The organism is Pseudomonas sp. 2FG, from assembly GCF_005502935.1.
Classification (GTDB): domain Bacteria; phylum Pseudomonadota; class Gammaproteobacteria; order Pseudomonadales; family Pseudomonadaceae; genus Aquipseudomonas.
The window spans coordinates 1-223,822 of sequence record NZ_SCMP01000003.1 but is presented as its reverse complement, the minus strand read 5'-3'; the positions used below and the strand labels follow the sequence as shown (position 1 = coordinate 223,822).

Sequence of the window (223,822 nt, the reverse complement as noted above, 5' to 3'; positions counted from 1 at the left end):
CCGCGGTCGACGTAGTAGAAGGTCTTGCTGTAGGGCACCAGCACCCTGATCAGGCGGCGTTTGCGCATGCCGTCGAAGTCGCCGATCCAGGCATCCGGCACCGGTAGCACCATGGCGTCGACTTCGGCTTCCTCGGCGGCGCTCAGCTCGGGGCTGGGTAGTTCGTCGGCGGCCCAACCGCTCAGGGCCAAGCAGCTGATGGCGAGGATCATGAACAGGCGCATCGCATCGCGGCACCAGGCGGGGCATCCACGCATGACGTTGCTCCAGAACTCGTGAGAACGGGCCGACTGCCAACCCCCAGTCGCGCAGACCGGTCACATCAGCTTAGTCCGGCCCTGGTGAGGATGCTGATTGGGTCGACCGCATCGATTGGCTCCGCCTTGCGCCAACGCTTGCCAGTAACTGATTCCGGCATCGCGTTTGAGGCCCTCGAAGCGCATGCGTATTGCGTGGATGCGGCCATAGAGGGTTTAGGGCGCGTCTGGCGCTGGCGCGGGGTGTTTGCTCAGACACTGCCGCAGGCCGTACATCAACAGGGCCACCGACAAGGCTATCGCGGCACCTATTAGCGAGTTAAACAGCCGCAGCTGCGCCAGTTGCCAATCCTGCGACAAGCTTTCGGCCAGGAGTACGAAGCACAGCGTGCTCTGCAGTACGAACAGGCCGTAGTGCTGGGCTTGGAAGGCGCGGCTCAGGGCAATCAGCGGCACTAGGGTGGCCACCATCAGCGGCGGGCTTTGCAGGCTATGGCCGAAGTAAATCAGCAGGGCTGCCGCGCACAGGCTGGCGAGGCTGGACTGCAGGGCGCGCACCAGGCTGCCCTGGAATTCCAGCTGCAGGGTGGTGATCACCGTCAGGGTCAACCAATAGCCGCGTGACAGCTCGGCCAGCTCGACCGTCAGGCCGGCCAGAGCGAAGGCCAGGGTGCAGCCCAGTGCGTGCAAGCGCCACTGTTGTTGCGGTAAGCGTCGGGCATGCCGGCGCAGCACTTTCAACAGACCTAACAGCCGTGGCATGCGTGGCCACATGCGTAAGCCGTGCAGACCGCGCAGGCCAAAGGCGAGCAGAGCGACCCAGAGCCCGCCGAGGATGAACAGCATGCCCACCGCATAAGGATTATTCAGGTTGCCAATACCCTGTTGACCTTGTCCCAGGCAGAGGCACAGCGCGAGGCCGATGCCGAACTTGCCGGCTTCCGCACCGAAACGTTGCAGCCAGGCCAGCAGGAAGCCGAAGCAGGCGAACAGCGCCAAGCTGATCAAGGGATGAGCCGCCCCCCAGAAGCCCAGGCCGGCACTCCAGGCGCCGAGCCCGGTCAGCAGCAACATGCGCAACATGCCGAAGCGGTGCAGCGGATTAGCCTGAGCCGCTAGAAAGGCCCCCACCGAGGCCCAGAGAAAACCTGGGTGGGCGCTGAGCAGGCCCAGCAACAAGGGCAGGGCGCAACCGAAACCGGCGACTATGGCCGGGCCCCAGGCTGGCGGCCCGGAGTGCCAGTTCAAGGCTTGCGGCAAGACCTTACGCATCATCAGCAGTCTCTATAAAGTTGCCAAAAGCCACTCGGGTGATTCCCCCGTCGACTTGGCCCAATACCCAGCATAGGTGTTGCTCGGCGCTGTCACCCTCCAGTACCACGCCACATCACACCGGGCTGGAGCGCCCAGTCATCTCCCGCGCCATCTCGGTGGCGTAGCTGTCAGTCATCCCGGCGATAAAGTCGATCATGCGCAGGAAGGACTTGTGCAGTGGCCAGGCTGGGTCCGGCGCGTTATTGCCGAGCAGATCGAGAATACGCCGATGCTTGAACGACGGCGTACGCCCGCCATGTTGCTCCAGCGCCGCGCCGCAGAAGGCATTCAGCAGAATCTCCAGGGTGGTGTAGGCGCCGATCTCATGCAGGGTCTTGCGCTTGTCCTGGAAGATTTTCTCCCGCGCCATATTTTTCGCACCCAGTACGCAGCGCTTGGCCGGGCCGTGCATGTGCTCGACCAGATCGCCCGGCAAGGTGCCGGCGAGCAGCGCATCCTGCTGCTCGACAAAGGCCCGGGCGGCTGCGTTGGTCAGGTGTTCGATGGCCTTGCCGCGCAGGATCGCCAGCTTGCGTCGGCGCGAGTCCTGCGGGCCCAGTTGGCGGTAGGTTTCCGGCAGGTCGTCACCGACCAGGCCGAGCAATACGGACTCCACCTCGGCGTAGTCGAGCAACTCCATCTCGAGGCCGTCTTCCAGGTCGATCAGGCCGTAGCAAATGTCATCCGCCGCTTCCATCAGGTACACCAGCGGGTGGCGAGCCCAGCGCTCGTCCTCGAGTTGCGGCAAGCCGAGCTTGTGGGCGATCTGTTCGAGCAGCGGCAGTTCGCTCTGGTAACAGCCGAACTTGTGCTTCTTATAGCCGAGGGCCTCGGCGTGACGAGCGGTCCAGGGGTATTTCAGATAAGTGCCGAGGGTCGCGTAGGTCAGCCGCGTGCCGCCATCGAACTGGTGGTACTCCAGTTGGGTGAGGACGCGAAAACCTTGGGCATTACCCTCGAAATTGAGGAAGTCGCGCCGCTCGGCCTCGCTCATCGCCTCCAGCCAGCCGCGCCCGGCGGCCTGTTGGAACCAGTGGCGGATGGCGTCTTCGCCGGAGTGGCCAAAGGGCGGATTGCCGATGTCGTGAGCCAGGCAGGCAGACTGCACGACCATGCCCAGATCACTCGGCTCGCACCAATCGGGTAGGGCATCGCGGATCATCTCGCCGACCCGCATCCCCAGCGAGCGGCCGACGCAACTGACCTCCAGCGAGTGGGTCAGGCGGGTGTGGATATGGTCGTTGCTGGAGACCGGATGCACCTGGGTCTTACGGCCCAGGCGGCGAAACGCACCGGAGAAAATGATCCGGTCGTGATCTTTGTGAAAAGGGCTGCGGCCCAGTTCATTAGCGCTATGCGCCGGTTTGCCGAGACGTTCACGGTTAAGCAGTGTTTGCCAGTCCAAGGCCTGTCCTCGCCGTTCAGTGGCTGATGGCCCTAGCTTCGGGGTTCCGGTGCTTGGCTGCAAGCCTTGAGGTTTCGCCGCGTTATTGGGCCTGGTTCTCAGACGCTGTCTTGTTGACGCTCAATCTGGCCGCGGGTGGCGAGCGGCGTGTAGCGTTGCTAAGGTCAAATTAAGGTGCGAATGGAGGCATCCCGCCAGTACTGGGGTTTGTTTCGCTAGCTTGTGTTTCTCCCCATCTGCACCCCCTACATGGGCGGAGCCACTAAAGCAGCTCGGTGAGCTCGATGTTAGGTGCTGGATAAAGCGGTTTTCTCTCAACAGGAGGCTGTATGAATAATGCAATCGTCTTGGTCGCGCGGCTGTTCCTCGCCCATATTTTCCTGCTCGCTGGCTTGGGCAAGCTCGGTGCCGGTTACGCAGGCACGCAGGGCTATATGGAGAGCATGGGCGTGCCCGGTGCGCTGCTGCCGTTGGTGATAGCGCTGGAAATCGGCGGCGGCCTGGCGGTGATCGTCGGCTTTCTGACCCGTTGGGCCGCTCTGGCGCTGGCTGGATTCTGTCTGGCGGCGGCGCTGATCTTTCATCGCAACTGGAGCGATGAAATGCAGATGATCATGTTTATGAAGAACTTCGCCATAGCTGGCGGTTTTCTTCTGCTCTACGTCCAGGGTGCCGGTGCCTTCAGTATCGATGCTTGGCGCAGCAAGTAAGAGTGTCCAGCCGGCGCTGAGCGCCTGTGGCGTTTGGTGTCGCTTGGACTTGGGAGTTAACAAAACGCGCTATCCGTAGGCTGGGTTTCGCCGAAAGCGGCTCTACCCAGCCTGCGCTCGAGTTTTGCGCTATCGCTACAACCCCGCCGCATCGATATCCAGCAGCAACAACCGTCACCCATTGTCGATAAATTGCCCGGCCGTCAGGCAGTACGGGTTGCTGGTTGCTGGTTGCTGGTCGCGTCGCGGTAGGCGGTGGAGAGGGGCAGTCGGCGTTCATCCCCGCCTCCGGCGAGTAGTTGATAGAAGTCGAGGCGCGAGGAGCAGTTGTGGCCGAGTTCGGTGATTTTGAACACTACCCGTTCGGGCGGCACGCCTTACTGCTTAAGTTGTTTGAGGTTGGGCCGGGGCTGGTCGGGGGCGTAGGCGGCCGATCCGGCGCGGGGAGAATTCAGGCCGATGGCTCCGTTGCTGGCTTCCTCAGGGCTCGAGCCTCTGCGAGCTGTGCTGGTGCTGCTGGTACAGCGATTGCATCGCACTGGTGCATAACGGAAGCAAGGTGCCCTTTGTTCGGGCATTTCGGTTGATTGGATAAGCCCGGAAACCTTACTTCAACTAGATGAAAAATAAAGAAAAAGACTAAAAGCTCGAGTTTCCTGCCAATACCGCTTGTACCAAAACGGTTCGCTCTGTTGGGCGGCTTTGGTGCAGGCAAGCATCAGGATGGTGCGTGATTGGTTGGGCTGAGCTGCTTTGGTGCTTTTTCCCTTACCGCCGGAGTCATCTTCGCCGATGGAAAACCTCAATAGTGCCGTGGAAACCCTGGTTCACGGTTCCAATACTCTGTTCATCTTGCTCGGCGCCGTGATGGTATTGGCCATGCACGCCGGCTTCGCCTTTCTTGAGGTCGGTACGGTACGCCAGAAGAACCAAGTCAACGCGCTGTCGAAGATCATCTCCGACTTTGCCGTGTCGACCGTGGCCTACTTCTTTATAGGCTATTGGGTGGCTTACGGGGTGACCTTTCTGGTGCCGGCGACGGCGCTGACTGCCGACCACGGCTATGCGTTGGTGAAGTTCTTCTTCCTGCTGACCTTTGCCGCGGCGATTCCGGCGATCATCTCCGGGGGCATTGCCGAGCGCGCCAAGTTCGGCCCGCAATTGTGCGCGACGCTGCTGATCGTGGCCTTCATCTACCCCTTCTTCGAGGGCCTGGTGTGGAACGGTAATTTTGGCCTGCAAGCCTGGCTGGCCGCGCGCTTTGGCGCGAGCTTCCATGACTTCGCAGGTTCCGTGGTGGTACATGCGATGGGCGGTTGGCTGGCCTTCGGCGCGGTGACGCTGCTCGGCCGCCGCGATGGTCGTTACCGTGATGGCCGCCTGGTGGCGTTCGCGCCGTCGAGCATTCCATTCCTGGCGCTGGGTTCGTGGATTCTGATTGTCGGCTGGTTCGGCTTCAACGTGATGAGTGCGCAAACCCTGACGGGAGTCAGTGGTCTGGTGGCGGTCAACTCGCTGATGGCGATGGTCGGTGGCACCGTGGCGGCGCTGTTTGTGGGGCGCAATGACCCGGGCTTTCTGCATAACGGCCCTTTGGCTGGCCTGGTGGCGATCTGTGCCGGTTCCGATCTTATGCACCCGGTTGGTGCGCTGATGACCGGGTTGATCGCCGGCGCCTTGTTCGTCTGGGCGTTTACGGCGACTCAGGTGAAGTGGCGAATCGACGATGTGCTCGGGGTCTGGCCGTTGCATGGTCTGTGCGGCGTCTGGGGCGGCATTGCCTGCGGTGTGTTTGGCCAGGAAGTACTGGGCGGTCTGGGTGGCGTTAGTTTGCTCAGCCAACTGATCGGTACCGGGCTCGGGGTCTTGGTGGCACTAGCCGGCGGTTTTCTGGTGTACGGCGTGCTCAAGGCGCTGACCGGCATCCGTTTGAGCCAGGAGGAGGAGTACTACGGCGCCGACTTGTCGATCCACAAGATCGGTGCGGTCAGCCAGGACTGATTGAGTCGTGCAAGAAAAAGCCCGCTCAACAGAGCGGGCTTTTTTACGTTCGTAGGCTGGGTAGAGTGCAGCGGAACCCAGCATTTTCCTCGCGCTGGGTTTCGGTGCCTGGCGCCTCTACCCAGCCTACATTCAGGTGTTTACCAGAGCGGCAGGCTGTAGCTGACGATCAGGCGGTTTTCGTCCAGGTCGTTGCCGAAGTTGGCGCGGGTAGTCGCGTTACGCCATTTCACCCCGAGGTTCTTCAGCGGGCCATCCTGGAAGACGTAAGCGATGTCCATGTTGCGTTCCCACTCCTTGCCGTCGGAGAGGGCGGCGCCGCGGTCGACGTCGTCGCCGGACAGATAGCGGGTCATAAAGGTCAGGCCTGGAATACCGATGGCGGCGAAGTTGTAGTCGTAGCGAAGCTGCCAGGACTTCTCGTCCTTGTTGGCGAAGTCGCCGATCTGCACATAGTTGACAAGGAAGGGATCGGTCGCGTTGACATAGGCGTAGCCGGTGTCGCCGCTCATCGACTGATAGCCCAAGCCGAAGGCATGGCCACCGAGGCCATAGGTGAACATGGCGCCGAAGGCCTTGTTGTCGACGTTGCTGCTGCCGTCATCGGTGGAGCGGGCGTAACGCAGGTCGCTCTTCAGCGATTGCTTGTCGGCAATCGGCAGCACATGCACCAGGTTGACGATGTGCTGTTTGTAGAACTGATCCAGGTTGCCATAGCTGTAAGCGCTGGCCAGCTTGTCAGTCCACTTGTAGCTGGCGCTGGCGAAGTTGAACTCGTCGCTGGTCAGGCCTTTTTGGAAGACGATGTTGCGGCGGCCACCACCGTTGATGGTCATGCCCTCGTAGTCCGAAGAGTCACGATAGTTGACCTGTTGCAGCTGGCCGGCATCGAGGGTCAGGCCGTCGATTTCCATCGAGTTCAGCTGGCCGCCCTGGAAGGTTTGCGGCAGCAGGCGTGAGTCGTTGGCTTGCAGTACCGGCAACTTGGGCATCAAGGTGCCGACTTTCAGGGTGCTTTTCGAGGCGCGCAGTTTGGCGGTCAGGCCAAGTTCTGAATAGTTGTCTTGCGAGCCGCCGGAACGGTCGGGTTCCAGCAGGCCAGTACCGGCGGTGCCGCCCCCCGAGTCGAGTTTAAAACCGGCCAGCCCTTGGGCATCGACACCCACGCCGACGGTGCCTTCGGTGTAGCCGGACTCCATGCGCAGCAGGAAGCCCTGGGCCCATTCTTCTGCTTTGGCTTGGCCCTTGTTGCCGCCTTCCTGGCGGAAATCGCGGTTCATGTAGAAATTGCGCAGCTCCAGGCTGGCTTTGCTGTCTTGGATAAATTCAGCCTGTGCCAGGTTCGGCAGGGTGAGGCTAACGCCCAGGGTGGCAAGAGCCACGGCATGGGCGAGGGGGTGCTCATTATTGAGGGGGCTCATTGTTGTTGTCTTCTCGTGGGTGCGGACAGAGGGGTTGTGACCGAACTGTTACGGCGGGTGGAATAAACCACGAGAGAGACGCTGGGAGCCTTTAGACCTTAGTCGGCAGGCCCCGGATTCAGGACGTTAGCGCGATTAATCATTCGACCCAGTGCGGATAAAAGCCCAGGTTTTGCTGCACCTTGGCGTCATGGGCCGGCACTACCGTCAGGTTTGGCTCCTTGGCCATTAGCTGATGCACCTGCTCCAACACCTTGCGCGTGGCATCACGGTCGTTGTCGACCATATTGCGGCTGATCCAGAATTTTTCGCGGGGGCCGGTAAAGCCCTCCAGGCGCCAACTGGCGTCGCCGGTAAAGAAGAAACGGCGGCCGTCTTCCAGGGTCAGAAACAGCCCCACCGATCCCGGCGTATGGCCGCTTAGCGGTACCATCACCACGCGGCCATCACCGAACATATCCAGGCTGGCCGGGAAGCCCATGAAAGCAGGCGACTGGAAGGTGAAGGGCAGCCATTTCACCGGGTGCTTGAACTGGCTGGGGAGGACCGCCGGCGGCGTCGAGATCTGGCTGAACTCGATTTCCTCGTAGGGCGCCCACACCGGCACTTCCGGGAAGTCGGCGAGGCCCGAGGCGTGGTCCCAGTGGGCGTGGGACAGCAGGATGCGGTCGATCCGAATGCCGTCCTGGTCCAACTGATCGCGTGCTGGCACGACGGGACCGTACTGCAGCAGCGGCTTGTCCCACATCGGCATCTCGGTGAACTGGCTGTCGATCTGGCGCCCCAGGCCGGTGTCGAACAGCAGGGTGGCGGCGTGATGCTCGATCAGCACCGCGACATGGTTGAGGGTGACTTTCTCGGTCCATTGACCACCTTCAACCGTGAAGGCGTCTAGGGTTTCGGCTTCGGCGGTTTTCACCAGGCTGAACCGCAGGCCCGCAGCGCTGCCTGGCAGGCTGGTCAGGCTCAGTAAGGTGGCTAGTGCAAGGCTTAACAGACGCATAGTTCAGACTCCTTGAACGGGAAGAAAAGGCGAGGCGCTGGGGGCGCCGAAGGCCAGCGGCAAGCGCGCTCGGCGCAGGCGCCAACGGCCGGGGGTACCCGCTCGGCGCGTTGGCCGATCAGACTGAGAAAGAGGCGCACTTTGTAGCAGTTAGCGGACAGGTCAAAGTCGTGAAGCTGCATCGCAATTCTCCGTGACTGAGCGGTGAGCTGGATATTAGATAGACAGGTCTGTATATTTCAAGGGGCAATTTTGCTCAACTGCACCACTTGCGCATAATGGCCGTCCTAGGAGGTCTTGCATGGCATCAAGTAAACGTGATCAGTTGGTCAGTACCGCGCTAGAGCTGTTCTATCGCGAGGGTTATCACGCCACGGGCATCGACCGCATCCTGGCCGAGTCCGGGGTGGCGAAAATGACCCTGTACAAGCACTTCAAGTCGAAGGATGAACTGATCCTCGCGGCGCTGGACTCCCAGCATCAGCAGATCCGCCAGCGCATGCAGCTCGCGCTGGAGAGCCTGCCGCCACGCGAGGCGATCCTGCGTACCTATGACGGGTTGCACCTGTGGTTGAGCGAGAAGGGCTTTTGCGGTTGCCTGTTCATCCATGCCGCCGCCGAGTTCTCCAACCGTGAGCACCCGATTCACCAGCAGGCGGCGCTGCACAAGCGCTTCGTCTGCGACTACTTCCTCGCGGCGCTGCAAGGTCTGGGGGCGACTGAGCCTGCGCGCTTGGCGCGGCAGCTGCAGTTTCTCTTCGAGGGCGCCATGAGCATGGCCCATCTGCATGGCCCGGCCGAACAGGCGTTGGAAGCCAAGGCGGCGGCGGAGCAACTGCTCGAGGCCGCGGGCGTTTAACTGTTCAGCTGTTTGACTGGCTAGCTCAGGCCGCCGAGCAGGCGCGCCTCACAGCTTTCCAGCGCATCCAATGGGCCGGACAGCACCACCGCATCGCCTTCGTGCAGGCGGGTGCTGGCGGTCAGCGCCAACTCCTCGCCATTGCGGCGCACCGCCTGCACCTCGACACCTAACTGCTCGAGGGCCAGCTCACTGAGCGGGCGGCCGCAGGCATAGGCGCTTTCACTCAGGTTCACCGCGTGCATCAGCAGGCGCTGCTGCCCCTGTTTATCCAGCAGGTTGGCTTGGGCGCCGTGGTAATAGCCATGCAGCAGGCGGTAGCGGCCACGGCGGACGACGTCGATATGTTCCTGCACCTGCTGCTCCGGCAGGCCGAGCAGAGTCAGTGCGTGGGCAGCCAGCATCAGGCTGGATTCCAATACCTCCGGCACCACCTCCGTGGCGCCGGCTTCCTGCAGCGCGAGCAGATGGCTGTCATCGCGCGTGCGCACCAGAATCGCCAGTTGCGGATTCAACTGGTGGGCCAGTTTGACAATGCTCAGCGTGGCTTCGGCATTGTCCACCGCCACCACCAGCAGCCGTGCCCGGCTCAGGCCGACGGCTTGCAGCAGCTCGGGCCGCCGTGAGTCGCCATAGTGCACATTGGCCTCACCGGCGGTGGCTTCCTGTACCCGAATCGGATCATCGTCGAGGGCAATGAAGTCGATCTGCTCACGGCGTAGGAAGCGCGCAATCGATTGACCGACCCGGCCATAACCGCAAATCAGTACATGCCCTTGCAGCTCCAGGCCGGCTGCGGGGATGTCTGCCAGCGGGCTTTCTTGCGGCGTGCGCTGGTTAAGGCGCACGGCCATTTTCGGGGCCGCCCGCAGCAGCATGGGCGTCAGCGCCATCGAGCAAAAGGTCGCCGCCAGCAACAGGCCACCGGCGCCTTCTGGCAGCAGCTCGGCTTGTTGTGCCTGCGCGACCAAGGCGAAGCAGAACTCGCCGCCTTGGGCCAAGGCCAGGCCGGTGCGCCAGGCGCTGCTGTTATCGCCGCCACGCAGTTTCACCAAGAGGGCGACCACTGTGCCCTTGACCAGCATTAACAGCAGCGTCAGTCCGGCGATCAGCACGCCGTGGCTGGCGAACAGCTGGATATCGATCAACATGCCAACGCTGACGAAAAACAGGCCGAGCAGAATGTCGCGGAAAGGGCGGATATCTGCCTCGATCTGATGGCGATAATGGCTCTCGCCCAGCAACATGCCGGCGAGGAATGCGCCGAGCGCCATGGACAGGCCGAGCAGATGAGTCAGCCAGGCGGTCAGCAGCACCAGCACCAGCGCCAATAAAACGAACAGTTCGGAGGAGCGGGCCTGGGCCACTTCATGGAACAGGCGCGGCAACAGCCAGCGGCTGGCGAGGAACAGGCCGGCGAACAGCAGCACGGCTTTGCCCAGGGTCAAGCCCAGCAGCGGATACCAGGCAGTGTCACTGTCGCTGGTCAGGGCGGGTACCAGCGTCAGCAGCAGCACGGCCACCAGATCCTGCAGCAGCAGGACGCCAATCGCGTTCTGCCCATGGCTGCTGAACACCTCGCCCAGACTAGAGAGCTCCTTGGTGACGATCGCCGTGGACGACAACGCCAAGCCGGCACCGAGCAGCAAGGCCGCCACCAGCGGCAGGTCAAACCCATAGAGCAGCGCGGCCAGTGGAGCGCCACAGGCCAGCACCTGCAAACTGCCCAGCCCAAAGACCACGCTGCGCAGAGCCAGCATGCGCGGCAGGGAGAACTCCAGGCCCAAGGTGAACAGCAGGAAGACCACCCCCAGCTCGGCCAGATGCGGTAGATCCTCGTTGTCGCCAACCCAGTTCAGCGCCGCGGGGCCGATCAGCAAACCCACGCACAGATAGCCGAGTACGGGCGGCAGGCTGAGGCGGCGAAACAGCGCGATCACCAGCAGGGATGAGGCGAGGATGATCAGCAAATTGGCGAACACAAGGATTCTCCGGTAACTGCCCGCGAGCATGCCCAAGCCGTAGGGTGGCGTCCAGGCTCGAGCACGCCGTTTAGCTTGATGCCGATCAATACCAGGGCGGGTCTAGTGTTGGCCGTTGCCCTCAATTTTCTGTGCGGGCGACCCTCTAGGCCTGCAACCGGGGGCGCCGATCCGGCCAAGCTGCAAAACCTGCTCATGCCCAGTGCTGAGGCGCCTGCTTCAGCCGCCTGAGGCAAATGCTAGACTGCGCGTCTAACTCCTCTGCGAGATGCGCTCATGCTTCCCGAATGCCAATTGTTCGGCACCCTTGGCTGTCATCTGTGTGAAGTCGCTGAAACCTTGCTGATGCCCTTTGTCGAGCACGGTCTGCTGGTCGAGTTGGTTGATATCGCCGAGCACGAAGACTGGGTCGAACTCTATGCCTTGCGCATCCCCGTATTGCGCCGTTGCGATACCGGGGCCGAGCTCAACTGGCCGTTTGAGGCGGAGCAGGTGGTGGCGTTTTTACGCTGAAAGAACCTGTGCTGAACAGCACCCGCCCCGCTGGCAGACGGGGCGGACTGCGCGGTAAGCCAGTTACGCTCGGGGGTCCGAGCGGCGACGTGGCGGTGGCGGCTGATCCTGAAGAACCTCGGCGACTTCTGCGGCCTGCTTCTCGGTGGTGAAGGGGCCGGCTATCTGTTCTGCATTGGCTGTGCATACCCACCAGTTGCCGTCACTGGCTTGGCTGATGAGATAGCCGTTTACGGTTTTTCCTGCTGTCATCGGTGTGTCCCGCGCATTGATTCAAAAGGTGTGTAAAAGGTTGCAGAGTAGCGACAGCGTTGTCGCGGATGCTGTCATTGCGCTGTACCGGTCGGCGGCTTTCTTGCTTGGAAAGTGTGGCAGGCCACTGCTGTCAGTAAAGGCGAATCGCAGCCAATAAAAAACCCGCCGTGAAGGCGGGTTTTTTGGGGATTTGGTCGGAGAGACAGGATTCGAACCTGCGACCTTCTCGTCCCGAACGAGACGCGCTACCGAGCTGCGCTACACTCCGAATTGGCAATAATTCTACCGAAAAAGTTTTGTTGCACAAGGGGTTAGCTAGAATTTTTTATCGCAGCAGGCGTTTGCGCTGCTGCGCTGGGGGAGAACGCCAGTATTCATGCGGGATGCGTCGCTCGCCATGAGTCACTCGATGCACGATCGGGTGACGCATGGCGAACGGGTCTTGCTTAGAGTTCTTCGACGGTACGGACTTGGTCTTTGTTGACCTTGACGCGCTTACCATCCAGTTGTTCGAACTCGTAGAAGCCATCGTCCTCGTCGAACTCAGGTTGATCCACGGATTGAATCTCGCGGCCATCATTCAGGGTGATCACCGAGGGTGAAGAGCAGCCGGCTAGAGTGACCAGCCCCAGGGCTAGCAGGGCTGCGGGAATGATCCGTTGAGCCATTGTTTGTCTCCTTGGTTTGCAGGATAGGTATGGAGTGTCTGAGGGGGAGTGTGCGGCCAAGTTCAGTGCTCGTGATTTACCCGCGGTAGCTTGCCGCCTGCGCCAGCAGTTCCGGAGTGTTCAGGTTGGCCAGCCGTGGGTCCTGCGCCGGGCAATCCAGGGCCACTGCGCCGAGCGCCAGCAAGACATGGCGAGGGCCGCGATCACCGGCTTGCCAGGCGTTTTCCACGGCTGGCGCCAAGGTTCTCGGCAGTAGGCAGAACAGCGGCTCCCATTGGCCACCCTGACGTAGCATCAGCGGCTTTTCCGGTTGGGCGGCGGCGGTTTCGCGCATGGCCTGGAGCAGGGCGAGATCCAGCAGGGGTGCATCGCAGGGCAGCACCAACAGGAAGGGCTGGCGCGCGACCGCCAGGCCTGCGCGAATGCCGGCCAGCGGGCCGGGAAAGTCCAGGCTGTCGTCCTGCACCAGGCGGTCGGCATAGGCTGCGTAGCGCTCGCCGTTGCGGTTGCAGGAGATGATCAAATCATCCGTCAGCGGGCGGGTCAGCGCATGCAGGTGGGCGATCAGCGGCTTGCCGCGCCAGTCCAGCAGGCCTTTGTCGCGTCCCCCCATGCGTTGCCCGCGCCCGCCGGCAAGCAGCAGTATGGAACAGGCGGGCAGGGCGAGAGAGTCGGTCATAACGGCGCTCCTGGCGCGGTAATAGCGAGGCCTGTGATATAACACCGGCCTGCCCCCCTCACAACCGGATTGAGCCTATGAACCACAAGGCTGAAGCACCCTTTGTGCCGCTGAACATCGCTGTTTTGACCGTCAGTGACACCCGCTCCCTGGAAACCGATACCTCTGGCCAACTCTTCGTCGATCGCCTCACGGCTGCCGGCCATAACCTCGCCGCGCGGGTCTTGCTCAAGGACGATCTGTACAAGATTCGTGCGCAAGTCGCGACCTGGATCGCCGAAGACACAGTGCAGGTGGTGTTGATTACCGGCGGCACCGGCTTTACCGGCCGCGATAGCACCCCGGAAGCCGTGGCCTGCCTGCTGGACAAGCAGGTCGAGGGTTTTGGCGAACTGTTCCGGCAGATCTCGATCGCCGATATCGGCACCTCGACCGTTCAATCGCGGGCCCTGGCCGGCTTGGCCAATGGCACGCTGGTCTGCTGCCTGCCGGGCTCGACCAATGCCTGCCGCACGGGTTGGGATGGCATCCTGGCCGAGCAGTTGGACGCCCGCCATCGCCCGTGCAATTTCGTCGCCCATCTCAAGCAAGCCGCCGCCTGCGAGTCGCGTGGATGAGTGCCTGCGACCACCCCGGCCTGCTGCCGGTCGAGGCGGCGCTGGAGCGTTTGCTGGCGCTGGCCGAGGCAACCCCGATCACCCAGCGTGAATCTGTAGCGCTGGCCGCCGCCCATGGCCGGGTGTTGGCCGAGCCATTGGTCGCCAGCCTCGATCTGCCGCCGTGGCCGAACAGCGCCATGGACGGCTATGCCCTGCGTCAGGCCGACTGGCACGGCGAGCCGCTGCTGGTCAGCCAGCGCATCTTCGCCGGCCAGGCGCCTGCGCCGCTGGAACCCGGCAGCTGTGCGCGGATCTTCACCGGCGCGCCGCTGCCAGAGGGGGCGGACAGCGTGGAGATGCAGGAAAACGCCGAGATCCTGGCCGATGGCCGAGTGCGGTTTAGCGAGCCGATCAAGCCCGGCCAGCATGTGCGTCCGCAAGGGCAGGAAACCCGTAAGGGCGAGACGGTGCTGGTGGCGGGTACGCGTTTGGGGGCGATAGAGCTGGGCTTGGCCGCCGCGCTGGGGGCCGCCGAATTGACGGTGGTGCGCCGGCCGCGGGTGGCGGTGCTGTCGACCGGCGATGAGCTGATCGAACCGGGCCTGCCGCTCGGTCCCGGGCAGATCTACAACAGCAATCGCATGCTGCTGTGCAGCTGGTTGCAGCAACTGGGCTGCGCGGTGCTGGATGCCGGTATTTTGCCCGACGATCTGCCCAAGACCCGCGCCAAACTGGGCGAGTTGGCAGATGTCGACCTGATTCTGTCGACCGGTGGCGTGTCGGTCGGCGAGGCGGATTTCCTCGGCCATGCGCTGCGCGAAGACGGCGAACTGGCGCTGTGGAAGCTGGCGATCAAGCCGGGCAAGCCGCTGACCTTTGGTCACTTCCGGGGTGTGCCGGTGCTTGGTCTGCCGGGTAATCCGGCCTCGACCTTGGTGACCTTCGCCTTGCTGGCGCGGCCTTATCTGTTGCGCCGCCTGGGGGTTGCCGAGGTAACGCCGCTGCGTTTCCCGGTGCCGGCAGGTTTCGCCTGGCGCAAGCCTGGCAACCGTCGTGAATACCTGCGGGCGCGCTTCGAGCAGGGCCGTGCGGTGTTGTATCCGAACCAGAGTTCCGGGGTGCTGCGCAGCGCCGCCTGGGCCGAGGGCTTGGTGGAAGTACGTGAGGGCACGACGCTGGCGGAGGGCGATAGGGTTAACTTCATCCCGCTGAGCGAGTTGCTGAACTAGCGCGCCAGGTCGGACGGCGTCTTGGATCGAGGCGGTCTAACGTAGGGTGCGCTGCGCGCACCACAAGCCGCTGGCGCACCGGCACAGCCTACGGTTAGCGAAGCTCAGGGAGTCTCTGGCAGCCCGGCTGATTTGCGCTTGGCCTCGCGGTACTCGCCCGGGGTCACGCCGGTCCAGCTCTTGAAGCTGCGGTGGAACGAGCGCGCCTCGGTAAAGCCCAAGTAATGGGCGATGTCCTGCACCGGCAGAGCGCTACGGGTCAGGTAGTGTTCGGCCAGTTCCTGGCGCAACTGGTCGAGGATCTCCTGATAGCTGGTGCCGGCCTGCTGCAAGTGGCGCTGCAGGGTGCGCACGGTCATCGCGAACTTGTCCGCCACCCGTTCCTTGCGCGGCAGACCATCCTTGAGCAGCAGTCGCAGGGCGTTCTTCACCCGCAGCGGCAGCGGTTCGCCTTCATCCAGCCCGGCCATCAGCGCCAGGGCGTGTTCTTCCAAGGTGCGCAGCAGGTTGGCATCGGCCTGGCGCAACGGCAGGTTGAGGTATTCCAGCGGCACCAGCAGGGCATTCACGCTCTGTTCGAAGCGCACCGGGCAGCCGAACACCGCTTCGTATTCGCCGAGCGTGGTGCCCGCCGGTTGCGCGTGCTCGAACCAGACCTCGCGCGGCGAGTGGTGCATGTCGGCGATCCAGCGCGCATAGAGCAGCCAGGAGGTCAGCACGTTCTCGACCATGTGCCGCCGGATCTCCGCCGGCTGGTGGCGGCAGGTCCAGATCAGCCGCAGATGATCGGCGGCCGGTTCCAGGCGGCTGACCCCCATGTCTCCAACCAGTTTCTCGTAGGGCACGATGCGACTCATGGCCTCGCCGAGGGTGGCGCAGTTCATGGTGATGTAGCCGAGCACGCTCCACGAACCCGGCTGCACGAAGTGCCCGGAATGCAGGCCGAACAGCGGATCGCCCGAGGCTTGCAGCAGATGGGTGAGGAGTTTCTCGTGGGTTTCGCTGGGCAGGCGCCGGCCGTTGTCATCCAGATCCGCCAGGCTCAGGCCGGCTGCCGCGAGCGCGGCCGTCTGATCGAGGCCAAGCCGTTCGGCATGGCGCAGGTATTTGAGCAGTGCGGGAACGGAGGTGTAGCCCAGAGCGTGCATGGCGTCGTTCTTATTTTGAGAATCTTGATTAATGGCTGTCTTGATTGACGGCTGTCTTGATTGGCAACTGGGGCTGTCTTGATCCGACAGTGACGGCGGACAGCGGCCGGCTAGTATAGGCAACCAAGAACAGTGTTCGAAACTGGCTATCGACAGCCTGAATATATAACGAGGAGAAGTGCATGCGGCGCTGGAACGGTTGGGGTGATGAGGCGACGGTAGTCGAGCTGCCGGCCCAGGGTGGGGCCTTCCTCGCCGCGCGTATCGGTGCTGGCCAGGTGTTGGCGGATGCCAGTTTGCCCAGCGTGATCGCCCAGGTGCCGGCCTCGCGGCTGGCTGCCCATGCGCTGATAGTTACCGCCGCCGAAGACCGCGTGCGCCACGCCCGTGGCCAGAGCCTGGCGGATTGGCTGGCGATGCGTGAAGGCAATTTCGAAGTGTTCCCGGATGGCGTGGCCTACCCGGAAACCGCCACGCAGATTCGTCAGTTGCTGGCCTGGGCGGTTGAGCAGGATGTGCTGGTCATCCCTTATGGCGGTGGCACTTCGGTGGCCGGGCATATCAACCCGCAGCTCGGCAGCAGGCCGGTGTTGACGCTGTCACTGGAACGCATGAGCCGGCTGTTGGAGCTGGATGAGCAAAGCCTGATCGCCACCTTCGGTCCCGGTGCGAACGGCCCGCAGGTGGAAAGCCAGTTGCGCGCCCGGGGTTACACCCTCGGGCATTTTCCGCAGTCCTGGGAACTCTCTACCTTGGGTGGTTGGGTAGCCAGTCGTTCCAGTGGCCAGCAGTCGCTGCGTTATGGGCGGATCGAGCAGCTGTTCGCCGGTGGCACCCTGGAAACCTTCGCCGGCCCGCTGCAGATCCCGACCTTTCCGGCCTCGGCCGCCGGCCCCGATCTGCGCGAAGTGGTGCTGGGTTCGGAAGGGCGCTTCGGGATCATTTCCGAAGTGAAGGTGCGGGTGAGCAAGCTGGCCGAGCAGGAAAAATTCTATGCGGTGTTTTTGCCCTCCTGGCAGCAGGCGCTGCAAGCGATCCGCACCCTGGGCCAGGCGCGGGTGCCGCTGTCGATGCTGCGCCTGTCGAATGCCCTCGAAACCGAAACCCAGCTGGCGCTGGCCGGCCACCCCGAGCAGATCGCCCTGCTGGAGAAATACCTGGCCTTGCGTGGCGCACGCTCCGGCAAGTGCATGCTGACCTTCGGGGTCACCGGTAACCGTGGGCAGAATGCGCTGTCGCTGAAGCAGGCGAAGAAACTGCTGAAAGGCTTTGGCGGCGTGTTTACCGGCACCTTGTTGGGGAAGAAGTGGGCCGAGGGCCGGTTCCGCTTTCCGTATCTGCGCGAGGGCCTGTGGCAGGCCGGTTATGCAGTCGATACCCTGGAAACCGCCACCGACTGGTCGAACGTCGACAGCCTGCTGAACAAGATCGAGGCCAGCCTGCGCGAGGGCCTGGCGGCCGAGGGCGAGCAGGTGCATGTGTTCACCCATCTTTCGCATGTTTACGGCGAGGGTTCGAGCCTCTATACCACCTATGTGTTCCGCCCGGCAGACAGCTACGCCGGGACCCTGGAGCGCTGGAAAAAGCTCAAGCACCAGGCCAGCGAAACCATAGTCCATAACCGCGGCACCATCAGCCATCAGCACGGCGTCGGGCGCGATCATGCGCCGTATCTGCCGGTCGAGAAGGGCGAGTTGGGGATGGCGGCGCTGCGGGCGTTGGCCAGGCATTTCGACCCCGAGGTGCGCCTCAATCCCGGCGTGCTGATCCACGAATGAGCACCTGGAACGCCGCCTGGCGTGAGCAGGCGTTACCCGAGCTGGCCGCCCGCGAGTGGGATCTGCTCGTGGTCGGTGGCGGCATCAGTGGCGCCGGGATTCTGCGCGAAGCCGCCCGGCGCGGTTGGACATGCCTGCTGATCGAGCAGCGCGACTTTGCCTGGGGCACCTCCAGCCGCTCGTCGAAGATGGTTCATGGCGGGCTGCGTTATATCGCCAAGGGGCAGCTCAAGCTGACCCGTGATTCGGTGCACGAGCGCCAGCGTCTGCTGAGCGAGGCGCCGGGCCTGGTCGACCCGCTGAGCTTCGTGATGCCGCACTACCAGGGGCAGTTTCCAGGGCCGAAAGTGTTTGGCGGCCTGCTGTCTCTGTATGACGCACTGGCGGGTAAGCGCAACCATCGCTATTACCCGCTGCCACAGTTGCGCTACCTGGCGCCCGGTCTGAAAGAGGACAAATTGCTCGGCGGCACGCGCTTCTTCGATGCGGTGACCGACGATGCGCGCTTGGTCATGCGCGTGCTCGGCGAGGCGCGGGCCGAAGGTGGCGAGGCGCTGAATGGCCTGAAAGTGCTCGAATTGTGCCGGGCCGATGGCCGCGTGACCGGGCTTGTGGCCGAAGATGTGGAAACTGGCCAGCGCCTCAGCTTCAAGGCGCGAGTGGTGGCTCAGGCTACTGGTGCCTGGGCCGATCAATTGCGCCTGAAAACCGGTAACGAGCAGATCCGCCCGCTGCGTGGCAGCCATCTGTTGCTGCCCGCCTGGCGTCTGCCGCTGGCCCATGCGTTCAGCTTTATGCACGCCGAAGATGGTCGGCCGGTGTTCGTCTTCCCCTGGGAGGGCGCAACCGTGATCGGCACCACCGATCTCGATCATGGCGACGACCTCAACCTCGAGGCGCGCATCAGTGCTGTCGAAGTCGACTACCTGCTGGCGGCCTGTGCCCAGCAGTTCCCTGCGGCGCAGATCGGCCGCGGCGATGTGCTCTCGACCTGGGCCGGCGTGCGTCCGGTGATCGGCAGCGGGGTGCCGGGCAAGAACCCTTCGGATGAAAAACGCGAGCATGCGCTGTGGCTCGAACCCGGTTGCGTAACCCTGGCCGGCGGCAAGCTGACCACCTTTCGCCTGTTGGCCTTGGAGGTGTTGCAGGCCTGCGCGCCGATGCTCGGGAAAACCCTGGAAGATCAGGGCAGCGAGGTGTTCCGCCAGAGGGTGCCCGTGCCGCTGCCGCAGCTCTCACCCGGACAGCAACGACGCTTGGCCGGACGTTATGGCCGCGAGTTGCCGAAGCTGGCGGGTTTGCTCGAAGAGCTGGGCAGCGACCAGGTCGGCGCCACCGATACGCTCTGGGCCGAGCTGGCCTTTGCCGCGGAACACGAGTTGGTGCTGCACCTGGATGACCTGCTGCTGCGCCGTACCCGTCTAGGCCTGTTGCTGGCTGCCGGTGGCGCAAGCGAACTGCCGCGTGTGCGTCAGCTGTGCCAGGCGCGCCTGGGCTGGGATGACGCGCGCTGGGCCGAGGAAGAACTGAAGTATCTACAGCTGTGGCAGCGTTGCTACAGCCTGCCGGCACAAGAATAAGAAGGCTGTCTACGTGAGCGAACAAAGCTACCTGCTGGCCATCGACAACGGCACCCAGAGCGTCCGCGCTCTGCTGTTCGACCTGCAGGGCAACCTGCTCGGCAAGGGCAAAGTCGAGCTGGAGGCCTATTACTCCACGCAACCCGGCTGGGCCGAGCAGGACCCGGAGTATTACTGGCAGAGCCTCGGCGAAGCCTGCAGGCAGTTGTGGGAGCAGGTGCCGATCGACAAGAGCCTGATCAAGGGCGTGGCGCTGACCACCCAGCGCGGCACGCTGATCAATGTCGATGAGCGGGGGCAGCCGCTGCGTCCGGCGATCCTCTGGCTGGATCAGCGCCGGGCCGAGGTCGAAGGCAAGATCAAGGGCCCCTGGGGCTGGCTGTTCAAACTGATCGGCATCGATGCGACTGTGGATTACTTCCGCGCCCAGGCCGAGGTCAACTGGGTCGCCCAGCAACAGCCGGAAATCTGGGCGCAGACCCATAAGTTGCTGCTGCTCTCGGGGTTTCTCACCCATAGGTTGACCGGCCGCTTCGTCGACTCGGTGGCCTGCTGCGTGGCTTACCTGCCGTTTGATTACAAACGCCTGAAGTGGGCCGCGCCGAGTGACTGGAAGTGGCAAGCCATGCCGGTGCGCCGCGAGCAGTTGCCGGAACTGGTCAAGCCCGGTGAGCAGTTGGGCCTGATCAGTGCCCAAGCCAGCCTACACACCGGAATTCCCGAGGGCTTGCCGCTAATTGCCGCGGGGGCGGACAAAGCCTGTGAAGTATTGGGCGCCGGCGGGGTGGAGCCGAGCACGGCCTGCCTGTCCTACGGCACCACGGCGACGATCAACACCACGCGCAGCCAGTACCTGGAAACCATCCCGCTGATTCCGCCCTATCCGGCGGCGATTCCCGATCACTACAACACCGAAGTGATGATCTATCGCGGCTTCTGGATGGTCAGCTGGTTCAAGAAAGAGTTCGGTCTGCGCGAGATGCAGCGCGCGCAAAAGCTGGGCGTCGAGCCGGAGGCGTTGTTCGACGAATTGGTCAACAGCGTGCCGGCCGGCTCCATGGGGCTGCTGTTGCAGCCGTATTGGTCGCCGGGCATCCGTGAGCCGGGGCTGGAGGCCAAGGGTTCGATCATTGGCTTCGGCGATGTGCATACCCGCGCGCACCTCTATCGAGCGATTCTCGAAGGTCTGGCTTACGCCCTGCGCCAGGGCAAGGAGCAGATCGAAAAGCGCTCGGGCAGCAAGATCACGCGGCTGCGGGTTTCCGGCGGCGGTTCGCAGAGCGATGCGGCGATGCAGCTGACGGCGGATATCTTCGGCCTGCCCGCCGAGCGGCCGCATATCTACGAGACTTCCGGCCTGGGCGCGGCGATCGACTGTGCGGTGGGGCTCGGCCTGCATCCTGATTTCCCCACGGCGATTGCGGCTATGACCCGCGTCGGTCAGGTGTTCCAACCCAATCCCCAGGCACAACAGATCTATGAGCGCCTCTATACCGAGGTCTATCAGCGCATGTACAAGCAGCTCAAGCCGCTGTACCAGAGCATTCGCGAGATCACCGGTTATCCGGCGTGATGCTGCCTCTTGCCCGGCGGGAGAGGGGTTGGGGGAGGCAGCGGCTTAGGCCTTGACCGCGGTTTACCCCAGCGGATCAGCGGGGTGATCGGATTCGCCAGCGCCTGCTGCTCGACAACTGAGCCGGCTGGATGACAGGGCGGGCTTGAGTGCCTACCGGGCAATTCCGTATAAGGGGGACTCGTTGATCTGCTGAACAGGACGCCGGCCCATGCTGCGACTCTCCACGCTCTACCGTTTCCCCCTCAAATCGGCCATTGGCGAAAACCTGCCGCAGGCGCAGTTGGATGCCCTGGGGATGCAGGGCGACCGCCGTTGGATGCTGGTGGATGCGGCGAACGGCCGTTTCCTCACTCAGCGTGCGCTGCCGCACATGACTCAGCTGTCGGCGCGTTGGAATGCAGCCGGTGGCCTGACGCTGAGCGCGGCGGGCTTCCCCTCCCTGGAGGTGCCCTTGCCGGGTGCGGATGCCCCGTTGCGCGGTGCGTTTATCTGGAGTGACAGCCTGCAGGTCCCGGATGCCGGCGATGAGGCGGCCGACTGGCTGAGCCGCTTTATCGGCAAACCCTGTCGCCTGGTGCAGGTCCCCGCCGAGCGTGGGCGTTGGGTCGAGGGCAGTCAGAATGTGAATGAGAAGGTGGGGTTTGCCGACGGTTTTCCGCTGCTGCTGATTGGCCAGGCCTCGCTGGATGACCTCTGCGCGCGGGTTGGGCGGCCGTTGGAGATGCTGCGCTTCCGGCCGAATCTGGTGGTCGAAGGGAGCGAGCCCTACGCCGAGGACAGCTGGAAGCGCATCCGCATTGGCAGCGTGGAGTTTCGCGTGGCCAAGGGCTGCTCCCGTTGCATCATGCCGACCCTGGACCCGCTGACAGGCGAGCGTAGCGCCGACCGCGAGCCGCTGACCACCCTCAAGACCTACCGCGAGCGTGAGGGTGAGGTGTATTTCGGCCAGAACCTGATCAACCAAGGCCCGGGTGAGCTGAGGGTCGGGATGGCAGTCGAAGTGCTGGAATAACGCCCCGGCAGGGTCTGCTCCTTTAGCCCACCAGTGAGCCAGAATGTGGGCTGAAGCCCACCCTACTGATCGTCGAAAAAGCGTTCGTGCCAGTCCACCAGCGGCTGCGGGGCGTTGAGCTTCTGCCCGTAGATCACCGAATAGGACAGCACGTTCTGCACATATTGGCGGGTTTCGTCGAACGGGATGGTCTCCACCCAAACGTCATAGGCCAGGTGATTGGAGCCCTTGAGCCATTGCCGTACGCGACTCGGGCCGGCGTTATAGGCCGCGGAGGCGAGCACCCGGTTGCCGTTGAACTGGCCATGCACCTGACTCAGGTAGGCGGCGCCGAGCTGGATGTTCTTGTCCGGGTTGAGCACCTGCTGCGGCGAGGCGAGGGGGATACCGAATTTACGTGCGGTTTCCTTGGCGGTTGCCGGCATCAGCTGCATCAGCCCGCTGGCCCCGACGCCGGAGCGGGCGTCGGTCATAAAGGCGCTTTCCTGGCGGGTAATGGCGAATACCCAGCTGGAATGCAGGCCGCGCACCTTGGCTTCGCGCACCAGGGTGGCGCGGTGGGCCATCGGGAAACGTACATCCAGGTCATCCCAGTACTGCGCCAGGCTGATGGTGCGGATGGCCGGGAAGTACCATTCCATGTCGTAAGCCAGGCGTGCCTGCGCGACCAGTTCATCGCGGCTGAACAGGCGGCTGACGTGGTACCACTCACGCCGGCCGTCGACGATTTGCCCGCGCGCGTGGAACTCCAGGGCACGGCGAATACCGGCGGTGTTGCGGACTTTCTGGATGACTCTCGGGTCCAGCAGCAGCGGCTTGTTATTCAGCTGGTAGGGCGCCTTGATCTGGTCGGCGGCCATGAAACCGTAAAAGTCGCGCTCGCGGGAAACCGGTTGGTAGAGACCGATCGGCTCCTGGCTGTTGGGCTGGGCCAGTTGCAGGCTGCGCGCCTGCCAATAGCGCCAACGGTTGCTGTTGGCCAGTTCCGGCGGTAGGCGGCGGGTCAACTGGTAGGCTTCATCCCAACGGCCGAGGCGCAGCAGCAGGCGCATCCGCCATTCGGACACCGTGTTGTCGCGCAACTCCGGGTCGTACTGGGTCATGATCGGCAAGGCGCGATTATCGAAGCGTTTGGCCAGGGTCAGGCCGATCTCGCGGGCGATGGCGACTTTTTCTTCGACCGAGAAGGGCAGGCGCTTGGCGTAGACATCCAGCAGCTCGATGGCCTTCTCCGGGTCTTGCCGGGCCAGGCGCCGCAGGCCCAGGCCGACCACGTCGGCCATGCTTTGACTGGCGGGGACGAAGCGTGCGGTCTGCTTCAGCAGCAGGGGCTTCTGCGCCACGTCAATCAGCAGCTGGCCTTGGCTGGCGAGGGTCGGCAGGGTCTTCACCAGATGACTGGCCAAGCCATAGTTACGGGCCTCGGCGGCCAGCTTCGCGCGTTTCCAGCGCTTGTTCTCGGTCAACTGGCCGGCTGCGGCCCAGCGCTCGAACAGCGGCTCGCAGGCCTGCGGTTGTGATTTGCCTACCAGCCAGAGTTTTTCCGCGCTGGCATAGCCTTCGGCAGTCATGCCATGGCCCAGTTGGTACTGGCCATAGAGGCAGTCCAGCTCGGTGAAGTTCAGCTTCGGGTCATAGTGATTGATAAAGGGTTGCCAGTCGCCGCGCTCGGCCAGCCAGCGCAGCCAACGCAGCTTCATCCAACTGGCTTGCGGCAAGTCGCCATGCTCGGCGAGGAATTTCTCGATTTCCGCGTTGCTGGCGGTTTTCAGCCGAGCGGTCAGTTCGTCATAGGCCAAATAGGGTTCTAGCGGGTAATCGCTGAGGGCTTTGGCATACATCCGGTAGGGGTCAGCATCACCCTTGGCCAGGGCGCGCTTAGCCTCATCATAATATTGACGCTGCTGGGCGAGGCTGGCCGCAGCGGCTGCATTGAGGGTGGCAGCCGAGAGAACTAGGCAGGAAAACAGGCTAAGCAGACGACCGCGCATGACACTTCCGAACAGAGAATTCTAAAAAGGCGAGGGTTAGAGCGACGCCAAAGGCGCCTAGCTTAGCCTTTTGCCCGGTGTTGGCGGAAGCGCCGCGCCATTCGGCTGGCCTGATTAAAAAAGGCCAGCAGGGCCCTGGTCCAAGTCGGTAGAATGCGCGCCCAGTTTTGCAGATGCCTGTGGGCGTCTCTAAACATGTTTCGAGCGACGCTCAGGCACGGTGTCACAGCGCAGTTTACTCAGGCTAAACAAGCAGTTTGAGTCCGATAATCACACCGTCCGATCCCGCGCAGTAATTCTTAGAGGCGCCCATGACCCTGCTCAAGTTCACCGATGTTTCCCTGGCCTACGGCGCCATGCCGCTATTGGACAAGGTGTCCTGGCAAATTGCCCGTGGCGAGCGGGTCTGCATCATTGGCCGCAACGGCACGGGCAAATCCAGCCTGCTGCGCCTGGTCAAGGGCGATCAAATGCCTGACGACGGCGCGGTCTGGCGCGCGCCGGGATTGAAAATCGGCGAATTGCCGCAGGAACTGCCGCTCGCCGATGAACGCACGGTATTCGACGTGGTGGCCGAAGGCCTGGACGGTGTCGGCGCCTTGCTTGCGCAATACCATCACCTCAGCCAGAACATCCATACCGATGCCGATCTCGAAAAGCTCATGCATGTGCAGCATGACCTGGAATCGCGTGATGGCTGGCGCTTGCAGCAACTGGTCGACAGCACCCTGAGTCGCCTGCAACTGCCGGCGGACAAAACCCTGGCCGAGCTCTCCGGTGGCTGGCGTCGCCGGGTCTTGCTGGCTCAGGCACTGGTTTCCGAACCGGATCTGCTGCTGCTCGACGAACCGACCAACCACCTGGATATCGGCGCGATCGCCTGGCTGGAAGAGGCTCTGCTGGGCTTCCAGGGCGCGGTTCTGTTCATTACCCACGACCGTTCCTTCCTGCAGAACCTGGCCACGCGCATCCTCGAACTGGATCGCGGCGGCTTGATCGACTGGAACGGCGATTACGCCAGCTTCCTGGTGCACAAGGAACAACAGCTGGCCGCCGAAGAGACCGCCAATGCGCTGTTCGACAAGCGTCTGGCGCAGGAGGAGGTGTGGATTCGCCAAGGCATCAAGGCGCGCCGCACGCGTAACGAAGGCCGTGTGCGGGCGCTCAAGGAGCTGCGCGTCGAGCGTAGCCAGCGTCGCGAGCGCACCGGTAAGGCCAACATTCAGTTGGACACCGCCGAAAAGTCCGGCAAGCAAGTGATGGTGCTCGAGAACGTCAGCTTCGCCCACCCGGGCGGTCCGATGCTGATCAAGGATTTCTCGATGGTCTTGCAGCGCCAGGATCGCATCGGCCTGCTCGGCGCCAACGGTACCGGCAAAACCACCTTGCTCAAATTGATGCTCGAGAACTTGCAGCCGACCAGCGGCAGCATCGAGGTGGGCACCCGCCTGGATGTCGCCTATTTCGATCAGTTGCGCCATCAGCTGGATCTGGAAAAAACCGTGATCGACAACGTTGCCGAAGGCCGCGATTTCATCGATATCGACGGCCAGAGCCGGCATGTCCTGAGCTATCTCGGCGACTTTCTGTTCAGCCCGCAGCGCGCGCGCACCCCAGTCAAGGCCTTGTCTGGCGGTGAGCGGGCGCGGCTGCTGCTGGCCAAGTTGTTCAGCAAGCCGGCCAACCTGCTGGTGCTGGATGAGCCGACCAACGACCTCGACGTGGAAACCCTCGAGTTGCTTGAGGAAGTGCTGTTGACCTTCCAGGGCACCGTGCTGATGGTCAGTCACGACCGGGCTTTCCTCGACAACGTCGTCACCAGCACCCTGGTCTTCGAGGGCGAAGGGCGCGTGCGCGAATACGTCGGTGGCTACCAGGACTGGCTGCGTCAGGGCGGCTCGCCGCGTCTGCTTGGCGTCGGCGAGAATAAGGCCGGCAAAGCCGAAGCGGTGGCTGCGGCGGTGGTCGCCGAAGTGCCGCTGGAGGCTGCGCCGGCCGCGAAGAAGAAGCTCAGCTACAAACTGCAGCGCGAGCTGGAAGCTCTGCCGGCGCTGATCGATGCCCAGGAGGTGAAGATCGCCGCCCTGAATGCCGAGATCGCCGCTCCAACCTTCTATCAGCGCCCGCAGGACGAGGCGAATGCCGCCCTGGCGCGCCTGGAAAGCTTGCAGCAGGAGTTGGATAAGTTGCTGGAGCGCTGGGCCGAGCTGGAAGCCTAATTAGCCTGTCGGAGACATAAATGGCCATCGAGTACCGCATCACCCTCGACGATAGTCACGAGTTCAGCTATCGGATCGAGTTGGATCGTGATTATGACTCTGAGCGGGCGCCCGCGGCGCCGAGTTGGACGCGTCTGGAGCATCAGCAGTGCAGCAACTGCCCGCTCAAGCGCAAGGATTTCAGTCATTGCCCGGCGGCGGTGGATCTGCATCGGGTGATCGAAGATTTCCGTGGTCTGCCAGCCTTCAAAAAGGCGCAGTTCTGGGTGCGTACTCCCGAGCGCGAATACACCAAGCAGGCCGGGCTGGAAGAAGGGCTGCGCGCGCTGCTCGGGGTGATCATGGCCACCAGCGCCTGCCCGGTGTTGGGCCGGCTCAAGCCGATGGCGCAGAACCATCTGCCATTCGCCAATAACCAGGAATTTATCCTGCGGGCCGTGTCGTTGTACCTGGCCCAGCAGTACTTCAACTTCCGCGAGGGGCGGCAGGCGGACTGGGATTTGAAGGGTTTGGTGCGCGTGTTCCAGCAGTTGCAGCTGGTCAATCAGGCTTTTTGGCAGCGCATTCACGACACCTGTGAGGGCGACTCGAACCTCAAGGCGTTCCTCTCCTTCTTCTCCATGTCCTCGAGCATGACCTATTCGTTGGAGACGCAACTGCAGAAAATCCGCCCGTTGGTGATGAGCGCCGGGGAAACGCTGGAGTAGGCCCACCGCGAGTGGGCCTACTCTCGATTCTGCTTATTCCGGTTTTTTCAGGCGCACCGCCAGGACGTCGCAGGGCGCGCCGTGCAGTACATCATTGGCGGTGGAGCCGAGCAGCAGCGCCAGGCCGTGGCGGCCGTGACTGCCGACCACGATCAGGTCGCACTCCTGCTCCGCGGCGAGGCGGTGAATCTCCTGGCGTGGTTGGCCGTAGACCAGATGGCGGCGGTCGGTACCCAGCTTCGAGTATTTCCTGGCAAAACCATCCAGGCGTTCACGGGCCTGCTCGAATTGCTGCTGCTGGAGCGTCGACAGGTCCATCGGCACATCGCCGCCAAAGGCCATGGCCATGGGCTCGACGATATGCACCAGGGACAGCTTGGCTTGGCTGCTGGTGGCCAGCGCGTAGGCGCGCTGCATCACCGGGTCGCATTCTTCGGACAGATCAAGGGCGACCAGAATGTGCTGGTAGGACATGGTGACTCCTCCTGAGATTGGCGTATGAACATAAGTATGGCTGCCATTAGCCGCTGACGGCGGACTTTTGCCTAGGGGATAGAACCTATGACCTTGTGGATCGTGGTAGCGCTCATTGCGGTAGTGCTCAGCCCGCTGGCCTGGTTGCGGCCTTCGCGGCGTCAGCAAGGGCAGATGGCCATGCGCATGGCTGCCCGTCGTATGGGCTTGGCGATGCAGTTGTCGCGCCAGGAGTGGCCGCATTGGTTGCCGCAGGAGCCGCCCAGCCCCTGTCCGCAGTACCACCGCGCGCGGCGTGCCGGGCATACGGACAGTTGGTGCTATTGGCAGATGGCGCCTGGGCAATGGGTCAATCAGTGGCGCGAGCCCTGTGCCGATGCGGCGTTGGCTGAACACTTGGCGAGCCTGCCGGCGGATGTGTTCAAGGTCGAGGCGGGTAAGCAGATGATCGCCCTGTGCTGGGGGGAGCGCGGAGAGCCGGAGACCTTGCAGCGGATTGCCGCGTTGCTGACGGCGCTGGCCTGAGGGGCAAAGAAAAGCCCGGTAGTCACACCGGGCTAGGTATATGGCCAGGCAGGCCGGAAAAGAGCAGTTCAGGCGGGCAGCGAGCGTTTTAGAGTTTGGCTGCCGCGTACTGTGCGGAAACCCCTTCCAGGCCGTCGATGATGCTGTCTGAGTACTTGCTGACCACGAAGGGTACTGAGTTCTCGTTGTAATTCTTCAGCGATTTTTCGATATAGCGCCACTTGGTGTTGATCCCGCCCAACGACTGGCGGATCTGCGGAGTGTTCTGCGCTGCGCTCTCCATGCTGGTCAGTTTGCCGGCGAACTCGTCGACCAGCTGGTCGATGGATTGGCTTTCGCCGCCACCGCCGAAGAAGGTTCCGCCGACTGAGGCGCTACGTGAAGCGTAGTCCACCGCAATGGTTTGCATCAGCAGGCTCTGCTCGCGACTTTGTTGGGTCAGCGGCGGGACATTGAGGCCGCTTTCCTGCTGAATCTTGCTGTACAACTCGCTACTCAAGGCGATCAGTTGTTGGTTGCGCGTGGCCAGGTCGGCGATCGGCTGCAGGTCGGTGAATCCCTGGTCTTTCAAGGCACTGGTGAGGTTTTTGAGCTCGCCGGCATAATCGCTCCATTGCTGGCCGAGCTGGGCGCGCAGGGCTTTGGAGGCCTCGCCCGGCATCTCTGTGATCTCATTGAGGCGGCTGCTGGCGTCTTGCAGCGACTCTTCAATCATTCGCGCATAGCGCTGATCACCCTCCATGCCGTTGTACATATAAAAGTCGCCCAGGCTTTTTTGTGCAGCCAGGCGCAATTGATGCAGCTTCAGCAGGTTGTCGGTCGGGGCGGCGGCATTGGCAGTGAAGGTGGGAAGGGCGGCAGCGAGCAAGGCGCTAAGCGAAATGGCAAGCAAACGGCTCGACATGGGTTACTCCGTGGTGCCCGTTGAGGGCTTTCATTTGTTGTTGTTTTGTCACGGCCGGTCTAATTGGCCATATTGAAACGACTGTACCCGGAGCTTGCCGATTTGGCTAGGTGTGCGCTGGATCACCCCTGTTCGCTGCTGAATAAGGCGTTATTGGCGCTGTTTATGACGCCTGCAGCGGCGCTTTTGAGTCTAGAGATCAGAGCCAGATCAGGGGGCGGCAGAGCGCAGCGCCACAATTGACAAGCGAGCGCTTTTCCTCGATGGTGTGCGCACCCGAATCAAACGGGCGTATGAATCGAGTGTTTGTCTTGTGCAGCGCGGTTCATAAGAGCCCGAATATCGCGTCGGCGGGTGTGTCAGGCTGCTTGAGGCTATCCTCGACAGTTCTGCTGCGGGTGAGCCCGCTGCTTGGCGTCCGACGTGTACTGTTCAGCTTCCATACCGTGGAGATCAGTTGATGATTTACGAAGGTAAAGCCATCACGGTTAAGGCTCTTGAGAGCGGCATCGTCGAATTGAATTTCGACCTCAAGGGTGAGTCCGTCAACAAATTCAACCGTCTCACACTGGCCGATCTGCGCCAGGCGGTGGACGCCATCAAGGCAGATGGTTCGATCAAGGGCGTGATCGTCACCAGCGGCAAAGACGTGTTTATCGTCGGCGCCGATATCACCGAGTTCGTCGACAGCTTCAAGTTGTCCGATGAAGAGTTGGTGGCCGGTAACCTCGAAGCCAACAAGATCTTCAGTGATTTTGAAGACCTCGGCGTGCCAACCGTTGTAGCGATCAATGGCATCGCTCTGGGCGGTGGTTTTGAAATGTGCCTGGCTGCGGATTATCGCGTCATCGCTGGCAGCGCCAAAGTTGGCCTGCCAGAAGTCAAACTGGGTATTTACCCGGGCTTTGGCGGCACCGTGCGTCTGCCGCGGGTTATCGGTACCGATAACGCCATCGAGTGGATCGCTTCCGGCAAGGAAAACAACGCGGTCGACGCCCTGAAAGTAGGTGCTGTCGATGCCGTGGTTGCGGCCGACAAGCTGCAAGCCGCGGCTCTGGACTTGGTCAAGCGCGCCATCTCCGGCGAGCTGGATTTCAAAGCCAAGCGTCAGCCGAAGCTGGAAAAAATCAAGCTCAACGCCATCGAGCAGATGATGGCCTTCGAAACCGCGAAAGGTTTCGTCGCAGGCCAGGCCGGCCCGAACTACCCGGCTCCGGTCGAAGCGATCAAGACCATCCAGAAAGCCGCCAACTTTGGCCGCGACAAAGCCCTGGAAGCCGAAGCCGCCGGTTTCGTCAAGCTGGCGAAAACGTCTGCTTCGCAGAGCCTGGTCGGTCTGTTCCTGAACGATCAGGAGCTGAAGAAGAAGGCCAAGGGTTACGACGAAGTCGCCAAAGACGTGAAGCTGGCGGCCGTACTCGGCGCTGGCATCATGGGCGGCGGTATTGCCTACCAGTCCGCAGTCAAGGGCACGCCGATCCTGATGAAGGATATTCGCGAAGACGGCATCCAGATGGGGCTTAACGAGGCCTCCAAGCTGCTGGGTAACCGCGTCGCCAAAGGCCGCCTGACCGCTGCGAAGATGGCTGAAGCCCTCACCGCTATCCGTCCGACCATGTCCTACGGTGATTTTGGCAACGTCGACATCGTCGTCGAAGCCGTGGTCGAGAACCCGAAGGTCAAGCAAGCGGTATTGGCCGAAGTGGAAGACAAGGTTAAAGAGGACACCATTCTGGCCTCCAACACCTCGACTATTTCCATCAGCCTGCTGGCCAAGGCGCTCAAGCGTCCGGAAAACTTCGTCGGCATGCACTTCTTCAACCCGGTGCACATGATGCCGCTGGTGGAAGTGATCCGTGGTGAGAAGTCCAGCGAAGTGGCGGTTGCCACCACCGTTGCCTACGCCAAGAAAATGGGCAAGAGCCCGATCGTGGTCAACGATTGCCCAGGCTTCCTGGTCAACCGTGTGCTGTTCCCGTACTTCGGTGGCTTCTCCAAGCTGATCAGCGCCGGCGTCGACTTCGTGCGTATCGACAAAGTCATGGAGAAGTTCGGCTGGCCCATGGGCCCGGCTTACCTCTCAGACGTGGTCGGCATCGACACTGGCCACCACGGTCGTGATGTGATGGCTGAAGGCTTCCCGGATCGTATGGCCGTCGAAGGTCGTACTGCCGTTGATGTGATGTACGAAGCCAACCGCCTGGGCCAGAAGAATGGCAAAGGCTTCTATGCCTACGAGATGGACAAGCGCGGTAAGCCGAAGAAAGTGGCTGACCCGGTTGCCTACGAAGTGCTCAAGCCAGTGATCAGCGAACAGCGTGAAGTGACCGATGAAGACATCATCAACTTCATGATGATCCCGCTGTGCCTGGAAACCGTACGTTGCCTGGAAGACGGCATAGTCGAAACCGCAGCTGAAGCCGATATGGGCTTGATCTACGGCATCGGCTTCCCACCCTTCCGTGGTGGTGCACTGCGCTACATCGACTCCGTCGGTGTAGCCGAGTTCGTCGCCCTGGCCGACAAGTACGCCGACCTGGGCGCGCTGTACCACCCCACCGCGAAGCTGCGTGAGATGGCCGCTAAAGGCCAGAGCTTCTTCGGTTAAGCGCGGAACGATAGAGCGAGAGTGAATTTATGAGCCTGAATCCAAGAGACGTGGTGATTGTCGACTTCGGTCGCACCCCGATGGGTCGTTCCAAGGGTGGTATGCACCGCAACACCCGCGCCGACAGCATGTCCGCGCAACTGATCACTGGCGTGCTGGCACGCAACCCCAAGGTCGATCCGGCCGAAGTGGAAGATGTGATCTGGGGCTGCGTTAACCAGACCCTGGAACAAGGTTGGAACATCGCGCGCATGGCGTCGCTGATGACCCCGATCCCGCACACCAGCGCCGGCCAAACCGTCAGCCGCCTGTGTGGTTCCTCCATGAGCGCCCTGCACACTGCTGCGCAGGCCATCATGACCGGCAACGGTGACGTGTTTGTCATCGGCGGCGTGGAACACATGGGCCACGTCGGCATGATGCACGGTGTCGATCCGAACCCGCACCTGTCCCTGTACGCCGCCAAGGCGTCGGGCATGATGGGCCTGACCGCTGAAATGCTTGGCAAGATGCATGGCATCAGCCGTGAGCAGCAGGATGCGTTCGGTGAGCGTTCGCACCGCCTGGCGCACAAGGCCACCGTCGAAGGCAAGTTCAAGGATGAAATCATCCCGATGCAAGGCTTTGATGAGAACGGTTTCCTGAAAGTGTTTGACTACGACGAGACCATTCGTCCGGAAACTACCCTGGAAAGCCTGGCTGCACTGAAGCCTGCGTTCAACCCCAAAGGCGGCACCGTGACTGCAGGTACGTCCTCGCAGATCACTGACGGTGCTTCCTGCATGATCGTCATGTCGGCCCAGCGCGCTCAGGACCTCGGCATCCAGCCGATGGCCGTGATCCGTGCCATGGCGGTAGCGGGCGTTGACCCGGCAATCATGGGTTACGGCCCGGTGCCGGCCACGCAGAAAGCGCTGAAGCGTGCGGGTCTGAGCATGGCTGACATCGACTTCATCGAGCTTAACGAAGCCTTCGCCGCACAGGCCCTGCCAGTGCTGAAGGATTTGAAAGTGCTCGACAAGATGAACGAGAAGGTTAACCTGCACGGCGGCGCGATCGCCCTGGGTCACCCGTTCGGCTGCTCCGGCGCGCGTATCTCCGGGACCTTGCTGAATGTGATGAAGCAGAACGGCGGTACTTTCGGCGTGTCCACTATGTGTATCGGACTCGGCCAAGGTATCTCCACTATCTTCGAACGCATCTAAGCGTTTGACGATACGTAACCGGGGCCCAGTGCCCCGGTTTTTGTTTTGGGTTCGGTATTTTTTATTTTGCAGCAGCAAGGAGCCGCATGATGCAGCTACAACCTGGTCTCTATCGTCACTACAAAGGCCCTGAGTACCGCGTATTTGGGGTGGCTCGGCATTCCGAGACAGAAGAGCAGGTCGTGGTTTATCAGGCCCTTTACGGTGATTACGGTCTGTGGGTACGTCCGCTGAGCATGTTCCGTGAGACCGTCGAGGTGGACGGGCAGGTCGTGCCGCGCTTTGCTTTGATTCAGGCTGAAGCGGACCTCTTCGTGCAGCCCTGAGCCGACATCGAACTTGACGCACGCTTGACCTCACCTTGGTCACCACTATATATAGCGGTGCCGCGACAGGCGCCTCCCGCCTTTCACTTCTCGAATTCAGGAAATTTCCGATCCATGGGCAAATCGCTGGTCATCGTGGAATCCCCGGCCAAGGCCAAGACCATCAACAAGTACTTGGGCAACGAGTACGTGGTGAAGTCGAGCATCGGCCATATCCGTGACCTGCCTACCAGCGGTTCGGCCAGTGCCAGCAAAGAGCCGGCCAAGCGCGGCAAGGCCGCTGCGGCCGAAGCGCCGGTGCTGACAGCCAAGGAAAAAGCCAAGCGTCAGCTGGTCGCGCGCATGGGGGTCGATCCCGAGCATGGCTGGAAGGCCAAGTACGAGATCCTTCCAGGCAAGGAAAAGGTCGTCGAAGAGTTGCGCCGGCTCGCCAAGGATGCCGATACCATCTATCTCGCAACCGACTTGGACCGCGAGGGAGAGGCGATTGCCTGGCACTTGCGCGAAGCCATCGGTGGCGATGACAGCCGCTACAAGCGCGTGGTGTTCAACGAGATCACCAAGAAGGCGATTCAGGAAGCCTTCTCCAAGCCGGGCGAACTGGACATCAACCGGGTCAACGCGCAACAGGCGCGCCGTTTCCTCGACCGGGTGGTCGGCTACATGGTCTCGCCGCTGCTGTGGGCGAAGATCGCCCGCGGGCTGTCCGCCGGCCGTGTGCAGTCGGTAGCGGTGAAACTGGTGGTCGAGCGTGAACGGGAAATTCGTGCCTTCAACCCGGAAGAGTACTGGGAGATCCACGCCAACCTGGGCACCGCCAAAGGCGCCAATGTCCGCTTTGAAGTCGCGCGTGAGAATGGCGAGGCGTTCAAGCCGCTGAATGAACAGCAGGCCATGGCTGCGCTGGAGAAGCTCAAGGCTTCCAGCTACAGCATCGTCAAGCGTGAAGACAAACCGACCAGTAGCAAGCCGTCGGCACCTTTCATCACTTCCACCTTGCAGCAGGCGGGGAGCAATCGCCTCGGCTTTGGCGTGAAGAAGACCATGATGATGGCCCAGCGTCTGTATGAGGCTGGCTACATCACCTATATGCGTACCGATTCGACCAATCTCTCGGCCGATGCCGTGAGCATGGTTCGTGACTTTATCGAAGGCGAGTTTGGCAAGAAATACCTGCCCGCCAAGCCGAATGTCTACAGCAGCAAGGAAGGCGCGCAGGAAGCGCACGAGGCGATTCGCCCGTCCGACGTCAACCTCAAACCGACCCAGTTGTCCGGCATGGAGCGTGATGCCGAGCGTCTGTATGAGCTGATCTGGCGTCAGTTCGTCGCCTGCCAGATGCCGCCGGCGGAATACCTGTCGACCACCGTCAGCGTGGCGGCCAGCAAGTTCGAACTGCGCGCCAAGGGCCGCATTCTCAAGTTCGATGGCTATACCCGCGCGCTGCCGCAGTTGAGCAAGCCCGGTGATGACGATGTGCTGCCGGACATGAGCGAAGGCGAAGTGCTGAAGTTGCTCAAGCTCGATCCGAGCCAGCACTTCACCAAGCCGCCGGCGCGTTACTCGGAAGCCAGCCTGGTCAAGGAGATGGAGAAGCGTGGTATTGGCCGCCCATCCACTTACGCCGCAATCATCTCGACGATTCAGGAGCGCGGTTACGTAGCGCTGCACAACCGTCGTTTCTACTCGGAAAAAATGGGCGACATCGTCACCGAGCGTCTCTCCGAGAGTTTCTCCAACCTGATGGACTACGGCTTCACTGCCGGCATGGAGGAGCACCTGGACGATGTGGCCCAGGGCGAGCGCGAGTGGAAGCACGTGCTGGATGAGTTCTACGGCGACTTCAAGAAAAAGCTCGAAGTGGCTGCCGAAACCGACAGCGGCATGCGTGCCAATCAGCCGACGCCGACCGATATCGCCTGCCGCGAATGCGCTCGGCCGATGATGATTCGTACCGCCTCGACCGGCGTATTCCTCGGCTGCTCGGGCTACAGCCTGCCGCCGAAAGAGCGCTGCAAGTCTACCCTCAACCTGATTCCCGGCGATGAGATCGCAGCCGATGATGAAGGCGAATCCGAATCCCGGGTGCTGCTGGGCAAGCATCGCTGCCAGAGGTGCGGCACTGCGATGGATGCCTATCTGCTGGATGAGACGCGTAAGCTGCATATCTGCGGTAACAACCCGGATTGCACGGGCTATGAGATCGAGCAGGGTCAGTACCGCATCAAGGGCTATGAAGGGCCAAGTCTCGAGTGCGATAAGTGCGGCAGCCAGATGCAGTTGAAGACCGGTCGATTTGGTAAATTCTTCGGTTGCACCAATGCTGAGTGCAAGAACACCCGCAAGCTGCTGAAAAGTGGCGAGCCGGCGCCGCCGAAGATGGATGCGGTGAAGATGCCGGAGCTGAAGTGCGAGAAGGTTAACGACACCTACGTACTGCGCGATGGCGCTTCCGGTCTGTTTCTCGCTGCCAGCCAGTTTCCGAAGAACCGTGAAACCCGCGCGCCTCTGGTGCTGGAGCTGATTCCGCACAAGGACGAAATCGATCCGAAGTATCACTTCCTGATCGAGGCGCCGAAGAAGGACCCGGATGGGCGTCCTGCGGTGATTCGCTACAGCCGCAAGACTCGCGAACAGTATGTACAGAGCGAGGTGGACGGTAAGCCCACCGGCTGGCGGGCGTTCTACGGCGGCGGGGCCTGGAAGGTCGAAGACAAACGCTAAGCGGGATCAGATAGAACGCGCGCCGGCCTTTGCTAGCGCGCGTATATTGACCGTATCTGCTGTGGAGGGCGCCGTAATGGCCCATGAACTGTATACCCGCACCAACCAAAAACTCTATTTTGCTGGCTTGGCCCTGGATGCCTGGCGCCAAGCAGAAGAGGGGCGCGCGATGAACGCCCAGGCGCTGATTCAGGCCGAGCGCGAGGCGGCGTTATTTCACCTGTACGGTGGGCTGCTAGGCCTTTGCCATGAAATCGCCGGCTATTACCGGCTGGCGGAGACCAATGTTCCGCGCGTGGAGCTAGTGCTGACGAAAGCCGTATTGGATACCGCGCCGAGCCCAGAGTTGGCTGAGCTGGTAGAACTGGCGCAGCAGTCGGAGACCTGGCTTGCCCAGTTGGTGGCAGCCTATGCGGCACTCTTTCAGCCGCCACAAGCGCCGAAAAAGGCGAAAATTGATCCGACGCTGCCCTTGATCGAGTCGCTCAGCCTGGATGAGGACGAGCCGCCACTGGCGCGTCTACTGCTGGAAGACTGGCGTCAGCAGCTCAAAGTGTTGGCCTTGCGTTTTCGTGAGTCGCTCAGCGAGTGCTGAGTTGGGTGGATAGGTGGGCTAGGGGAGAGGCCAAGCTGGCTGGTACACTAACGGCCTTTCGTGGAGATTAGATTTTATGCCTACATCCTTTCTTGAAATCGTCGAGTTGCCCGACGGGCGCATTGCCTTGCGTCGTGCAGAGGATGAAGAGGCGTTGGTAGTTCTAGATTTTTCTGCCGATGCCAAGGCCTTTCTGCAGGGTCACCATATTGAAGTCGCTAAGGCCATGTTGAATGTCGGCGTGCAAATGGCGGGTCGATTGGCTGAGGGTGATTTTGAGCGAGAAGATGGGCCGCGCGTACTTCACTGATCGGCGCGCGTCACTTTCCAGTAGTTGATCGAGCGGTTCTTCCTGAAGCGCTCTTCTAGCGCGGCAAGCCCTTCTGCCTCGGCATTTCTCTAGGCAAAGTAAATGTCTTTGTGTTGCGAGTGGCACATCCATGTGCCGATCAGCGGCTGAAATCGATCAGTGATCTTTAGCCCAGGCTGATATTCAGACTTTGTGCTTTGCCCAGGCGAGCGGCATCGGCAAGTTGCTGGCGCGCCGGACGCTGCAGCGGGTGCAGCCAGCTTACGACTGTATGGCTGCGGCCCAGGCGCAGAGCTTCGCAAGCAAGGTCGAGGGCGCTCTGTTCGCCACGTGGTTGGAGCAGGAGGATGCGTTCGCGGTTCAGTCCTGCATCGCGTAGCCAGGCTTGGGTCAGGCTTGCTGGTGGGGCGATCAGCGTTAGCCAGCGGGCATCTTTTTCCTGACTCAGTTCGCGCAGTATGGGTGCGAGCAGGTGTAGGCAGTTCCCGGCAGCGCCGCGCAGCGACAGCTCGCTAAAGGTTTCCGGGTCATCAAACCAAGCTGATTCCACAGCTTCGGTTAACAGCGGTGTCACCGGTTGAGCCAGAAAGGCCTCGAACAGTGGAAGCTGTGTACGGTTCAGCGACTGCGGGAACTGCATAAAGTCTCCTTTAGCGGCGAATAACGCCGACACTCAAACCTTCGATCACCAGATCCTGTGCTTCCAGGTCCACTTCGATGGGCGCGAACTCAGGGTTCTCGGCAATCAGCCAGACCTTGTCGCCTTCGCGTTTAAAGCGTTTTACTGTCACTTCGTCACCGAGGCGCGCCACAACAATTTGGCCGTTGCGTGCTTCTTGGGTGGTGTGCACGGCGAGCAGGTCGCCATCGAAGATGCCGACGTCTTTCATGCTCATGCCGCGGACACGCAACAAGTAGTCGGCTCGTGGGTGGAAGAAAGCCGGGTTGATCCGGCAGGATTCTTCGATATGTTGTTGTGCCAGAATCGGTGCGCCAGCAGCGACGCGACCAATGATGGGCAGGCCGTCTTCCTCATTGCTCGGCTCAAAACCGGGAATGCGGATGCCGCGTGAAGCACCTGGGGTCATTTCAATCGCGCCTTTGCGGGCGAGCGCCTTGAGGTGTTCCTCGGCTGCGTTGGGTGACTTGAAGCCGAGTTCCTGGGCAATCTCTGCGCGGGTCGGCGGGTAGCCGTGGTCTTCAAGGCAGCGCTTGATAAAGGCGAGAATCTCAGCTTGGCGGGGCGTCAGTTTTAGCATTATTGAGCTCTGTCTTTTTATACAGTGACTGTGATTATATACAGTGATCGAGGCTTGGCAATCCTCCTTTTTGCAGCTTTGAAGCTTTTCTACTGGCAGCGGACGAGCAAGGACTGTTACTTCAGGCGCTTGGCGGACGTCTTGCAGTAAGCCTCTCTGTTATAAAAGTCAGTCTGTTATAAAAGTCCGTGACTGGCCGGCCGAAAGGCGGCTCATGCGACTTGACAAGGTTGCGGCTTGAAACGTATGTTTCAAACAAGTGTTTGTTAGGTGATATTCAATGGCCCAGTCAGAAACCGTCGAACGCATCCTCGATGCTGCCGAACAGCTGTTCGCGGAGAAAGGTTTCGCTGAGACGTCGTTACGCTTGATCACCAGCAAGGCCGGGGTCAACCTGGCGGCGGTGAACTATCACTTCGGGTCGAAGAAAGCGCTGATCCAGGCGGTGTTCTCGCGCTTCCTCGGGCCTTTCTGTGCCAGTCTCGAGCGGGAACTGGATCGTCGTCAGGCTAAAGCCGATCACAAGGCCAGCCTGGAAGATCTGCTGGAGATCCTGGTCGAGCAAGCCTTGGCGGTGAAACCACGCAGTGGCAATGATCTGTCGATTTTCATGCGCCTGTTAGGGTTGGCGTTCAGTCAGAGTCAGGGTCACCTGCGGCGTTACCTGGAAGACATGTACGGCAAGGTGTTTCGCCGCTATATGCAGCTGGTGCATGAGGCGGCGCCGCGAATTCCCCCCATCGAGCTGTTCTGGCGGGTGCACTTCATGCTCGGTGCGGCCGCTTTCAGCATGTCTGGGATCAAGGCGTTGCGCGCTATTGCCGAGACCGACTTCGGGGTGAATACCTCGATTGAGCAGGTCATGCGCCTGATGGTGCCATTCCTCGCTGCGGGCATGCGTTCTGAAACCGGGGTGACCGATGAAGCCCTGGCCAGCGCGCAGCTTCGTCCGCGCAGCAAAACCGCAGTCGCCACCGCCAAGGTTTGACGTCGAGCGGTGGGCGCCGCCGATGTGATCGGCTAAGCTAGCCGCCATGCGTGCCCTCGATCTTCTCCATATCTCTCTCGCCGACCAATGCCTGTACGGCTTTGCCAATGGGCAGTTGGTGCTGCGCCTGGCGGTTTCCACTGCACTGAATGGACCGGGTGAGCAAAACGGCTCCGGCTGTACGCCGCGCGGCCTGCATCAGGTGCGCGCGAAGATTGGCGAAGGGCTACCCGTGGGTGCGGTGCTGCGTGGGCGGCGTTGGACGGGCGAGGTCTGGTCGGAGGCGCTGAGCGAGCAGTTTCCCGATCGCGATTGGATCCTCACCCGCATTCTCTGGCTAAGCGGCTGCGAGTTGGGGCGCAATCGTCTCGGTGTTGTGGATACCTTCCGCCGTTATGTCTATCTGCATGGCACCCCGGACACCGAGCCGCTGGGGATAGCTGGCTCCCACGGCTGCATTCGCCTGCGCAATCGCGATGTGCTGGAACTCTTTCCCCGTGTGCCCGTCCACTGCGCTGTACAGATAGATGAAGCGCCGTGCCCGGCATGGGCGGCGGCCGAACTCAGCTAAGGATTTTGTTATGACTTCTGGCCTGCAAGGCTCATTGATGCTGGATATCGGCGGCACTTGGCTGACCGCCGAAGACCGCCAACTACTGCGCCAGCCGCAAGTGGGCGGTCTGATCTTGTTCGCGCGCAATATCGAGCATCCGCGACAGGTGCGGGAGCTGTCTGCGGCGATTCGTGCCGTGCGTCCGGATTTGTTGTTGGCGGTGGATCAAGAGGGGGGGCGAGTACAGCGCCTGCGCCAAGGTTTCGTGCGGTTGCCGGCGATGCGGGCGATTGCCGATAACGCTAATGCCGAGTGGCTGGCCGAGCAGTGCGGTTGGCTGATGGCTACCGAAGTGCTGGCGGTGGGGCTGGATCTGAGCTTTGCGCCGGTGCTCGATCTGGATTATCAGCGCAGTGCGGTGGTCGGTAGCCGTGCTTTCGAGGGCGACCCACAGCGGGCCACGCTGCTGGCCGGTGCCTTCATTCGCGGCATGAACGCGGCCGGTATGGCGGCGACCGGCAAGCATTTTCCCGGCCATGGCTGGGCGGAGGCGGACTCTCATGTGGCGATTCCCGTTGACGAGCGCAGCCTGGAGCAGATCCGCGCTAGTGATCTGCGGCCTTTCGCGGCATTAAGTCAGCAGTTGGCCGCGGTGATGCCGGCCCATGTCATCTACCCGCAGGTGGACGGCCAGCCGGCCGGTTTCTCCCGTCGTTGGCTGCAGGACATCCTGCGCGGTGAGTTGCGGTTCGATGGGGTGATCTTCAGCGATGACCTGTCCATGGCTGGCGCCCATGTGGTGGGCGATGCGGCGAACCGGATCGAGGCTGCCCTGACTGCGGGCTGCGACATGGGGCTGGTGTGCAATGAGCGCGGCGCTGCAGAACTGGCCTTGAGCGCTTTGCAGCGTCTGAAAGTGCAGCCACCAGCGCGTCTGGCGCGGATGCGCGGCCAGGCCTTCCCGACCACCGAATATCGCCAGAGCCCGCGTTGGCTCCAGGCCGTGGGCGCCTTGCAGGCCGCCCAGTTGATTGACTGAGGATAACGAACATGACTGTCTACGCCATTATTGGTGGTACCGGCCTTACCGAGTTGGAGGGCCTGACCATCAGCGCGGTGCTGAATCTGGATACCCCCTATGGCGCTCCTTCTGCGCCCGTGCTGCGCGGTAACTACGCGGGGCGCGAAGTACTGTTCCTGGCTCGCCATGGCCATCCGCACCGCATTCCGCCGCATCAGGTCAATTACCGGGCCAATTTGTGGGCGCTCAAACAGGCAGGGGCGCAGGCGATTCTGGCGGTGAATGCCGTCGGCGGTATTCACCCGGCCATGGGCACTGGGCATTTCTGCGTGCCACACCAGATCATCGATTACACCTCCGGGCGTGAGCACAGCTTCTTCGCGGGTGAGCTGGAGCATGTGACCCACGTGGATTTCAGCTACCCCTACGATGCTGCGCTGCGCGAGCAGTTGACGGCAGCGCTGGCGGCGGGAGGCTGCGCGTTCAGCGGGCATGGCGTGTATGCCTGCACCCAGGGCCCGCGTCTGGAGACGGTGGCCGAGATCGCCCGGTTGGAGCGCGACGGTTGCGACATCGTCGGCATGACCGGCATGCCGGAGGCCGCTTTGGCCCGTGAGCTTGAGCTGCCTTACGCCTGCCTGGCGCTGGTGGTCAACCCGGCGGCCGGCAAGTCGACTGGGATCATCACCATGGCCGAGATCGAACAGGCACTGGCCGACGGCATCGACAAGGTCAAGGCGGTATTGGCCAGGGTGTTGGCGGGATAAGAAGCTTCTCGGGCCGGATGCTGGGTTACGCCTGCGGCTAACCCACCCTACAGTCCTGATCCGGCTAGCTCGCAGCTATCCCATCGGCAGTGGCGCGAAGAGTGCGTCGATGTCGCTTGGCTGCAGTTGCCAGTCACCTTTGCCGCCGTTTTCCAGTACGCCGGCGGCGAGGGCGGCTTTTTTCTGCTGCAGTTGCTGGATTTTCTCCTCGACGGTGCCACGGGCGATCAGCTTGTAGACGAACACCGGCTTGTCCTGGCCGATACGGTAGGCGCGGTCGGTGGCCTGGTTTTCCGCGGCCGGGTTCCACCAGGGGTCGTAGTGGATCACGGTGTCGGCGGCGGTCAGGTTGAGGCCGGTGCCGCCGGCTTTCAGGCTGATCAGGAACAGCGGTACCGCGCCGCTCTGGAACTGCTGTACCGGGGTGCGGCGGTCCGTGGTTTCGCCGGTGATCTGCACATAGGCGATGTCGCGGCGCTGCAGTTCTTCTTCGATCAGCGCCAGCATCGAGGTGAACTGCGAGAACAGCAGCACGCGGCGGCCTTCGGCGAGCAGCTCCTCGAGCATCTCCAGCAGGCTGTCGAGCTTGCCCGAATGGTCACCGTGGGGCTTTTGCGGGGTGCCGGCGCTTTTCACCAGGCGCAGGTCGCAGCAGACCTGGCGCAGTTTCAGCAGGGCTTCGAGAATGACGATCTGGCTGCGCGCCAGGCCCTTACGGTCGATTTCCTCGCGGACCTTCTTGTCCATCGCCAGGCGCACGGTTTCGTAGAGGTCGCGTTGCGCTTCGCTGAGTTCGACCCAGTGCACGATCTCGCTCTTGGCCGGCAGTTCCTTGGCCACCTGATCCTTCTTGCGCCGCAGCAGGAAGGGTTTGATCCGCGCATTGAGGTGGGCCAGGCGGGCGCTGTCGCCGTGCTTCTCGATAGGCGTGCGGTAGTCGCGGGTGAAGCGCTTGCTGTCGCCGAGCCAGCCGGGCATCAGGAAGTGGTACAGCGACCAGAGTTCGCCCAGGTGGTTTTCCAAGGGCGTGCCGGACAGGCACAGGCGCTGCTGGGCGTCGAGCTGGCACGCAGCCTGGGCGGCCTTGCTGGCGGGGTTCTTGATGTATTGCGCCTCGTCGAGGATCAGTACATGCAGGGGCTGCGCTTTCAGCCGTTCGAGGTCGCGGGGCAGCAGCGCATAGGTGGTCAGCAGCAGGTCGTATTCGCCGAGGCGGTCAAAATCCTTGTGCCGCTGCGGGCCGTGCAGGGCGAGCACCCGCAGTTGCGGAGCGAAGCGCGCAGCTTCGTCCTGCCAGTTGGGGATCAGGCTGGTGGGCATGACCGCCAGGGCCGGGCGGTCGAGGCGCCCGGCGTGTTTTTCCGTGAGCAGGTGAGCCAGGGTCTGCAGGGTCTTGCCCAGGCCCATGTCGTCACCGAGGATGCCGCCGGCTTCCAGCTCGCGCAGGGTCTGCATCCAGCCGAGGCCTTCGAGCTGGTAGGGCCGCAGTTCGGCCCGCAGGCCGGGCGGGGCGAGCGCCGGGCTGCTCTGGCAGTCGCGCAGGCGGCGGGCGAATTCACGCAGGCGTTCGCCGCCTTGCCATTCCAGATCCAGGGCGTCCAGCGCGCTCAGGCGGGCGGCGTCGGCCCGGCCCAGGCGCAATGCTGTGCTCGGCTCCTGGTCGCGCAGGTACAGCTCGCCGAGGGTGGCGAGGATCGGCTTGAGGCGGCCAAAGGGCAGCACCACCTGCAGTGCGCGGCCGTCTTCCTGGCGTACGCTGTCGAGCTTCAGGCGCAGCAACTCGTCGTCGGCCCGCAGTGCCAGGTTGGTCGCGCTGAGCAGTTGCGGATTTTGCCGAATCAGTTTCAGCAATACCGGTAGCAGGCTGATGCGCTGGCCATCGACCACTATGCCCAGGGCCAGGTCGAACCATTCGCGTTCGGGGGCTTCGTCCAGCTCGGCATACCAGGCGTCCACCGGCGTCAGGTCGAAGAGGAAGCCGGGCTTGATCTCGATCTGCCAACCCTGCTTGCGCAGTTGCGGCAGCCCCTGTTGAACGAAGTCGAGCCAGTCTGCTTCGCTGGCCAGGTCGAACATTTCCGCCGAGTCTTTGGGCAGGGCCTGGCTTTGCCGCAGGGCAGGGCACAAGCCGAGCCGTTCCAGCTGCTGGCGTAGCGCGCGTTCGGCCTCGGGCTGGCGGGCGATGTTGAGGATTTCCGCACTGTCGACGCTGCGAATCCGCTCGCCAGCGGCCACCTTCTTGCCGTGAATGCGGGCGCTCGCGTAGAGAAAGCTCAGGCCGGCACGGTGCTGGTGTTCGCTGCCCATGCGTCCGGTGCTCGGCTGGTAGCCGCTGAACAGGTGGCTGCCGAGGCTCAGGTGCGGCGTTGGCTGCAGATCATCGATCCGCCGCTCCACCGGCGCGCAGGGGAGCGGCACCTGGGGGGCCAGTTCGCGCAGCGACAGGCTGAACAGTTCGGCCTCGGCGACGCTGACGCTCGGTGCCTGGCTCAGGTGGCTGGCCAGACGGGCGGGCAGGTCATGCTGCAGCGGGCCGATCTGGCCGGTTTCGATATCCAGGTAGTGCAGCGGCTCGACCGCCGTGAGCACCTCCAGGGCAGGCGCTGCGTCGATTTTCCAGGTCGGGCAATAATCGCCGTTCCTCATGCTTTGCCAGGTGAAGTGTGCCTGGCGCGGTTCGCCGCCGCGCAGGGGCCGGTCGTCTTCGAGGTCGAGGAACAGCCGGCCAGTTTCCAGCAGCAGGGCGAGGATTTCACCGCCACTGGCGCCATTCAGGTCGAGTCGGTTGTCATAACGGTAGCTGTTGTCCTTGCTGCTGTAAGCCAGGCGGGCGATACGCAGATCCAGCGGCAGTAGAAAGCGTGGCTCGCGTTGGATCGCTTCGCGCAACGAGGAGTACGGCTTGACCTCCGCCAGGCTGCCGTCCTTGCGCAGGCGCACCTTGTACAGCTCGATCAGCAGGTCGGGAACCAGCTGGTAATACAGGCGTGACAGTTCGCCCGGCGGGTAAGCGTTGGCGTCGGGGCGGTCGGCCTTGGGCAGCTGTTGCAGCCAAGTCTGCAGTGGGCCAGACAGCTTGGGTGTGGCGGGCGTAGTCGCCGTCTGACTGGGCGACTGCTGTAGCAGATGCAGCAACACCGCGACGCAGTGCTTGCAGTTATAGCCGACTGGGCAGCTGCAGCGGCCAATCAACGGTGTGCCTGGAGTGCCGAGGAGTATCTGCTGCTCGTAGCGCTGCGTACCCGAGCCGCGGCAGTTGGCCCTGATCAGGTTGTCCGCGCAGGAGTGAATGCTCACGCGGTTCTGCCGGGCATACTCCTGGCCACGGGTCAGCGCGCCGCGGTCGAACTCGTCGGTCCAGGCGTGTTGCCTCAGCTGTTCGAGGGTAGAGCGCATCGGCCAAACCTTACAGGGGGGATACCTTGATCAGCAGGCCGAGGCTGCCGTGGTCGAGGAAGGTCAGTTCGCCGTTCTTCAGGCGGGTGCCTTGCTTGAGGCGTTCGCTGCCGGTGAGCAGGCCGTCGGCGTCGAACTGATTGATCCAGAAATCGCTTTCCAGGTCGACAAAGCGCAGCTGCTGCAGGCTTAGCGTGCCTTCCACCGGGAAGTGGCCGAACTGCTGCTCGCCGCTCGACAGGGCGATTTTCGTCGGGGCTTCGCCGACGTTCTGCTGCCAGGCCTGATGCAGCAATACCTGATAGCCATTGGCGGCGGTGAGCTTGGCCGCCTCGGCGTTCAGGGCCGTGCCGCGCTCACTGCCCGCGGCTAGTGCTTGGGCGTCGGCGGCCCAGTCATCCGGAGCGGTCTGGCTGGCCGGAATCGGTTCGCCAGCCTGGCGGAAAAGGATCAGCTCGACCTGATACAGGCCGTCGGCGAAGGCAGTCGGGGCGATGAGGGTCAGCAACAAGGCGAGGCAACGGAGGGCACGCATGAATCAGTCCTTTTTAGGTAGGGCAATTCGCCTAGAGGCGTCGTGAGCGAGCGCAACAGCCTCTAGGTGGATTGTGGGGTCAGACGCTCGAAAAGCGCCTCGAGTGTATTGAAGCGCTCTTCCGGGCGCTCCATCGGCACCTGGAATTTAAACTGCGTGGCGCCTTCGAACCTGTAACGCTTCGGTTGGCCTTGGATCAATTTGATCAGTACCAAGGGATCGACCTGGGTGTCGGCGGCAAATTCTATCCGTCCACCCTGGGGGCCGGCATCGAGCTTCTTGATCCCGAGCTGCTCGGCCTGCAGTTTCAGCAGGGTCAGGCGCACCAGGTTCTTGGTCGGCTCCGGCAGCAGGCCGAAGCGGTCGATCATCTCGACTTGCAGCTCCTTCAGGCTGTCCTCATCGGCAGCCGAGGCGATGCGTTTGTAGAGGATCAGGCGGCTATGCACATCGGGCAGATAGGCGTCGGGAATCAGTGCCGGTACGCGCAGGTTGATTTCCGGCCCGCCGCCGAGCGGTTGCTCCAGATTGGGTTGCTCGCCTTTGCGAATGGCTTTCACCGCGCGTTCGAGCATCTCCATATAGAGAGTGAAGCCGACCGCTTGAATCTGTCCGCTCTGGCCGTCACCGAGCAGTTCGCCGGCGCCGCGGATTTCCAGGTCGTTGGTCGCCAGCAGAAAACCGGCGCCGAGATCCTGGGTGTTGGCGATGGCTTCCAGGCGTTTTTCCGCGTCCGGGGTCATCTGTTTGCGTGGTGGCGTCAGCAGGTAGGCATAGGCCTGGTGGTGGCTACGGCCAACCCGGCCGCGTAGCTGGTGCAGCTGCGCCAGGCCGAACTTGTCGGCGCGCTCGATGATGATGGTGTTGGCGCTTGGCACGTCGATGCCGGTCTCGATGATGGTCGAGGCGATCAGCACGTTGAAGCGCTTGTGGTAGAAGTCGCTCATCACCCGTTCCAGATCGCGTTCGTGCATCTGCCCGTGGCCGATGCCGATGCGCGCCTCGGGCACCAGTTCGGCGAGGTCGGCGGCGCATTTCTCGATGGTTTTTACATCGTTGTGCAGGTAGTAGACCTGGCCGCCGCGCAGCAACTCACGCAGCAGGGCTTCTTTGATGATCGGCTTCTGCTGTTCCATGACGAAGGTGCGCACCGACAACCGCCGCGCGGGCGGGGTGGCGATGATCGACAGGTCGCGCATGCCCGATACCGCCATATTCAGCGTTCTCGGGATGGGGGTCGCGGTGAGGGTGAGGATGTCGACTTCGCTGCGCAGGGCCTTGAGCTGTTCCTTTTGGCGTACACCGAACCGGTGTTCTTCGTCGATGATGACCAGGCCGAGGTTTTTGATCTTCACATCGTCCTGCAGCAGCTTGTGGGTGCCGATGACGATGTCGATCTTGCCTTCGGCCAATTGCTGTACGGCTGCATCGACCTCCTTGTTCGACTTGAAGCGGCTCATCACTTCGACCGTTACCGGCCAGTCGGCGAAGCGGTCGCAGAAGCTGTTGTAGTGCTGCTGGGCGAGCAATGTGGTCGGCACCAGAATCGCCACCTGCTTGCCGCTGTGCACGGCAATAAAGGCGGCGCGCATGGCCACTTCGGTCTTGCCGAAGCCGACATCGCCGCAGACCAGGCGATCCATGGGTTTCGCCGCCAGCATGTCGGCCATCACCGCGTCGATGGTGGTCTGCTGGTCCGGGGTTTCCTCGAAGGGGAAGCCGGCGCTGAAGGTGGCGTAGTCGGCCAGCGGGTCTTTAAAGGCGTAGCCTTCGCGGGCCGCGCGGCGGGCGTAGATATCCAGCAGCTCGGCGGCCACATCGCGAACTTGTTCGGCGGCCTTGCGCTTGGCCTTCTGCCAGGTTTCCGAACCGAGGCGGTGCAAGGGCGCCAGGGCGTCATCGCTGCCGGTGTAGCGGGCGATCAGGTGCAGGCTGGCGACCGGCACATACAGCTTGGCTTCCTCGGCGTACATCAGGGCGAGGAATTCGGCGGCCTGGCCGTCGATTTCCAGGGTGATCAGGCCGAGGTAGCGGCCGACGCCATGGTCGATATGCACCACCGGCGCGCCTTCGCGCAGCTCGGTGAGGTTCTTGATCACCGCATCGCCGTTGTCGCTGCGTTTTTCCCGGCGTCGGCGTTGCATCACGCGCTGGCCGAACAGCGGACTTTCGGCGATCAGCGCGACGGCGGGTTGCTCGAGCAGCAGGCCGTCATCCAGCGGGGCTATGCAGATTGCCAGGCGCTCGGCGCTGCCGATGAAGTCCAGCCAGCCGTCGACCGCCTGAGGGCGCAGGTGCAGGCGCGCCAGCAGCTCCAGCAAGACTTCGCGGCGCCCGGCGGACTCGGCGGTGAACAGCACGCGGCCGGGGAACTCGTCGAGGAAGCGCTCCAGCGCCGCCAAGGGTTGGTTGGCCTTGGCCTGGATCGCCAGCTCCGGCAAGTCGCGCGCGGGGAAACGCTCGCGGCCGACGCCGGCGTCCACATCCTGTTGGCTGACGACCACGCGTGGCCAGTTCTTCAGGCGGGCGAAGCAGTCTTCGACCGGTAGAAACAATTCGGTAGGCGGTAGCAGTGGGCGCTCGGGGTCGACGCGGCGCTCTTCGTAGCGATTACGCACGTCGTTCCAGAAATGCTCGCTGGCTTGCTCGATACCCGGCAGGGAAAACACCTGGGTGTCCGTCGGCAAGTAGTCGAAGAGGGTAGCGCTTTCCTCGAAGAACAGCGGCAGGTAGTACTCGATGCCCGCCGGGGTGATGCCGCTGTTGAGATCCTGATAGATGGGGCAGCGGCGGAAATCGACGTCGAAGCGCTCGCGAAAACGGGCGCGAAAGCCGGTTACGGCTTCTTTATTCAGCGGGAATTCGCGGGCCGGCAGCAGGCGGATGGACTCGACCTTGTCGATCGAGCGTTGGGTTTCCGGGTCGAAAGTCCGCAGGGTTTCGATTTCGTCATCGAACAGGTCGATGCGATAGGGCAGCGGATTGCCCATCGGGAACAGGTCGATCAGCGCGCCGCGCACGGCAAACTCGCCGTGTTCATAGACGGTGTCCACGCAGCGGTAGCCGGTGGCCTCCAGGCGGGTGCGCATCTGTTCGACATCGAGTTTCTGGCCGACATCCAGCACCAGACTGCTGCCGAGCAGAAAACGCGTCGGCGCCAGGCGGTGCAGGGCGGTGGTGATCGGCACTACCAATATGCCGTGGGTCAGCTCCGGCAGGCGGTACAGGCTGGCGATGCGCTGCGAAATGATGTCCTGATGCGGCGAGAACAAGTCATAGGGCAAGGTTTCCCAGTCCGGGAAGTGCAGTACCGGCAACTCGGGCGCGAAGAAGCGCAGTTCCTGCTCCAGGCGTTCGGCGCTCTGGCTGTCGGCGGTCAGCAGCAGGGTGAAGCGCTTGGCCGCGCTGGCGGCCTCGGCAATAGCCAAGCTGAGCGCGGCGCCGGGCAAGTTGCCCCAGTGTTGTTTGCCCGAAGCGGCAGGCAGAGTGGGTAGACGCAATACGGACACGAGTGGTCGTGGCTCCGGTCGAGGATTGACCGGGCGGATTGTAACTAGCGGAACGATCTGCTGTCAGTGTTTCGTCCGCTGCAGATTGCCCCCGGTTGCGCGGGCCGTCATAATGTAGCCCCTTTTTTCAGCCCCTACATATGTCGAAGGTACTGCCCGTGACTCAGAAGCCTGACCAGTGTCTTGGTGAATGGATTGATCGTGAAGCGCTCGCCGAGGCGATGATTCCGCTGATCGGTCAGCTCTACCGCAATAACAATGTGGTGAGTTCGATCTATGGCCGCAGCCTGATCAACCGTTCGGTGATTGCGATCCTCAAAGCGCACCGTTTTGCCCGGCACCGCCAGGCTGACGAAAGCGAACTGTCGGTGCATGAGACCTTCGCCATTCTCAAAGAGATGAGCGCGCTCAAGCTGGGCGCCGCTTCCGTCGACCTGGGCAAGATGGTCGTCAAGTACAAGGCCGAGGCCAATGGCCGCAGCATCGAGCAGTTCGTCCGTGACGAGTTGGCCGAGGTGGTTGGCAAGCAAAATGGCGCCCCGCGCAAGGGCACCGATGTGGTGCTCTACGGTTTCGGTCGGATCGGCCGCCTGCTGGCGCGGATCCTGATCGAGAAAACCGGTGGTGGCGACGGCCTGCGCCTGCGCGCGATCGTTGTCCGTAAAGGCGCGACCAATGACCTGGTCAAGCGCGCCAGCCTGCTACGGCGTGACTCGGTGCATGGTCCGTTCGATGGCACCATCACCGTCGATGAAGCCAACAACACCCTGACGGCCAACGGCAACCTGATTCAGGTGATCTACGCCAAAGAGCCGAAAGAGGTGGACTACACCCAGTACGGCATCGAGAACGCACTGCTGGTCGACAACACCGGCGTCTGGCGCGATGCCGAGGGTCTGGGTCAGCACCTGGCCTGCCCGGGTATTGGCCGCGTGGTGCTGACTGCGCCAGGCAAAGGCAAGCTGAAGAACATCGTGCACGGCATCAACCATGCCGAGATCAGCCCTGACGACAAGATCATTTCCGCGGCTTCCTGCACCACCAACGCCATAGTGCCGGTGCTGAAAGCGGTGAATGACAAGTTCGGCATCATCAATGGCCACGTGGAAACCGTTCACTCCTACACCAACGACCAGAACCTGATCGACAACTTCCACAAGGGCGATCGTCGCGGCCGTAGTGCTCCGCTGAACATGGTGATCACCGAGACCGGAGCCGCCACCGCGGCGGCCAAGGCGCTGCCGGAACTGGCGGGCAAGCTGACCGGCAACGCGATTCGCGTACCGACGCCGAACGTGTCGATGGCCATCCTCAACCTGAACTTGGAGAAGGCCACCACCCGTGAAGAGATGAACGAGTACCTGCGCTACATGGCGCTGCACTCGGACCTGCACAAGCAGATCGACTTCGTTAATTCCCAGGAAGTGGTTTCCACCGACTTCGTCGGCTCGCGTCACGCCGGTGTGGTCGATGCCGAGGCGACTATCTGCAATGACAACCGCGTGGTGCTGTACGTCTGGTACGACAACGAGTTCGGTTACAGCTGCCAGGTCGTGCGGGTGATGGAAGACATGGCCGGGGTCAACCCGCCAGCCTTCCCGCACTAAGCGCTGAAGTCAGGCAAACAACAAAACGGGAGCTTCGGCTCCCGTTTTGTTGTTTGGCGGTCGACAATTTTCACCTCGCCCGGCTGCGCCTTCTGCGCTCCCTCTATCCACGGGCGAGCGCCTGCGTTTCAACTGCCCGGCGCCGTTCTAACGGCGAACATGCCCTGCTTTTGTAGGAGCGGATTTATCCGCGATGCGATCCGCCGCCGAGCATCGCGGATAAATCCGCTTACAGGTTCGTGCAGCCGAGACCCTCGCGGCGTAATCGGCTTCGAGCGAAAGACGCCCGGCGTGCCGAGCGCCTGTCTTGGAGTGACAGTGACCAAGTAGAATCGTATTATCCGCGGCCACTGCGACGAGCCAAGCCGACAGCTCGGCCAGAGCATTACCAATCGCTGATTTCAAAGGGAATTGAAGATGAGCAAGACTTTGCACCTCCTGAGTTTGTTTGCGCTCAATAGATTGTCCGAAGCGCAACAGATCGCTAATCGTGGTCTGTCCCTTATTGCTCCTCGACCTGAATGGACTTGTCCCCTTTATTCTTTCCTGGCTTTCTCCGGCGGCCAAGCCGGCCTCAATCTGGTAACGTTGGCCCTGAGTCGGCTGCCGGTAAGGCGTGGTCATCTGCGTTTGAATCCTTTGGTGTAAGAGCATGGATTTTACCGGTGGCTGGCTCCCTGTCTCGTGTTTCAAGCGTTGCACTTATTCTATGAATTCAGGCAGGAAGGATAAGTTCTTGCAACAGTTGGAGAGAGGATTGGAATACCGGTGCTATCCAATTTCAATTAGCTTGATATGCCCATACTCATATTTCACATGGAGTCCGTATGAGAGATTTTAAAAACCTTGTTTTAACTGCAGCGATTAGTGCTGTTGCCGTGGGTCTGACAGGTTGTTCTGGGGAGCCATCGGGGGCTGAGATTGAGGCGTTATTGCGCGCCAGCCTAGCGGGAACCACTAAGCAAATGGAGGGGGTTGTTGGTGCGCAAGCCGCAAAGAATATGAGTGGTGAGATTTACTCTGTTGAGAGCTTGGGCTGCGTTGACAGAGAGCCAGCTGGGTACATCTGTGATGTCGAGGTGGACATGAAAGCGCCGTTTTCCGGTCGCAACAAATCAGTAGCCAAAGTGGCTCTAGTTGAAGGCGATGATGGCTGGAAACTTGTTCAATAGTTAGCGTGGTTTTGTGTGTTTGGCAGCTGCTTTCTCGCGCCCGTGCGTGTGTTCCTCGCAGAGCTAAAGGTGGTTGAGGACTTGGTTTTTCGTGAGCATGGAGCTTTAAATGATCAGAGTTTGCATCTTTGCTGTAATCGCTGTCGCTCTGAGCGGGTGTTCGAATCTTTCTGGTTTGCAAGAGGGATACAACGAATGGAGCACCAGCCGTACCGTTGGCCACTGGAAGGGCACTCAGCGTTGTATTGAAGAGAGCTACGGTGCCATTCAAAGCGTCGAGATGAAATTGGTTAAGGGCGACATGCCTTTAACCTCTTATGGAATGGTCTTGATTGAGCGCCGCCTCGATCAGAACACTCTCGCTCGCGCCTGGGTTCAGGTTCGCGCTGAGTCTGCAGTAGGTGGCAAGGCCATCATGACTGGCACTCAAGTGCTCAAGACTCAAGGCCCTCTTCGTTGGGTGACTACCACTTGGCCAGGCGCATTCCTCGACGACAACACCATGGAGCTGACCGCTTGCGGTGCTCCGTTGGTTCTCAAGAGGCAGGCTGAGGGCACGCCTTCCTCCATCTGATTTTCATACCCTTGGGGTGCTTGCGCCCCATTTTGTTTTCACATCCCGATGCCGGCCGCATGAGTGGAACACTACATCCACCCTCTCCCCCGCATCGGTCTGATTAGATCGTTGAATAAGGATGCGTCCGTGCATTCCTATTTAGGATCGCCACGTAAGGCGTCTTCACAAAAGGACAAAGAACGGAATGAAGCAACATTTACTCGTAGCAGCCCTCGCTACCACTCTTGTTGGCTGCGGTTCTGACTACACGACCGACGAAGTCAAAACGAAAGACGACATGACTTTCAAGCCAACCTCTACGTACGTCGAAAAAGATAGCGGCGACTTGGTATCAGGCCGCATCATTAAAGAAGAAAACGGCGTTGTCGTGCTTGAATTTGAAATCGCTGATGGCAAGGTCAACGGGGCGTGGATCGAACGTAACGAAAAAGGTCAGGTTGTCGAAGTACATGAAATGGATCACGGCAAATACACCGGTGATTCGAAAAATTATTGCAGCGGCAATCCTGAGCAACTCATCTCGCATGTCAATTACGACAACCCGTTGATGACTGTGAAGGGCTACGACTGCGACACGGGCCTTCAGACCATTGAGCGAGTCCAGCGTTATACGCTGGGAGAAAAAGGCAACGGCATGGAGGTTGGTGAGCAGAAGCGCTGGGACATCAAAGACGGTAAGCAGATTCTGCGTATCGTCGAACGCCACAATACGGAAGGTATGCTTGACGGGGTCACTGAGGTCTACTGGGGTAACGGCGCTATCCAGGAAAGAAGCAACTACAAAAACGGCAAGCAAAACGGCACGAAGGAGTTCTATGCCCAACAGGAAGATGGCGCCTCCAAGTTGCAGACTGTTGAAAAATATGTTGACGGCAAGCTCGAAGGCGAAAAGGTTGAGTACATACTCTCTGACAAATGGCCTGCTGAAACCGTAGGTGGCAAGTGGCTTTATAAAGACGGAAAAAGAACGAGCTCCCTTGAAATTACCAGCACTTCCAAGATGATCTCGTTTAATACCGCCTTCAAAAAAGACAACGCAGCCTATCGTCAGCGCCTGCAAGGCGAATTCAACTGGGCCACTGGCTATAACATCACTGACCTCGAAGCCTTGAGTTACCTCATCGACAACTCTGGCTCTGCCATCAATGACCCGCTTGAAGGTGACGGTCGAACTGCCATCCACTACGTACCGGTAAATGGCTTTGACATGCTCCGTAATAAGGGCGCTGACGTTAATCTCCAAGATGGCGCCGGTAAAAGTCGACTCATGCATTGTTTTGAATCAAACAGTCTGCGCTGTTCGCCTGAGCACATGCTCAGACTCATCACTGAGTTCCCATCCAAGGTAACTGACTTGTATGGGAACAGTGCTCTGCATTACTTCTGCATGGCCTCAAGCGCCGAATCGTATCGTGGCAAAAATGACAGCGCGATCATGGATGCACTGATTAAAACTCAGGACGTTAATGCCAAGAACAATGAAGGTAAAATGGCATTGCACTACTGCATGTCTTTGAATCGCGACCTAGCCGTTCAACTGGTTGATGCAGGCGCTGATCTGAACGCAAAAGACGCTGCACAGATTGCTCCTTTGCAGTATGTGTTCATTACGAATCCGCACACACACTCTTTGGCGCGCGGCATCCAAATTCAGTGGGATGCAGAGCGGATTGAGCTTGTGAGCAAGTATGTTAGAAAAGGCAATGTCGATCTTCAGAATGAGAAATTTCCAGGTTTCGAAAAGAGCCTGAAACAACTGATGATTGATAACGGTGATCCGCAAAGTGCCATGGCGATGGATCGTCTATCCGCACCAGCCAAGAGCTGATCTGCGCCTGAAACGAAAAGATCCGCCTCGCAGGCTGTGTGAAAACTCCAGCTCTGAATTAAAGGGGTCGTAGTGATTTTTAGGCATAAATCACTACGACCCCTTTAACGACCCCTTTAACCGGAAAGTTCTACGACCCCTTTAACCTTCGACCCCTTTAACCCCTTATTCTCCTTTTACGTCCTCTGGTCGTTTCAGTTTAGGGCGTTGGTTATACCAGGGGCGTTGCATGCGCAGCACCAGGCGATCGATCTGTGGCACCAACAGGTTGGCGGCTAGCACGGCGAAGCAGAGACCGTCGGCGTAAAGCCCGAATTCGCGAATCAATTCGGTCAGCGAGCCAATGATAACGCCGAACAGGACGCGGCCGGCACGCGTATCGGGACTGGTGACCGGATCGGTGGCGATGAAAAAGGCGGTGAACAGATAGCCGCCGAGGCTGAGACTGTAGAGGCTTTCCTGTGGGGTATGACCGGCTGCCAGGCACAGCACTAAAGTGCTGACGAGCATCGCCAGAGGAATCTCGATGCGGATCACCCTCAATAAAGCCAGGAGTAAGCCGCCGGCTGCATAGCCGAGCCCCGACAGGTTGAGTGTGACCGGTGTGAACTGCCCCAGGGCCAGCTGTGTTGCGCCAGCAAACGCATCAATTGTGAGGCGGGGCGCCAGTTGCAACTGCTGCAGAAGAACCTGTTCTGCGCTCAGGGTGAGAGTCCAGGGGGCCTGGCTCGTTGGAGCAGGATACAACAGTTGGTAGAAACAGATGGCGATGATGGCCAGGCCAACCATGGCGGGGTTGAGACGGTTGCGGCCGAGGCCTCCACTGCCGTGTTTACACAGTACGAAGGCGGCAAAGCTGGCCAGTGCCATCATCCACAGCGGAACCAGCAGCGGCAGTGCCCGAGCCAGAATCAGGCCTAACACCAGCCAGCTCAGGTCGCCCAGCCCCTCACGCACCTTGCAGCCGCGCAGACGCAGCAGACCGGCTTCGAACGCCAAGGCCAGCAGCAGGCACCAGAAGGTCTGCAGCCAGACCACGATGCCGAATTGCCAGGCGTACAGTGCGGTGCCCGGCAGCATGCACAGGCTGACCAGCAGCATCAGTGTTCTGAGCCGGTGCGGGGTAGGACGGCGCACCAGACTCATCGGCGCAGCTCCGCCTTGCTCTGGCGAAAGCGCTCGCGCAGCGGCAGATGGCTGGGACAGGTACTGCTGCAGCTGCCGCACTCGATACAGGCATCCAGCCGCAGTGTCTGCAATGTAGCGTGGTCATTGCGCTCAGCCGCGGCGTAGAGGTCCAGCGGTCTTAGCTCCATCGGGCAGACATCTATACAGCGTGTGCAGCGGATGCAGCTGCCCTCAGGCTCGGTTGCCGGCAGGTAGCGCTCGGCGCCAAAAATCAGGCAACTACTGGTCTTGCTGATGACGGCGGTGGGGGCCGGTAGCGAGTGTCCCATCATCGGGCCACCGACCTGGGTCAGTTGGCCTTCGGGATCGGCACCGGCAAGCGCGCGCAGTGCGCTGACCGGATAGCCAATTGGGACCTCGACATTACCGGGGCGTTCACAGGCTCCGGTCAGCGTCAGCACCCGTGATATCAGCGGTTCGGCGTGGAAGATAGCGCGTCCCAGTGCGTAAAGTGTCGCGACATTGAGCGCCAGCACGCCGATCTCGGCGGGCAGGGAGCCCGGCGCTAGGTTACGGCCGCTCAGGCCCTTGATCAGCAGCGGTTGGCCCCCTGCCGGGTAGCGCGCCGGTAGCGGACAGATCTCGACCTGAGTGCGCGCTTGGCGGGAGGCGTCCCGCATCGCCGCTATCGCCTCCGGTTTGTTGGTTTCGATACCGAAGCGGGTCTGCGTTATACCCAGCAGGGTGGCGAGATAGTCGGCGGTTTCGATCAGCGCCTCGGCGCGTTCGCGCATGAGACGATCATCGCAGGTCAGGAAGGGCTCACATTCGGCACCGTTGATCAGCAGCAGGTCGGGCTGCTGGGCACCGGCCAGCTTGAGGCCCGTTGGGAAGCCCGCTCCACCGAGTCCAACTATGCCCATCTGCAGAGCCCGTTCGACCAGCGCCTCGGGTGTTTTGGGTGGCGCCAGAACGGGACGCGCGCCCCACTCATCCAGACCGTCTGCGTGCAGAATAACGGCCATAACCGGCTCAGGTGAGTCGGCCGCGAAGGCGAGGCCGATCTGTTCCACGATGCCGGAGGTGCTGGCATGCACCCACGGGGTGTTGCCATCGCCAATGCCGATCACCTCGCCCTTGCGCACATACTGCCCCGGTTGCACGCAGGGCTGAGCGCATCTGCGCCCCCGCTCGAGCGGGATCGCCATCTGTATTTGCCCGATTGCGACCGGGGCAATCGGCTTGGAGTTTGATAACTGCTTGTAGCCTCTGAGCTTGAGTCCTCCGTGCCAGCTGTGCTGTGCAGGCGTGGCGATGGCGAGCAGGCGGCGCCAGAAGGATTTCGATTGCGACTGGCGCTTGGCTCGGAGGGGGAGCTGCATGCGCTCGACACTCTGCAACGAATGGCTAGACATTTTCAGTCCTCCAATTTTTGGATATAAAAAACCCTGTGCGGCAATGCACATAAGAGAATTTTGCTGCCGGGTTTTTTGAGGGAATAGCGAGGCAGGACACTTGATCACTCACGGGGTTTCAGAGCGCCAAATGGATGAATTGTTCATTTATTGATCAGCTCTACCGACAAACGGTAGGCCAAGCGCCGGCCAGTGTGGCGATCAGCAGGAGCACTTCGATGCGCCGCGCTGGCCGGCTACCTGCTCTGCTTGCTGGGCTTGAAGGCGCGCCGCGCCGGACAGGAGCGACGTTTTCAAAGCAACAGCCTCAGGAGCAAGCCGGTGCTGTCGCAGTGGCGGCTGGGCTTGGAGTACAGGCGAACTGGCGGACAGGACATGCCGCGAGACACCTCGGCGGATGACGCGCTCTGGGCGCGGCCCGGCGGGCATTACTCGGAGCCAGGTAGGGCGGGTGAAACCCACGCGGTAAAAACGTTAATCCGCTGCCGCTTGGTTGAGCCCGTAGCTCAAACCATCACGTGAAAACATAAAGCAGGGGCGGCAGCTAAGGTAGGCTTTAACCATCCATGTTTCGGCAACTGAGAAAAAGGGAATCTTCTCTCAGGGTGGTGGGTTACGCCGCTGCGCGGCTAACCCACCCTACGCGCTCTGGCGTGGGAACGATCAAGGACCAATATCGTAGCCATAGACATGCAATGAGGTGAGCCCTATGTTCCAAACAATCAGCCCTTTAACTCGACCCCTTTAACGTGCTGGACGATTTCGGTGGTTAGAGTACGAATCCTGCTGCTGTTGCTGGCCGCTCTGCTAGTGGCCGGCTGCGGCGACCAGGTCGAGCAATTCGGCGGCCCAACCATGGGCAGCAGCTATTCGATCAAGTATGTGCGCAGTGCCCAGGCGCCGGCGGTCGAGCAGGTGCAGCCGGCGGTCGAGGCGATCCTCGCCGAGGTGGACCGGCAGATGTCTACCTACCGCGGCGATTCCGCCGTGTCGCGTTTCAATGATTTGCCGGCCAATAGCTGCCAGGCCATGCCTGGGCCGGTGCTGGAACTGGTGCGGGTCGGCGAAGGCCTGGCGCAGGCAAGCGCTGGGGCCTTCGATTTGACGGTAGAGCCCTTGCTCGACCTGTGGGGCTTTGGCCCGCAGTCGCGCGGCGAGCGGGTGCCGAGCGCCGAGCAAGTGGCGCAGGTGCGCAAGTTGGTTGGGCATCAGCATCTGCGGATTGACGGCCAGCAGCTGTGTAAGGACGTGGCCGTCCAGCTGGATCTCAATAGCCTTGCCGCCGGTTACACAGTGGATCGGATTGCGCGCCGGCTGGACGAGCTGGGCATCGGCAGTTATTTGCTTGAGGTCACTGGCGAGCTGAAGGCGCGGGGCAGGAAGGCCGATGGTTCGCCCTGGCGCGTGGCGATCGAAGTGCCGCGCGATGATCAGCAGCTTGCGCAAAGGGTGCTGCAGCTGGATGGTTATGGCATTTCCACCTCGGGCGACTATCGCAACTATTTCGAAGCGAACGGCAAACGCTATTCCCACACCCTCGACCCGCACACCGGCGCGCCGGTCACGCATAGTCTGGCGGCGGTCACCGTGGCCGATCCGTCGGCCCTGCAGGCTGATGGGCTGTCGACTCTGCTGATGGTGCTGGGCCCGGAGCGTGGTATGGCGTTCGCCGAGCAGGCCGGTATTGCCGCCTTTTTCGTGACCCGCGAAGGCGAGGGTTTCGTCACACAGAGCACGACAGCCTTCGAGCGGTTATTTTCGGCGGATGAGTAAGGCGCTACGTGCCGGCCCTTTGCTGAAATTGTCAGCCTGGTGCGAGAGCCAGTGTTCGATCTGCGCGGATGACCCAAATAAGTCTGAAAAACTGCGTTGCGAGCGCGATGTAGTGGCGGCAAAGCTCGCCTACCGCGCGACCAAGCGCTAATGTGCAGCGCCAAGCGGCGCGGTTAAGCTGCATCAGAGATTCGATCTGCCGTGGCACACGCTGCCGCGGCCTTGCCAGGGGCGCAAGCGAGCGTCCTGGTCTGTTCCAGAGGAGTAAACATGGCGGTCTACAACTACGACGTAGTGGTGCTGGGTTCGGGGCCGGCGGGCGAGGGGGCGGCGATGAACGCCGCCAAAGCCGGGAAAAAAGTGGCAGTGGTGGACAGTCGTCGCGAAGTCGGCGGCAACTGTACGCACCTCGGCACCATCCCGTCCAAGGCGCTGCGTCACTCGGTGCGGCAGATCATGCAGTACAACACCAATCCGCTGTTCCGGCAGATCGGTGAGCCGCGTTGGTTCTCCTTCCCCGACGTGCTGAAAAGTGCCGAGCGGGTGATCGCCAAGCAGGTCACCTCACGCACCGGTTTCTATGCGCGCAATCGCATCGACGTGTTCTTCGGCACCGGCAGTTTTGCCGACGAGCAGACCGTTGAGGTGGTGTGCCCGAACGGTGTGGTGGAAAAACTGGTCGCCACGCAAGTCGTGGTGGCTACCGGCTCGCGCCCGTATCGCCCGGCCGACGTCGATTTTGGCCATCCGCGGGTCTACGACAGCGACACCATTCTGAACCTCAGCCACACGCCTCGCCGCCTGATCATCTACGGCGCCGGGGTGATAGGTTGTGAGTACGCCTCGATCTTCAGCGGTCTGGGAGTCTTGGTCGACCTGATCGACAACCGTGAGCAACTGCTGAGCTTCCTCGATGACGAAATCTCCGATGCGCTCAGTTACCACCTGCGCAACAACAATGTGCTGATCCGCCACAACGAGGATTACGAGCGTATCGAAGGCGTGGATAACGGCGTGGTGCTGCACCTGAAATCGGGCAAGAAGATCAAGGCCGACGCCCTGCTCTGGTGTAACGGGCGTACCGGCAACACCGACAAGCTGGGCCTGGAAAACATTGGCATCAAGGTCAACAGCCGGGGCCAGATCGAGGTCGATGGGCACTATCGCACCAGCGTCTCGAATATCTATGCGGCGGGTGACGTGATCGGCTGGCCGAGCTTGGCCAGTGCGGCTTTCGACCAGGGCCGTTCGGCCGCCGGGAGCATCATCGAGGACGGTAGCTGGCGTTTTGTCGACGACGTGCCGACGGGTATCTACACGATTCCGGAGATCAGCTCGATCGGCAAGACCGAGCATGAGTTGACTCAGGCGAAAATTCCTTACGAGGTCGGCAAGGCGTTCTTCAAGGGTATGGCGCGCGCGCAGATTGCCGGCGAGCCGGTGGGCATGCTGAAGCTGCTGTTTCACCGCGAAACCCTGGAAGTGCTCGGTGTGCACTGCTTCGGTTACCAGGCTTCGGAGATCGTCCATATCGGCCAGGCGATCATGAACCAGAAGGGTGAGGCGAACAGCATCAAGTACTTCGTCAACACCACCTTCAACTACCCGACCATGGCCGAGGCCTATCGGGTGGCGGCGTTCGACGGTCTCAACCGGCTTTTTTGAGCGGCTCCGACCGGTGGCCTGAGCCGGTCGGGGGGGATGACTTCTTCTTAGGAGTCAGCAGCGATTCCCGAGGGTGGCGCTGGCCAAACCGGGAAAGTCTGTAATCAGGCTGTCCACGCCGAAGTCGGCGAGCCGGCGCATCAGCGCCGGTTCGTTGACCGTCCACACCGACACATGCAGCCCCTGCTTCTGGGCTCTCAGCAGGCGTTCCGGGGTGCAGAGCGTCCAGTTCAGCGCCAGTATCTCGCAGCCATAATGCTTGGCGACCTTCAGTGGGTCGAGCCAGGCGTATTCCGCGACCAGGCCGCGAGATAGCTGCGGGGTCAGGCGTGTCAGTGCGCGCAACACTTCCCGCGAGCTGGAGGTGACGGTGACCTTGTCGACCAGGCCAAAACGCTGCGCCAACTCCTGAATCGCCAGCACGGTGCGCGCCGCGCGAACCCGCGAGGCGCTTTTCACCTCCAGCTGCCAGTGCTCGAAGTCGCACTTCTCGAACAGTTCGGCCAGCCGTGGGATCGGGCAGGGGTGCACCCAGCCTGGGCCGCCTTTGCGCGCGTCGTAGGTCACCAGTTCGGCGGCCTCGTGCTCCACCACCTTGCCGCGGTGGCCGGTAGTGCGCTTCAGGGTCGGGTCGTGAATCACCATCAGCTCGCGGTCGCGCGACAGATGCAGATCCAGCTCGCAGCGGCGGACGCCGTGCTCCAGGCAGCGCTGGAAACTGCTCAGGGTGTTTTCCGGTGCTTCGCCCTTGGCGCCGCGGTGGCCGTAGATCTGGGTCACGGTTGCTCCTTAACTGGCTGTTGCTGCACGTTGGGCTCGTTCGGATGGCGTGGCTGGTGGTGGCGCACGCTATCGATCACCCGGGCACTTTCAAAGTAGACGCTGAACTCGCGGTAGTCCCAGCGGCTGATGGGTGGCTTGCCGACGGCAGGGTGTTCCTCATCGGGCAGACCGAAACGTTCGAGCACCGCGTGCTGCGCTTGGCCGCGAGCGGGCAGGGCGATAGTCGTCGGCCCTTGCTGGCCAAGGGGGATCTCAAGGGTGTCAGCGAAGCCGGGGAGCGGCAGCAGGACCAATAGCAGAAGAAGGCGCGACATTGTCATCTCTTTGGCGGGTGGCTAGGTGTTGCGATTCGAAGTCGCTGAGGTGCGGATCGCCGAGCGGATTGCACAGTGGCGAGGCGTCATTCAGCGCCTCACTGGCGAGCGCATTGGCGCCGGACAGTTGGCTGAATTCCAGTGCGATCGGGTCGTCGATACGATAGTATTCGCGGCGATCATCTGTATCTTGTGACGTCACGGCGAACCCATGGCAGCAGTGGTGGTCTGAGTGTAAGGCCGCTCGCCAAGCCTCGCCACAGGGACGTCTCTTCCTTTCGCCAGCGAATCAACTCCTTCTATGTTCAGACCGCTGTCCGTATTTATCGGCGCTCGTTATACGCGCGCAAAACGCCGCAACCATTTCGTTTCGTTCATCTCCCTCACTTCGATGATCGGGCTCGCCCTGGGCGTGCTGGTGATGATCGTGGTGTTGTCGGTGATGAATGGCTTCGATTACGAGATGCGCACGCGCGTGCTCGGTATGGTCCCGCACGCGACCGTCGAGTCGGCCGAGCCGATCGGCGACTGGCGCAGCATGGCCGCCAAGGTGCTCAAACATTCGCAGGTGCTGGCGGTTGCGCCGTTCACCCAGATGCAGGGCCTGCTGACCCACGATGGCAAGGTGCAGAAGGTGTTGATCAATGCGGTGGATCCGCTGGAAGAGCGCAAGGTGTCGATCATCGACAAGTTCTTCCTGCAGGGCAGCCTCGATGATCTCAAGCCAGGCGCATTCGGCATCGTCATCGGCGATAAGGCCGCGGCCAAGCTGGGTGTGGTGATTGGCGACAAACTTACCTTCGTCGCCCCAGAGGTCACGGTAACGCCGGCCGGTATGTTTCCGCGGCTCAAGCGCTTCACGGTGGTCGGTATTTTCCACGTGGGTGCCGGTGAGATCGATGGTTACCTGGCGCTGACCAATTTGCATGACATTGCCCGGCTGCATCGCTGGAAGGCCGATCAGGTGCAGGGGCTGCGGCTGAAGTTCGCCGATCTGTTCCAGGCGCCGCGTACGGCCTGGGAGATTGCCGGGCAACTGGGTGACAAGGATTACTACGCGCGGGATTGGACTCGCACCCATGGCAACCTGTATCAGGCGATCCGCATGGAGAAGGCCATGATCGGTTTGCTGCTGCTGCTGATCGTGGCGGTGGCGGCGTTCAACATCATCTCCACGCTGGTCATGGTGGTCACCGACAAGAAGGCTGACATCGCCATTCTGCGCACCCTGGGCTCCACCCCGCGGCAGATCATGCTGATTTTCATGGTGCAAGGCACGGTAATCGGCGTGGTCGGCACCTTGATCGGCGCAGTGCTCGGCATTCTCTCGGCGCTTAACGTGAGCGGCTGGATAGCTGCGCTGGAGCGCCTGCTGGGCCTCAAGTTCCTCAATGCCGATGTGTACTTCATCGACTATCTACCCTCGAAGCTGATGAGCGAAGACGTGTTGCTGGTCTGTGCCGCCGCGTTGCTGCTGAGCTTCCTTGCCACTCTTTATCCGGCCTGGCGTGCGGCGCGCACTCAGCCCGCGGAGGCGCTACGTTATGAGTAACTTGGCTATGCACGATCGGGCCGTTCTGAGTTGCCGCAACCTGGGCAAGAACTACGAGGAGGGCCCGCAGTCGGTGGTGGTGCTCTCCGGTCTCGAGCTGGAGCTGCATCCGGGCGAGCGGGTGGCGATTGTCGGCAGCTCGGGCTCGGGTAAGAGCACGCTGCTGAACATGCTCGGGGGGCTGGACACGCCCAGCAGCGGCAGCGTCTGGTTGGCCGGCGAAGAGCTCTCGGCCTTGAATGAGAAGGCCCGCGGGCTGCTGCGTAATCGCGCGCTTGGCTTCGTCTATCAGTTTCACCACTTGCTACCGGAATTCACCGCGCTGGAAAACGTCTGCATGCCGTTGTTGATCGGTCGTGCCGCGATTGCCGAGGCGCGGCAGCGGGCGACGGCATTGCTTGAGCGGGTTGGCTTGGGCCATCGTCTGGCGCACAAACCCGCAGAGTTGTCCGGCGGTGAACGCCAGCGGGTGGCCATCGCTCGTGCCCTGGTCAACCGGCCTGGCCTGGTGTTGCTCGATGAGCCGACCGGTAACCTCGATCACCATACGGCGCAAGGTATTCAGGATTTGATGCGCGAGCTGAGCACTGCATCGAAAACGGCATTCTTGGTCGTGACTCACGATCTGGATCTCGCGCGGCAGATGGATCGCGTGCTGCGTCTGGAAGACGGCAAGCTGGTGTCTGCCTGATGTTTCGCCCGCTGAGTGTCTTCATCGGCATGCGCTATACCCGCGCCAAGCGCCGTAATCATTTCATCTCCTTTATCTCGTTGACCTCGATGATCGGTCTCGCCTTGGGCGTGCTGGCGATGATAGTGGTGCTGTCGGTGATGAATGGCTTTCAGAAGGAAATGAGCTCGCGGATTCTCGGCATGGTGCCGCACGCGACCATCGCCGGCGTGCAGCCGCTGGAGGATTGGCACTCGGTCGCCGCCGCGGCGCTGAAGAATCCGCAGGTGATCGCGGCGGTGCCGTTTAGCGAGTTGGAGGGCATGCTCTCGTACAAGGGCGCCATGCAGCCGATCCAGATCAATGGCGTCGATCCGCAGGAAGAGACCAAGGTTTCGATTATCGGCCAGCACATAGTGCAAGGTCGTCTGGATGATCTGCGGCCGGGCGAGTTTGGCATCGTCATCGGCGAAATCACGGCCCGGCGTTTTCGCCTGAATGTCGGCGATAAGTTGACCCTGATCATCCCGGAAGTCAGCTCGGCACCCGGCGGAATTACCCCGCGGATGCAGCGCCTCAACGTGGTCGGGGTGTTCAAGGTTGGCGCTGAACTGGATAGCTCGCTGGCGCTGATCCATGTGGCCGATGCCGCGCAGATGCAGCGTATGCAGCCGCAGCAGGTGCAGAGTGTGCGGCTGGCGCTGAAGGATCTGTACCAGGCGCCGCAGGTCTCCGCGGCGATAGCCAATGAGCTGGGCGCGGACTACCGCGCCAGCGACTGGACGCGCACCCAGGGCAGTCTGTTCAGTGCGATGAAGATGGAAAAAACCATGATCGGTTTGCTGCTGCTGCTGATTGTGGCGGTAGCGGCGTTCAACATCATCGCCACGCTGATCATGGTGGTGGCCGATAAAGGCGGGGACATCGCGATCCTGCGCACCCTGGGCGCCACACCCGGGCAGATCATGGCGGTATTCATGGTTCAGGGCACGGTGATCGGGGTGATTGGCACCCTGATTGGCGGTGTCTTGGGGGTGATCGCCGCCTTGAATGTCAGTGGCCTGGTCGGCTGGCTGGAGAAAGTCAGTGGCCAGCAGATTTTCAGTTCGGACGTCTACTTCGTCAGCAATCTGCCTTCCGACCTGCAGAGCTTCGATGTTCTGCTGATTGGTGCTGCGGCCTTTATCCTGAGCTTCCTGGCGACGCTCTATCCGTCCTGGCGTGCCGCGCAGATTCAGCCGGCGGAAGCCTTGCGCTACGAGTGACCGGTACGCAAAGCAAAAACGCCGCTCGATAGCGGCGTTTTTGCTTTCTAGTCGGCGGAATTTCACGCACTGGGCTGGCGCCGAGCGGCCTGGCGTTTTTGCCAGTTGTGCCGCACCCACCAGCGCCAATACAGCATGGTCAGCATATAGCCACAGAGCCCCGCGAGTACGCCGCACACCATCGAGCCGAGCAGGAAAGGTTGCAGAATGGGTTTCCACAGCAGTTGGATCAGCGCCCAGGACGGTTCGTCGAAAAAGTGGCTGATCCGCGGCCAGAGCTGCCCGCTTATCTCATCCGCCGGAACCTGTAAGATCCAGGCGCCCATCTTGTAGGTGCAGTAAAAAACCGGCGGCATGGTGATGGGGTTGGTCAACCACACCAGCCCGACCGAGATGGGCAGATTGCCTCGCGCCATCACCGCGAGCCCTGCCGCAAGCAGCATTTGCAGGGGCAGGGGGATAAACGCGGCGAAGAGGCCCATGGCCATGGCGCGGGCCACGGAATGACGGTTGAGGTGCCAGAGATTGGGGTCGTGCAGCAAGCTGCCCAGAAAGCGCAGAGACTTATGCTCCCTGATGCTTTGCGGGTTGGGCATGTAGCGCTTGAACAGGCGGCGCGGCATAAGAACTCTCAAGCAAGGCGTAAAACGTCGATTATGCCTAGATTGTAGGGGTTCTACTTTCTCACTTTGTGACAACAAATAAGCCGAGCCGGGTCGGCGCCGGCTGATTCAGGGATGAATATTCAGGAGTTAGATCCTATGCGCACAGGGATGTTGGCGCTTGCCGCTGGGCTTTTGCTCCTGCGGTTTCTTCCCGCATTGCCGCCCGCCTGGGTGCTCTGGGTGTTGCCTGTAGTGGGGCTGATGCTGCTGCCCTTTCGCAGTTACCCCGTGGCGCTCTTCCTGTTCGGTTTTACCTGGGCCTGCACTTCGGCGCACTGGGCGCTGGAGGATCGTCTGGCCGCCAGGCTGGATGGCCAGACGCTGTGGCTGGAAGGGCAGGTGGTGGGTTTACCGGAAATCCGTGACGGCGTGGTGCGCTTTCAGTTGCAAGGTGCCGCGTCGCGCCGCGCGCGGCTGCCGAATCTGCTGCGCCTGGCCTGGTACGACGGCCCCGAGCTGCATGCCGGCGAGCATTGGCGCCTGGCGGTAAAGCTGAAACAGCCACATGGACTGGTCAACCCGCAAACCTTCGATTACGAGGCCTGGCTGCTGGCGCAGCGGCTCGGTGCCGGCGGTACGGTCAAGCGCGGCGAACTGCTGAGTCCCGCCCAAGGGCCGTCGGCTTGGCGGGATGCTTTGCGTAGGCGGTTGCTCAGTGTCGATGCTCACGGGCGGCAGGGCGCCCTGGCCGCCTTGGTACTGGGCGATGACTCCGGCTTGTCCATGGCCGATTGGCGTCTGCTGCAGGACACCGGCACGGTGCATCTGCTGGTGATCTCGGGCCAGCATATCGCGCTGCTGGCGGCGTTGATTTATGGCTTGATCGCCGGTTTGGCGCGCTTGGGCTGGTGGCCACGCATTTTACCCTGGTTGCCCTGGGCCTGTGGCCTGGCTTTTGCGGGGGCGCTCGGTTATGGCCTGCTGGCCGGCTTCGATGTGCCAGTCCGGCGCGCCTGTGTGATGGTGGCCGTGGTGTTGCTGTGGCGCCTGCGGTTTCGCCATTTGGGGGTGTGGATGCCCTTGTTGCTGGCGCTGAATGCGGTGCTGCTGGCTGAGCCGCTGGCCAGCTTGCAGGCAGGCTTTTGGCTGTCCTTCGGGGCGGTGGCGATTCTCGCCTGGGTCTTTAGCGGGCGGCTGGGTGCCTGGCCCTGGTGGCGCACCTGGGGACGCGCGCAATGGACCATGGCCATTGGCCTGTTGCCGCTGTTGCTGGCGCTGGGCTTGCCGATCAGCGCCAGTGGCCCGCTGGCGAATTTGCTGGCCGTGCCTTGGGTCAGCTTGGCGGTGGTGCCCTTGGCGTTGTTGGGCACCTTGTTATTGCCGGTTCCTTGGCTGGGCGAGATGCTGCTCTGGCTTGCCGGTGGTCTGCTGGAGTGGTTATTCCTCGTGCTGGCGCAGATCGCCACCTGGCTGCCGGCCTGGCTCGCGCCGGCAGTGCCGCTGTGGGCCTGGCTGCTTGGCAGCCTGGGTGCCTTGCTGTTGCTGCTGCCGAGTGGCGTACCGTTGCGCGGTTTGGGGCTGGCGTTGTTGTTGCCGCTGTTCTTCCCGCCGTTGCATAAGCCGCCGCCAGGGCGGGTCGAGGTCTGGCAGTTGGATGTCGGCCAGGGCCTCGCCTTTCTCCTGCGTACCCATGGGCATGCGCTGTTGTATGACGCCGGCCCGCGTTATGGCGATTTCGATTTGGGCGAGCGCGTAGTGCTGCCGTCCATGCGCAAGCTGGGTGTTCGTCAGCTGGATCTGTTGCTGCTGAGCCACGCCGATAGCGATCATGCCGGTGGGGCGCTGGCAGTGCAGCGTGGCATGCCGGTCGCGCAGGTATGGAGTGGTGAGGCGGCGGCTTTGCCGGCGGAGTTGCGGGCGCAGCCCTGTAGCGCTGGTGCCAGCTGGGAGTGGGACTCCGTACGCTTCTCGACCTGGCGTTGGCTGCACGCCGAGGAGGGCAACCAGTCCTCCTGCGTACTGATGGTCGAAGCCAATGGCGAGCGCCTGCTGCTAACCGGTGATATCGACAGTCGTGCGGAGCGGGCCCTGATCGACAGTGGCCGTGACCTGCGCGCCGACTGGCTGCAGGCGCCACACCATGGCAGCCGTAGTTCATCGTCGCTGGCCTTCTTGCAGGCGGTGGCGCCGCGCGCGGTGCTGATCTCCCGTGGTCGGAACAACGCCTTCGGTCATCCTCATCCGCAGGTAATGGCGCGCTACCGGGCTATGTCGCTGGAAGTGTTCGACAGCGTCAACAGCGGCGCTCTGCGTTTTGAATTAGGGGCTCATGGGCCGGCGCAAGGCTTGCGCGAACAGGCGAGATTCTGGCGGGAAAAATGAGAACCGCGGCGGTCGGCGACATTGCGACCCTATGCTAGAGTGGCGCCACTTTTTCGAGGAGAGCCAACACCGTGTGGGAGCTAGTCAAAGCAGGCGGCTGGATGATGCTGCCGATCATTCTATGTTCCATCGCAGCCATGGCCATCACTGCCGAGCGCCTGTGGACTCTGCGAGTCAGCCGGGTTGCTCCGCCGCATCTGCTCGGGCAAGTCTGGCGCTGGATCAAGGACAAGCAGCTGAGCAAGGAGAAGCTCAAAGAGTTGCGCGTCCACTCGCCGCTGGGCCAGATCCTGGCCGCCGGTCTGGCCAACTCCAAGCATGGTCGCGAGATCATGAAAGAGTGCATCGAGGAGTCGGCCGGCCGGGTTATCCATGAGCTGGAGCGCTACCTGAATGCCCTCGGCACCATTGCCGCCATGGCGCCGTTGCTGGGTCTGCTGGGCACGGTGTTCGGCATGATCGAGATTTTCGGCGGCTTTATGGATAACGGCATGGCCAATGCCCCGGTACTCGCTGGCGGTATCGCCAAGGCGCTGGTCACTACTGCTGCGGGCCTGATCGTGGCGATTCCGGCGGTGTTCTTTCATCGTTATTTGCTGCGCCGGATCGACGAGATAGTGGTCGCAATGGAGCAGGAAGCGATCAAGCTGGTGGAAGTGGTGCAGGGCGATCGGGAAGTCGATTTCGTCGAGGACGCTAAACCGTGAAATTCCGCCGGAGAGCGGGCGGTGCGGCCCGCGATGAGGTCTTTCTCAATCTGACCTCGTTGATCGACGTGATCTTCGTGTTGCTGCTGTTCTTTGTGGTGACCACCAGTTTCAGCCGACCCACCCAGCTGAAAATCGAGCTGCCCGAAGCCGTCAGCGGTACAGCGCCGCAACCGAGTGAGCTGAAGCAGTTGGAGGTGGCCATCGGTGTCGACGGCAGCTATACGCTGAATGGCCAGGCGCTGTTGAAGAGCGATCTGAACACCCTGATGTCGGCTTTGCAGAAGGAGTCGGAGGGTGACAACAGCTTGCCGCTGACCATCAGCGCCGACGGCAAAAGCACCCATCAGGCCGTGATCACGGCGATGGATGCGGCCGGCAAGCTCGGCTTCAGCCATTTGCGCATCACCACCGTCGAGGCGCAGGCGGCGCCCTGATGGCGGCTCTTTAATGGTCGGTCTTCGATGAGCCGGTTCTAATGGCAATCTCCGAGCGCCTGCTTGACGCCTGGTATCGCGGCCATCCGGCGCTGAGCCTGCTACGGCCGCTGGAATGGCTCTACCGCGCGGTGGTGCGGCGCAAACGCAGCCAGTTCCTAGCCGGCGAGGGTGAGATTTACCAAGCGCCGGTGCCGGTCGTGGTGGTGGGTAATATCACCGTTGGCGGTACCGGCAAAACCCCGCTGATTCTCTGCTTGATCGAGCACTGCCGCGCCCGTGGCCTCAAGGTCGGCGTGGTCAGTCGCGGCTACGGCGCGAAGCCTGCGCAGTTGCCCTGGCGAGTCCGTGCCGAGCAAAATGCCAGCGAGGCGGGCGATGAACCTTTGCTGATCGTCCAGCGCAGCGGTGTGCCCTTGATGATCGATCCGGATCGTTCGCGGGCGGTGCGCGCCCTGCTCGAAGCCGAGTCGCTGGACCTGATCCTCTGTGACGATGGACTCCAGCATTACCGGCTGGCGCGTGATCTTGAGTTGGTGCTGATCGATGCCGCGCGCGGCCTCGGCAATCGTCGCTGCTTGCCGGCCGGGCCCTTGCGCGAGCCGATCGAGCGTCTGCAGAGCGTGGACGCGCTGCTGTATAACGGCGCGCCGGCGGATGTTCACGGCGGCTACGCCTTTCAACTGCAACCGACGGCACTGGTTAATCTAGTCAGCGGTGAGCGCTACCCACTCACGCATTTCCCGGCCGGGCAGGCACTGCACGCGGTCGCCGGCATCGGCAACCCGCAGCGTTTCTTCAATACGCTCGAGGCGTTACACTGGCGGCCGATTGCGCATGCCTTTGCCGATCATGCGCAGTTTGGCGTCGAACAGCTGAATTTCAGTCCGCCGCAACCTGTCGTGATGACCGAGAAGGACGCGGTGAAATGCCGCGCCTTCGCCGCCGCCGATTGGTGGTATCTGGCCGTGGATGCCGTGCCTTCGCCAGCGTTCTTGGCCTGGTTCGATGCGCAACTGGCTCGCTTGCTACCTGGTCATTGATAAGGCTGTTGAATGCGCCGCGAGCGCAGGATTACCAGGCGCCGTCCGTCTCTGTGCAACAGCTAAGCAGTTAAACCGCTTTCAAGGATTCCCCCATGGACCCGAAACTACTCGATATCCTCGCCTGCCCACTGTGCAAGGGCCCGCTCAAGCTTGCCGACGATAAATCCGAGCTGATCTGCAAGGCCGATGCGCTGGCCTTTCCCGTGCGCGATGGGATTCCGGTGATGCTGGAAAACGAAGCGCGCAGCCTCAATGTCGACGAGCGTCTGGACAAGTAAATGAGCAGCGCTTTTACCGTTGTTATTCCCGCACGCTTCGCTTCCAGCCGCCTGCCTGGCAAACCGCTGCAGGAGATTGCCGGCAAGCCCATGGTTCAGCACGTTTGGGAGCAGGCTCGGAAAAGCAGCGCCCAGCGTGTGCTGATCGCCACTGACGATGCGCGCATCGTCGAGGTCTGTCGCGGCTTTGGCGCCGAGGTGTTGCTGACTCGTGAGGATCACAACTCGGGCACCGATCGTTTAGCCGAGGTGGCGAGCCAGCTCGGGTTGGCCGGCGATGCGATCGTGGTCAATGTGCAAGGTGACGAGCCGCTGATTCCGCCTGCGATTATCGATCAGGTCGCGGCCAATCTGGCGGCCCATCCCGAGGCGGCGATCGCCACTCTGGCAGAGCCGATCGAGGACGTTGCCGCGCTGTTTAATCCGAATGTGGTGAAGGTGGCGACTGACCTGAAGGGTCTGGCGTTGACCTTTAGTCGTGCGCCGTTGCCGTGGGCGCGTGATGCCTTTGCCGTCAGCCGCGAGCAGTTGCCGGCGAATGTGCCGTACCGTCGGCATATCGGCATCTACGCCTACCGTGCGCAATTTCTCCATGACTTCGTGGCCTGGGGCCCGTGCTGGCTGGAAGATACCGAGTGCCTGGAGCAGCTGCGGGCGCTCTGGCATGGCGTGCGTATCCATGTCGCGGATGCCTTGGAGGCGCCGCCGACGGGGGTCGATACGCCGCAAGATCTTGAGCGCGTACGGCGCCTGTTGGGGGCTTGATGCGCGTTCTGTTTGTCTGCCTGGGCAATATCTGTCGCTCGCCGACCGCCGAAGGGGTGTTCCGCCACAAGCTGCGGGAGGCGGGGCTGGAAGCTCGGGTTGAAGTGGATTCGGCGGGTACCGGCGACTGGCACGTTGGTAAGGCGGCGGATACACGTACCCGCCGCGCCGCCCAGTTGCGTGGCTATGACCTTGCGCAATTGCGTGGGCGGCAAGTCAGCACGACGGACTTCCAGGCTTTCGATCTGATCCTGGCCATGGATCAAAGCAACCTGCAGCACCTCAAAGCCATGCGGCCGGCTAGTGCCAAGGCCGAGCTGGATCTGTTCCTGCGTCGTTACCAGTTGGCTTTGGATGAAGTGCCGGACCCCTATTACGGTGGCGAAGATGGCTTCGAGCAGGTGCTGGATTTGATTGAGCAGGCTAGCGATGCGCTGCTCGATGAAGTGAAGGGGCGCCTATGAGTCTGCAATTGCAGGAGTGGGTGTCTCTCAGGGCCTTCAATACCTTCGGTGTCGATGTGCGCGCTCAGCTGTTTGCCGATGCGCATGACGAGCAGGGCGTGCGCGCGGCGTTGCTCGCGGCTGCCCAGCGTGAATTGCCGCTGTTGGTGATCGGTGGTGGCAGTAATCTGCTGCTGACTCGCGATGTCGAGGCTTTGGTGTTGCGCATGGCCAGTCGCGGCATCCGCATCCTCGGCGAGGACAGACAGCGGGTAATAGTCGAGGCCGAGGCGGGTGAGCCCTGGCATCCTTTCGTGCTGTGGAGCCTGCAGCAGGGGCTGGTTGGGCTGGAGAACCTCAGCCTGATCCCGGGCACCGTCGGTGCCGCGCCGATGCAGAATATCGGTGCCTATGGCGTCGAGCTGAAAGATGTCTTTGCTGGCCTGACTGCACTGGATCGCCAGACGGGAGAGCTGCGAGAGTTCTCGCTGCTGGAGTGTGCCTTCGCCTATCGCGACAGCCTGTTCAAGCGTGAAGCCGGGCGCTGGCTGATCCTGCGGGTGCGTTTTGCCCTGAGTCGCGCGAGCGAACTGCATCTGGACTATGGCCCGGTGCGTCAGCGCCTGGCGGAGCAGGGCATTAGCGCGCCGACCGCGACGGATGTCAGCCAGGCTATCTGCGCCATACGCAGTGAAAAACTGCCGGATCCGGCCGAGCTGGGGAATGCCGGCAGTTTCTTCAAGAACCCCCTGGTTGCTCCTGAGTTGGCCGAGCGTTTGCGTGCTGAGCAGGCGGGCTTGGTGGCCTTTCCGCAGGCCGATGGCCAGGTAAAACTGGCGGCTGGCTGGTTGATCGAGCGTGCTGGCTGGAAGGGTTTTCGTGAGGGCGATGCTGGTGTGCATCGCTTGCAGGCCTTGGTGCTGGTCAACTATGGCGGGGCCACAGGTCAGCAGTTGCTTGGACTGGCGCAGCGCATTCAGGCGGATGTGTTGGCTCGCTATGGCGTCAGCCTGGAAATCGAACCTAACGTGCTTTGATCGCGAGTCGATCAATTCGTCCTGGGTTGATCGCTGAGTGGGCTTTGTACTGCTGCTAATCTCTTTGGCTTATCCCATTGCTCGTGTTTCAGCTTGCGTACGGCTTATTCGCGGGCGCGGTTAGCGCTTGCCGCGTGGGCTGCGTGGCGATTCAGTAAGGCGCAGACAATAAAAAGGGGATGCCTAGGCATCCCCTTTTTAGTGCTGATCGAAACGTTACACGAGTGGTTTGGACTCGTCTTCTGTTTCTTTCGGCGCTTCTACGTGTGGCTCTGTTTCGCTGCTCGCTTCGGCGTTCTGCTCGGCAGCGACTTCAGCTGGCTGCTGAGGAGCGCTTTCGGCTACTTCTTCGGCGGGCTGAGCAGATTCGGCTTGATGCTCGACCTCAGCAGCTGCTTGGGCGACATCCGCGGCGGGTTCGGCAGTAACCACTGCTTGCGCTGCGGCTGCTTGCTCGGCTTCGGCTTCCTTGGCCAGGCGTTCAGCTTCGCGCTGGCGACGACGCACTTCGCGTGGGTCGTTCGGTGCGCGGCCGCTGGTGCTGACTGGTGCGGCTGGAGCCTCAACAGTCACTTCAACGACTTCCGCTACTTCAGTCACTGGAGCCACGGTCGGCTCAGGCGCAGCTTCTTCGGCTACAGCGGGTGCAGTTTCGACCGCGGTCGGTGCGGCAACCTCAACAGCCGACTCCGCAGGGCTATCCGCGACAGCGGCAGCTTCTACGGGTTTGGCTTCGGCGACCGCTGCCTCGAAGGTTTCAGCAGGTACGGCGGCTTCGACTTCAACAGTAGGTTCAGTCGTGGCAACAACGGGCTCGCTAACGGCTTCACTGGCTGCGCTGGCTTCAACAGCCTCGCTGACCAGGCTGCTGGCGACCGCAGTGGTGGCCGCTACGGCAGCGTTGCCTTCTTCGGCATTCTCTTCGCTACCTTCGATGAGGTTGCCGTTGGCATCACGTTGACGCTCACGACGGTTGCTGCGACGACGCTGGCCACGCGAACGGCGACGTGGACGATCGCCTTCGGCGCCGTCTTGATCTTCGTCCTGCAGCTGCTCTTCGTTCGGCAGCAGTTCTTCTTCGCTCACGGCTTGCTCGGCAGCTACGCGTGGTTGACGCTCTTCACGCGGTGCACGGGGCTGACGCTCTTCACGCGGCTTACGCTCGGCAGGCTCCTCGCTTGGGCTTTCCTGGCCTTGGGCGTCTAGCGGCTCACGCAGTTCGCGCGGTTGGCGCTCTTCACGGGGCTTGCGCTCTTCACGCGGCTCGCGGGGTTTGCGCTCTTCGCGGGGGGCGCGAGGCTGACGCTCTTCACGGGGCTGTTGGCTGTCTTCGCGCGGCTCACGAGGTTCACGAACTTCACGTGGTTGACGTTCTTCACGCGGTTCGCGAGTGGCACGCTCTTCACGTGGCGCGCGTTCTTCGCGCGGTTTGCGTTCTTCGTCGCGACGACCACCACGGTTGCGGGTCTGTTGGCGACCGCTACGGCGCTCGTCGCTACGCTGCTGGCGTTCGGCGGCGGGCTTCTTCTCGATAACGACCGGCTTTTCTTCTTTCTTGCCAGCGAACAAGCTGACCAGCGACTTCACCAGGCCCTTGAACAGGCTCGGCTCGGCTACTGGCTGCGGCTCGGCTGCTGGGGCGGCCGGGGTCGGAGCAGGGCGCTGTGGGGCAGTCTTGAGCGCGGCTTCCTGACGGACCAGGGTGCGGGTGGCGCTAACCGGCTGAGCTTCTTCGACTTCGGCAGCCGCCATCTCGTAGCTGGACTGCGAGGTCTGGGCTTCCGGGCTGTCGTCACGGATGCGCTGCACTTCGAAGTGCGGCGTTTCCAGGTGATCGTTCGGCAGGATGACGATACGGGCACGGGTGCGCAGTTCGATCTTGGTGATCGAGTTGCGTTTCTCGTTGAGCAGGAAAGCTGCGACCGGGATCGGCACCTGGGCGCGCACTTCGGCAGTGCGATCCTTCAGGGCTTCTTCTTCGATCAGGCGCAGGATCGCCAGCGACAGCGACTCGACGTCGCGGATGATGCCCTGGCCGTTGCAACGCGGGCAGACGATGCCGCTGCCTTCGGCCAGCGATGGGCGCAGGCGTTGGCGGGACATTTCCAGCAGGCCGAAGCGCGAGATGCGCCCGACCTGGACGCGGGCACGGTCGGCTTCCAGGCTTTCGCGGACTTTCTCTTCCACGGCGCGCTGGTTCTTGGCCGGTGTCATGTCGATGAAGTCGATCACGATCAGGCCGCCGATATCACGCAGACGCAGCTGGCGGGCGATTTCTTCAGCCGCTTCCAGGTTGGTCTGCAGTGCGGTTTCTTCGATGTCGCTGCCTTTGGTCGCACGCGCCGAGTTGATGTCGATGGACACCAGGGCCTCGGTTGGGTCGATCACGATGGAGCCGCCGGACGGCAGTTTCACTTCGCGCTGGAAGGCGGTTTCGATCTGGCTTTCGATCTGGAAGCGGTTGAACAGCGGCACGCTGTCTTCATACAGCTTGATCTTGCTGGCGTACTGCGGCATCACCTGACGGATGAAGCTCAGGGCTTCTTCCTGGGCTTCGACGCTGTCGACCAATACTTCGCCGATGTCCTGGCGCAGGTAGTCGCGGATGGCACGGATGATGACGTTGCTTTCCTGGTAGATCAGGAACGGCGCGGAACGGTCGAGGGACGCTTCCTTGATGGCGGTCCAGAGTTGCAGCAGGTAATCGAGGTCCCACTGCATTTCTTCGCTGCTGCGGCCAAGGCCGGCCGTGCGCACGATCAGGCCCATGTCGCTGGGGGCGACCAGGCCGTTCAAGGCTTCGCGCAGTTCGTTGCGCTCTTCGCCTTCGATACGGCGGGAGATGCCGCCGGCGCGCGGGTTGTTCGGCATCAGCACCAGGTAACGACCGGCCAGGCTGATGAAGGTGGTCAGGGCTGCGCCCTTATTGCCACGTTCTTCTTTTTCGACCTGAACGATAACTTCCTGACCTTCGCTCAACACATCTTTGATGTTGACGCGGCCTTCAGGGGCTTTCTTGAAATATTCGCGGGAGATTTCTTTGAGGGGCAGGAAGCCGTGGCGCTCGGAGCCGAAATCAACGAAGGCGGCTTCGAGGCTGGGTTCGATGCGAGTGATGCGGCCTTTATAGATGTTGGCCTTTTTCTGCTCGCGTGCACCCGATTCGATGTCCAGATCGTAGAGTTTTTGGCCATCTACCAGGGCGACACGCAACTCTTCGGGTTGAGTTGCGTTAATCAGCATTCTTTTCATGTAGTACCGTCGGTTTCCGGGCTGCCGGAAACGGCGTTCGGCACACACGACTCTCAGGGTCGGTGTCAGGTGCGCGTCAGAAACGGTTGTAAGTCGTTCCCATGTCTAGCGACGTCGGCCAATAGGGCCGGGGTCGCGACGGACGTCTCCTGCTTGCTGTGGTGACAGAAGCACTCAGTCAGGAGGAGGAATCAACCATCGGTAGCGGACGAGATAAAGCGTCTTCAATAAAGCTACGCAGTCCGACGGTTGTGCATCTCCACCCTACACGTATCGCTGAAAATCGGGTGCCGCTCGCAGAATCTGCAGCGGGTTGGCATTTACCGTCATCGCCCCAGTGGCAGATGACGCGTCATGGCTCAAGGCTTTATTTCCGAGTTATTCGCGGCCTTTTGCGGCGAAAGTCCCGTCGGACGGCCTTACGTCCTGAATGTAGTTGCAATCGGTTGGGGATGGCAGTTTTAGCGATCATCCGCAAACCGGGCCGCTTTTGGCGGCGCTCGGGACTATAGCAGCAATGATTAAGTGCTTCAATTCAATAAAAAATTGTTATGATTGACAGATGACAGAATCTGCCTCTCCGACCTCCGGCGTCCAGCTGCTCGAGGTTGAACCGGAACTTGCCGGCCAACGAATCGATAACTTCCTCCGCACCCGTCTCAAGGGTGTGCCCAAGACTTTGATTTACCGGATTTTGCGTAAAGGCGAAGTTCGCGTGAATAAAGGACGGATCAAGCCTGAGTACAAGCTCCAGGCGGGGGATATCGTGCGTGTTCCGCCTTTGCGCCTTGCTGAGCGCGATGAGCCTGTGCCTTTGGCGCAAGGGCTGCTTGAGCGTCTTGAGGCGGCGATTGTCTATGAAGATAAGGCGCTGATCGTCCTTAATAAGCCGGCCGGGATTGCCGTGCATGGTGGTAGTGGCCTGAATTACGGGGTGATCGAGGCCTTTCGTCAGTTGCGTCCGGATGCCAAGGATCTGGAGTTGGTGCATCGCCTGGATCGCGATACCTCGGGCCTGCTGATGATCGCCAAGAAGCGCAGCATGCTGCGCCATCTGCACGAAGCCTTGCGCAAGGATGGTGTGGACAAGCGTTACATGGCCTTGGTGCGTGGCCATTGGGCGACCGCCAAGAAGCAAGTGCGGGCGCCGTTGCAGAAGAGCAATCTGCGCTCCGGCGAGCGCATGGTTGAGGTTAGCGAAGAGGGCAAGGAGGCCATGACGCTGTTTCGCGTGCTGCGCCGCTTTGGCGAGTTCGCTACCTTGGTCGAGGCCAAGCCGGTTACCGGGCGCACCCACCAGATTCGTGTACATGCCAAGCATGCCGGCCATTGCATCGCCGGTGACTCCAAGTATGGTGACGATGAGTTCTCCCGCGAGATTCGCGAGCTGGGCGGCAAGCGCCTGTTTCTGCATGCCTATGAGTTGACCGTGCCCTTGCCTGAGGGTGGGGTGTTGAAGCTGGAGGCTCCGGTCGATGAGATGTGGCTCAAGACGTTGGAGCGGCTGAGTGCCTGATTATCAGCTGCTGATCTTCGATTGGGATGGCACGCTGGTCGATTCCATTGGGCGTATTGTCGCGGCCATGCGTTCGGCGGCGGCGGAATGCGAGCTGCCGGCGCTGGATGATGAGCCGATTAAAGGCATTATCGGTCTCGGCCTGCCCGAGGCTGTGGGTTCGCTCTATCCAGAGCTCGTTGAGCCTGTGCATGTCGAACGCTTCTGTCGGCTCTACAGTGAGCATTACCTGGCGCTGGAAACTGAACCGTCGGCACTGTTTGCGGGTGTGGCTGAATCGCTTGCGCAGTTCCGGGCTGCGGGCTATCGCTTGGCTGTGGCGACCGGCAAGGGGCGGCACGGCTTGCAGCGGGTGCTGGCGGGGCAGGGTTGGTTGGATTATTTCGATGTCACCCGCTGTGCCGACGAAACAGCGAGCAAGCCCGATCCGCTGATGCTGCAGGAGATTCTTGCGCATTGTCAGGTTGCGCCAGAGCGGGCGCTGATGGTCGGTGATTCGTCATTCGATCTGGAGATGGCGCGCCGGGCTGGCATCGACTCGGTTGCGGTCGGCTATGGTGCGCAGCCACTGGATATGCTGCGCGCCTACGGGCCGCGCTTGGCGATTGAACAGTTTACCGAGTTGCGCGCCTGGCTTGAATTGCGCGCGAGTGAGCCATTACCTGGGGTGAGTGAATATGTCGGATGAATGGAATGCGTCGGCTGCCAGTAATGGTGACGACAAGAGTTGGCAGCTGTTGGAGAAGACCCTGCTCGCCGGTGTGCAAGAGCAGCGCCGTGCGCGGCGCTGGGGGATTTTCTTCAAGGCGCTGACCTTTATCTATCTGTTTGGCGCGATCGCGTTGTTTTCTCCGGCGCTGAACCTGTCCAAGAGTGCCGCGCGCAGTGCCAACCATACGGCGCTGATCGAAGTACGCGGGATGATTGCGGATCGGGAGTCTGCCAGTGCCGACAATGTCGTCGGTAGCCTGCGTGCGGCCTTCGATGATTCGAAGACCAAGGGTGTGATTCTGCGAATCAACAGCCCCGGCGGCAGCCCTGTCCAGTCGGGTTATATCTACGATGAAATTCGTCGGCTGCGTGCAGAGCATCCGGATATCAAGCTGTATGCGGTGATCACCGATCTTGGTGCGTCTGGTGCTTATTATATTGCCAGTGCGGCAGATGCGATCTATGCGGATAAGGCCAGTTTGGTGGGGTCTATCGGTGTGACGGCGGCCAGCTTTGGCTTTGTCGGTGTGATGGAGAAGTTGGGCGTGGACCGTCGGGTCTACACCTCGGGCGAGCACAAGGCTTTTCTGGATCCGTTCCAGCCGCAAAAGGATGAGGAAACGCGTTTCTGGCAGGGCGTGCTGGACACCACCCATCGTCAGTTCATCGCCAGCGTCAAGCAGGGTCGCGGTGAGCGCTTGAAGGATGCCGATCATCCTGAGCTGTTCTCGGGCTTGATTTGGTCGGGTGAGCAGGCGCTAAAACTGGGCCTGATCGATGCGCTGGGCAATACCAGTTCGGTGGCGCGGGATGTGATTGGCGAGAAGGAGTTGGTCGATTACACCGTGCAGGAAACGCCGTTCGATCGCTTTGCGAAGAAGTTTGGCGCTAGCGTTGCCGAGCAATTGGCAATGTGGGCGGGGTTTCAGGGGCCGGCCTTGCGCTAGATCCGCTTCGGCTCAAATAGAAGCCCGGCAATTGCCGGGCTTTTATTTGTCGGTGCTCTTTCATTTATATAGGTGTCAGGGGATATCGACGCCCTCGAGCAGCAGCATGTCTACCAGGCGGATCAGGGGGAGGCCGACCAGGCTGGTGGCGTCCGTGCCTTCGGTGGCACGAAACAAGCTGACGCCTAGGCCCTCGGCCTTGAAGCTGCCGGCACAGTCGAAGGGCTGCTCGGCCTCCAGGTAGCGCTTGATGCGTGCTTTATCCAGTGTGCGGAAATGCACGGTGAAAGGGATGCAGTCGACCTGGCAGGTGCCGGTGGCGGTGTTTAGCAGTGCCAGACCGGTCAGGAAAGTTACGCTGTTGCCGCTGGCGGTCTGGAGTTGAGCTTGGGCGCGGGCCAGGTCGTGGGGTTTGCCGAGAATCCGCCCGTTGAGTACGGCGACCTGGTCGGAGCCGATGATTAGATGTTGTCGGTGGCTCTCGGCAAGGGCTCGGGCTTTCTCCTCGGCCAGGCGGCGCACCAAGTTTGGCGCATCCTCATGGGAGTGGCGGCTTTCGTCTATGGTGGGCGCGCTCCAGGCAAAGGGTATCCGTAGGCGGGCGAGGAGTTCGCGGCGATAAGGGGAGCTGGATGCGAGCACCAGAGGCAGCATGATGATTTCCTTGGGTATGTTCGGGGATTCTAACCAGCGAGCCAGTTGGCGCACAGGCCGAATTTCCTTTGACAGCCGTGGGGTGCATCCCTAAAATGCTGCGCCTATGTTGAATGGCCCGATTCCTCCTCACGTTGATCCGCGCAAACTGGCTGATCGTGGCGCCACCCTTGAGGGTGAGCTGCCGCTGGCTGAATTGCAGCGACTCTGCGATCCGCTTGCCGATAATGTCGGTGTCGTCCGTGCGAAGTTTTTTTTCGAGCGCGACGAGCGTAAAGCTGTGGTAATCCACAGTTCGATCGACGTTGAGGTCAAGATGGTTTGCCAGCGTTGTCTGGAACTGGTCGCTCTGCCGATCCACAGCGAATGCAGTTACGCCGTGGTGAAAGAAGGTGCGAATACCCAGTCTGTGCCGCAAGGCTATGACGTGCTGGAATTGGGTGAGGATCCATTGGATCTGCTGGCGTTGGTCGAGGAGGAGCTGTTGCTCGCCTTGCCCATTGTTCCGGCTCATGATCCTGAAGATTGCCAGCAGCCGGCGGGCCTTGAAGAGCCCGAGCCGAGCGAGGACGAGGTATCGCGGTCCAACCCGTTCAGTGTATTGGCACAGTTAAAGCGTGACCCAAACGTTTAGGAGTTATTAATTATGGCTGTTCAGCAGAACAAAAAATCCCGCTCCGCCCGCGACATGCGCCGTTCGCACGACGCTCTCGAGGCTAGCACTCTGTCCGTTGAGAAGAGCACCGGTGAAGTTCACCTGCGTCACCACGTGTCTCCGGAAGGCGTATACCGTGGTCGCAAAGTGATCGACAAGGGCGCTGACGAGTAATCCTTGTCCGCTCCGATCATCGCGATTGACGCAATGGGTGGGGACTTCGGTCCCCACAGCATTGTTCCGGCCTGCATCGCCTGCTTGGCCGAATTCCCTTCGTTGCACCTGGTCCTCGTCGGCCAAGCCTCCCTACTGAATGAATTGATTGCACGCCACTCGGGTGTCGATCGCGCTCGTCTGCAGGTTGAACAGGCCAGCGAGGTTGTCGGTATGGACGATCGTCCTGCCCAGGCCTTGCGTGGCAAGCCTGACTCTTCCATGCGCGTGGCCCTGGAGCTGCTGCGTGATGGTCGCGCCCAAGCCTGTGTCAGCGCCGGTAATACCGGTGCGCTGATGGCGCTTTCGCGCTACGTGCTGAAAACCCTGCCCGGCATTGACCGGCCGGCGATGGTCACGGCCATTCCGACTGAGCGCGGGCACTGCCATCTGCTTGATCTGGGCGCCAATGTCGATTGCAGTGCCGAGCATCTCTATCAGTTCGCGGTAATGGGGGCGGTAGCGGCCGAGGCACTAGGAGTCGCTCGTCCGCGCATTGCGCTGTTGAATGTCGGCACCGAAGACATCAAGGGCAATCAGCAGGTCAAGTTGGCGGCCAGTTTGCTGCAACAGGTCGAAGAGCTGAATTACATCGGTTACATCGAGGGTGACGGTCTCTACCGCGGCGAAGCCGATGTAGTGGTGTGCGACGGGTTTGTCGGCAACATCCTGTTGAAATCCAGCGAAGGCCTGGCGGCCATGATTTCTGCGCGGATGGAGGCTTTGTTCAAGCAAGGCTTGGGTTCGCGACTGGTGGGCTCTCTTGCCTTGCCGCTGTTGCGTCGTTTGCAGGCTGATCTGGCGCCGGCGCGGCATAACGGTGCGAGCTTTCTTGGTTTGCAGGGCATTGTGGTGAAAAGTCATGGTGCTGCTGGTCCTGAGGGGTTCCAGAGCGCCATTCGCCGTGCCTTGATTGAAATTCGCGAAGACCTGCCGCAGCGTCTGCATGGTCGTCTCGAGCATCTGTTGTTGTAGGATGTGACCGCACTTGCCAGCCTGTCATCCAACTCTCAGTTTGTTGCGCTTGGCTAGGCTAGGCGTAATCCTCCCGACGCTAAGACCATTAGGGACCGTTTAAATGTCTGCATCCCTCGCATTCGTCTTCCCAGGCCAAGGCTCGCAATCCTTGGGCATGCTTGCTGAGCACGGCGCGCAGCAGAAGCTGGTGCTGGACACCTTTGTCGAAGCTTCCGAAGCGCTCGGTTACGACCTTTGGGCCTTGACTCAGCAAGGCCCGGAAGAGCATCTCAATCAGACTGACAAAACCCAGCCGGCTATCCTGGCTGCGTCCATCGCGTTGTGGCGTCTGTGGTTGGCCGAGGCTGGTGTGCGCCCGGCATTTGTTGCCGGTCATAGCCTCGGCGAGTATTCGGCGCTGGTGGCTGCAGGCAGCCTGGGCTTCGCCGATGCGGTGAAGCTGGTGGAGCGTCGTGGCCAGTTGATGCAGCAAGCTGTGCCGGCCGGACAGGGCGGTATGGCCGCGATTCTTGGTCTGGAAGATGCGGATGTACTGGCCGCCTGCGCCGAAGCCGCGCAGGGTGAGGTGGTCAGTGCGGTGAATTTCAATGCCCCCGGCCAGGTAGTGATTGCCGGGGCGGCGGCGGCGGTCGAGCGCGCTATCGAGGCGTGTAAGGTGCGTGGCGCCAAGCGTGCGATGGCGCTGCCGGTCAGCGTACCGTCGCATTGCGACTTGATGCGCCCGGCGGCTGAGCGGTTCGCTGAGGCGGTCTCGGCGATCGCCTGGCAGGCCCCGCAGATTCCGCTGGTGCAGAACGTCAGTGCGGCTGTCGTGGCTGATCTCGATGCCCTCAAGCGTGATCTGCTGGCGCAGCTCTATAACCCGGTGCGTTGGGTTGAGTCGATGGTTCGCCTTTCGGGGCTTGGCGTGACCGGCCTGGTCGAGTGTGGCCCAGGTAAAGTGCTCTCGGGCTTGAACAAGCGTTGTGTTAAAGGCGTCAATACCTACAACCTCGATACCCCGGATGCCTTCGCCGCCACGCGTGCGGCGCTGGTCTGAATTAGGAGAAATATTCATGAGCCTGCAAGGTAAAATTGCATTGGTCACCGGCGCTAGCCGCGGTATTGGCCAGGCTATCGCTCTGGAGTTGGGGCGCCAAGGCGCCGTAGTGATCGGCACGGCTACCTCGGCTGCCGGTGCTGAGCGTATTGCGGAAACCCTGAAAGAACATGGCATCGAAGGTGCCGGTTTGGTGCTCGACGTCAGCAATGATGAGTCGGTAGCCAGTACTCTCGAGCATATCCAGCAGCATCTTGGTCAGCCCTTGATCCTGGTCAACAATGCGGGCATCACCCGTGACAATCTGATGTTGCGGATGAAAGACGACGAATGGCATGACGTGATCAACACCAACCTCAACAGCCTGTACCGCGTGTCCAAAGGGGTGCTGCGTGGCATGACCAAGGCGCGCTGGGGGCGGATTATCAATATCGGTTCAGTAGTTGGCGCCATGGGCAATGCTGGGCAGGTAAACTACGCTGCGGCCAAAGCGGGTCTTGAGGGCTTTAGTCGTGCCCTGGCTCGTGAAGTCGGTTCGCGAGCGATTACCGTGAACGCGGTGGCGCCGGGCTTTATCGATACGGATATGACTCGTGAGCTGCCGGAAGCGCAGCGCGAAGCGCTGCAGGCGCAGATTCCGCTGGGTCGCTTGGGTCAGGCAGAAGAGATCGCTAAAGTGGTGTCTTTCCTGGCTTCCGATGGCGCAGCCTATGTCACCGGGGCTACTATTCCCGTGAATGGCGGAATGTATATGAGCTGAATGTGACGGGAGCCTTCAGAAAACTGTCATACGAACTGTCTAAAATCCGTTATAAAGCTGCAACTGGTTTATAGACAGATCGTTGGGTGATCGAGAAGGTCCTCGGCATTCAGCTTGAAATGCGGAAAACCCTTTCTATACACTTACCCACAGACCAGCTGCCTGGATTTGTTCATTAGGAGTGAAAACAAGGTATGAGCACCATCGAAGAACGCGTCAAGAAAATCGTTGCTGAGCAACTTGGCGTCAAAGAAGAGGAAGTAACCAACAGCGCTTCCTTCGTCGAAGACCTGGGTGCCGACTCTCTTGACACCGTTGAACTGGTGATGGCTCTGGAAGAGGAATTCGAGACCGAAATCCCGGACGAGCAAGCCGAAAAAATCACCACCGTTCAGGAAGCTATCGATTACGTTACTGCGCACGCGTAATAACCTGTAATCGTCGATTCCCGACTTGGAAAAGCCGCACTGCCCAAAAGGCGTGCGGTTTTTCTTTAAGCGCATGCAACGCGCTGCGAAACCGAATAAGAGGAGATTGCTGTGTCGCGTAGACGCGTCGTGGTCACCGGTATGGGCATGTTGTCGCCCCTGGGTACCGATGTTCCGAGCAGCTGGCAGGGTATTCTGGCCGGTCGTAGTGGTATCGGCCTGATCGAGCATATGGATCTTTCCGCTTACACCACTCGCTTTGGTGGCTCGGTAAAGAACTTCAATGTCGAGGAATACTTGTCGGCCAAAGAGGCACGCAAGATTGACCTGTTTATTCAATATGGCTTGGCTGCCTGCTTCCAGGCGGTGCGTGATTCTGGCTTGGAGGTCACTGACGCCAACCGTGAACGTATTGGCGTGGCCATGGGGTCGGGTATCGGCGGGCTGACCAATATCGAGAACAACTGCAAGTCTTTGCACGAGCAAGGGCCGCGGCGAATTTCGCCGTTCTTTGTTCCGGGCTCGATCATCAACATGATTTCCGGTTTCTTGTCGATCCATCTGGGTCTACAGGGGCCGAACTATGCGATTGCCACCGCCTGTACCACGGGTACGCATTGCATTGGCATGGCGGCACGCAACATCGCCTTTGGCGAAGCGGATGTGATGGTGGCCGGCGGTGCCGAGATGGCTGCCTGTGGCCTGGGTATCGGCGGCTTTGCGGCTGCCCGTGCGCTGTCCACCCGCAATGACGATCCGAGCCGTGCTAGCCGTCCGTGGGACAAGGGCCGAGACGGTTTCGTATTGTCCGACGGCGCTGGTGCCTTGGTGCTGGAAGAGTTGGAGCATGCCAAGGCGCGTGGCGCGACCATCTATGCCGAGCTGATCGGTTTCGGCATGAGCGGTGATGCTTACCACATGACTTCGCCGCCGGAGGATGGTGCCGGTGCTGCGCGCTGCATGCGCAACGCTCTGCGCGATGCCAGCCTGAATCCTGAGCAGGTGCAGTACATCAATGCCCATGGCACTTCGACACCGGCTGGCGACAAGGCGGAGGTGGCAGCGGTCAAGTCGGTATTCGGCGAGCATGCTTATAACCTGGCTGTCAGCTCGACCAAATCGATGACCGGCCACTTGCTGGGTGCTGCCGGTGCGGTAGAGGCGATCTTCAGTGTGCTGGCGATTCGCGACCAGGTTGCGCCGCCGACCATCAACTTGGACGAGCCGGACGAGGGGTGTGACCTCGACTTCGTGCCACACCACGCCAGGAGCACGCCCATCGATGTGGTGTTGTCCAACTCCTTTGGGTTTGGCGGTACCAACGGCTCACTGGTGTTCCGCCGGTTTGTCGACTGATGTCGAGCTGGATTGATGGTCGCCCAGCTGAGACCTTGCCCGTCAAGGACCGAGGCCTGGCCTACGGCGATGGGTTGTTCGAAACCATTGCCGTCAAACACGGGCGGCCACAGCTGCTTGAGCGGCATTTGGCGCGTCTGTCTGAAGGTTGTGCGCGTCTGGCCATACCCTGTGATGAGGGGCTGATCCGCACGGAGCTTTTGGCATTTTCTGCTGTGCTGGGTGAGGGTGTAGCCAAGCTGATCCTCACCCGTGGCGATGGTGTGCGTGGCTACGCGCCGCCGCAAGCGGCTCACTCTCGGCGCATTCTGCAAGGCAGTTCTGCTCCGGCTTATCCGACGGTCAATGCCGAGCAGGGCGTGCGTCTGTTCCCCTGTGCGACGCGTTTAGCCGAGCAGCCGCTGCTCGCCGGGCTCAAGCACCTCAATCGCTTGGAGCAGGTGTTGGCGCGGGCTGAGTGGCAGGATCTCGAGCATGCTGAAGGTTTGATGTTGGATGTCTCTGGGCGCGTGATTGAAGGCGTTTACAGCAACCTGTTCCTGGTTAAGGATGGCGTGTTGCTCACGCCTGACCTGTCCCGTTCGGGTGTCGCCGGGGTGATGCGGGCTGAGCTGTTGTCCCAAGCCGAGCGCCTGGCGCTTCCAGTGGCGGTGCGCGAGATCAGCACTGTCGAGTTGCTCGAGGCTGACGAAGTCTTCCTGTGCAACAGCCTCTATGGGGTTTGGCCGGTGCGTGCGCTGCAAGGTCACGACTGGCTGGTCGGCCCGCTCACCCGTAAACTGCAGACCATCGCCCGCGATCTACTGGACTGCTGATTCGTGATACGCAAATTATTGCTGCTACTGGAAGGCGGACTGCTGCTGGCCGGTCTGCTGCTGGCGCTCGCCGCCTGGCAGCAGCGCGATGCACTCGAGCAGCCACTGAATCTGCCTGAAGAATACGTGCTGGATGTCCCAGCCGGCGCGACCCCGGGCGGCGTGCTTAATCGCCTGCAAGGCGAGGGGGTGCTGCGCGATGCCTTCTGGTTGCGTTTGTATTGGCGTTTCAACTTGGCTGGACAGTCGCTGCACAGTGGCGAATATCGACTGACGCCGGGGTTGCGCGCGCGCGATCTGCTCGGTCTGTGGCAGCGCGCTGAGGTGGTGCAGTACAGCCTGACCCTGGTCGAGGGTTGGAGCTTCCGCCAAGTCCGTGCGGCACTGGCGCGCCAATCCAAGCTCGAGCAATCCCTGGCGGGGCTCAGCGATGCGGAGTTGATGGCGCGTCTCGGCCAGCCAGGTGTTTATCCCGAAGGGCGCTTTTTTCCGGATACCTATCGTTTTGTTCGTGGTATGAGCGATTTGGAGTTGCTCAAGCAGGCCTACGCCCGTCTGGATGAGGTGCTGGCCGAGGAGTGGCAAAAGCGTGCGGGAAATCTGCCGTACCGCGAGCCTTATCAAGCCTTGATCATGGCCTCGATGATCGAGAAGGAAACCGGTGTGCCGCAGGAGCGTGGGCAGATTGCCGGGGTATTCGTCCGTCGTCTGCAGGTCGGCATGCTGCTGCAGACCGACCCAACCGTGATCTACGGCCTGGGTGAGCGCTATACCGGCAAGCTGACACGCGACCATCTGCGCGAGCCGACGCCCTATAACACCTACGTGATTGCCGGTATGCCGCCGACGCCGATCGCCTTGGTCGGGCGTGAAGCGATCCGTGCGGCACTCCACCCGGCGGATGGCAAGAGCCTGTATTTTGTCGCCCGCGGCGATGGCAGCCATGTATTCTCCGACGACCTCGATGCGCACAATCGAGCGGTGCGTGAGTATCAACTCAAGCGCCGTGCCGATTACCGTTCCAGCCCGAGCCCGGACTCGGGCATGCCATGAATCATGAAGAAGGACAGCCTGTGACCGGCCTGTTTATTACCCTGGAAGGCCCGGAAGGCGCCGGTAAAAGCACTAACCGTGAATACCTGGCCGAGCGTCTGCGGGCGCGGGGTATTGATGTGGTGTTGAGTCGTGAGCCCGGTGGTACGCCGCTCGCCGAGCGGATTCGCGAACTCCTGCTGGCGCCCAGCGCTGAGCCAATGGCCGCGGATACCGAGTTGCTCTTGGTGTTCGCCGCCCGTGCTCAGCATCTGGCCGAGGTGATCCGTCCGGCGCTGGCGCGTGGGGCGGTGGTGTTGTGTGATCGGTTTACCGATGCGACCTACGCCTATCAGGGTGGTGGCCGTGGCTTGTCGGAGGCGCGCATCGCCGCTCTGGAAAACTTTGTCCAGGGCGAACTGCGCCCCGATTTGACGCTGATTTTCGATCTGCCGGTCGAGGTGGGCCTGGCCCGTGCCGTGGCCCGTGGGCGGCTGGATCGTTTCGAGCAGGAGGGTCGCGACTTCTTTGAGTCTGTCCGTCAGGCCTATCTGCGCCGCGCCACTGCCGAACCCGCGCGTTATCGGGTAGTGGATGCCGCGCAGTCGCTGGCCCAGGTGCAGCAGTCGCTGGATGCCTTGTTGCCAGAATTGCTGGAGTTGGCCCGTGGTTAGGGCGTGTCATCAGTTATTTCCCACGCCGCGACGGCGCCTGCTGTTGCGCAGGGAAAGGCGCGAGGAGTGTGGTTTGGTCGTTCCAAATCAACGACGAGTAACGCAGCCCTGCGCAACAGCAGGCCCGTCCCTTCGGGTTGTGCCTGAAAGCGTGCCATGCTGCGTTGCAGTCCTTGGCAAGGGAACAACTCTTTCCTGCGGACTGCGCCTTGCCTGGCGCGCTTTCAGGCGACAACGCGGAGCGGGAAATAATTGATGACACGCCCTGTGTATCCCTGGCAGGCGGCACTCTGGCAGACCTTGGCGGGGCGCACGCAGTATGCGCATGCCTATCTGCTGCATGGTCCGCTTGGTATTGGTAAGCGTGCCCTGGCTGAGCGGCTGATGGCGCGGCTGCTGTGCCGTAGCCCGGTCGGCCTGGATGCCTGTGGCCAGTGCAAGGCCTGCCTGCTGCTGGCGGCCGGCACTCACCCGGATAACTTCATCTTGGAGCCGGAAGAGGCTGACAAGGCGATCAAGGTTGACCAGGTGCGTGAGCTGGTGAGCTTCGTCGTGCAGACTGCACAACTCGGCGGGCGCAAGGTGGTGCTGGTCGAGCCGGCTGAGGCGATGAACCTGAATGCCGCCAACGCCCTGCTGAAAAGCCTGGAAGAGCCGTCTGGCGATACGGTTTTGTTGTTGGTCAGCCATCAGCCCAGCCGACTGTTACCCACAGTGAAAAGCCGCTGCGTGCAACAGGCCTGTCCGTTGCCCAGTGAGGCGGATAGCTTGGTCTGGTTGGCGCAGGCGCTACCCGAGAGCAGCGCCGAGGAGCGTCGCGAGCTGCTGAGCTTGGCCGCGGGTTCGCCACTCGCCGCAGTTAGCTTGCAGGGGCAGGGTGTGCGTGAACAGCGGGCGCAGGTGGTGGAGGGGGTGAAGAAACTCCTCAAGCAGCAACAAGCTCCGAGCCAGCTGGCGGAGGGCTGGAATAGCGTACCGCTGTTGCTGCTGTTCGATTGGTTTTGCGACTGGTCGCAGCTGATTTTGCGCTATCAGTTGACCAAGGATGAAGAAGGGCTGGGCCTCGGCGATATGCGTAAGGTCGTGCAATACCTTGCCGACAAGTCGGCGCAAGCCAAGGTCCTGGCTGTGCAGGATTGGTTGCTCGCGCAGCGGCAGAAAGTGCTCGGCAAGGCTAATCTGAACCGTGTCTTGCTTCTCGAAGCCCTGCTCGTGCAGTGGGCAAGCCTGCCCGGACAGGGCTAGAATCGGCCCTTTGATCAGTAAGCTAGGAATGCCGCATGAGCCTGCCACCGAATTTTGGCCCGCGTAATGGAATCTTGTCCCTGACGATCAAGGACAAGTCCGTGCTCTATGGCGCCTACATGCCCTTCATCAGAAACGGCGGTTTGTTCATTCCGACCAACAAAAGCTACAAGTTGGGCGACGAAGTCTTCATGTTGCTCAACTTGATGGACGAGCCGGAGAAGATTCCGGTCGCTGGGAAGGTGGTCTGGATTACCCCTAAAGGTGCCCAGGGCAACCGCGCCGCCGGTGTCGGCGTGCAGTTCAATGATGGCGACAACACGGCCCGCAACAAGATCGAAACCTACCTGGCCGGGGCGCTGACGTCCGACCGCCCAACTCACACGATGTAAGCGTTATTTTCCCATGCTTGTCGACTCCCACTGTCACCTCGATCGTCTCGACCTGGCTGCCCATGGCGGCTCTCTGGATGCCGCGCTGGATGCCGCGCGCGCGCATGGTGTAGGGCATTTCCTCTGTATAGGTGTGAGCGCGGATAACGCGGCAGCAGTCAAGGGGCTGGCCGAGCAATACGCCGATGTCGATTGCTCGGTGGGCGTGCATCCGCTCGATCTGCAGCCGGGTGTCGCGCCTGCGCTGGATTGGCTGCTGGCCGAGTTGAATCACCCACGGGTTGTGGCGATCGGTGAAACTGGGCTGGATTACCACTACGAGCCGGAAGCCGCCGAGTTGCAGCGGGAGGCGTTCCGACTGCACCTTGAGGCGGCAAGGCTCACCGGCAAGCCGGTTATCGTGCATACCCGCGAAGCGCGTGCCGACACCTTGGCCCTGCTGCGCGATGCCGCCTTGCCCCAGAGCGGGGTGTTGCACTGCTTTACCGAAGACTGGGAGATGGCCAAGGCCGCGCTGGATCTCGGTTTTTACATCTCGTTGTCCGGTATCGTCACCTTTCGCAATGCCGAGGCTTTGCGTGAAGTGGCCCGGCAAGTGCCGGTAGACCGTCTGCTGGTGGAAACCGACTCGCCTTACCTGGCGCCGATCCCCTATCGTGGCAGGCCTAATCTGCCGCAGTACGTGCGTGAGGTCGCGGAGTTTCTGGCGGCGTTGCGCGGGGTGAGTCTCGAGGCGTTTGCCGAGCAGACGACGACGAACTTTCAGCGCCTGTTCCCCCTTGCGCACTTAAAGCGCGGATAAAAAAAACCCGGACTCTGGGGGATGAATCCGGGTTAAGACCATTAGGAGTAAATCAAGGTACACAATCCACGGTACCCTGCCTGGCGGGGCACTTGGGGGAGATGCCGCACACCAGTATCTTTGAGTATCGGTGAAGATTGGCGATCGTCCAGGCCAACTCCGTTCATTTTTTAAACAGATTTGGAATACTGGCGCCGCTGTTGAGTCCTCACCTAGCTGCCAGCTGGCGTAGCAGTGCCAAAGTCTCCTCAATGACCCTCGGTTCGGTATAGAAATGGGGTGACAGGCGGATACCCGCACCGCGCTGCGCGCAAATTACCTGCTCGCGTTTAAGCTGCTCGAATAGCGCTTGTTTCTCCCAGCCTGCCAGGCTGAACGTCAGAATCCCTGCGCGTCGCGACGGATCGGCCGGGCTGTGCAGGCTGATGCCAGGTATGCTGGACAGGCCGTCCTGCAGCCACTGCATGCGTTCTTCCAGGGCCTTGCCGACCGCAATCATGCCGGCTTCCTCCAGCAGCGACAGGCTGGCTTCCAGCGCCATGGTGCCCAACATGTTCGGGCTGCCACACTCGAAACGCCGGGCAGTGCGCGCGGGCTGCCAGTCCGTACGGTTGTAATCGCCGGCGTGTTCGAGCATATGCCAGCCGTACTCGTGCAGTTTGAGCTGCTCGCGCAGATCGCTGCGGCAATAGAACACGCCCAACCCCTCTGGGCCGAGCAGCCATTTGTGCCCGTCGGCCATGGCGAAGGCACAGTCGCAGGCTTGGGCGTCGAAGGGCAGGGCGCCGAGCTGCTGGATGGCATCCACGCAGAACAACACGCCGCGCTGGCGGCAGCCATGGCCCAGGCGCTCAAGATCGAGGCGCAGGCCACTGGCGTATTGCACGGCGCTGATCGACATCAACCGCGTCCGCGGCCCGCAGGCGGCAAGCAGCGCTTGCTCGGGGTCGCTGCCAGTCAGGTTGACTTGAATCACCTCGACGCCCAGCGGTTTCAGCGCTTCCCAGACGATGCGATTGGAGGGAAACTCCTCATCGCTGATCACGATTTGCTCGCCCGCTTGCCAGTCGAGGCCGAACGCGACGAAGGACAAGGCTTCCGAGGTGTTCTTCACCAAGGCAATGTCGGCCGTGGATGGCGCATTGAGCAGCCGCATCAGGCGCTCGCGTAAGCGCTGCTCTACTATTAGCCAATCCGGGTAGTCGCGGGCGCCGAGCAGCACATTCTGTTCGGCGAAACGGCTGACAGCCAACGCCGCCCGGCGTGGCCAGGGTGCTACGGCTGCGTGGTTCAGATAGCGCAGCCCTGGGTCTTGGGTAAACTCGTCATGAAAGGCGTACATGGTCTGATGATCCGTGCAATTTGGCCCTAAATAGGCATAATACGCGCCTTCGATTTTTGACCCCGCAGTCTCTTTATGCAGAAAGAACCCCGTAAGATCCGTGAATTTCGCCGCCGCGAGCAGGAAATTCTCGATGTCGCGCTCAAACTCTTCCTCGATCAGGGGGAGGATAGCGTTACCGTCGAGATGATCGCTGACGCCGTAGGGATTGGCAAAGGCACCATCTACAAGCATTTCAAATCCAAGGCGGAGATCTACCTGCGCCTGATGCTCGACTACGAGCGTGATTTGAACGAGTTGCTGCACTCGGCCGACGTGGATCGAGACAAGGAAGCCTTGTCGCGCGCTTATTTCGAATTCCGCATGCGTGACCCGCAGCGCTACCGCTTGTTCGACCGCCTGGAAGAAAAAGTCGTCAAAGGCAACCAAGTGCCGGAGATGGTCGAGCAGTTGCACAAGATCCGCGCCTCCAATTTCGAGCGCCTGACGCTGCTGATCAAGGGCCGGATCGCCGAAGGCAAGCTGGAAGACGTGCCGCCATACTTCCACTACTGCGCTGCCTGGGCGTTGGTGCATGGCGCCGTGGCGCTGTACCACTCGCCGTTCTGGAGCAACGTGCTGGAAGATCAGGAAGGTTTCTTCCAGTTCCTCATGGATATCGGTGTGCGCATGGGCAACAAGCGCAAACGCGACGGCGAGACGCCTCCGGTTTGATGCCATTCAGCCGGTCTATATCGGCATGCCAGGCATGCGGGTGGATTGGCGGCGGGGATATACTGCGGCGTATCACCCGTCGGAGTTGCCCATGATCGTCGACCGCCAGGGCAGGCGTTTTCGCAATTTGCGGATCAGCCTGACCGCCGCCTGCAATTACGCCTGCACTTATTGCGTGCCCGACGGCAAACGTCTGGTCGCGGCGCAGGATGAGTTATCGGCCGAGGCCATGGTCCGTGGGGTGGCTTACCTGATTGAGGCGGCTGGGATCGAGAAGCTGCGCATCACCGGTGGCGAGCCACTGGTCAGCCCGAAGCTGGAGGTGCTGTTGCGCGGGGTCAGTCAACTGGGTTTGCACGACATCAGCTTGACCAGCAATGGCCAGCTGCTGGCGCGCAAACTGCCGCTGCTACTCGAAACGGGCATCCGCCGTTTAAACATTTCTCTCGATACCCTCGACCCGGAAGCCTTCCGGCGGATTGCCCGTGGCGGTGATCTGGCCACAGTGCTGAATGGTCTGGAACAGGCACGGGCGGCTGGGTTGAAGATCAAGCTGAACATGGTGCCGCTGCGCGGGCAGAACCTCGATCAGGTCTTGCCTTTGCTGGATTACTGCCTGGAGCGCGGCTTCGAACTGCGCTTTATCGAGCTGATGCGCATGGGCCACCTGGCACGCGATCCGAATAGCTTTTTGCAGCAGTTCGTCGGTATGCCCGAACTGTTGGCGCTGATCGCCGAGCGTTATGAATACCAGCAGGCCGATGCGCCGCTGGATGCCACGGCTTTGCGTTACCAGATCCCTGGGCAGGGCTTTTTCGGCGTGATCGCCAATGAAAGTGTGCCGTTCTGCCGCACCTGCTCGCGGCTGCGCTTGTCCTCTACGGGCTGGCTGCATGGCTGCCTGTCATCGAGCAATCGCCACTATGTCGGTGACTTGCTCGACAAACCACGCCATCAGGCCCTGCCAGCCTTGCAGCGGTTATTAGTCAAGGCGCTGGGCGACAAGCAGGAGATGGCGTTCTCCGGTGGCGTGACGGTGATGAAGATTATTGGCGGCTGATTCGTCGGCTTATTTCAATGTTCGAGCAAACCCCATGCCGCGGCCTGAAGTCAGGGCGAGGCCGTGGTTCGTGCGGCCGGTCATCCGGAAAGTACCCGGCAGCAGCGTTTAACCGTCGGCAGCAGCCCGATTATTTATAGGATCTAAGGAGCTGCTTGCAGCCATGAGCGTCGAACAATTCCCCGTCAGCTATATCGAACCGGTGTTCCGCCCGCCGAGTGAGGCGCATTCGCTGATTCTGCCGGTGACTAATGGTTGCTCCTGGAATCAGTGCAGTTTTTGCGATTAGTTCCCCCTTTTCATGAATACTATTTCGTTGGCTGTGTGGTGATGGGCATTCACCTGACAGTAGATCGCTGAGGGAGTGGTCATACGGCCCCGAGCCGGCTGATGTTGATCGAAACCAATACCCGCTACTTGGGGGATACCGCGCGCATTCGCAGGCGTGGCGGTTTTCTGACGTTCTATGAGGCCAAGCCGGATGCTCTGTTTGGCCCGCCCCTGCAGGATTACGCGCGCCGTTTGCTGGGACTGAGTGATTAATAAGAGGAAGAGGGCATGAGTGACCCAGGCAAGGCCGGTGATCTGCTAGCGCAGATTCCCAAGACCGAGAAACAGGGGCTGCCACCGGTACACCTGTGGAATCCGCCATTCTGCGGCGATATCGACATGCGGATTGCCCGCGATGGCACCTGGTTCTACCTGGGTACGCCCATCGGGCGTAAGCCGATGGTGCGGCTGTTTTCCACGATCATTCGCCGTGACGGCGATGCCTACTTCCTGATCACGCCGGTGGAGAAGGTCGGGATCAAGGTCGATGACGCACCGTTTGTCGCCATCAACCTGCAGGTCGAAGGCGAGGGCGAAGAGCAGGTGCTGCGCTTTGCCACCAATGTGGATGATGAAACTGTCGCCGGGGCCGAGCACCCGCTGCGGGTTGAGCTCGATCCGCTGACCCAGGAGCCGGCGCCCTATGTGCATGTGCGAGCCAATCTTGAGGCACTGATTCACCGCAACGTGTTCTATCAGTTGGTCGAGCTGGCCGTGCCGTGTGAGATCGATGGTCGGTGCTGGTTGGGGGTGTGGAGCGGCGGGCAGTTCTTTCCCATAGGTCCGCAACCGGAATAAATGACAGGCACAAAAAAGGGCTCCCGAAGGAGCCCTTTTTCATACCCGAGCGAATTACATATTCGGGTAGTTCGGACCACCGGCGCCTTCCGGTGTGACCCAGGTGATGTTTTGGGCCGGGTCCTTGATGTCGCAGGTCTTGCAGTGCACGCAGTTCTGCGCGTTGATCTGGAACTTCTTCTCGCCGTTTTCCTGCGTCACTACCTCATACACGCCGGCCGGGCAGTAGCGTTGTGCCGGCTCGTCATACAGCGGCAGGTTTTTTAGCAGCGGAATGCTCGGGTCGGTCAGCTTCAGGTGGCAGGGTTGTTCCTCTTCATGGTTGGTGTTGGAGAGGAATACCGAACTCAGTTTGTCGAAGCTGATCTTGCCGTCGGGTTTTGGGTAGTCGATCTTTTTCGACTCTGCGGCCGGCTTCAGGGTGGCGTAATCCGGTGTGGTGTCATGCAGGGTAACCGGGATTTTGCCGCCGAAGATGTTCTGGTCGATGTAGTTGAACGCCGCACCCGCCAGTACGCCGAACTTGTGCAGAGCAGCGCCGAAGTTGCGGCTGCGGAACAGCTCGTCATACAACCAACTGGCCTTGAAACCGTCGACGTAACTGGTCAGCTCGTCGCCGCCTTCACGACCGGCGAACAGCGCATCGGCGACCGCTTCGGCGGCCAGCATGCCGGACTTCATGGCGGTGTGGCTGCCCTTGATCTTGGCGAAGTTCAGGGTGCCGAGGTCGCAGCCGATCAGCGCGCCGCCGTTGAATACCATCTTCGGTAGCGAGTTCAGGCCGCCCTTGCTGATGGCGCGAGCGCCGTAGGCCACGCGTTTGCCGCCTTCCAGGTACTGCTTGATCACCGGGTGCTGCTTGTAGCGCTGGAACTCATCGAACGGCGAGAGGTGCGGGTTGCTGTAGGACAGGTCGACGATCAGGCCAACCACCACCTGGTTGTTCTCCAGGTGATAGAGGAACGAGCCGCCGGTATTCTGGTTGCCTACTACATCCAGCGGCCAGCCGGCGGTATGCAGCACCAGGCCCTGCTCGTGCTTGGCCGGGTCGACGTCCCAGATTTCCTTGATGCCGATGCCGTAGTGCTGGGCGTCGGCTTCGGAGTCGAGGTTGTACTTCTTGATCAGCTGTTTGCCGATATGGCCACGGCAGCCTTCGGCGAACAGGGTGTATTTGCCGCGCAGCTCCATGCCAGGGGTGTAGTAACCCTCTTTTGGATGGCCTTCACGGTCGACGCCGAGGTCGCCGGTGACGATGCCACGGACTACGCCGTTTTCATCGATCAGCGCTTCCTGAGCCGCAAAGCCTGGGTAGATCTCTACGCCAAGGTTTTCAGCCTGCTGGGCCAGCCAGCGGCAGAGGTTGCCCAGGGAGATGATGTAATTGCCCTCGTTGTGCATGGTTTTCGGCACAAAGAGATGGGGAACCTTGATCGCGCCTTCGGCGCTTTTGAACATGTAGATGTCATCGCGCTTGACGGGCGTGTTCAGCGGGGCGCCGAGCTCTTTCCAGTCAGGGAACAATTCATTCAGCGCGCGCGGCTCGAATACTGCACCGGAGAGGATGTGGGCGCCGACTTCGGAGCCTTTTTCGACCACGCAAACGCTGATTTCTTTGCCAGCTTCTGCGGCCTTCTGCTTCAGTCGGCAGGCGGCGGACAGGCCAGCTGGGCCGGCGCCGACGATGACGACGTCGAACTCCATAAATTCGCGTTCCACAGGCTATCTCCTACTCAGGCTCTTTATCGATGTTTTATAGTGGCGGACTAGGCTCGTTCCTTGAGCAGTGCGGGCGCATTATATCTACTGCCTTTGGCAGGTCCAATACAAACGTTTGTTTGAATTTCGTCAAGCCCTGTTAGAATCGGGTGTCCACGGCTTATATGTGGCCATTTTGCCGTATTGACCAGCATGGGCGATACGGTCAAGATACGGGCGGTTTTGCGCTGGCCATTCCATAGGCAGACCGTCGGTTCCGGCTGACGTGCATCACTGGCCAGGTTCGTCTTGGCGACATTCTTTATTCACCGGAGAGTAACGAGGAATCCATGAAGGTTCTTGTAGCTGTCAAACGAGTGGTTGACTACAACGTCAAGGTTCGCGTCAAAGCGGACAACTCCGGCGTTGATCTCGCCAACGTCAAAATGTCGATGAACCCCTTCTGCGAAATCGCCGTGGAAGAAGCTGTGCGCCTGAAAGAAAAAGGCGTGGCGAGCGAAATCGTCGTCGTCTCCATCGGCCCGAACGCCGCGCAAGAGCAGCTGCGTACGGCTCTGGCCCTGGGCGCCGATCGTGCCATCCTGGTCGACAGCAATGACGAGCTGAACTCGCTCGCCGTGGCCAAACTGCTGAAAGCCGTGGTCGACAAAGAGCAGCCGCAGCTGGTCATCCTTGGCAAACAGGCCATCGACAGCGACAACAACCAGACCGGCCAGATGCTCGGCGCCCTGACCGGCTTCGCCCAGGGCACCTTCGCCTCCAAGGTGGAAGTGACGGGCGACAAGGTCAATGTGACGCGCGAAATCGATGGCGGCCTGCAAACTGTGGCCCTGAGCCTGCCGGCTATCGTCACCACCGACCTGCGCCTGAATGAGCCGCGCTACGCGTCGTTGCCGAACATCATGAAAGCCAAGAAGAAGCCGCTGGAGGTGTTGACTCCGGATGCTCTGGGCGTCTCCACCGCCTCCACCGTCAAGACCCTGAAAGTCGAAGCGCCGGCTGCTCGCAGCGCCGGTATCATGGTCAAGTCGGTGGCTGAATTGGTCGAGAAACTGAAGAACGAGGCGAAGGTAATCTAAATGACTATCTTGGTTGTTGCTGAACACACTAACGCCGCTCTGGCCCCCGCCACTCTGAACACCGTTGCCGCCGCGAAAGCGATCGGTGGCGATATTCATGTGCTGGTTGCCGGCCAAGGCGTAGGTGCCGCGGCTGAAGCCGCCGCCAAAATCGCCGGCGTGTCCAAGGTTCTGGTCGCCGATAACGCCGCTTACGCGCATCAGCTGCCGGAAAATGTCGCGCCGCTGATTGCCGAGCTCGGCAAGGGCTACAGCCATGTCTTGGCTTGCGCGACTTCCAACGGCAAAAACATTCTGCCGCGCGTTGCCGCGCAGTTGGATGTCGATCAGATCTCCGAGATCATCGCGGTTGAAAGCGCCGACACCTTCAAGCGTCCGATCTATGCCGGTAACGCCATCGCTACCGTGCAGTCTTCGGCGGCCGTGAAAGTGATCACCGTGCGTTCCACCGGTTTCGACCCGGTGGCGGCTGAAGGCGGTTCTGCGGCCATCGAAGCTGTCGCAGCCGCTCACGATGCCGGCAAGTCGGCGTTCGTTGGTGAAGAGCTGGCCAAGTCCGATCGCCCGGAACTGACCGCGGCCAAGATCGTCATCTCTGGCGGTCGCGGCATGCAGAACGGCGATAACTTCAAGCACCTGTACGCGCTGGCCGACAAGCTCGGCGCCGCCGTCGGTGCTTCGCGTGCCGCCGTCGATGCGGGCTTCGTACCGAACGACATGCAGGTCGGTCAGACCGGTAAGATCGTCGCGCCGCAGCTGTACATCGCGGTCGGTATTTCCGGTGCGATCCAGCACTTGGCCGGGATGAAAGACTCCAAGGTCATAGTCGCGATCAACAAGGACGAAGAGGCACCGATCTTCCAGGTGGCGGATTACGGCCTGGTGGCTGACCTGTTCGAAGCCATACCGGAGTTCGAGAAGTTGGTTTAATCCAGCTTCCTCGCCCAATAAAAAACCCGCTCATCGAGCGGGTTTTTTATTGTCTGTCTGTAGGGGTTAGCTTTTCACCCTGTCGAGAAAGGCCTGGTAATGCTCGGCGGTCTCTTCCGGGTGCTCGATCATGGGGGCGTGCCCGGTGTTCTGCATGATGACTACACTCGGCTTCTTCAGCAGTGGCTGCATCACCTCGATGCTGGAAACATCGAGTACGCGATCCTTGTCGCCCCAGAGCAGCAGCGTGGGGGCCTGGATTTTCGGTAACTCCGGTTCCAGCGGAATGTAACGCTCCATCAACTGTTTGAAGATCTTGTCGTAGTGCGCGCTGTTGGCGATGGCCTGTTCGGCCAGATAGCGTTTGAGTGTGCCCGGTAGTGGTGGCGGTTCGACGAAGACAAAACTCAGCATACGGGAAAAGTCTTCCGGGCTCCTCACGACCAGTGGATTAGGCTCACCACGCTGCAGGATCTCGAACAGCTCGCTCTTCCTCGGTGCGGTGACCCCGGCGTTGTCCAGCAGGGCCACAGACAGCACCTGTTGCGGGTGGCGCGCGGCATACAGGGCGCTGATGTGCCCGCCCATGGAATTGCCGATCAAGTGCAGTTTCTCGATGCCCAGGGCCTTGGCAAAGGCCGCCAGGCGTTCCACCTGAGTGCCGACGTCATAACTGGCCTCCGGCTTGCTGCTCTCGCCAAAACCTGGCAAGTCGAGGGCAATCACGTGGTAGCGCTGAGTGAAGTGTTTAGCGAAGCGCAGCCAGTTATCCTTGTTGGCGCCAAAGCCGTGAACCATCAGGATGGTTTCGCCGTCCGCCGGGCCGCCCTCGTAGTAATGGATGCTAAGATCGCCCACCTCCAGGTGTTCGGCCGAGAGCCCCGCCAACTGACGCTCGACCAGTTGCGCACTGGTCATCAGGGTGGCAGGGGAGAAGTACAGCAGCCCAATAGCCGCAGCTAAAACCAGCGCTAAACCGAGAAACAGTTTTTTCATGGCATGTCCTTATCGCTAATAATTATTGTGGCTGGCGTTAAGCTAGCATGAAGATCAATCCCGGCGTTCGACTGTGGCCCTCATCCAATCGAACGTTTTGTCGAGAAGCACTCCATGCGTGAATATCCCTTCTTCAAACTGTTGCTGCTGCTCATGGGGTTGGCCCTGTTCCCGGGGTGGGCTTTAGCGCTCGGCAAATGCGAGCGGCTGGTGGCCACCGGTAATCCAGAGTACCCACCGTATCTCTGGCGCGATCCGCAGAACCCGCAGCGACTGATCGGCGCCAATGCCGATCTGCTGCAGCAAATCGCCACGGCCTTGGGGCTGAAGCTGGAAATTATCTACACCGGCCCGTGGTCGCAGGCCAAGGAAGAGGTACGCAGCGGACGTGTCGATCTGCTTGCGGGGGCCTCTCTGACTCTGTCGCGGTTGGAGAGTATGGATTACATCCATCCGGCTCTGTTCTCTACACCGAGTGTGGTGTGGGTACGCAAGGGGCATGGTTTTCCTTATAGCGGCTGGGAGGATCTGCGTGGGCATACAGGCGCGATCCTGGCGAATGATCGCTTCGGCCAGCCGTTCGATGCCTTTGCCAAGGCCAATTTGACCCTCGAACAGCTGCCCAGCCTGACCCAGGCGTTCCAGAAACTGTTGTTGGGGAGTCCCGAATATGTGTTGTACGAGCGTTACCCCGGGGCGGCGCTGGCAGACACGCTCGGTATGCAGAATGATCTGGAGACGCTTGAGCCGCCGATCTCCAGTGCAGGGTTGTTTCTGACCTTGTCGCACAACTCGGCCTGCAACGAACCCTGGCTGCGCGGACAACTGGCGAAAAAGATGACAGAATTGGCCGCCGCCGGTGTGCCGGAGACCTTGCTGCAGCGCAATCTAGAGCGTTGGAAAGAGCAGCAGTTGCAGCCGGCAACCGCCCCGAATCAGTAGGAAAATTTTCGTGATCCATAGACGCATACTGGCAACCAGCCTGGTCGTTATGGCCTTGGCCGGTTGTGCTAACGACCCTGCGCCGAACGAGCAGATGCGCCTGACTGAGCAGGCTGTAGTGCAGGCCAAGGCCGTCGGGGCGGATGAGCAGATTCCGGAAATGCTGCTGGCCGAGCAGAAGCTCGCGCTGGCGCAGAAGAACATGCTCGAAGAGGATTACAAGAGAGCGCGGATGCTCGCCGAACAGGCCGAGCTGGATGCTCGCTTGGCCGAGGCTCGCGTGCTGACGCTGAAAAGCCAGAAACAATTGGTGGAGTTGAGCGCCCGGATCAATCGTCTGCGCAAGCAGTTGGGGGATCTGCAGTGAGCTGCAAACTTTACCTGAATGGCAGCCTGTGGCTGGCCATCGCATTGCTGGCGGGTTGCGCCAGCCAACAAGACAGCGAGCACGCTCTGGAAACCGCGCGGGCGAGCTTCCAGCAGGTCAAAGAAGACTCGGATGTACTGCGCAGCGCGCCTAAGGATGTGATTCGTGCCGGTGAGTCGTTGGCGCGTGCCGATCGTCTCTCCAGTTACTGGGGCAGTGAAGCTGACGTCAGCCATTACGCCTACCTGAGCCAGCGTTACAGTGAGATCGCCACTGAGCACAGTGCGTTGAGCCTGAACCAGGAGCGCACGGCCAAGCTTGAGCTGGAGCGTGAGCGACTGCAACTCGCCCTGCGTGAAGCCAAACTGCTCAGCGTGCAACAGCAGGGCAAGTGGCTGGAGGAGCAGATCGTCAGCTTGGCCACTACCGAGACCGAGCGTGGTTTGGTGATGACCTTGGGCGATGTGCTGTTCGATGCCAACCGTGCCGAGTTGAAAGCCTCAGCCAATCGCACGGTGCTCAAACTGGTGCAGTTTCTCCAGCTCAACCCAAGGCGCGTGGTGCGTATTGAGGGCTACACCGATAGCCGTGGCAGCAAAGAGGAGAACCGCGAGCTGTCGCGTGCGCGCGCGCAAACCGTGGCCGATCTGTTGGTCGACTTGGGCATCGATGGCAAACGTATCCAGGTGAGTGGTTACGGGGCCGATTTCCCGGTGACGGAGAATGCTTCCGCCCGTGGGCGAGCACAAAATCGTCGGGTGGAGATCGTCTTCTCCGATGAGCAGGGCCATCTCGGCTCGGCCCGCTAAACCTCCAGGCGCTGGAGCCGAACCCCGGTGGCTGTAAAGCGCCGGGGTTTTTTCTTATGTGCATCAGCGCTGATTGCAATCCCGGCTTGCTGCTAATTGGATGGATACAGTCGCTAGCGAACTGGTACTGTATCGGCAACAATACTGGGAACTGTGCCGGTGCAGTTTCGATCTGCTCGGCTACTGTTTCGGTTCAGTGACCCGGGGAAGGCTGCTATGACCAATCTGTTGCTCTATCAACGCATCGCTCAGCAACTGGCCGAGGATATTCGCCGTGGCGTCTACCAGCCGGGTGAGCGGGTGCCGTCGGTGCGCAAGATGAGTTCGCAGCTGAATGTCAGCCATGCCACTGTGCTCCAGGCCTATGCCAATCTGGAGGATCAGGGGTTGATCCGTGCGCGGCCGCAGTCCGGCTTCTATGTCCACCAGACTCCGGCGCTGACCGCGCCAACCCCGGATATCGCTCGGGTCGAGCGGCCTGGCCTGGTCACCCGCAGCAGCATTATCAATCAGGTGCTCACCGAGTCGCGGCGCGAAGGGGTGTTTCCCCTAGGGGCCGCGGTGCCGCATGTGGATTACCTGCCCGTGCGGGCGCTGCATCAACAATTGGCCAAGGTCACCCGGTTTCAGAGCCCGCGCGCCTTCAGTTACATGTTCAGCCCAGGGTTTGAGCCGCTGCGCCGCCAAGTGGCGATCCGCATGCGCGACGCCGGGGTGGTGGTCGACCCGGCAGAGGTGGTGATCACCCATGGTTGCGTGGATGCCTTGCAGATGTCGCTACGGGTCCTGACTAAACCGGGAGATCTGATTGCGACCGAGTCGCCGACTTATTACGGTTTGCTGCAGTTGGCCGATCTGCTGGGCCTGAAAGTGATCGAGATCCCCAGCGATCCGGCCACCGGTATCAGCCTGGAAGCCTTGCAACTGGCGGCTAATCAATGGCCGATCAAAGCCATGGTGCTCACCGCGCGGCTGAGCAACCCACTCGGCGGCACCATTCCCGAGGAGCGGCAAAAGCAATTGCTGCGCCTGGCGAAAGATTTCGATATCCAGATCATCGAGGACGATATCTACGGCGAGTTGATGTTCGAGCAGGGGCCGACCAAGGCGCTCAAGTCCCATGACCGTGAGGGGCGGGTGCTGTATTGCTCGAGTTTCTCCAAGACTCTGTCGCCTGGTGTGCGGGTCGGCTGGATCATTGCCGGTAAGTACCAGGACGATATCCAGCGCCTACAAACCTTCAGCACCCATTCGGCCTGCAGTGTGACGCAGATGGGCGTCGCGGCTTACCTGGAGAACGGCGGCTACGACCGGCATCTGCGTTATATCCGCCAGGAGTACCGCAAGAACCTCAGCGCCTTCCAACTGGCAGTCCAGCAGTACTTCCCCGAAGGCACGCAAATCACCCGGCCGAAGGGCGGTTTCATCCTCTGGGTCAGTCTGCCGCGGCGGGTGAATACCAAGGATCTGCATGTGCGCGCCTTGCAGCAGGGCATCAGCATCGCGCCGGGGCTGATTTTCAGTAACACCGAGCAGTTCAATCACTGCGTGCGGTTGAACTGCGGCATTCCATGGAATCGCGAAGCCGAGCGCGCGCTGATGACGCTGGGGATGCTGGCCAGCCAGCTGTGCCATGAGGCGGCCAGCGCCTTCTGAAAAAATTCAGCACGCTTAACCCGGAGGCTGTGACCTCTGCGTCTACCAGGGCGAATGGATCTTTCGTCCCCAGGAGGCGCCCAACATGTCCCGTTACCGCGTTATTTCCCGCCAACCGCTGCTCTGTGGTTTCGCCAGCGGTTTGCTCCTGGCGCTAGCCGCTTGCAATGCCTCGCAATCCGAGCAACCGAACGCACCGGTGGCGCAGGAGAAGCTGGCCGCCGCCGTTACTGAAGATGCACGAAGCCAAGAGTCGCGCGCGCAGCCGTTGGCGCAGAAGGCCGAGTCGGCGAACTACGCCATCACGGGCATGGCCATGCCGAGCCAGGTTACCCCGGCACCGATGAGCGAGGCGCTACCGCCGGGCTACCGTGATGTGCCGCGTGAGCAGTATCAAAAGCTGGCGGATAACCCGATTCACGCGGTGGCCGAGACCCCCGTGTCGACCTTCGGCATCGACGTGGATACCGGCGGCTATGCCAATGTGCGGCGCTTTCTCAACGATGGCCGCCTGCCGCCCGAAGAGGCGGTGCGCCTGGAGGAACTGGTCAACTACTTCCCCTATGCCTATCCGCTGCCCAAGGGCGATACCCCCTTTGGCGTGAGCACCGAGCTGGCGACCTCGCCGTGGAATGCCAACAGTCGCCTGCTCAAGGTGGCGATCAAGGCGTCGGATCTGCGGGTCGAACAACTGCCCGCCGCCAATCTGGTGTTTTGGGTGGATGTCTCCGGCTCGATGGATCGGCGTGAAGGTCTGCCCATGGTGCAGAGCACCTTGAAGTTGTTGGTCGAGCAATTGCGCGCTCAGGACAAGGTCTCGCTGGTGGTCTACGCCGGTGAGTCGCGGGTGGTGCTGGAGCCGACTTCGGGGGTGCAGAAAGCCAAGATTCGTGCGGCCATCGAGCAGCTCAGAGCCGAAGGGTCCACGGCGGGCGAGTCGGGTATCCAGTTGGCCTATCGGCAGGCGCAACAGGGCTTCATCGACCAGGGCATCAACCGCATCCTGCTGGCCACCGATGGCGACTTCAACGTCGGTGTCAGCGACTTCGAGACGCTGAAGAAACTGGCGGCCGACAAACGTAAAAGCGGTATTTCGCTGACCACCCTCGGCTTTGGTACCGATAACTACAACGAACGATTGATGGAGCAACTGGCCGATGCCGGCGACGGTAACTATGCCTATATCGACAACCTGCGCGAGGCGCGCAAGGTGTTGGTCGAACAGCTGAGTTCGACCCTAGCGGTGGTGGCCAAGGACGTGAAAATCCAGGTCGAGTTCAACCCCGCGCACGTCAGTGAATACCGCCTGCTCGGTTACGAGAACCGTGCGCTCAAGCGTGAAGATTTCAGCAACGACAAGGTCGACGCCGGCGAGATTGGTGCCGGGCATAGCGTCACCGCCCTGTACGAGATAGTGCCGACGGGCAGTCAAGGCTGGCTGGAGCCGCTGCGCTATCAGCGCGCGGCGAAAACCGCGGCCAAGACGGGCGAGCTGGCGTTGCTGCGCATCCGCTACAAAGGGCCGCAGCAAAGCCAGAGCCGCTTGCTGGAAGTACCGATCAAGGCCGAGCAAAACCCTACTCCGATTGCCCAGGCCAGCGAGGATCTGCGCTTCGCCGCGGCCGTTGCCGGTTTTTCTCAACAGCTCAAGGGCGGGCAATACACCGGCACCTTCGATATGGCGGCCAGCGCCAAACTGGCCCGCAGCGCCAAGGGCGAAGATCGCTTTGGGCTGCGTGCCGAGTTCGTCCAGCTAGTCGAGCTGGCGCAGAGCCTGCAAACTGCCGGTTCAAGTTCCGTTCCCGAAATGGCCAAGGTCGACTGAGAGTGACATCCGCCCCTGTTGCGAGGTTCCTCGCCGATAGCGACGCCGATCTGCTGCGGCGTTATCGGCGCGGCGATGCTGAGGCGTTCGGCGTGCTCTATGCGCGCCATCGTCTTGGCCTGTTTCGTTTTCTCTGTGGCTTGTGCAGCGATACGGCGCTGGCCGAGGAGGTATTCCAGGAAACCTGGTTGAGCCTGATCCGCAGCGAGTCTTCGCTGCGCGAAGCGGTGCAGTTCAAGACCTGGCTGTACCAGATTGCGCGCAACCGCCTGATCGACCATTGGCGCAAGCACGGCAAGCGCCAGGCCTTGCAGGATGAGTTCGACGAGCAACTGCACGGTGAGGCCGCCAGCGAGCCGAATCCTGAACAGCAACTCAGCCTCGCGCGTGATCAACAGCGCTTACAGGCCGCGCTGGACGATCTGCCGGCCGAACAGCGCGAGGTGTTCCTGCTGCGCGCCCATGGCGATCTGGAGCTGAGCGAGATCGCCGAGCTGACCCATACCCCGGCGGAAACCGTGAAAAGCCGTCTGCGCTACGCGCTGCAAAAGTTACGTCGGTTGCTGGCCGACCCGGCCACTGCCGAAGAGGTATCTGTATGAGCCACGATCCGCATGATCCTGCTGGGCATAGCCCCGACTCGTCGCCGCTCGCTCCGCACGAGCAGGCGTTGCTGCAACACTACCGTGCGCATGACCCGCACGAGCCTTCGGCCGCCCTGGATGCGCGCATCTTGGCCGCCGCGACAGCGGCATTGCCAACCAGCAACGCTCAGCGGGCGCCACAGCCGGGCGTCATGGCGCGCCTGCATGGCTGGTTGTTTGGCGGCAGCCAACGGGCACGTTGGTCCGTGGCGTTCGCCAGCTTGGCGACTCTCGGCTTAGGTGTGGGGCTGACACTGCGCATGTTCGAGCGCAGCCCTGAGCGTTACGATATAGCGCCTGTGCCGATGCTGGCTCCGGCGCCTGCCATGGAGGCTGTTCAGTCAGACGCACCGCCGCTGTCGGCGGAGAAAAAGCGCAGCGTGCAGTTGCCTATGAGTGAGGCGCCTGCGCTGGTCGCGCCGATGACCGAGGCGCAAATGCCGATGGCTGAGGAGCGAGTGAACGCCAAGGCCGTAGCCAGCCCCAGTGGCCATCTGGCTGACAGCGCGGCCAAGGCCGAAGCGCCCATGGCTGCGGTCGCCCCCGTTCAAGCCGCGCAAGAACTGAGTGAAGAACTGCAGAGCGCTTTGCAGCAGATCATCCAGTTACGCGACAGCGGCAAGCAGAGGCTTGCCAGCGAGCAGTTCGCAGCGTTGCAGCGCCGCTATCCAGGGCTGGATCTGCAGGCTGAACTCGAACGTTTGCCGGCTACTGAGGCAGAAAGCTCCAGCGGTTCACGTTAGTCGGTCAGCATTGGCTGTGTGGTGTTTTGCCTTGCTTCGCAACCAGGCGATTTAATCACAGGACTTGCCAGTCAATCCACGCCGAGAGAGCATTAATGGATTCCGTTAGCTGCTTGTGCTGCCAATGATAACTACCCGCTACCTGGGGCTTACTGTGGCGCTGGTGCTGTTGAGCGCCTGTGACCCTGTCGAGCCGACACCGCCCAAGTCACCACCGACACCCTCCGCGCCGGTTGTCAGCGCGCCGGCTGCGGCTGCCAAAGTCGCCCCTGAACGGCCCCCTGTCGAAGTCGAAGAGCCCAGCAAACCGGAGGTCAAGGAGCAGGCGACGCCGGCTATCGCACCCAAGCCCAGTCCTGAGCCCAGCATCAGCAAGGCTGATAAAGAGCCACTACCTAAGGCCAGACTAGAGCTACCCAAGGCTGAAGCAGAGCTGCCCAAGGCCAAACTGGACCTGCGCTTGCCGTCGGATCTGGCGGGGCAACTGGAGCTGGGTGAATCCGTGGACGAGGCAACCAACAAGGCCTTGTTGCCGCCCTTGTTCGTTGAGAAGCCACCCGCCCAGAGCCCGTTTCAATTGAATGGCAAGCTGATCACCAATGATCGTGAAGAAGATTATTGGCAGTCGGTGGAAGGGGCTGAAGTGCAGTTCGAGTTCAAGCATTGAGCCTTGCAATAAAAAAAACGCCGACCTCACGGCCGGCGCTAAGGGGAAAATGGCGCTCTTCAGAAGCGGTAGTGACCCGACTGGATGGCTTGGTAAAGCCCTGCATCCAGGCACCGGAAATAGGCAGCGCCGGGTAGGCGAACGAACAGCGGGTCGTTGACGTCGTCTGGATTGTAGGCGGCTTTTTTCAAATCGGTTTTTTTGTACTTGAAGGTGCCGGTCGTTTCGACCTCTTTCAGCAAGCGCAAAAACAATGGAGCAGCGTAGGGCGGCAGCTCGCGATCAAGGTGCGCCGCCAAACTGGCCGTCTGTACTTCAGTCCCTTGCGCCAAGCGCAGGGCGGCCATCCCGCAGCGGCCATTGGTGCCGGGAATTTCCACCCCATAGACCACCGCATCCTCGATGCCGGGGAAGGCACCGAGGGCGTTTTCCACCTCGGTGGTGGAGACGTTCTCGCCTTTCCAGCGGAAGGTGTCGCCCAGGCGGTCGACGAACTGGGTGTGCTTGAAGCCGATGTCGCGCATCAGGTCGCCGCTGTTGAACCAGGCGTCGCCCTGCTTGAAGACGTTACGCAGGATCACCGCTGCGCTTTTCGCCGGGTCGGTGTAGCCGTCGAACGGCCATTTCGGGCTGATCTCGCTGATCAGCAAGCCGGGTTCGCCCTTCTTGGCCTTCTCCATGAAGTTCTTTGGGGTGCGCAGCGGCCGATCGTTTTCCAGGTCGTAGCGGACTATGGCGTAGGGCGCCGGGGAGTAGCCGACGGTATTGTCGAAGTTGAACAGGTTGGTGAAACCGATATTGCCTTCGCTGGAGGCATAGAACTCGGTGATCCGCTCGATCCCGAAGCGCTGCTTGAACTCGCTCCAGATCGAGGGGCGCAGACCGTTGCCGATCATGCAGGTCAGGCTGTTGTGTCGTTCTTCCGGGCAGGGCGGTTGGTTCAGCAGATAACGGCACAGCTCGCCGATGTAGCCGAAACAGGTGGCTTGGTAGTGTTTGACGTCTTTCCAGAAGGCGCTGGCGGAAAAGCGCCGGCGCAGGGCGATGGCCGCACCGCCGGCCAGCACCGCGCTCCAGCACACGGTGACGGCGTTGTTGTGGTAGCAGGGCAGCGTCAGGTAGAGCACGTCGGTGTTGTTCAGGCCGAGGCCGGAATGGCCGAAGCCGCCGTAGGCCTTGATCCATTTGCCGTGGCTCATGATCGAGGCTTTGGGCAGACCGGTGGTGCCGGAGGTATAGATCAGGAAGCAGGCGTCTTTCAGGCGCACCCGAGCGGTTTCCGGCAGGTTCTCACTCGCCAGGTGCTGCGCCAGGCCGAGCAGATTCTGCCAGCCTGCCGGCGCCAGGCCGGGCTCGCTGAAACTGTCGCCATCGGCGACCCAATAGCAGTGGCCGCTGCTATTGAGCAGCTCGCCACGGACGTCTTCGAAAGGCCCGCGTAGTTCTTCGCCGATCACGAAATGGCTGGGTTTGACCAGATTCAGGCTGTGGATCAGCACCTGGCCGCGCTGGGTGGTGTTGACCAGGGCGCCGACCGCCGAGCTTGGCCAGGGCGGCGAGCACCGCCAGCACCTCGATGCGGCTCTCCAGCATCACCGCCACGACACTGCCGTGGCCCACACCTTCTGCCTTGAATGCGCGGGCCAAGCGATTGGCCCAGGCGTTGAAGCTGGCATAGGAGAGCTGCCGTTGCTCGTCCAGCACTGCCGGCCGGTTCGGGTAAAGCTTGGCTGCGCGCTCCAAGGCCCAGGCCAGCGAGAGGGTTTTCTCGCGGTTGCGGATGCCGGCGTAATACAGGCCGCGCAACATGCGTGGCACACGACGGAGGGTGGCGGGTAGCTGGGCGATAAAGCGGGCAGGGGTAGTCAGGTCGGCGTGGGTCATGGCTCTGGCTTTTGTCGTTGTTGTGCGCAGGCGAAACGGCGTGACAAGCAATCTAGGGCGGGCACTGGTTTGCGGCTATGGCCCTCACGCGAATGAGCAAGGGCAGATCGGCAAATCGGTTTGCACCCCTCTCCCGACGGGAGAGGGGCTGGGGAGATGTGACGCCAATCAATCCACAAACAAATCCGCAATCAGCGAACCGCCGGCCGGATCGAATCGGTAGTGCTCGAACTCGCTCTGGCCCTGTTCGCGCAGGATTTCCTCGTCGATCAGCAGGCGGCCGCTGATGCTGCGAGCGCTGCTGGAAAGAATCGCGTAGGCCGCGTCGGCCATGATCGCCGGCAGGCGCGCGCGCTTGAAGGCCTCGCGGCTGCCCAGTTCGAACTCGATGGCGGCGGTGGCGATCATGGTCTTCGGCCACAGCGAGTTGACGCTGATGCCGTACTTCTTGAATTCCTCACTCATGCCCAGGGTCAGCATGCTCATGCCGTATTTGGTCACTGTGTAGGGGCCGTGCTGGGCGAACCATTTGCTGTCCATACTCAACGGCGGCGAGAGGTTGAGGATGTGGCCGCCGGCGCTGTTTTTCCCCCCAGCGGAGCTGTTCTTCAAATACGGCAGCGCCGCCTGGCTGCAGACCATCACCGCGCGGGTGTTGATCTGGAACATCAGGTCGAAGCGCTTGGGTTCCAGGTGCTCGACGCCGACCAGCTTGATCGCCCCGGCGTTGTTGACCAGCCCGTCGATCCCGCCGAAGTGCTCGGCGGCTTGGGCCATGGCGACTTTGACGGCGTGCTCGTCACGTACATCGAGCTGCAGGGCCAGGGCCTTGCCGCCTGCCGCTTGGACTTCAGCGGCAACGCTATGGATGGTGCCGGCGAGCTTCGGATGGGGCTCGGCGCTTTTGGCGGCGATGACGATATTGGCGCCGTCTTTGGCCGCCCGTAAGGCGATCTCGCGGCCGATACCGCGGCTGGCGCCGGTGATAAACAGAGTTTTGCCGGACAGTGACATGGGAATTCTCCTTGTTCTTGTCGGGTGCGCCGTGCGCACCATGGAATTTTCCGGTGCGCACGGCGCACCCTACGGGCTCAGGCTTCTTGCGCCTCTATCTCCACCAGCAGTTGGCGGTTCTTGACCTGATCACCCTGGCTCACCTGGACACGGCGGATAATCCCGTCGACCCCGGCCTTGAGCGGGTGCTCCATCTTCATCGCTTCCAGCACCACCAGCAGTTGGCCTTTGCTGACCTTGGCGCCTTCGGCCACCAGCACCTCGACAATCGCGCCATCCATCGGTGCTTTCACCGTGCCGGAGCTGGCGACGTTCTGCCCGCCGGCGGGTTCATGGGTGACATCGGTCAGTTCCAGATTGCCGTCGCGGCCATACAGCCAGAGGTTTTCGCCCGATTGATGATAGGCGATGCGCTGGCGCACGCCGTCCAGCTCTAGGGTGGCCCAGCGGCCGTCAGCCTTGAGCAGGCGCACATCGAGCTCGACTTCGCCGACCCGGGCATGCAGTCGTGGCTGAATGCCGGACTCGATCACCGCCAGTTCCACCGCCAGCTTGTGCTCGCCGTGCTTGAGCACGAAGCGCCAGGGCGCGTTGCCGGCGTTACGCCAGCCGGACAGGCCGGGCTGATGTGCGCGGGCTTGCGCCGAGGCTTGGTAGAGCAGGGTCGCGGCGCTCGCCAGTTCAGCCGCCGAGGGCGCTTGCGGGCTCAGGCTCGGGTCCGCTTGAAAGTGCTCGCCGATAAAGGCCGTGGTGGCGTGCCCGGCGGCGAACTCGGGGTGTTTGAGCAGGTTGGCGAGGAAGCGCTGGTTGGCGTTCACGCCCAATAGCACGCAGTCCTCGACTGCACGTACCAGCTTGCGTCGCGCCTCCTCACGGCTGGCGCCATAGGCGATGATTTTGGCCAGCATAGGGTCGTAGAACGGCGTCACGTGCTGGCCTTCGAGCAGACCATGATCGATGCGAATGCCATCCAGCAGCGCCGGCTCCCAGCGCAGCACTGCGCCGGTTTGCGGGAGGAAGCCGTTGGTTGAATCCTCGGCGTACAGGCGCACCTCCATGGCATGGCCGCTGAGGGTGATTTCGTCCTGTTTAAGCGGCAGCGGCTGACCCTCAGCTACGCGGATCTGCCAGGCCACCAAGTCTTGCCCGGTGATCAACTCCGTCACCGGGTGTTCGACCTGCAAGCGGGTATTCATTTCCAGGAAGAAGAACTCGCCGCTCTGGTCGAGCAGGAATTCCACCGTGCCGGCACCGACGTAATTGACTGAAGCCGCGGCCTTCACCGCTGCTTCGCCCATGGCTTGGCGCAGCTCGGCAGTCATGACCGGGCAGGGGGCTTCCTCGACGACTTTCTGATGGCGACGTTGCACCGAGCAATCGCGCTCGCCGAGGTAAACGATATTGCCGTGTAAATCGCCGAACACCTGAATCTCGACGTGGCGTGGCTGGATCACCGCGCGCTCCAGGATCAGCTCGCCGGAGCCGAACGCGTTTTGCGCCTCCGAGCGGGCGGTGCGCAGCTGTGCGAGCAACTCGCCGGCTGCATGTACCAGACGCATGCCACGCCCGCCGCCGCCAGCACTGGCCTTGATCATCAGCGGATAGCCGATGCGCTCGGCCTCAAAGGCCAAGACCGCCTCGTCCTGCGCCGCGCCTTCGTAGCCGGGGATGCAGGGTACCTGGGCTTCGAGCATGGCGATCTTCGACAGGCGCTTGCTGCCCATCAGATGGATGGCTTCGATGGTCGGGCCGATAAACACTATGCCGGCGGCCTCGCAGGCTTGGGCGAACTCGGCGTTTTCCGAGAGAAAGCCGTAGCCGGGGTGTATCGCATCGGCGCCGGTCTTTTGCGCGGCGGCGATGATGTTGTCGATCTTCAGGTAGGACTGATTGACCTGCGCCGGGCCGATGCACAGGGCTTCATCGGCCAGTTGTACATGGCGGGCATCGGCGTCCGCCTCGCTGTACACGGCAACGGTGCGATAGCCCAACTGGTGCGCCGTGGCGATTACCCGGCAGGCGATCTCACCGCGGTTGGCGATCAGGATCTTGTTGAAGGCTGGCATCTTGTTATCGGACTCCTGACTTGTCTCTACCCGTAGGAGCGAGCTTGCTCGCGAACGCTTCGCGAGCAAGCTCGCTCCTACGCCCACTTCGGTGCGCGTTTCTGAACGAAAGCCAGGGTGCCTTCGACCCCTTCGGCGCCGACTACCGCTGCGGCGAACAGCCCGGCGGCGCGATCGAGCAGCGGGCTGAGGGGCTCGCTTTCGGTCGCCAGCAGCAAGGCTTTGGTCACCGCGTTGGCGCCCGGCGCGCACTGGCGAACCTGTTCCAGCACCTCGCTCAAGCGCTCGGCCAGCGCCTGCGCATCGCTCTCGGCAAAATGCACCAGGCCCAGCCGTTCGGCTTCACGGCCGTCGAAGCGGGCGGCGGTCAAGGCCAGGCGGCGGGTCTGGGTCAGACCGATGCGCTTGACCACGAACGGTGCGATCTGCGCCGGGATAAGCCCCAGGCTGGTTTCCGGCAAGCCGAACTTGGCGTTGACCTGGGCGATGGCAACATCGGACACGCAGGCCAGGCCGAAGCCCCCCCCGAGCACCGCGCCTTCGAGTACGGCAATCACCACCTGCGGCGCGCCTTGCGCTTCCTCGAGCAGGGCGCCGAACGCGCGGTTCAGGTCGCGGTAAGCCTCGGCGCCTTCGGCTTGAGCGCGTGCGCGGGCGCCGGCCATATCCTTGATGTCGCCACCGGCACAGAAATGCCCGCCCGCACCACAGAGCACCAGCGCGCGCACGTCGCGGTCAGCGCGTACGGCTCTGAACACCGTACGGAGTTCTTCGACCATCCCGAGGCTCATGGCGTTGCGGCTCTCGGGGCGGTTGAGGGTGACGTGCAGCACGCCGCCCTGGCTTTCCAGCAGCAGGGTTTCGCAGCTTGGCAACGGGCTCATTTTCTCTTGCCGGGCAGAATGCCCATCAGCTTGCAGATGATGCCGAGCATGATCTCGTCGGCGCCGCCGCCGATGGAGACCAGGCGCACGTCGCGGTAGGCACGCGATACCGGGTTGTCCCACATGAAGCCCATGCCGCCCCAGTACTGCAGGCAGCTGTCGCTGACTTCACGGCCCAGACGGCCGGCCTTGAGCTTGGCCATCGAGGCCAGCTTGGTGACATCCTGGCCGCGCACGTACAGCTCGGTGGCCTGGTAGACGATGGCGCGCAGGCATTCGATTTCGGTCGAAAGCTCCGCCAGGCGGAAGTGAATCACCTGGTTGTCGAGCAACGCATTGCCGAAGGTTTTGCGCTCCCTGCAGTACTCGATGGTGCTGTCGACGCAGTACTCCAGGCCCTTGATCATGTTGGCCGCGCCGAACAGGCGTTCTTCCTGGAACTGCAGCATCTGCATCATAAAGCCGGCGCCCTCGTGACCGATGCGGTTGCGCTGCGGCACGCGAACGTTGTCGAAGAACACCTGGGCGGTCTCCGAACTGCGCATGCCCAGCTTGTCCAGGTGCGGGCTGAGGCTGATGCCCGGGCTGTTCATCGGCACCACGATCAGCGATTTGTTGACGTGGGGTTTGTCGTCCGAGGTATTGGCCAGCAGGCACATAAAGTCGGCTGATGGCGAGTTGGTGATCCACATCTTGCTGCCGTTGATGACATAGTCGTCGCCGTCTTTACGGGCGGTGGTCTTCAGCCCGGCCACATCCGAGCCGGCGCCGACTTCGGAGACGCCGATGCAGCCGACCCTCTCACCGCTGATCGCCGGACGGAGGAACTCTTCGCGCAGCTCATCCGAGCCGAAGCGGGCCAGGGCCGGGGTGCACATGTCGGTTTGCACGCCGATGGCCATCGGGATGCCGCCGCAATGGATGGTGCCGAACTCTTCCGCGGCGACTATCGAGTAGCTGTAGTCGAGCCCCATGCCGCCGAATTTTTCCGGCTTGGAGATGCCCAGCAGACCTAGGTCGCCGGCTTTCTTGAAGATCTCGTGGATGGGGAAGGTGCCGGCCTTTTCCCATTCGTCGACGTGCGGGTTGATTTCCCTGTCGACGAAATTACGGACCGTGCGGCGTAGTTCTTCGTGTTCCTGGGTAAAGATCATCTTCTTGTTCTCCTATGTACGGTTCTCCCTCTCCCGCTTGCGGGAGAGGGGATTAAAAGCGTGCGACCCCGAAGGTATTGGCCTTGAGCGGACGCACTTCGGCCTCCGCACAGATATCGAGCAGGTAGCCGAGCAATTTCCGCGTATCGCGCGGGTCGATCAGGCCGTCGTCCCACAGGCTGGCGGTGCCGTACAGTGCGGTGGACTGGCTGTCGAGTTTTTGCGCGGTGACGCTTTCCAACATGTCGAGCATCTTCGGGTCGGCGTCCTTGCCTTCCTTGCGGTGCTTGTCCTCGGTGACGATGCGCAGCACCTTGCCGGCCTGGGCGCCGCCCATCACCGCCGTGCGGCTGTTGGGCCAGGCGAAGATAAAGCGCGGATCGAGGCCGCGCCCGCACATGGCGTAGTTGCCGGCGCCGTAGGAGCCGCCGACGACAATGGTCAGCTTAGGTACGCGGGCGTTGGCCACCGCCTGGATCAGCTTGGAGCCGTGTTTGATCACGCCGTGCTGCTCGGACTCGGTACCGACCATGAAGCCGGTGGTGTTATGGAAGAACAGGATCGGCGTGTTGCTCTGGTCACAGAGCTGGATGAACTGCGCGGCTTTGACCGCACCCTTCGGCGTGATCGGCCCGTTGTTGCCGATAAAGCCGCAGGGCTGGCCTTCGATCTGCAAGTGGCCGCAGAGGGTCTGGTTGTCGAACTCCGGCTTGAAGTCGAGATACTCCGAGCCGTCGGCAATGCGCGCGATGATCTCGCGTACGTCGTAGGGCTTCTTCGGGTCGGCGGGGACTATGCCGAGCAGTTCCTCAGCCGGATAGAGCGGTTGCTTGAAGGCTTTTTGTGGGCGCTGTGGCAGTTGTGCGTTCCACGGCAGCATGCCGACGATTTCCCGGGCGATGCGCACGGCATCGGCGTCGTTCTCGGCCAGGTACTCGGCGGTGCCGGCGATCTGGGCATGCATCTCGGCGCCACCGAGTTCTTCATCGGTCGCCACTTCACCGGTGGCGGCTTTCAGCAGTGGCGGGCCGGCGAGGAACAGCTTGGCCTTGCCACGGACCACCACCACGTAATCCGACAGGCCCGGCTGGTAAGCCCCGCCGGCGGTGCTGGAGCCATGCACCACGGTGATCTGCGGCAGGCCCATGGCCGACATGCGGGCCTGGTTGGCGAAGCCGCGGGCACCCTCGACGAAGATCTCCGCCGCGTAATTGAGGTTGGCGCCGCCGCTTTCCGCCAGGGTCACCACCGGCAGTTTGTTCTCGAAGGCGATCTGTTGCAGGCGCAGGGTTTTCTTCAGGCCGCTGGGCGAGATGGTGCCGCCCTTGATCGCGCTGTTGCTGGCATTGATCAGGCAGCGCACGCCGGCGATATAACCGATGCCGGAGATGATCCCGCCGCCGGCCTGGGTGCCATCCTTGTCGTCATGCAATTTGTAGCCGGCCAGCGAGGCCAGTTCGAGGAATGGCGCGCCGGGGTCGAGCAGCAGGTTCAAGCGCTCGCGGGGCAGCAACTGGCCGCGTTTGTCGAACTTCGGCTTGGCCTCGGCAGCCTTGTCCAGCACCTTCTGTTCGAGCTCGCGAAAGCTGGCGATGGTCGCCAACATGGCCTCGCGGTTCTGCGCGAAGCCTTCGCTGTGGGTGTCTAGTTCAGACTGAATGACTGCCATCGCGTTACTCCTGGTCCTTCAACACATCCGGCAGAAAGGCCCGGTGGAAACCGTTGTAGGACTTGCTGTTCTGCGCCTTGTGCAGCGGCCAGGCGCGGCTGCCCTGGGTGGCGGCACCGTCGATGCGGATGCAGTTGCCGCTGATAAAAGCGGCCCCCGGCGACAACAGAAAGACGATGGCCGCCGAGACTTCCGACTCGGTGCCGATGCGCTTCAACGGCACGTGCTCACGGAGGGTGGGGATCACGGCCTTGAACGCGCCTTCGTAGGTGTCCATGCCGCTGGAGGCGATCCAGCCCGGCGCCACGGCATTCACCCGCACCCCGGCGTAACCCCACTCGAACGCCGCAGTCTTGGTGAAGTTCTCCATACCTGCCCTTGCTGCCCCTGAATGGCCCATGCCGGGCATGCCGCCCCACATGTCGGCGAGCATGTTGACGATGCTGCCGCCGTGCTTGCTCATGGACTGGTTGAACACTTCACGGGCGACCAGGAAGCCGCCGACCAGATTGGTGCGCACCACTGTCTCGAAGCCTTTCTGGTTGATCGAGGCGAGCGGGGCGGGGTACTGGCCGCCGGCATTATTGACCAGATGGTGGATCGGCCCGCGTTCGGCAATCACCGCGGCGACCATGGTCTTGACCGAGTCTTCCTCACGAATGTCGCAGACCTGCCAGCTGACGCTGCCACCGTCCTCGACGATTTCGCCGGCAGTCTTTTCCAGCTTGTCCAGCTTGCGCCCGACCAACACCACATGGGCGCCGAGGGCCGCCAGTTCATGGGCGGTGCAGCGGCCGATACCGCTACCGCCGCCGGTGACCAGGATGGTCTGGCCGCTGAACAGGCCGGATTTGAAGACTGAGTCGTATGCCATTGTCGTTGTCCTTTTTGTTCTTGTTGCAAGCCTTCGGTGCGCACAGCGCACCCTACGTGGCATCGGCAGCGGTTTTGTAGGGTGCGCCGTGCGCACCGGCCAGACGCTCGGCCAGGGCCTTGGGCACCGGCACCGGGAACTCCAGCAGTTGCTGGGCGAAGGCCTTGCCTTGCGGGTCGATCCGCAGGCTGGCGACACCGCCGCCGCCCAAGGCGTTCTCCAGCAGGAAGTTCAGGCCATGGCAACCCGGCAGGTACCAGCGGCTGATGCGCCCGGTCTGCGGATCGAGCACATGGTTCATCCAGTCGGCGAGCGCTTCGACGCTGAGTGCCTCGGCGATCCAGGGCAGGTATTCGGGTTTGCGCGCCATGACGCCGATATTGCTGTGGTTGCCCTTGTCGCCGGAGCGCGCCACCGCCAGTTTGATCAGCGGCACGCTGGCATTGGCAACTCCATCCGCCACTGGGTGCGGCTGCGCGGGTTCGCTGGCGTCAGGCAGGGCGGCGGGGTCGTAAGTGGCGAGTGGTGGCAGGGCTACCGCGCGGCGTTCGCCGTCAAGCTCGACCTCAAGTTGGCAGGCGCTCTTATCGACCAGGAAGGAGAACAGGCGGATCACCGGGTACACAGTCGGCCGGCCGCCGACTATGCCGGTCAGCCCGGGTGCCATGCCGGTGGCGGCCTGGGCGATCTCGCGGGAGAACAGCACCAGCGCTTCTTTCTTGCTGTGGCGTACGGCCAGCTTGATCACCACTTCGCGGCTGTCCTGGCGTCGGCCGTGGGGGCCGTAGGTTGCCTCGCTGCCGAGCAACTCGACGCTGACTTCCTGATAAGGCCCCCAGCCGCGTTCGGCGAAAATCTCCTCGGTCTTGGCGATGATCGCCCGGCTCACCCGTTCGGCTTTCTTCACCGCGTCGATGCCGGCGATCAGGCAACTGGCGGTGCAACGGAAACCATCCGGGTGGGTGGCGCTGACCTTATATTGCTGGGTGGGCGGCAGGCCGCGGGCACCCTTGAGTTCGACCCGGTTGTCGCCAACCTGGGCCAGTTCGACCTGGCTGAAATCGCAGACCACATCCGGCAGCAGATAGGCACGCGGGTCGCCAATCTCGTAGAGCATCTGTTCGCCAACGGAGAAAGGCGTGACCAAACCGCCGGAACCTTCCGGTTTAGTCACTACAAAGCGGCCATCGGCCTGCACCTCGATCACCGGGAAGCCGATATGTTCGTAGTCCGGCACCGACTCCCAGTCGGTGAAGTTGCCGCCGGTGCACTGCGCGCCGCATTCGATGATGTGCCCGGCCAGTGCGGCCTGGGCCAGCTTGTCGTAATCGCTCCAGCTCCAGCCGAACTCATGCACCAGCGCGGCGCTGACCACCGCGCTGTCGACCACGCGGCCCGTGATGACGATATCGGCGCCTTGCTCGAGGGCTTCGACTATGCCCGGGGCGCCGAGGTAGGCGTTGACCGATACGCACAGCGGCGGCAGCGCGGCGCCGGTGAACATCTCGCGGATGCCGGCTTGGCTCAGCTCGGCGAGCTTTGGCTGCAGGTTGTCGCCATACAGCACGGCGATCTTCAATTGCACGCCGGCTTTCTCACAGGCAGCGGCCAGTGCGCTGGCGCAGGCGTGCGGATTGACCCCGCCGGCGTTGCTGATCACCCGGATGTTCTTGGCGGCGATCTCTTGCAGCAGTGGCGCGAGCACCTCGATGAAGTCGCCGGCATAACCTTGCTCGGGGTTTTTCATCCGCGCGCCGGCCATCAGCGACATGGTGATCTCGGCCAGATAGTCGAACACCAAATAGTCGAGGTCGCTGCCACGGACCAATTGAGCGGCGGCGGTGGAGGTGTCGCCCCAGAAAGCAGAGGCGCAACCGATGCGTACGGTCTTGGTCATTGGAGTTATCCGCAACACCTGAAGGGGTGCGATAAACACTACCAAGCAAGCGCTTGGTTGAAAAGCCCTATGGGTGAGCTTTCTAATCTAAAGAATGGCCAAGCGCTTGCTTGGTCGGCCCTTCAAGCATAAATTTCACCAATTACGACAAGCACTTGCCTGCATCTCTTGAACCTCCGCACGCTTTGCTGAGGTTTACAGGTTGCGCAAGGGCTAAGACAGGCGGGAGAGAGACAAGCGTGGATGATCAACAAGCCCAGGCGGTGATGCGTGACTTGGTAGCCAGCGGCCAGCTCACAGATCCGGACAGCGCACGCGGCAAGCTGCTGCAGACCGCCGCACACCTGTTTCGCAGCAAGGGTTACGAACGCACTACAGTGCGCGATCTGGCCAGTGCGGTGGGCATCCAGTCCGGCAGCATCTTTCATCACTTCAAGAGCAAGGATGAAATCCTCCGTTCGGTGATGGAGGAGACCATCCGCTACAACACGGCCTTGATGAACGCGGCCCTGGCGCAAGCGGGTACTGTGCGTGAGCGGGTATTGGCGCTGATTCGTTGCGAGTTGCAATCGATCATGGGCGGCACGGGCGAAGCCATGGCGGTGCTGGTCTACGAGTGGCGTTCATTGTCCGACGAGGGCCGGGCCTATATCCTCGATCTGCGCGATACCTACGAGCAGCTCTGGCTCGAGGTGCTCGGCGAGGCCAAGAGCGCCGGGTACTTCAACGGCGATCCGTTCATTCAGCGGCGTTTTCTCACCGGGGCCCTGTCTTGGACCACCACCTGGTTCCGCCCGGAAGGGCCGATGACGCTGGATCAGTTGGCTGAAGAAGCCTTGTCCTTGGTCATCAAGTCATGAGCGCTCAGCGCGCTAAGAGTGCGTAATCGCATGCACTTGACCATCAGGCCGGTGCTCGCCCAGCGGCTGGGGGCTGGGTTATTGGAACAGGGCGTCGCTGGAGAAGCCATTCTTCTCCAGAATCGTGCGCAAGCGTTTGAGCGCCTGGGCCTGGATCTGCCGCACCCGCTCGCGAGTCAGGCCGATGCTCTGGCCCACTTCCTCCAGGGTGCAGCCCTCATCGCCGTGCAAGCCAAAACGACGCACCAGCACCTCGCACTGTCTATCGTTGAGTTCCAACAGCCACGCTCTGATGCTCAGCGCCAGCTCATTGTTCTGCAGCAACTCGCAGGGATCGCTTGGCTGGTCGGCGGTGAGGGTGTCCAGGAGGGTCTTGTCGGATTCCGGGCCTAGGGCGGTATCCACCGATGACACCTGTACATTCAAGTCCCGTATGTGCTCGACCGCGCTCACGGTTTTTTCCAGCAGTTTGGCGATCTCTTCGGCCGAGGGTTCATGATCGAGCTTGCGCGTCAGTTCGTGGGCGGCGCCCAGGTAAGCATTGAGCCTCTTGACCACATGGACCGGCAAGCGGATGGTCCGGGTCTGGCTCATGATGGCCTTCTCGATGTTTTCGCGAATCCACCAGGTGGCATAGGTTGTGAAGCGGTAGCCAAGTTCGGGGTCAAACTTATCCACCGCCCGGATCAGGCCGAGGTTGCCTTCTTCGATCAGGTCCAGCAGAGACAGGCCGCGGTTGACGTAGCCGCGGGCAATCTTCACCACCAGCCGCAGGTTGCTCTCGATCATGCGCTTGCGTCCCTGCGGATCGCCCTGCCGCGCCAGACGCGCGAAGCGCAGTTCTTCCTGCGGGGAGAGCAGGGGGGAAAAGCCGATTTCGTTCAGATACAGGTGAGTGGCATCGAGCGCCTGTGCGTAATCGATGGACTTGTGCTGTTTCGCGGGGCTGGGCTGCCTGTATTTGCTCTGCGCGGGTTCTGCTGCAGCGGCCAGGCTCAGCAGCATAAATACCGGGGCGGCATCCTTCGACAACCGCCGAATGGTGTAGTCGGTAGCGGCGCCAAACTGCTGGCGTTGATCTACATCAAGAGCATTTCTGACTATAAAGGCCATATTACTTATCCGCAGACTTCTTCTAGACCTGAAGCATGTAAGCGTTTACGGAGTAGCTAAAGATGCGGAAGTCGAGCCAAATTTGGCGACTTTGGTCAGGTGTAAGGATCGGACTTTGGTCTGATAAGACCTGGGGTGGGCAGGGAGCTGGTGGTCGTTCCTATTCCGCTCCGGGTACGACTGCGGGACTGAATGATCTGGCCGATAGCCTGAAGCGGTAAATCGTCGCCAGGCCAAGCCCTAGTTGCCCGCGAGGGGCGAGCGCCCGCTTCGAGCGATCTGCGCCGGTTTTACTACACTCAGAAGGATTTGAGTGGCTTGGCGCAGGCACTCACGCCGAGGATCGGAGCGTTGGAGGGACTATTAATGAGTTCCAAAATCAGGATTGGGATAGTCGATGATCACCCGCTCTTGCGGCAGGGGGTCGCCACGGCGCTCAAGAGAATAGCCGACTTCGAGGTGGTGGAGCAGGGCGGTTCCGCCGACGAGGCCAAGCTCATTGCCATGCAGTTCGAGCCCGATGTGCTGCTGATGGACGTGAATATGCCCGGCGACAGCTTTGCCGCGGTGCGGGCCATCAGCTCAGCCACACCCTCGGTCAAGGTACTGATGCTGACCGTGTCTGAATCCGAAGATGATGCCTATGCGGCTTTGGAGGCGGGTGCCCAAGGCTATGTGCTGAAAGGCGTGAGCGGGCCGGAACTGGTGCAGGCGATCAGGCATGTTGCGAAGGGTGAAACCTTCATCACGCCAGGCTTCGCGGGCAAGCTGATCAGCAATCTCAAGAAGCATAACGATGGTGAAAGGCACATCTCCGAACTCACGCACCGCGAGGAGCAGATTATCCGTGAGGTTGCCAATGGGCTGACCAACCGCGAGATTGCCCTCAAGCTCTCGCTGAGCGAGAAAACCGTCAAACATTACATGACCTGCGTCATGCAGAAGCTCCAGGTACGCAACCGGGTAGAGGCGGTCACAGCCGTCAGGCGGCACTGGAGGCGTGAGCAAGCGTCGAGCATCGAGCATCGCTTGGCCGGGCAGCAGCTGGCTTCCTGTAAGCCGGACAACGAGCCGGATTAGCCGCCGCGCCCCGTGTTGGCCAAGCTGCCGGGACGTGGCGCTGGTCACAGCTGGAGTTGCGCGATCACCTGGGTTCCGACGTTGGGCGTGGATTCGATGCGGAATACCCCCCCGAGCGACTCGACACGGTAGCGCATCCCGGCCAGGCCCAGGCGGGTCCGGCCTTGGTTCGCCGCAGCCAAGCACTCGGCCGTGATTCCCTGGCCGGCGTCGGTGATCTGCACCTCGAGCACGCCCCCGTCATAAGTGGCGTGGACGGCCTGGCCTATCCCGCCGGCATGGTGGTAGGCATTGTTCAGCGCCTCCTGGACAAAGCGATAGAGACAGATCTTATGCGGCAGTGGCAGGCTTTCTGGCAGTGATCCGCAGCTCAGGTTGACCTTGGTCTCGGTCCGCTGCTCATGCCGCAACACGACGAGTTCCAACTCCTGGCGCAAGGTCATGCCGTTGATTTCCGGAAGTGCCAGGCCGCGAGAAATGTCGCGAATCTCCCGTAGCGCGTCCTGGGCGGCATTTCTCAGCGTTTCGAGCGCATCCCCGTCCAGCTGGCCGCCATTCTGCCGGTAGCGGTCTTGCAAGATGTCGAGCTCATCGAGTCGGACGAGGATCAGGGTCAACAGCTGGGCGGGGCCATCGTGGAGATCCGCGCCGAGGCGGCGAAGGGTGAGTTCGTTGATTCGCGAGAACTCCTGGTTGGCGGTGGTGATTTTGCGTTGCAGGCTGAGGTTCTGCGAGAGGAGTTGAGCTTGTTCGCGCATCTGATTCTTGAGTGTCACCTGTTGCCGCTCAATGATCCGGTCGGCACGGCGTACGATGCAGAACAGCAGCGTCAGCATGGCCAAGGTGGCGGCGCCGACTATGGTCCAGACATCCCGACGGATGCGATCGATTTCGCGCTGCAGCACCCCCGCTGTTTCGTAGAACTCGCCGACAGCCACAATCCGGCCGGAGCCGAACTCCCGCAGTGGCGCATAAATCTCATACAGCGGAATACCCAGACTGCGCTCATAGGCATTCTCTTCATCGACCAATTCTCCCCATTCGGTGACGGTATTGCCCGCTAGCGCGTGGATGATTTCGTCGGATGCCGGGAACGTCTTGTTCACCACGGTTTTGTTCGTGCTGTAGATCACGGTGCCGTCGGGGTTCCAGATCTTCACGGACCTGATGTGCGTGTTTAGCGAGGGGCTCGACATCAGGTGGTCAATGGCCTGGGCGGTCTCGGCGGAAAGGCGCTGGGCCGTGGACAACTCCTGGACGTAGGGTTCCAGGAAGGTCGCCATGTACAGCGCGCCGGCCTCGGCTGCGGCCTGTACCGCGGATCGTTCGATGCTCTTGCTGACGAGATTGCCGACGAAGGCCATCGTCAGGCCCAGGATGATCGACGCGGCAATGGCGAACTGGGCCGAGCGGCTCAAGCGGCCCAGTGGCGCACACGCCCTTTGCCACCATGACAAGCGCCGATTCGACGTAGGCCCCGGGCTCGGCTCTGGCAAAACCGGGTCGGACTCTTGGGCCAAGGCCTCCGGGTGGGATGCGATCTTCGCTTCTGTAGACATCCGTGCTGCTCCTGGATGCTCTGGCTTGGACGAGACAAGGCAAAAGCGCGGGCCTGTCCGCGGCAGTCACCTCCGCCCTCCATAGGGAGCATCGGACAAGCCGCGGCGGCGCGCTGCAACGGCTGGGTCAGCACCGCCCCTGGCCTGGCCGCCTGCCGGGAGTTGGCATACCCGCTTAACGCTTAAGTCTAGTTCAGATGCGGGCTGTGGCCGGATGGCCGGCGTCGGCAGCGCCCGCTGTGCGTCGCTGGGCCGCATCCAACTGGCGGAAGAGGCGCTGTCGCCGGTGATCGAGGACGCCGGCGGCGGATTTTTACCCAGTGGGAAAGGCTATTTGCCATTACGCACTGCGCCGCCGCGCGGATCTTCGATTACACTCGCTTCGTTAAGGTCTTTGCGGGGTGTGTATGGTGCGCGTTGCTCACGGATTGCTGCTGTTAGCACTCAGTTTTTTTGCTGCGCAATCGCTGCTGGCCGCGCAAGTGGTCAAGGTCGGGGCCTACCATTTTCCGCCCTACGCGATTAAGCCCGAGAGTGCCCAGCCGCAAGGGCTGTTGCCGGATTTGCTCAAGGCGCTGAACCAGCAGCAGACGGAGTACCGCTTCGAACTGGTGATGACCTCGGTGACGCGCCGCTTCCGCGATTTCGAGAACGGGCGGTTCGACATCATCCTGTTTGAGTCGCCCAGTTGGGGCTGGCAGAACATCCCGCTGACGAGCGTCGACTTGCAGATAGAGGATGCCGAGCTGTATGTGGCAAGGGCCGAGTCCGAGGGTGGCCAGGACTATTTCAATCAGCTAAGTGGCAAACGCCTGGCACTGTATAGCGGCTATCACTACGGTTTTGCCAATTACAATGCCGACCCGGATTACCTGATCCGCCACTTCAACGCCGTGCTGACCTACTCGCATGACAGCAATCTGCTGATGGTGCTGCGTGGGCGCGCCGATGTGACGGTGGTTACCCGTTCTTACCTGCACCACTACCAGCAGCTTTATCCCGAGCGGCGTTCGCAGATGCTGGTCTCGACGCGGGTGGACCAGACTTACCATCACCAGGCCCTGCTGCGCCCACAGTCGGTTATCAGTGCCGCGACTTTCACGGCGTTGCTCCAGCAACTGCGCGCCCAGGGGCAGCTGGGCAAGTTGCTCGGTCATTACCAGTTGAACCCGTCAACCCAGCTGGCCGAGCCCTGAGGCCGGCTCAGCTCAGGCGCAGCGGGTAACTCAGCAACAACAGGTGCAGCAGATTGACCGCGGCATGCAGGGCCACCGCCACCAGCAAGCGACCGCTGTAGTGGAAGGCCAGCCCGTAACCGAGCCCAGCCACAGCGGCGACCAGGGCGAACAACGGGCTGAAGGGGATATGCACGGCGCCGAACAGGCTCGCCGTCAGCACTATCCCCGGCCAGGTGCCCAGGCGGGCTACCAACGCAGGTTGCAGCCACGCGCGAAACAGCAGCTCCTCCGCCAGTACCGCCCCCCCGAGATTCACCAGCAGCCAGAGCGTCAAGCCTGGTGGCCATTTCGGTTGCCAGCCGACCAGACCTAAAGCCAGGGCCAGCAACGGCACCGCCAGCAAGGTTGTCAGCACGACCCAGCCGGCCCGCTGCGGTTGCAGCGCGGATCGAGGTTTTTGCCCGAGCCACCAGGCGAGCAACGTCAGGCCGACCAGCAACTTGTCCCACGACAGGCGTAGGGCATAAGGCGCGGCATCGGCGCTGAGCCGGCGCGGCGGCCAGAGTTGCCAGGGGTGGAAACCGGGCAGCAGATGAGCGGCGAGGGCGATGCCGGCCAGAAAGCTCAGCGTCCACCAGAGCGCCTTGGGCAGGCGCCCCTGCGCGAACAACAGCAAGCCGACAAACAGGCTGCCGCCGGCCAAGCCCAGCGGTTGGATAAAACCGAGGGCGAAACCTAGTGCCAGCCCCAGGGCCGGCAGGAGTAAACGTAGATGCAGCGGCATGGCAGCTCCTTTTGCGCTGCCGGAGTCTACCGATGAGCGGGCGCTGAGCTCCATATAGACGCGCCATCCACAGGGCGTTCGCTCAGGGCGCGGAGAAATATCGGTCTAGAAGTGCTGGGTCATCGAACTGCGCGCGGCCGGAAAAGGCCGTGGCGTGTCGGCCCCATTGGCGCATGGCGCCAGGCGAAACGACCCCCGAAGGCCACAACAGCCAACGTTCCAGGCGCTCGCTGCCAGGTACCAGGCCATCGCTGGCATACAGGCTGCGCTGCCCTTGTGGGTGACGCAGTTGCCGCAGGCTGCTGAGTTCGCGCTGTTGATAGCCGATGGCGGGGTATTGCGGGCGGCGTCCGTCGACCCACAACACGCTGTGTTCACTGGCGCTCAGCCAGAGTGTCGGCGCCCGATCGCCAGTACTTTCGAGGCGCCGTGCCGTGCGAGCTTCCAGATCCGCCGGTTGGCGCCTGAATTCATAGAGAAACTTCAAGGGCGAATCTGCCGGCAGGAAGAAGTTTTGCCAGCAGCCGCACGGGTGGATGCTGTCGTACAGCAGCGCTCGCCCGTGCTCGTCCAGGGTGACGCGCCAGAGCAGCCCATCCAGCTCGCCGCCATAGATATCCAGCGCATGGGCTTTGGGCCTCTGGCTGAACCAGAACTGATAGATCAACTGCAGACGCCAGTGCCCGTTGAGCTTGCTCCAGCCAATGTGTTGAAACAGTTGCGGCGCCTGCTGATCGAAGCCGCGCTGGCCATCGTCCAGGAAAAATGGGCTGCCTAGGCGGTCGGCAGGGCTGCGTTGGGCGATCCGCAGCCAGGGCGCATGATGGGCGAACAGGGCGGCGCGCTGCTGCGGGTCAGGCTGCGGCAGGCCCAAGGCATCCTCCTGCAGCGCTGGGTTGAACGCCGCTGCGTCCGGCAGTGGCTGATAGGCCAGCCAATTTGCGTTATCCACCGGCTCTTGGGCCTTGGCCGCCTCGGCCTGCCACGCCGCGATGCTGCGTTGATAGATCGGCTTGAACAGCGGATAGAGGCCCAGCGTGCGGGCCCAGTCGCGGTAATCGTCGGGCACCTGCGCCGCGGCGACGGCGTTGCTGAAGTCATGCTGGTTGTGGAGCAAACGCTCTCGCTGCGCCGTGCGGCAGCTGTGCAGCTGGCTTTGGCGCGCGGGGCTGTTCCAGTCCTGCTGTGTCCGCGGCGGTAGATTGCCCAGCTCGATGGCGCTGGCCTCCGCATCGCGTTCGGCCAGGCGTTGCAGCCACAGGCGGCGCTGCTCGGGGCTCTGTGCGGTCGGGCCAAGGGCGGCCAGTACGCGGTCGCTGCGCAGCCCATAAAAACCGGCTAAGGGTCGATATTGGGCGTCGTGGGTGGCCGCGCTGACGTGATCGCGCGCAGCGAACAGGGCGACGCAGGCATCGCTTGGGGCAGGGGGCGCGTGGACGCAGCTGCTTAGCAGCAGGAGTAGGGCGAGGCTAGCGGTTGCGCGCGTCTTTGGCGTCCATCTCGGCGTTGCGTTCATGGATGCGTTTCAGTTGTTCGTCGGTCAGCGGTAACTTCTTTGCGGTGTCCCGCAACATTAGCAAGCCACCGACGATTGAGCCGAGGGCAAGAACCATAATCAGCCAAGCGTACCAAGGCATAGCGTTCTCCCTGATTTGTGGTTAACAACAGGTCGTGCTTAACAACAGAATGTTCACGTCACGGCACAGTTTCGATCACCCAGCGATTCGAGTGTTTCTGAAATCTTTGCATGTTTTCACCATACGCTTGGGCCCCGGCGCTGTCAGATAAAAGCCTCTTCCCGGCCCTCGGTCGCTGCGCCGCAGCAGCAAAAACGCTGGGCAGACGTGACAGCTGTCACATGCTGGCAACTTGGCACTGTTTGAATGGCCGACTCCTTACTCCGGGAAGTGTTCGCCAATGATCGCCGCCAGTGCTCCCAGTGCTCCAACTGCTCTAAGTCGCCTGCTCAAACCGGTCGCGCCACTCTTGCCCAGCATGAGCATCAGCGATGTGGCCGACCGTTTGCTGACGCCTGAACACAAGGCCTTTCTCTCCCTGCCGGTGGTCGACGCTGCCGAGCGCCCGGTGGGCCTGGTCAGCCGCTCCAAGCTGCAGGACATCTTCATGCAGCGCTTCGGTCGCGACTTGCGCGGCCGCCATCCGATCCATGAGGTGATGAACCCGGCGCCGCTGGTGGTCAGCCTGGACACCAGCCTGGACGACGCGGCCAAGCAGATCACCGGCCAGCTGCAATACCCGATCACCGAAGACTTCATCCTGGTCGATGCAGCGGGTCGCTACCGGGGGATCGGCACGGTGCTCGACCTGCTCAAGGCCATGGAAGCGCGCATCGCCCAGCGCAACACGGTGCTGCGCAAGGCCTTGGTCGATCTCAAGGAGTCGCAGACCCAACTGGTGCAATCGGAAAAAATGGCCTCCCTCGGGCAGATGGTCGCCGGCGTCGCCCACGAGTTGAACACCCCGCTGGGCTACGTGAAAAACAACGTCGAACTGCTGCGTGAGTTGAGTGCGCCGCTGTTTCTGTTGGCCGAGACCCAGGCCGCCCTGGCCGCTTGCCTGAACGACCCGGCCTGCACCGAGGCCCGCTTGGCGCAGGCGCTGGAACAGGCCGCCAGCGCTCGCGAGCAGGCCGCGCCGGAGTTGCTGGTGGAGGACTTGAGCCAGCTGTTCGGCGACACCCTGTATGGCCTGGGGCAGATTGCCGAATTGGTCGTCGGCCTCAAGGATTTCGCCCGCCTGGATCGCGCCATGAGCGAAGAAGTCGACCTCAACGACTGCATCCGCAGCGCGCTGGTGATCGCCCGCAACAGCATCAAGGACAAGGCCGAAGTGGTCTCGCAACTCGGCGAGCTACCGCGCATTGCCTGTGCGCCTTCGCAGATCAACCAGGTGTTGCTCAACCTGCTCACCAATGCCGCCCAGGCGATCGACGGTTTCGGCCAGATTCAGCTGAAAACCTGGGCCGACGAGGCGGCGGTGTTCGTCTCGGTACAGGACAATGGCCGCGGCATGCCGCCGGAGGTGCGGGCGCGGATCTTCGATCCGTTCTTCACCACCAAGCCGGTCGGGCAGGGCACCGGCTTGGGCTTGTCGATCAGCTTCAAGATCATCCAAGACCACGGCGGCCTGATCCGCGTCGCCTCTGAACCGGGGCGTGGTACGCGGTTCTTGCTGCGTCTGCCGCGCGCGCAAGCCGCCGAACTGAAATGGAGCGCCTGAGATGAGCCAGCCGATCCGCATCCTCTTTATCGACGACGAAGAGCGCATCCTGCGCAGCCTGGCCCTGCAGTTCCGGCGCCAATACGAGGTGTTGACCGAGAGCGATCCGCACCGCGCCCTGGAACGGCTGAAAAGCGAGCCGGTGCATATCATCGTCAGCGACCAGCGCATGCCGCAGATGAGTGGCGCGCAACTGCTGGCGCAGGCCCGAGAGATCGCGCCGGAAACCCTGCGGATTCTGCTCACCGGCTACTCGGATCTGGATGCGGCCGTCGAAGCGCTGAACAGCGGCGGGATTTTCCGTTACCTGACCAAACCCTGGGATCAGCAGGAAATGGCCTTCACCCTGCGCCAGGCCGCCGAAATTGCCGCGCGCCAGGCGCAAGCGCCGGTGACGGCCGCGACCAGCGAAGTGTCTGCGCCGCTGAATGTGCTGCTGTTGGATGAGGATGCCGACACGCTGGCCTGCGTCGACGACTTTTGCCGCGCTGGCGGCCACCGCCTGCTGCGCGCACGCAGCCTGGCCGAAGCCCTGGCGCTGCTGAACCTGGAGCCGGTACAGCTGTTGATCAGCGACCTTAAACTGGCCGGTGAAGACACCGCGCCCTTGCTGAAAAGCCTGGCCCAGGCCCATCCGCGTTTGCTCAGCCTGGTGGTCACGCCGTTCTGCGATACCCAGGCGCTGTTGAAGTTGATCAACGAGGCGCAGATCTTTCGTTACCTGCCCAAACCGATTCGCCGCGGCTTGTTCGAAAAGGGCCTGAAAGCGGCGGCGGAGCAGGCGTCGATCTGGCGGGCAGAGCCTGCGCGGGTGGTGGGTCGGGTGGCTGCAATACCCAAGGATGAGCGCGAGAGCGAGAAGGTGGGGAGTTTGCTCGGCATGTTGGGGCGCCTGCGCGAGCGGCTGACGGCGTAGGTCGCTGTTTGTTGGGTCCCCGCCTGCGCGGGGCCCCAGAGAAACTCGTTGCGATTTAGCTGCGGTAGTAGCGTTGCGGCACGAACGGCGTCTTCGCCACCTTCATCGGCACGCGCTTACCGCGCACAACCGCCCACACGGGGGTATCCAGCGCACTGTGGGCGCTGTGCAGATAACCCATGGCCAGCGGCGCGCCCAGGGTCGGGCCGAAGCCACCGCTGCACACCTGACCGATCAGCGTGCCGTCGGCATCGACGATTTCGCAGCCTTCACGCACCGGCGTGCGCTCCTGCGGCAGCAGACCGACCCGTTTGCTCCCAACGCCGTCTCGCTGTTGCGCGAGGATGCGCTCGGTGCCGGGGAAGCCGCCGGCCCGCGCGCCGCCGGCCCGACGAGCTTTCGAGATGACCCAGGCCAGGCCCGCCTCGATCGGCGTGGTGCTGCTGTTCATGTCATGGCCGTAGAGGCACAGGCCGGCTTCCAGGCGCAGCGAATCGCGCGCACCGAGGCCGATCGGCTGCACTTCCGGTTGCGCCAGCAGGCTGCGCGCCAGCGCTTCGGCGTGCACGGCCGGGACGGAGATCTCGAAGCCGTCTTCGCCGGTGTAGCCGGAGCGGCTGACGAAGCAGTCGATGCCGAGCAGCTTGACGTGGGCGAACTGCATAAAGGTTATCTGCGCGACTTGTGGCGCCAGGCGCGCCAGCACCTCGACCGCGGCCGGGCCCTGGAGGGCGAGCAGGGCGCGGTCGAAGTGTGGTTCGACTTCGCACTGGCCGGCCAGGTTGCGTTGCAGGTGGGCCAGGTCCTCATGTTTGCAGGCCGCGTTGACCACCAGGAACAGGTGGTCGCCGGCATTGGCCACCATCAAGTCGTCGAGGATGCCGCCGTTCTCGTCGGTGAACAGGGCATAGCGCTGCATGCCCACCGGCAGGTCGATGATATCCACCGGCACCAGGGCTTCCAGGGCTTTGGCGGCGCCTTCGCCCCGCAGGATGATCTGGCCCATGTGCGAGACATCGAACAGGCCGGCCTGGTCGCGGCAGTGCTGGTGCTCCTTGAGTACGCCGAGGGGGTACTGCACCGGCATGGAGTAACCGGCGAAGGGCACCATGCGTGCGCCGAGTTCCAGGTGCAGGGCGTCTAGCGGTGTTTTCGCGAGGGTTTCGGTGGACATGCAAATTTCTCCAGTAGGGTGCGCCGTGCGCACCGATGATGAGTGGTTGTGGTGCGCAGGGCGCACCCTACGGAATCAGCATTCGATGATGTTCACGGCCAGGCCGCCACGGGCGGTTTCCTTGTATTTGCTGCTCATGTCGGCGCCGGTCTGGCGCATGGTGCGGATCACCTTGTCGAGCGAGACGTAGTGTTGGCCATCGCCGCGCAGGGCCATGCGGGCGGCGTTGATGGCCTTCACCGAGCCCATGGCGTTGCGTTCGATACAGGGCACCTGCACCAGCCCGCCGATCGGGTCGCAGGTCAGCCCGAGGTTATGCTCCATGCCGATTTCCGCGGCGTTTTCCACCTGTTGCGGGGTGCCGCCGAGCACTTCGCAGAGTGCCCCGGCCGCCATCGAGCAGGCCACGCCGACTTCGCCCTGGCAGCCGACTTCGGCTCCGGAGATCGAGGCGTTTTCCTTGTAGAGAATGCCGATCGCCGCGGCAGTCAGGAGAAAACGCACCACGCCGTCGTCGTTCGCCCCGGGGATGAAGCGCGTGTAGTAGTGCAGAACCGCCGGGACTATGCCAGCGGCGCCATTGGTCGGCGCGGTGACCACCCGGCCGCCGCTGGCGTTTTCCTCGTTGACCGCGAGGGCGTAGAGGTTGACCCAGTCGAGCACACTCAAGGAGTCACGCAGGGCGGCTTCCGGGTGCTGGCAGAGTTGCCGGTGCAGGGCCGCGGCCCGGCGTTTGACCTTGAGCCCGCCGGGCATGATGCCCTCGTTGCGGCAGCCGGCCTCGACGCAGTCCTGCATCACCTGCCAGATCCGCAGCAGGCCGGCCCGGGTTTCCGCTTCCGGGCGCCAGGCGGCCTCGTTGGTGAGCATCAGCTGGCTGAAGGAGATGCCCTGTTCGACACAGTGGGCCAGCAGGTCCTGGCCGCTCTTGAACGGGTAGGTCAGGGGCGTGCGGTCTTCGACGATGCGGTCGGCGCCGGCGGCGGCCTCGTCGACCACGAAACCGCCACCGACCGAGTAGTACTCGCGACTGCGGATCTGCAGGCCGGCCGCATCGAAGGCGCGAAAGATCATGCCGTTGGGATGGAAGGCCAGCGGTTTGCGGATCATCGCCAGGTGTTCTTTCTCGACGAAGCGAATCGGCCGCTCGCCGAGCAGATTGAGCTGGCCGGCACTGCGAATAGCCTCCAGCCGCGCGCCGATGCTGGCGGTGTCCACCGTGTCCGGGTGCTCACCTTCCAGACCGAGCAGTACCGCCTTGTCACTGCCGTGGCCCTTGCCGGTGGCGCCGAGGGAGCCGTACAGCTCGACTTTTACCGTAGTCGTGGCGTTCAGCAGCTCGTCGCGGCGCAGGCCTTCGGCGAAACGCGCGGCGGCGCGCATGGGGCCGACGGTGTGGGAGCTGGACGGGCCGATACCGATCTTGAACAGGTCAAAAACGCTGAGTGACATGGTTATCTCCGATGCTTCGCCGAGCTTCCCCCCTGCGGCTTCTCTTCTGGAGGGAGAGGGGAATACGCGCACAGGCGGGAGCGCCGAGCAGAAGCTCTTAATCAGCATAGACCGGGAAATCGGCGCACAACGCGGCGGCCTGCCGGGCGACTTGTGCCTCGACATCGGCATCGCCGAGGTGATCGAGGATGTCGCAGATCCAGCCCGCCAGCTCGACGCTCTGGGCGACCTTGAAACCACGGCTGGTGATCGCCGGGGTGCCGATGCGCAGGCCCGAGGTGACGAACGGCGATTGCGGGTCGTTCGGCACGGCGTTCTTGTTCACGGTGATCCCGGCACGACCGAGGGCGGCGTCGGCGTCCTTGCCGGTCAGGCCCTGACGGATCAGGCTGACCAGGAACAGGTGATTGTCGGTACCGCCGGAGACCACGTCGTAGCCACGCTCGATAAAGACTTTAGCCATCGCCTGGGCGTTGTCGATCACCTGCTGCTGGTAGGCCTTGAAGCCTGGCTCCAGCGCTTCCTTGAAGCACACGGCCTTGGCCGCGATCACGTGCATCAGCGGGCCGCCCTGGGCGCCGGGGAAGACCGCGGCATTGAGCTTCTTCTCGATCTCCGGGTTCGCCTTGGCCAGGATCAGGCCGCCGCGCGGGCCGCGCAGGGTCTTGTGGGTAGTGGTGGTGACCACATCGGCGAAGGGCAGCGGGTTCGGGTACAGACCGGCAGCCACCAGCCCGGCGACATGGGCCATGTCGACGAACAGATAGGCGCCGACCTTGTCGGCGATGGCGCGAAAGCGCGGGAAATCCAGGGTCTTGGAGTAGGCGGAGAAGCCGGCGACGATCATCTTCGGCTGGTGCTCGACGGCCAGGCGCTCGACTTCGTCGTAGTCGATCAGCCCGGTGGTGGTGTCGATGCCGTACTGCACGGCGTGGTACAGCTTGCCGGAGGAGCTGACCTTGGCGCCGTGGGTGAGGTGGCCGCCGTGGGCCAGGCTCATGCCGAGGATGCAGTCGCCGGCCTGCAGCAGCGCCAGGTAGACCGCGCCGTTGGCTTGCGAGCCGGAGTGCGGCTGGACGTTGGCGTAGTCGGCGCCGAACAGCTGTTTGGCGCGATCGATGGCCAGCTGCTCGACCACATCGACGTGCTCGCAGCCGCCGTAGTAGCGTTTGCCCGGGTAGCCTTCGGCGTACTTGTTGGTCAGCCCGCTGCCCTGGGCTTCCATCACCCGCTGGCTGCAGTAGTTTTCCGAGGCGATCAGCTCGATGTGATGCTCCTGCCGCGCGTCCTCGGCATTCATCGCCGCCAGCAGTTCGTCGTCGTAGCCTTTGATCTGGTCGTGCTTGCTGAACATTGCGCAATCCTCTGTTGTTCTTGTCGGGCGCCCTTTGCCCTTCACGGGCGCGGGGCGCTGTGCGGGAGGTCAGGCCTCCTGGTAGGCCTCGATGGACGGGCAGGCGCAGACCAGGTTGCGGTCGCCGAAGACGTTGTCGACGCGACCGACCGGTGGCCAGTACTTGGCTTCCAGCAGGCTGGCGACCGGGTACACGGCCAGCTCGCGGCTGTACGGGTGGGTCCAGTCGCCCACCAGTTCGGCGGCGGTGTGCGGCGCGTTCTTCAGCGGGTTGTCCTCAGGGTCCAGCTCGCCAGTTTCAACCGCACGGATTTCCTCGCGGATGCGGATCATCGCGTCGCAGAAACGGTCCAGCTCTTCCTTGGCTTCGCTCTCGGTCGGCTCGATCATCAGCGTGCCGGCCACCGGGAAGGACATGGTCGGGGCGTGGAAGCCGAAGTCGATCAGGCGCTTGGCGACGTCGTCGACGCTGATGCCGCTGCTGTCCTTCAGCGGGCGCAAATCCAAGATGCATTCGTGGGCCACCAGGCCGTTGCTGCCGCTGTAGAGCACCGGGAAGTGCTCTTCGAGGCGGCGGGCGATGTAGTTGGCGTTGAGGATCGCCAGCTGCGAGGCACGGCGCAGGCCGGCGCCACCCATCATGCGGATGTACATCCAGGTGATCGGCAGGATGCTGGCACTGCCGAACGGCGCGGCGCTCACCGCGCCTTCCTTGCGCTGCATATGGCCGTGGCCGGGAAGGAAGGGCGCCAGGTGCGCCTTGACACCGATCGGGCCGACGCCCGGACCGCCGCCGCCGTGGGGGATGCAGAAGGTCTTGTGCAGGTTCAGGTGGGAGACGTCGCCGCCGAACTGGCCCGGCGCACAGAGGCCGACCATGGCGTTCATGTTGGCGCCGTCGATGTACACCTGGCCGCCGTTGTCGTGGATGATCGCGCAGATCTCGCGGATGCCTTCCTCGAACACGCCGTGGGTGGACGGGTAGGTGATCATCAGCGCGGCGAGGCGCTCCTGGTGCTCCTCGGCCTTGGCGCGCAGGTCGGCGATATCGACGTTGCCGCGGGCGTCGCAGGCGGTGACCACCACGCGCATGCCGGCCATGTTGGCGGTGGCCGGGTTGGTGCCGTGGGCGGAGGACGGGATCAGGCAGATGTCGCGCTGATCATCGCCGCGACTGTGGTGGTAGGCGCGAATCGCCAGCAGGCCGGCGTATTCGCCCTGGGAGCCGGCGTTGGGCTGCAGCGACACGGCGTCGTAGCCGGTGGCGGCGCAGAGCATGGCTTCCAGCTCGTCGGTGAGCTGCTGGTAGCCCTGGCTCTGCTCGGCCGGGGCGAAGGGGTGCAGGTTGCCGAACTCGGCCCAGGTCACCGGGATCATCTCGCTGGCGGCGTTCAGCTTCATGGTGCAGGAGCCCAGCGGAATCATGCTGCGGTCCAGCGCCAGGTCCTTGTCGGCCAGCTTGCGCAGGTAGCGCATCAGCTCGGTTTCCGAGTGGTAGCGGTTGAATACCGGGTGGCTGAGGATTGCCGATTCACGCAGCAGCGCGGTCGGCAGGCGGCTGGGGATGCTCGCGGCCAGCGCCTCGAAGTCCGGCAGTGCCTGGCCGTCGGCGAACAGCGCCCAGAGCTGCTCGATGTCGACCTGGCTGCTGGTTTCGTCCAGCGACAGGCCGAGGCGGCCAGCGTCCACTTCACGCAGGTTGATGCCCATGGCGCGGGCCTGCTGGTGCAGTTGCGCGGTGTGCGCGCCGGTGGCCAGGGTCAGGCTGTCGAAGAAGTGTTCCTGCTCCACGGCATGGCCGAGCTTGCTCAGGCCCTGGGCGAGGATCGCGGTCAGCTGGTGCACGCGCCGGGCTATGCGGGTCAGGCCCTGCGGGCCGTGGTAGACCGCGTACATGCTGGCGATATTGGCCAGCAGCACCTGCGCGGTGCAGATGTTGCTGGTGGCCTTCTCGCGGCGGATATGCTGCTCACGGGTCTGCATGGCCAGGCGCAGGGCCGGCTGGCCGTGGCGGTCGATGGAGACGCCGACCAGGCGGCCCGGCATGTCGCGCTTGAACGCGTCGCGGGTGGCGAAGTAGGCGGCGTGCGGGCCACCGAAACCGAGCGGCACGCCGAAGCGCTGGGCGCTGCCGATGGCCAGGTCGGCGCCGAATTCGCCGGGCGCAGTGAGCAGGCACAGGGCCAGCAGATCGGCAGCTACGGCGACCAGGGCGTTGGCGGCATGCAGGCGCGCGACCAGGTCGCGGTAGTCGAAGATATCGCCATTGCTCGCCGGGTATTGCAGCAGGGCGCCGAAGTAGGCGCTGGCGTCGGCGATTTCCCGTTCGTCGCCGACCACCACCTCGATCCCCAGCGGCTCGGCACGGGTGCGCAGCACGTCGAGGGTCTGCGGGTGGCAGTGCTTTGATGCGAAGAAGGCGTTGCTGGCCTTGTTCTTCGCCAGGCGCTTGCAGAAGGTCATGGCCTCGGCGGCGGCGGTGCCTTCGTCGAGCAGGGAGGCGTTGGCGATCGGCAGGCCGGTGAGGTCGCTGATCAGGGTCTGGAAGTTCAGCAGGGCCTCCAGGCGGCCCTGGGAAATCTCCGGCTGGTAGGGCGTGTAGGCGGTGTACCAGGCGGGGTTTTCCAGCAGGTTACGCAGGATCGGCGAGGGCGTGTGGGTGCCGTAGTAGCCCTGGCCGATGTAGGTCTTGCACAGCTGGTTCTTGCTGGCGATGGCCTTGATCGCGGCGAGGGCGTCGGCCTCGCTCTGGCCGGCGCCCATCTCGAGCACGCTGGTGCCCTTGATGCTGTCGGGGATGACGCTGGCGCTCAGGGCCTCGAGGTCGGCGTAGCCGAGCAGGTCGAGCATGGCCTGGACCTCGGCGTCACGCGGGCCGATATGGCGGGCGATGAATTCGTTGGCGGTGCCGAGGAAAGGGGGCTTGATGGGCATGGTCGGTCCTCAGCCGTTGGCTTTGATGAGTGCTTCATAGCCGGCCTGGTCGAGCAGCTCGGCCAGCTGGCCGGCGTCGGTCGGGCGCATGCGGAAGAACCAGCCGGAGCCGAGAGCGTCCTCGTTGACCAGCTCGGGGGCATCTTCCAGTGCCCGATTCACTTCGACCACTTCGCCGTCCAGCGGCATGGCGATGTTGCTGGCGGCTTTCACCGACTCCAGTACCGCGACTTCCGCGCCGGCGCTGTGAGCGCCGAGCTCCGGCAACTGCACGAAGACCACGTCGCCCAGGGCTTCCTGGGCGAAGGGGGTGATGCCGACTGTGACCAGACCATCATTCTCCAGACGCAGCCATTCGTGATCGACGGTAAAACGCAATTCGCTCATGTGAACTCCTCAACGGGTATGACTCGCCCGGTTCTTGTGCCAGACGATGATTCCGGTGCTCGTGCCAGGCAGCGAGCGGGACTGGGGAAGCCAAGAGCAAAGGCAATGCCACTTATATAAATTCTTGTAAAATCATATAGTTAATATTATCCGCGAGAATTTTTCGGAGAGCGGCTGTAGTGAAATCATTACAGCTATGGCGCAGATTGAACCGTGAGAGTCGTAAACATCAGGTGAGATGCGGGTCAGGGTACTTTGTATTGAAATCGCTACGATGTAGTGATTTCGCTACGGATGGGGCGGTGTGGGGGATTCTTCCCTAGGATGTGCTGCGCTTCCCGCATCCGGGGCGCAAGCTCAGCGCTGTGGGGGCTGCGCTGTTCGACGGGGTTTTCGGCAAGCGCCGGCGCGGACGGTGGCGATCGCTTCGCCTGCGACGCCGATCAGCTCTTGCCCGGAATGCCGTATTTGCGCAGCCGGTTGGCGATGGCGCTGTGGGAGGTCTGCAGGCGGGCGGCCAGTTGCCGGCTGGAGGGGTAACTGCGGTAGAGCTTGGCCAGCAGCTCCTTCTCGAAGCCTTCGACTGCCTCCTCCAGGCTGCCGACCTCGCCGTCTGCCTGGTGCGCTATGGCGGTGCCGGCGATGTCCAGGTCGCCGATTTCCACCAGGGGATTCTCGCAGATGGCGGCGGCGCGGAAGATCACGTTCTGCAGCTGGCGCACGTTGCCCGGCCAGCGGTTGCCGAGCAACGCCGGGTAGGTGCCCGGGGCTAGGCGGCAGGGCGGACGCTGGATCTGAGTACAGGCCTGCTGCATGAAGAAGCGCGCCAGCAGCAGGATGTCCTGGCCACGTTCGCGCAGCGGCGGGACTTCCAGGTTCAGCACATTCAGGCGGTAGAACAGGTCTTCGCGGAAGCTGCCTTCGCCGACCATCCTCTCCAGGTCGCGGTGGGTGGCGCTGAGGATGCGCACGTCGACCTTCATTTCGCGGTCGCCGCCGACCCGGCGGAAGCTGCCATCGCTGAGAAAGCGCAGCAGCTTGGCTTGCAGGTAGGGCGACATCTCGCCGATCTCGTCGAGGAACACAGTGCCCTGGTTGGCCAGCTCCAGCAGGCCGGGTTTGCCGCCGCGCTGGGCGCCGGTGAAGGCGCCGGGGGCGTAGCCGAACAGTTCGCTCTCGGCGAGGTTCTCAGGCAAGGCCGCGCAGTTCAGGGCCAGGAAGGGTGCATTGCGGCGTGGGCTGAGGGCGTGACAGGCGCGGGCCACCAGCTCCTTGCCGGTGCCGGTTTCACCCTGGATCAGCAGTGGCGCGTCGAGGGTGGCGATGCGTTGGGCGCGGGCTTTCAGGGTGCGCACCGGCGGTGAATCGCCGAGCAACGAATCGAAGCCTTCGGCGTGATCATGGTGCAGGGCCGCCAGGCGTTCGCCGATGCGGTTCGGTACATAGAGGGTCAGCAGGCCGCCGGCCAGTGGTTGGTTGCCCTCTCCAGCCTTTTCGCCCGTTTCGCTGATCGGCATGGCATCGAGCAACAGCGCTTGGCCTTTGAGCGAGACCTCGCGCATCGGCAGGCGAAAACCGTGCTCGATCAGCGTGCGTTGCAGGGTCGGATCGTCGAACAGCGCGGCCAGCGGCTCACCGGCCGGTTCGCGGCCACACAGGGCGATCAACGCCGGATTGGCCAGCAGCACGTGGCCGGAGCCGTCCACCGCCAGCACCGGGTCGGCCATGGCCGCCAGCAGCGCGTCGAGTTGCAGGCGCCGCCGTTGGCCGGGGAGGATGTCCACCACATGCACGTCCTGCACGCCCTGCAGACGCAATAAGGCGTCGCGCAGCTCTTCCAGCACGCCGGGGCTGAGCGTCGGCGCGTCGATATAGACGTTGGGCGGGATCATCTCCACCGCGTCCAGATTGAGGTTGCGCCCGCCGAGCAGGGCGAGCACTTCCTGGGTGATACCGACGCGGTCGATAAAGGTGACGTGAATGCGCATGCGGGGAAACTGAACACCGAGTGATAGGCGGAAATTTAGGCCAGTATGCCCGCTCCGACCCAGGCTTGGCCAAGCCGGCGTGCGCAGTCGAGCCGCTGGCCCGCCATTCCCGCCAGCCACGCCAGCCACGCCACCCAGGCGGAGGCGGGAGGCGGGCGCTTGCGCTACAATGCGCGCCGATTTCGACTTGCCTGAGAGCCCGACCATGCCCGCCTGCCAGACTCCTATCATCGTCGCCCTGGATTTCCCCACCCGCGAAGCCGCGTTGCAGCTGGCCGATCAGCTGGACCCACGGCTGTGCCGGGTCAAGGTCGGCAAGGAGCTGTTCACCAGTTGCGGCTCGGACATAGTCACGACCTTGCGCGACAAGGGTTTCGACGTATTCCTCGACCTGAAATTCCACGACATCCCGAATACCACGGCGATGGCGGTGAAGGCGGCGGCGGAGATGGGCGTGTGGATGGTCAACGTGCACTGCTCCGGTGGCTTGCGGATGATGGCCGCGTGCCGGGAAACCCTGGATAAGCTCACTGGGCCGAAGCCGCTGCTGATCGGCGTCACCGTGCTGACCAGCATGGAGCGCGAGGATCTGGCCGGCATCGGCCTGGATATCGAGCCGCAGGAGCAGGTGCTGCGTTTGGCCGGTCTGGCGGCCAAAGCCGGACTCGATGGCCTGGTGTGTTCGGCCCAGGAGGCGCAGGCGCTGAAAGCCGCGTACCCGGGGCTGCAACTGGTCACTCCGGGGATTCGGCCCGCCGGCAGTGCGCAAGACGACCAGCGCCGCATCCTCACGCCCCGTCAGGCGCTGGAGGCCGGCTCCGACTATCTGGTGATCGGCCGCCCCATCAGCCAAGCCGCCAACCCGGCACAGGCCTTGGCGACAGTGGTCGCGGAGCTGGCGTAAGCCTGGCGCTGGGCTCCCGCGTCGGCGGGAGCCACGCTGCAACAGCGCCTGTCATCAATCCTACATAAAGATTTAATTCCTCCGTCACGGAACTCAGGCAGTTTTGCAAGCCAGTGTTTTCTTGAGCAGGAGTTGCTATGTCTTTTATCAAACCGCGTTTCATCAAACCCGTATCCATCGCATTGCTCGCCGCCGCAATCGCCGCGTGCAGTACCAATACGCCCACCGCTGCGACTGCTAGCAAGCCAGCGAGTAGCAAAGCCGTGGACGTGGTGCAGAACAATACGGATTGGTACCAGGTTCGTACGGAAACTGAGTTGTACCTGTTCGATGATTACGCGGTGTTCAGCCAGTTCCTGCAAACCGGCAAAGCGCCCTACACCAAGGCGCTGGACAAGAAAGATAACTTCGACCGCAGCATTGTTTTGGCGTTGGCCGCCGAAGATCAAAGCAAAAGCCTGGATGCCGTTGCCGCCAGTCGCTTGTGGAATGTCAGTATGGCCCCGGCCTACCCCTTCTATGGCGAGATTCGCGAAGAACAGGTGATCTATGTGTTCAGCCGTTACGGTGACATGGTCGACATGGCCAAGATTGGCGAGCCCACCTTTAGCTATGTAGAAGTCGGCGGTGGGCCTAAAGGCGAACGTATCGTTTACGTCTTGGCCAAGGAAGAGAAGAAGCCCGAGGCGGCGATCAAGGCGTTTCACGCCAAATACAAGTAATCGGGCTGTAAGGCTCCGGTTGAATAAAAAAGGGCAGTCTCTCGCAGACTGCCCTTTTTGTTTGCCGCGCGGGTTTAGCTGACTTTCAACACCAGCTTGCCGAAGTTCTCCCCGCTGAACAGCTTCAACAGGGTTTCCGGGAAGGTTTGCAGGCCTTCGACTATGTCTTCCTTGCTCTTCAGTTGGCCGCTGGCCATCCAGCCGCCCATCTCTTTCGCCGCGTCGGCGAATTGTGCTGCGTAGTCCATCACCACGAAGCCTTCCATCCGTGCGCGGTTGACCAGCAGCGAGAGGTAGTTGGCCGGGCCTTTCACCGCTTCCTTGTTGTTGTACTGGCTGATGGCCCCGCAGATGACGATGCGGGCTTTGGGGGCGATGCGGGTCAGCACGGCGTCGAGGATGTCGCCGCCGACGTTATCGAAATACACATCGACACCTTTCGGGCACTCGCGCTTGAGGCCGGCGTGGAGGTCTTCGTTCTTGTAGTCGATGACGCCGTCGAAGCCGAGTTCGTCGATCAGCAGTTTGCATTTCTCCGTCCCACCGGCGATGCCGATCACCCGGCAGCCTTTGATCTTGGCGATCTGCCCGACCACGCTGCCGACCGCGCCGGCGGCGCCGGAAATCACCACGGTGTCACCGGCTTTCGGCTGGCCGACGTCGAGCAGGGCGAAGTAGGCGGTCATGCCGGTCATGCCCAGGGCCGAGAGGTACAGCGGCAGCGGGGCGCGGCTGGAGTCGACGGTATAGAAGCCTCTCGGCTCACCGAGGAAGTAGTCCTGCACGCCCAGGGCGCCGTTGACGTAGTCGCCAACCGCGAAGTTCGGGTGCTGCGAGGCGATGACTTTGCCGACGCCCAGCGCGCGCATCACTTCGCCGATAGCGACCGGCGGGATATACGACTTGGCATCGTTCATCCAGCCGCGCATGGCCGGATCGAGGGACAGGTATTCGTTCTTGACCAGAATTTGCCCGGGGCCAGGCTCGCCCAGCGGGTTTTCCACATAGCTGAAGGTTTCGCGGCTCGGCAGACCGACTGGGCGCTGTGCGAGGAGGAACTGACGGTTGAGCTGGACAGGCATGGCAGGCACTCAATGGCGGGAAAGCCTCGGTGATAAACCTCTGCGGGCCATCGAGCAAGGCTTGGCGAGTTGCGGAATGGGGCTTTATCCATCTGGATGATGAAGTGGCCCGAGGCTTTATCATTTTTTTGGATAAGCTCATAGCGCGGCTCGTAATAGTGCTGCCACGTCATTCTTCGGCGTGGCTAGACTGAGCGCCAATCGACTCCCATTGCTTCAGAGGACTGATAGATGAGCATGACCTTCTCCGGCCAGGTTGCCCTGGTAACTGGCGGTGCCGCCGGTATTGGCCGCGCTAGTGCACAGGCTTTCGCAGCCGAAGGCCTCAAAGTAGTGATTTCCGATGTCGATGCCGCGGGCGGCGAAGGCACGGTTGCATTGATCCGCGCAGCCGGTGGTGAAGCGACCTTTATCCGCTGTGACGTGACCAAGGACGCGGAGGTCAAGGCGCTGATGGACGGCGTAGTCGCGGCCTACGGTCGCCTGGACTATGCCTTCAACAACGCCGGCATCGAGATCGAGAAGGGCCGGCTTTCTGAGGGCAGCGAGGCGGAGTTCGACGCGATCATGGGCGTCAACGTCAAGGGCGTGTGGCTGTGCATGAAGTACCAACTGCCGCTGCTGTTGGCCCAGGGTGGCGGTGCCATAGTCAACACCGCGTCGGTCGCCGGCCTTGGCGCGGCACCGAAGATGAGCATCTACAGCGCCTCCAAGCATGCGGTGATCGGCCTGACCAAATCCGCCGCCGTCGAGTACGCGAAGAAGAAAATCCGCGTCAACGCGGTGTGCCCGGCGGTGATCGACACCGACATGTTCCGGCGCGCCTATGAGGCCGACCCGAAGAAGGGCGAGTTCGCGGCGGCCATGCACCCGGTTGGGCGCATCGGTAAGGTCGAGGAAATCGCCGCGGCGGTGCTGTACCTGTGCTGCGACGGTGCGGCCTTCACCACCGGCCATGCGCTGGCGGTGGATGGCGGGGCTACGGCGATCTGACGCGCGGCCAGGGCTTGGTTCTTTGTGCCTGAGTCGCTCAGTCCTTGCCCCAATTCAGGATCAGTAGCGTCAGCACGCCGGCGACTATGCCCCAGAACGCCGAACCGATGGAGAACAGGCTGAAGCCCGAGGCGGTGACCATAAAGGTGACCAGCGCCGCTTCGCGCTCCTTCGCCTCGCTCATGGCATTGGTCAGACCGTTGATGATCGAGCCGAACAGCGCCAGCGCCGCAATCGACAGCACCAACTCCTTGGGCAGCGCCGCGAAGAGCGCCGCCAGGGTGGCGCCGAAGATCCCGGCGATACCGTAGAAGATCCCGCACCAGACTGCGGCGGTGTAGCGCTTGCGGCGATCTTCATGGGCGTGCGGGCCGGTGCAGATCGCGGCACTGATCGCCGCCAGGTTTATCCCGTGGGAGCCGAATGGCGCCAGCAGCAACGAGGCGATACCGGTCACCGTGATCAAAGGCGAGGCGGGCAGCCAATAACCGTCGGCACGCAGCACGGCGATGCCGGGCATGTTCTGCGAGGTCATCGCCACCACGAATAGCGGAATGCCGATGCTGATGGTGGCCGCCAGGGAGAACGACGGCGTGGTCCAAACCGGGGTGGCCATTTCCAGGCTGAAGCCGCTGAAATCCAGCAGGCCCAGGGCGCCGGACAGTGCGGTGCCGACCAGCAAGGCGGCGAGTACGGCGTAGCGCGGCTGCAGCCGTTTGATCAGTAGATAGGTGAAGAACATGCCGAGCACCAGGCCGGTGCGATGCTGCGCGGCGACGAAAATCTCGCTGCCGATCTTGAACAGGATGCCGGCCAGCAAGGCCGCGGCCAGCGAGGCGGGCAGGCGCTTCACCAGGCGCTCGAAGCTACCGGTCAGGCCGCAGAGGGTCACCAGCAGCGCGCAGGTGATGTAGGCGCCGATCGCCTCGCCGTAGCTCACGCCGGACAGGCTGGTGATCAGCAGCGCCGCGCCGGGGGTCGACCAGGCCACGGTGACCGGCGTGCGATAGCGCAACGACAGGCCGATGCTGCAGATCGCCATGCCAATCGACAGCGCCCAGATCCATGAGGAGATTTGCCCGGTGGTCAGCCCGGCGGCCTGGCCAGCCTGGAACATCAGCACCAGCGAGCTGGTATAGCCGGTCATCATCGCAATAAAGCCCGCTACCACGGCCGAGGGCGAGGAGTCGGCCAGCGGGCGCAGCGGTGCAGGATTTGCCCGGGAGTCAGAGGCTTCGGTCATTGCAGGGTTCCTGGCGTCGCTCACTTAAAAGTCTCCGAGAATAGGATAGAGCGAGACGACCAGCAGCAGCGCCATGCCGACATTGAAGCCGCGCAGCACCCGCGGATTGCTCAGCCAGTTGCGCAGCAGGCTGCCGGCGACGGTCCACAAGCCGACGCTGGGGCAATTGACCAAGGCAAACAACCCGGCGACCAGCAGCACGTTAACCAGGAAGTTTTCTTGCGGCGTATAGGTGGTGATCGCGCCGATGGCCATCACCCAGGCCTTGGGGTTGATCCACTGAAAGGCGGCCGCCTGGAGAAAGGTAAAGGGTTTGCCGTGTTCTGTGCCGCCAGTGTCCGGTGCACCGGAGCGGGAGATTTTCCAGGCGAGGTACAGCAGGTACGCGGCGCCGGCATAGCGCAGCACGGTGTAGAGCAGCGGCACTTGCTCGAACAGCTGGCCCAGGCCAAAGCCGACGGCCATCACCAGCAGCATAAAGCCCAGGCTGATCCCGAACATGTGCGGGAGGCTGCGGCGCAGGCCGAAGTTCACGCTGGAGGCGAGCAACATCATATTGTTCGGCCCGGGCGTCACCGAGGTGACGAAGGCAAAGGCGATAAAGGCGATCAGCAGTTCCGGGCTCATGGTGGCTCTCTCCAGCGACAGCGCTCAGCCTAAGCGCGGCGGTGGACGGCGTCCCGATACAGCGGTTGGCGCAATTAGCCATACAGTTGCTCGGGATCGGCTCTAGTCGGTTAACTGTTTGAGCCTGGTGCGCTCGATTTTGCCGATGGGCTGACCGGCTGGGATTGCCCGCGGGGGTGAGCATGGGAGCTCTGCCGGAGCTGGCTCGGCTTATCGAGAGTGTGGCGAGGTGGTGTTGCGATTAGTCTTCAGCGCCGCCCGGCTGGCGGGTGCGACCGAGTGCCTGGTTGACTGCCAGCCAGCCGTTGACCGCGGCTTCGCCGGCCTCATTGAACACCCGTTGCAGCAGCTTGGCCTGTTCGCGGCGCAGGGCCAGTTCCAGCTTGGCGCCCTCGCTGGTAAATCCGAGCAGGCGTTTACGTTTGTCATCCTCGGCGGTCATGCTCTGCACCAGGTGCATTTCCATCAGTTGCCGCAGCGGGATGTTCAGCGCCTGCTTGCTGACCCCGAGCGCGGCGAGCAGCTCTTTCATGCTCAGGCCTGGATGGCGGGCGATGAAAAACAGGATGCGGTGGTGTACCCGGCTCAATCCACGGCGCGCCAGCATTTCGTCGGCTTTGGCGGTGAACGCCTGATAGCCGAAGAAGAAGGCCTCCATGGCGGCCTGCTGAGTGGTTGTGCTTTTTAGGTTAAACATTCAGGTCAAGCATATTGACGTATCTACCCGGGGCGTCGTAGTTTCGGTCAATCAGTTTGACTTATTTTTCTTTGCCTTTGCTACCGGTGACTTGAATGGCCTTCTCCGAACGTATCACCCGCCTAAAAAGCTCTTTGATCCGCGAAATCCTGGCCGCGGCGCAGCGTCCGGAAGTGATGTCGTTCGCCGGTGGCCTGCCGGCCGAGCCGATGTTGCCGCGGGTGGAGTGGGCGGACATGCCGACGGGCATGGGCCAATACGGCATGAGCGAAGGCGAGCCAGAGTTGCGTGAAGCCATAGCCGCCGAAGCGCGTGAGCTGGGCGTACCCTGCGACGCCAGCCAGGTGCTGATCGTCAGCGGCTCGCAGCAGACGCTGGATCTGGCCGCCAAGCTGTTTATCGATCCGGGCACCGAGGTGCTGCTCGAGGCGCCGACTTACCTGGCCGCGCTGCAAGCCTTCCAGCTGTTCGGCGCCGACTGCATCACCGTGCCGCAGGAAGCCGATGGCCCGGAACTGCTGGTGCTGCGCCAGCGCCTGGAGCAGCACAAGCCGGCGTTCGCCTACCTGATCCCGACCTTCCAGAATCCGTCCGGTGTGCGTTACAGCGAAGCCAAGCGCGATGCCGTGGCGGCGCTGCTGGACGAGTTTGGTGTGACCCTGATCGAGGATGAGCCTTACCGCGAACTGGTGTTCGACGCTGGCAGTGCCACACCAATCGTCAGTCGCCTGCAGAAGGCCAGCTGGATCTACACCGGCACCGTCTCGAAAACCCTGTTGCCGGGCCTGCGGGTGGGCTTCCTGATTGCCACGCCGGATCTGTTCCCGCACCTGCTGCGGCTCAAGCAGTCGGCGGATCTGCACACCAACCGCATCGGCCAGTGGCAGGCACTGCAGTGGATCGGCACCCGGCATTACCGTGAGCATCTGGCCGAACTGCGGGACTTCTACCGGGTGCGCCGCGATGCCATGCAGGTCGCGCTGGACGAGCATTTCGGCGAGCTGGCGAGCTGGAACATTCCCCAGGGTGGGCTGTTCTTCTGGCTGACCCTGAAGCAGCCGCTGGACACCCGCACGCTGCTCAAGCCGGCGCTGGAGCAGAACGTGGCCTTTATGCCGGGTGAGCCGTTCTTCACCCATCCGGAGCAGAATCCGGGCTATCTGCGGCTGAATTTCAGCCATATCGCGCCGGAGCGTTTGAGCGAAGGGCTCCAACGACTGGCCAAGGTGATTCGCCAAGCACAAACCGCCGAGGCGGCTTAACAGGAGGTTGCGATGTACAAGGTTTACGGCGATTACCGCTCGGGCAACTGCTACAAGATCAAGCTGATGTTGCATCTGCTCGGCAAAGAGTCGAAGTGGGTGCCGGTCGATATCCTCAAGGGTGAGACCCAGACCCCCGAGTTTCTCGAGATGAACCCCAACGGCAAGATTCCGGTGCTGCAACTGGAAGACGGCAGCTGCTTGTGGGAATCGAATGCCATCCTGAATTTTCTCGCCGACGGCAGCGAGTTCCTGCCGAGCGAGCCGCGCCTGCGTACCCAGGTGTTGCAGTGGCAGTTCTTCGAGCAATACAGCCATGAGCCCTATATCGCCGTCGCGCGCTTTATCCAGCTGTATCAGGGCATGCCGGCCGAGCGTCTGGAGGAGTACCAGACCTGCCAGGTGCGCGGCCACAAGGCGCTGAAGGTGATGGAGCAGCAGCTCAAGCGCACCGCGTATCTGGTCGGCGAGAGTTACTCGATTGCCGATATTGCGCTCTACGCCTACACCCATGTGGCCGCCGAGGGCGGCTTCGACTTGAGCGGCTACCCGGCGATTCAGGCCTGGTTGCAGCGCGTCGCCAGCCACCCGAGGCATGTCGCTATGCTCGACTGAGCGTCGTGCGGACTAAGACTAAAATCGGCCATTGGCCGGTTTTCTGCCGGCAGAAATGGCGAGATGGCCGCGGTGAATGTGCGTTGCCTGGCTGGGGTGGAGTTGGAGACGCTGAAGGTGACTAAGGTCGATGGCCGCAGCCGCTAGTCGTCGGTGGACTCGTCAGCCTAGAGCGTTGCGTATTGAGCGGTGAGTTGCCCTTGGCCTTGGCTCATAGCCCGAGCATCGCCAGGCCATGAGCTTATGAGCTAGAGCGGTTTAGTACGCCGCAAAGCGGTCTTGCAGGTATTGCATGATGACCTTGGACTCGTACATCCAAGTGACCTGGCCGTTTTCCTCGATGCGCAGGCACGGCACCTTGATCGCCCCGCCCTCGGTCAGCAGGGTTTGCCGGTCCTGTGGGTTGTTCTTCGCATCGCGCAGGGCGATTGGCAGGTTCAGGCGATGAAGGGTACGACGGGTGCGCACACAGAAGGGGCACGCGTGAAATTGGTAGAGCGATAGACCCGCGGCGGCCTGATTGACCTGGGCCTGTGCTTCGGCGGGGCGACGCAGCTTGCGTGGCCGGGTGATGAAGTCGATGAACACGATCAGTTGGCCCAAGCCAACTCTTAATGCCTTGATAAACACTGCAGCCTGCCCTTTCGGTGACGATTCGAGGGTGGCAGCTTACCTGAATGTGCCGAGGCTGGCCCCAGTTAAGGACAGCAGGTAGGCGTAGGGTGGGCTTCAGCCCACCACGCAGCCTGTATCGGTGGGCTGAAGCCCAGCCTACAAAAGCCCGGCCTAGTTGAAAAACTGCTTGATCGAGCGCGAGAACCAGCCGCCGGCGCGCTTATCACTGACCAGGGTGTTCATGTTGTCCTTCACCGCCTGCACATAGCCGGCATCGTCGGTGCGGATATGGTTGAACAGCCAGCGCGAGAGTAAGCCGATGAGTTCCTGGGTGATGTCTTCGCCGGCCTTGAAGCGCAGGTTGTAGTCGCTCACCCGGCCAATGAAGATTTCATGGACGCGCTTGTGCGGGCGGCTGAACTCGTAACCCGCCTCCTCCAGCAGCGATTCTTCGAAGGCGAAATGCGACAGGGTGTAATCCACCAGTTCGTTCAGCACATCGCCCACTTCACTGCGACTGCGCCCATGCTCCTGGGCTTGGTGCAGTAGGTTGATCATGTCGACGATGCGTTTGTGCTGATCGTCGATGACTTGAATGCCGGTGTTCAGGTCGTCTTGCCAGGTCAAATAGGCCATTTAACTCATTCCTTAGCGTGCCGCTCACCTGCATGTGAGCGCTTCGCCAAGACTACCCAGGGCGTCTAGAACGCGGCCTGACACAGATCAACCAATGCGTGCGCCGAGCCTGGATCGAGTCGTGGAGCAAGGCTATTGATTCGAAACGGTGCTTAGCGATCCCAGGGCGGCACGCCGCTAAACGCCTCGACCAAAAAATCCACCATCACCCGCACCTTGGCACTCAGGTGACGACGGCTTGGGTACATGGCCAGTACGTCGATTTCCGCTAAGCGATAGCCGGGCAGCAGCGGCACCAGTCGGCCTGCGCGTAGGTCGTCACCGATCAGGAAGGTGGGTTGCCAGATCACCCCGCGCCCGGCCAATGCCGCAGCCCGAGCGGTATCGCCATTGTTGCAGTGCATCTGGCCAGTCACTTTCACGCTATGGGTCTTGCCGTCAGCGTCGCTGAAGTGCCACTCGTCGCCCGAGTAGGTGTAGCAAACGCAAGCATGCTCGCGCAGATCAGTCGGGGTCTGGGGCTGGCCGTGACGTTTCAGGTAGTCAGGCGAGGCGCACAGAATATTTTGCGAGGTCGCCAGTTTGCGCGCCGCGTGGCTGGTCGTACCGGCGCGGGAGATGCGGATGGCCAGGTCATAGCCATCCTCGACGAGATCGACAACCCGGTCGTTCAAGGTCACATCGAGTTCCACGTCGGGGTACTTCTGCATGAACTCGGGCCACAGTGGCGCCAGGTGCAGAATGCCGAAGCTCAGCGGTGCGTTGATCCGCAGCCGGCCGCGTGGCTGCAACGAACTGGATGAGACCAACGCCTCGGTTTCCGCGACCTCGTCGAGGATGGATTTGCTCCGTTCGAAGAGCGCTTCGCCGCTCTCGGTGAGCGAGAGTTTGCGTGAACTACGATTCAGCAAGCGGGTACCGAGGTGCGACTCTAACTCGTTGACGTAGCGGGTCACGTTGGCGGGCGAGGTGTCGAGGGCATCGGCTGCACGGGTGAAACTGCCGCGACTCACCACCGTCACGAACACTTCAAAGGCGCGCAAGCGGTCCATTTTTCACTCTCGCTTTGTTCATAAAAGATGAACGATAAGAGCATTTTTACTGCCTTCTTCCAACTCAATCTGAAGCATAGATTTACCTCCAACGACTAGCGCATCCGGCGCCAGCCGATACAACGCAGAGCTGAGGTGAAAATGGGACGTTTGACTGGAAAAGTAGCCATAGTCACGGGCGCGAGTTCAGGCATTGGCCTGGCCACCGCCAAACTGTTCGCCGAGGAAGGGGCGAAAGTCGTAGTTGCCGCCCGCCGTGACGCCGAACTGGCGAAGCTGGTCGCCGAGATCGGCGCCGCCGGAGGTGAAGCCGTCGCCCTGGCCGGTGACGTGCAGTCGGAAGACTTTGCGAAAGCCTTGGTGGCCCTGGCGGTCGGCCGCTTTGGTCGCCTCGATATCGCCTTCAATAACGCCGGTACTCTGGGCGAGCAGGCGCCGACTACCGAGGTCTCTGAAAAGGGCTGGACGGAGACCTTGGCAATCAACCTGACCAGTGCCTTTCTAGGCGCCAAGCACCAGATCCCCGAGATGATCAAGCAGGGGGGCGGCTCGATTATTTTCACCTCGACCTTTGTCGGCTATTCCTTCGCCTTCCCTGGTGTTGCCGCCTATGCCGCGAGCAAATCGGGATTGATCGGGCTGACCCAGGCGCTGGCCGCCGAATACGGCCCGCAGGGTGTACGCGTCAATTCGATTTTACCGGGCGCGGTGGATACTCCGATGTACCGCGACATGAACGACACGGCGGAGTCGCAAGCCTTTATCACCAACCTGCACGCCCTGAAGCGTGTCGCTAAACCGGAAGAGCTGGCCCGTTCAGTGCTCTATCTCGCCTCCGACGACTCCGCGTTTGTGACCGGTACGGCCTCCTTGGTCGATGGCGGCGCCTCGATCACCCGTACCTGAGGCAACCAAGCAGCGGTCTGCAAGATATAAAAAAACCGGCGCAAGGCCTAATGCCGATCAGTTAAGCCTCACGGCTTGACCTTTGGCCGCAAAAAAACAGAATCCGATGCCTGAACTGGCATCGGATTTTTTTATGCGTCTCGCTCGGGCACTGGAACTGACCCACAACATCGCCTCCACCCCTAACTCAATCGAGGGGTTGGATTCATTGCTCGACCCTTCCTTGGTCGAGCAGGCGCTGGAACACGCTGGCGTCGCGACCCTACGCAAGCGACGCTTGCCGTTGGAAATGATGCTCTGGTGCGTCATCTCCATGGCGTTCTTTCGGCGCATGTCGGCTTGGGATGTGGTCAGTCGAATGAACATCATGCTGCCTGGGCAGCGCCCCTTGGTCGCGCCCAGCGCTGTAGTCCAAGCCCGTCAGAGACTGGGCAGCGAGGCGGTACGACAAGTCTTCGATCTGACTCAGAAAAGCTGGCATGAAGCCGCAGACCATCCGACCTGGGCCGGCTTGCGCTTACTGGGGGTCGACGGAGTTGTTTGGCGCACACCAGATACGCCGGAGAACCGTGAACGCTACGGCAGTGCCAGCAACCAGCATGGCGATACCGGTTTTCCTCAGATACGCATGGTGTGTCAGATGGAATTGACCAGCCACTTGCTGATCGGCAGCGCTTTTGATGGCTATCGCAGCAACGAAATGAAACTGGCCGAACAGCTCATCGAAACTACGCCTGACCACTCGTTGACGCTGTTTGATCGCGGCTTTTATTCCTTGGGTTTACTGCATCAATGGCAGCAGGCAGGTATCGAGCGTCACTGGCTGATGCCGCTGCGCAAAGGTGCGCAGTACGAGGTGGTCAAGCGTCTGGGACGCCAGGATGCTGTTGTCTCGTTAAGCACTTCGCCGCAGGCCCGCAAACAATGGCCGGGGCTGCCGGAGCGCCTGATGGCGCGACTTCTGAGCAAAACCGTCAAGGGCAAGGTTCGCCAGATCCTGACGTCAATGGCCGATCCTCTACGTTTCCCACCCGACGAAATTGTCGATCTGTACAGCCAGCGATGGGAGATCGAATTAGGGTTTCGGGAAATGAAACAGACGCTGCTAAACAGCAGCTATACGTTGCGCAGCAAGACACCCGGGATGATCGAGCAGGAGCTTTGGGGGGTGTTGTTGGGTTACAACCTGTTGCGCTATCAGATGGTGGAAATGAGCCGACATTGTCCGGGTATTTACCCGTGTGAAATGAGTTTTACAGCCTGTACCTGGGCGATCTTAGGGTTCATCAACAGCGTTTCAGCCGACCGTTCAGGGAATATCCCCAAGTACTTGGCTGAGTTGCATGCTTCTGCCATGCATTACGTTCTACCTCATCGGCGTGAGGAGCGCATTTATCCCCGTGCGATCAGGCTCAAATCTCCGAAGTATCCGATCAAAAACAAAAATGCCAGTCAGCTTAACTGACTGGCATTAGGCGCAAGGCCGATTTTTTATGTCCTACAGATCAGTTGATCAGGCTGAGGAATTCGCTGCGGGTGGCGGCGTTTTCCCGGAATTCGCCGAGCATCACCGAGGTAACCATGGTGGAGTTCTGCTTCTCCACGCCGCGCATCATCATGCACATGTGCTGGGCTTCGATGACTACCGCGACGCCCAGAGCTCCGGTGACCTGCTGAATGGCTTCGGCGATCTGGCGGGTGAGGTTTTCCTGAATCTGCAGGCGCCGCGCGTACATGTCGACGATCCGCGCGACCTTGGACAGGCCGAGCACCTTGCCGTTGGGAATGTACGCGACATGCGCCTTGCCGATGAAGGGCAGCAGGTGGTGCTCGCATAGCGAGTACAGCTCGACGTGCTTCACCAGCACCATTTCGCTGTTGTCGGAGCTGAACAGGGCGTCGTTGACGACTTCGTCGAGGTTCTGCTGATAACCGCGGCAGAGGTACTGCATGGCTTTGGCGGCGCGCTTGGGCGTGTCGAGCAGACCTTCGCGGGAAGCGTCCTCGCCAAGCTGGCCGAGAATCGCGGTGTAGTTCTGTTCCAGGGACATGGATCTACCTGTGAGGCTTTTATGGACAGGGTACAAAGACGCAGGGTAGGGCAGCGACGCTGCGACTGGCAAGGGTTGTGGCGTAACTGATTACTCGTCGCGACCGTCCAGCATGGTGCGTTTGAGCATCAGGTAAATCGCCCCGGTGCCGCCGTGTTTGGGCAGGCATGAGGTGAAGCCGAGCACTTGCGGATGCTGGCGTAGCCAGGTGTTGACGTGGCTTTTGAGCATGGGCCGTTTGCCATCCAGGCGCACCGCCTTGCCGTGGGTGATGCGCACGCAGCGCACTTCGAGCTTGGCCGCCTCGGCAAGGAATTCCCACAGGGTGTCGCGGGCTTTTTCCACGCTCATGCCATGTAGGTCGAGGCTGCCCTCGAAGCCGATCTGACCCAGCTTGAGTTTGCGCATCTGGCCTTCTTGCACTCCGTCGCGGGCCCAGTTCAGGGCATCTTCCGGGCCGACGTCGATGACAAACTGATCGGACAGGCCGTCGACTTTCAGCGCGCCCTCGCGCACGGTCGCGGCCTGGCGCAGGGTGGCGATGCGCGCGCGATCGGCCTTGGGTTTGCCGGTGTCGGCGCGGTCGTGCTGGATCGGCTTGACGCCGCGAATCTCGGATTTGAACAGGGAAAAGTCGTCGTCTTGCATAGAGGCCTCCGCGAAGGCGCCTAGTGTAACCATTCGCGCGGCAGTGGCGTCAGTCGCGCTTCTTCAGCAGGTGGGGCGCCAGGCTCAGGTCGCTGGGCCGGCGCAAACGCCGCCGACATCTGCGCCAGGCAATCACGCCGACCCACAGCAGCAACAAGCCAACCACCAACCAGATGCCGGCGGCGCTGGGGGTCGCATTCAGCGAGCCTAATGCCGGCGGGCGGCCGAGCAGGGTCGCGGCGCCCGCCATGGCCAGCAGGACTCCGAGCGCCGCGAACAGCGCGGAAAGGCCTGCGCCGAGGCGCCAGCGCCAGCTACTCGGGCCGCGTTGGCGGAGGCGGCGAGCATCGAAACCACCGGATATTTTCATGCCGCTTTCCTTTAAGGGTATCGGCGCTATGACCGACACCTGGTGGCGAGGTTCAGCCAGCGCTGCTGAGTAGACCTGGGCGCCGCGACAAAGTGCCGGGCGAGTTGCTTAGCCGGCCTGTTAGACCAACGCCTTGGCGTGCGGCACCAGGGCTGCGAAATTGTCCGCCAGGGCGGCCATTTCGGCGCGATGGAGGGCTTGGGCCGTGATCAGTCCGTCGCCATAGGGCAGGTCGCGGGTGGCGCAGGCGCTATCGACCAGGGTGCAGCGATAGCCGTAATCCTTGCAGGCGCGCACGGTGGTGCTGACGCTGGAGTGGGTCATGAAACCGCAGACGATCAGGTCGAGGCGGCCGAGGGCTTGCAGCCGGTCGTGCAGTTCGGTGCCGGAGAAGGCATTGGGCAGACGTTTCTCGACCACGATTTCACCCGGCAGTGGTGCCAGTTCGGGGAGGAAGCGCCCGCGTGGGCCTTGCGGGTCGAGAAAGCCGCCGGGAACACCGAGGTGTCTCACATGCACTATGGGCGAGCCGGCGGCACGGGCGGCGGCGAGTAGCTTGGCGATTTCGCCGACAGCCGCATCCAGGCCCGGCAAGGGCAGCGCACCACTGCGGTATTCCTCCTGTGCATCGATGATCAGCAGGCAGGCGTGACTCAGGCTGGCCGGTGCGTAACTTCGGCCGGTAAGCTGGAGTAAGGTTTGTGGTTGGGACATGACATGGCTCCTGACAGACGCAGATTGTCACCATTGTCGCCTCCGCGGTGTTGGCTGTGAACCTTTTTGCAGACTCTTTGTCGTGCTGGGTGCGGCTGCAGGGGCGGGCGCAGAGCCGCCGGAAGAAATCAACGGAGGCGCGCGCGGCTTCGGCTAAAATGCTCGCCTTCACTCTGGAGATGCCGCCGTGACAGCTTCGACCTCCCAATTGCGCACCTTGCGCGACCATATCCGCTGGGCCGTCAGCCGCTTCCATGCCGAAGCGTTGTTTTTCGGCCACGGCACCGATAATGCCTGGGATGAGGCGCGCCAGTTGGTGCTCGGCGCCGTGCATCTGCCCTGGGACATTGCCGACAGTTACCTCGATTGCCGTTTGGAGGACGATGAGCGCGAGCATCTGCAGACGCTACTCAAACAGCGCATCGAGGAACGCGTGCCGACGGCTTATTTGCTCGGTGAGGCCTGGTTCTGCGGGATGCCCTTCGTGGTCGATGAGCGTGTGTTGATCCCCCGTTCGCCGATTGCCGAGTTGATCGAGCGGCACTTCGAGCCCTGGCTGCCACAGGAGCCCGCGCGGATTCTCGACCTGTGCACTGGCTCCGGTTGCATCGGCATCGCCTGCGCCTATGAATTCCCCCAGGCCGAAGTGGTGCTCGCCGATCTCTCGTTCGAGGCCCTGGAAGTGGCGAACCAGAATATCGAGCGGCATGACCTGGAAGAGCGCGTCTACACCGTGCAAGGCGATGGTTTTGCCGGTCTGCCGGGGCAGCGTTTCGACCTGATAGTGTCGAATCCGCCCTATGTCGACGCCGAAGATTTCGCCGAGATGCCGGCGGAATACCATCACGAGCCGGCCCTGGGTCTGGCTTGCGGAGACGATGGCTTGGATCTGGTGCGCCGCATGCTGGCTGAGGCGGCCGAGCATTTGACCGAGAAGGGCGTGCTGATTGTCGAGGTCGGCAACAGCCAGGTGCATGTCGAGGCGTTGTATCCGGAGGTGGACTTCACCTGGCTGGAGTTCGAGCGCGGCGGCCATGGCGTGTTTCTCCTGGCTGCCGAGCAGTGCCGTCAGCATCAGGCGCTCTTTCGTTCGCGGGTCAATGGCTAAGTGCTAGCGGCTCCAATGGCGGATGGCACTGTGCTATTGCAGGATAAAGCCGATGATCTGCTCGGTCAGCTCTCGTGCCAGCGGTAATTGCGGGTTGTTATAGGACGCCAGTTGCTGCTTGGCATCATTCGGGACGATGCGCAGCACATGGTTCATGCCCTCGATCAGCACCAGTTGGGCATCCGGCTTGGCCGCTTTAAGCGCCTGGGCATCTCGTATGCCGACCTGAATGTCGTGGCTGCCCTGGATGATCAGGGTCGGTATCCGCAGCTTGGCAAAGGCCGCGGCCGGCTCTTGGCGAAACAGCGAGATCAGGTAGGGCTGCACACTGGGGCGGAACAGGACCTGCAGCTCGGCGGGCACCTCTGGCACCGGTTGCCCGGCTTTCAGGCTGTCGATCAGCTGTTCGCTCCTGGCCAGCAGTGCGGGCGGCAGGCGCAAGCGCAGTTGTTCGCGCAGCACCTGGTCGATCGGGCGCGAGCTGCCGGCGATGGCAATCAGCGCATCGGCGCCTGCGGTTGCGGCGGCGAGGCTGGCGATCAGCGCGCCCTCGCTGTGGCCGATCAGGATCAATTGGCCGAAGCGCGGATCGGCCTTGAGCTGCTGCCCCCAGGCCGCCGCATCGGCCACATACTGCTCGACGCTGAGGTCGCGTTCATCCGGGGTGGCCGCCTGACTGGCGGCGACGCCCCGCTTGTCGTAGCGCACGCTGGCAATCCCGTGCTGGGCCAGCGCTTGGGCCAGGCGCTTGAGGTTGTCGTTATGCCCGCCGCCGGGGTTGTTGCCGTTGCGGTCGGTCGGGCCGGAACCGGCGATCAGCAGGGCGACCGGCACCGCGACAGCGGTTTTCGGCAGCAGCAGGGTGCCGTGCAGTTCGCCGCTGCCGGTGTCCAGGCTGATCGGGCGTTGCAACAGGGTGTAGGGCGTAGCCTGGGCCAGGCCGGTCAGCAGAGGGAGGATCAAGGCGAGCACTCGCAGCATGGGGCAACTACTTCAAGGGACAGTAAGCGGTTGGAGGCGCCGCCAGGAGTTTGTCAGTTCTAAGTCCGACAGACTCCTGAGGATAAGGTTCGAGGATGAACTGCGTGGGCACGGCGGGTATACTTCTCGGCCTTTGTTTGTGGCTGATTTTCGCGGAGCGTCCTGCATGTCCGGCAATACCTACGGCAAGCTGTTCACTGTCACCACCGCCGGCGAGAGCCATGGCCCGGCCCTGGTCGCCATCGTTGACGGCTGCCCGCCGGGGCTGGAGCTGTCGCTGGCCGACTTGCAGCGTGACCTCGATCGGCGCAAGCCGGGCACCAGCCGCCACACTACCCAGCGCCAGGAAGACGACGAGGTCGAGATACTCTCCGGGGTGTTCGAAGGCAAGACCACGGGCTGCCCTATTGGTCTGCTGATCCGCAACACCGACCAGAAGTCCAAGGACTACTCGGCGATCAAGGATCTGTTCCGTCCGGCCCATGCCGACTACAGCTACCAGCATAAATACGGCATCCGCGATTACCGCGGCGGCGGCCGCAGTTCGGCCCGCGAAACCGCCATGCGCGTGGCGGCGGGTGCCATCGCCAAGAAATACCTGGCGACCCTGGGCATCAGCGTGCGCGGTTACATGAGCCAGCTCGGCCCGATCGAGATCCCGTTCAAGAGCTGGGACTCGGTCGAAGAAAACGCCTTCTTCAGCCCCGACGCGAGCAAGGTGCCCGAGCTGGAAGCCTATATGGACCAGCTGCGCCGCGACCAGGATTCGGTCGGCGCGAAGATCACAGTTATCGCCGAAGGCGTGCTGCCCGGCCTGGGCGAGCCCATTTTCGACCGTTTGGACGCCGAGTTGGCCCATGCGCTGATGAGCATCAATGCGGTGAAAGGCGTGGAGATCGGCGCCGGCTTCGCCAGCGTCGCCCAGCGCGGCACCGAGCATCGGGATGAGCTGACTCCGCAAGGTTTCCTCAGCAATAACGCCGGCGGCATTCTCGGCGGGATTTCCTCCGGCCAGCCGATAGTCGCCCATCTGGCGCTGAAGCCGACCTCCAGCATCACCACGCCGGGTCGCTCGATCGATGTCCACGGCAATCCGGTCGAGGTGATCACCAAAGGGCGTCACGACCCCTGCGTCGGCATTCGTGCCACGCCGATTGCCGAGGCGATGATGGCCATCGTGCTGTTGGATCATCTGCTGCGTCAGCGTGGGCAGAACGCTGAAGTGCGGGTGGCTACGCCGGTATTGGGGCAGCTGTGAGCGACAAGCCCACGTTGTGCCTATGAGCGATATTCCCTACTGGCGCCTATCCAGCTTCTACCTGTTCTACTTCGCGTTGCTCGGCGCCACGGCGCCGTTTCTGGCGCTGTATTTCGATCACCTGGGGTTCTCTGCGGCCCGCATCGGCGAGCTGGTGGCGATCCCCATGCTGATGCGCTGCGTGGCGCCGAATCTCTGGGGCTGGCTCGGTGACCACACGGGACGGCGGTTGGCGATAGTGCGCTTTGGTGCGCTCTGTACCCTGTTTTGCTTCAGCCTGATCTTCATCAGCACCAGCTACGCCTGGCTGGCGCTGATCATGGCGCTGCATGCGTTCTTCTGGCATGCGGTGTTGCCGCAGTTCGAAGTGATCACCCTGGCTCATCTGAAAGAACAGGCCGCGCGCTACAGCCAGATCCGCCTGTGGGGCAGCATCGGCTTCATTCTCACGGTGGTCGGGCTGGGCAAGCTGTTCGAGCTGCTCAGTCTGGACGTCTACCCCTGGGCCTTGATCCTGATCATGGCCGGCATCGTCATCAGCAGTTGCTGGGTGCCCAACGCCCAGCCGCAGGCGCGGGCCAACCGGCTGGGCGAGGGCGGGTTTATCGCCCAGCTGCGCCGCCCTGGAGTGCTGGCGTTTTACCTGGCTGTGGCGTTGATGCAGCTGAGCAATGGCCCTTACTACACCTTTCTGACCCTGCATCTGGAAGCGCTCGGCTACAGTCGAGGTCTGATCGGTCAGCTCTGGGCGCTCGGTGTGGTGGCGGAGATCGTGCTGTTTCTCGGCATGGCGCGGATACTCCAGCGCTTTTCCTTGCGCCAGGTGCTGCTGGCCAGCTTCCTGATTACGGTGGTGCGTTGGCTGCTGCTGGGCAATCTGGCCGATCATCTGCCGGTGCTGCTGGTCGCGCAACTGATGCACGCGGCGACTTTCGGCAGCTTCCACGCCGCCGCCATCCATTTCGTGCAACGCAGCTTCGGCGCCCAGCAGCAGGGCCAGGGTCAGGCAATGTATGCAAGCGTCTCCGGTATCGGTGGTGCACTGGGGGCGCTGTACGCCGGCTACAGCTGGAATACCCTGGGCCCGGCCTGGACCTTTGCCATCGCCAGCCTGGCGGCCTTGGCCGCGGCGGTTATCATCGGCCTGCGCTTGCAAGGCACTGAATTGACAGCAACTGACTTAAACGAGGAGCGTGCATGAGCCGCGAACAACTGGCCCAGGAAATCATCGAAGCCGGACGCTTCCTCTACGGCCGTGGCTGGTCGCCGGCCACCAGCAGCAACTATTCGGCGCGCTTGTCGGTTCACGAAGCGCTGCTGACCGTGTCCGGTAAGCACAAGGGCCGGCTCGGCATGGATGACCTGCTGGCCACCGATCTGGCCGGCAACAGCCTGGAAGCGGGCAAGAAGCCCTCGGCGGAAACCCTGTTGCACACGCAGTTGTATGCCTGGAAGGCGGAGATTGGCGCGGTGCTGCACACCCACTCGGTCAACGCCACCGTGCTGTCGCGGCTGACCGCAGGCGATCATCTGGTCTTCGAAGATTACGAGCTGCAGAAGGCTTTTTCCGGTGTCTCGACCCATGAATCGAAAGTCGTGGTGCCGATCTTCGACAACGACCAGAACATCGCCCGTTTGGCCGGCAAGGTGCAGCCCTGGCTGGAGGCCAACCCGGAATGCGTCGGTTACCTGATCCGTGGCCACGGTCTTTATACTTGGGGGCCGAGCATGAGCGACGCGTTGCGCCAGATAGAGGCTTTCGAGTTTCTCTTCGAATGTGAATTGAAAGTGTTGAGCATCCAGCATCGAGTATAAAAAAATGAGCAGCCTGACCGTCTACCACGAATCCTCCCCCGATCTGCCGAACAAGGTGTTGACCCATCTGGAAGACATCGCCTCGACCCTGGCGGCGGTCGGCGTGCGTTTCGAACGCTGGCAAGCCGCCGCACCGATAGCCGCCGGCGCGGGGCAGGACGAGGTGATAGCTGCCTATCGCCCGCAGATCGAGCAACTGATGAACGAGCGCGGCTATGTCACCGTCGATGTGGTCAGCTTGACCCGCGATCACCCGCAGAAGGCCGAACTACGTGCCAAGTTCCTCGCTGAACACCGCCATGGGGAAGACGAAGTGCGCTTCTTCGTCGCCGGTCGCGGCTTGTTCACCCTGCACATCGAGGATTACGTCTACGCCGTGCTCTGCGAGAAGAACGACCTGATTTCGGTGCCCGCCGGCACCCGGCACTGGTTCGATATGGGTGAGCATCCGCATTTCGTGGCGATCCGGCTGTTCAATAATCCTGAGGGCTGGGTCGCGCAGTTCACCGGCGAAGACATCGCCAGCCACTTCCCACGGCTGGAAGACTGACGCCTAAGCACCGATTTCTGGAGTTAATCATGTCGATCAAAGCCATCCTCACCGATATCGAAGGCACCACCAGCGCGGTGAGTTTTGTTTTCGAGGTGTTGTTTCCCTATGCCGCGCGCCATCTGCCGGATTTCGTCCGGAAGAATGCCGAGCAACCGGCCGTGGCGGCGCAACTGGCGGCTGTGCGGGCCGAGAGTGGCGAAGCGCAGGCGGATTTGCCGCGGCTGATCGAGATACTGCTGGGCTGGATCGCCGAAGACCGCAAGGCCACGCCGCTCAAGGCGCTGCAAGGCATGATCTGGGCCGAGGGCTATCAGGCGGGCCAGCTCAAGGGGCACGTCTACCCGGATGCGGTGGAAGCGCTGAAACGTTGGAAGGCGGAGGGCTATGAGTTGTACGTCTACTCCTCCGGCTCGATCCAGGCGCAGCAGCTGATTTTTGGCTGTTCGGTCGCTGGTGACCTGTCGCCACTGTTCTCCGGCTACTTCGACACCACCTCCGGGCCCAAGCGCGAGGCCGCGTCCTACGCCCGCATCGCCGAGCGCATCGGTCGCCCGGCGGATGAAATCCTCTTCCTCTCGGACATAGTGCAAGAACTGGACGCCGCGCAGCAGGCCGGTATGCCGACCTGTGGCCTGGCCCGCGAGGGGGGTGAATTGCCGGGGCATCCGACCGTGGCCAGTTTTGCGCTGATCGACCTCAACGGCTTCTAAAACCTCTCGAGCCAGGGTGTCCACCCACAGGTTCTTAGAGCAACCACGCGCCTTCCAGTTGCAGCAGCAGTTGCTTGCGCTCCAAACCGCCGGCGTAACCGGTGAGGGTGCCGTTGCTGCCGATCACGCGATGGCAAGGGATGACCACCGCGATCGGGTTGGCGCCATTGGCGGTGCCGACGGCGCGCACGGCTTGCGGCCGAGCAATCTGCTGGGCCAAATCGGCATAACTACAGGTACGGCCGAAAGGGATTTCCAGCAAGGCCTGCCAGACCTCACGCTGGAACGGCGTACCGGCCGGCGCCAGGCGCAGTTGGAACTCTTGGCGCTGGCCGGCGAAGTACTGGTCGAGTTGCCGGCAAGCGTCATCCAGTTGCTGTGTGGCGGCTTGCCAGTCCTCTGCCAGTTCCCAGGGTTGTGCCGCATCCATATGCAGCAGGCGCAGGCCCTGGTCATCAGCGGCGAGCAGCAGGGGGCCGAGTGGGCTGTCGTGGTAACGGTAATACATGGCTTCAATCCTCTGCGTAGCTTTGCCAGAGATACATGGCGGCGTAGGCGCGCCAGGGGCGCCAGGCTTCGGCCCGGGCCGCGAGTGTGCGGGCGCTGATGCCACCGTCGCCCCAGATCCGCGCTTTCAGCAGTCCTAAGTCGGCAACCGGAAAGGCATCCGCCACGCCAAACGCGCGCAGGGCGATATATTCGGCGGTCCAGGGGCCGATGCCCGGCAGTGCGCAGAGGCGCCCGACCAGCGCTTCCACGCCGTCATCGGCATGCAGGGCAAGGCCGCCCTCATGTACGGCGCGGGCGAAGCGTTGCAGGGTTTCCACGCGCCTGCCCGGCATGCCGATGCCGTCCAGCACGCTAGCGGCGATGGCTTCGGCAGTCGGGAACAAGCGTTGCGGGCCCTCTGCCGACGCGTCCGCCAGCGTGTCGCCCAGCCGCGTCACTAGGCGCCCGGTGATAGTCACCGCGGCCTTGACTGTGACTTGCTGACCGACGATGGCGCGCACCGCCTGTTCGAACGGATCGAAGGCCGTGGGCAGGCGCAGGCCCGGGTAGCGCTCGACCAAGGGCGCCAACAGCGGGTCGGTGCGCAGGTGGGCGGCAATCGGCGAGGTGTCGGCATCCAGGTCGAACATCCGCCGTACCCGTGTCACCAGCGGCTGGGTCAGGCTGCTGGCGGAAGGGCTCAGGCTGAGCTCCAGAGCGGCTTCATCGGCCAGCGGGCGCAGCTTGAACCAGCCGCTGGTCGTACCCAGGCGGAAGTTGCGCTGGTAGCCGTGGGGCGTCAAGCGTTCCACCTCGGGCAGGCAGCGCAAGGCGAAGTACTGCTGGAACTGCTGCCAGCTCCAGGGCTCGAGATAGGGCAGGCGCATGGGCTCGTTGCGCTGCGCAGGGACTGGCGAGGGTTGGGGGCTGAAGTCGCTCATGGGGCCGACGATAACTCCCAGAGCGAACCGCTGTCGTGCCGAATCTGACTTTCAATCCAGGCTGAGTCAACGCTTGCTGCCAGTAATCTCAAGGCTTCCAAGCCCCTTAGCGATCCTCTGTTCGAGCTCTACGCGACTGCTGCCTTACCTCTGCCTTACCACTGCTCGGCCATTGCTCGACAAGATTGAGGACTGAGTAGCAGAAGGAGGCAGGCCAGATCCAGGCGCATGGCGAACGGTAGTGAGCGTAAGGCTCGTTACGCTGCGCAGGGAGTGGCGAGGGTTGGGGGCTGAAGTCGCTCATGGATCAACGATAACCCCATGGCCATGGACTGTCTCTTCGAATCTGACTTTCAATCTTTCTCTGTGCGGTTCGACCCGAGCGGGAAGCCATCGTAGAATGCGCGCCTTTCATGGGGCGATAGCCCTTAGTTGACGGCAGGACAGAGGAGATAGACCCATGAGCGATTATCAAGAGACCCTCTACGAAGGCTATGGCCAGCGTTTTCGCATGGACAAGCTGCTGCATGAGGTGCGCACCGAACACCAGCACCTGGTGATTTTCGAGAACCCGCGCATGGGCCGGGTGATGGCGCTGGACGGCGTGATCCAGACCACCGAAGCCGACGAATTCATCTACCATGAGATGCTCACCCACGTGCCGATCCTCGCCCACGGCGCGGCCAAACGGGTGCTGATCATAGGCGGTGGTGACGGCGGCATGTTGCGGGAAGTGAGCAAGCACCGCGGCGTCGAGCAGATCACCATGGTCGAGATCGACGGCACCGTGGTCGAGATGTGCAAAGAGTTTCTGCCAAACCACTCCCAGGGTGCCTATGACGACCCGCGGTTGAACCTGGTGATCGACGACGGCATGCGTTTCGTCGCGACCACCGAGGAGAAGTTCGACGTCATCATCTCCGACTCCACCGACCCGATCGGCCCGGGTGAAGTGCTGTTCTCCGAGAACTTCTACCAAGCCTGCCGCCGCTGCCTGAACGAGGGCGGCATCCTGGTCACCCAGAACGGTACGCCCTTTATGCAGCTCGGCGAGGTGCAGACTACCGCCGGCCGCATGGATAGCCTGTTCGCCGACTGGCACTTTTACATGGCGGCAGTGCCGACCTATATCGGCGGCGCCATGACCTTCGCCTGGGGCGCGACCAACGCCGAGCTGCGCAAGCTGCCGCTGGACACCCTGCGCCAGCGCTTCGCCGGCAGCGGTATCGTGACTCGTTATTACAATCCGGAAGTTCATTTTGGCGCCTTCGCCCTGCCGCAGTACGTGCTGCAAGCGGTGAACAAGCCGAGTAACGACTGAATCAAAACTGCGTCAGGAAAAGGGCCTTCGGGCCCTTTTTTGTGCCTGGCTGGAACTTGTATTTACAGGTCATAACGCTGGGCCAGGGCCTTTTCGACAGAATTTTCACATCCCATTTAGGAGACTCTCGCGGCTTTTTTCGTGGTTTGCTGCTAATGGGGGGATGTCGATGGAATTGCGCCCTAAGTTCCGGCGTTGGCTGATGCTCTTTGTCGCCACCGCGCTCGCTCCTGCTCTGGCTTATCCGGCATGGCGGCATTTGTACCCGGTGCTGGCCGCTCCTGGCTGGGACTATCGAGTCTTTCAGGATGACATCGAGCGGGTCAGCGCGCTGGTGAGTGATGCGCAAGGCGCGCTGTTCATCAGTCAGGAGTTTGCCGACGGCAAGGGCACTATCCTCCGTCGCAGCGCCGACGGCAGCCTTAAGGCAGTGTTGAACGGCCTGTCGAAACCCGATGGCCTGGCCCTGTACCGCGATGGCGTGGCGGTCAGCCAGGAAGGCGGGCGCTTGCCCGTGCTGCTGTTGCAGGGCGACCAGGCCGAGCCGCTGTTCAGTGCCGATAACGTCGAAGGCGTCGCCAGCGATGGACACTACCTCTATGCCATCGAGGACAAGAAGCTCGGCCGCCTGCTGCGTTACGACCCGTCAAACGGCGAGGTCGTGACCCTGCGTGATGGCCTGGATGAAGGCGAAGCCATCACCGCCTGCGCCGATGGCCGGCTGTTCTTCACCGAGAAGAACAAAGGCTGGATCAAGCAGTGGCAGGCCACCGGCGGGGACAAGCTGGTGCAGGCCAACCTCAACGAGCCGGGCTTTCTGTTGTGCAGCGCCGACGGTCTGTGGATCACCGAAGACGCCACCCATATGGCTCGGGTGCTGTTGCTCGACCCGGCGGGACAGTTGCAGGTTATTCTCCAGCACTTGCGCTCGACTCAAACCATCATCGCCTTGGAACCTGGCCGCTATTTGTTGGCCGAACAAGGGCGTAACCGCATTCTCGAAATTAAACGCCTACCGAACGGATCTTAATCAACATGGCTAACACGGACGCCCTGAGTAACCAGCATTCCTCATCGCGCTTACTCCGCCCCACGGTGAAGAGTCACCTCGCGTTCACGCTCTTGAGCGCCTTGGTCTTGCTGCTGATGTACTCGCTGCTGCGCGTGGCCCTGCTGGTCTACAACCGCGAGCTGATCGGCGTCACCCCCGCAGCGACTTTCGCCGAGGCGTTTTTCAACGGTCTGCGCTTCGACCTGCGGGTGGTGGTCTATGCCTGCGCGCCGTTGCTGCTGGCGTTGTTCAGCGTGCGTGCCATGGCCGCCCGTGGCCTGCATTGCATCTGGCTGACGGTGTTCGCCAGCATCACCCTGTTTCTCGGGCTGACCGAGTTGGATTTCTATCGCCAGTTTCACCAGCGCCTGAACAGCCTGGTGTTCCAGTATTTCCAGGAAGACCCGCAGACGGTACTCAGCATGCTCTGGCACGGCTTCCCGGTTGGCCGCTACTTGTTGGGCTGGGCGCTGGCGACCTGGCTGCTGGCTAATCTGTTCAAGGGCCTCGACTCCATCAGCCGGCCGCCAGCCACGGCGGTGCTGCCCTCCTCTGCCGCCAGCCATTCGGCGCCTTGGCACTGGCGTGGTATGGCGTTTGTGCTCTGTCTGGCACTGGCCGTTCTGGCGGCGCGCGGCACCGTGCGTCAGGGCCCGCCGCTGCGCTGGGGCGATGCCTACACCACCGATTCGATGTTCGCCAACCAACTCGGCCTGAACGGCACCCTGACCCTGGTCTCGGCGGCCCAGGCCAGCTTGTCATCGCACCGAGACAACGCCTGGAAGTCGACCATGGCGGATGCCGAAGCCCTGCAGGCTGTCCGTGCAATGCTGCTGACGCCCAACGACAAGCTGGTGGATGCCGACCAGGCCGCCATTCGCCGCGACTTCACGCCGCCGGCCGATGGCACGTTGCCGATCCGCAACGTGGTGGTGATCCTGATGGAGAGCTTCGCCGGCCACTACGTCGGCGCCCTAGGCAGCCCGGACAACATCACCCCGAACTTCGACAAACTGGCCAAGGAAGGCCTGCTGTTCGAGCGCTTCTTCTCCAATGGCACCCATACCCACCAGGGCATGTTTGCCACCATGGCCTGCTTCCCCAACCTGCCGAGCTTCGAGTACCTGATGCGCATGCCGGAAGGCGGCCACCAGTTCTCCGGCTTGCCGCAACTGCTCAGCGCCCGCGATTACGACAACCTGTATGTCTACAACGGCAACTTCCAGTGGGACAACCAGTCGGGATTCTTCAGCAACCAAGGCATGACCGACTTCATCGGTCGCGAAGACTTTGTCGACCCGGTGTTTATGGACCCGACCTGGGGCGTGTCCGACCAGGACATGTTCGACCGCGGTGCGGCTGAACTGGAGAAGAACTTTGGCGAAAAACCCTTCTATGCCTTGCTGCAAACCTTGTCCAATCACACGCCTTACGCCTTGCCGAAAGACCTGCCGGTAGAACGCGTCAGCGGCCACGGCTCGCTAGATGAGCATTTGACCGCCATGCGTTATTCCGACTGGGCCCTGGGCCAGTTCTTCGAGAAGGCGCGCAAGGCGCCGTATTTCAAGGACACCCTGTTCGTCATAGTCGGCGACCACGGCTTCGGCAGTAACGAACAGCTGACGGAGATGGACCTGTACCGCTTCAACGTGCCCTTGCTGCTGATCGCCCCGGGCATTCAGGAGAAATTTGGCACCACCCGCGACACCGTCGGCACCCAGATCGACATAGTGCCGACCATCATGGGCCGCCTCGGTGGTGAAGTGCGGCACCAGTGCTGGGGCCGCGACCTGCTCAACCTGCCGGAAGGCGATCAGGGTATTGGCGTGATCAAACCTTCTGGCGGCGAACAGACCGTTGCCATCCTCACGCCCAAGCGCATCCTGATCCAGCCCAAGGGCTTCGAGCCGCGCCTGTATGACTACCAGCTAGGGGCCGACTCCAAAGCCGAACGGGTGCCGGGCGATATCGATCCCGCATTGAAGAAGAAGCTCGAAGCCTTCCTGCAAACGGCGACCAAGAGCTTGCTGGACAACACGGCAGGGGTTGTGGACAGCAAACCGGATAGCCATTGATAACAGCTGCTTGAGCACTAGCAGGCCGTAAGGCCCCTTTCTAGTGTTTGCTCGATAAGGGTGAAAGTTGGTAGGGCGGGTGAGCCAGCGCCTGCTGGCTGGCGTGTTGCGCCGCAGCTTGTACCTGTTGTTCCGCGGCCTGGTACGCCCGCCCATGCCGATTGCCGGGCAGCGCGCGATTATCCGTGGCCTCACCGCCACGGGGGATTGAGCGCTCAAGCGGCACCTTGGCGGGCAGAGCCTGCGAGTGGCAGCGCCCGGCGCAGGACAGTGGCCGTGTGCTGCTGTACCTGCATGGCGGCGCCTACCTGATCGGCTCACCGGCGACCCATCGCAACATCACCAGCCATTTGGCCAAACGCTGCGGCATGGCGGTGTGTGCGCTGGATTACCGCTTGGCGCCTGAGCACCCCTATCCGGCAGCGTTGGAGGATGCGCTGGCGGCTTATCGCGAGTTGCTCGCGCAGGGCCATACGGCCGCGCAGATCGTGATCGGCGGCGACTCGGCGGGCGGCAATCTGAGCCTGATCACCGCGCTGCGTTTAAAACAGCTGGGGCTACCGCTGCCGGCCGCGCTGGTGTGCTTCTCGCCCTGGACGGATGCCAGCTGCAACCAGCTGCATAAGCCGCCAGCCGGCGATCCCTTGCTTCACCCGGCCTGGATGCAGCAGGCGGTCGGCTTGTATTGCCCGGCGGGCTTGGATCGGCGCGATCCGGGCCTGTCGCCGGTGTATGCCGACCTGACGGGACTGCCGCCGCTGCTGATTCAGGTGGGCGAGGATGAGTTGCTGTTGAACGACAGCCTGCGCCTCGCCGAGCAAGCCAAGGCCGCCGGGGTGACGGTCAAACTGGAGCGCTATGCGGGGTTGTGGCATGTGTTCCAGGCCCATGCCGGCATGCTCGCTGTGGCCGATCTGGCCTTGGCCCGGGTGGCGGGTTTTCTACAGAAGCAAGGACGCTGAGATGGACAATATTCTGATCACCGGTGCCGCTTCCGGCATCGGCGCCGCGACCGCGCGCCTGTTCCATGCGCGGGGTTGGAAGGTCGGCTTGCTCGATATCAACCATGTCGCGCTCGCCAGTTTGGCCGCCGAATTGGGTGGCGTCTGGCATGCCGAACTGGACGTCACCGACCCGGCTGCGGTGCAGGCCGTCTTGGCGGATTTCACCGCCCTGCATCACGGCCAGCTGCGCCTGTTGTTCAACTGCGCGGGCATCCTGCAATGCGGCAATTTCGAGCAGATCGACATCGCCGAGCACGCGCGGATCATGCAGATCAACGTGATCGGCTTGCTCAACATGACCCACGCGGCGTTTCCTTATCTGCAAGCCACGCCGAATGCCCAGGTGATCAATATGGGCTCGGCCTCCGGGCTGTATGGCGTGCCGCATCTGGCCAGTTACTCGGCCTCCAAGTTCGCCGTGCACGGGCTGACCGAGGCGCTGGAGCTGGAGTGGCGCCAGCATGACATTCGCGTCGGCGACCTGATGCCGCCCTTCGTGCGGACGCCGATGGTTTCCAGCCAAGGCTTCGAGGCGCCGGTGATGCGCCCCCCTGGGCGTCAAATTGACCGCACAAGACATCGCCGCGGCCGCTTGGCAACAGGCTCAGGGCGCGGCGCTGCATCGGCCGATCAGCTTGCAGTTCAAGCTGATGTACTGGGCGGGGCAAATCTCGCCGCAGTGGCTTAACCGATGGATCATGGGATGGCTGAGTCGCGAGTAAGGCATCAGCCTGCGTTGCTCTGGCGTCGGGCGAATGCCTTGTCGACGGCTCGGGTGCCGCCGGTCGCCGCGATTGTCACAAGTTGTCTCTCGGGCCAGCAGAGCCGGCCCGAAAGCACTACCCTGCAAAAGACGGTTCTGGGTTATTTGCTCTTAGTGGCCCGCCGTCGACCAGGCTTCAGTTTTAGGTCTGGCTTATGCCACATCAAGCAGTTACACGCTTGATCCTCGGGCGGCACGGCTACTAGCGTGTCGCGACGCCAGCGCCGTTGGGTTGGCAGCAGCAATGGGAAAGCGGTCTATCCATCCATCGCTTGAGAGGGGGTCGCATCATGGGCACAGCCTTCCACAATGATGTCAGCAGCAATGTTCTGCGCCGCATGAAAGAGGGCGGCTTTGATTTCGCACGTATTCATCCAATCGAGTTCTACGCCATTTTCCCGGACGAGGAGCGGGCCCGGATGGCGGCTAAAAATTTTCGCACTGAGTCGTTAAACGCCCAGGTAACCGCGCGCGATGACGGGGCCTGGCACCTACTGATCAGCAAAGTGATGTATGCCACCTACGACGGCATTGGCGACTTCGAGCAGGACTTGGAGTTAGTGGTCGCACCGCTCGGAGGGGTGCTCGATGGCTGGGGGGTGACCCAGGAGATCAAGGGGCTGCGCGTTTAGTGCAGCCTCGGCCAGAACGCACCGGCTGACCGCAAGGTCGGTCGGTGTTGCCAAATACCCCGCTAAATCAGACATTTCCTTTACTCGACCACGGCACGGCGTTTGCGTCAGACTGAGAAAAAGAGGTAGTTCAGTCATGACCGATATCCTGATTCTCACCCATGCTGATTTTTGTCCCGCCGGTCATCTGGCCCGTGTGCTGGATACGCAGCAGCTCGACTTCTGCGTGCTACGCGCCGATTTGGGCGAGTTGCAGGGCTATGACCTCGACCGGCCCAAGGCGGTAGCCATCATGGGTGGGCCGATGAGCGTCAATGATCCCTTGCCCTGGATTGGGGCAGAAATTGCCGCGTTGCGGCATTTTGTTCGGCGCGATATTCCCCTGATCGGTCACTGTCTGGGTGGCCAGCTGCTGGCCAAGGCGTTGGGCGCCCCAATTCATCGTATGCCTTACAGCGAGATTGGTTGGCAGCTGCTCTGTCAGTCGAGTCAAGCGGCAGGCAACCCCTGGCTGGCACACCTGCCGGAGGAGTTCCCGGTGTATCAGTGGCACGGCGATACCTTTGACCTGCCCGAAGGCGCGCAGCGTCTGTTATCCAGCCCTTGGTGCCCCAACCAGGCGTTTGCCTGGGGCGATAAGGTGCTGGCGCTGCAAGGCCATCCGGAAATGACCGAAGATTTGGTGCGCCTGTGGCTGACCGACTGGGCTCATCTGCTCGACGAAACGCAACCGAGCCAGCAGCCTCGAACGCAGATGCTCGACGACTTGCCGGCTAAGGTGGCGGCGCTTAATCAGGTGGCCGAAGGGTTTTATCGGCATTGGTTGAAGCTGGCGTTTGCTTGAGTCTGGGCCGCCGCGACCCACGCGAAAGGTCGGCGATCGCGCTGGGCTCGGGCCAATGGTGCTGCAGCTTTCCGTAGGAGCGGGCCATGCCCGCGAAAGCCCCTCAAGCATCGCGGGCATGGCCCGCTCCTACGGGTTTTCGATTTTCCAATGCGCGCCCGACATAGCCCGGCCGATTATGCGCAGTTCGCGCACCCTGATGAAATCGAGCCCGCCTAAGCTAGAGCAACCATAGACGGGCCGCTGCGCCATGGGGCGTGGCGAACCGAGGCGGGTACTGCGCTGCGCGGTAGTGGTGCGTCGAATTTTTGCTCTGCCTGTAACCTTTTGATCTGTATGGAATAAGTCTGCTGGCTCGGGCTTTGCAGTGCTCTAGTACGTCCGGGTGACAAGGAGTACGGCATGAACCGCACCTTTTATGACGAGATGTACCAGGCGAACGGCGACTGCCGCCCGCACTATCGGGAGTTCGCCCGCTGGCTGGCGGACACCCCGGCTGAGCTGCTGGCCCAGCGCCGCCGGGAGGCCGACCTGCTGTTCCATCGCGCAGGCATCACCTTCACCCTCTACGGTGACGACCAGGGCACCGAGCGACTGATCCCCTTCGACATCATTCCGCGCAGTATTCCGGCCAGCGAGTGGCGCGTGGTCGAGCGCGGCTGCATCCAGCGGGTGCAGGCGCTGAATATGTTCCTCGCCGACCTCTACCATAACCAGCGCATCATCAAGGCCGGGATCATTCCCGCGGAGCAGGTGCTGGCCAACGAGGGCTACCAGTTGGCGATGCAGGGCCTCGATCTGCACCGCGATCTGTATGCGCATATCGCCGGCGTCGACCTGGTGCGCGACGGCGACGGCAGCTACTACGTGCTGGAGGACAACCTGCGCACGCCGAGCGGCGTCAGCTACATGCTCGAGGACCGCAAGATGATGATGCGCCTGTTCCCCGAGCTGTTCGCCGCCCAGCGCATCGCGCCTATCGACCACTACCCGAACCTGCTGCTCGACACCCTGAAGACCTCCAGCCCGCTGGATAATCCCAACGTGGTGGTGCTCACGCCAGGGCGCTTCAACAGTGCCTATTTCGAGCATGCCTTCCTCGCCCGTGAGATGGGGGTGGAACTGGTCGAGGGGGCCGACCTGTTCGTCCGCGACGACAAGCTCTATATGCGCACCACCGCCGGCGCCAAACAGGTGGATGTGATCTACCGGCGGCTCGACGACGCCTTCCTCGACCCGCTGGCCTTCAACCCGGATTCCATGCTCGGCGTGCCGGGGCTGCTCTCGACCTATCGCTCCGGCAACCTGGTGCTGGCCAACGCCATCGGTACCGGCGTGGCGGACGACAAGTCGATCTACCCCTACGTCGGCGACATGATCCGTTTCTATCTGGACGAGGAACCGATTCTCAAGAACGTGCCGACCTGGCAGTGTCGCAAGCCCGCAGAACTGTCCCATGTGCTGGCTAACCTGCCGGAGCTGGTGGTCAAGGAAACCCAGGGCTCCGGCGGCTACGGCATGCTGGTCGGGCCGGCGGCGAGCAAGGCGGAACTCGAAGCCTTCCGCGCGCGGCTGATCGCCAAGCCGGAGGCCTATATCGCCCAGCCGACCCTGTGTCTGTCGACCTGCCCGACCTTTGTCGAGAACGGCATAGCGCCGCGGCATATCGATTTGCGGCCGTTCGTCCTGTCCGGCCGGGAAACCCGCCTGGTGCCGGGCGGCCTGACCCGCGTGGCGCTGCGCGAAGGTTCGCTGGTGGTCAACTCGTCGCAGGGCGGCGGCACCAAGGACACCTGGGTCGTCGAGGATTAAGGAATCGCATCATGCTCAGTAGAACTGCCTCTGACCTGTACTGGATGTCGCGTTACCTGGAGCGTGCCGAGAACCTCGCGCGGATGCTCGAGGTCAGCTATTCGCTGTCGCTGATGCCGCAGGACGGTCGCGGCGATGGCCTGGAAGAACTGGCCCTGCCGCTGCTGATCACCGGCACCCTGGACGAGTACCTGACTCGTCACGGCCCGCTGCATGCCGAGCGCATGCTGCATTTCTTCGCCCTGGATGCGCAGAACCCGGCGAGCCTCTACAACTGCCTGGGGGCGGCGCGCAGCAACGCCCATGCGGTGCGCGGGCGCATCACCGCGGACATGTGGGAGAACATCAACGCCACCTGGCTGGAGATTCGCGGCATCGCCGAGCAGGGGCTGGGGCGTTACGGCATCAGCCGCTTCTGCGAGTGGGTCAAGGAGCGTTCGCACCTGTTCCGTGGCGCCACCTTCGGCACCATCATGCGGGGTGACCCGTACCGCTTCATCCGCCTCGGCACCTTTATCGAACGGGCCGACAACACCCTGCGCCTGCTCGATGCGCGCTACGAAATGCTCGGCGAGGATATCGACGAAACCGATGGTCGCCCGGCGCGCAGCTACTACCAGTGGAGCGCACTGCTGCGCGCGCTGTCCTCGTTCGAGGCCTTCGCCGAGATTTACCGGGGCTCGCCGGGCACGCGCAAAGTGTCCGAGCTGTTACTGCTGCGTCCAGAGGTGCCGCGTTCGTTGCGCGCCTGTATGGATGAACTCAACCTGATGCTCGCCAGCTTGCCGGGCGAGAACGGTCGCCCGGCTCAGCGCCTGGCGGCGGAGCTAGAGGCGCGCCTGCGCTACACCAGCATCAACGAAGTCCTGGGTGAGGGCCTGCATGGCTGGCTCACCGATTTCATCCTGCTGGTGCGCCAGTTGGGCCAAGCCATTCACAGTTCCTACCTGGAGGTCGCATGAGACTGTCCATCAGCCACGACACCACCTACCACTACGAAGATCAGGTGCGCGCGAGCATCCAGTACCTGCGTATGACTCCCCACGATAGTGAACGCCAGCGGGTGCTCAACTGGCAGCTCAACCTGCCGCGCCCGGTGCGGGCCCAGCTCGACCCTTACGGCAATATCCTGCACGTGCTGACCCTGGACGAGCCCCATGAGTCCATCGTCATCGGTGCCCGCGGCCAGGTCGAGATCGATGAGCTGAGCGAGGCCGAGCACGAGCGCCAGTCGGCCTTGCCGTTTCTGCGCGTCACCCGTCTGACCGAGCCGGATCAGGCGCTGCGCGAGTTCGCCAAAGAGCAATGCAAGAACCGTCGTGACCGCACCGGGTTGATTGAGCTGATGCACGCCTTGAATGCGCACATCAGCTACCTGCCGGGCACTACGGCGGTCGAGACCAGCGCGGCCGAAGCCTTCGCCGGGCGTCAGGGGGTGTGTCAGGATCACGCCCACGCGTTTCTCGCCTGCACCCGCAGCCTGGGCATTCCGGCGCGCTATGTGTCCGGCTACCTGTACACCGACAGCAGCGCCCACCTGGCCAGCCACGCCTGGGCCGAAGCCTGGCTGGACGGCGGCTGGTACAGCTTCGATGTGACCAACTGCCTGGCCAAACCCGAGCGGCATTTGAAGCTGGCAGTCGGTCTGGATTACCTGGACGCATGCCCGGTGCGCGGCATGCGGCGCGGCGGCGGCAGCGAACAGATGCACGCGCATGTGGAAGTTTCCCCGCTGTTGCGCGTACAACAGCAGTAGCACTGCGCTAGCAGGATACTCAATAGCGCCCGGTGCAGCCTTTGCAGCTGCAGCGGGCACGCTGGTTCGTTACAGGTGAAGCATGACCTATTGCGTTGCCATGAACCTGGCCGGAGGGCTGGTGTTCGTTTCTGATTCACGCACCAATGCGGGGGTCGATCACATCGCGACCTTCCGCAAGCTGCATGTGTTCGGTGTGCCGGGTGAGCGTTTGATCGTGCTGCAAAGCGCCGGCAACCTGGCCACTTCGCAATCGGTGATCAGCCTGCTGCGCCACCGTCTGAACGGGGAGGGCGAGCATTTGCACTCTGTATCGAGCCTGTTCGCCGCAGCCACGCTGGTGGGCGATACCGTGCGTGAAGTGCTGACTCGTGACGGTGGGGCGGCCACCCTGACTCAGGGCGTAGACCTGGGCTGCTCCTTTCTGCTCGGCGGGCAGATCCGCGGCGAAGCGCCGGCGCTTTACAACCTCTATCCGCAGGGCAATTTCATCGCCTCCACCGAGGACACGCCGTACTTCCAGATCGGCGAAAGCAAATACGGCAAGCCGATCCTGGATCGCGCCCTCAGCCATCAGACGACCTTGCAGCAGGCGTTGCGTTGCGCGTTGATTTCCTTCGACTCGACCATCCGCAGCAACCTCTCGGTGGGGATGCCCCTGGACTTGCTGGTGTACCGAACCGACAGCCTGGAAGTGCCGACAGGCTTTCGAGTGCACGAGGGCGATGCCTACTTCGAAGAGATTCGCCAGCAATGGTGCCGTGGTCTGCGCGAGTTGCTCGGTCAATTGCCGGCGCCGCCGGGCGACTATTGGGGGTAGCCGCCGCGGGGTTCGGCCGAGCCGGAACCGCGGAGGTTGCACGGGGTATAGCTCGGCCGGTGTAGAGCGAGCAAACGGAGCAGGTTCACGCCTTAAGCAGCCCGCCTACCAGCGATCCAGCTTGCGCCCGGCCATATGGCGCAGATAGGCGAGCAACCGGGTCAACTCGCTATCGCTCAACAGCGCTTCGCTAAACCCTGGCATCTTGCCCTGCGGCCAGCGCCGTAGGCTCTGCGGGTCGCGGATGTAGGCGGTGAGAAAGTCAGTGGCGAAGTATTCGGTCGGGTTATGCGGAATATTCAGGTCCGGGCCGAACTGCGAGTCACCGGCAGTGTTCAGCCGATGACAGGCCAGGCAGTTCTTCTGGAACAGTGCAAAGCCCGATTGCACATCCGCGCTGGCCGTGGCAGCCGGTAACAATGCCGGGAAACGTTCCGCCACCGAAGCAAGTCGGCGGATCTTGGCGACCTGAAATGGCCACTGTTCCGGGCCGATCTTGGTGGCTTGCGGGTTGCTCCAGACCAGATAAAACGGCCCTGCGCTCGGTTTTCCCGCGGCCAGCGGCGGCCAGGGCTGGGCCGGGTCTTCCACGGCCAACCAGGCGCGGCTACCCGTCTTGCTTAGCAGCGGCGCGGCCGGCAGTTCGGCGGCAAAGCCATCCAGCGCCACCGCTTGCAGATGATCGCCCGGCTGCACACCCGCGAGCAGCGCCGCCAGCGGCACGGCGCGATAGGTCATGGCACGCTTGTAGCTGACGTCATCGGCGATCTCGATCTGCTGCGCCTGTGGATGGGCGAGCAGCTCGGCGCTGCTCCAGCTGCGGCTGCCTGCGGGCAGTTCCAAGGTCAGTTCGGCGGCGTGTAACGGGGTGATGGTCAGCAGCAGGGCGAGCAGCAGTGCGCGCATCTTTAATCCTTAAGTGCCAAAGCGGTTTTCAACTCTTGGTAACCACCGGCGTTGATCACATGCGTATAACCCAACGTGCTCAACTCATCCTGGGCGATGCTTGAGCGGCGGCCACTGCGGCAGTAAAGGACGATGGGGGTGTCTTTATCCGGGGCAAGCCCGGCGATCTGTGTGCCGATTTGTTCATAACTGATACGGCTGGCGCCGGGCAAGGCGCCTGCGGCAAATTCTTCGGCCGTGCGTACATCGATCAGAAGCGTTTTGGGCGTTGCCAGTGCCTGAACGGCAGCGCTCTGGTCGACCTCTGCGGCAGCGGCCGGCAAGCTGAAAAGCAGGGCACAACCTGCGAGTAGGGTGCGCATAGCCGTCTCCTTGGGGTAGGTCGATGGCACCCTAGCACAATGCCTGGGCCCAACGCCGGCAGCTAGCCTGGGAGTTCGCGCAGTACGGTGACGGTGAGGCTGGCGGCGTTGTTGGCGCTACTGGCAGCGGTGATGGCCGTCGCCGACCCCGGCACTGCGGGTGGCGGTGTTCAGCTATTTGCTTGCCCTGCGCGTAGACCGCCCGCCCGAGCAAGCCTGGTGGCTGCCAGCGCTGCGTTGACTGCCAAAGGCAGGGCGCAGTGACTGGAAAGGCTGACGGTCAGCTGATCAGACGCGTTAGGTTGGGAAGAATCAAAATCACCGCGGTGGCAAACACGATCAAGCTGGCTTGCCGGATTTTTGGCTGTTTAAACATGGCTTTCTGCCTTTTGTTCTTGTTGGTGTGGCGCCTGGTACCCGCTCCAAAGGCTTGTCGGGTTGCCGCGTCACGCCGAGGCGTGGACTCAAGAATCGTTCCGGCAAAACCCGGCAACGACACCTAGCCCTTTCAACTCTAGGGGCCGCATCACACTTCGCTTAGATGACTTGGCATCAAGCAGCTTGCTGCTAGTAGTACTCAGTTATGGCTGCCGGCGCACAATGCTCAGGTAACCCTTGCTCCAGACACATTTCTTTCATGCTGGCCAATGGCCGAGGGGCTATTGACCGTTCGTCTGAGCAAGGCGGTCAATGGCCCTGAGCATTTCGGTCATTGAGCCTGTCACCCCTAACGTTAAGGTGTACCGGCCAAACAAGAACCGGCGATTTCAGGTTTGCTGAAATGCAACCTGAGGTTTACGCCGTTACCTATCCCTCCTAACTGGAGGCCAGAGGACGCCATGACCGAAGCATTTATTTTCGACGCGGTGCGCACACCCCGCGGCAAAGGCAAGCAGGATGGCGCGCTGCACAGCGTCAAACCCGTCAACTTGATCGCCGGCCTGCTCAAGGCCCTGCAGGAGCGTAACCAGCTCGATACCAGCCAGGTCGATGACATCGTCCTCGGTTGCGTAACCCCGGTGGGCGATCAAGGCGCCGACATCGCCAAGACCGCGCCGATGGTGGCGAACTGGGACGTGAGCGTTTCCGGCCTGCAGATCAACCGGTTCTGCGCCTCGGGCCTGGAAGCGATCAACCTCGGCGCGATGAAAATCCGCTCCGGTTTCGAAGACCTGGTGGTGGTCGGTGGCGTCGAGTCGATGTCCCGCGTGCCGATGGGCTCCGACGGTGGCGCCTGGGTCATGGACCCGGAAACCAACATCAGCAGCAACTTCGTGCCGCAGGGTATTGGCGCCGATCTGATCGCCACCCTCGAAGGCTTCAGCCGCACCGACGTCGATTCCTTCGCCCTGCGCTCGCAGCAGAAAGCCGCCCGCGCCAGCGCCGACGGCTCGTTCAAGAAATCGCTGATCCCGGTCACCGACCAGAACGGCATCGTCCTGCTCGACCACGACGAATTCATTCGTGGCGACTCGACGCTCGAAGGGCTGGGTTCGCTTAAACCCAGTTTCGAGATGATGGGTCAGATGGGCTTCGACGCTACGGCCATCCGCCAGTACAGCCATGTCGAGCGCATCAACCACGTACACACGCCGGGCAACAGCTCGGGCATAGTCGATGGCGCCGCGGCCATGCTGATCGGCTCCGCGGCCAAGGGTAAGGAGCTGGGCCTCAAGCCGCGGGCGCGGATCGTCGCCACGGCGGTTACCAGCACCGACCCCACCATCATGCTCACCGGCCCGGCGCCGGCCACCCGCAAGGCGTTGGCCAAAGCCGGGCTGAGCGTGGATGACATCGATCTGTTCGAAGTGAACGAAGCCTTCGCCTCGGTGGTGATGAAGTTCATGAAAGACATGGGCGTGGCGGAAGACAAGGTCAACGTCAACGGCGGCTCCATCGCCATGGGCCACCCGCTGGGCGCCACCGGCTGCGCCATCGTCGGCACCCTGCTCGACGAGCTGGAGCAGCGCAATCTGCGTTATGGCCTCGCCACGCTGTGCGTCGGTGGCGGTATGGGTATTGCCACGATTATTGAACGAATCTAAGGAGCTTTCAGTGGCTGCTGCGCTCGATCAGGCTGTGTTGGAAATCGTCCGGGAATGCTCATTTACAGTTGTAAACTCCGCTTCCCAGCCGATTTCCGCCTTGCCTGATCTTCGCTCGCGACGCCCCTGAAGAGCTCCCCCACCTATGGGGTTATAAAAATGACTGACGCCATTCGCTACGAAAAAGGCCAGGACAATATCGTCGTCCTGACCATCGACATGCCCGGCCAGAGCGCCAATACCATGAACGCGGTCTACCGCGAGGCCATGGGCAAAACCGTCGCGCGCCTGGAAGCCGAGAAGGACTCCATCGCCGGTGTAATCATCACCTCGGCGAAGAAAACCTTCTTCGCCGGCGGCGATTTGAACGAGTTGATCAAGGTCGGCAAAGCCGACGCCAACCACTTCTACCAGATGATCCTGCGCATCAAGGGCCAACTGCGCCGCCTGGAAACCCTCGGCAAGCCTGTAGTCGCCGCCATCAACGGCGCGGCGCTCGGCGGCGGCTGGGAAATCTGCCTGGCGTGCCATCAGCGCATCGCCCTGGATAGCGGCGGCGTGCAGCTCGGCCTGCCGGAAGTCACCCTGGGCCTGTTGCCAGGTGGCGGCGGTGTGGTGCGGATGGTGCGCATCCTCGGCCTGGAAAAGGCATTGCCCTACCTGCTTGAGGGCAAAAGGGTCCGGCCGCAGGAGGCACTGAAGGCCGGGCTGATTCACGACCTCGCCGCTAACGCCGACGAGATGCTGGCCAAGGCCCGCGCCTGGATCGCCGCCAACCCAACGGCCGTGCAACCCTGGGATGTCAAAGGCTACAAGATCCCCGGCGGTACACCCTCCAGCCCGAACCTGGCGCAGATGCTAGCCATCGCGCCGTCGGTGCTGCGGGACAAGACCAAAGGCTGCTTCCCGGCGCCGGAGAAGATCATGTGCGCAGCCGTGGAGGGCGCCCAGGTCGACTTCGATACCGCGCAGATCATCGAGGCGCGTTACTTCACCGAACTGACCACCGGCCAGGTGGCGAAGAACATGATTGGCACCTTCTGGTTCCAGCTCAATGAAATCAACGCCGGCGGCTCGCGCCCGAAAGGTCCGGCAGCCTATGTCACCCGCAAAGTCGGCGTGCTCGGCGCCGGCATGATGGGCGCGGGTATCGCCTACGTTTCGGCGCTTGCCGGCATCGAGGTGGTGTTGAAAGACCTCTCCGTGGAAGCGGCCGAGAAGGGCAAAAGCTACTCCGCTAACTTGCTGGAGACGAAAGTGGCCCGCGGCCAGCTGAGTGCCGAGAAGCGTGACGGCATCCTGGCGCGGATCAAGGCTACGGATAACGATGCGGACTTTGCAGGTTGCGACCTGATCATCGAAGCCGTGTTCGAGGACCGTGAGCTGAAAGCCAAGGTCACAGCCGCTGCCGAGCGTAATGCGCTGAGCGATGCGGTGATCGCTTCCAACACCTCGACCTTGCCGATCAGCGGCCTGGCCAAGGCGGTGCAGAAGCAGGACAAGTTCATCGGCCTGCACTTCTTCAGCCCGGTGGACAAGATGCCGCTGGTGGAAATCATCAAGGGCGAGCACACCAGCGACGAAACCCTGGCGCGGGGCTTCGACTACGTGCTGCAGATCCAGAAGACGCCGATCGTCGTGACCGACAGCCGTGGTTTCTTCACCTCCCGCGTGTTTGGCACCTTCACCAACGAAGGTGTGGCCATGCTCGGCGAGGGCGTGAGTGCGGCGATGATCGAAACCGAAGCGCGCAAGGCCGGCATGCCGGTCGGCCCGCTGGCGATCTCCGATGAAGTCTCCATGAGCCTGATGACCCACATCCGCGCGCAGACCATCAAGGACTTGCAAACGGAAGGCAAAACCATGGCGCAGCACCCGGCATTCAAGGTCATCGACCTGATGGTCAATGAGTTCAAACGCCCAGGCAAAGCGGCCAATGGCGGCTTCTACGATTACCCGGCGAACGGCAAGAAACAGCTGTGGCCGGAGCTGAAAGCCCGCTTCGAGAAGCCTGATGCGCAGATCTCCCAGGCAGATGTGCGCGACCGCATCCTGTTCATCCAGGCCATCGAAACCGTGCGTTGCGTGGAAGAGGGCGTACTGCTCTCGACCGCCGACGCCAACATCGGCTCGGTCTTCGGCATCGGCTTTGCCGCCTGGACCGGCGGGGCGTTGCAGTTCATCAACCAATACGGCTTGCAGGACTTCGTCGCCCGGGCGCAGTACCTGGCCGAGCAGTATGGCGAGCGCTTCGAGCCGCCGGCGCTGTTGCTGGAGAAGGCGGCCAAGGGCGAGGTGTTTTGAGCGTCTGAGTGCTTGTGGTGACGGGTCTGAGTGGCAGGGATGCAGGCTCAGGTGTTTTAAAAGACCGGCTCCTTGTGAGCCGGTTTTGTCTTTATGGGGGGCTGGCCTGCCCCATGAAGACGCCTTTGCTCAGTTCTCCCGCAAGGGGCGGTCGGTTGTTAAACGAACCGGTTAGGGCGAAGGTAGTTTGCGCTTTTCTGCCGGACGGTCGGCCTGAAATCTGCTCTGACTCCCGGTCCTGTCGGCTCCGAGGCTCTGCGCCGCGGCTTTGCGCCTTTATTCGCGCAGCCTGGCCATTGGTCAGCCCAAGTCACGCCGTTGGTGGGAGCGTATAGGGTTTTGTTATGGGGACCTGATGTGGAGGTTAATCATGAAACTCAAGAAAAGCTTGTTGGCTGTTTCGATTTTTGCGGCGCTGTCCGCTTCGGGGTCACTGCTGCTCGATGGCCTGCCCGATTACTCAAGCGCATACGCCAGTGAAGGTGGTGGCGGTAGTGGCGGTGGCGGCGGCAGTGGAAGCGGCGGTGGTGGCAGTGGTGGCAGCGGAGGTGGCGGTGGTGGCAGCGGAAGCGGCGGTGGTGGCCATGGTGGTAGTGGAAGCGGCGGCGGTGGCGGCCATGGTGGTAGTGGGAGCGGCGGCAGTGGTGGCAGCGGAAGCGGTGGTGGTGGCAGTGGAGGCAGCGGTGGCAGCGGTGGCGGCCATGCAGGTGATGGCGGCGGAGACCATGGAGGCCCGGGACGCGGCGACGCTGACCATGGTGGTATTGCTGGGAACAGAGGCCCGGGCAATGCGCATGACAACGACGCTGACAACGATGCTGACAACGATGCTGCAGATGCAGCCAGAGACGCTGCCAGAGCTGATGCAGATGCAGCCAGAGACGCTGCCAGAGCTGATGCAGATGCAGCCAGAGATGCTGCCAGAGCTGATGCAGATGCAGCCAGAGATGCTGCCAAAGCGGCTGGCGTAGAGGGCGCAGATGCAGCCAGAGATGCTGCTAGAGCTGCTGCAGATGCAGCCAGGGACGCTGCCAAAGATGAGGCAGATGCAGCCAGAGACGCTGCCAGAGCTGCCGCAGATGCAGCCAGAGACGCTGCCAAAGATGCTGCAGATGACCCCGATGTTGCCGATGAACCCGATGAACCGGATGCTCCGGATGTTGCCGATGAACCCGATGAGCCGGATGAACCGGATGCACCCGATGTTGCCGATGAACCGGATGAACCCGATGCTCCAGATGAACCCGATGTTGATGTTGCCGAAGTTGACGATAACTAGCCGGGTGACGATCCTGGCCAGCAGGCCGGGAGGTAAACCAGAGGACGACAAGAGCGGGGTTTAGTGCCTGAGTCCGAAGTGCGAAAGCCCGGCTTTATGCCGGGCTTTGCCTATGCGGGACGCTAGGGTGGCTTACCCTAGGCCTTGGGGGGGCGCTGTTGAGTTCTATTGACGCTGGTCGTTCGGCAATCCACTTCGGCGTCAGCCGTCGCGCCAGGTCGCGGGAAGGCAGCTGTCTGAAAAAGCCCGATGGGCGCTGTCCGGCTGTTTTTTTGTGGGGCTCTGTGTGTTAAAAATAACGCACACAAACCACACCGCTCCCCATCGTTTCAGGAATCCCCCATGGCGCTACGCATCTGCATTCTGGAAACAGACTTTCTCCGCCCGGAACTGGTTGACCAATACCAGGGTTATGGGCGGATGTTCGAGAGGCTGTTTGCCCAGCAGCCGATAGCGGCCACTTTCACTGTGTACAACGTGGTGGACGGCCATTACCCCTCGGATGACGAGCGTTATGACGCCTATCTGGTGACCGGCAGCAAGGCCGATTCCTTTGGCACCGATCCGTGGATTCACACGCTTAGGACCTACCTGCTGGAGCGTTACGAACGCGGCGATAAATTGCTCGGCATCTGCTTTGGCCATCAACTGCTGGCGCTGTTGCTCGGCGGTAAAAGTGAGCGCTCGCACCAAGGCTGGGGTGTTGGCACCCATCGCTACCAGGTGGCGGAACAGCCGGCCTGGATGAGCCCTGCGATGGACGAGCTGACCATGCTGATCAGCCATCAGGATCAGGTCACGGCGCTGCCGGAAAACGCGACGGTGATTGCCTCCAGTGAGTTCTGCCCGATTGCGGCGTACTGCATCGATGATCGGGTGTTGTGCTTCCAGGGCCATCCGGAGTTCGTCCATGACTATTCCAAGGCCTTGTTGGAGATGCGTCAGCAGCATCTGGGCGAGCAGATTTACCAGCAAGGTATCGCCAGTCTGCAACACGAGCACCAGGGTGCCACGGTGGCGGAATGGATGATGCGCTTCGTTGCTCAGCATCGGACTGCCGAGTTGACTTAAGCCGCCTGTGGTTCTGCACGAAAAAGCCCGGCTAGCTGCCGGGCTTTTCTATTCAGGAGGGGCTAGAGCCAGCCCATTCTCTTGAAGTTGACAAACAGACCACTACAACCAACTCCGATGACGCCGAGTACGCCGTAGTAGCCGTATTGCCAGAGCAGCTCCGGCATGTGCTGGAAGTTCATCCCGTAAATCCCCGCGATGGCGGTGGGGAAGGCCAGGATCGCGGCCCAGGCGGCGAATTTGCGTTGTACGACGCTTTGCCGGGATGACTCCAGCAGCAGGCCGACCTCGATCGCGTGGTCGGCCATTTCGCGTAGCCCGGTCAGATCTTCCAGCACGCGCTTGACGTGGATCGAGATGTCACGGAAGTACGGCCGCATCTGTTTGTCGATAAAGGGGAAGTCCAGCTGTTGCAGCTCCTGGCAAACTTCCAGCATGGGTGCGATGTAGCGACGTATCCGCAGCAAGTTGCGGCGGATACCTTGGATCTGTTCGACATCGGCCTGGGTGAGTGGATGGTTCAGGACTTTCTGCTCGATCTCTTCCAGTTCATCGCTGATTTTTTCCAGCAGCGGCCGGTAATTCTCGATAACGAAGCTGAGCAGCGAATACAGCACAAAGTCTTCACCGTGTTCGAGCATCAGCGGCTGGGCTTCGCAGCGTCGGCGTACGTGAGCGTAGGAGGGCGATTCTCCGTAGCGGGCGCTAATGACGTAACCCTGGCCGGCAAACAGCTGGGTTTCGATGAACTGCAACTCGCCGTCTGCGAGGATGGGCGAGTAGAGCACCATAAACAGCGCATCGCCGAAGGTTTCCAGCTTGGGTCGAGTGTGCTGCATCAGCGCGTCGTCGATGGCCAGTTCGTGCAGGTTGAACTGTTTTTGCAGATTGAACAGTTCTTCGGTGGCGGGGTCATGCAGGCCAATCCAGACGAAGTGGCCGGGTTTTGTGGCCCAGCTGATGCCTTCGTCGAGAGCGATATCGGTGACTTTCTTGCCTTTGGCGTAAACCACAGCTGCAACGACGTGACCCATGTTGGTATCCATTCTCTCCAGTTGACGATGGCGGGCGAGGCCCGTTGGCAGCTTACCTCAGCGGGCGGGAATGTCTTGCCTGTTAGCGCATGGCCTCGCTAGAGCTTGGGCTTTAAGTCTGTCGACCGGCGGCCGATCTGCAAACGCTTTAACGCGCGTCAGTCGCCGCCTATTTTCTCTCTGGGGCGAACACGCCAAGAAAAAGCCCAGCGTAGAGCTGGGCTTTGCCGATCACTGGCGCGCGTGCTTGGCTGTCCCTGTCCAGGCGGCAGCGATCTGCTGATCCATCTCATGGATAGATTGCTGCATCTGCCCCTGGCACTGTTCGATCAAGGCCGGAATATCCTCCAGGGTCAATCCAGCGGTGGGAATAGCGGGAAGGGAGCGAATCATGATCTCGCCGCTGCTCCAGCGATTCAGTTGCATGTGCGCACTGTAAGTGCTGACGCATACCGGAATAATCGGCACCCCAGCGGCGATGGCCATCTGGAATGCCCCTTTCTTGAACGGCAGCAGACCTTTGCCAAGGTTGCGCGTGCCTTCCGGGAAAACCCAGATCGAGGTGTCTTTATGCTGCAGGGTTTCGGTGGTGGTGAGCATGGCCTGTTTGGCTTTGCGAGCATTGCCACGGTCGATTAGCACGTTGCCGGCGAGCCAGTAGAGCTGGCCGAAGAAGGGCACCCATTTGAGGTTCTTCTTGCCGATAGTGACGGTACGCCTGGGCACCACGCTGCCCAGCACGAACAGGTCATAGTTGGACTGGTGGTTAGCGATGATCACACAGGCCTGTGGATGATCGCGCAGCGCTTGAGTGTCGGTCTGCAGACGTAGACGCAAGATCCACAGCGCTGGCCAGGAATAGAGGCGGGCGCAGAGGCGGCTGTTGTCCGGATTAAATGGGCGGCACAGGCCAAGCAGAATGCCGAGAACGCCGGCCAGGATAAAGTGCAGGCCCATAAGCAGCATGCGTAGAAGAAAAAGCATTGGTACGCCCGTCTGAACAAAAGGCGCGCAGTGTACGGATGTGCACTGTTTTCGGCAATCGACGGCGATCAAGGGTAGATCGCGAGTTTTTTCGGGAGTTAAACCGAATAAAAAGCCCGGCGCTTGACCGGGCTTCTAGCGCAAGGCGGGCGCCTTAGATGAGGTGCTGCTGGTCCAGCTCGATGGCCCGGTCCAGGGTTTCCAGCAGCGCTTTGCGCACTTTCAACTTGGTGTTCTTGTGCGCCGTCATGTTGATCTTCTTCAACTGCTGGGCGGCGGCAATCGCGCTTGCCATCAGTTGCTCAACCGGCACCACCTTATCCAGGAAGCCGGCGTCGACCGCGCCTTGCGGGTCGAACATCTCGCCATTGATGACCGAACGGTGGAAAGCCGATTTGCGCAGGCGGTCGCGAGCCAGCTCGATGCCGGCGTGGTGCATGGTCATGCCGATTTGCACTTCATTCAAACCAATGCTGAACGGGCCTTCGACGCCGATGCGGTAGTCGGCCGAGAGCAGGATGAACGCGCCCTTGGCCACCGCATGGCCGCCGCAGGCGACGATGACCGGGAACGGGTGAGCCAGCATCCGGCGGGCCAGAGTGGAGCCGGCAGCCACCAGATTGACCGCGTTTTGCGGGCCGGAGGTCATCACTTTGAGGTCGTAGCCGCCAGAGAGAATGCCCGGCTGACCGGTGATGATCACGATCGCTTTGTCCTGCTCGGCACGATCCAGTGCGGCATTGAAGGCCGCGATCACGTCCGGGGAGATGGCGTTGACCTTGCCATTGCTCAGGGTCAGGGTGGCAATGCCGTCTTCGAGTTGGTAGCTGATCAGGTCGCTCATGGCGGGAATCCTTGCTGTGGCATGTACTGAAAGGTGGGCAGACGTTACCGACCCGTCCAGCCAAGGTAAAGCGCTGTGGCTGACTGGCCAGTCAGCCACAGCGCACCGAGCGTGGCGCTACTGTTCGGCAGCCAGCGTTTCGAGGCGCCGACTCAGCCAGCCCCGGTTCGGGATCAGCACCTAGCTTAAGCGCATGAATCTCCTGTAAAAAACTTTTGCCTTTAGCGGGCTGTTCGGCTAGATTAGCGCGCCTCGACGGACCTGACAGTCTGTCGAGACTTCGGTGAGGTGTCCGAGAGGCTTAAGGAGCACGCCTGGAAAGTGTGTATACGAGAAATCGTATCGAGGGTTCGAATCCCTCCTTCACCGCCATATAGAAATACAAAAAAGCCCGGCCATGTGCCGGGCTTTTGCGTTTCTGCGCTCGGCGTTGCTGGTTGGCAGGATTAGCCATCCGGATCAAGGCAACTCAAGCCCTTCTCCAATTACCGCCAACCCCTTAAGGTTTCTCCTATCCCTTCATCGGAGCCCGGCATGAAAGCCACCTGGGACATCTTCTGCAGCGTTGTCGATAACTACGGCGATATTGGCGTGACCTGGCGCCTGGCCCGGCAGTTGGTGGCTGAGCATCAGTATGCGGTGCGGCTGTGGGTGGATGATCTGCGGGCATTCGAGCGCATGTGCCCCGAGGTCGACGTCAATGCAGAGCAACAGTGGCGGCAGGGCGTCGAGATATGCCGCTGGCCGGCTGACTGGCAACCGACTGCCGCCGCCGATGTGGTGATGGGGGCGTTTGCCTGCCGGCTGCCGGACGCTTATATGGAGGCAATGGCTCAGCAGGCGCGACCACCATTGTGGTTGAACCTGGATTATTTGAGCGCCGAGGACTGGGTCGCCGGTTGCCACGGCCTACCTTCGGTGAAGTACAAGGGGGTACAGAAGTTCTTCCTCTTTCCGGGATTCCAGCCGGGCACGGGCGGGCTGCTGCGCGAGGCCGGGCTGCTTGAACGGCGTCGGAATTTTCAGCAGGACCCGCAGGCTCGGCGGGACTTTTTGCAGGGGCTGGGCGTTATCCCGGCAGAAAATGCCCGTCTGATCTCGCTGTTCGCTTACGAGAACGCGGGGCTGGCCAGTTGGCTCGAGGTGTTGGCCGCCGACTCGCGACCTACGCATTTGCTGGTGCCTGAGGGGCGAATTCTTGGGGACTTGCAGCGTTGGCTTGGGGTCGATGGGTTGCTGGCCGGTGCCGTAAAGGTGCGCGAAGCCCTGACGGTGCAGGTACTGCCGTTCGTCCGACAGGATGATTACGACCGCTTGCTGTGGTGCTGTGATTTCAATGCCGTGCGCGGTGAAGACTCTTTCGTCCGGGCGCAATGGGCCGGGCGGCCGCTGCTCTGGCACATTTACCAGCAGCAAGAAGATGTCCATCTGGACAAGCTCGAAGCCTTTCTTGCGCTCTATACCGAGGGCCTGTCACCGCCTGCCAAGGCTGCGATGACCGGCCTGTGGCGGGCCTGGAATGCGGGCGAAGGGATGGGCGAAAGCTGGCAGGCGTTGTTGCAGGAGTGGCTGGAGGTGGCCGAGCATGCCGAGAAATGGTGTCTGGGGCAGGCCTCCCAGCCTGACCTTGCAGCGGCTCTGGTGCAGTTTTACCTAAATTGGATATGATACGCGGCCTAGATTTTTGTAAATCTCCATCCAAATTCGGATATTCGTGATGAAAACTGGTAAAGAACTGAAACCCGGTACCGTGATTCGTATCGACAACGATCCTTGGCTGGTTCAGAAAGCTGAATTCACCAAGTCCGGTCGTAACAGCGCGATCATGAAGACCAAGCTGAAGAACCTGCTGACCGGTTACAAGACCGAAACCGTCTACAGCGCAGACGACAAGCTGGACGACGTGATCCTCGACCGTAAAGAAGCGACCCTGTCCTTCATCAACGGCGACATCTACACGTTCATGGACACCACCGACTACACCATGTACGAGCTGAACGCCGAAGACATCGAAGGCGTTCTGCCGTTCATCGAAGAAGGCATGACCGACATCTGCGAAGCCGTGTTCTTCGAAGAGCGTCTGGTTTCCGTTGACCTGCCGACCACCATCGTCCGTCAGATCGACTACACCGAAGGTTCCGCTCGCGGCGACACTTCGGGCAAGGTGATGAAGCCGGCCAAGCTGAAAAACGGTACCGAGCTGAGCGTTGCCGATTTCGTGGAAATCGGTGACTGGATCGAAATCGACACCCGTGAAGGTGGTTCCTACAAAGGTCGCACCAAAGCTCCACAGGCCTGAGCCTTGGCTTAAGTTGCGAGCAAGAAAAAGCCCGGCCAGCGAGTCGGGCTTTTTTATGGGCGATGGGTTATTCCAGGTGTTTTTTCAGCTCTTGGCTGGCTTGCAGCATGGCCGAGCGCACTGCTGGAGCCTGGCTGACCGCGTTCAGCAGGCCGAAGTCGTGGATCATGCCGTTGTAGCGCGCCGAGGTGACCGTCACCCCGGCGGCGTCCAGTTTGCGGCCGTAGGCCTCACCCTCATCGCGCAACACGTCGAACTCGGCGGTCTGGATCAAGGTTGGTGGCAGGCCTTTGAGCTGCGCAGTCGTGGCTTGCAGCGGTGCGGCATAGATGTCCTTACGCTGCTTGGCGTCGGAGGTGTAATTGTCCCAGAACCACTGCATCAGGTTCTTGCTGAGGAAGTGACCCTCGGCGTACTGGTTGTAGGAGGCGGTCTCGAAGTTGGCGTCGGTCACCGGCCACAGCAGTAGCTGGAACTTGATCGCCGGGGTGCCTTGGTCTTTCGCCATCAGGCTGACCACTGCGGCCATGTTGCCGCCGACGCTGTTGCCGGCCACCGCCAGGCGTGAACCGCCGACGTTGAGCTCTTTACCGTGCTCGGCCACCCATTTGGTTGCGGCGTAGGCCTGGTTGATCGCCGTCGGGTAATGCGCTTCCGGCGAGGGTGTGTAGTTGACGAAGACCGCTGCCGCCCCCGAACCCGCGACCAGGTCGCGGACCAGGCGTTCGTGGGTCGGGTAATCACCCAGTACCCAGCCGCCGCCGTGGAAGAACATGAACACCGGCAAGGTTTCCTTCACGCCGGCGGGGCGCACGACAGTCAGGCCAATCGACTGGCCATCGACGCTGATGGTTTTCTCGCTGACGTCAGCTTTAGGCAATTCCACTTTGGCCCCGGCCTGGGCGCCTACCAGCACGGCGCGGGCGTCTTTGGGCGCGAGTTGCTCGAGAGGTTTGCCACCGCCGGCTGCAAGGGCTTCCAGGAAGGCCTGGGTGTTGTGTTCGACACATGGGCTGCCCGCCGCGAAAGCGCTGCCGATGGAGAGGGCCAGAACGCTACCGGTAAGAGCTTTGCTAAACGATTTCATCATCGAACTCCTCGTATTCGGGGTGGCTGAGTGGCTGCGTCAAGTCTTAGACGGTGACGTTCAGGCTGACCTGGATGTTGCCGCGGGTGGCGTTGGAGTAGGGGCAAACCAGGTGGGCAGCGGCTACCAGTGCATCCGCGTCGGCTTGTTCCAGGCCCGGCAGGCTGATGTTCAATTCGACTTCGAGGCCGAAACCGCCCGGGATCTGGCCGATGCCGACCTTGCCGGTGATCGAGCTGTCGTTTGGCAGCTGGCGTTTGCTCTGGCTGGCGACGAACTTCAAGGCACCGATAAAGCAGGCCGAGTAGCCGGCCGCGAACAGTTGCTCGGGGTTGGTGGCTTCGCCGCCTTGGCCGCCGAGTTCGCGCGGGGTGGTCAGCTTGACGTCGAGGATGCCGTCAGAGGAAACCGCGCGGCCGTCACGGCCTCCGGTTGCAGTAGCGGAAGCGGTGTAAAGGGCTTTGATGGTTTGCATGGGGGCCTCTCCAAGTTATGTTTGCTGGCTAAAAGTTTGCGCGCTAAGTAAGTGCGCGAAGCAGAAGTTAGTGCTAATTCATTTTGCGCGCAAGATAATTTATGGAGATATTTGCGATAAGCCTTACGGCTTTTTGGAATAAGGCTCTAAACGGCCTTCTGCAGGCTGCTGCGCAGGGCGACCAGGTCTTTCGTGAGGGCGGTCAACTCCTCGATGGACTGTTCGGTGGCCTTGAGAATGCAGGTCGGTACGACCTGGGCTTGTTGCTGCAGCGCACGACCTTTGGCCGTCAGGCGCAGTTCCACCACGCGCTCGTCGACACTGCTGCGGGTGCGGGTCAGCAAACCTTCGCCTTCCAGGCGCTTGAGCAGCGGAGTGACCGAGCCGGGATCGGTGAGCAGGCGTTGGCTGAGCTCGCCGACGGTGATGCCGTCACCTTCCCATAGCACCAGCATCGCCAGGTATTGCGGGTAGGTCAGGTTGAGTTCCTGGAGTAGGGGCTTATAGACCTTGGTCATCATCAGGGATGTGGAATAGAGGGCAAAGCACAGCTGGTTGTCGAGCAGCAGCTGTGCGCACGGGGCGGGGTGGTCCATAAAAGCCTCCATCAGGTGATGGGGCTAAAGTTAGCGCGCTTGACTTTCGTACGCCACGTTTTAGTGCTGCGTACGTGTGACGATTCTGTTAGTTCGGAAAACCCTGCAATAGCGACCGATGATTGCTGCCACGCTGCTTAGCTACGGCCCAGGCCGCTCTGGAGCGCCAGGTCCCAAGGCGGCACCGGGCCGAAGCGGGCTTTCAGAAACTCCAGCAGCAAACGGCTGCGTGAGCTGGTTTTGCTTTCCAGGCGCAAGGCGTAGATGCCGCTGGGCTCCGGCGGCGGTAGACCGTTTTCGCAAAACAACGGCACCAGCTCGCCGCGCATCAAGTACTCACCGATCAGCCAGGTCGGCAGATGGGCGATGCCGAGGCCCGCCAGCGCACCGAAGACCAGCGTTTCGGCATTGTTGGCGGTCATCCGCAGGCGCTGCGGGCGAAAAACCTGTATTCGCCCGTCCTCTTCGAAACGCCAGGCGTGGGGCGGCGCCAGCGCGTCCCAATCCAGACCGTCGTGCTCGACGAGTTCGCTCGGATTACGCGGCACCCCGCGCCGCTTGAGGTATTCAGGGCTGGCGCAAACCACCCGTATCAGCGGCGCCAACGGGGTGGCGACCAGGCGGGTGTCAGCCAGCGGACCGATGCGCAGCACCAGATCGACTTCACCGAGATGCTCGCCATGCAGGTCGACAAAGCTGTCGATCAGCCGTAGCTGTACATCCAGGCCCGGGTAGGCGAGCAGAAACTCGGCAATCGCCGGTGCCAGGTGGCGGCGACCGAACGGTGAGGGTGAGTCGATGCGGATCAAGCCTTCTGGTGCGCTACTCAGGGACACCGCCTCGGCGCGTGCCAGGCGTAACTCGGCCAGCACGCGTTTGGCCCGCTCCGCGAATGCCAGGCCGGCGGGTGTGGCGCGCACCGCGTGGGTGCTGCGGCTGAACAGGCTGCTGCCCAGCGAGCGTTCCAGGGCATCGATCCGGCGTGCCACTGCCGACGGAGTCAAGGGATGGCGGCGCGCGGCGGCGGAGAAGCTGCCGCTTTCCAGTACGTCGAGAAACAGGCTGAGTTGGTCGGTCAGGGCATCTGGATTCATGGCGGTGTTGGTGCCTGTGCGGTTTGCGCATAGCCATTGTGCGTGGCTGTGCGTTTCCGTGCTAGCGGCTACTGCGTACCCTAGGCAACCTCAGAATTGGAGTTGCCGATGAGCCTGATCGATGTGTTGATGAATTTAGTGCTGGGCCTGGCGTTGGGCACCGTGGGTGGGCTCTTCGGTATCGGCGGTGGTCTGATCGCCATTCCGGCGCTTGGCGTGCTGTTTGGCCTCGATCAACAGTTGGCGCAGGGCACGGCACTGGTGATGGTGGTGCCCAATGTGCTGCTGGCGTTGTGGCGCTATCACCAGCACAACCGCATCGACCTGCGCTATGCCCTGGCGCTGGGGCTCTCCGGCTTCTTTTGTGCCTGGCTGGCTTCGACCTATGCGGTAAGCCTGGATGCCGGACGCATGCGTATGGCGTTTGTCGGCTTCCTGCTGGCGCTGAGCGTCTACAACCTGAGCCGGCTGTTTATCCGGCCGACTCCGCCGAGCAGCGAGTTGCGTTATCCCTGGCCTTGGTTGGGTCTGTTGGGCAGTTGCTCCGGGGTGCTTGGCGGCGTGTTCGGGGTGGGGGGCGCGGTGCTGGCCACCCCGATCCTGACCAGCGTGTTCGGCACCACGCAGGTCGTGGCCCAGGGCCTCTCACTGGCGTTGGCGGCACCGAGTACGGCGGTCACCTTGCTGGCCTACGGGCTGCACGACTATGTGGCCTGGGCCATGGGGATTCCCTTGGCCGTGGGCGGTTTGCTCAGTATCGGCTGGGGCGTAAAGCTGGCCCATGCCCTGCCTGAGCGGGTGCTGCGCTCGCTGTTCTGCGGCTTTCTGGTGCTCTGTGCGGTGTCGCTGGCGCTGCGGTAGATAACTCTGGCTGAACGGCGTTTGGCTTTAGAGACGAAAACCTTCGGCAATATGCTCGGCCAGGCATTCGGTCACCGGTGACTGGGTGCGAGTGTTGCGCAGCAGCACGATGCTGGACATGGGCAGCTCCGGCAGGTTTTCGGCTTTGCCGAGGATGCGCAGGTCCGGGGTGATCAGGCTTTGCAGTTGCGCGGTCACGGCCAGGCCGGCGCTGACCACCGCCATGAGCGCCGACAGGCTGGGGCTGGTGTAGGCGACGCGATAGTCACGTTCCATGGCATCCAGCGCGTTGCAGGCCCAGGTGCGGCAGAAGCAATCGGTGTTGAACATGGCCAGCGGCAAGGGCGTTTGTTCATGGGGGCAGAAACCCAGTGCCTCGGCCCAGACGAAGCGCTCCTGGCGCAGCAGTTGACCGATCTCATCGCCCGGCATACGCGTGACAATCGTCAGGTCTAGATCCTGGCGTTGCAGGAGTTGCGAGGAGGACTCGCAGTGCACTTCCACCTGCACCATTGGATAGGCCTGGGCGAAGCGCGAGAGAATCCCCGGCAAAAAACGCATCACATAGTCATCCGGGGTGCCGATGCGCACCGAGCCGACCATGTGCGGCTCGCGCAAGGTGTTGATGACCTCGCCATGCAGCTTGAGGATGCGCCGGGCATAGCCGAGCAGCACTTGGCCTTCGGCAGTCAGGCGTACCTGGCGTCCATCGCGCTCGAACAGCGAGCGCTGCACCACGTCTTCCTCCAGGCGCTTCATCTGCATGCTGACCGCCGATTGCGTGCGGTTGACCGCTTCGGCCGCGCGGGTAAAGCCGCCCAAATCGGCAATCGCGACGAAGGTCCGCAAGAGCTCGCTGTCGATGCCGGGATAGTTGCTCATCTCATCAATCCCCAAGATGGGTTGCATAAGAAACATTCGTTGGATTGATCTTAAGCCCGGCCGGACACTTGCGCCATCCCCCAAACACAGCAGTTCGTCGCACTGCCGAAGGGGGCAGAAGCTAACCGGAGGGTTTAATGATGAAAGGTCAAAAAGGCTATGCCATCGCCACTGCACTGCCCAAATCCGACTCCGCTCTCGGGCGGTTGCTGAGCCAGGCGTGGAAGCGCGCTAGACGTTGGCATGAGTTAGCCGCACAGCGGCGTCAGTTGGCGAGTTTGAGTGACGCCGCGCTTAAGGATCTTGGCTTCAGTCGGGCGGATGTGGTGGAGGAAAGCGAGCGGCCGTTCTGGGATGATCCGCTCAAGCACTGACTGCGCTAATGCGCTTAAATGAGCAGCGGTTAACCCAAGGTGCAGCTAATCAAGGAAGGATAAATGAGCCAAAAATACCAACTCGCTCAGGTCAATATCGCTCGGGCCAAAGCCCCCATGGACGATCCGTTGATGCGGGGCTTTGTCGAGCAGCTGGAGCCGATCAATCGCCTCGCGGAAAACAGCCCCGGGTTCGTCTGGCGTCTGCAGACCGATGAGGGCGATGCCACCTCGATCAAGCTGTTCGACGATGAACGGATCATCGTCAATATGTCGGTCTGGGAGTCATTCGAAGCGCTGAAGAACTATGTGTACTCCGGCGAACATCTCGCGGTCTTGAGAAACAAGAAGAGCTGGATGGGGAAGCTCGACTCGCCCTCGCTGGCGTTATGGTGGGTGCCGCACGGGCATATTCCGACCCCCGAATCGGCCAAGCTGGCGCTCGCCATGCTGGAGGAAAAAGGCCCATCGCCGGCAGCATTTACCTTCACCAAGCCCTATCCTGCAGCGCATCTATCTGACACGCCGGGTGTGTCCGAGCAGGGCTTGCAACCCGCCGTCTTCGAGGTCGGTTGAGCCGCTCACCTGGCAGGAGCGACTCGATGTCCGCCACGCTCTCCCTCTCCTTGAGTGAAGCCCGCCGTTTGGCCCTGAGTGCCCAGGGCTTCGGTGGGCGGGCCAGGTCTGCCGCGGTCAAGCCGCAGCGGCTCAATCAGATGATCGAGCGTCTGGGCGTGCTGCAGATCGATTCGGTCAACGCCTTGGTGCGTTCGCATTACCTGCCGCTGTTTTCCCGCCTGGGCAATTACTCCGCAGAACTGTTGGAACAGGCGGCCTGGGGCAGCGGGCGGCGGCGTACCTTGTTCGAGTACTGGGGGCATGAGGCCTCGCTGTTGCCGCTGTCGGTCTATCCGTTGTTGCGTTGGCGCATGCGCCGCGCGGCCCAAGGGGAGGGTATCTACGGCCAGCTGGCACGCTTTGGCCGTGAGCAGCAAGCGGTGATTCGGCGGGTGCTGCAGGCTGTTCGTGAACAGGGTGCAGTCGGTGCCAGTGCGCTGACGACGCGCGAGGAGCGGGCCGGGCCCTGGTGGGACTGGAGCGCCGAAAAACATGCGCTGGAATGGTTATTCGCCGCCGGTGAAGTGACGGTGGCCGGGCGCCGTGGCTTCGAGCGGCTCTATGACCTGCCGGAGCGCGTGCTGCCGAGCGCCTTGCTGGAACATCCCGAATTGGATGAGGCGGAGGCGCAACGCCAATTGTTGCTGCGCTCAGCCGCGGCGCTGGGGGTCGCCACGGAAAAGGATCTGCGCGATTACTACCGCCTGGAGGCAGCCGACAGCCAGGCACGGCTGGCCGAGTTGCTCGAGGCGGGTGAGTTGCTGCCGGTACAGGTGCAAGGCTGGCGGCAACCGGCCTACTGCCTGGGCGCGCTAAAAATCCCGCGTAAGGTCGGCGCCACTGCGTTGCTGTCGCCGTTCGATTCGCTGATCTGGGAGCGCGCGCGTACCGAGCGGCTGTTCGCTTTTCGTTACCGCCTGGAGATCTACACCCCGCAGCACAAACGGGTGTATGGCTACTACGTGCTGCCGTTTCTGCACGACGAGCGCCTGGCCGCGCGGGTCGACCTGCGTGCCGAGCGCGCCCATGGCCGCCTGGCGGTGCATGCTGTGCATGAGGAGGAGCAGGGTTTGGACGACGAGGGCATGGCGGCCTTGGCGCGCAATCTTCTCGATATGGCGCGCTGGCTGGGCTTGGAAGAAGTGCTGATCAATTGTCAGAAACCAGAGACAGCGCGGCTGCGGGCGGCTCTTTCTTGCTGATGGGCGATGGCGGTAGTGCGCACGGCGCCCCCAGGTAGGGTGCGCCGTGCGCCCCTATCAGCGGCGCACCTGCTTCAGCGTCTCGGCAATCAGGAAGGCCAACTCCAGCGACTGGTCGGCATTCATCCGTGGGTCGCAATGGGTGTGGTAGCGATCCGACAGAGCATCCTCGGTAATCGGGCGGGCGCCGCCGATGCACTCGGTGACGTTCTGCCCGGTCATCTCGATATGGATGCCGCCGGCGTAGCTGCCCTCGGCCCGATGTACGGCGAAGAACTGCTTGACCTCGGCGAGGATCTGCGCGAAGTCGCGGGTCTTGTAGCCGCTGCTGGCCTTGATGGTGTTGCCGTGCATCGGGTCGGAGCTCCACAGCACCTGGCGACCTTCGCGCTGCACGGTCTGGATCAGGCGTGGCAGGCCGGCTTCGACCTTGTCCGCGCCCATGCGTACTATCAGGTTGAGGCGGCCGGGGTCGTTGTCGGGGTTGAGGATGTCGATCAGGCGGATCAGCTCTTCGCTGTCCATGCTCGGACCGACTTTCACCCCGATCGGGTTGCCGACGCCGCGCAGGAACTCGACGTGGGCGCCGTCCAGTTGGCGGGTGCGATCGCCGATCCAGAGCATATGCGCGGAGCAGCCATAGTAGCCGCCGGTCAGGCTGTCGCGACGGACGAAGGCCTCTTCGTAGTTCAGCAGCAGGGCTTCGTGGGCGGTGAAGAAGCTGGTTTCGCGCAGTTGCGGCGAGCTGTCCATGCCGCAGGCGCGCATAAAGGCCAGGGTCTCGTCGATGCGGTCGGCCAGATGGCTGTATTTCTCGGCCAGCGCCGAGTTGGCGATGAAGTCGAGGTTCCACTGATGCACCTGATGCAGGTCGGCAAAGCCGCCCTGGGCGAAGGCGCGCAGTAGATTCAACGTGGCGGTGGCCTGATGGTAGGCCTGCAGCAGGCGATCCGGATCCGGCACGCGGCTCTTCTCGTCGAAGCCGATACCGTTGACGATGTCGCCGCGATAAGCCGGCAGCGTCACGCCACCGATGGTTTCATCGTTGGCCGAGCGCGGCTTGGCGAACTGGCCGGCCATGCGCCCGACTTTCACCACCGGGCAGCCAGCGGCGAAGGTCATGACGATCGCCATCTGCAGCAGCACCTTGAAGGTGTCGCGGATTTTCGCCGCGGAGAACTCGGCAAAGCTCTCGGCGCAGTCACCACCTTGCAGCAGGAAGGCACGGCCCTGGGTGACCTCGGCAAACTGGCGGCGCAGTTCGCGGGCTTCGCCGGCAAATACCAGCGGCGGATAGCCGGCCAGCGTCTGCTCGACCTCTGCCAGGTGCGCGGCGTCGGGGTATTGGGGTTGCTGCTGGATAGGTTTGGCTCTCCAGCTTTCGGGGCTCCAGGCTTGGCTCATCGCGGACTCGATACGGCTGCTTTTCTAGGAACTTGCATGGTAACAGCTCGCCTCGGCGCTGCCAGCCGATGGCGGTCATAGGCTGGCTATATAGTGCTCGGCGAATTAGCGCGTGACCCAGGTCGGGCTCTTCAATGACAATCGGCGCCTTTCCCGGATTCATGCTGGTCGGGGATGTCATGGTTGGAGGGTGCGTGATGCCTGGGCTGCCGCCGCGGGATGAGCTGACTGAGGAGCTTTTGCTGGCCGAGGTGCACGACGAGTTTGGCGTGATCCGGGTGATGGAAGTCGGCGAATACCGCTTCCTCGAGTTCGGTGATGCCATCGAACAGAGCTGCGTATTCACTGCCGACCCGAGCTGGCTGGAGTACGACTACACCCGCGCCATGCTGATCGGTGCGCTGTGCCACGAGGCGCCGGAAAGCGCGCTGTTCCTTGGTCTGGGCGCCGGCACGCTGACTCAGGCCTGCCTCAAATTCTTGCCGCTGGAAGATGTCGAAGCCATCGAGCTGCGTCCGGACGTGCCGCGCCTGGCGATGGAGTTCCTCGGTCTGGACGACGACCCGCGTCTCTATGTGCGCATTGGTGATGCGCTGGAGTTGCTGGAGAGCGCCGAGCCTGCCGATTTGATCTTCGTCGACCTGTATACCGATCACGGCCCGGGTGTTGGCCATCTGGCCTGGCGCTTTCTGGACAGTTGCCAGAAACGCCTGAATCCGGGGGGCTGGTTGGTGATCAATCAATGGGCCAGCAATGACGGTAAGCCACTCGGCGCCGCACTGCTGCGAGGCCTCTACCATCGGCATTATTGGGAGTGCCCGGTGAAGGAGGGCAATGTGATCCTGCTGGTGCCGGCCGATCTGGAGCAGACGCTGGACAGGGCGCAGCTGCAAGAAAAAGCCGAGGCGCTGGCGCCGCGTCTGGGTTATTCGTTGCTGCCGCTGATCGACTGCCTGCGCCCAGCGACCTAGGCTGGGTAGAGCGTAGCGAAACCCAGCTTTCGTGTTGCTCCCGCTGGGTTTCGCCTGAGGCTCTACCCAGCCTGCCTGTCGGCGAATTAACGCCCTTTGAAGTGACCGGGGCGGCTCTCTTGCATGGCGTGCAGGCCTTCTTGGGCATCTTCGGTGGCCATCAGCCTGGCGGCATTAGCGGCTAAGTCACGAGCGGCAGCTTCTTCACCCTCACGCACGGCCTGGCGGGCCGAGGCCAGGGTCGCCTGTACGCCCAGCGGCGCCTGAGCGGCAATGCGTTCGGCGAGTTGCAGGGCGCGGGGCATCAACTCTTCACTGGCGAGTACTTCTTGCACCAAGCCGAGGCGGTGGGCTTCGTGGGCATCGAATTCGTCGCCGGTCAGCAACCAGCGCATCGCGTTGCCCCAGCCCGCCACCTGGTGCATGCGTAAGGTGGCGCCACCGAAGGGGAAGATCCCGCGCTGCACTTCCATCTGCGCAAAGCGGGTATTGCTGGCGCACAGGTTGATGTCCGAGGCCAGCATCAGTTCGATGCCGATGGTGTAGCAATAGCCCTGCACGGCGACTATCACCGGTTTACTCACCCGCGGGCCGCCGAACACGCCCCAGGGGTCAAAGCCGCCTTGCGGGATTGCCCAGCCGCTGACGAAGGTTGCCGCGACATTGGCCAGATCCAGCCCCGCGGTGAAATGCTCGCCGTGTGCAAATACCAGGGCCACTCGGGCGTCGTGGTCACGCTCGAACTCGCCATAGGCCAGGGTCAGGTCATCGAGGAGGTCCAGATCGAAGGCGTTGCGTTTAGCCGTGCGATCCAGGCCAATCAGCATGATGTGACCGCGTTTTTCACGGCTGACACGGCCGCTGGAGCTTTGAGTCATGGCAGGAATCCTTGTACGGGAGGGGCGACCCGAGGGGTATAGCCGCCCCGGTTTGGCTTGTCCAAAGTATTCGCCGATCCGATCATCGGCCATCTAGCTTGGCGACCGACTGGCGGAGCCTGGCTTTTTTATGGGAAAAACCCGCACAGCGGTCAGGTTTTTCCGGTATAGTGCGCGCCGGCCATTTGACTGGCCGCGTTCAGGTAATGCAATCCCTCCGAAGTCAGCTTCGGCTGCATGTCCGCTCAGCGGGCGTCCTTGACGATTCATTCATTAATACGTTTTCGCAAATCCCCGCCGACAGGGCTGCCAGGGTGACTTTCGGGTCTTACACGGCATGCGCAGCTTTGGAACATGGGTCTTTGCGGATGCACTAGAGGCAGACCCATGACCCAAGTACTCGGCGGCTTCGCCGCACTCGAACTTCACCCGAATATTCTTGCCGCTGTGATTGCGACTGGCTACGAAGAGCCGTCGGCGATCCAGTTGCAGTCCATCCCGGTGATCCTCGCTGGCCACGACATGATCGGCCAGGCGCAGACCGGTACCGGTAAAACCGCGGCCTTCGCCCTGCCGATCCTCAGCCGCATCGACCCGGCCAAGAAAGAGCCGCAGGCGCTGATTCTGGCACCAACCCGCGAGCTGGCCCTGCAAGTGGCCACCGCGTTCGAAACCTACGCCAAACAAATGCCGGGCCTGAACGTCATCGCCGTGTATGGCGGCGCCCCCATGGGTCCGCAGCTGAAAGCCATCCGCAATGGCGCCCAGGTCGTGGTCGCCACTCCGGGTCGTCTGGTCGACCACCTGCGTCGCGACGAGAAGGTGCTGTCCACCATTCAGCATCTGGTGCTCGACGAAGCGGACGAAATGCTCAAGCTGGGCTTCATGGATGACCTCGAAGTGATCTTCAAGGCCATGCCGGAAACCCGTCAGAGCGTACTGTTTTCCGCAACCTTGCCGCATTCGATCCGCGCTATCGCCGAGAAGCACCTGCGCAACCCGAAGCACGTCAAGATCGAAACCAAGACCCAGACCGTGACTGCCATCGAGCAGGCCCACCTGCTGGTGCACGCCGACCAGAAGCATTCTGCGGTGCTGCGCCTGCTGGAAGTGGAAGAGTTCGATGCGCTGATCGCCTTCGTTCGCACCAAACAAGCCACCTTGGATCTGGCCGCCGCGCTGGAAGCCAAAGGCTACAAGGCTGCGGCCCTGAACGGTGACATCGCGCAGAACCAGCGTGAGCGTGTGATCGAGTCGCTGAAAGATGGTCGTCTGGACATAGTCGTCGCTACCGACGTCGCGGCCCGTGGCCTTGACGTACCGCGCATCACTCACGTGATGAACGTGGATATGCCCTACGATCCGGAATCCTATGTGCACCGTATCGGGCGTACCGGTCGTGCCGGTCGTACCGGTCGCGCCTTGCTGCTGGTAACGCCGCGTGAGCGTCGCATGCTGCAGGTGATCGAGCGTGTGACTGGGCAGAAAGTCGCCGAAGTGCGCCTGCCGGATGCTGCGGCTGTGCTAACGGCACGCATCAAGAAGCTGACCAGCAGCCTGGCGCCGCTGGTGGCTGATGCCGAAACGACCCATGGCGATCTGCTGGATCGTTTGACCGCCGATATCGGTTGCAGCCCGCGTGCCCTGGCCGCAGCCTTGCTGCGCAAAGCCACCAACGGCCAGGCGCTGACCCTGGCTGAAGTCGAGCGTGAGCAGCCGCTGGTGCCGAACAGTGCACCGCGTGAACGTAGCGAGCGTAGCGGTGAGCGTTCCGAGCGTGGTGATGTGCGTGAGCGTCGCGCGCCGATGCCGCTGGCCGATGGCCGTGCGCGTTGCCGTACCGCGCTGGGCGCTCGTGACGGTATCGCCGCGAAGAATCTGCTCGGCGCCATCCTCAACGAAGGCGGTCTGGCTCGCGAGGCGATCGGTCGTATTCAGGTGCGTGACAGCTTCAGCCTGGTTGAGCTGCCGGAAGATGGTCTGGAGCGTCTGCTGACCAAGCTCAAGGACACTCGCGTGGCCGGTAAGCAGTTGAAGCTGCGTCGCTATCGCGAAGATTGATCTGCGCCGATTAGCCGAATAGAAAAAGCCCCGCCTACTAGTGCGGGGCTTTTTTATGCCTGACGGATAGTTCCCACGCTCGGCGTGAGCCCCGTCATCCCCGCGAAGGCGGGGACCCAGAAAAGCCTTAGTCGAAGCGATAGATATCCATGCCCAGCGCACCCAGGGTGAAGCCCTGGTGCACCAGGCTGAAGACCTTGCCTGCGCCGCGGGCGAAGAAGAGTGGCAGCAGGTGTTCGTCGCTCGGGTGGTTACGGGCGGCTGAGGGGGCTTGGCGGCGGTAGTCGTGCAGGGCGTCCTGATCGTCGCTGGCGAGTTTGGCTGCGACCCAGTCGCGGAACTCCTCGGCCCAGGGTTCAATCACCTCGGGCCCGGCGCGCCAGTTCAGTTCGCCGAGGTTGTGGGTGATGCTGCCGGAGCCAATCAGCAGTACGCCTTGTTCGCGCAAGCAGGCCAGGGCGCGGCCGACTCGGGTCTGAAAGGCGGGGCCAAGGCGAGTCGGAATGGAAACCTGGGTCACGGGGATGTCTGCCTGCGGGTACATCAATGACAGCGGCACCCACGCACCGTGATCGCGCGTGCGTTCGGGATCCAGGCGTGCCGGGAGTTCGGCGGCAGTGAGCAGGTTCAGCGCTTCGCTAGCCAGCTCGGGATCGCCTGGCGCGGGGTATTGGACCGCATACAGCTCGGCTGGAAAGCCATAGAAGTCATGCCAGGTGTCCGGTTTAGGATTGCTGTTGACCAACAGTTCGCTGCTTTCCCAGTGCGCGGAAACCACCAGGATGGCGCGCGGTTTGGCCAGTTCGGCAGCCAGCCGGGACAACGCCGGGCCGCTGGCGCCAGGCTCGAGGGCGAGCATGGGTGAGCCGTGGGAAATGAATAGGCTGGGTAACATGAGCGGTTCCTCAAGTAGGATGCCAGCATCTTCAAGCTTGGATATATCGATATCCAGTATAAAATTTTGGACTATTTGATCGAATTTGTGAGGGTGTAGTGGACGAAGAGTTTTGGCAGAAGCGTTGGTCACGCAACCAGATTGGTTTTCATTTGACCGAGATTAATCCCTACCTGCAGCAGCATTGGCCCGCATTGAATATTCCTCAGGGCGCGCGAGTGCTGGTGCCCTTGTGCGGCAAGAGCCTCGACTTGGCCTGGTTGGCAGCGCAAGGCTTGCAGGTAGTGGGTATCGAATTGGCGGAGAGGGCGGTTGAGGACTTCTTCAGCGAGCAACAGCTGCAGCCACAGATCGGCCAGCGGGGTGCCTTCAAGGTGTATCAGGCTGGGGCCGTGCAGCTCTGGTGTGGTGACTTTTTCGCCCTGACGGCTGAGGATGTGGCCGATTGCGTGGCGCTCTATGATCGAGCTGCGTTGATTGCCTTGCCGCTGGAGATGCGTGAGCGTTATGCGACGCATCTGGCGAGTATCCTGCCGCACGGCTGCGAGGGTCTATTGATTACCCTCGACTATGACCAGGTGCTGATGGAGGGGCCGCCCTTTGCGGTTGCCGATGAAGAGGTGCAGCGGCTGCTAGCGGCGGGCTGGCAGTTGCAGTCCCTCGAGGCGCGGGATGTGTTACCGGCGCAGAACTGGAAGTTTCTTCAGCGTGGGCTGGATCGGCTGGATGAGCGGGTTTATCGCATGGTTCGACGTTAGTTTATCTAAGGCAATAAAAAGGGCGGCTCACGCCGCCCTGTCTTGGCTCGAAGCCGATTAGCCGCGCTGACGCAGTGCTTCGATACGCTGTTCCAGCGGTGGGTGGCTCATAAACAGGCTTTTCAGACCGTGTTTGATGCCGCCGTTGATGCCGAAGGCGGTCAGGGTTTCCGGCATGTGCACCGGAACGCCCTGTTCGGAGCGCAGGCGTTGCAGGGCGCCGATCATCGCGCTGGTGCCGGCCAGGCGGGCGCCGGCTTCGTCGGCGCGGAACTCGCGTTTGCGCGAGAACCACATGACGATGATGCTGGCGAGGATGCCCAGGACCATTTCGGCGAAGAAGGTCGCGACGTAGAAGCCGATGCCGTTGCCTTCCTCGTTCTTGAGAATGACCTTGTCGACGAAGTTGCCGAAGATCCGCGCGAAGAACATCACGAAGGTGTTCACCACGCCTTGGATCAGTGCCAGGGTGACCATGTCGCCGTTGGCCACGTGGCCGATTTCATGGGCCAGTACGGCTTTCACTTCATCCGGCGAGAAGCGTTCCAGCAGGCCCTGGCTGACCGCTACCAGGGCGTCGTTCTTGTTCCAGCCGGTGGCGAAGGCATTGGACTCGTAAGCGGGGAAGATACCGACCTCGGGCATCTTGATCCCGGCTGCGCGGGACAGTTCCTCGACGGTTTGCAGCAGCCACTGTTCGTGGCGGGTGCGCGGCTGGCTGATGATCTGGGTGCCGGTGCTCATCTTCGCCATCCACTTGGAGATGAACAGCGAGATCAGCGAGCCGGCGAAACCGAACACGGCGCAGAAAACCAGCAGGCTGCCGTAATTCTGGCCGGTAAAGCGGTCTACCCCGAGCAGCTTGAGGGTGATACTGGCAATCAACAGCACCGCCAGGTTGGTGGCCAGGAACAACAGAATGCGCATCATGGTGTGAAGCTTCTCCTCACGGCAAAAGACGTATGACTAATGCGGGCTATATAAGGGCGCGCCCCCTCGCTATTCAACCGAGGGACTATTTCAAACTGTGTCGCTTGCGCCCATCAGGTTGCTGGCGAACAGCAGGCGGGTCAGGCGCGCGACGCGTTCACTGTGCTGGCTGGCCAGCGCTTCGCGTAGCTGGTGAGCGAGGGTTGAGTGTACTCGACGCACGCTGGGTGGCAGGCTTTCGCCTTCGCGCAGGGCCTGAGGGGTGCCGCGCGACAGGCGCAGGAAGCCCTTTTCGCTGAGCACGGCCTGATCCAGCGCGTCTTGCTGGATGGTCGAGTCGTAGCGCAGATAGCCTTCATCCGCCAACCAGAGTAGGGCGCCAAAGCAGCTCTGATGCCGTTTGCTCGGCAGGCCGAACTCGTCGGGCTCTTCGCGGCCGATCAGATCCTCGACATACAGGCCGACTCTGCGCGGGAAGGTTTGGTAGAGCAGCAGCAAACCGGCGGCGGCATCTTTATAAAAATCGTCGATCTGCAGATCCATCAGTGTTTGGCCTGGCTCATGGCGCGCAGTTGCTTATTGGCTGTAGGTCTTGAGGAAGTTGCCGATTCGCCCAATCGCCTGATCCAGGTCGTCCAGGCGCGGCAGGGTGACCACGCGGAAGTGATCCGGCCACGGCCAATTGAAGGCGGTGCCTTGCACGACCAGGAGTTTCTCCGACAGCAGCAGGTCGAGGACGAACTTCTCGTCGTTGTGGATCGGGCAGACCTTCGGGTCGATTTTCGGGAACGCATAGAGCGCGCCCATCGGCTTGACGCAACTGACGCCGGGGATGTTGTTGAGCAGCTCCCAGGTGCGGTTGCGCTGCTCGAGCAGGCGGCCTTGTGGCAATACCAGGTCGTTGATGCTCTGGTAGCCGCCGAGGGCGGTCTGGATCGCATGCTGGCTCGGCACGTTGGCGCACAGGCGCATGTTGGCGAGGATATCGATGCCTTCGATGTAGCTCTGCGCCTTATGCTTCGGCCCGGAGATGGCGACCCAGCCGGAGCGGAAACCGGCCACCCGATAGGACTTCGACAGCCCGTTAAAGGTCAGGCACAGCACGTCCGGCGCCAAGGAGGCGGTGCAGATGTGCACGGCCTCGTCGTAGAGAATCTTGTCGTAGATCTCATCGGAGAACAGCACCAAATTGTGCTGGCGCGCCAGTTCGACCATGCCCTCCAGCACTTCCTTGGAGTACACGGCGCCGGTCGGGTTGTTCGGGTTGATGATCACCAGCGCCTTGGTGTTCGGCGTGATCTTGGCCTTGATGTCGTCCAGATCCGGCCACCAGTTGGCTTGCTCGTCGCACAGGTAATGCACCGGATTGCCGCCGGCCAGGCTGACTGCGGCGGTCCACAGCGGGTAGTCCGGGGCCGGGATCAACACCTCGTCGCCGTTGTTGAGCAGGGCCTGCATGGACATCACGATCAGCTCGGACACGCCGTTGCCGAGGTAGATATCCTCGATGCCGACGCCTTCCACCTGCTTTTGCTGGTAGTACTGCATCACCGCCTTGCGGGCGCTGAACAGACCCTTGGAGTCGCTGTAACCTTGGGCGGTCGGCAGGTTGCGGATCACGTCCTGGAGGATTTCCTCCGGGGCTTCGAAGCCAAACGGCGCCGGGTTGCCGATGTTCAGCTTGAGGATGCGATGACCTTCCTCTTCCAGGCGTTTGGCGTGCTTGAGCACCGGCCCGCGAATGTCATAGCAGACGTTGGCGAGCTTGTTCGATTTGCTGACCTGCATGTGTGTAATCCCGAAATGAACGAACGCCGTAGAACAGGCTGGTAAAAGTCAGCTGGGCGCGGCTTGGCAGCCTGTAGCGCGGGTGACAGACTGGCGTCTAAAGTGCGGCAATCATACGTGTGGCCCGGGCCTCGGAAAAGGTACAGGTCGGGCTTTTTTCAGATGAAGAGGTGGACCCATGGACAAGCTCGAGAAACCCCTGGATGCCTGGCGTGACGAACTGTCCGACGAGCAGTTTCACGTCTGCCGGCTGGGCGGGACGGAGCGCGCGTTTACCGGCAAGTATCACGCCGACAAAACCCCGGGCGTTTACCACTGCGCCTGCTGCGACGCGGCGTTGTTCGACTCCGAGGCCAAGTTCGATTCCGGCACCGGCTGGCCCAGTTACTACCAACCAGCGTCCAACGGTGCGATCGCCAGCAAGGACGACTTCAGCCACGGCATGCACCGTATCGAAGTGACGTGCGCCAAGTGCGATGCGCACCTGGGGCATCTGTTTCCGGATGGGCCGAAGCCGACGGGGCTGCGCTACTGCATCAATTCGGCGTCGCTCAAACTCAAGCCGCGGCCATAAGTAGTCAAGAGAAGGCCTGCTGATCAGCGGGCCTTATTTTGGGCTAATTAAATTGCATGCAATTGAATTGCTCGCTATTTTGCTTGTTGTCCCCACTCTAATTCAGGAGCCAGCCCCATGAGCGACGCACTTTTCGACATTCCCTGCACCACCATCAAAGGCGAGCAGAAGACCCTGGCCGATTTCGGCGGCAAGGCCGTGCTAGTGGTCAACACCGCCAGTAAATGCGGTTTCACCCCGCAATACAAAGGCCTGGAAACGCTCTGGCAGGACTACAAGGACAAGGGGCTGGTGGTCCTGGGTTTCCCCTGCAACCAGTTCGGTAAGCAAGAGCCGGGCAACGAAGGCGCGATCTCCGAATTCTGCGAGTTGAACTTTGGCGTGAGTTTTCCGCTGTTCAAGAAGATCGAGGTGAATGGCGAGGGCACTCACCCGCTGTTCGTCCAACTGAAAAAACGCGCGCCAGGCCTGCTCGGTAGCCAGGGCGTGAAATGGAACTTCACCAAGTTCCTGATCGGCAAGGATGGCAAATTGGTCAAGCGTTTCGCGCCGACGACCAAGCCAGAGGACCTGACTGCCGAGATCGAAGCCCTCTTGAAATGACCGAGATGAATGTGCCGCAACTCGATGCGTTAACGGCGCTGCAGCTCGACAATCAGCTGTGTTTCAAGCTGTATGCCGCCTCGCGTGCGGTGACCCGAGCCTATAAGCCGGTGCTCGATCGGCTCGGTCTGACCTACCCGCAGTACCTGGTGATGCTGGTGCTCTGGGAGTGGCAGGGCGCAGCGCCTGAGCAGCCGACGGTGAAGGCCTTGGGTGAGCGCCTGCTGCTGGACTCCGGTACGTTGACGCCGCTGCTCAAACGTCTTGAGCAGTTGGGGTTGGTGCTGCGCCAGCGGGCGACGCGGGATGAGCGCGAAGTGCATCTGGCGTTAACTGCCGCAGGCTTGGCCTTGCGCGAGCAGGTGCTGCCGTTGAAGACGCAGTTGCTCTGCACAATCGGGCTCGATCTGGATGAGTTGGATGAGTTGCGCGGTCGTATCGGCGATTTGCTCGATCGGCTTATGGCCGTGTCGTAGTCGGTAACCAGTGCTCCAGTAAGGCGATCAGCTCTTCACGGCGAAAGGGTTTGGCCAGGTAGTCGTTCATGCCGGCGGCGGCGCAGCGTTCACGTTCGTCCGGCAGGGCGTTGGCGGTCAGGGCGATGATCGGCAAGTCCGGCCAGCGTCCGCTCTGGCGAATCCTGCGGCTGGCTTCATAGCCGTCCATCACCGGCATGTTGCAGTCCATCAGGACCAGATCGACGGGCTCTCGCTCCAGGCAGTCGAGCGCCTGACCACCGTGCGCGGCGATCAGCACCTTGCAACCCATCTTGCTCAGCATGCCTTTGGCCACCAGTTGGTTGACCGGGTTGTCTTCTACCAGGAGCACGCGCCCCTGTCTTTGTGCCTGTGGTGCTGCGTGAGCGGGGCTGGCGACTCTCTCGGCGTGCGGCTGCAGGACGCGCTGTAGGGCTTGATAGAGCGTTGTGCGCGCCAAGGGCCGAGCTATCTGCTCCATGGGGGCCAGGGCGGCGGCTTGCTCGCTGGGCATGAAGTTGCCGTAGGCGGTGATTAGCAGGATGGGCTGCCGGATGGTCGGGCGCAGGCCGAACAGCGCTTCCGGGCAGTCGCTAATCAGCAGCTCGGCCTCGCTGCCCGCAAGCTCGGCCGCGCTGTCCAGGCGCTGATAATTCAGGCCCCAGACCGGCAGCAGGTTGCCCAGCAGCTCGCTCAGGCCGCTACTGGCAGGACTGAGCGCAATCACGCGGCCTTTTAGCGGCGGCAGTCGCAGTGTCGGGGTGGCGCTGGAGAGCGGCAGCTCGACGCAGAACTGGCTACCAACGCCTACCTGCGAGGTGAGGCTGAGCTGCCCGTGCATGGCCTCGCAGAGTTGCCGAGTCAAGGCCAGGCCGAGCCCGGTGCCACCGTACTCGCGGGTGATAGTCGCGCCGGCTTGGGCAAATGGCTGGAAAATCCGCGCTTGGGCTGCTTCGGCGATGCCGATGCCGCTATCGCCGACGATGATCTTCACGCCCAGGTCATTGGCGCTGACGCGTACATCGACGCGGCCGGAGTGAGTGAACTTGAGGGCGTTGGACAGCAGATTGCTGACGATCTGGCGGATACGGGTCGGATCGCCGAACAGCTGCGCCGGCAGCAGTGGATCAATCAGGCAGGTCAACTCGACACTGGGGCCGGCGTTCTGCGACAACAGGCTGGCGGTGTCCTCGACCAGCGCGCCGAGGTCGAAGGGGATGCGCTCCAGCTCCAGCTGGCCGGCCTCGAACTTGGATAGATCGAGGATGTCATTCAGCAGTTCCACCAGCACCTTGCCGGAGTCGTGGGCGATCGACAGTTGTTGGCGCTGCTCGGTATTCAGCGGGCTGTCGAGTGTCAGGGCGAGCATGCCAAGCAGGCCGTTGAGGGGCGTGCGGATCTCGTGGCTCATGTTGGCCAGGAAGGTTGCGCGTGCCAGGGCCATCTCATGGGCCCTGTTGTGTGCGAGCTCCAGCTCTTGATTCGACAAGGTCAGGCGGGTGTTGCTCGCTTTCAGCTCGGTGGTGCGGGCGGAGATGATGTTCTCGAGTTCGCTGAGGTACTGGGTCAGGCGATCCTCGGCCTCGCGCCGTTGTTCGATTTCCTCGGAGAGGCTGGTCAGTTGCTGGTTGGTGACATCCACCAGGGTGCCGATTTCATCGTGCTCATGGCCGGTCGGGCACGGCAGCCTTTCCCGTGTCGGGTTGCGCAGATCGCGCGCGCTTAGGGCGTGGATAATGCCGATGAGCGGTTTGGTCAGCATGAAGTAGAACAGCACCAGCAGGATTAACGAGAGCAGTAAGCTGTAGGCAAAGCCGCCGAGCAAGGTGAGCAGGGCGCGCCGCAGGAAGTGGTTGCCGAAGGCGTAGGTGTCCACTTCCAGGCGCAGTAGGCCGAGGTTTTCATGGGGCGCGTGGACAACGAACAGCGGATCCTCGAACTGCCGGCGCTCGCCGAACAGATAATCGCTGAATAGCCGATAGTCGCTCTCGATGCGTGGGCGGTTGCCGCTGGCCAGGCTCGCACCACTGTCGTCGAGGAGCTCGGCACCGACCACCGCGGGCGATTGCAACAGGCCGGCAACCAGTTCCTGGGCCAGCTCTGTATCGATGTTGTAGGCGATGCGGGTGGCGGGGTTGTGGCTGATCTCCAGTAGCGCACGCATCTCGCGGTTGATGGAGGCATCCTCGCTAGCATAATCGCTGCTCACCTGAAGCAGGCTGAGCAAGGTGCCGAGGATGAATGCTACCAGTACCGTCAGGCTGGCCTGTTTGAATGACAGGCGATGGGTGAGCGATATATCCATGGGTAGCTGGGCCAGCCTCGTGTCCGTGCGCTCGCCAAGCATAGCCGATCTGACTCGTTGGCTGGCAGGGCGCATTGCCTCTGATCGATCCTAAGGAGCAAACCGTGGACTCCCGTTTGAGTGCTTTCCTAGAACGTGCGGATGCCGTGCTGGCGCGTCTCGAACCCCTGTTGCCGGCGCCGCGGGTGCCGCTCGACTGGAGTCAGAGCCTGGCGGCACGCGGGCACCGTGAAGGCCGCAGTGGGTACTTGCAGCCGCTGACGCTGAGCCTGGATCTGAAGCTGACGGATTTGCTCGGCGTGGATACCCAGCGTGACCAGCTGGCGCGTAACACTCGGCAGTTCGTCGCGGGCCTGCCGGCTAACCACGCCTTGCTCTGGGGCGCGCGTGGCACGGGCAAGTCCTCGCTGGTGCGGGCGCTACTGGCCGACTGCTGAGCAGGCGGGAGAAGGTTCGCGACATTAAGAAGCCCGGCGATGCCGGGCTTCTTTTATCGGCTCTAGTGGTTAAGCCTTGCCGCTCAGTTTGGCCAGCATCTTCTGCTCGCCTGGAAGCACTGCCTGTACCGACTCACGCGCCTTGATCCGGGCGTATAGCGCCGTCAGTCCGGGCCAGCGCTGGGCATCCAGTTGTTCGCCGCCGTGCTCCATGTTGATCAGCTGGCAGGCGAAGGCCAGGTCGGCCACGCTCAGCGCCTCACCGACAAAGTAGGCGGCGCTACCCAGGGTCTTCTCCAGGTAGTCGAAGTGCGTCGGTAGCTTGTCGTTCAGTGCGGTCTGTACCGCGGCTTCATCGCAGAGCTGGCCCATGCTCGGTTTGAGGGCGCGGTTGCGAAAGATGGCAAAGGTGGTCAGCGGCGCCAGCTCGTAGTCGGCGTACTTCTCCAGCCAGCGCACCTGGGCGCGTTGTTCGGCGTCGCGGCCGTAGAGCGGCGGCAGGTCGGCGTGTTTGTCTTCCAGGTACTGGCAGATCACGCTGGAGTCGGCGAGGGTGAAGTTGCCGTCCTTGAGCGCGGGGATGCGGCCGAGCGGGCTGAGTTCGCGGTACCAGGCCGGCTGACCGAGCGTGGTGATGATTTCCAGCTGATAGTCGAGGCCTTTCTCGGCCAGAAACAACCGCAGCTTACGTACGAAGGGGGAGAGTGGGGCGCCGTAGACGGTCAGGCTCATGTGGAGGGGCCTCTTCTGCTCAGGTTGGTGTTAAAGGGCAAAGGATCGGCCTTAGCGGTGCATATTCTTCTTCCAATCGTCATCGCCTGCCAGTGACTTGAGACCGTCAGTTAGTTGGCTGGGTTCGTCGGCCTCCGGCTTAATATTTTCCAGCACCAGCGAATTGGCCGCGCCAATCGGCTTTCCAGCTACTTGAGCGAGCGCTTAGATAGGCATCAGTTTCTGGTCTGAAGTCGTTGATTTAAAGTAATTTTCACTCAAGTGTTGACGGCCTTGGAAAGGCTCCCTAGAATTCGCGCCACTTTGCAGCGCTAAGCCAACAGGTAGAGCCTGCAAGGCACGGAAAATGTGCGTCATGGCTTGTTCATGAGCTCCGGGCAACGTCCCCTTCGTCTAGTGGCCTAGGACACCGCCCTTTCACGGCGGTAACAGGGGTTCGAGTCCCCTAGGGGACGCCATTTTCTGTTGTAGATTCGCAGTTGTAGATGCAGTTCAAGCGGGAATAGCTCAGTTGGTAGAGCACGACCTTGCCAAGGTCGGGGTCGCGAGTTCGAGTCTCGTTTCCCGCTCCAAATTTACCAAGCAATGCTGCTAAGCGTTGTTTGTCCCCTTCGTCTAGTGGCCTAGGACACCGCCCTTTCACGGCGGTAACAGGGGTTCGAGTCCCCTAGGGGACGCCATTTTCTGTTGTAGATGCAATTCAAGCGGGAATAGCTCAGTTGGTAGAGCACGACCTTGCCAAGGTCGGGGTCGCGAGTTCGAGTCTCGTTTCCCGCTCCAAATACACAAAAACGCTGCTCTCTGAGCGGCGTTTTTGTTCCTGCATACTTTGTTGAATATAAGTGTGCAGCATGAAAAAGGCCCGCCGGTATTTGCCGTGCGGGCCTTTTGCTTTCCGGGCTTTTAGTGCTTGCTGCTTTCCTGGGGGAGTGCCAGCAGCTGCTTTTCCTGCACCCAGTCGAAGGGTTCGTCATTTTGCGCGGCTTCGTAGCGACGCTCGTCGAGGGCCTGGAACAGGCTGATTTCCTCATCCGGCATGAAATGCAGGCAATCGCCGCCGAAGAACCACAGCAGGTCGCGGGGGACCAGGTGGGCGATCTGCGGGTAGCGGTGGATGACCTGGCAGAGCAGATCCTGACCCAGGTAGAGGCTTTCTTCCGGAGACGCCTGCAGCAGCGTCAACAGCTCATCGAAACGGTCGAGGAACAGTGCATGGCTTTCCTCGGGAACCTGCTCGGCCTCGCCCAGGGCGACCAGGATGCCGCGCAGGTGCGCGAGCAAGGCGAGATGGTGGTCGAGATAGGGGCTGGCCATGGGCAAATCCTCAAGAGCAAAACGGGCGCGGCAGTATAAAGCTCCCGGCGCCCGCTGTCCTCCTAGCAGGCCGTTGAAAAAGGCCAGAGCGCGTTTGGCTCTGGCAAAATGACCGTCATCTTTATCATGCCGACCTCAGCCCAAGCCAATGCGTGGACTCGACCTCAAACAAAACGAGCTGTTCAGCTATACGACGCTGGAGCAGCGCATCCCGAACGATCATCCACTGCGTCCCCTGCGCGAGTTGGTCGATACCGTCCTGGCCTCGATGGATCAGGCTTTCGACGGTCTCTACTCCACGTTGGGGCGGGCCTCGATCGCTCCGGAGCGGCTGTTGCGCGCGTCGTTGCTCCAGGTGATCTACACCCTCCGTTCCGAGCGGTAGTTGGTCGAGCAGATCGAGTTCAACCTGCTGTTTCGCTGGTTTGTCGGCTTGTCGATGGACGAGCGAATGTGGGATCACTCGACCTTCAGCCAGAACCGTGAGCGCCTGTTCAATCAGGAGGTGGCGCGCTTGTTCTTCCAGCGCATCAAGTCGCTGGCCGCCTGGTCCGAATACGCCAGCGGTGAGCATTTCAGCGTGGACGGCACGCTGATCGACGCCTGGGCCTCGCACAAGTCCTTTATCAAGAAGGACGGCGGCGAACCGCCAGCGGATGGCACACGCAACCCCAGCGCCGACTTCAAGGGCGAGAAGCGCAGCAATGCCACGCATCAATCCACCACCGATCCCGAGGCCCGGCTGGCGCGCAAGAGCAACGGTGATGCTGGAGCGCACCGCCAAGCCGGGCAGCACGGTAGGGGCGGACAAGAACTATGACCAGCAAGGGTTTGTCCGAGGTGCCCGTGAGCTGACGGCATATCAGGATAAATAGCTGCAAAGGCCCCTTTGCTTTTGATCTGAGAGTGATTATCGTTCGCACACCAAAGGAAAGTGGCTCCGGATCATGCCTGATATTTACCCCGCATCGCGTTTTTCCCGTCTCTGGCTGATCGCTCTGAGTCTGCTTGCCATCGTCCTGCTGTGGTGGCTGTGGCCGGCGCAGCCAGCGGCAAAGGATGGGCGTGGCGGGCCCTGGGGGCACGGCAATGGGCCTGTACCCGTGCGTGTGACTCGCGTCAGTCAGGGCGATTTCCATGTCGAACTCAAGGCCCTGGGTACGGTCACCGCGTTGAATACGGTGAGTGTACGTAGCCGCGTGGATGGCGAACTGGTCAAGGTGTTGTTCGAGGACGGGCAACTGGTCAAGGCCGGGGATCTGCTGGCGCAGATCGACCCGCGCGGCTATCAAGTTGCCCTGCAGCAGGTCGAAGGTATCTTGAGGCAGAGCCAGGCGCAGCTGCAGAACGCCGAGATCGACCTGGTTCGCTACCAGGGCCTGCACGCCGAGGACTCCATCGCCAAGCAGACCCTGGATACCCAGCAAGCTCTGGTCGACCAGTACCGCGGCACGGTGCAGAGTAACCAGGCCGCCGTCGCCGATGCCCGCCTGAATCTCGAATTTACCCGCATTCGCGCGCCCATCGACGGGCGCCTGGGCTTGCGCCAGATCGATGTCGGCAACCTGGTGCGCAGTGGCGACACCATTCCACTGGTGGTGATTACCCAGGTCAAGCCGATCTCGATCAACTTCACCCTGGCCGAGACCGACCTGCCGTCGGTGCTGGAGCGCGTGCGCAATAACGAGAAGCTGCTGGTGCAGGCCTGGGACCGTGGCGAGCAACGGTTGCTGGCCGAAGGCACCTTGCACAGCCTGGACAACCAGATCGACATCGCGACCGGTACGGTCAAGCTCAAGGCGCGCTTCGACAATGCCGGCGAGCGTCTGTTTCCCAACCAGTTCGTCAACGTGCGCCTGCGCGTGGAGACCCGCCAGGGGGCCACCCTGATTCCGTCCGCAGCCTTGCAATACGGCGCGCGCGGCACCTTCGTGTTCCTTCTCGATCAGGATGACAAGGTGCAGATCCGCGCAGTCAGCGTGGCCGCCAGCGATGGCGCGCAGAGCCTGATCGGCGCGGGCCTGAGCATCGGCGAACGGTTGGTGCTGGAAGGCACCGATAAGCTCAAGGATGGCAGCGTCGTGCAGGTGATTGACGAGCCCACCGCCCTGGCCCAGCCGTCAGTACCGGCCGCCAAGGCCAAGCAGAAGCACGATGCATGAACGTTTCACGCCTGTTTATCCTGCGTCCGGTTGCCACCACTCTGTTGATGGTGGCGATCTTTCTCACCGGCCTGATCGCCTACCGCCTGCTGCCGATATCGGCGCTACCGGAGGTGGATTACCCGACCATCCGCGTGCTCACCCTCTACCCGGGCGCCAGCCCGGAGGTAATGACCAGTGCAGTGACAGCACCACTGGAGCGCCAGTTCGGCCAGATGCCGGGGCTCAAGCAGATGTCCTCGACCAGCTCCGGCGGCGCCTCGGTGATCACCCTGCGTTTCAGCCTGGAAGTGAACCTGGACGTAGCCGAGCAGGAGGTGCAGGCGGCGATCAATGCGGCGAGCAACCTGCTGCCCAGCGACCTGCCGGCGCCGCCGGTGTACAACAAGGTCAACCCGGCTGACACCCCGGTGCTGACTCTGGCGATCAGCTCCAAGACCCTGCCGCTGACCGAGGTGCATGACCTGATCGACACGCGCATGGCGCAGAAGATCGCGCAGATCAGTGGCGTCGGCCTGGTCAGCCTGGCCGGCGGCCAGCGCAAGGCGGTACGCATCAAGGTCAACCCCGAGGCCCTGGCCAGCCACGGCCTGAATCTCGCCGACGTGCGCACGCTGATCAGCGCCAGCAATGTCAACCAGCCCAAGGGCAACTTCGACGGTCCGACCCGCGTCTCGCAGCTGGACGCCAACGATCAGTTGGAGTCGGCCGAGGCCTACCTGGAGCTGATCCTCAAGTACGAGAACGGCGCACCACTGCGCCTCAAGGATGTTTCGACCATCATCGACGGCGCCGAGAACGAGCGCCTGGCCGCCTGGGCCGACCGCAACCAGACCGTGCTGGTGAGCATCCAGCGCCAGCCCGGGGCCAACGTTATCGAAGTGGTCGAGCGCATCCAGCAGCTGCTGCCGCAGATCACCGCCGGCTTGCCGGCCAGCATCGAGGTCAGGCTACTCACCGACCGCACCCAGACCATCCGCGCGGCGGTCAACGACGTGCAGTTTGAGCTGGTCCTGGCCATCGGCCTGGTGGTGCTGGTGACCTTCCTGTTTCTGCGCAAGCTCTCCGCCACCCTGATTCCGTCGATCGTGGTGCCGCTGTCGCTGATCGGCACCTTCGGCGTGATGTACCTGGCCGTTTTCTCGATCAATAACCTGACCCTGATGGCGCTGACCATCGCCACCGGCTTTGTGGTCGACGATGCCATCGTCATGCTGGAGAACATCGCCCGTCATCTGGAGGCGGGCGAGACACCGCTGAATGCCGCGCTCAAGGGCGCCAGGCAGATTGGCTTCACCCTGATCTCGCTGACCTTCTCGCTGATCGCGGTGCTGATCCCGCTGCTGTTCATGGAGGACGTAGTGGGGCGGCTGTTCCGCGAGTTCGCCATCACTCTGGCGGTGGCCATCCTGATTTCCCTGCTGGTGTCGCTGACCCTCACGCCGATGATGTGCGCCCGCCTGCTTAAGGCTGAAAAGCCCGAGCAGCAGGGGCGCTTCTACCGCGCCAGTGGCGCCGTGATCGACGCCATGATTGCGCGTTATGGCGTCGGCCTGCAGTGGGTGCTGAAGCACCAGCCGCTGACCCTGCTGGTGGCCCTCGGCACCCTGGTGTTGACCGTGTTGCTGTACCTGGCGGTGCCCAAGGGCTTCTTCCCGGTGCAGGACACCGGGGTGATCCAGGGCATTTCCGAGGCGCCGCAGAGCATTTCCTTCCGCGCCATGAGCGAGCGTCAGCAGCGCCTGGCCGCAGTGATCCTGCAGGATGCAGCGGTCGCCAGCCTGTCGTCCTATATCGGCGTGGACGGTGACAACGCCACGCTCAACAGCGGCCGCCTGCTGATCAACCTCAAACCCCACGGCGAGCGCGAGGTCAACGCCAGCCAGGTGATCGAGCGCCTGCGCCCGCGGCTGGCGGCGATTCCCGGTATCCAGCTGTACCTGCAGCCGGTGCAGGACCTGAGCATCGAGGACCGGGTCAGCCGCACCCAGTTCCAGTTCAGCCTGGAGTCGCCGGACGCCGCGCTGCTGGAGGAGTGGACGAGCAAGCTGGTCGAGGCCCTGGGCCAGCAGGCCGAGCTGATCGATGTGGCCAGCGACCTGCAGAACCGTGGCCTGCAGCTGTACCTGCAGATCGACCGCGACGCCGCCTCACGGCTGGGCGTGAGCATTGGCGACATCGACGATGCGCTGTACGACGCCTTCGGCCAGCGGCAGATCTCCACCATTTTCACTCAGGCCAGCCAGTACCGCGTGGTGCTGGAAAGCGCCGGCGCAGGCAGCCTAGGCACTGCGGCGTTGCGGCAGGTGCACGTGGCCACCGCCAGTGGCGGGCAGGTGCCGCTGGCGTCCCTGGCGCGCATCGACGAGCGCGCCGCCAGCCTGCTGGTCAACCATATCGGCCAGTTCCCGGCGGTGACCCTGTCGTTCAACCTGGCCGAAGGGGTTTCCCTGGGCGAGGCGGTGGCGGTGATCGAGCGGGTGCAGCGGGACATTGGCCTGCCGGCCGGTATCCAGAGCCAGTTTCAGGGCGCTGCCGAGGCCTTCCGTGCCTCGCTGTCGAGTACCCTGCTGCTGATTCTGGCGGCGATCGTGACCATGTACATCGTGCTGGGTGTGCTCTACGAGAGCTATATCCACCCGATCACCATCTTGTCGACACTGCCCTCGGCGGGGGTTGGCGCGTTGCTGGCACTGCTGCTGTCCGGCAACGACCTGGGCCTGATCGCCATTATCGGCATCATCCTGCTGATCGGCATCGTCAAGAAAAACGCGATCATGATGATCGACTTCGCCCTCGAGGCTGAACGCCAGCAGGGCATGGCACCCGAGGCGGCGATCTACCAGGCGGCGCTGCTGCGCTTCCGGCCGATCCTGATGACCACCCTGGCCGCGCTGTTCGGCGCCATCCCGCTGATGCTGGCCAGTGGCTCCGGCGCCGAGCTGCGCCAGCCCCTGGGCTTGGTGATGGTCGGCGGCCTGCTGCTCAGCCAGGTGCTAACGCTGTTCACCACGCCGGTGATCTACCTGTATTTCGACCGGCTGGCGCGGCGGGTCAGCGGGCGTAGCGCCTCCGGCGTGCTGGTCAGCTCATGAACATCTCCGCGCCCTTTATCCGCCGCCCGGTCGCCACCCTGCTGCTGAGCCTGGCGATCCTGCTGCTCGGCGGGGTCAGCTTCGGCCTGTTGTCGGTGGCGCCGCTGCCGAAGATGGATTTTCCGGCCATCGTGGTCACCGCCAACCTGCCCGGTGCCAGCCCGCAGGTGATGGCCTCCAGCGTGGCCACGCCACTGGAACGTGCGCTTGGCGGCATCGCCGGGATCAGCGAGATGACCAGCCGCAGCAGCCAGGGCCGGGCGCAGATTGTCATTCTGTTCAACCTTGGCCGTGATGTGGATGCCGCCGCCCGTGAGGTGCAGGCGGCGATCAACGCCGCGCGCAACCTGCTGCCCAGCGGCATGCGCAGCATGCCGACCTACAAGAAGTTCAACCCGGCGCAGGCGCCGGTCATGGTGTTGTCGCTGACCTCGCCGGTGCTGGACAAGAGCCAGCTGTACGACCTGGCTTCCACCGTGCTGGCGCAGAGGTTGGCGCAGGTGCAGGGCGTCGGTGAGGTACAGATTGGCGGCAGCTCGCTGCCGGCGGTGCGCGTGGCGCTGGAGCCGCGTCAGCTCGACCAATACGGCATCGCCCTCGATGAGGTGCGCAGCGCCATCGTCCGGGCCAACCTCGATAGGCCCAAGGGCGCGGTGGAGGATGCCAACCGCCATTGGCAGATGCAGGCCAATGACCAACTGGTGAAGGCGGCCGATTACCGAGCGCTGATCATTCGTTACCAGAACCACGCGCCGGTGCGTCTGGGCGACGTGGCGCAGGTCCGCGATGGGGTGGAGGACCGCTACAACAGCGGCTTCTACAATGACGCTGACGCGGTGCTGATGGTGATCAACCGCCAGCCTGGCGCCAATATCATCGAGACTATCGAGGGCATCCGCGCCGAGCTGCCGGCGCTGCAGGCTGTGATCCCGTCCAGCGTGCAGCTGGAAGTGGCGATGGACCGTTCGCCGGTGATCCGCGCCACCCTGCATGAGGCCGAGCGCACCCTGCTAATTGCCGTGGCCCTGGTGATCCTGGTGGTGTTCGCCTTCCTTGGTCGCTGGCGTGCCGCGTTGATCCCGGCGCTGGCGGTGCCGGTGTCGCTGGTCGGCACCTTCGCGGTGATGTACCTGCTGGACTTCTCGCTGAACAACCTGTCGCTGATGGCGCTGATCATCGCCACCGGCCTGGTGGTGGACGATGCCATCGTGGTGCTGGAGAACATCTCGCGGCATATCGAGGCCGGCGATAAGCCCCTGGCCGCGGCCTTCAAGGGGGCCCAGGAAGTCGGCTTCACCCTGCTGTCGATGAACCTGTCGCTGGTCGCGGTGTTTGTTTCCATCCTGTTTATGGGCGGCATCGTCGGTAACTTGTTCCGCGAGTTTTCCATCACCCTGGCCGTGGCGATCCTGATTTCCATGCTGGTGTCGCTGACCCTGACGCCGATGCTCTGCGCCCGCTGGCTCAGGGCCGAGGCGGGCAAGGAACAGCGCCAACCCAGCCGCCTGCAGCGGTTCGGCGCGCACTTGCAGAAACGGTTGCTGGATGGCTACGGGTGTAGCCTGGATTGGGCTCTGCGGCATTCGCGGCTGACCCTGTGCAGCCTGCTGGCGACCATAGTGTGCAACGTGTTGCTGTTCGCCGAAGTACCGAAAACCTTTATGCCGCAGCAGGACACTGGCCAATTGATCGGCTTCGTGCGCGGCGACGACGGCCTGTCGTTCAAGGTCATGCAACCGAAGATGGATATCTATCGGCGCGCCTTGCTGGCCGACCCGGCGATCCAGAGCGTGGCGGGCTTCATCGGCGGCGAAAGCGGCATCAACAACGCCTTTCTGGTGGTGCGCCTGAAGCCTATCGCCGAGCGCGGGGCCTCCGCCCAGCAGGTGATCGAACGCCTGAACGGCAGTCTGCCCAAGGTACCGGGCGCCCGGCTGATGCTGATGCCGGATCAGGACTTGCAGTTCGGCGGCCGCCAGGGCCGCAGCTCGGAAAACGAATACGTGCTGCTGGCCAGCAACCTGGACGACCTGCGTACCTGGCTGCCCAAGGTCCGTGATGCCCTGGCCGCGTTGCCCGAGCTGACGGCTATTGACGCCAAGGAAGGCGAGGGTGCGCAGCAAATTCGCCTGTTGGTGGATCGTGGCGAAGCGCAGCGCTTGGGCGTGGACATGGCGATGGTCACCGCGGTGCTCAACAACGCCTTCAGCCAGCGGCAGATATCCACCATCTACGACAGCCTCAACCAGTACAGCGTGGTGATGGAGATCGATCCCAAGTTCGCCGAATACCCGGAGGCGCTGAAGCAGATCCAGGTGATCAGCGCTGCTGGTGCGCGGGTGCCGTTGTCCGGCTTCGCCCGCTGGGAGCGCAGCCTGGAGGAGGACCGGGTCAACCACCAGGGCCAGTTCGCCGCGGAAAACATCGGTTACTCGCTGGCCCCGGGTGTGACCCAGGAGCAGGCCAACCAGGCGATTGCCCGCGCGGTGGCCGAGGTCAACCTGCCCACCGAGGTGCAGGGCCTGGTCGGCGGTACCGGCGGTGCCTTCGAGGCCGCGGCCAAGGGCCAGCCGCTGATGATCCTCAGCGCGCTGGTGGTGGTGTATATCGTCCTCGGCATCCTCTACGAGAGCTATATCCACCCGCTGACCATCCTCTCCACGCTGCCCTCGGCCGGGGTTGGCGCGCTGCTGGCAATCATCCTCAGCGGCGGCGAGTTCAGCCTGATCTCGCTGCTCGGCCTGTTCCTGCTGATCGGCGTGGTGAAGAAGAACGCCATCCTGATGATCGACCTGGCCCTGGAGCTGGAGCGCCACGACCAGCTCAGCCCGCAGGAGTCGATCCGCCGTGCCTGCCTGCTGCGCTTCCGGCCGATCATGATGACCACCCTGGCCGCCATGCTCGGCGCCTTGCCGCTGCTGCTGGGCATGAGCGAAGGGGCGGAGATGCGCCAGCCGCTGGGCCTGGCCATCGTCGGGGGGCTGTTGCTCAGCCAGTTGCTGACCCTCTACACCACCCCGGTGGTCTACCTCCATCTCGACCGCCTGCGCCACAGTGTCAACCGCTGGCGCGGCGTGCGTACCGATGCTGCCCTGGATACGCCCGTATGAAGCCTTCGCTCCTTCGCCTGCTGGGCCTCGCCATCGCCACCCTGGCCCTGGGCGCCTGTGCCATCGGCCCCGACTACCAGCGCCCGGATTCTGCCGAGTCGGTGCAGTTCAAGCAGGCTGCCGGCTGGAAAGCGGCGGCTCCGGCGGACAGCGTGCTGCGCGGCAACTGGTGGGCGCTGTATGGCGACGCCGAGCTGGACCAACTGGTCGAGCGGCTCAACGCCAATAACCAGAGCCTGGCCTCGGCCTCCGCCCAGTACCGCCAGGCCAGGGCACTGGCCCGCGGGGCACGGGCGGCGTTCTTCCCCAGCCTTGCGCTGAACAGCGGCCTGACCCGCGCGGGGCAGGGCGGGGGTGACAGTACCATCGGCACCACCGGTGGGGTCAGCGTTAGCGGCGCCAATGCCGCGCAGGTGTCGAAGAGCTACGAGGCTGGCCTGGGCGTCAGCTGGGAAGTTGATATCTGGGGCAAGCTGCGCCGCCAGCTGGAAGCCGACAGCGCCAACCTGCAAGCCAGCGCCGCCGACCTCGCCGCCGTGCGCCTCAGCCAGCAGGCCGAACTGGTGCAGAGCTACCTGCAGCTACGGGTGCTGGACCAGCAGCAACGCCTGCTCGACGAGACCGTGGCCGCCTACCAGCAGGCCTTGCGCATCGCCGAAAATCAGTACAGGGCCGGCATCGTGCCGAAATCCGACGTGACCCAGGCGTTGACCCAGCTGAAAAGCACCGAGGCCGAGGCGCTCGACCTGCAACAGCCGCGCGCCCTGCTGGAGCATGCCCTGGCCGTGCTGGTCGGGGTGGCACCGGCGCAGTTCGAGTTGGCCGTGCGCGAACAGGTTCCGCAACTGCCGACGGTGCCGCTGAGCCTGCCATCCAGCTTGCTGGAACGGCGCCCGGATATCGCCGCGGCCGAGCGCCGGGTGATCGCCGCCAACGCCAAGATCGGCGTGGCCCAGGCCGCCTATTACCCGGACCTGGCCCTGTCCGCCAGTGGCGGCTACCGCAGCGGTGGGCTCGACGACTGGATCAGCCTGCCCAATCGTTTCTGGTCGATCGGTCCGCAGTTCGCCCTCAACCTGTTCGACGGTGGGCTGATCCGCTCCCAGGTTGAGCAGGCCGAAGCCAGCTACGACCAGACCGTGGCCGGCTACCGGCTGAGCGTGCTGGAAGGCTTGCGCGAGGTGGAAGACTACCTGGTGCAGTTGGCCGTACTGGAGCGCGAGGCGCTGGTGCAACAGCAGGGCCTGGAGGCGGCGCGCGAGTCGCTGCGGCTGATCCTCAGTCAGTACCAGGCCGGCAGCGTGGAGTTCACCGACGTGGTCAGCGTGCAGGCCAGCGCCCTGTCCAACGAGCGTACTCGTCTGACCCTGCAGGGCAACCGCCTGACGACCAGTGTGCTGCTGATCGCCGCTCTCGGGGGTGGCTGGGATGGCGTGAGCGCTGACGAGGCCACGCCGGACTGAGCATATGCAAGCCGGTCTGGCCGATGGCGGTGTGCTACTCAAGGTCAAGGCCGAGCCTTGACCTTGAGTAGCCTGATTATCGCGCAAACGCTCTAGCGCAAGCCTTTCGCCATGCCGGAGCGGGTCCATCCGAGTGAACTTTCTCAGTCGTAGTCATTGTAATGATAATTATTATCATTATTATGCGCATCAGGTCGCAGCCGAGGATGGGTCGATGGGGAGTTTTTTCAGCTTGGGCACGCACGCCGCCATGTCGACGTGCATGCCTGGCAAGGTCAGGGAGACTGAGCTGGAGAGTCTCTATATCGAGAGTCGACGGGTGCTGATCGATTCTGCGCAGGCGCTGCTGAGTTGCCGTTCGCGCGCCGAGGATGTGGTGCAGGATGCTTTCCTCAAGCTGTGGGAGAGCGGCGATCGACACGCTATCGAGGACCCGCTGCGCTACCTGTTTCGCATGGTGCGCAACCTGGCCATCGACCGTTTGCGCCGGTTGCTTCTGGAAGGGCGCTACAGCGCCGGTGAAGACATGCTGGACGAGTTGCCGGCGCCGCAATCGGACACCGAGCAGCGCGCCATCTGTCAGCTCGAATGGCAGCGCCTGCAGCATGCCCTGGGCGAACTGCCTGAGCGCACCCGCACCGTATTCGCCATGAGCCAGCTGCAAGGCTACAGCCAGCGCGAGGTGGCGAGCCATCTGAACGCATCGCCGACCCTGGTGCATTTTCTTTTGCGCGACGCCCTGAGCCACTGTCGAGCCTGCCTCGAAGCCGAAGCCGCTTGAGCTCGCCAGCCTGGTTTTTCACCCTGCCCGCCGTTTTGGAAGCCATTCGATGAAACTGCTCAAACTGCTGTTCCGTGATAATCGTCTGCCGCTTTCCGGCATCGTTTTGCTGAGCTTGTGCAGTGCCGTGCTCAGTATCGGGGTAATAGTCTTTATCAACCTCAACCTGATCACCCTGAAGGGCGAGCTTGCCGCCACGCTGTTGCGCTTTCTCGGCTTGCTGGCACTTCTGCTGGGGTGCGCGGCGGCCGGGCAGATTGCCCTTCACCGCCTGGGTCACGGCTTTGTTTATCGCCTGCGGCGTAGTCTGGTGCGGCGCGTCCTGGATACCGATATCGAGCGCCTGGAGCAGATCGGTGGCGCGCGCATCCTCGCTAGCCTGTCGAGTGACATCCGCAATATCACCATCGCCTTCGTCTACTTGCCGGAGCTGGTCTATGGCCTGATCCTCAGCCTGGCCGCTTTCGCCTACCTGGCCTGGTTGGCACCGGCGCTGTTCGGGGTTACTGCCGCTTGGCTGGGGCTGACGCTGATCGTTGGCTGGTTCTTCGTCGGCAAGGTCAACCGACACATTCGCCTGCTGCGCGAGGCCGAGGACCACCTGTACCAGGACTATCAGGCGATCATCGACGGGCGCAAGGAGCTGGCGCTGAACCGCGATCGCGCGCGCCGCCTGTTCGATGAGGAGTTCGACCGCGACGCCCGCGCCTACCGTGACAATGTCACCCGCGCCGATATCTTCAATGGCCTGGCCGGTAACTGGGCCAACTGCATGGTGCTCGGCAGCATCGGCCTGGTGTTCTTCTGCGCCAGCGGCCTGGGCTGGGCCGAAGCCAGTGTCGCCGCGACTTTCGCCCTGACCGTGCTGTTTTTGCGCGCGCCCATGGTTGCCACGGTTGCCGCGTTACCCAGCCTGCTGGCTGCACGGATCTCCCTGGACAAGCTGGAAGCCCTGGAGCTGGCGGTCGAGAGTGAAGAAATCGCCGTGCTAGCCCATCCAGGGGCGTGGCAGTGCTTGCAGCTGGCGGCTGTCGAGTATCGCTATCCGGGGGATGGCGATGAAACCGGCTTCGATGTCGGCCCCATCGATCTTGAGCTGCGCCGCGGCGAGCTGGTGTTCCTGGTCGGTGGCAACGGCAGCGGCAAGTCGACCCTGGCCCGTTTGCTCAGCGGCCTGCATCGGCCCTCGGCCGGGGAAATCCGTCTGGACGGGCGCGTGTTGCAGGCCGGGCAGTGGCCATCCTACCGCCAGCTGTTCGCCAGCGTGTTCACCGACTTCCACCTGTTCGCGCGCCTGCTCGGGCCGCAGGGCGCAGAAGTCGAGGAGTCCCTGGTCGGCCAGTGGCTGGAGCGCCTGCACCTGCGCCACAAGGTGCGTTTCGCCGACGGTCGCCTGGCCGATACGCGCTTCTCCCAGGGCCAGCGCAAACGCCTGGCGTTGCTCCTGGCGCTGCTTGAGGGGCGTGACATTCTGATCCTCGACGAATGGGCGGCCGACCAGGACCCGCTGTTCCGTCGCCTGTTCTACCGCGAGTTGTTGCCGCAGCTAAAAGCCGCCGGCAAGACCATCCTCGCCATCACCCACGACGACCACTACTTCGACCAGGCCGACCGTTTGCTGAAGATGGATGGCGGCCGTCTGCTCGAGTTGACCGGCCAGGCCCGCGCGCGCGCCACCGAGGATGCGGTGCGCGAGATCGGCGGCCAGGTCAGTAGCGCGCGGCTCAACGAGCTCGCCTGACTGCGCTGTCCTCGGCGGCTGCGGTCGGCGCGGGTGCGCACGTTTTTCGGTTCTGAATGAAAATTATTCGCAGTCTAGTCCGTCTTTACACCGAACCCTCCGCAACCTGTTCCCCAAAGGTATCCCCATGAGTCTGGACAGCCCGCAAACCACCTTCCTGGTGGTGATTAACGACGAACAGCAGTACGCCATCTGGCCGGCCTACAAGGCCGTACCCGCCGGTTGGGTGGACGTAGGCGTGCAGGGCGACAAGCCCAGCTGCCTGGCGCATATCGCCAAGGTTTGGGGCGACATGCGCCCGCGTAGCCTGCGCGAGGCGATGGACGCCTGATGCGGCCGTTCTGCCTGGATCAAGCCGGTGCCAGCGCCATGTCTTACATTTGCGGGCCGCAGCATTTGCATGGCGCCTGGTAACGCGAAACCAGCGACGTTTTCACTCGGCAATGGCTGGATGGTGAGCATGCCTGCCGGCGGCTCCAGAAAGATGAGCTGCTGTCTCTGATCGAATTTCATGCCTCGCGCCTATGCGGTGCGAGGCGGCCGGTGCGCCCTTGAGCGTCTAGGCCACTTCTGCGAGGTAGTGTTGATGCACGCGCAAACCGAGAATCCTGCTGTTGCCGCCCTGGAATGGACGCCGCTGTCTTTTGCCCAGCAACGCCTGTGGTTCTTCAACCGCCTGGAAAGCGGCAGTAACGCCTACAACCTCGGCGGCCTGCTGTGGTTTGACGGCGTGCTGGACATGGACAGCCTGCGTCACGGCCTGGATCAGGTGGTGGCGCGGCATGCGGCGCTACGCAGCATTTTCAGCGAGCGTGACGGCGTGGCTGTGCAAGCCGTACTGCCAGCGATGCCGATGCCGCTGGAAGAAATCGACCTGAGCGACCTGCCGCTGGAGCAGCAGCAAGCGCAGGTGCGCGAACTGGCGCGTGACTTCGTCGAGCGCTCCTTCGACCTGGCTGTTGGCCCGCAGATCCGTTGCGCCTTGCTGCGCCTGGACGCGCAGCGCCATGCCTTTGTGGTCGGCATGCACCACATCGTCTCCGATGCCTGGTCGGTACGGGTGCTGGTCGAGGAAATGGCCGAGTTCTACCGCGCCCGCTTGCAGCAGCGCGAGCCGCTCATGCCTGCGCAACAGGTGCAGTACAGCGAATACGCGGCTCGCCAGCGCGAGTGGCTGGGTGCCGATGCCGGCCGCGAGCAGATGGATTACTGGCGTGAGCGCCTGGGCAACGAACAACCGCCGCTGAGCTTGGCGCCGGACTTTCCACACAGTGCCCAGGCTGCCCGCTGCGCTGCCTATCGCACGCTGCACGTTGAACCAGCCTTGGTCGCGCGCCTGCGCGACCTGGCCAAGGCCAGCGGCGCGACCCTGTTCACCGTGCTACTGGCGGTGCTGCAGGTGCAGTTTGGGCGTTTGTCCGGCCAGCGCGAGGTGCGTATCGGTGTGCCGGTAACCGGTCGTGCCAAAGGTTACGAGCGGCTGGTGGGGTTCTTCGTCAACACCCTGGTGCTCAAGGCCGAGCCGCAACCGGATAGCTCCGTCAGTGCCTGGCTGGCACAAACCCGCCAGGGCCTGAAAGAGGCGCAGGCCCACCAGGACATCCCCTTCGAGCATCTGGTCGAAGAGCTGGCGCCAAGCCGCAGCCTGGGTCAGCAACCGCTGTTCCAGGTGGCCTTTAACTACCGCCGCCAGCACCCGCTGGCTGCCAGCTGGCTGCCAGGCATCGAGACCCGTCTGGAAGAGCTGCCATCGCGGCAGATTCCGTTCGACCTGGCCCTGGATGCCGTGCGTGACCGTGGTGACGATCTGTCGATCACCTTTGCCTATGCCGCCGATCTGTTCGTCGTTAGCAGCATCGAGCGCTTGATTGCCGGTTTCCTCGAACTCCTCGATGGCTTTACCCGTACGCCGCAGGCGACCCTGGCCGAGCTGGCGTTGGCGACCGCTGACGAGCGGGCACGGCTGGCCGAGTGGAATACTCCGCGCCAGGCTTTCGATGCCTCGCGCCTGCTGCCCGAGCTGATCGCCGAGCAGGCGCGTCTGCGTCCTGACGCCATCGCCCTGGTGCATGGCGCTGAGCGGCTTTCTTTCGCCGAGCTGGAGGCCCGCGCCAACTGCCTGGCCCGGTTGCTGGTGGAGCAGGGCGTGCGACCCGAATCCCGCGTCGGCGTATCCCTTGAGCGCGGCAACGCCATGATCGTGGCCATGCTGGCGGTGCTCAAAGCCGGCGGTGCCTTCGTGCCGCTCGACCCGGATTACCCGCGCGAGCGCCTGGCCTACATGGTCGAAGATTCGGGGTTGCAGTGGCTGATCACTTCCTCCGAGCTGGCCGAGCGCCTGCCGCTGGGTGA

The 223,822-nt window shown here is 62.2% G+C and carries 201 protein-coding genes, 6 tRNA genes and 9 pseudogenes (1 of these 216 cut by a window edge); 133 read left to right on the top strand and 83 right to left on the bottom strand.

The genetic code is table 11. The annotated features are described in order from the left end of the window. The 3 genes from FFS13_RS04550 to FFS13_RS04540 form a co-directional block, all read right to left on the bottom strand. Window positions 1–257, bottom strand: partial view of a transglycosylase SLT domain-containing protein gene (locus FFS13_RS04550; protein WP_371922929.1) — the 5' end (the start) only. The gene continues 1,234 nt to the left of window position 1, outside the view; 257 of the gene's 1,491 nt are visible here — the first part of the coding sequence; its start codon is at window positions 255–257; its stop codon lies off the left edge, out of view. 216 nt (window positions 258–473) lie between these two features. Further along, complete coding sequence (locus FFS13_RS04545; RefSeq protein ID WP_137818014.1) at window positions 474–1,529, bottom strand: FUSC family protein; 1,056 nt, start codon at window positions 1,527–1,529, stop codon at window positions 474–476. Window positions 1,530–1,644: 115 nt separating this feature from the next. Continuing rightward, entirely contained in the window at window positions 1,645–2,976 is a 1,332-nt protein-coding gene (locus tag FFS13_RS04540) for a deoxyguanosinetriphosphate triphosphohydrolase (protein WP_137817912.1), read from the bottom strand. A gap of 329 nt (window positions 2,977–3,305) precedes the next feature. On the opposite strand from FFS13_RS04540, the gene FFS13_RS04535 reads away from it, so the two are divergent. Then, the gene (locus FFS13_RS04535) at window positions 3,306–3,686 is read left to right on the top strand and encodes a DoxX family protein (protein ID WP_137817911.1); all 381 of its coding nucleotides are present in this window, start codon (window positions 3,306–3,308) and stop codon (window positions 3,684–3,686) included. A 174-nt stretch (window positions 3,687–3,860) separates the two neighbouring features. Here FFS13_RS04535 and FFS13_RS04530 read toward each other — a convergent pair. Continuing rightward, window positions 3,861–4,024, bottom strand: a pseudogene (locus FFS13_RS04530) (diguanylate phosphodiesterase); the annotation flags it as partial. A 454-nt stretch (window positions 4,025–4,478) separates the two neighbouring features. Here FFS13_RS04530 and FFS13_RS04525 point away from each other — a divergent pair. Further along, the gene (locus FFS13_RS04525; protein WP_137817910.1) at window positions 4,479–5,687 is read left to right on the top strand and encodes an ammonium transporter; all 1,209 of its coding nucleotides are present in this window, start codon (window positions 4,479–4,481) and stop codon (window positions 5,685–5,687) included. 140 nt (window positions 5,688–5,827) lie between these two features. On the opposite strand, the gene FFS13_RS04520 is transcribed toward FFS13_RS04525, so the two are convergent. From FFS13_RS04520 to FFS13_RS19970, 3 genes and pseudogenes are all read right to left on the bottom strand, one after another. Beyond that, entirely contained in the window at window positions 5,828–7,108 is a 1,281-nt protein-coding gene (locus tag FFS13_RS04520; protein WP_137817909.1) for an OprD family porin, read from the bottom strand. A 139-nt stretch (window positions 7,109–7,247) separates the two neighbouring features. Further along, window positions 7,248–8,111, bottom strand: coding sequence for an MBL fold metallo-hydrolase (locus FFS13_RS04515; protein ID WP_137817908.1), 864 nt, complete (start codon window positions 8,109–8,111; stop codon window positions 7,248–7,250). A 92-nt stretch (window positions 8,112–8,203) separates the two neighbouring features. Beyond that, a pseudogene (locus FFS13_RS19970) lies at window positions 8,204–8,293 on the bottom strand (glutathione S-transferase); the annotation flags it as partial. Between the two features lie 119 nt (window positions 8,294–8,412). On the opposite strand from FFS13_RS19970, the gene FFS13_RS04505 reads away from it, so the two are divergent. Next, window positions 8,413–8,970: a TetR/AcrR family transcriptional regulator gene (locus FFS13_RS04505; protein WP_137817907.1), complete on the top strand. Its 558-nt coding sequence runs from the start codon at window positions 8,413–8,415 to the stop codon at window positions 8,968–8,970. Window positions 8,971–8,990: 20 nt separating this feature from the next. Here the strand turns inward: FFS13_RS04505 and FFS13_RS04500 are convergent, their stop codons facing one another. After that, complete coding sequence (locus FFS13_RS04500) at window positions 8,991–10,952, bottom strand: monovalent cation:proton antiporter family protein (protein ID WP_137817906.1); 1,962 nt, start codon at window positions 10,950–10,952, stop codon at window positions 8,991–8,993. A gap of 276 nt (window positions 10,953–11,228) precedes the next feature. On the opposite strand from FFS13_RS04500, the gene FFS13_RS04495 reads away from it, so the two are divergent. Continuing rightward, on the top strand, window positions 11,229–11,465 hold the full coding sequence (locus FFS13_RS04495; protein ID WP_137817905.1) for a glutaredoxin family protein: 237 nt from the start codon (window positions 11,229–11,231) through the stop codon (window positions 11,463–11,465). Window positions 11,466–11,911: 446 nt separating this feature from the next. Here FFS13_RS04495 and FFS13_RS04485 read toward each other — a convergent pair. The 3 genes from FFS13_RS04485 to mobA form a co-directional block, all read right to left on the bottom strand. After that, window positions 11,912–11,988 (bottom strand) — tRNA-Pro (locus FFS13_RS04485). A gap of 178 nt (window positions 11,989–12,166) precedes the next feature. Next, a complete protein-coding gene (locus tag FFS13_RS04480) occupies window positions 12,167–12,388 on the bottom strand; it encodes a YgdI/YgdR family lipoprotein (RefSeq protein ID WP_137817903.1) in 222 nt (73 codons plus the stop codon). Window positions 12,389–12,464: 76 nt separating this feature from the next. Next, window positions 12,465–13,067 (bottom strand): molybdenum cofactor guanylyltransferase MobA, encoded by a 603-nt coding sequence (gene mobA / locus FFS13_RS04475; RefSeq protein WP_137817902.1) that lies wholly within the window; start codon window positions 13,065–13,067, stop codon window positions 12,465–12,467. A 77-nt stretch (window positions 13,068–13,144) separates the two neighbouring features. Between mobA and moaB the strand changes: the two genes are divergently transcribed. Then, window positions 13,145–13,684 carry a molybdenum cofactor biosynthesis protein B gene (moaB, locus tag FFS13_RS04470; RefSeq protein ID WP_137817901.1) on the top strand — a complete coding sequence of 180 codons (540 nt, stop codon included), beginning with the start codon at window positions 13,145–13,147 and terminating at the stop codon, window positions 13,682–13,684. Further along, entirely contained in the window at window positions 13,681–14,895 is a 1,215-nt protein-coding gene (gene glp, locus FFS13_RS04465) for a gephyrin-like molybdotransferase Glp (RefSeq protein WP_137817900.1), read from the top strand. The genes moaB and glp overlap by 4 nt, the downstream gene beginning before the upstream one ends. Window positions 14,896–14,999: 104 nt before the next feature. Here the strand turns inward: glp and FFS13_RS04460 are convergent, their stop codons facing one another. Then, window positions 15,000–16,043, bottom strand: coding sequence for an AraC family transcriptional regulator (locus FFS13_RS04460; RefSeq protein WP_137817899.1), 1,044 nt, complete (start codon window positions 16,041–16,043; stop codon window positions 15,000–15,002). Window positions 16,044–16,225: 182 nt separating this feature from the next. Here FFS13_RS04460 and FFS13_RS04455 point away from each other — a divergent pair, with 182 nt between their 5' ends. From FFS13_RS04455 to FFS13_RS04440, 4 genes are all read left to right on the top strand, one after another. Then, complete coding sequence (locus FFS13_RS04455; RefSeq protein ID WP_137817898.1) at window positions 16,226–17,821, top strand: FAD-binding oxidoreductase; 1,596 nt, start codon at window positions 16,226–16,228, stop codon at window positions 17,819–17,821. Further along, window positions 17,818–19,401 carry a glycerol-3-phosphate dehydrogenase/oxidase gene (locus FFS13_RS04450; protein WP_137817897.1) on the top strand — a complete coding sequence of 528 codons (1,584 nt, stop codon included), beginning with the start codon at window positions 17,818–17,820 and terminating at the stop codon, window positions 19,399–19,401. The genes FFS13_RS04455 and FFS13_RS04450 overlap by 4 nt, the downstream gene beginning before the upstream one ends. 13 nt (window positions 19,402–19,414) lie before the next feature. Next, entirely contained in the window at window positions 19,415–20,974 is a 1,560-nt protein-coding gene (locus FFS13_RS04445) for an FGGY-family carbohydrate kinase (protein WP_137817896.1), read from the top strand. A gap of 211 nt (window positions 20,975–21,185) precedes the next feature. Continuing rightward, the gene (locus FFS13_RS04440; protein WP_137817895.1) at window positions 21,186–21,989 is read left to right on the top strand and encodes an MOSC domain-containing protein; all 804 of its coding nucleotides are present in this window, start codon (window positions 21,186–21,188) and stop codon (window positions 21,987–21,989) included. Window positions 21,990–22,051: 62 nt separating this feature from the next. On the opposite strand, the gene FFS13_RS04435 is transcribed toward FFS13_RS04440, so the two are convergent. Then, window positions 22,052–23,980 (bottom strand): transglycosylase SLT domain-containing protein, encoded by a 1,929-nt coding sequence (locus FFS13_RS04435; RefSeq protein WP_137817894.1) that lies wholly within the window; start codon window positions 23,978–23,980, stop codon window positions 22,052–22,054. 311 nt (window positions 23,981–24,291) lie between these two features. On the opposite strand from FFS13_RS04435, the gene FFS13_RS04430 reads away from it, so the two are divergent. Next, window positions 24,292–26,199 (top strand): ATP-binding cassette domain-containing protein, encoded by a 1,908-nt coding sequence (locus FFS13_RS04430; protein ID WP_137817893.1) that lies wholly within the window; start codon window positions 24,292–24,294, stop codon window positions 26,197–26,199. 20 nt (window positions 26,200–26,219) lie between these two features. Beyond that, a complete protein-coding gene (locus FFS13_RS04425) occupies window positions 26,220–26,906 on the top strand; it encodes a hypothetical protein (protein WP_137817892.1) in 687 nt (228 codons plus the stop codon). Window positions 26,907–26,939: 33 nt separating this feature from the next. On the opposite strand, the gene FFS13_RS04420 is transcribed toward FFS13_RS04425, so the two are convergent. Then, window positions 26,940–27,380, bottom strand: coding sequence for a universal stress protein (locus FFS13_RS04420; protein WP_137817891.1), 441 nt, complete (start codon window positions 27,378–27,380; stop codon window positions 26,940–26,942). 87 nt (window positions 27,381–27,467) lie between these two features. Between FFS13_RS04420 and FFS13_RS04415 the strand changes: the two genes are divergently transcribed. Beyond that, window positions 27,468–27,905: a hypothetical protein gene (locus tag FFS13_RS04415; protein WP_137817890.1), complete on the top strand. Its 438-nt coding sequence runs from the start codon at window positions 27,468–27,470 to the stop codon at window positions 27,903–27,905. Between the two features lie 88 nt (window positions 27,906–27,993). Here the strand turns inward: FFS13_RS04415 and FFS13_RS04410 are convergent, their stop codons facing one another. Beyond that, on the bottom strand, window positions 27,994–28,809 hold the full coding sequence (locus FFS13_RS04410) for a hypothetical protein (RefSeq protein ID WP_137817889.1): 816 nt from the start codon (window positions 28,807–28,809) through the stop codon (window positions 27,994–27,996). A 460-nt stretch (window positions 28,810–29,269) separates the two neighbouring features. Here FFS13_RS04410 and fadB point away from each other — a divergent pair, with 460 nt between their 5' ends. The 6 genes from fadB (at window position 29,270) to FFS13_RS04380 (ending at window position 36,577) form a co-directional block, all read left to right on the top strand. Then, window positions 29,270–31,417, top strand: coding sequence for a fatty acid oxidation complex subunit alpha FadB (gene fadB / locus FFS13_RS04405; protein ID WP_137817888.1), 2,148 nt, complete (start codon window positions 29,270–29,272; stop codon window positions 31,415–31,417). Between the two features lie 29 nt (window positions 31,418–31,446). Further along, on the top strand, window positions 31,447–32,622 hold the full coding sequence (fadA, locus tag FFS13_RS04400; protein WP_137817887.1) for an acetyl-CoA C-acyltransferase FadA: 1,176 nt from the start codon (window positions 31,447–31,449) through the stop codon (window positions 32,620–32,622). Window positions 32,623–32,711: 89 nt separating this feature from the next. Further along, on the top strand, window positions 32,712–32,948 hold the full coding sequence (locus tag FFS13_RS04395; RefSeq protein WP_137817886.1) for a DUF1653 domain-containing protein: 237 nt from the start codon (window positions 32,712–32,714) through the stop codon (window positions 32,946–32,948). A 114-nt stretch (window positions 32,949–33,062) separates the two neighbouring features. Continuing rightward, the gene (topA, locus tag FFS13_RS04390; RefSeq protein WP_137817885.1) at window positions 33,063–35,672 is read left to right on the top strand and encodes a type I DNA topoisomerase; all 2,610 of its coding nucleotides are present in this window, start codon (window positions 33,063–33,065) and stop codon (window positions 35,670–35,672) included. A 76-nt stretch (window positions 35,673–35,748) separates the two neighbouring features. Further along, on the top strand, window positions 35,749–36,267 hold the full coding sequence (locus tag FFS13_RS04385; protein WP_137817884.1) for a DUF6586 family protein: 519 nt from the start codon (window positions 35,749–35,751) through the stop codon (window positions 36,265–36,267). Window positions 36,268–36,343: 76 nt separating this feature from the next. After that, entirely contained in the window at window positions 36,344–36,577 is a 234-nt protein-coding gene (locus tag FFS13_RS04380) for a hypothetical protein (RefSeq protein ID WP_137817883.1), read from the top strand. 166 nt (window positions 36,578–36,743) lie between these two features. Here the strand turns inward: FFS13_RS04380 and sulA are convergent, their stop codons facing one another. Both sulA and lexA read right to left on the bottom strand, forming a co-directional pair. Continuing rightward, complete coding sequence (gene sulA / locus FFS13_RS04375) at window positions 36,744–37,217, bottom strand: SOS-induced cell division inhibitor SulA (protein WP_137817882.1); 474 nt, start codon at window positions 37,215–37,217, stop codon at window positions 36,744–36,746. A gap of 10 nt (window positions 37,218–37,227) precedes the next feature. Next, a complete protein-coding gene (lexA, locus tag FFS13_RS04370) occupies window positions 37,228–37,836 on the bottom strand; it encodes a transcriptional repressor LexA (RefSeq protein ID WP_137817881.1) in 609 nt (202 codons plus the stop codon). A gap of 280 nt (window positions 37,837–38,116) precedes the next feature. Between lexA and FFS13_RS04365 the strand changes: the two genes are divergently transcribed. The 4 genes from FFS13_RS04365 to FFS13_RS04350 are packed head-to-tail and all read left to right on the top strand — an operon-like array spanning window position 38,117 to window position 41,165. After that, complete coding sequence (locus FFS13_RS04365) at window positions 38,117–38,824, top strand: TetR/AcrR family transcriptional regulator (protein WP_137817880.1); 708 nt, start codon at window positions 38,117–38,119, stop codon at window positions 38,822–38,824. A gap of 46 nt (window positions 38,825–38,870) precedes the next feature. Beyond that, window positions 38,871–39,395, top strand: a complete 525-nt coding sequence (locus FFS13_RS04360; RefSeq protein ID WP_137817879.1) for a L,D-transpeptidase — start codon at window positions 38,871–38,873, stop codon at window positions 39,393–39,395. A gap of 22 nt (window positions 39,396–39,417) precedes the next feature. Further along, the gene (gene nagZ / locus FFS13_RS04355) at window positions 39,418–40,416 is read left to right on the top strand and encodes a beta-N-acetylhexosaminidase (protein WP_171006421.1); all 999 of its coding nucleotides are present in this window, start codon (window positions 39,418–39,420) and stop codon (window positions 40,414–40,416) included. Window positions 40,417–40,427: 11 nt separating this feature from the next. Beyond that, complete coding sequence (locus FFS13_RS04350) at window positions 40,428–41,165, top strand: S-methyl-5'-thioinosine phosphorylase (protein WP_137817877.1); 738 nt, start codon at window positions 40,428–40,430, stop codon at window positions 41,163–41,165. A gap of 75 nt (window positions 41,166–41,240) precedes the next feature. On the opposite strand, the gene FFS13_RS04345 is transcribed toward FFS13_RS04350, so the two are convergent. The 3 genes from FFS13_RS04345 to mfd form a co-directional block, all read right to left on the bottom strand. Further along, entirely contained in the window at window positions 41,241–44,561 is a 3,321-nt protein-coding gene (locus tag FFS13_RS04345) for a DEAD/DEAH box helicase (RefSeq protein ID WP_137817876.1), read from the bottom strand. 10 nt (window positions 44,562–44,571) lie between these two features. Then, window positions 44,572–45,096, bottom strand: a complete 525-nt coding sequence (locus tag FFS13_RS04340) for a CsiV family protein (RefSeq protein ID WP_137817875.1) — start codon at window positions 45,094–45,096, stop codon at window positions 44,572–44,574. A 62-nt stretch (window positions 45,097–45,158) separates the two neighbouring features. After that, window positions 45,159–48,605, bottom strand: a complete 3,447-nt coding sequence (gene mfd / locus FFS13_RS04335; protein ID WP_137817874.1) for a transcription-repair coupling factor — start codon at window positions 48,603–48,605, stop codon at window positions 45,159–45,161. A gap of 140 nt (window positions 48,606–48,745) precedes the next feature. Between mfd and FFS13_RS04330 the strand changes: the two genes are divergently transcribed. The 5 genes from FFS13_RS04330 to FFS13_RS04310 all read left to right on the top strand — a co-directional run bounded on the left by FFS13_RS04330 (window position 48,746) and on the right by FFS13_RS04310 (window position 53,789). Further along, window positions 48,746–50,212: a glyceraldehyde-3-phosphate dehydrogenase gene (locus tag FFS13_RS04330; RefSeq protein WP_137817873.1), complete on the top strand. Its 1,467-nt coding sequence runs from the start codon at window positions 48,746–48,748 to the stop codon at window positions 50,210–50,212. 417 nt (window positions 50,213–50,629) lie between these two features. Then, complete coding sequence (locus tag FFS13_RS19705; protein ID WP_171006409.1) at window positions 50,630–50,860, top strand: hypothetical protein; 231 nt, start codon at window positions 50,630–50,632, stop codon at window positions 50,858–50,860. 179 nt (window positions 50,861–51,039) lie between these two features. Then, window positions 51,040–51,384, top strand: coding sequence for a hypothetical protein (locus tag FFS13_RS04320; protein WP_137817871.1), 345 nt, complete (start codon window positions 51,040–51,042; stop codon window positions 51,382–51,384). Between the two features lie 109 nt (window positions 51,385–51,493). After that, window positions 51,494–51,958 (top strand): hypothetical protein, encoded by a 465-nt coding sequence (locus FFS13_RS04315; protein ID WP_137817870.1) that lies wholly within the window; start codon window positions 51,494–51,496, stop codon window positions 51,956–51,958. A 187-nt stretch (window positions 51,959–52,145) separates the two neighbouring features. Then, window positions 52,146–53,789, top strand: a complete 1,644-nt coding sequence (locus tag FFS13_RS04310; protein ID WP_137817869.1) for an ankyrin repeat domain-containing protein — start codon at window positions 52,146–52,148, stop codon at window positions 53,787–53,789. 165 nt (window positions 53,790–53,954) lie between these two features. On the opposite strand, the gene FFS13_RS04305 is transcribed toward FFS13_RS04310, so the two are convergent. Beyond that, window positions 53,955–54,935 carry an RnfABCDGE type electron transport complex subunit D gene (locus tag FFS13_RS04305; protein WP_137818013.1) on the bottom strand — a complete coding sequence of 327 codons (981 nt, stop codon included), beginning with the start codon at window positions 54,933–54,935 and terminating at the stop codon, window positions 53,955–53,957. Further along, on the bottom strand, window positions 54,932–56,332 hold the full coding sequence (rsxC, locus tag FFS13_RS04300) for an electron transport complex subunit RsxC (RefSeq protein ID WP_137817868.1): 1,401 nt from the start codon (window positions 56,330–56,332) through the stop codon (window positions 54,932–54,934). The genes FFS13_RS04305 and rsxC overlap by 4 nt, the downstream gene beginning before the upstream one ends. Window positions 56,333–57,097: 765 nt before the next feature. Here rsxC and FFS13_RS04290 point away from each other — a divergent pair. Together FFS13_RS04290 and sthA are read left to right on the top strand one after the other, a co-directional pair. Beyond that, window positions 57,098–58,105, top strand: a complete 1,008-nt coding sequence (locus FFS13_RS04290) for an FAD:protein FMN transferase (RefSeq protein ID WP_256657812.1) — start codon at window positions 57,098–57,100, stop codon at window positions 58,103–58,105. Between the two features lie 270 nt (window positions 58,106–58,375). Further along, window positions 58,376–59,770 carry a Si-specific NAD(P)(+) transhydrogenase gene (sthA, locus tag FFS13_RS04285; RefSeq protein ID WP_137817867.1) on the top strand — a complete coding sequence of 465 codons (1,395 nt, stop codon included), beginning with the start codon at window positions 58,376–58,378 and terminating at the stop codon, window positions 59,768–59,770. Between the two features lie 54 nt (window positions 59,771–59,824). Here the strand turns inward: sthA and FFS13_RS04280 are convergent, their stop codons facing one another. Genes FFS13_RS04280 through FFS13_RS04270 form a run of 3 tightly spaced genes read right to left on the bottom strand, consistent with a single transcriptional unit; the run spans window position 59,825 to window position 61,069 of the window. Next, window positions 59,825–60,550, bottom strand: coding sequence for a glycerophosphodiester phosphodiesterase (locus FFS13_RS04280; RefSeq protein ID WP_137817866.1), 726 nt, complete (start codon window positions 60,548–60,550; stop codon window positions 59,825–59,827). Continuing rightward, entirely contained in the window at window positions 60,547–60,873 is a 327-nt protein-coding gene (locus FFS13_RS04275; RefSeq protein ID WP_371922928.1) for a phosphodiesterase, read from the bottom strand. Before FFS13_RS04275 ends, FFS13_RS04280 begins: the two co-directional genes overlap by 4 nt. After that, window positions 60,815–61,069: a hypothetical protein gene (locus FFS13_RS04270; protein ID WP_256657810.1), complete on the bottom strand. Its 255-nt coding sequence runs from the start codon at window positions 61,067–61,069 to the stop codon at window positions 60,815–60,817. Before FFS13_RS04270 ends, FFS13_RS04275 begins: the two co-directional genes overlap by 59 nt. 99 nt (window positions 61,070–61,168) lie before the next feature. On the opposite strand from FFS13_RS04270, the gene FFS13_RS04265 reads away from it, so the two are divergent. Genes FFS13_RS04265 through FFS13_RS04255 form a run of 3 tightly spaced genes read left to right on the top strand, consistent with a single transcriptional unit; the run spans window position 61,169 to window position 64,354 of the window. Then, entirely contained in the window at window positions 61,169–62,419 is a 1,251-nt protein-coding gene (locus FFS13_RS04265) for a lipoprotein-releasing ABC transporter permease subunit (RefSeq protein WP_137817864.1), read from the top strand. Between the two features lie 7 nt (window positions 62,420–62,426). Further along, complete coding sequence (lolD, locus tag FFS13_RS04260; RefSeq protein WP_137818011.1) at window positions 62,427–63,110, top strand: lipoprotein-releasing ABC transporter ATP-binding protein LolD; 684 nt, start codon at window positions 62,427–62,429, stop codon at window positions 63,108–63,110. Further along, complete coding sequence (locus tag FFS13_RS04255) at window positions 63,110–64,354, top strand: lipoprotein-releasing ABC transporter permease subunit (protein ID WP_137817863.1); 1,245 nt, start codon at window positions 63,110–63,112, stop codon at window positions 64,352–64,354. Before lolD ends, FFS13_RS04255 begins: the two co-directional genes overlap by 1 nt. Window positions 64,355–64,416: 62 nt before the next feature. Here FFS13_RS04255 and FFS13_RS04250 read toward each other — a convergent pair whose 3' ends face one another. Beyond that, window positions 64,417–64,977, bottom strand: a complete 561-nt coding sequence (locus FFS13_RS04250) for a DUF2062 domain-containing protein (RefSeq protein ID WP_137817862.1) — start codon at window positions 64,975–64,977, stop codon at window positions 64,417–64,419. Window positions 64,978–65,115: 138 nt separating this feature from the next. On the opposite strand from FFS13_RS04250, the gene FFS13_RS04245 reads away from it, so the two are divergent. The 8 genes from FFS13_RS04245 (at window position 65,116) to murB (ending at window position 72,054) form a co-directional block, all read left to right on the top strand. Beyond that, the gene (locus FFS13_RS04245; protein ID WP_137817861.1) at window positions 65,116–67,341 is read left to right on the top strand and encodes a DNA internalization-related competence protein ComEC/Rec2; all 2,226 of its coding nucleotides are present in this window, start codon (window positions 65,116–65,118) and stop codon (window positions 67,339–67,341) included. Between the two features lie 71 nt (window positions 67,342–67,412). Continuing rightward, window positions 67,413–68,048, top strand: a complete 636-nt coding sequence (locus FFS13_RS04240) for a MotA/TolQ/ExbB proton channel family protein (RefSeq protein WP_137817860.1) — start codon at window positions 67,413–67,415, stop codon at window positions 68,046–68,048. Further along, entirely contained in the window at window positions 68,045–68,485 is a 441-nt protein-coding gene (locus FFS13_RS04235; protein ID WP_137817859.1) for a biopolymer transporter ExbD, read from the top strand. The genes FFS13_RS04240 and FFS13_RS04235 overlap by 4 nt, the downstream gene beginning before the upstream one ends. A 41-nt stretch (window positions 68,486–68,526) precedes the next feature. Next, complete coding sequence (gene lpxK, locus FFS13_RS04230; RefSeq protein ID WP_137817858.1) at window positions 68,527–69,528, top strand: tetraacyldisaccharide 4'-kinase; 1,002 nt, start codon at window positions 68,527–68,529, stop codon at window positions 69,526–69,528. Window positions 69,529–69,623: 95 nt separating this feature from the next. Beyond that, on the top strand, window positions 69,624–69,809 hold the full coding sequence (locus tag FFS13_RS04225) for a Trm112 family protein (protein ID WP_119954232.1): 186 nt from the start codon (window positions 69,624–69,626) through the stop codon (window positions 69,807–69,809). Continuing rightward, window positions 69,810–70,574, top strand: a complete 765-nt coding sequence (gene kdsB / locus FFS13_RS04220) for a 3-deoxy-manno-octulosonate cytidylyltransferase (protein WP_137817857.1) — start codon at window positions 69,810–69,812, stop codon at window positions 70,572–70,574. Beyond that, entirely contained in the window at window positions 70,574–71,038 is a 465-nt protein-coding gene (locus FFS13_RS04215) for a low molecular weight protein-tyrosine-phosphatase (protein WP_137817856.1), read from the top strand. Before kdsB ends, FFS13_RS04215 begins: the two co-directional genes overlap by 1 nt. Beyond that, on the top strand, window positions 71,035–72,054 hold the full coding sequence (gene murB / locus FFS13_RS04210) for a UDP-N-acetylmuramate dehydrogenase (protein WP_137817855.1): 1,020 nt from the start codon (window positions 71,035–71,037) through the stop codon (window positions 72,052–72,054). Before FFS13_RS04215 ends, murB begins: the two co-directional genes overlap by 4 nt. A gap of 216 nt (window positions 72,055–72,270) precedes the next feature. Here murB and rne read toward each other — a convergent pair whose 3' ends face one another. Further along, window positions 72,271–75,306 (bottom strand): ribonuclease E, encoded by a 3,036-nt coding sequence (gene rne, locus FFS13_RS04205; protein WP_137817854.1) that lies wholly within the window; start codon window positions 75,304–75,306, stop codon window positions 72,271–72,273. A 562-nt stretch (window positions 75,307–75,868) separates the two neighbouring features. Between rne and rluC the strand changes: the two genes are divergently transcribed. The 3 genes from rluC to FFS13_RS04185 are packed head-to-tail and all read left to right on the top strand — an operon-like array spanning window position 75,869 to window position 78,480. Further along, window positions 75,869–76,822, top strand: a complete 954-nt coding sequence (rluC, locus tag FFS13_RS04195; protein ID WP_137817852.1) for a 23S rRNA pseudouridine(955/2504/2580) synthase RluC — start codon at window positions 75,869–75,871, stop codon at window positions 76,820–76,822. Further along, window positions 76,815–77,510, top strand: a complete 696-nt coding sequence (locus tag FFS13_RS04190) for an HAD-IA family hydrolase (protein ID WP_137817851.1) — start codon at window positions 76,815–76,817, stop codon at window positions 77,508–77,510. The genes rluC and FFS13_RS04190 overlap by 8 nt, the downstream gene beginning before the upstream one ends. Then, entirely contained in the window at window positions 77,500–78,480 is a 981-nt protein-coding gene (locus FFS13_RS04185) for a S49 family peptidase (RefSeq protein ID WP_137817850.1), read from the top strand. Before FFS13_RS04190 ends, FFS13_RS04185 begins: the two co-directional genes overlap by 11 nt. 75 nt (window positions 78,481–78,555) lie before the next feature. Here FFS13_RS04185 and FFS13_RS04180 read toward each other — a convergent pair whose 3' ends face one another. Continuing rightward, a complete protein-coding gene (locus tag FFS13_RS04180) occupies window positions 78,556–79,134 on the bottom strand; it encodes a nucleoside triphosphate pyrophosphatase (protein WP_137817849.1) in 579 nt (192 codons plus the stop codon). A 106-nt stretch (window positions 79,135–79,240) separates the two neighbouring features. Here FFS13_RS04180 and FFS13_RS04175 point away from each other — a divergent pair, with 106 nt between their 5' ends. From FFS13_RS04175 to FFS13_RS04115, 13 genes are all read left to right on the top strand, one after another. Then, window positions 79,241–79,768, top strand: coding sequence for a YceD family protein (locus FFS13_RS04175; protein ID WP_137817848.1), 528 nt, complete (start codon window positions 79,241–79,243; stop codon window positions 79,766–79,768). Window positions 79,769–79,780: 12 nt separating this feature from the next. Beyond that, window positions 79,781–79,963 (top strand): 50S ribosomal protein L32, encoded by a 183-nt coding sequence (gene rpmF / locus FFS13_RS04170; RefSeq protein WP_003245185.1) that lies wholly within the window; start codon window positions 79,781–79,783, stop codon window positions 79,961–79,963. 3 nt (window positions 79,964–79,966) lie between these two features. Continuing rightward, entirely contained in the window at window positions 79,967–80,977 is a 1,011-nt protein-coding gene (gene plsX / locus FFS13_RS04165; RefSeq protein WP_137817847.1) for a phosphate acyltransferase PlsX, read from the top strand. 103 nt (window positions 80,978–81,080) lie between these two features. Then, window positions 81,081–82,019, top strand: coding sequence for an ACP S-malonyltransferase (gene fabD, locus FFS13_RS04160; protein WP_137817846.1), 939 nt, complete (start codon window positions 81,081–81,083; stop codon window positions 82,017–82,019). Between the two features lie 16 nt (window positions 82,020–82,035). After that, a complete protein-coding gene (gene fabG / locus FFS13_RS04155) occupies window positions 82,036–82,779 on the top strand; it encodes a 3-oxoacyl-ACP reductase FabG (RefSeq protein WP_137817845.1) in 744 nt (247 codons plus the stop codon). A gap of 194 nt (window positions 82,780–82,973) precedes the next feature. Continuing rightward, complete coding sequence (gene acpP, locus FFS13_RS04150) at window positions 82,974–83,207, top strand: acyl carrier protein (RefSeq protein ID WP_058066290.1); 234 nt, start codon at window positions 82,974–82,976, stop codon at window positions 83,205–83,207. A gap of 111 nt (window positions 83,208–83,318) precedes the next feature. Next, window positions 83,319–84,563: a beta-ketoacyl-ACP synthase II gene (gene fabF, locus FFS13_RS04145; protein WP_137817844.1), complete on the top strand. Its 1,245-nt coding sequence runs from the start codon at window positions 83,319–83,321 to the stop codon at window positions 84,561–84,563. Further along, window positions 84,563–85,378, top strand: coding sequence for an aminodeoxychorismate lyase (gene pabC / locus FFS13_RS04140; RefSeq protein ID WP_137817843.1), 816 nt, complete (start codon window positions 84,563–84,565; stop codon window positions 85,376–85,378). The genes fabF and pabC overlap by 1 nt, the downstream gene beginning before the upstream one ends. Before the next feature lie 3 nt (window positions 85,379–85,381). Continuing rightward, window positions 85,382–86,431 (top strand): endolytic transglycosylase MltG, encoded by a 1,050-nt coding sequence (gene mltG, locus FFS13_RS04135; protein WP_137817842.1) that lies wholly within the window; start codon window positions 85,382–85,384, stop codon window positions 86,429–86,431. Between the two features lie 20 nt (window positions 86,432–86,451). Continuing rightward, window positions 86,452–87,084, top strand: a complete 633-nt coding sequence (gene tmk / locus FFS13_RS04130; RefSeq protein WP_137818010.1) for a dTMP kinase — start codon at window positions 86,452–86,454, stop codon at window positions 87,082–87,084. Between the two features lie 255 nt (window positions 87,085–87,339). Then, a complete protein-coding gene (locus tag FFS13_RS04125) occupies window positions 87,340–88,329 on the top strand; it encodes a DNA polymerase III subunit delta' (protein WP_137817841.1) in 990 nt (329 codons plus the stop codon). 35 nt (window positions 88,330–88,364) lie between these two features. Beyond that, window positions 88,365–88,721 carry a PilZ domain-containing protein gene (locus tag FFS13_RS04120; protein ID WP_137817840.1) on the top strand — a complete coding sequence of 119 codons (357 nt, stop codon included), beginning with the start codon at window positions 88,365–88,367 and terminating at the stop codon, window positions 88,719–88,721. 13 nt (window positions 88,722–88,734) lie between these two features. Further along, window positions 88,735–89,523, top strand: coding sequence for a TatD family hydrolase (locus FFS13_RS04115; protein ID WP_137817839.1), 789 nt, complete (start codon window positions 88,735–88,737; stop codon window positions 89,521–89,523). 208 nt (window positions 89,524–89,731) lie between these two features. Here FFS13_RS04115 and FFS13_RS04110 read toward each other — a convergent pair whose 3' ends face one another. Then, window positions 89,732–90,865: an aminotransferase class V-fold PLP-dependent enzyme gene (locus tag FFS13_RS04110; protein ID WP_137817838.1), complete on the bottom strand. Its 1,134-nt coding sequence runs from the start codon at window positions 90,863–90,865 to the stop codon at window positions 89,732–89,734. A gap of 75 nt (window positions 90,866–90,940) precedes the next feature. Between FFS13_RS04110 and FFS13_RS04105 the strand changes: the two genes are divergently transcribed. The 5 genes and pseudogenes from FFS13_RS04105 to FFS13_RS04085 all read left to right on the top strand — a co-directional run bounded on the left by FFS13_RS04105 (window position 90,941) and on the right by FFS13_RS04085 (window position 93,767). Continuing rightward, a complete protein-coding gene (locus FFS13_RS04105) occupies window positions 90,941–91,579 on the top strand; it encodes a TetR/AcrR family transcriptional regulator (RefSeq protein ID WP_137817837.1) in 639 nt (212 codons plus the stop codon). Window positions 91,580–91,670: 91 nt separating this feature from the next. Beyond that, complete coding sequence (locus FFS13_RS04100) at window positions 91,671–92,639, top strand: GTP 3',8-cyclase MoaA (RefSeq protein WP_137817836.1); 969 nt, start codon at window positions 91,671–91,673, stop codon at window positions 92,637–92,639. A gap of 163 nt (window positions 92,640–92,802) precedes the next feature. Beyond that, a pseudogene (locus tag FFS13_RS04095) lies at window positions 92,803–92,925 on the top strand (radical SAM protein); the annotation flags it as partial. Between the two features lie 98 nt (window positions 92,926–93,023). Next, window positions 93,024–93,182, top strand: a pseudogene (locus FFS13_RS04090) (DUF4823 domain-containing protein); the annotation flags it as partial. Between the two features lie 15 nt (window positions 93,183–93,197). After that, window positions 93,198–93,767, top strand: a complete 570-nt coding sequence (locus tag FFS13_RS04085) for a DUF1285 domain-containing protein (protein WP_137817834.1) — start codon at window positions 93,198–93,200, stop codon at window positions 93,765–93,767. Window positions 93,768–93,821: 54 nt separating this feature from the next. Here the strand turns inward: FFS13_RS04085 and FFS13_RS04080 are convergent, their stop codons facing one another. Beyond that, on the bottom strand, window positions 93,822–95,486 hold the full coding sequence (locus FFS13_RS04080) for an electron transfer flavoprotein-ubiquinone oxidoreductase (RefSeq protein ID WP_137817833.1): 1,665 nt from the start codon (window positions 95,484–95,486) through the stop codon (window positions 93,822–93,824). 329 nt (window positions 95,487–95,815) lie between these two features. On the opposite strand from FFS13_RS04080, the gene FFS13_RS04075 reads away from it, so the two are divergent. Further along, window positions 95,816–96,565, top strand: coding sequence for an electron transfer flavoprotein subunit beta/FixA family protein (locus tag FFS13_RS04075; protein ID WP_137817832.1), 750 nt, complete (start codon window positions 95,816–95,818; stop codon window positions 96,563–96,565). Next, the gene (locus tag FFS13_RS04070) at window positions 96,566–97,495 is read left to right on the top strand and encodes an electron transfer flavoprotein subunit alpha/FixB family protein (protein ID WP_137817831.1); all 930 of its coding nucleotides are present in this window, start codon (window positions 96,566–96,568) and stop codon (window positions 97,493–97,495) included. It begins immediately after the preceding gene. A gap of 66 nt (window positions 97,496–97,561) precedes the next feature. Here the strand turns inward: FFS13_RS04070 and FFS13_RS04065 are convergent, their stop codons facing one another. Next, window positions 97,562–98,491 (bottom strand): alpha/beta fold hydrolase, encoded by a 930-nt coding sequence (locus tag FFS13_RS04065; RefSeq protein WP_137817830.1) that lies wholly within the window; start codon window positions 98,489–98,491, stop codon window positions 97,562–97,564. A gap of 114 nt (window positions 98,492–98,605) precedes the next feature. On the opposite strand from FFS13_RS04065, the gene FFS13_RS04060 reads away from it, so the two are divergent. From FFS13_RS04060 to FFS13_RS19960, 8 genes are all read left to right on the top strand, one after another. Further along, window positions 98,606–99,433 carry an ABC transporter substrate-binding protein gene (locus FFS13_RS04060; RefSeq protein WP_137817829.1) on the top strand — a complete coding sequence of 276 codons (828 nt, stop codon included), beginning with the start codon at window positions 98,606–98,608 and terminating at the stop codon, window positions 99,431–99,433. A gap of 13 nt (window positions 99,434–99,446) precedes the next feature. Continuing rightward, a complete protein-coding gene (locus FFS13_RS04055) occupies window positions 99,447–99,800 on the top strand; it encodes a DUF4398 domain-containing protein (protein ID WP_371922933.1) in 354 nt (117 codons plus the stop codon). Next, window positions 99,797–100,609 carry an OmpA family protein gene (locus tag FFS13_RS04050; RefSeq protein ID WP_256657809.1) on the top strand — a complete coding sequence of 271 codons (813 nt, stop codon included), beginning with the start codon at window positions 99,797–99,799 and terminating at the stop codon, window positions 100,607–100,609. Before FFS13_RS04055 ends, FFS13_RS04050 begins: the two co-directional genes overlap by 4 nt. Before the next feature lie 216 nt (window positions 100,610–100,825). Continuing rightward, entirely contained in the window at window positions 100,826–102,265 is a 1,440-nt protein-coding gene (locus FFS13_RS04045) for a PLP-dependent aminotransferase family protein (protein WP_137817828.1), read from the top strand. An 85-nt stretch (window positions 102,266–102,350) separates the two neighbouring features. Next, window positions 102,351–104,090 (top strand): VWA domain-containing protein, encoded by a 1,740-nt coding sequence (locus FFS13_RS04040; protein WP_137817827.1) that lies wholly within the window; start codon window positions 102,351–102,353, stop codon window positions 104,088–104,090. Between the two features lie 2 nt (window positions 104,091–104,092). Continuing rightward, a complete protein-coding gene (locus tag FFS13_RS04035) occupies window positions 104,093–104,692 on the top strand; it encodes an RNA polymerase sigma factor (protein WP_137817826.1) in 600 nt (199 codons plus the stop codon). Continuing rightward, window positions 104,689–105,477 (top strand): hypothetical protein, encoded by a 789-nt coding sequence (locus FFS13_RS04030; RefSeq protein ID WP_137817825.1) that lies wholly within the window; start codon window positions 104,689–104,691, stop codon window positions 105,475–105,477. The genes FFS13_RS04035 and FFS13_RS04030 overlap by 4 nt, the downstream gene beginning before the upstream one ends. A 124-nt stretch (window positions 105,478–105,601) precedes the next feature. After that, entirely contained in the window at window positions 105,602–106,144 is a 543-nt protein-coding gene (locus FFS13_RS19960) for a hypothetical protein (RefSeq protein ID WP_256657808.1), read from the top strand. A 59-nt stretch (window positions 106,145–106,203) separates the two neighbouring features. Here the strand turns inward: FFS13_RS19960 and FFS13_RS04020 are convergent. The 8 genes and pseudogenes from FFS13_RS04020 to FFS13_RS03985 form a co-directional block, all read right to left on the bottom strand. Beyond that, window positions 106,204–108,028, bottom strand: a pseudogene (locus tag FFS13_RS04020) (long-chain-acyl-CoA synthetase). Window positions 108,029–108,196: 168 nt separating this feature from the next. After that, window positions 108,197–109,042: an NAD(P)-dependent oxidoreductase gene (locus FFS13_RS04015; protein ID WP_137817824.1), complete on the bottom strand. Its 846-nt coding sequence runs from the start codon at window positions 109,040–109,042 to the stop codon at window positions 108,197–108,199. A 77-nt stretch (window positions 109,043–109,119) separates the two neighbouring features. Further along, window positions 109,120–111,108 carry a geranyl-CoA carboxylase subunit apha gene (gene atuF, locus FFS13_RS04010; RefSeq protein WP_137817823.1) on the bottom strand — a complete coding sequence of 663 codons (1,989 nt, stop codon included), beginning with the start codon at window positions 111,106–111,108 and terminating at the stop codon, window positions 109,120–109,122. A 77-nt stretch (window positions 111,109–111,185) separates the two neighbouring features. Continuing rightward, complete coding sequence (locus tag FFS13_RS04005) at window positions 111,186–111,992, bottom strand: enoyl-CoA hydratase/isomerase family protein (RefSeq protein ID WP_137817822.1); 807 nt, start codon at window positions 111,990–111,992, stop codon at window positions 111,186–111,188. Continuing rightward, the gene (atuD, locus tag FFS13_RS04000) at window positions 111,989–113,146 is read right to left on the bottom strand and encodes a citronellyl-CoA dehydrogenase (RefSeq protein ID WP_137817821.1); all 1,158 of its coding nucleotides are present in this window, start codon (window positions 113,144–113,146) and stop codon (window positions 111,989–111,991) included. Before atuD ends, FFS13_RS04005 begins: the two co-directional genes overlap by 4 nt. 52 nt (window positions 113,147–113,198) lie before the next feature. Next, window positions 113,199–114,815 (bottom strand): geranyl-CoA carboxylase subunit beta, encoded by a 1,617-nt coding sequence (atuC, locus tag FFS13_RS03995; protein WP_137817820.1) that lies wholly within the window; start codon window positions 114,813–114,815, stop codon window positions 113,199–113,201. Between the two features lie 4 nt (window positions 114,816–114,819). Next, entirely contained in the window at window positions 114,820–115,689 is an 870-nt protein-coding gene (locus FFS13_RS03990) for an SDR family oxidoreductase (protein WP_137817819.1), read from the bottom strand. 52 nt (window positions 115,690–115,741) lie between these two features. Then, a complete protein-coding gene (locus FFS13_RS03985) occupies window positions 115,742–117,586 on the bottom strand; it encodes an acyclic terpene utilization AtuA family protein (RefSeq protein WP_137817818.1) in 1,845 nt (614 codons plus the stop codon). A gap of 239 nt (window positions 117,587–117,825) precedes the next feature. Here FFS13_RS03985 and FFS13_RS03980 point away from each other — a divergent pair, with 239 nt between their 5' ends. After that, entirely contained in the window at window positions 117,826–118,446 is a 621-nt protein-coding gene (locus tag FFS13_RS03980) for a TetR/AcrR family transcriptional regulator (protein WP_218568596.1), read from the top strand. A gap of 78 nt (window positions 118,447–118,524) precedes the next feature. Here FFS13_RS03980 and rpoS read toward each other — a convergent pair whose 3' ends face one another. Further along, complete coding sequence (rpoS, locus tag FFS13_RS03975) at window positions 118,525–119,451, bottom strand: RNA polymerase sigma factor RpoS (RefSeq protein WP_137818005.1); 927 nt, start codon at window positions 119,449–119,451, stop codon at window positions 118,525–118,527. Between the two features lie 474 nt (window positions 119,452–119,925). Between rpoS and FFS13_RS03970 the strand changes: the two genes are divergently transcribed. Next, window positions 119,926–120,639 carry a response regulator transcription factor gene (locus tag FFS13_RS03970; protein WP_137818004.1) on the top strand — a complete coding sequence of 238 codons (714 nt, stop codon included), beginning with the start codon at window positions 119,926–119,928 and terminating at the stop codon, window positions 120,637–120,639. Window positions 120,640–120,683: 44 nt separating this feature from the next. On the opposite strand, the gene FFS13_RS03965 is transcribed toward FFS13_RS03970, so the two are convergent. Beyond that, the gene (locus tag FFS13_RS03965; protein WP_137817817.1) at window positions 120,684–122,198 is read right to left on the bottom strand and encodes a sensor histidine kinase; all 1,515 of its coding nucleotides are present in this window, start codon (window positions 122,196–122,198) and stop codon (window positions 120,684–120,686) included. A 410-nt stretch (window positions 122,199–122,608) separates the two neighbouring features. On the opposite strand from FFS13_RS03965, the gene FFS13_RS03960 reads away from it, so the two are divergent. Beyond that, window positions 122,609–123,394 carry a substrate-binding periplasmic protein gene (locus tag FFS13_RS03960; protein WP_371922927.1) on the top strand — a complete coding sequence of 262 codons (786 nt, stop codon included), beginning with the start codon at window positions 122,609–122,611 and terminating at the stop codon, window positions 123,392–123,394. Window positions 123,395–123,401: 7 nt separating this feature from the next. Here the strand turns inward: FFS13_RS03960 and FFS13_RS03955 are convergent, their stop codons facing one another. The 3 genes from FFS13_RS03955 to FFS13_RS03945 all read right to left on the bottom strand — a co-directional run bounded on the left by FFS13_RS03955 (window position 123,402) and on the right by FFS13_RS03945 (window position 125,797). After that, window positions 123,402–124,160, bottom strand: a complete 759-nt coding sequence (locus tag FFS13_RS03955) for a CPBP family intramembrane glutamic endopeptidase (protein WP_137817815.1) — start codon at window positions 124,158–124,160, stop codon at window positions 123,402–123,404. A gap of 82 nt (window positions 124,161–124,242) precedes the next feature. Next, window positions 124,243–125,676, bottom strand: a complete 1,434-nt coding sequence (locus FFS13_RS03950) for a hypothetical protein (RefSeq protein ID WP_137817814.1) — start codon at window positions 125,674–125,676, stop codon at window positions 124,243–124,245. Further along, the gene (locus tag FFS13_RS03945) at window positions 125,630–125,797 is read right to left on the bottom strand and encodes a DUF2897 family protein (protein WP_137817813.1); all 168 of its coding nucleotides are present in this window, start codon (window positions 125,795–125,797) and stop codon (window positions 125,630–125,632) included. Before FFS13_RS03945 ends, FFS13_RS03950 begins: the two co-directional genes overlap by 47 nt. A gap of 280 nt (window positions 125,798–126,077) precedes the next feature. Between FFS13_RS03945 and FFS13_RS03940 the strand changes: the two genes are divergently transcribed. Both FFS13_RS03940 and FFS13_RS03935 read left to right on the top strand, forming a co-directional pair. Continuing rightward, window positions 126,078–127,400 carry an ATP-binding protein gene (locus tag FFS13_RS03940; RefSeq protein WP_137817812.1) on the top strand — a complete coding sequence of 441 codons (1,323 nt, stop codon included), beginning with the start codon at window positions 126,078–126,080 and terminating at the stop codon, window positions 127,398–127,400. Between the two features lies 1 nt (window position 127,401). Next, window positions 127,402–128,316 (top strand): response regulator, encoded by a 915-nt coding sequence (locus FFS13_RS03935; RefSeq protein WP_137817811.1) that lies wholly within the window; start codon window positions 127,402–127,404, stop codon window positions 128,314–128,316. A gap of 55 nt (window positions 128,317–128,371) precedes the next feature. Here FFS13_RS03935 and gcvT read toward each other — a convergent pair whose 3' ends face one another. The 6 genes from gcvT to FFS13_RS03905 all read right to left on the bottom strand — a co-directional run bounded on the left by gcvT (window position 128,372) and on the right by FFS13_RS03905 (window position 137,605). After that, entirely contained in the window at window positions 128,372–129,490 is a 1,119-nt protein-coding gene (gene gcvT, locus FFS13_RS03930) for a glycine cleavage system aminomethyltransferase GcvT (RefSeq protein ID WP_137817810.1), read from the bottom strand. Window positions 129,491–129,565: 75 nt separating this feature from the next. Then, window positions 129,566–130,942: an L-serine ammonia-lyase gene (locus tag FFS13_RS03925; RefSeq protein ID WP_137817809.1), complete on the bottom strand. Its 1,377-nt coding sequence runs from the start codon at window positions 130,940–130,942 to the stop codon at window positions 129,566–129,568. A 97-nt stretch (window positions 130,943–131,039) separates the two neighbouring features. Then, complete coding sequence (glyA, locus tag FFS13_RS03920; RefSeq protein WP_137817808.1) at window positions 131,040–132,296, bottom strand: serine hydroxymethyltransferase; 1,257 nt, start codon at window positions 132,294–132,296, stop codon at window positions 131,040–131,042. 69 nt (window positions 132,297–132,365) lie between these two features. Next, window positions 132,366–135,230, bottom strand: a complete 2,865-nt coding sequence (gcvP, locus tag FFS13_RS03915; protein WP_137817807.1) for an aminomethyl-transferring glycine dehydrogenase — start codon at window positions 135,228–135,230, stop codon at window positions 132,366–132,368. Between the two features lie 9 nt (window positions 135,231–135,239). Further along, complete coding sequence (gcvH, locus tag FFS13_RS03910; protein ID WP_137817806.1) at window positions 135,240–135,617, bottom strand: glycine cleavage system protein GcvH; 378 nt, start codon at window positions 135,615–135,617, stop codon at window positions 135,240–135,242. Between the two features lie 443 nt (window positions 135,618–136,060). After that, window positions 136,061–137,605 (bottom strand): sigma-54-dependent transcriptional regulator, encoded by a 1,545-nt coding sequence (locus tag FFS13_RS03905; RefSeq protein WP_137817805.1) that lies wholly within the window; start codon window positions 137,603–137,605, stop codon window positions 136,061–136,063. Between the two features lie 205 nt (window positions 137,606–137,810). Here FFS13_RS03905 and pyrF point away from each other — a divergent pair, with 205 nt between their 5' ends. Beyond that, complete coding sequence (pyrF, locus tag FFS13_RS03900; protein ID WP_171006414.1) at window positions 137,811–138,509, top strand: orotidine-5'-phosphate decarboxylase; 699 nt, start codon at window positions 137,811–137,813, stop codon at window positions 138,507–138,509. Window positions 138,510–138,646: 137 nt separating this feature from the next. After that, window positions 138,647–139,231, top strand: a complete 585-nt coding sequence (locus FFS13_RS03895) for a hypothetical protein (RefSeq protein WP_137817803.1) — start codon at window positions 138,647–138,649, stop codon at window positions 139,229–139,231. Between the two features lie 74 nt (window positions 139,232–139,305). On the opposite strand, the gene FFS13_RS03890 is transcribed toward FFS13_RS03895, so the two are convergent. Beyond that, window positions 139,306–140,313 (bottom strand): NADP-dependent oxidoreductase, encoded by a 1,008-nt coding sequence (locus FFS13_RS03890; RefSeq protein ID WP_137817802.1) that lies wholly within the window; start codon window positions 140,311–140,313, stop codon window positions 139,306–139,308. Between the two features lie 231 nt (window positions 140,314–140,544). On the opposite strand from FFS13_RS03890, the gene FFS13_RS03885 reads away from it, so the two are divergent. After that, the gene (locus FFS13_RS03885) at window positions 140,545–141,306 is read left to right on the top strand and encodes an SDR family oxidoreductase (RefSeq protein WP_137817801.1); all 762 of its coding nucleotides are present in this window, start codon (window positions 140,545–140,547) and stop codon (window positions 141,304–141,306) included. A 37-nt stretch (window positions 141,307–141,343) separates the two neighbouring features. On the opposite strand, the gene FFS13_RS03880 is transcribed toward FFS13_RS03885, so the two are convergent. The 3 genes from FFS13_RS03880 to FFS13_RS03870 all read right to left on the bottom strand — a co-directional run bounded on the left by FFS13_RS03880 (window position 141,344) and on the right by FFS13_RS03870 (window position 143,873). Further along, window positions 141,344–142,549 (bottom strand): benzoate/H(+) symporter BenE family transporter, encoded by a 1,206-nt coding sequence (locus FFS13_RS03880; RefSeq protein WP_137817800.1) that lies wholly within the window; start codon window positions 142,547–142,549, stop codon window positions 141,344–141,346. Window positions 142,550–142,573: 24 nt separating this feature from the next. After that, window positions 142,574–143,176, bottom strand: a complete 603-nt coding sequence (locus tag FFS13_RS03875) for a LysE family translocator (RefSeq protein ID WP_137817799.1) — start codon at window positions 143,174–143,176, stop codon at window positions 142,574–142,576. Between the two features lie 241 nt (window positions 143,177–143,417). Then, entirely contained in the window at window positions 143,418–143,873 is a 456-nt protein-coding gene (locus tag FFS13_RS03870; RefSeq protein ID WP_137817798.1) for a MarR family winged helix-turn-helix transcriptional regulator, read from the bottom strand. Window positions 143,874–143,968: 95 nt separating this feature from the next. Here FFS13_RS03870 and FFS13_RS03865 point away from each other — a divergent pair, with 95 nt between their 5' ends. After that, the gene (locus FFS13_RS03865; protein WP_137817797.1) at window positions 143,969–145,135 is read left to right on the top strand and encodes a PLP-dependent aminotransferase family protein; all 1,167 of its coding nucleotides are present in this window, start codon (window positions 143,969–143,971) and stop codon (window positions 145,133–145,135) included. A gap of 12 nt (window positions 145,136–145,147) precedes the next feature. Beyond that, window positions 145,148–145,750, top strand: coding sequence for a glutathione S-transferase family protein (locus FFS13_RS03860; RefSeq protein ID WP_137817796.1), 603 nt, complete (start codon window positions 145,148–145,150; stop codon window positions 145,748–145,750). 258 nt (window positions 145,751–146,008) lie between these two features. Here the strand turns inward: FFS13_RS03860 and FFS13_RS03850 are convergent, their stop codons facing one another. The 3 genes from FFS13_RS03850 to FFS13_RS03840 form a co-directional block, all read right to left on the bottom strand. Then, a complete protein-coding gene (locus FFS13_RS03850) occupies window positions 146,009–146,380 on the bottom strand; it encodes a glutathione S-transferase N-terminal domain-containing protein (RefSeq protein ID WP_137817795.1) in 372 nt (123 codons plus the stop codon). 156 nt (window positions 146,381–146,536) lie between these two features. After that, entirely contained in the window at window positions 146,537–147,001 is a 465-nt protein-coding gene (locus FFS13_RS03845) for a bacteriohemerythrin (RefSeq protein WP_137817794.1), read from the bottom strand. A 152-nt stretch (window positions 147,002–147,153) separates the two neighbouring features. After that, window positions 147,154–148,053, bottom strand: coding sequence for a LysR family transcriptional regulator (locus FFS13_RS03840; RefSeq protein WP_137817793.1), 900 nt, complete (start codon window positions 148,051–148,053; stop codon window positions 147,154–147,156). 141 nt (window positions 148,054–148,194) lie between these two features. On the opposite strand from FFS13_RS03840, the gene FFS13_RS03835 reads away from it, so the two are divergent. Both FFS13_RS03835 and FFS13_RS03830 read left to right on the top strand, forming a co-directional pair. Further along, window positions 148,195–148,959, top strand: coding sequence for an SDR family oxidoreductase (locus FFS13_RS03835; RefSeq protein WP_137817792.1), 765 nt, complete (start codon window positions 148,195–148,197; stop codon window positions 148,957–148,959). Window positions 148,960–149,092: 133 nt separating this feature from the next. Then, window positions 149,093–150,424: an IS4 family transposase gene (locus FFS13_RS03830; RefSeq protein WP_137818003.1), complete on the top strand. Its 1,332-nt coding sequence runs from the start codon at window positions 149,093–149,095 to the stop codon at window positions 150,422–150,424. A 40-nt stretch (window positions 150,425–150,464) separates the two neighbouring features. Here FFS13_RS03830 and folE read toward each other — a convergent pair whose 3' ends face one another. The 4 genes from folE to FFS13_RS03810 all read right to left on the bottom strand — a co-directional run bounded on the left by folE (window position 150,465) and on the right by FFS13_RS03810 (window position 152,742). Beyond that, the gene (folE, locus tag FFS13_RS03825; protein ID WP_137817791.1) at window positions 150,465–151,010 is read right to left on the bottom strand and encodes a GTP cyclohydrolase I FolE; all 546 of its coding nucleotides are present in this window, start codon (window positions 151,008–151,010) and stop codon (window positions 150,465–150,467) included. A gap of 90 nt (window positions 151,011–151,100) precedes the next feature. Further along, window positions 151,101–151,658: a Smr/MutS family protein gene (locus tag FFS13_RS03820; RefSeq protein WP_137817790.1), complete on the bottom strand. Its 558-nt coding sequence runs from the start codon at window positions 151,656–151,658 to the stop codon at window positions 151,101–151,103. A 49-nt stretch (window positions 151,659–151,707) separates the two neighbouring features. Continuing rightward, window positions 151,708–152,028 (bottom strand): hypothetical protein, encoded by a 321-nt coding sequence (locus tag FFS13_RS03815; protein ID WP_137817789.1) that lies wholly within the window; start codon window positions 152,026–152,028, stop codon window positions 151,708–151,710. Window positions 152,029–152,148: 120 nt separating this feature from the next. After that, window positions 152,149–152,742 carry a cysteine hydrolase family protein gene (locus FFS13_RS03810; protein WP_137817788.1) on the bottom strand — a complete coding sequence of 198 codons (594 nt, stop codon included), beginning with the start codon at window positions 152,740–152,742 and terminating at the stop codon, window positions 152,149–152,151. 187 nt (window positions 152,743–152,929) lie between these two features. Between FFS13_RS03810 and prmB the strand changes: the two genes are divergently transcribed. Then, window positions 152,930–153,850, top strand: a complete 921-nt coding sequence (gene prmB / locus FFS13_RS03805; RefSeq protein WP_137817787.1) for a 50S ribosomal protein L3 N(5)-glutamine methyltransferase — start codon at window positions 152,930–152,932, stop codon at window positions 153,848–153,850. A 33-nt stretch (window positions 153,851–153,883) separates the two neighbouring features. Here prmB and FFS13_RS03800 read toward each other — a convergent pair whose 3' ends face one another. Continuing rightward, on the bottom strand, window positions 153,884–154,831 hold the full coding sequence (locus FFS13_RS03800; protein WP_137817786.1) for an alpha/beta hydrolase: 948 nt from the start codon (window positions 154,829–154,831) through the stop codon (window positions 153,884–153,886). 166 nt (window positions 154,832–154,997) lie between these two features. Between FFS13_RS03800 and aroC the strand changes: the two genes are divergently transcribed. Genes aroC through mtnC form a run of 5 tightly spaced genes read left to right on the top strand, consistent with a single transcriptional unit; the run spans window position 154,998 to window position 159,167 of the window. Continuing rightward, entirely contained in the window at window positions 154,998–156,089 is a 1,092-nt protein-coding gene (gene aroC / locus FFS13_RS03795) for a chorismate synthase (protein WP_137817785.1), read from the top strand. A 22-nt stretch (window positions 156,090–156,111) separates the two neighbouring features. After that, window positions 156,112–157,290, top strand: coding sequence for an MFS transporter (locus tag FFS13_RS03790; protein ID WP_137817784.1), 1,179 nt, complete (start codon window positions 156,112–156,114; stop codon window positions 157,288–157,290). After that, window positions 157,287–157,904 carry a methylthioribulose 1-phosphate dehydratase gene (locus FFS13_RS03785; protein ID WP_137817783.1) on the top strand — a complete coding sequence of 206 codons (618 nt, stop codon included), beginning with the start codon at window positions 157,287–157,289 and terminating at the stop codon, window positions 157,902–157,904. Before FFS13_RS03790 ends, FFS13_RS03785 begins: the two co-directional genes overlap by 4 nt. 4 nt (window positions 157,905–157,908) lie before the next feature. Then, window positions 157,909–158,454, top strand: a complete 546-nt coding sequence (locus tag FFS13_RS03780; RefSeq protein ID WP_137817782.1) for an acireductone dioxygenase — start codon at window positions 157,909–157,911, stop codon at window positions 158,452–158,454. A gap of 29 nt (window positions 158,455–158,483) precedes the next feature. Next, window positions 158,484–159,167, top strand: a complete 684-nt coding sequence (gene mtnC, locus FFS13_RS03775) for an acireductone synthase (RefSeq protein WP_137817781.1) — start codon at window positions 158,484–158,486, stop codon at window positions 159,165–159,167. Window positions 159,168–159,201: 34 nt separating this feature from the next. Here the strand turns inward: mtnC and FFS13_RS03770 are convergent, their stop codons facing one another. Beyond that, window positions 159,202–159,675, bottom strand: coding sequence for a methylated-DNA--[protein]-cysteine S-methyltransferase (locus FFS13_RS03770; protein ID WP_137817780.1), 474 nt, complete (start codon window positions 159,673–159,675; stop codon window positions 159,202–159,204). A 4-nt stretch (window positions 159,676–159,679) separates the two neighbouring features. Further along, complete coding sequence (locus FFS13_RS03765; protein ID WP_256657807.1) at window positions 159,680–160,597, bottom strand: DNA-3-methyladenine glycosylase; 918 nt, start codon at window positions 160,595–160,597, stop codon at window positions 159,680–159,682. Window positions 160,598–161,057: 460 nt separating this feature from the next. Between FFS13_RS03765 and speE the strand changes: the two genes are divergently transcribed. From speE to FFS13_RS03710, 11 genes and pseudogenes are all read left to right on the top strand, one after another. Continuing rightward, window positions 161,058–161,918: a polyamine aminopropyltransferase gene (gene speE / locus FFS13_RS03760; protein ID WP_137817779.1), complete on the top strand. Its 861-nt coding sequence runs from the start codon at window positions 161,058–161,060 to the stop codon at window positions 161,916–161,918. A 169-nt stretch (window positions 161,919–162,087) separates the two neighbouring features. Further along, window positions 162,088–162,948 carry a strictosidine synthase family protein gene (locus tag FFS13_RS03755; RefSeq protein ID WP_256657806.1) on the top strand — a complete coding sequence of 287 codons (861 nt, stop codon included), beginning with the start codon at window positions 162,088–162,090 and terminating at the stop codon, window positions 162,946–162,948. Window positions 162,949–162,953: 5 nt separating this feature from the next. After that, window positions 162,954–165,044: an LTA synthase family protein gene (locus tag FFS13_RS03750; protein WP_137817777.1), complete on the top strand. Its 2,091-nt coding sequence runs from the start codon at window positions 162,954–162,956 to the stop codon at window positions 165,042–165,044. A 67-nt stretch (window positions 165,045–165,111) separates the two neighbouring features. Then, a pseudogene (locus tag FFS13_RS03745) lies at window positions 165,112–166,006 on the top strand (alpha/beta hydrolase). A gap of 1 nt (window position 166,007) precedes the next feature. Further along, a pseudogene (locus tag FFS13_RS03740) lies at window positions 166,008–166,770 on the top strand (SDR family oxidoreductase). Between the two features lie 331 nt (window positions 166,771–167,101). Further along, window positions 167,102–167,443 (top strand): ribonuclease E inhibitor RraB, encoded by a 342-nt coding sequence (locus FFS13_RS03735; protein WP_137817776.1) that lies wholly within the window; start codon window positions 167,102–167,104, stop codon window positions 167,441–167,443. Between the two features lie 136 nt (window positions 167,444–167,579). After that, on the top strand, window positions 167,580–168,287 hold the full coding sequence (locus FFS13_RS03730; RefSeq protein ID WP_137817775.1) for a type 1 glutamine amidotransferase: 708 nt from the start codon (window positions 167,580–167,582) through the stop codon (window positions 168,285–168,287). Window positions 168,288–168,689: 402 nt separating this feature from the next. After that, a complete protein-coding gene (locus FFS13_RS03725; RefSeq protein WP_137817774.1) occupies window positions 168,690–170,099 on the top strand; it encodes a circularly permuted type 2 ATP-grasp protein in 1,410 nt (469 codons plus the stop codon). Between the two features lie 11 nt (window positions 170,100–170,110). Further along, window positions 170,111–171,061 (top strand): alpha-E domain-containing protein, encoded by a 951-nt coding sequence (locus FFS13_RS03720; protein ID WP_137817773.1) that lies wholly within the window; start codon window positions 170,111–170,113, stop codon window positions 171,059–171,061. Further along, window positions 171,058–171,855: a transglutaminase family protein gene (locus tag FFS13_RS03715; RefSeq protein ID WP_137817772.1), complete on the top strand. Its 798-nt coding sequence runs from the start codon at window positions 171,058–171,060 to the stop codon at window positions 171,853–171,855. Before FFS13_RS03720 ends, FFS13_RS03715 begins: the two co-directional genes overlap by 4 nt. 82 nt (window positions 171,856–171,937) lie before the next feature. Next, window positions 171,938–172,675, top strand: coding sequence for a proteasome-type protease (locus tag FFS13_RS03710; RefSeq protein WP_137817771.1), 738 nt, complete (start codon window positions 171,938–171,940; stop codon window positions 172,673–172,675). 105 nt (window positions 172,676–172,780) lie between these two features. Here FFS13_RS03710 and FFS13_RS03705 read toward each other — a convergent pair whose 3' ends face one another. Both FFS13_RS03705 and FFS13_RS03700 read right to left on the bottom strand, forming a co-directional pair. Further along, the gene (locus tag FFS13_RS03705; RefSeq protein ID WP_137817770.1) at window positions 172,781–173,581 is read right to left on the bottom strand and encodes a cytochrome c; all 801 of its coding nucleotides are present in this window, start codon (window positions 173,579–173,581) and stop codon (window positions 172,781–172,783) included. 2 nt (window positions 173,582–173,583) lie between these two features. Then, complete coding sequence (locus FFS13_RS03700; protein WP_137817769.1) at window positions 173,584–173,943, bottom strand: rhodanese-like domain-containing protein; 360 nt, start codon at window positions 173,941–173,943, stop codon at window positions 173,584–173,586. Window positions 173,944–174,782: 839 nt separating this feature from the next. On the opposite strand from FFS13_RS03700, the gene FFS13_RS03690 reads away from it, so the two are divergent. The 5 genes from FFS13_RS03690 (at window position 174,783) to FFS13_RS03675 (ending at window position 180,642) form a co-directional block, all read left to right on the top strand. Beyond that, window positions 174,783–175,988, top strand: coding sequence for an acetyl-CoA C-acetyltransferase (locus FFS13_RS03690; protein ID WP_137817767.1), 1,206 nt, complete (start codon window positions 174,783–174,785; stop codon window positions 175,986–175,988). A gap of 159 nt (window positions 175,989–176,147) precedes the next feature. Beyond that, window positions 176,148–178,292, top strand: coding sequence for a 3-hydroxyacyl-CoA dehydrogenase NAD-binding domain-containing protein (locus tag FFS13_RS03685; RefSeq protein ID WP_137817766.1), 2,145 nt, complete (start codon window positions 176,148–176,150; stop codon window positions 178,290–178,292). A 443-nt stretch (window positions 178,293–178,735) separates the two neighbouring features. Next, window positions 178,736–179,263, top strand: coding sequence for a hypothetical protein (locus FFS13_RS19700; RefSeq protein ID WP_171006413.1), 528 nt, complete (start codon window positions 178,736–178,738; stop codon window positions 179,261–179,263). A gap of 21 nt (window positions 179,264–179,284) precedes the next feature. Continuing rightward, window positions 179,285–179,635, top strand: coding sequence for a hypothetical protein (locus FFS13_RS19695; RefSeq protein ID WP_171006412.1), 351 nt, complete (start codon window positions 179,285–179,287; stop codon window positions 179,633–179,635). Window positions 179,636–179,913: 278 nt separating this feature from the next. Next, window positions 179,914–180,642 (top strand): amidotransferase, encoded by a 729-nt coding sequence (locus FFS13_RS03675; protein WP_137817765.1) that lies wholly within the window; start codon window positions 179,914–179,916, stop codon window positions 180,640–180,642. A gap of 62 nt (window positions 180,643–180,704) precedes the next feature. Here FFS13_RS03675 and FFS13_RS03670 read toward each other — a convergent pair whose 3' ends face one another. From FFS13_RS03670 to FFS13_RS03660, 3 genes are all read right to left on the bottom strand, one after another. Then, window positions 180,705–181,676, bottom strand: coding sequence for a magnesium and cobalt transport protein CorA (locus tag FFS13_RS03670; protein ID WP_137817764.1), 972 nt, complete (start codon window positions 181,674–181,676; stop codon window positions 180,705–180,707). A gap of 231 nt (window positions 181,677–181,907) precedes the next feature. Continuing rightward, window positions 181,908–182,660: a 1-acyl-sn-glycerol-3-phosphate acyltransferase gene (locus FFS13_RS03665; protein ID WP_137817763.1), complete on the bottom strand. Its 753-nt coding sequence runs from the start codon at window positions 182,658–182,660 to the stop codon at window positions 181,908–181,910. A 154-nt stretch (window positions 182,661–182,814) separates the two neighbouring features. Continuing rightward, window positions 182,815–183,504, bottom strand: a complete 690-nt coding sequence (locus tag FFS13_RS03660) for a crotonase/enoyl-CoA hydratase family protein (RefSeq protein ID WP_137817762.1) — start codon at window positions 183,502–183,504, stop codon at window positions 182,815–182,817. Window positions 183,505–183,786: 282 nt separating this feature from the next. On the opposite strand from FFS13_RS03660, the gene FFS13_RS03655 reads away from it, so the two are divergent. From FFS13_RS03655 to FFS13_RS03645, 3 genes are all read left to right on the top strand, one after another. After that, a tRNA-Ser gene (locus FFS13_RS03655) sits at window positions 183,787–183,876 on the top strand. Window positions 183,877–184,038: 162 nt separating this feature from the next. Continuing rightward, on the top strand, window positions 184,039–185,172 hold the full coding sequence (earP, locus tag FFS13_RS03650) for an elongation factor P maturation arginine rhamnosyltransferase EarP (protein WP_137817761.1): 1,134 nt from the start codon (window positions 184,039–184,041) through the stop codon (window positions 185,170–185,172). A 49-nt stretch (window positions 185,173–185,221) separates the two neighbouring features. Beyond that, a complete protein-coding gene (locus FFS13_RS03645; RefSeq protein WP_119953903.1) occupies window positions 185,222–185,803 on the top strand; it encodes an elongation factor P in 582 nt (193 codons plus the stop codon). Between the two features lie 67 nt (window positions 185,804–185,870). Here the strand turns inward: FFS13_RS03645 and FFS13_RS03640 are convergent, their stop codons facing one another. From FFS13_RS03640 to FFS13_RS03625, 4 genes are all read right to left on the bottom strand, one after another. Further along, window positions 185,871–186,890, bottom strand: coding sequence for an alpha/beta hydrolase (locus FFS13_RS03640; RefSeq protein WP_137817760.1), 1,020 nt, complete (start codon window positions 186,888–186,890; stop codon window positions 185,871–185,873). Between the two features lie 46 nt (window positions 186,891–186,936). After that, window positions 186,937–187,365: an organic hydroperoxide resistance protein gene (locus tag FFS13_RS03635; protein ID WP_137817759.1), complete on the bottom strand. Its 429-nt coding sequence runs from the start codon at window positions 187,363–187,365 to the stop codon at window positions 186,937–186,939. 146 nt (window positions 187,366–187,511) lie between these two features. Beyond that, window positions 187,512–187,961, bottom strand: a complete 450-nt coding sequence (locus FFS13_RS03630) for a MarR family winged helix-turn-helix transcriptional regulator (RefSeq protein WP_137817758.1) — start codon at window positions 187,959–187,961, stop codon at window positions 187,512–187,514. Window positions 187,962–188,098: 137 nt separating this feature from the next. Then, window positions 188,099–189,055 carry a LysR family transcriptional regulator gene (locus FFS13_RS03625; protein WP_137817757.1) on the bottom strand — a complete coding sequence of 319 codons (957 nt, stop codon included), beginning with the start codon at window positions 189,053–189,055 and terminating at the stop codon, window positions 188,099–188,101. A 108-nt stretch (window positions 189,056–189,163) separates the two neighbouring features. On the opposite strand from FFS13_RS03625, the gene FFS13_RS03620 reads away from it, so the two are divergent. After that, window positions 189,164–189,916, top strand: coding sequence for a sulfite exporter TauE/SafE family protein (locus FFS13_RS03620; RefSeq protein ID WP_137817756.1), 753 nt, complete (start codon window positions 189,164–189,166; stop codon window positions 189,914–189,916). Between the two features lie 27 nt (window positions 189,917–189,943). On the opposite strand, the gene FFS13_RS03615 is transcribed toward FFS13_RS03620, so the two are convergent. After that, complete coding sequence (locus tag FFS13_RS03615) at window positions 189,944–190,798, bottom strand: LysR substrate-binding domain-containing protein (RefSeq protein ID WP_137817755.1); 855 nt, start codon at window positions 190,796–190,798, stop codon at window positions 189,944–189,946. A gap of 140 nt (window positions 190,799–190,938) precedes the next feature. On the opposite strand from FFS13_RS03615, the gene FFS13_RS03610 reads away from it, so the two are divergent. The 3 genes from FFS13_RS03610 to FFS13_RS03600 all read left to right on the top strand — a co-directional run bounded on the left by FFS13_RS03610 (window position 190,939) and on the right by FFS13_RS03600 (window position 192,992). After that, on the top strand, window positions 190,939–191,172 hold the full coding sequence (locus tag FFS13_RS03610; RefSeq protein ID WP_137818001.1) for a DUF1127 domain-containing protein: 234 nt from the start codon (window positions 190,939–190,941) through the stop codon (window positions 191,170–191,172). 63 nt (window positions 191,173–191,235) lie between these two features. Next, window positions 191,236–191,748 (top strand): DUF3291 domain-containing protein, encoded by a 513-nt coding sequence (locus FFS13_RS03605; RefSeq protein ID WP_137817754.1) that lies wholly within the window; start codon window positions 191,236–191,238, stop codon window positions 191,746–191,748. 26 nt (window positions 191,749–191,774) lie between these two features. Then, entirely contained in the window at window positions 191,775–192,992 is a 1,218-nt protein-coding gene (locus tag FFS13_RS03600) for a winged helix-turn-helix domain-containing protein (RefSeq protein WP_137817753.1), read from the top strand. 57 nt (window positions 192,993–193,049) lie between these two features. Here FFS13_RS03600 and FFS13_RS03595 read toward each other — a convergent pair whose 3' ends face one another. Further along, the gene (locus FFS13_RS03595) at window positions 193,050–194,396 is read right to left on the bottom strand and encodes a class II 3-deoxy-7-phosphoheptulonate synthase (protein WP_137817752.1); all 1,347 of its coding nucleotides are present in this window, start codon (window positions 194,394–194,396) and stop codon (window positions 193,050–193,052) included. A gap of 197 nt (window positions 194,397–194,593) precedes the next feature. On the opposite strand from FFS13_RS03595, the gene FFS13_RS03590 reads away from it, so the two are divergent. Next, window positions 194,594–195,367: a spermidine synthase gene (locus FFS13_RS03590; protein ID WP_137817751.1), complete on the top strand. Its 774-nt coding sequence runs from the start codon at window positions 194,594–194,596 to the stop codon at window positions 195,365–195,367. A gap of 86 nt (window positions 195,368–195,453) precedes the next feature. Here the strand turns inward: FFS13_RS03590 and FFS13_RS03585 are convergent, their stop codons facing one another. Further along, window positions 195,454–196,245, bottom strand: a complete 792-nt coding sequence (locus FFS13_RS03585) for a crotonase/enoyl-CoA hydratase family protein (RefSeq protein WP_137817750.1) — start codon at window positions 196,243–196,245, stop codon at window positions 195,454–195,456. Window positions 196,246–196,599: 354 nt separating this feature from the next. Here FFS13_RS03585 and FFS13_RS03580 point away from each other — a divergent pair, with 354 nt between their 5' ends. Next, window positions 196,600–198,306: a DEAD/DEAH box helicase gene (locus FFS13_RS03580; protein ID WP_171006411.1), complete on the top strand. Its 1,707-nt coding sequence runs from the start codon at window positions 196,600–196,602 to the stop codon at window positions 198,304–198,306. Between the two features lie 127 nt (window positions 198,307–198,433). Here the strand turns inward: FFS13_RS03580 and FFS13_RS03575 are convergent, their stop codons facing one another. Further along, window positions 198,434–199,201: a class III extradiol ring-cleavage dioxygenase gene (locus FFS13_RS03575; RefSeq protein ID WP_137817748.1), complete on the bottom strand. Its 768-nt coding sequence runs from the start codon at window positions 199,199–199,201 to the stop codon at window positions 198,434–198,436. 98 nt (window positions 199,202–199,299) lie between these two features. On the opposite strand from FFS13_RS03575, the gene FFS13_RS03570 reads away from it, so the two are divergent. After that, window positions 199,300–199,959 (top strand): thiopurine S-methyltransferase, encoded by a 660-nt coding sequence (locus FFS13_RS03570; protein WP_137817747.1) that lies wholly within the window; start codon window positions 199,300–199,302, stop codon window positions 199,957–199,959. A 57-nt stretch (window positions 199,960–200,016) separates the two neighbouring features. Here the strand turns inward: FFS13_RS03570 and htpX are convergent, their stop codons facing one another. From htpX to FFS13_RS03555, 3 genes are all read right to left on the bottom strand, one after another. Next, a complete protein-coding gene (htpX, locus tag FFS13_RS03565; RefSeq protein ID WP_137817746.1) occupies window positions 200,017–200,889 on the bottom strand; it encodes a protease HtpX in 873 nt (290 codons plus the stop codon). A gap of 90 nt (window positions 200,890–200,979) precedes the next feature. After that, window positions 200,980–201,432 (bottom strand): hypothetical protein, encoded by a 453-nt coding sequence (locus tag FFS13_RS03560; protein WP_137817745.1) that lies wholly within the window; start codon window positions 201,430–201,432, stop codon window positions 200,980–200,982. 33 nt (window positions 201,433–201,465) lie between these two features. Beyond that, on the bottom strand, window positions 201,466–202,677 hold the full coding sequence (locus tag FFS13_RS03555; RefSeq protein ID WP_137817744.1) for a pyridoxal phosphate-dependent aminotransferase: 1,212 nt from the start codon (window positions 202,675–202,677) through the stop codon (window positions 201,466–201,468). 178 nt (window positions 202,678–202,855) lie between these two features. Here FFS13_RS03555 and msrB point away from each other — a divergent pair, with 178 nt between their 5' ends. The 3 genes from msrB to FFS13_RS03540 all read left to right on the top strand — a co-directional run bounded on the left by msrB (window position 202,856) and on the right by FFS13_RS03540 (window position 204,330). Beyond that, window positions 202,856–203,251 (top strand): peptide-methionine (R)-S-oxide reductase MsrB, encoded by a 396-nt coding sequence (gene msrB, locus FFS13_RS03550; RefSeq protein WP_137817743.1) that lies wholly within the window; start codon window positions 202,856–202,858, stop codon window positions 203,249–203,251. Between the two features lie 117 nt (window positions 203,252–203,368). Further along, on the top strand, window positions 203,369–203,854 hold the full coding sequence (locus tag FFS13_RS03545; protein ID WP_137817742.1) for a glutathione peroxidase: 486 nt from the start codon (window positions 203,369–203,371) through the stop codon (window positions 203,852–203,854). 5 nt (window positions 203,855–203,859) lie between these two features. Next, the gene (locus tag FFS13_RS03540) at window positions 203,860–204,330 is read left to right on the top strand and encodes a MarR family winged helix-turn-helix transcriptional regulator (RefSeq protein WP_137818000.1); all 471 of its coding nucleotides are present in this window, start codon (window positions 203,860–203,862) and stop codon (window positions 204,328–204,330) included. Here FFS13_RS03540 and FFS13_RS03535 read toward each other — a convergent pair. Then, complete coding sequence (locus tag FFS13_RS03535) at window positions 204,314–206,677, bottom strand: response regulator (protein ID WP_256657805.1); 2,364 nt, start codon at window positions 206,675–206,677, stop codon at window positions 204,314–204,316. The genes FFS13_RS03540 and FFS13_RS03535 overlap by 17 nt on opposite strands. 62 nt (window positions 206,678–206,739) lie before the next feature. Between FFS13_RS03535 and FFS13_RS03530 the strand changes: the two are divergent. Next, window positions 206,740–207,066, top strand: a pseudogene (locus FFS13_RS03530) (DUF815 domain-containing protein); the annotation flags it as partial. A 75-nt stretch (window positions 207,067–207,141) separates the two neighbouring features. Here the strand turns inward: FFS13_RS03530 and FFS13_RS03525 are convergent. Then, on the bottom strand, window positions 207,142–207,804 hold the full coding sequence (locus FFS13_RS03525; protein ID WP_137817740.1) for a glutathione S-transferase family protein: 663 nt from the start codon (window positions 207,802–207,804) through the stop codon (window positions 207,142–207,144). Between the two features lie 382 nt (window positions 207,805–208,186). Here FFS13_RS03525 and FFS13_RS03520 point away from each other — a divergent pair. The 4 genes from FFS13_RS03520 to FFS13_RS03505 all read left to right on the top strand — a co-directional run bounded on the left by FFS13_RS03520 (window position 208,187) and on the right by FFS13_RS03505 (window position 208,584). Next, window positions 208,187–208,262, top strand: a tRNA-Glu gene (locus tag FFS13_RS03520). A 38-nt stretch (window positions 208,263–208,300) separates the two neighbouring features. Further along, window positions 208,301–208,376 (top strand) — tRNA-Gly (locus tag FFS13_RS03515). 32 nt (window positions 208,377–208,408) lie between these two features. Continuing rightward, a tRNA-Glu gene (locus FFS13_RS03510) sits at window positions 208,409–208,484 on the top strand. Between the two features lie 24 nt (window positions 208,485–208,508). After that, window positions 208,509–208,584: transfer RNA gene (locus tag FFS13_RS03505), tRNA-Gly, on the top strand. Window positions 208,585–208,707: 123 nt separating this feature from the next. Here the strand turns inward: FFS13_RS03505 and FFS13_RS03500 are convergent. Further along, complete coding sequence (locus tag FFS13_RS03500) at window positions 208,708–209,118, bottom strand: PA2817 family protein (RefSeq protein WP_137817739.1); 411 nt, start codon at window positions 209,116–209,118, stop codon at window positions 208,708–208,710. A gap of 148 nt (window positions 209,119–209,266) precedes the next feature. Between FFS13_RS03500 and FFS13_RS03495 the strand changes: the two are divergent. From FFS13_RS03495 to FFS13_RS03455, 9 genes and pseudogenes are all read left to right on the top strand, one after another. Continuing rightward, window positions 209,267–209,972 (top strand): annotated as a pseudogene (locus FFS13_RS03495) (transposase); the annotation flags it as partial. 93 nt (window positions 209,973–210,065) lie between these two features. Further along, complete coding sequence (locus FFS13_RS03490) at window positions 210,066–211,280, top strand: MdtA/MuxA family multidrug efflux RND transporter periplasmic adaptor subunit (protein ID WP_137817738.1); 1,215 nt, start codon at window positions 210,066–210,068, stop codon at window positions 211,278–211,280. Beyond that, window positions 211,277–214,375 carry an MdtB/MuxB family multidrug efflux RND transporter permease subunit gene (locus tag FFS13_RS03485; protein WP_137817737.1) on the top strand — a complete coding sequence of 1,033 codons (3,099 nt, stop codon included), beginning with the start codon at window positions 211,277–211,279 and terminating at the stop codon, window positions 214,373–214,375. Before FFS13_RS03490 ends, FFS13_RS03485 begins: the two co-directional genes overlap by 4 nt. After that, a complete protein-coding gene (locus FFS13_RS03480) occupies window positions 214,372–217,485 on the top strand; it encodes an efflux RND transporter permease subunit (protein WP_137817736.1) in 3,114 nt (1,037 codons plus the stop codon). Before FFS13_RS03485 ends, FFS13_RS03480 begins: the two co-directional genes overlap by 4 nt. Continuing rightward, window positions 217,482–218,948 carry an efflux transporter outer membrane subunit gene (locus FFS13_RS03475; RefSeq protein ID WP_137817735.1) on the top strand — a complete coding sequence of 489 codons (1,467 nt, stop codon included), beginning with the start codon at window positions 217,482–217,484 and terminating at the stop codon, window positions 218,946–218,948. The genes FFS13_RS03480 and FFS13_RS03475 overlap by 4 nt, the downstream gene beginning before the upstream one ends. Before the next feature lie 214 nt (window positions 218,949–219,162). Continuing rightward, complete coding sequence (locus FFS13_RS03470; protein WP_137817734.1) at window positions 219,163–219,729, top strand: sigma-70 family RNA polymerase sigma factor; 567 nt, start codon at window positions 219,163–219,165, stop codon at window positions 219,727–219,729. A 49-nt stretch (window positions 219,730–219,778) separates the two neighbouring features. Further along, window positions 219,779–221,470: a multidrug ABC transporter permease/ATP-binding protein gene (locus tag FFS13_RS03465; protein WP_137817733.1), complete on the top strand. Its 1,692-nt coding sequence runs from the start codon at window positions 219,779–219,781 to the stop codon at window positions 221,468–221,470. A 127-nt stretch (window positions 221,471–221,597) separates the two neighbouring features. Next, window positions 221,598–221,801 carry an MbtH family NRPS accessory protein gene (locus tag FFS13_RS03460; RefSeq protein WP_137817732.1) on the top strand — a complete coding sequence of 68 codons (204 nt, stop codon included), beginning with the start codon at window positions 221,598–221,600 and terminating at the stop codon, window positions 221,799–221,801. A 255-nt stretch (window positions 221,802–222,056) separates the two neighbouring features. Then, window positions 222,057–223,822: condensation domain-containing protein (locus FFS13_RS03455; RefSeq protein ID WP_171006410.1), on the top strand; the 1,766-nt coding region annotated here is incomplete at its 3' end.

What these genes read in the sequence shown, in the direction of transcription:
- FFS13_RS04545 (WP_137818014.1), bottom strand. Translation starts at nt 1,529, where the DNA reads ATGCGTAAGGTCTTGCCGCAAGCCTTGAACTGGCACTCCGGGCCGCCA.
- FFS13_RS04535 (WP_137817911.1), top strand. Translation starts at nt 3,306, where the DNA reads ATGAATAATGCAATCGTCTTGGTCGCGCGGCTGTTCCTCGCCCATATT.
- FFS13_RS04525 (WP_137817910.1), top strand. Translation starts at nt 4,479, where the DNA reads ATGGAAAACCTCAATAGTGCCGTGGAAACCCTGGTTCACGGTTCCAAT.
- FFS13_RS04520 (WP_137817909.1), bottom strand. Translation starts at nt 7,108, where the DNA reads ATGAGCCCCCTCAATAATGAGCACCCCCTCGCCCATGCCGTGGCTCTT.
- FFS13_RS04515 (WP_137817908.1), bottom strand. Translation starts at nt 8,111, where the DNA reads ATGCGTCTGTTAAGCCTTGCACTAGCCACCTTACTGAGCCTGACCAGC.
- FFS13_RS04505 (WP_137817907.1), top strand. Translation starts at nt 8,413, where the DNA reads ATGGCATCAAGTAAACGTGATCAGTTGGTCAGTACCGCGCTAGAGCTG.
- FFS13_RS04495 (WP_137817905.1), top strand. Translation starts at nt 11,229, where the DNA reads ATGCTTCCCGAATGCCAATTGTTCGGCACCCTTGGCTGTCATCTGTGT.
- FFS13_RS04480 (WP_137817903.1), bottom strand. Translation starts at nt 12,388, where the DNA reads ATGGCTCAACGGATCATTCCCGCAGCCCTGCTAGCCCTGGGGCTGGTC.
- mobA (WP_137817902.1), bottom strand. Translation starts at nt 13,067, where the DNA reads ATGACCGACTCTCTCGCCCTGCCCGCCTGTTCCATACTGCTGCTTGCC.
- moaB (WP_137817901.1), top strand. Translation starts at nt 13,145, where the DNA reads ATGAACCACAAGGCTGAAGCACCCTTTGTGCCGCTGAACATCGCTGTT.
- glp (WP_137817900.1), top strand. Translation starts at nt 13,681, where the DNA reads ATGAGTGCCTGCGACCACCCCGGCCTGCTGCCGGTCGAGGCGGCGCTG.
- FFS13_RS04460 (WP_137817899.1), bottom strand. Translation starts at nt 16,043, where the DNA reads ATGCACGCTCTGGGCTACACCTCCGTTCCCGCACTGCTCAAATACCTG.
- FFS13_RS04455 (WP_137817898.1), top strand. Translation starts at nt 16,226, where the DNA reads ATGCGGCGCTGGAACGGTTGGGGTGATGAGGCGACGGTAGTCGAGCTG.
- FFS13_RS04450 (WP_137817897.1), top strand. Translation starts at nt 17,818, where the DNA reads ATGAGCACCTGGAACGCCGCCTGGCGTGAGCAGGCGTTACCCGAGCTG.
- FFS13_RS04440 (WP_137817895.1), top strand. Translation starts at nt 21,186, where the DNA reads ATGCTGCGACTCTCCACGCTCTACCGTTTCCCCCTCAAATCGGCCATT.
- FFS13_RS04435 (WP_137817894.1), bottom strand. Translation starts at nt 23,980, where the DNA reads ATGCGCGGTCGTCTGCTTAGCCTGTTTTCCTGCCTAGTTCTCTCGGCT.
- FFS13_RS04430 (WP_137817893.1), top strand. Translation starts at nt 24,292, where the DNA reads ATGACCCTGCTCAAGTTCACCGATGTTTCCCTGGCCTACGGCGCCATG.
- FFS13_RS04425 (WP_137817892.1), top strand. Translation starts at nt 26,220, where the DNA reads ATGGCCATCGAGTACCGCATCACCCTCGACGATAGTCACGAGTTCAGC.
- FFS13_RS04420 (WP_137817891.1), bottom strand. Translation starts at nt 27,380, where the DNA reads ATGTCCTACCAGCACATTCTGGTCGCCCTTGATCTGTCCGAAGAATGC.
- FFS13_RS04415 (WP_137817890.1), top strand. Translation starts at nt 27,468, where the DNA reads ATGACCTTGTGGATCGTGGTAGCGCTCATTGCGGTAGTGCTCAGCCCG.
- FFS13_RS04410 (WP_137817889.1), bottom strand. Translation starts at nt 28,809, where the DNA reads ATGTCGAGCCGTTTGCTTGCCATTTCGCTTAGCGCCTTGCTCGCTGCC.
- fadB (WP_137817888.1), top strand. Translation starts at nt 29,270, where the DNA reads ATGATTTACGAAGGTAAAGCCATCACGGTTAAGGCTCTTGAGAGCGGC.
- fadA (WP_137817887.1), top strand. Translation starts at nt 31,447, where the DNA reads ATGAGCCTGAATCCAAGAGACGTGGTGATTGTCGACTTCGGTCGCACC.
- FFS13_RS04395 (WP_137817886.1), top strand. Translation starts at nt 32,712, where the DNA reads ATGCAGCTACAACCTGGTCTCTATCGTCACTACAAAGGCCCTGAGTAC.
- topA (WP_137817885.1), top strand. Translation starts at nt 33,063, where the DNA reads ATGGGCAAATCGCTGGTCATCGTGGAATCCCCGGCCAAGGCCAAGACC.
- FFS13_RS04385 (WP_137817884.1), top strand. Translation starts at nt 35,749, where the DNA reads ATGGCCCATGAACTGTATACCCGCACCAACCAAAAACTCTATTTTGCT.
- FFS13_RS04380 (WP_137817883.1), top strand. Translation starts at nt 36,344, where the DNA reads ATGCCTACATCCTTTCTTGAAATCGTCGAGTTGCCCGACGGGCGCATT.
- sulA (WP_137817882.1), bottom strand. Translation starts at nt 37,217, where the DNA reads ATGCAGTTCCCGCAGTCGCTGAACCGTACACAGCTTCCACTGTTCGAG.
- lexA (WP_137817881.1), bottom strand. Translation starts at nt 37,836, where the DNA reads ATGCTAAAACTGACGCCCCGCCAAGCTGAGATTCTCGCCTTTATCAAG.
- FFS13_RS04365 (WP_137817880.1), top strand. Translation starts at nt 38,117, where the DNA reads ATGGCCCAGTCAGAAACCGTCGAACGCATCCTCGATGCTGCCGAACAG.
- FFS13_RS04360 (WP_137817879.1), top strand. Translation starts at nt 38,871, where the DNA reads ATGCGTGCCCTCGATCTTCTCCATATCTCTCTCGCCGACCAATGCCTG.
- FFS13_RS04350 (WP_137817877.1), top strand. Translation starts at nt 40,428, where the DNA reads ATGACTGTCTACGCCATTATTGGTGGTACCGGCCTTACCGAGTTGGAG.
- FFS13_RS04345 (WP_137817876.1), bottom strand. Translation starts at nt 44,561, where the DNA reads ATGCGCTCTACCCTCGAACAGCTGAGGCAACACGCCTGGACCGACGAG.
- FFS13_RS04340 (WP_137817875.1), bottom strand. Translation starts at nt 45,096, where the DNA reads ATGCGTGCCCTCCGTTGCCTCGCCTTGTTGCTGACCCTCATCGCCCCG.
- FFS13_RS04330 (WP_137817873.1), top strand. Translation starts at nt 48,746, where the DNA reads ATGTCGAAGGTACTGCCCGTGACTCAGAAGCCTGACCAGTGTCTTGGT.
- FFS13_RS19705 (WP_171006409.1), top strand. Translation starts at nt 50,630, where the DNA reads ATGAGCAAGACTTTGCACCTCCTGAGTTTGTTTGCGCTCAATAGATTG.
- FFS13_RS04320 (WP_137817871.1), top strand. Translation starts at nt 51,040, where the DNA reads ATGAGAGATTTTAAAAACCTTGTTTTAACTGCAGCGATTAGTGCTGTT.
- FFS13_RS04315 (WP_137817870.1), top strand. Translation starts at nt 51,494, where the DNA reads ATGATCAGAGTTTGCATCTTTGCTGTAATCGCTGTCGCTCTGAGCGGG.
- FFS13_RS04310 (WP_137817869.1), top strand. Translation starts at nt 52,146, where the DNA reads ATGAAGCAACATTTACTCGTAGCAGCCCTCGCTACCACTCTTGTTGGC.
- FFS13_RS04305 (WP_137818013.1), bottom strand. Translation starts at nt 54,935, where the DNA reads ATGAGTCTGGTGCGCCGTCCTACCCCGCACCGGCTCAGAACACTGATG.
- rsxC (WP_137817868.1), bottom strand. Translation starts at nt 56,332, where the DNA reads ATGTCTAGCCATTCGTTGCAGAGTGTCGAGCGCATGCAGCTCCCCCTC.
- sthA (WP_137817867.1), top strand. Translation starts at nt 58,376, where the DNA reads ATGGCGGTCTACAACTACGACGTAGTGGTGCTGGGTTCGGGGCCGGCG.
- FFS13_RS04275 (WP_371922928.1), bottom strand. Translation starts at nt 60,873, where the DNA reads ATGACAATGTCGCGCCTTCTTCTGCTATTGGTCCTGCTGCCGCTCCCC.
- FFS13_RS04265 (WP_137817864.1), top strand. Translation starts at nt 61,169, where the DNA reads ATGTTCAGACCGCTGTCCGTATTTATCGGCGCTCGTTATACGCGCGCA.
- lolD (WP_137818011.1), top strand. Translation starts at nt 62,427, where the DNA reads ATGCACGATCGGGCCGTTCTGAGTTGCCGCAACCTGGGCAAGAACTAC.
- FFS13_RS04255 (WP_137817863.1), top strand. Translation starts at nt 63,110, where the DNA reads ATGTTTCGCCCGCTGAGTGTCTTCATCGGCATGCGCTATACCCGCGCC.
- FFS13_RS04250 (WP_137817862.1), bottom strand. Translation starts at nt 64,977, where the DNA reads ATGCCGCGCCGCCTGTTCAAGCGCTACATGCCCAACCCGCAAAGCATC.
- FFS13_RS04245 (WP_137817861.1), top strand. Translation starts at nt 65,116, where the DNA reads ATGCGCACAGGGATGTTGGCGCTTGCCGCTGGGCTTTTGCTCCTGCGG.
- lpxK (WP_137817858.1), top strand. Translation starts at nt 68,527, where the DNA reads ATGGCAATCTCCGAGCGCCTGCTTGACGCCTGGTATCGCGGCCATCCG.
- FFS13_RS04225 (WP_119954232.1), top strand. Translation starts at nt 69,624, where the DNA reads ATGGACCCGAAACTACTCGATATCCTCGCCTGCCCACTGTGCAAGGGC.
- kdsB (WP_137817857.1), top strand. Translation starts at nt 69,810, where the DNA reads ATGAGCAGCGCTTTTACCGTTGTTATTCCCGCACGCTTCGCTTCCAGC.
- FFS13_RS04215 (WP_137817856.1), top strand. Translation starts at nt 70,574, where the DNA reads ATGCGCGTTCTGTTTGTCTGCCTGGGCAATATCTGTCGCTCGCCGACC.
- murB (WP_137817855.1), top strand. Translation starts at nt 71,035, where the DNA reads ATGAGTCTGCAATTGCAGGAGTGGGTGTCTCTCAGGGCCTTCAATACC.
- rne (WP_137817854.1), bottom strand. Translation starts at nt 75,306, where the DNA reads ATGAAAAGAATGCTGATTAACGCAACTCAACCCGAAGAGTTGCGTGTC.
- rluC (WP_137817852.1), top strand. Translation starts at nt 75,869, where the DNA reads ATGACAGAATCTGCCTCTCCGACCTCCGGCGTCCAGCTGCTCGAGGTT.
- FFS13_RS04185 (WP_137817850.1), top strand. Translation starts at nt 77,500, where the DNA reads ATGTCGGATGAATGGAATGCGTCGGCTGCCAGTAATGGTGACGACAAG.
- FFS13_RS04180 (WP_137817849.1), bottom strand. Translation starts at nt 79,134, where the DNA reads ATGCTGCCTCTGGTGCTCGCATCCAGCTCCCCTTATCGCCGCGAACTC.
- FFS13_RS04175 (WP_137817848.1), top strand. Translation starts at nt 79,241, where the DNA reads ATGTTGAATGGCCCGATTCCTCCTCACGTTGATCCGCGCAAACTGGCT.
- rpmF (WP_003245185.1), top strand. Translation starts at nt 79,781, where the DNA reads ATGGCTGTTCAGCAGAACAAAAAATCCCGCTCCGCCCGCGACATGCGC.
- fabD (WP_137817846.1), top strand. Translation starts at nt 81,081, where the DNA reads ATGTCTGCATCCCTCGCATTCGTCTTCCCAGGCCAAGGCTCGCAATCC.
- fabG (WP_137817845.1), top strand. Translation starts at nt 82,036, where the DNA reads ATGAGCCTGCAAGGTAAAATTGCATTGGTCACCGGCGCTAGCCGCGGT.
- acpP (WP_058066290.1), top strand. Translation starts at nt 82,974, where the DNA reads ATGAGCACCATCGAAGAACGCGTCAAGAAAATCGTTGCTGAGCAACTT.
- pabC (WP_137817843.1), top strand. Translation starts at nt 84,563, where the DNA reads ATGTCGAGCTGGATTGATGGTCGCCCAGCTGAGACCTTGCCCGTCAAG.
- FFS13_RS04125 (WP_137817841.1), top strand. Translation starts at nt 87,340, where the DNA reads ATGACACGCCCTGTGTATCCCTGGCAGGCGGCACTCTGGCAGACCTTG.
- FFS13_RS04120 (WP_137817840.1), top strand. Translation starts at nt 88,365, where the DNA reads ATGAGCCTGCCACCGAATTTTGGCCCGCGTAATGGAATCTTGTCCCTG.
- FFS13_RS04115 (WP_137817839.1), top strand. Translation starts at nt 88,735, where the DNA reads ATGCTTGTCGACTCCCACTGTCACCTCGATCGTCTCGACCTGGCTGCC.
- FFS13_RS04110 (WP_137817838.1), bottom strand. Translation starts at nt 90,865, where the DNA reads ATGTACGCCTTTCATGACGAGTTTACCCAAGACCCAGGGCTGCGCTAT.
- FFS13_RS04105 (WP_137817837.1), top strand. Translation starts at nt 90,941, where the DNA reads ATGCAGAAAGAACCCCGTAAGATCCGTGAATTTCGCCGCCGCGAGCAG.
- FFS13_RS04100 (WP_137817836.1), top strand. Translation starts at nt 91,671, where the DNA reads ATGATCGTCGACCGCCAGGGCAGGCGTTTTCGCAATTTGCGGATCAGC.
- FFS13_RS04085 (WP_137817834.1), top strand. Translation starts at nt 93,198, where the DNA reads ATGAGTGACCCAGGCAAGGCCGGTGATCTGCTAGCGCAGATTCCCAAG.
- FFS13_RS04075 (WP_137817832.1), top strand. Translation starts at nt 95,816, where the DNA reads ATGAAGGTTCTTGTAGCTGTCAAACGAGTGGTTGACTACAACGTCAAG.
- FFS13_RS04070 (WP_137817831.1), top strand. Translation starts at nt 96,566, where the DNA reads ATGACTATCTTGGTTGTTGCTGAACACACTAACGCCGCTCTGGCCCCC.
- FFS13_RS04065 (WP_137817830.1), bottom strand. Translation starts at nt 98,491, where the DNA reads ATGAAAAAACTGTTTCTCGGTTTAGCGCTGGTTTTAGCTGCGGCTATT.
- FFS13_RS04060 (WP_137817829.1), top strand. Translation starts at nt 98,606, where the DNA reads ATGCGTGAATATCCCTTCTTCAAACTGTTGCTGCTGCTCATGGGGTTG.
- FFS13_RS04045 (WP_137817828.1), top strand. Translation starts at nt 100,826, where the DNA reads ATGACCAATCTGTTGCTCTATCAACGCATCGCTCAGCAACTGGCCGAG.
- FFS13_RS04040 (WP_137817827.1), top strand. Translation starts at nt 102,351, where the DNA reads ATGTCCCGTTACCGCGTTATTTCCCGCCAACCGCTGCTCTGTGGTTTC.
- FFS13_RS04030 (WP_137817825.1), top strand. Translation starts at nt 104,689, where the DNA reads ATGAGCCACGATCCGCATGATCCTGCTGGGCATAGCCCCGACTCGTCG.
- FFS13_RS19960 (WP_256657808.1), top strand. Translation starts at nt 105,602, where the DNA reads ATGATAACTACCCGCTACCTGGGGCTTACTGTGGCGCTGGTGCTGTTG.
- FFS13_RS04015 (WP_137817824.1), bottom strand. Translation starts at nt 109,042, where the DNA reads ATGTCACTGTCCGGCAAAACTCTGTTTATCACCGGCGCCAGCCGCGGT.
- atuF (WP_137817823.1), bottom strand. Translation starts at nt 111,108, where the DNA reads ATGCCAGCCTTCAACAAGATCCTGATCGCCAACCGCGGTGAGATCGCC.
- FFS13_RS04005 (WP_137817822.1), bottom strand. Translation starts at nt 111,992, where the DNA reads ATGAGCCCGTTGCCAAGCTGCGAAACCCTGCTGCTGGAAAGCCAGGGC.
- atuD (WP_137817821.1), bottom strand. Translation starts at nt 113,146, where the DNA reads ATGATCTTTACCCAGGAACACGAAGAACTACGCCGCACGGTCCGTAAT.
- atuC (WP_137817820.1), bottom strand. Translation starts at nt 114,815, where the DNA reads ATGGCAGTCATTCAGTCTGAACTAGACACCCACAGCGAAGGCTTCGCG.
- FFS13_RS03990 (WP_137817819.1), bottom strand. Translation starts at nt 115,689, where the DNA reads ATGGCATACGACTCAGTCTTCAAATCCGGCCTGTTCAGCGGCCAGACC.
- FFS13_RS03985 (WP_137817818.1), bottom strand. Translation starts at nt 117,586, where the DNA reads ATGACCAAGACCGTACGCATCGGTTGCGCCTCTGCTTTCTGGGGCGAC.
- rpoS (WP_137818005.1), bottom strand. Translation starts at nt 119,451, where the DNA reads ATGCTGCTGAGCCTGGCCGCTGCAGCAGAACCCGCGCAGAGCAAATAC.
- FFS13_RS03970 (WP_137818004.1), top strand. Translation starts at nt 119,926, where the DNA reads ATGAGTTCCAAAATCAGGATTGGGATAGTCGATGATCACCCGCTCTTG.
- FFS13_RS03965 (WP_137817817.1), bottom strand. Translation starts at nt 122,198, where the DNA reads ATGTCTACAGAAGCGAAGATCGCATCCCACCCGGAGGCCTTGGCCCAA.
- FFS13_RS03955 (WP_137817815.1), bottom strand. Translation starts at nt 124,160, where the DNA reads ATGCCGCTGCATCTACGTTTACTCCTGCCGGCCCTGGGGCTGGCACTA.
- FFS13_RS03950 (WP_137817814.1), bottom strand. Translation starts at nt 125,676, where the DNA reads ATGAACGCAACGCCGAGATGGACGCCAAAGACGCGCGCAACCGCTAGC.
- FFS13_RS03945 (WP_137817813.1), bottom strand. Translation starts at nt 125,797, where the DNA reads ATGCCTTGGTACGCTTGGCTGATTATGGTTCTTGCCCTCGGCTCAATC.
- FFS13_RS03940 (WP_137817812.1), top strand. Translation starts at nt 126,078, where the DNA reads ATGATCGCCGCCAGTGCTCCCAGTGCTCCAACTGCTCTAAGTCGCCTG.
- FFS13_RS03935 (WP_137817811.1), top strand. Translation starts at nt 127,402, where the DNA reads ATGAGCCAGCCGATCCGCATCCTCTTTATCGACGACGAAGAGCGCATC.
- gcvT (WP_137817810.1), bottom strand. Translation starts at nt 129,490, where the DNA reads ATGTCCACCGAAACCCTCGCGAAAACACCGCTAGACGCCCTGCACCTG.
- FFS13_RS03925 (WP_137817809.1), bottom strand. Translation starts at nt 130,942, where the DNA reads ATGTCACTCAGCGTTTTTGACCTGTTCAAGATCGGTATCGGCCCGTCC.
- glyA (WP_137817808.1), bottom strand. Translation starts at nt 132,296, where the DNA reads ATGTTCAGCAAGCACGACCAGATCAAAGGCTACGACGACGAACTGCTG.
- gcvP (WP_137817807.1), bottom strand. Translation starts at nt 135,230, where the DNA reads ATGCCCATCAAGCCCCCTTTCCTCGGCACCGCCAACGAATTCATCGCC.
- gcvH (WP_137817806.1), bottom strand. Translation starts at nt 135,617, where the DNA reads ATGAGCGAATTGCGTTTTACCGTCGATCACGAATGGCTGCGTCTGGAG.
- FFS13_RS03905 (WP_137817805.1), bottom strand. Translation starts at nt 137,605, where the DNA reads ATGCGCATTCACGTCACCTTTATCGACCGCGTCGGTATCACCCAGGAA.
- pyrF (WP_171006414.1), top strand. Translation starts at nt 137,811, where the DNA reads ATGCCCGCCTGCCAGACTCCTATCATCGTCGCCCTGGATTTCCCCACC.
- FFS13_RS03895 (WP_137817803.1), top strand. Translation starts at nt 138,647, where the DNA reads ATGTCTTTTATCAAACCGCGTTTCATCAAACCCGTATCCATCGCATTG.
- FFS13_RS03890 (WP_137817802.1), bottom strand. Translation starts at nt 140,313, where the DNA reads ATGCCTGTCCAGCTCAACCGTCAGTTCCTCCTCGCACAGCGCCCAGTC.
- FFS13_RS03885 (WP_137817801.1), top strand. Translation starts at nt 140,545, where the DNA reads ATGAGCATGACCTTCTCCGGCCAGGTTGCCCTGGTAACTGGCGGTGCC.
- FFS13_RS03880 (WP_137817800.1), bottom strand. Translation starts at nt 142,549, where the DNA reads ATGACCGAAGCCTCTGACTCCCGGGCAAATCCTGCACCGCTGCGCCCG.
- FFS13_RS03875 (WP_137817799.1), bottom strand. Translation starts at nt 143,176, where the DNA reads ATGAGCCCGGAACTGCTGATCGCCTTTATCGCCTTTGCCTTCGTCACC.
- FFS13_RS03870 (WP_137817798.1), bottom strand. Translation starts at nt 143,873, where the DNA reads ATGTTTAACCTAAAAAGCACAACCACTCAGCAGGCCGCCATGGAGGCC.
- FFS13_RS03865 (WP_137817797.1), top strand. Translation starts at nt 143,969, where the DNA reads ATGGCCTTCTCCGAACGTATCACCCGCCTAAAAAGCTCTTTGATCCGC.
- FFS13_RS03860 (WP_137817796.1), top strand. Translation starts at nt 145,148, where the DNA reads ATGTACAAGGTTTACGGCGATTACCGCTCGGGCAACTGCTACAAGATC.
- FFS13_RS03845 (WP_137817794.1), bottom strand. Translation starts at nt 147,001, where the DNA reads ATGGCCTATTTGACCTGGCAAGACGACCTGAACACCGGCATTCAAGTC.
- FFS13_RS03840 (WP_137817793.1), bottom strand. Translation starts at nt 148,053, where the DNA reads ATGGACCGCTTGCGCGCCTTTGAAGTGTTCGTGACGGTGGTGAGTCGC.
- FFS13_RS03835 (WP_137817792.1), top strand. Translation starts at nt 148,195, where the DNA reads ATGGGACGTTTGACTGGAAAAGTAGCCATAGTCACGGGCGCGAGTTCA.
- FFS13_RS03830 (WP_137818003.1), top strand. Translation starts at nt 149,093, where the DNA reads ATGCGTCTCGCTCGGGCACTGGAACTGACCCACAACATCGCCTCCACC.
- folE (WP_137817791.1), bottom strand. Translation starts at nt 151,010, where the DNA reads ATGTCCCTGGAACAGAACTACACCGCGATTCTCGGCCAGCTTGGCGAG.
- FFS13_RS03820 (WP_137817790.1), bottom strand. Translation starts at nt 151,658, where the DNA reads ATGCAAGACGACGACTTTTCCCTGTTCAAATCCGAGATTCGCGGCGTC.
- FFS13_RS03815 (WP_137817789.1), bottom strand. Translation starts at nt 152,028, where the DNA reads ATGAAAATATCCGGTGGTTTCGATGCTCGCCGCCTCCGCCAACGCGGC.
- FFS13_RS03810 (WP_137817788.1), bottom strand. Translation starts at nt 152,742, where the DNA reads ATGTCCCAACCACAAACCTTACTCCAGCTTACCGGCCGAAGTTACGCA.
- FFS13_RS03800 (WP_137817786.1), bottom strand. Translation starts at nt 154,831, where the DNA reads ATGCTGCGAGTGCTCGCCTTGATCCTCCCTCTGCTGACCGGCCTGGCC.
- aroC (WP_137817785.1), top strand. Translation starts at nt 154,998, where the DNA reads ATGTCCGGCAATACCTACGGCAAGCTGTTCACTGTCACCACCGCCGGC.
- FFS13_RS03790 (WP_137817784.1), top strand. Translation starts at nt 156,112, where the DNA reads ATGAGCGATATTCCCTACTGGCGCCTATCCAGCTTCTACCTGTTCTAC.
- FFS13_RS03785 (WP_137817783.1), top strand. Translation starts at nt 157,287, where the DNA reads ATGAGCCGCGAACAACTGGCCCAGGAAATCATCGAAGCCGGACGCTTC.
- FFS13_RS03780 (WP_137817782.1), top strand. Translation starts at nt 157,909, where the DNA reads ATGAGCAGCCTGACCGTCTACCACGAATCCTCCCCCGATCTGCCGAAC.
- mtnC (WP_137817781.1), top strand. Translation starts at nt 158,484, where the DNA reads ATGTCGATCAAAGCCATCCTCACCGATATCGAAGGCACCACCAGCGCG.
- FFS13_RS03770 (WP_137817780.1), bottom strand. Translation starts at nt 159,675, where the DNA reads ATGTATTACCGTTACCACGACAGCCCACTCGGCCCCCTGCTGCTCGCC.
- FFS13_RS03765 (WP_256657807.1), bottom strand. Translation starts at nt 160,597, where the DNA reads ATGAGCGACTTCAGCCCCCAACCCTCGCCAGTCCCTGCGCAGCGCAAC.
- speE (WP_137817779.1), top strand. Translation starts at nt 161,058, where the DNA reads ATGAGCGATTATCAAGAGACCCTCTACGAAGGCTATGGCCAGCGTTTT.
- FFS13_RS03755 (WP_256657806.1), top strand. Translation starts at nt 162,088, where the DNA reads ATGGAATTGCGCCCTAAGTTCCGGCGTTGGCTGATGCTCTTTGTCGCC.
- FFS13_RS03750 (WP_137817777.1), top strand. Translation starts at nt 162,954, where the DNA reads ATGGCTAACACGGACGCCCTGAGTAACCAGCATTCCTCATCGCGCTTA.
- FFS13_RS03735 (WP_137817776.1), top strand. Translation starts at nt 167,102, where the DNA reads ATGGGCACAGCCTTCCACAATGATGTCAGCAGCAATGTTCTGCGCCGC.
- FFS13_RS03730 (WP_137817775.1), top strand. Translation starts at nt 167,580, where the DNA reads ATGACCGATATCCTGATTCTCACCCATGCTGATTTTTGTCCCGCCGGT.
- FFS13_RS03725 (WP_137817774.1), top strand. Translation starts at nt 168,690, where the DNA reads ATGAACCGCACCTTTTATGACGAGATGTACCAGGCGAACGGCGACTGC.
- FFS13_RS03720 (WP_137817773.1), top strand. Translation starts at nt 170,111, where the DNA reads ATGCTCAGTAGAACTGCCTCTGACCTGTACTGGATGTCGCGTTACCTG.
- FFS13_RS03715 (WP_137817772.1), top strand. Translation starts at nt 171,058, where the DNA reads ATGAGACTGTCCATCAGCCACGACACCACCTACCACTACGAAGATCAG.
- FFS13_RS03710 (WP_137817771.1), top strand. Translation starts at nt 171,938, where the DNA reads ATGACCTATTGCGTTGCCATGAACCTGGCCGGAGGGCTGGTGTTCGTT.
- FFS13_RS03705 (WP_137817770.1), bottom strand. Translation starts at nt 173,581, where the DNA reads ATGCGCGCACTGCTGCTCGCCCTGCTGCTGACCATCACCCCGTTACAC.
- FFS13_RS03700 (WP_137817769.1), bottom strand. Translation starts at nt 173,943, where the DNA reads ATGCGCACCCTACTCGCAGGTTGTGCCCTGCTTTTCAGCTTGCCGGCC.
- FFS13_RS03690 (WP_137817767.1), top strand. Translation starts at nt 174,783, where the DNA reads ATGACCGAAGCATTTATTTTCGACGCGGTGCGCACACCCCGCGGCAAA.
- FFS13_RS03685 (WP_137817766.1), top strand. Translation starts at nt 176,148, where the DNA reads ATGACTGACGCCATTCGCTACGAAAAAGGCCAGGACAATATCGTCGTC.
- FFS13_RS19700 (WP_171006413.1), top strand. Translation starts at nt 178,736, where the DNA reads ATGGCCTGCCCGATTACTCAAGCGCATACGCCAGTGAAGGTGGTGGCG.
- FFS13_RS19695 (WP_171006412.1), top strand. Translation starts at nt 179,285, where the DNA reads ATGCTGCTAGAGCTGCTGCAGATGCAGCCAGGGACGCTGCCAAAGATG.
- FFS13_RS03675 (WP_137817765.1), top strand. Translation starts at nt 179,914, where the DNA reads ATGGCGCTACGCATCTGCATTCTGGAAACAGACTTTCTCCGCCCGGAA.
- FFS13_RS03670 (WP_137817764.1), bottom strand. Translation starts at nt 181,676, where the DNA reads ATGGGTCACGTCGTTGCAGCTGTGGTTTACGCCAAAGGCAAGAAAGTC.
- FFS13_RS03665 (WP_137817763.1), bottom strand. Translation starts at nt 182,660, where the DNA reads ATGCTTTTTCTTCTACGCATGCTGCTTATGGGCCTGCACTTTATCCTG.
- FFS13_RS03660 (WP_137817762.1), bottom strand. Translation starts at nt 183,504, where the DNA reads ATGAGCGACCTGATCAGCTACCAACTCGAAGACGGCATTGCCACCCTG.
- earP (WP_137817761.1), top strand. Translation starts at nt 184,039, where the DNA reads ATGAAAGCCACCTGGGACATCTTCTGCAGCGTTGTCGATAACTACGGC.
- FFS13_RS03645 (WP_119953903.1), top strand. Translation starts at nt 185,222, where the DNA reads ATGAAAACTGGTAAAGAACTGAAACCCGGTACCGTGATTCGTATCGAC.
- FFS13_RS03640 (WP_137817760.1), bottom strand. Translation starts at nt 186,890, where the DNA reads ATGAAATCGTTTAGCAAAGCTCTTACCGGTAGCGTTCTGGCCCTCTCC.
- FFS13_RS03635 (WP_137817759.1), bottom strand. Translation starts at nt 187,365, where the DNA reads ATGCAAACCATCAAAGCCCTTTACACCGCTTCCGCTACTGCAACCGGA.
- FFS13_RS03630 (WP_137817758.1), bottom strand. Translation starts at nt 187,961, where the DNA reads ATGGACCACCCCGCCCCGTGCGCACAGCTGCTGCTCGACAACCAGCTG.
- FFS13_RS03625 (WP_137817757.1), bottom strand. Translation starts at nt 189,055, where the DNA reads ATGAATCCAGATGCCCTGACCGACCAACTCAGCCTGTTTCTCGACGTA.
- FFS13_RS03620 (WP_137817756.1), top strand. Translation starts at nt 189,164, where the DNA reads ATGAGCCTGATCGATGTGTTGATGAATTTAGTGCTGGGCCTGGCGTTG.
- FFS13_RS03615 (WP_137817755.1), bottom strand. Translation starts at nt 190,798, where the DNA reads ATGAGCAACTATCCCGGCATCGACAGCGAGCTCTTGCGGACCTTCGTC.
- FFS13_RS03610 (WP_137818001.1), top strand. Translation starts at nt 190,939, where the DNA reads ATGAAAGGTCAAAAAGGCTATGCCATCGCCACTGCACTGCCCAAATCC.
- FFS13_RS03605 (WP_137817754.1), top strand. Translation starts at nt 191,236, where the DNA reads ATGAGCCAAAAATACCAACTCGCTCAGGTCAATATCGCTCGGGCCAAA.
- FFS13_RS03600 (WP_137817753.1), top strand. Translation starts at nt 191,775, where the DNA reads ATGTCCGCCACGCTCTCCCTCTCCTTGAGTGAAGCCCGCCGTTTGGCC.
- FFS13_RS03595 (WP_137817752.1), bottom strand. Translation starts at nt 194,396, where the DNA reads ATGAGCCAAGCCTGGAGCCCCGAAAGCTGGAGAGCCAAACCTATCCAG.
- FFS13_RS03590 (WP_137817751.1), top strand. Translation starts at nt 194,594, where the DNA reads ATGCCTGGGCTGCCGCCGCGGGATGAGCTGACTGAGGAGCTTTTGCTG.
- FFS13_RS03585 (WP_137817750.1), bottom strand. Translation starts at nt 196,245, where the DNA reads ATGACTCAAAGCTCCAGCGGCCGTGTCAGCCGTGAAAAACGCGGTCAC.
- FFS13_RS03580 (WP_171006411.1), top strand. Translation starts at nt 196,600, where the DNA reads ATGGGTCTTTGCGGATGCACTAGAGGCAGACCCATGACCCAAGTACTC.
- FFS13_RS03575 (WP_137817748.1), bottom strand. Translation starts at nt 199,201, where the DNA reads ATGTTACCCAGCCTATTCATTTCCCACGGCTCACCCATGCTCGCCCTC.
- htpX (WP_137817746.1), bottom strand. Translation starts at nt 200,889, where the DNA reads ATGATGCGCATTCTGTTGTTCCTGGCCACCAACCTGGCGGTGCTGTTG.
- FFS13_RS03560 (WP_137817745.1), bottom strand. Translation starts at nt 201,432, where the DNA reads ATGGATCTGCAGATCGACGATTTTTATAAAGATGCCGCCGCCGGTTTG.
- FFS13_RS03555 (WP_137817744.1), bottom strand. Translation starts at nt 202,677, where the DNA reads ATGCAGGTCAGCAAATCGAACAAGCTCGCCAACGTCTGCTATGACATT.
- msrB (WP_137817743.1), top strand. Translation starts at nt 202,856, where the DNA reads ATGGACAAGCTCGAGAAACCCCTGGATGCCTGGCGTGACGAACTGTCC.
- FFS13_RS03545 (WP_137817742.1), top strand. Translation starts at nt 203,369, where the DNA reads ATGAGCGACGCACTTTTCGACATTCCCTGCACCACCATCAAAGGCGAG.
- FFS13_RS03540 (WP_137818000.1), top strand. Translation starts at nt 203,860, where the DNA reads ATGAATGTGCCGCAACTCGATGCGTTAACGGCGCTGCAGCTCGACAAT.
- FFS13_RS03535 (WP_256657805.1), bottom strand. Translation starts at nt 206,677, where the DNA reads ATGCTTGGCGAGCGCACGGACACGAGGCTGGCCCAGCTACCCATGGAT.
- FFS13_RS03525 (WP_137817740.1), bottom strand. Translation starts at nt 207,804, where the DNA reads ATGAGCCTGACCGTCTACGGCGCCCCACTCTCCCCCTTCGTACGTAAG.
- FFS13_RS03500 (WP_137817739.1), bottom strand. Translation starts at nt 209,118, where the DNA reads ATGGCCAGCCCCTATCTCGACCACCATCTCGCCTTGCTCGCGCACCTG.
- FFS13_RS03490 (WP_137817738.1), top strand. Translation starts at nt 210,066, where the DNA reads ATGCCTGATATTTACCCCGCATCGCGTTTTTCCCGTCTCTGGCTGATC.
- FFS13_RS03485 (WP_137817737.1), top strand. Translation starts at nt 211,277, where the DNA reads ATGAACGTTTCACGCCTGTTTATCCTGCGTCCGGTTGCCACCACTCTG.
- FFS13_RS03480 (WP_137817736.1), top strand. Translation starts at nt 214,372, where the DNA reads ATGAACATCTCCGCGCCCTTTATCCGCCGCCCGGTCGCCACCCTGCTG.
- FFS13_RS03475 (WP_137817735.1), top strand. Translation starts at nt 217,482, where the DNA reads ATGAAGCCTTCGCTCCTTCGCCTGCTGGGCCTCGCCATCGCCACCCTG.
- FFS13_RS03470 (WP_137817734.1), top strand. Translation starts at nt 219,163, where the DNA reads ATGGGGAGTTTTTTCAGCTTGGGCACGCACGCCGCCATGTCGACGTGC.
- FFS13_RS03465 (WP_137817733.1), top strand. Translation starts at nt 219,779, where the DNA reads ATGAAACTGCTCAAACTGCTGTTCCGTGATAATCGTCTGCCGCTTTCC.
- FFS13_RS03460 (WP_137817732.1), top strand. Translation starts at nt 221,598, where the DNA reads ATGAGTCTGGACAGCCCGCAAACCACCTTCCTGGTGGTGATTAACGAC.